Source organism: Arcobacter suis CECT 7833 (assembly GCF_003544815.1).
GTDB lineage: Bacteria > Campylobacterota > Campylobacteria > Campylobacterales > Arcobacteraceae > Aliarcobacter > Aliarcobacter suis.
The window spans coordinates 2245979-2476664 of sequence record NZ_CP032100.1; the positions used below are offsets into that span (position 1 = coordinate 2245979).

Genomic DNA, 230686 nt, shown 5'->3' on the forward strand with positions numbered 1-230686 from the left:
GAAATTATCCAAAATCTAACAATTATTTTATTTTCTTTCCAGCCCTTTTGTTCAAAGTGATGATGAATTGGTGCCATTAAAAAAACTCTTTTCTGTCTTAATTTATAAGAACCAACTTGTAAAATCACAGATACTGTTTCTAAAACAAAAATAAATCCTATTGCTAACAATAATAATTCAGATTTAGCAACTATTGCCATATATCCCATAAATGCTCCCAAAGGAAGAGAACCTGAATCTCCCATAAATATTTCAGCAGGATGAGAATTAAACCATAAAAATGCAATTAAAGCTCCACAAATTGCACTTCCCATAACTGCTAATTCTCCTACTATTTGAATATTAGGTAATAATAAATATGAAGAAAAAATTGCATGCCCAGTAATATATACTAAAACTGAAAGACTAACAAAAGCCATTATAGAAGGAACTGTAGCTAAGCCATCTAATCCATCTGTTAAATTAACAGCATTAGATGAAGCAACCATAACTAACATCCATAAAGCAATAGAAAATATTCCCATATCAAATAAAGGAAGTTTGTAAAAAGGTGTATATAATTCTGTTGTATGTGCAAAATGATATAAAATAAAACCAATTATAAAAGCTGAAATAAATTGTAATAATAGTTTTGCTCTTGCACTTAATCCTGCTGAATTTTTCTCTTTTGAAATTTTTGAATAATCATCTTGCATCCCAATAAAAGAAAAAAGTGCTAAAGTAAGTAATCCTCCAACAACATAAAAATTACTTAATTTTGCAGTTAATAGCGTTGCTAGAATAGTAGAAAAAATAAAAACTACTCCACCCATTGTTGGAGTTCCTACTTTTGCCTGATGTGCTTGAGGTGCATGTTCATAAATTGGCTGAGAAGCTTTTTTAGATTTTGCCCATTTTATAAATTTTGGCATTAAATACATTGTTAAAACAAAAGCAATAAAAAAACTAATTCCCGCACGAACAGAAATATATTGAAAGATATTAATCTCTAGATGTCTATATAACCAATAAAACAAACTTAAACCTTGATTTTGATATAATTGCGCGATTATAATATATTATACTTTTTAAAAGGTTTAAACCATGACAAATAAAACGCTACTTATAATAACTGACGGGATAGGACATAATACTTCAAATAACTTTAATGCTTTTTTTACAGCGAATACTCCAACTTATGATTATTTATTTAAAAATATTCCTTATTCTTTAATTCATACTTATGGAAAATTTGTTGGACTTCCTGATGGGCAAATGGGAAATAGTGAAGTGGGACACATGACAATTGGAAGTGGAAGAATTTTATATCAAGATTTAGTAAAAGTAAATATTACTATTGAAAATGATACATTAAAAGATAATGTTGTTTTAAAAAATGTTTTAGCTAACTCTAATAATATTCATTTAATTGGTCTTTTAAGTGATGGTGGAGTTCATTCACATATTGAACATATAATTGCTATGGCAAAAATTGCAAAAAAATCTAATAAAAAAGTTTTTATTCACATAATCACTGATGGAAGAGATGTTGCTCCTGATTGTGCAAAAACTTATATTGAACAAACTCTTGCGATTTGTGATGAAGATATAAAAATTGCAACTATTGCTGGAAGATATTACACAATGGATAGAGACAATAGATGGGATAGAGTTAAAAAAGGCTATGACGCAATTGCATTTGCTCAACCATCTACAACAGAAGATATTTTAACTTATGTTAATAATTCATATAAAGATGCAATATTTGATGAGTTTATTATTCCAACTGCTTTTAATGGATATGAGGGATTAAAACAAAATGACGGAGTTATATTTTGTAACTTTAGAAGTGATAGAATGAGAGAAATTTCATCTGTTTTTGCAAATAAGAATTTTAGTGAATTTGATACTTTTAAAGATTCTTTAAATCTTGCTACTATGACTCAATATGATAAAAACACTCCTATTGCTGTTTTATTTCCAAAAGAAAATCCAACAAACACTTTGGCTGAAGTTATTTCAAATGCTGGATTATCTCAACTGCATACTGCTGAAACTGAAAAATACGCCCATGTTACATTTTTCTTTAATGGCGGAGTTGAAGAGCCATTATTAAATGAAACAAGGGTTTTAATTCCTTCTCCAAGCGTAGCAACTTATGATTTGCAACCTGAAATGTCAGCTCCTGCTGTTGGAAATGCTGTACGAACTGCAATGAGTGAACAAAAAGATTTTATAGTTGTAAATTTTGCAAATGGTGATATGGTTGGACATACAGGAATTTTTAATGCAGCTGTTAAAGCTGTTGAAGCTGTAGATTATGAGCTTGGACTTATTTTAGAAAAAGCAAAAGAGTTTAACTATAATGTAATTTTAACTTCAGACCATGGAAACTGTGAAATGATGAAAGATGAAGTTGGGAATACTTTGACAAATCATACGGTTGGAGATGTTTATTGTTTTATAATCGCAGAAGATGTAAAAGTTGTTAAAACAGGTAGTTTAAATAATATTGCTCCAACTGTTTTGAAACTAATGAATTTGAATATTCCAACAGAAATGGATGAACCTTTAATATAAAGGTGACTTATGTTAAATATTAATATAAAAAAATTAGAAATTAAAAGCCATGATAAAAAGCTAGTTGATATATCTTTTGAAATAAAAGATTCAACGGCTTTAATTGGAGAAAGTGGAAGTGGAAAATCATTAACTCTAAAAGCATTATTAAATCTTCTTCCATCTTCTTTAGAAGTAAAAAAAGATATTGATTCTAATTTTGAATTAAATTATAATTCAATTGGATTTATTCCACAAAATCCATTTACTTCTTTATCAACAATGACAAAAATTACAAATCAATTCTTTTGTGATGAAAAAAGAAAAGAAGAAGTATTAGAGTTAGTTAGTTTAGAAAAAGATGTGTTAAATAAATTCCCTTCACAATTAAGTGGCGGACAAATTCAAAGAGTTGTAATAGCCATTGCTCTAAGTCGGGATATAAAACTACTTTTACTTGATGAACCAACAACAGCTTTAGATGATGAGAATAAAAACAATATTATTGATTTGATAAGTGAGATAAAAGAACGTTTAAAAATATTAATTCTTTTTGTAACCCATGATATAAATTCAATTAAAAATATATGTAAAAATATAATAATCTTAAAAAATGGAGAAATTATTGAAATGGGATTAACAAATGAAATTTTATCAGCACCAAAAGAAAATTACACAAAGAGATTAATTAACTCAACATTTAAAAATAAAATTTTTAGGACATAATTATGATGAAATATATTTTTGGTATTTTTATAATTTTAGGATTACTTATCTTTGGTTGGTTATACAATTTATATGATGAGATTAAACATGATATTGATATAGTTGTAAATTATACACCTAAACAAAGTACTCAATTTTTTGATAAAGATGGAAAACTTATTGCAAATACTTTTAAAGAAGAAAATAGAGAATATGTAAAATATGATGATATTCCAGCAAGAATTATTGAAGGACTTGTCGCAATTGAAGATACTCAATTTTTTGAGCACCATGGAATTAATCCTGATGCTATAAGTAGAGCAATTATAAAAGATATTCAAGCTGGTGGATTTGTAGAGGGAGCTAGTACCTTAACTCAGCAATTAATTAAAATGTTGATTTTAACTAGAGAAAAAAAATTAATAAGAAAAGTAAAAGAAGCTTTATTAGCTATTAGACTTGAAAGTGTTTTAACAAAAGAAGAAATATTAGAAAGATATTTAAATCATGTTTATTTTGGACATGGTTATTATGGAATTAAGACTGCTGCAAAAGGATATTTTAATAAAGACTTATATGAATTATCATTAAAAGAAATGGCTATTTTAGTAGGACTTCCTAGAGCTCCTAGTTTTTATGACCCAACAAAAAATCTTAAAATTTCACTAGCACGTGCAAATCAAGTTATTACAAGACTTAACACTTTAGGCTGGATTAATAATGAACAATTTGAAAGTTCAATGAAAGAAACTCCTGTAATATATAATCAAACTCTAACAAAAAACAAAGCTCCATTTGCGGTTGATTATGCAATTAGTTTATTAATAAATGATATTCCAGATATTTTATCAGGTGGTTATAAAGTTTATTTAACAATTGATTTAGATGCTCAAGAAATAGCTCAAGATGCACTAAAAGTATCTTATGATGAAGCACTTAAAAGGGATTTAGATTTAAGAAAAGGTGAAAAAAAATCTGATGATTCGTATGTAAAAGAGTTAAATGGGGCTTTAATTTCAATGGAAAGTAGTACTGGAAAAATCCTTGCACTTTCAGGAGGAATAGACTACAACCAATCTATGTTTAATAGAGCTTTTCAATCAAAAAGACAAGCAGGAAGTGCTATAAAACCATTCTTATATCAAGCAGCTTTAAATAATGGATACAATCCAGCTTCTCAATTAATTGATATTTCAAGAACTTATAATTATACAGTTGGTGGTGAACAAAAAAAATGGCAACCAAAAAATTATGGTGGAAATTTTGAAGGAATTGTAAGTCTTAGGGATTCATTAACACAATCAAGAAATTTATCTACACTAAATTTGGTAACAGATGTTGGAATTAGTACAGTTACAAAAGAATTAAAAAATTATGGCTTTAAAGATGTTCAAGATAATCTTTCTATAACTCTAGGTTCAATGAGTGTTTCATTAGTTGAATTTAGTGAAGCTTATAGTATATTTTCAAATAATGGGACACAAGTAAAACCTTATATTATTGAACAAATTGTAAATCAAAGTGGAGAATCATTAACTTTTGAACCACAAACTAAACAGTTGATTAAACCTGAACAAACTTATTTAATAACTTCTATTCTAAATGATGTAGTAACAAAAGGTACAGGAAAATCAGCACAAGTTCCAGGTATTGAACTTGCAGGAAAAACAGGTACAACAAATGATAATATTGATGCATGGTTTTGTGGATATTCACCATCTATTCAAACTATTATTTGGTTTGGGAAAGATAATAATACTCCAATGAGAAAAAGTGAAACTGGTGGGAAAATTGCAGCACCTGTATTTTCATATTTTTTCAAAAAATATTTAGAAATTCATCCTGAAATTACAAGAAATTTTACTATGCCTGAAAATGTTTATACTGCAAATATAAATGGAAGAAATGAGTTTTATACAGATATGTCTCCTTTACCTGAAGTTGAATTTCAAGCTCAACCACAAAATCCGGGAGAAGAAGTTTTAGAATTTTAATACTTTTAGTTTTTCTAATTATTAAATTTTAAGATATAAAAAAAGGGTAAGTTTAAAACTTACCCTTTTTTATTTTAATAAAATCAATATTAGCAAGAATATGTTGATTTGAATTCAAATGGAGTAGGTCTTGCTTCGTAAGGCCAAACTTGAGTTTCAAATTTATAATGTTGGTAAGTATCAATCATATCTTTTGAGAATACAGGTTGTAAGAAATCATTATCTCTAACTAATGCTTCTAATGCTCCTCTTAAAGTATGAGGCATTTGAGGAATTCCTCTTTCTCTAATTTCATCTAATGGTAATTCAAATAAGTCATCATCCATTGGTCCAATTGGTTCAAATTTATTTTTAATTCCATCTAAACCAGCTAATAACATAGATGCAAATGCTAAATATGGGCATGAAGTTGAATCTGGGAATCTCATTTCAATTCTAGTTGCTTTTTCACCTGCTCCATAAGGAATTCTACAAGATGCAGATCTATTTTGAGATGAATAAGTTAAAATTGAAGGTGCTTCAAATCCAGGAATTAATCTTTTGTAAGAGTTAGTTGATGGATTAGTAAATGCAGCAATTGCTCTTGCATGTTTGAAAATTCCACCAATATAATGTCTTGCAGTTTCACTAATATTTCCATATTCACCTTGTTTGTAGAATAAGTTTTTACCATCTTTCCAGATAGATTGGTGTACGTGCATTCCATTTCCATTGTCACCATAAAGTGGTTTTGGCATAAATGTAGCAGATTTACCATTTAAGTGAGCTACCATTTTAATAACATATTTTAATTTTTGAACATTATCAGCAGCTTCAATTAAGTCTCCAAAAACGATACCTAATTCATGTTGACCTTGTGCAACTTCGTGGTGCCCTAAAACAACTTCTAAACCAACTTGTTCTAATACTTGCATCATTTCAGCTCTTAAATCTACACCATTGTCAATAGGAGCAACAGGGAAATAACCACCTTTTACTCTTGGTCTATGACCCATGTTTCCACCTTCGTAGTCTCTAGCATCATTCCATTCACCATCTTCTGAATCAACTTTATAATATGATTCATTTCCTTTATCAATGATTTTTACATCATCAAAAATAAAGAATTCATTTTCTGGACCAAAATATGCAACATCTCCTAATCCTGATTCAGCTAAATGAACTAATGCTTTTTTAGCAATTGATCTTGGACATTTTTCATACATTTGACCTTTGTAAATATCATAAACATCACAAAATACAATGATTGTAGAATCAGCTGTAAATGGATCTAAAAATGCTGTAGCAACATCTGGTTTTAAAAGCATATCTGATCTATGAATTGGTTGCCATGCATCAATTGATGAACCATCAAAAGGCATTCCATTATCTAATGTAGATGCACTTACCGCACTCATCATATAAGTAACATGGTGCCATGTTCCTTTCATATCAGTAAATCTAAAATCAACAAATTTTACTTCGTTTTCTTTACAATAAACAAAAAACTCTTCAGTATTATTAACAAACTTTCCCATAGGTTTAACTCCTTCAAAATTATTTAGAACATTTTACCAAAAATACTATAAAATAAAATAAAACACCTGTATATTTTATATACAAGATAGTTAAAAATAATATATATAATATATTTTTACAATGTTATCACTTTTTTATCTCTATTCTCAAAACTTATACATTTTTTATACCCTACTTCTGTTGCTAAAAGTAAAGCTTTATCGTACATAAATCCTACTTGATCTGTACTATGTGCATCTGAACCAAAAGTAATATCAATTTGCATTTCAAAAGCTAATTCTAATAACTGTTTAGAGGGATAAGTTTCATTTATTGGTTTTCTCAAACCTGCAGGGTTAATTTCTAAAACCATATTTGATTTTTTAATTTCCAATAAAGCATCTTTTGCAATTAATCTAATATCTTTTTTAGGCAAAAATTTAAACACTTTGATTAAATCAAAATGTCCAACAATATCAAATAAACCTGTTTTTGCCATTGATTTTATTGCATCAAAATATTCAATCCAAATACTATCAATATCTTTTGATTTGTACACACCAATAAATTCAGGATTATCAAAACCCCACATATCACTTTTATTTCTTAAAAAATGTACAGAACCTATTAAATAATCTACTTTTGATTTTATAATTTCATCCAAAATATAACCATCTAAATAATCAACTTCATAACCTAACAAAATTTTTATTTTATCTTTATACTTTTCTTTTGCATCTAATACCCATTTTTCATATTGTTGTTTTTGAGAAATATCCATTCTATATTTTGGATCATAATTCATTGGAGCATGATCTGCAAAACCATATTCATCAATTCCTAATTCAATTGCTCTTTGAACATATTCATCAACACTATTTGTTGCATGGTTACATAATATTGTGTGATTATGTAAATCTATTCTCATTAATTATCCTATTTAAATTTTAAGATAAAATTCCAGCGCCACTTATTGCTGTACTTCTATCTTTTGCGTAAACTCTTTGATTGTTTATAATATCATATTTCCAAATTGGAGCTTGTGCTTTGAAATCTTCAACAAATTCGTCAATTAACTCTAAAGCAACTCTTCTTTTTGGACTACAAACAGCTGCTATATATGAACTTTCATGGTTAAAAACATCACCACGACTGTGTGCCATCAAAACTATTGCATCTTTTTCTTTTGCTTTTTTTTGCCAAGAATCAAACCATGAATTTAGAATCGGTTCATAAATATCGAAAGATAATCCTTCAATTTTATTTTCATCCCTTACAATACCAACAAATGTGATAATTGCTCCAAAATTAGAATTCTTATATTTGTTATACCAAGAATTTGTAATTTGCTCAACAGGCAAATTTCCATCAAATAGTTGCAAAAATTCTTTTCTATTTTCCATTATCTCAACCACCACAAACAGGAGGAAGAAGTGAAACTTTATCTCCATCATTTAAAGTAATATCTTTTGAAGAAATCAATGTATCATTAACTGCAACTGCACAAGTTTCTAGCCAAGAAGAGACTTTTTCATCATCTTTTAAAATTTCACTTAATTGAGTTAAATTTTTTATCTCTAAATTCATATTTTCTTTATTAATTGGCCCTAGAAATTCTATTGTTACCATTTTAACCCCTTCTTATAATATTTGTATTATCATGTCAAAAAAATTTTACCATAATAAGGACAAATATTTTATGATATTTGCAAAAATTGATTTTATAAATTTATTACCCTTTCATATTTTTATAAAAAAAAATATTAATTCATTTCAACAAAAAGCCAGCATTGAATACAAAAAGTCTTATCCTTCTGTTATAACTGAAAAATTTAAAAAACGAAAAGTTGATAGTGCTTTTATCTCTTCAATTGCTTCAAGAGATGAAAAATTCTTAGATTTTGGCATTGTAGCTCACGATGATGTTTTATCAGTATTATTAATTCCAGGAATTGAACAAAGTGATTATCAGTCAAAAACTTCAAATGCTTTAGCAAAAGTTTTAGATTTAAAAGGAAAAGTAATAATTGGTGATAAAGCTTTAAATTTTTACCACCAAAATAAAGAAATAGAAAAAATTGATTTAGCAAAACAGTGGAAAAATAAATATAATCTACCTTTTGTTTTTGCAGTTTTATGTTTTAATAAAAATGAAAAATCATTAAATAAATTAACTAAAAATTTCAATAAAAAGCAAATAAAAATTCCTCAATATATCTTAGAACAATATTCAAATAGGAGTGGTGTTTCAAAAAAACATATTCTAGAATACTTAAAAAAAATCGATTATAACTTAGGAATAAAAGAAAAAAGAGCCTTAAAACTCTTTTTAAAATTAACAAAAGAAAAAGGATTAAGATGACAGTTTTAGATTCCATAATATTAGGAATTGTAGAAGGATTTACAGAGTTTTTACCAATATCTTCAACAGGGCATTTAATTGCAGTAAGTGAATTTCTAGGAATAGAACAAACTAATATAAATAAAGCGTTTGAAGTTATTATTCAATTTGCAGCCATATTAGCTGTGATTTTGACATATCCATCAAAATTTACATTTAAACATATTGATTTATGGACAAAAATTCTTATTGCATTTTTACCAATAGCCACTCTTGGTTTTATATTTTCTAAACAAGTTAAGGCAATGTTTAGTATTGAAATTGTCGCTTGGATGTTTATTATTGGTGGTATTGTTTTTTTAATTGTTGAAAGATTTTACAAAGAAGAAGAAACACATACTTTAGATGTTGAAGATGTTACATATAAACAAGCAGCATGGATTGGATTAGCTCAAATTTTTGCATTAATTCCTGGAACTTCACGAGCAGGAGCTAGTGTAATTGGAGCAATGTTAGTTGGACTTAATAGAAAAACAAGTGCTGAATTTTCATTTTTATTAGCATTTCCTGTTATGTGTGCTACAACTGCTTATGATTTATTAAAACATCATGAAGAACTTTTAGTTGGTGCAAATTTATTGAATTTAGCTGTTGGGTTTGTGGTTTCATTTACTGTTGGATTTTTAACAATAAAAATATTCTTAAAATTCCTAGAAAGATTTACTTTCGTAGCTTTTGGAATTTATAGAATAATTTTTGGTATTTTACTTCTTATTATTTTGTAAAATTATATTTATAATTAAAGATATAGCATTTGGATTGATTGAACTTATTAATTCAATGCTAATTTTATGAATATCTGAATTTATAATCTCAAAAAATTCATCTACATTTAACTCATCTTCTCTTTTTAAAAAACACAAATCTTTATCAAATAAAGCTTTTGCATTATAGTATTGATGATCACCAGCTGCATGTTTATAAGGAATGAAAAAAGTTGGTAGAGAATTAGCACATAATTCCCATAAAGTAGAAGCACCTGCCCTGCTTACTGCAAAATCTGCACTTGACATTTTATTAGGAATATCTTTTGAGAAATCAAAAATATCAGCTTTTATATTTAATTTTTCATATTCTTCTTTTACTCTTAGAAAATCATTTTTCCCTGTTTGATGAATAATTTTTATTCCCATTTCATTTAATCGTGGAGCTAATTTTAAAGCAAAATCATTTATACAAATTGCTCCTTGAGAACCACCAAAAAAAGCAATAGTTTTTATTTTATCTCTTACCCGTGCAGTATTAAAAAATTCTTTTGCAACTGGATAATCTTTTACTAAAGAATTTTCATCAAATGAAGAAAAAACTTCTGTTGCAAATTTTGATGTAATTTCGTTTAATTTACCCATTTTTGAGTTTTGTTCATGTATATATAATTTACATCCAAATTTCAATATTGAAGCAAAAGTAGCTGCTGCTGCTGAAAATCCACCTACGGAAATAACCATTTTAATATTATATTTAGAATATAAATTTAGACAATATAAAGTTTTTGAAAAGATATTTAATAAAGATTTAACTTTACCAAAAGAGTTTTTATTAACAACTCCTCTTGTATCTAAAAAAAATGCTTTTTTTAATCTTCTATCATGTTCAAACCAAGCTTTATCTTGACCATTTGACGAACCTATAAAAATTACATTAATTCCACGATTGTGAAACTCTTCAATAAAAGCATCAGCAACTTTCAAATGCCCACCTGTTCCACCACCTGTAACTACAACCGTTTCACTCATTTACTATTGACCTTTTTATTAACATAATCTCTTTCATTTGAAACTTTACTAATGGATAAAACTAAACCTATAGAAATTGCCATTGAAAGCATAGAAGAACCTCCATAAGATAATAAAGGAACTGCAATACCTTTAATAGGAATCATCCCAGATATACCGTAAGAATTTATTAAAAATGCAATTATTATCATCAATGCAATTCCTAATGTAAATAGGTGATAAATAGGATTATCCACTCTTCTACTAATTTTAAATATTCTCCAAATTATTAAAAATATTATAGTTGAGAATAACATTAACCCAACTAATCCTATCTCTTCTGTAATTCCTGCAAGTACAAAGTCGGTATGAACTTCAGATAAAAATCCAACTTTAATATCACCCAGTCCAACACCTTGACCAAAAAAACCGCCATTATGAATTGCATTTAAAGAGTGAGAAACTTGATATGGTTCAGGTAATTCATCAATTCTCAAATATGGCTCAGCCCAAGAAGGTAAAACAGATAAAATCCCATCTTGAACCATTGCCCACCAAGAATGTATTCTTTTAATCCTATGAGGCGCAGCAATAATTAATCCAATAACTCCCACAACAGCAATAGTTCCCAAAGCTAAAAATATTTTAAATGATCTATTAGCAAAAATCAATAAAATAACCAGAATAATTGCTAGTAATACTACTTGACCTAAATCTTTTTGCAAAAAAGCAATAATAAATACAACAACAAAAAAAGTTAAAAAATATGGAGATAAAAGTAAAACTTCTTCAATCAATCCAATTTTTTTTGGTTTATGAATAACTTTTCTATGAAATGACCAAGATAAAAAATATATAAATCCAATTTTGAAAAACTCAACAGGAGATAAAGAAAATCCAGGAAGCCTAATCCATCTATTTGCCCCTCCTGATTCTGTTACTAATGAGGCTGGTAAAAAAGGCATTAATATCATTAAAACAAAAAATACCACAAACAGTGACATTCCAACTTTTTTTACTAGCTTATCAGGATCTAACATTGAAAAATACCACATTATAAAGATGGCAACAATACCAACTAAAGCCTGTCTTATGAAAAAATGAAATTGATCATATCCAAAAAATTCCACTGTATATATGGTCAAGGAATATGAAAAAATTATACTTGAAATAATTAATAGTGACACCAATATAAACAAAGGGTAGTCAGCTTCATTATTATTTAAATTATTGTTATTTGATTTAATATTAGTTTTGTTAAAATACATTTCTCATTATATAATAATATGGATAAATATGCCTTCAAAAAAAATCGAAAAAGTTGATAAAACAAAAAAAATAGTGATTCTATTTTCATTTATTTTTTTATGTTTAAGTATTTTATTTTTTTCAGTATTTAGAACAATTACTGAAAAACGACATATGCCTTCGTTAAAAGGTGAAAAATCAGAATTATCAGTAAGAGGTGATATTATAAGTTCTGATAATTTTAAAATTGCTTCTTCAAAAAAAGTCTATAAAGCAATGATTGATACAAGATATTTAGATCCAGCAAAAGAAGAACTTTTTTTAAATTTATTTTCAATCTATAGTAACATCGATTATAAAACATTAAAAGAAAAATTAAATGAAGGAAGAAAAGAACCAGGAAGCTTAGTTCTTTCATATAGTATTGATTCAAGATCAGCTAAAAATCTAAAAGAATTAGCCTTTAAATTAATCCAATTGAATGTATTTGAAAGTAAATTAATTAATGGAGCAAAAATATTAAGAGGTTTAACAATTAGCGAAAGTGGAGAAAAAAGAACATTTTCATATAATGATACCTTAACTCCTGTTGTTGGATATATTTCAAAATTTGAATCAGAATCTGGAAAAACAAAAGTAAATGGAATTAAAGGTTTAGAAAAGAATTATAATAAAGTATTAAATCAATCAAAAGATGGAATTTTGCAAGGAGATAGGGATGTACTATCATACATATCTTTTGATAAAAATTCAATAATTAGAAAAAGAATAGATGGTGCTACTTTAAATCTTAATATTCCTCTAAAATTACAAAAAAATAATGAAACTACATTGGATATGCATAAAAAGAAATTAAGTGCAGATGAGATTATTGTTTCAATTATGGAAAACAAAACTGGTAAAATCTTAACAATGGCATCTTCAAATAGATTTAACCCTGAAAAAATCACTAAAGAAGATATTCCTTCATTAAATGTTAATGCAATTGAATATCAGTTTGAACCAGGTTCAATTATAAAACCTATTTCTATTTCACTTGCTATGGATAAAAATTTAGTTAAAAAAAATGAAAGTTTTTATGCCTATAATGAAGGAGTAAAAACAGCAAAAGGCTTTCCAAGAGGTGGATATAAAATAGGAAGATTTACTATTAAAGATGACCACCAATTTGGAAAACATAATTTATCTTTGGATGATATTGTAATGTATTCATCAAATATTGGTACTTTACAAATTGCTCAAAGATTAACTGGACCAGAATTTTATGAAGGTATGAAAAGATTTGGTTTTACAAGAAAAACAGGAATAGATTTACCTTATGAAAAAAAAGGTCTTATGCCAAAAGTTTGGCAATTTTCTGCTGGAGATAAAGATAAAAGAGATAATGTTTTTAAAGCAACTGTATCTTTTGGACAAGGGATGACTTCAACTTTTATACAAGTTATAAAAGCTTATTCAACATTTAATAATGATGGATATATGATTACACCAAGAATTGTTTCTCACTTAACATATGATAATAATAAATACAAACCTTACGATGATAAACTTGAAAAAGTAATTTCAAAAGAGACTGCAGACGAAATGAAAAAGATGCTGATTAAAACAGTAACTGATGGAACGGGAAAAGCTGCAAGAATTGATGGTTTAGAAATTGGTGGGAAAACTGGAACAGCTCAAATTGCAAGAGGAGGAAAATATTTAAAAGAATATATTTCATCTTTTTTTGGTTTTGTAAATGATGAACATAATAACTCATACACAATCGGAGTAACAGTAATTAATCCCATATCCACTGGACCCAATTGGTATTATTATTATGCTTCGTCATCTGCTGTTCCCGTTTTTAGAGAAATTGTTCAAAATTTAGTAAAATTAAATTATTTAGTTCCTAAAGAGAATATTGATTTTGACAAAAAAGTAAAAGAAGATATAATTCCAGATTAAAAAATAAAGGATTAAAATGTTCGGATTTAAAAAAGAATTAAAAAAATATGACTTACCTCAAGAAGAATTATCAAAATTCAACTATGCAAAAATTATTACAGATAAAGGCGTAATTTGGATTAAATTATTCAATAAAGAAACTCCAACTGCTGTATCAAATTTCTCAACTTTAGCAAATGATGGATTTTATAATGGATTAAATTTTCACAGAGTAATTCCAGGATTCATGGCACAAGGTGGTTGTCCAGAAGGTTCTGGTGCAGGAGGTCCTGGATGGTCAATTGAATGTGAAACAAAAGCTGAAAAACAAGTTCACAACAAAGGAAGCTTATCAATGGCTCACGCTGGTAAAAATACAGGAGGAAGCCAATTCTTTATCTGTTTTGTACCTTGTCCTCACTTAGATGGTGGTCATACTGTATTTGGTGGAATTGAAGAAAATGATGCTGACAGTTTTTCAGTTCTTGATTCAATTAAACAAAAAGATAAAATCGAATCAATTGAAATTTTAGAAAAAAGAGATTAATTCTCTTTTTCTAGTCTTTACAAAATTTTCCTCTTTTTTGGTAGTTTAGTTTCTCTTCTTTTTTAATATTATGCTTTATTTCTTTTATAAATTGAATTATAAAGTTCACTTCTTTTATACTTATATAAAGTATAAATTTTTTTTGCTTTTTTAAATGCTCTTTTATAATTTGATGAAGTTTAAAACTATTTTCTTTTTTATCCAACCAGCCATTTTTCTCAAGTTTTATTAGTTTATTTTTTATATTATCATCACCAAAACATTTTTCAAATACAGTAATATCAATCTCAAGTGATGGAAAAAGTGAAAGTATTAATAATAACTCTTTTAAATCCTCTTTTTTCAAACTCTCATATTGTCTATTAAAATTATCTTCTAAATGCTCTTGAAATGTTTTTTCATCATCAATATCAATATTTTTCAATTCTCTTTTATTTAAGACTTCAATAGTAATAAATCCATTATTAAGAGAACTTGCAGTTAATTTTATAAACAAAGGATGATTTCCTAAATACTTTTTTACAATACTTCCTACATCTTCATTTGTTTCATAATTAGATTTGAACAATTCAACAGCATCACCAGCATCAATATCATTTAATACCTCAAGATTTATCTGATTTTTTTCATCAATATTTTTAAGTCTAGTTGTTATTAATAAATCAAAATTGTGATTTAAAAGTTTTAGTTTCTCGAAATCCTCTTTTGATTCTAAATTATCAAGTATAAAAAGATTTTTACCACGTATAACTGTATCAAAATTACTATCTTTATCCAATTCAAGTTTTTCTTTAAAAGAAGTAATCATCAAACTTTCAAATGTAGTCTTTTCAGAAATCTCTAAAAATATAATATTATTTTATCTTATCTGCAATCTCTAAATAATTTATTTCATCTTCTCTAAAAAGAAGAAGAGAATCAATAATATTTTTTTTATTACTATCAATGATTACACTAGATAAATCAATTAATAAAGTTTTCCTAAAAGGAGTTTCATCCTTTCTTTTTAATTTTACTGATTGCGAAATACCAGCACCAATAAAAGGAATAACTTTACCATTTTCTATATCATTTTTTAAACTATTTATATTTACATTATTCAAACTATCACTCAAAAAAAGACCTTAATATAATTTAATGACAGTATAGTGAAAAGTTATTAAAGAAAGTTAAGATGAAAGCAAGCTAAAAACAAGCCCCAGAAAAAAGCGGAGCTAAAAAAAAAGCTTCTTCCTAAAAGAACTTGGAAAGTTCAGATAGGAAAAAGCTTAGTGTGTAAAAACTCAAGAGCTGGCAGCGGCCTACGTTTCCACCAGGGGACCCGGCAGTATTATCGGCGATGAAGTGCTTGACTTCCAGGTTCGGAATGGGACTGGGTATTTCCACTTCTCTATAGCCACCAGCAAAGTTGAGTGTAAAAAGTAAGAATAGGTACTCTTTACACTCAACTCAAACTAGAGTTAAGAAAAAATAATGTTAAAGTCTTTTGTTCTTTCTAAAAAAAAACACAATGTGTCTTAAAAATATATATAGTATATATTTAATAAGATAGTAAACCAAAGAATTGTTTTAAATAAGCCAAACGTTCTATTAGTACTGGTCAGCTAAACGACTTACATCGCTTACACATCCAGCCTATCAACCAGCTAGTCTTGCTGGGAACTTCAGGGAAAGTTAATCTTAGAGTTGGCTTCGAGCTTAGATGCTTTCAGCTCTTATCACATCCGTACGTAGCTACCCAACGATGCTCTTGGCAGAACAATTGGTACACCAGTGGTACGTTCATCCCGGTCCTCTCGTACTAGGGACAAATCTCTTCAACTTTCCTACGCCCACGGAAGATAGGGACCGAACTGTCTCACGACGTTCTGAACCCAGCTCGCGTACCGCTTTAAATGGCGAACAGCCATACCCTTGGGACCTACTTCAGCCCCAGGATGCGATGAGCCGACATCGAGGTGCCAAACCTCCCCGTCGATGTGAGCTCTTGGGGGAGATCAGCCTGTTATCCCCGGCGTACCTTTTATCCTTTGAGCGATGGCCCTTCCACACAGAACCACCGGATCACTATGACCGACTTTCGTCTCTGTTCGACTTGTATGTCTCACAGTCAAGCTAGTTTATGCCATTATACTCAACTGGCGATTTCCATCCGCCATGAACTAACCTTTGTAAGCCTCCGTTACTTTTTAGGAGGCGACCGCCCCAGTCAAACTACCCACCAGACATTGTCCTGATACAAGATAATTGTACGCAGTTAGTAACTCAAATATTCAAGGGTGGTATCTCAAGGATGGCTCCGACTCTACTTGCGTCTAGTCATCATAGCCTCCCACCTATCCTGCACATGAATATCCAAGCTACAGTGTCAAGCTGTAGTAAAGGTGCACGGGGTCTTTCCGTCTTTCCGCGGGTAGGAGGAATTTTCACCTCCACTACAATTTCACTGGATCCCTGGTTGAGACAGCTCCCATCTCGTTACGCCATTCATGCAGGTCGGTATTTAACCGACAAGGAATTTCGCTACCTTAGGACCGTTATAGTTACGGCCGCCGTTTACTCGGGCTTCAATCAAATGCTTCGCTTGCGCTGACATCATCAGTTAACCTTCGAGCACCGGGCAGGCGTCACACCTTATACATCCACTTACGTGTTAGCAAAGTGCTGTGTTTTTGGTAAACAGTCGGGAGGGACTCTTTGTTGCAACCTCTCTAGCTTTTTGGAGCAAGTCCATATACCAAAGTAGGCACACCTTATACCGAAGATACGGTGCTAGTTTGCAGAGTTCCTTAACCAGGGTTCTTCCACGCGCCTTAGAATACTCATCCCACCCACCTGTGTCGGTTTACGGTACGGGCAACATACAATATACTTAGTGGCTTTTCTTGGCACGACAGTATCATCGATTCTCCATCTCCTCCGAAGAGTGTCAAGAGCCTGTAAGATCTCGGTCTTATGATACCCGGATTTGCCTAAGTATCAACCTACGTCCTTCGACCCACTATTCCATCAGTGAGCTCGATTAACTCTATGCGTCCCCACATCGCGCTTGTATGTTGGTATTGAAATATTAATCAATTTGCCATCGTCTACCCCTTTCGGACTCGACTTAGGACCCGACTAACCCTACGATGACGAGCATCGCGTAGGAAACCTTGGGTTTTCGGCGTTGAGGATTCTCACCTCAATTATCGCTACTCATGCCTGCATGCTCACTTCTATCCGCTCCAACGCTCCTTGCCGGTACATCTTCAACGCTGAATAGAACGCTCTCCTACCACTCGAATAAATTCGAATCTAAAGCTTCGGTGCACATCTTAGCCCCGTTATATTTTCCGCGCAGAATCACTAGACCAGTGAGCTGTTACGCTTTCTTTAAAGGATGGCTGCTTCTAAGCCAACCTCCTGGTTGTCACAGTAACTCCACATCGTTTTCCACTTAGATGTGACTTAGGGACCTTAGCTGTTAGTCTGGGTTGTTCCCCTCTCGACGGTGGATTTTATCACCCATCGCCTGACTCCTGTGATTCCACATATAGTATTCATAGTTTGATAGGGTTTGGTACCGCGGTAAGCAGCCCTAGCCCATTCAGTGCTCTACCCCTATATGCTACAACACAAGGCTATACCTAAATATATTTCGGAGAGAACCAGCTATCACGAAGTTTGATTGGCCTTTCACCCCTATCCACAAGTCATCCGGAGACTTTTCAACGCCTATCGGTTCGGTCCTCCACTGGCTCTTACACCAGCTTCAACCTGCTCATGGATAGATCACTTCGTTTCGGGTCTGCAGCATCTGACTAATTCGCCCTATTAAGACTCGCTTTCGCTACGGCTTCGTACTTGACTTAACCTTGCCAGACACCACAACTCGCAGGCTCATTATGCAAAAGGCAGTCCATCACCCTGATAAATCATAGGGCTCTGAATGATTGTAAGCTAATGGTTTCAGGTTCTATTTCACTCTCCTCGCTGGAGTACTTTTCACCTTTCCCTCACGGTACTTGTTCACTATCGATCTGTAAGTAGTATTTAGGATTGGAGGGTGGTCCCCCCAGTTTCAGTCAAAATATCACGTGTTCCGACCTACTCAGGATACCATTAGAGCTATTGAAAATTTAAATTACAGGAGTTTCACCTTCTATGCTACACTTTTCCAAGTATTTCATCTATCTTCTTTAGTCTCACGTTATGGTCCTACAACCCCCAATGCAAGCATTGGGTTTGTCCTAATCCGCTTTCGCTCGCCGCTACTGACGGAATCTCGTTTGATTTCTCTTCCTCTGGCTACTGAGATGTTTCACTTCACCAGGTTAGCTCCCCGTAGGGTAATATAGCTCTCACTATACTGGGTTGCCCCATTCAGAAATCCCCGGATCAAAGCTCTTTGGCAGCTCCCCGAGGCTTATCGCAGCCTAATACGTCTTTCATCGCCTCTTACAGTCTAGGCATCCACCATTAGCCCTTAATAGCTTATTAATAAACAGAATTAAATTCTGTCGCATTTTTGATAATATTCTTTGGCTACTATCTTATTAAACATATTATTTAAAATATATCAATAAAATAAGTTGTGTTCTATCTATTTCTAGATAATTAAAATTTTTGTTTTTAATTATTAGTTCTACTTTGAATAAATTCTCATAGTTCTTTTAATTAAACGAAAAAATTAAAGACTTTAACATTATATTTTTAAATATCATTTTGATTCGAAAATCAAATATAAATTCAAACTCTATTTGAACTTATATTTAACTTTTTTTCAAGTTTCTTAATTTTAATTATAAACTTCTAAACTATTTAAAGGTGGTGGAGAATAGCGGGATCGAACCGCTGACCTCCTGCGTGCAAAGCAGGCGCTCTCCCAGCTGAGCTAATTCCCCACACTGATTAATCTTTAAGATTATTTAATGGTGGGCCTATCAGGACTTGAACCTGAGACCTCACGATTATCAGTCGAGCGCTCTAGCCAGCTGAGCTATAGGCCCTTAAACCTATTTTAAATAATCTTTATAAACCGAATATAAAATCTCATATATTTTTTAGTTTTAAGTTAAGAAACAAATCTTAACTTAATTCTCTGAAAGGAGGTGATCCAACCGCAGGTTCTCCTACGGTTACCTTGTTACGACTTCACCCCAGTCGCTGAATCCACTGTGGAAGGTAGCTATTTTAGCATCCCCGCTTCGAATGAGTTCAACTCCCATGGTGTGACGGGCGGTGAGTACAAGACCCGGGAACGTATTCACCGTAGCATAGCTGATCTACGATTACTAGCGATTCCAACTTCATGTAGTCGAGTTGCAGACTACAATCCGAACTGGGAGATATTTTTGAGATTTGCTCCACATCACTGTATTGCGGCTCTTTGTATACCCCATTGTAGCACGTGTGTAGCCCTGGACGTAAGGGCCATGATGACTTGACGTCGTCCTCACCTTCCTCCTACTTGCGTAGGCAGTCTCATTAGAGTTCTCAGCCGAACTGTTAGCAACTAATGACGAGGGTTGCGCTCGTTGCGGGACTTAACCCAACATCTCACGACACGAGCTGACGACAGCCGTGCAGCACCTGTATATAAGTTTCTGCAAGCAGACACCAATCTATCTCTAGAAAGTTCTTACTATGTCAAGTCCAGGTAAGGTTCTTCGTGTATCGTCGAATTAAACCACATGCTCCACCGCTTGTGCGGGTCCCCGTCTATTCCTTTGAGTTTTAATCTTGCGACCGTACTCCCCAGGCGGCACACTTAATGTGTTAACTGCATTACTGCAAGGTCTAGCCTCACAACAACTAGTGTGCATCGTTTAGGGCGTGGACTACCAGGGTATCTAATCCTGTTTGCTCCCCACGCTTTCGCGTCTCAGCGTCAATAATGTTCCAGTAGATCGCCTTCGCAATCGGTATTCCTTCTGATCTCTACGGATTTTACCCCTACACCAGAAATTCCATCTACCTCTCCCACATTCTAGATATACAGTTTCAAAAGCAGTTCAATAGTTAAGCTATTGGATTTCACTTCTGACTTATATATCCGCCTACACGCTCTTTACGCCCAGTGATTCCGAGTAACGCTTGCACCCTCCGTATTACCGCGGCTGCTGGCACGGAGTTAGCCGGTGCTTATTCATATGGTACCGTCATTATCTTCCCATATAAAAGGAGTTTACGCACCGAAATGTGTCATCCTCCACGCGGCGTTGCTGCATCAGACTTTCGTCCATTGTGCAATATTCCCCACTGCTGCCTCCCGTAGGAGTCTGGACCGTGTCTCAGTTCCAGTGTGACTGATCATCCTCTCAAACCAGTTAGGCGTCATAGCCTTGGTGAGCCATTACCTCACCAACAAGCTGATACCATACAGACCCATCCTCAAGCACTAAAGCGTTTCCCTTGCATACTTATGTATTAAAGGCATATAGGGCATTAGCAGTCGTTTCCAACTGTTATTCCTTTCTTGAGGGCAGGTTATCTATATATTACTCACCCGTGCGCCACTTAGCTGACAATTATAGCAAGCTATAATCCGTTCTCGTTCGACTTGCATGTGTTAAGCACGCCGCCAGCGTTCACTCTGAGCCAGGATCAAACTCTCCATAAATTGAAGTTTTTGAACTTGACTTTTTCTGTATTATTTTACTAACACAAAATTATCACTCATTGTTATAGACAAGATTTCTATGTTTTACCATTTCTCTCTTGTTATATGTATATATTTTATATTAACATTTATTCTTATTTTACATCTGTAATAAACAACAGATTATATTACAAGAATTCTATATTCGGTTTATAAAGATTACTTCACAAACGTTTATAATTATTTTTAAAGATCATCCTAGCTTCGATTACAACGTCTCTCATCATTCTCTCGTTTGATGCGTTCCAGTCAAATTGGACGGGAATTATAATAGATTCTTTTGGCTTTGTCAATACCTTGCAGCTTAAATTTGGCTTAAATTTTTGGATTTGTTCGTTTTTTACTTCTTTCCCTCTATTTAACTATGTTTTATTTGGGTTTTGATTAATACTGATTAATTTTTGAATATCCTGTTTTAGGAAAAAGAACTATTTCTTTACTATTTCCATCTTTTGAAACAAATTTTATATTGCAGGGTACTGTAATTTCATATTCATTTGATTCATTTTCATTCACACTTAATTTAGAATAGATTTTCCCATCGCTTCCAAAAGATAATTGTCCTAAAGAAGTGGTTGAGTTACAAGACATTTGAACATCTGTTATTTCAAAATTTTTTGTTAATAATACATATTTACTATTTGAATTATTTTCTGCACATTGATTTGAAGAATAAATATTTTTTCCACTTAGTGGATCTTTTAGACTATCTTCTGCACTTGGATGACCAGATTTATTATTATCACTATATATTGAGTAATAAATACCACCACCTTCACTCTCTCTACATCTAAAAAATTTCATAGTCCATCTTTTTCTATGCCATAAAGAATCTTCTAAATCATATTTCTCATCAATTAATGCTTTTTGTCTTGTGTATGAGAGATATAATTCGATTCTATTTGTTAATTCATCTAAATAATTAATTTTATTTTTGGGTAAAAAAATCGTATATAAAAATGCTATTAATGAAATAACAACTATTAATTCTAATATTGAAAATGATTTTTTCATTTTAGTTTTATTAGATAAGCAACAAAAACTTCCTTACCATAATATTTAATACTTATTCGTTCACTTGGATAATCATAATTTTTTAGTGTTAAAAAATAATCATCACCTTTTTCTATATGATAAAATCTTAATCTTAAAGATAACTCTTCATCATCAGTTGTAACTGAATTTATACCTCTTGCAGAAAGTTCTTCAACTAATTCTTTTATAAAATGATATTGATATACGAAATGTTTATTTGCATTTGGAAGAATCAAATATAAAGGTTTATTTACAAAAGTTAGAATTACATTTATTGATAACATTAACACCACTAAAAATGCCAAAATATTATAGTTTGTTCTGAACTCTTTTAATCTAATTCTATATGCATGAAAAAATGTTTTTAGCATATAAGGTAGAGATATTACTACGTAAGGTGCAAAATCTTCGATATAAATTCTTTGTCTAAAAGAAAATATTAAAGATAAAAGTAAAGCAGTTATTGAAATGTACCATATTAATGTTCTTTCATCTTTTATCCAACTTCTATACATAGTATATAAAAAATATAAAAAAAGAAATGGTGAAAATACAGTTGCATAAATAGCAAAAGTATCAACTAAAAATCCTCTTGGTTTGCCTCCTGTAGAAAATCCGTATATATACATTGAAAGACTAAATAATATTAAAGAAATATATATAAGTTTTGTATCTTTATTTTTCAAAGAATAAAAAAATAAAGCTAAATATAAAACAGCAAAAGAGTTATCAATAAATAAAAATAGTAAAAGTAATAAATATGAGTGTTTATTGTATTTATGATAATAATATAAATATAATAAAGTAAAAAAGATAATAACAATAGCACTATTTACAAGTAAAGAAGCACTTAAAACTCCTGGAAGAACCATAAATACAATAATTGAAATATATCTATCTTTCTCATATTTAAAATAATTTTCTGTTATTTTATACATAATAATTATACTAAAGGCATAAAATAATATAAAAGGTAATCGTAAAGCTAAATCATTTTGTCCTAAAATGTAAATAGATGTATTTGTAATTAAAGATAAAACAGAATTATTTACAAATACATTTAAGGCCTCTTTATATGAAATACTAAGAGAATAAATTGCTTTAAATAACAATATAAATGTTAAAAATAGTAGTGATGAATAAAAATAGTATTTATATTTGTTGTTTGTAGTCATTTTATTTATAATTTTAAGAAATTATTTATAATCTTATATCCATGTTCACTCATAATTGATTCAGGATGAAACTGTACACCATAGATTTGTTTATCTTTTATCTCTAATGACATAATTTCTCCATCATCCAAACTATAAGATGTAACAATAATATCATCTGGAAGATTTTCTTTTTCTACAATTAATGAATGATATCTTGTTTGGGTAAACTCTTTTGGTAATCCATCAAAAATTTTTGTGTCTTTTACAACTTTTATTAAAGAAGTTTTCCCATGCATCATATTTTTTGCTCGAACAACATTTGCTCCGAATACTTGTCCAATTGCTTGATGTCCTAAACAGATTCCAAATATTGGTTTTTTTCCTGCAAAATATTTTATAACATCTAAACAAACTCCCGCATCATTAGGTGTTGCTGGTCCTGGAGATATGATAATTTTTTCAGGATTCAAATTCTCAATTTCTTTTAATGTTAATTCATCATTTCTTATAATTTTTAAATCAGCTCCTAATTCTAAACAATATTGAACTATATTATAAGTAAAAGAGTCGTAGTTATCAATCATCAAAATCATATATCTTATTTCCTTTTTTTTTAATTTCAAATTATAACACTAATAAAATTTGTTTATCTTAAAGAACTCTTTATTTTATTTGATAATCATTCTTAGTATTAAGACTACTTAAAGAATAAAAATATTACTATTCACCATATTAAATTTTGAAAAAAATTAAAAAAGGATTTTAAATGATAAAGAAGTTAACCTTAGGTGCAATAGTTCTAGCCTCATCTTTATTTGCATCAGGAGAAGTAAATGTTTACTCTCAAAGACATTATGATTCAGATAAAATATTACTTAAACAATTTGAAGATAAAACTGGAATAAAAGTAAATGTTGTGACAGCAAAAGCCGAAGAGCTTGTTGCAAAATTAACAATTGAAGGTGCAAATACTCCTGCTGATGTATTAATAACAGCAGATATTGGAAATCTTTATCAAGCAAAAGAAAGAAAATTATTACAACCTATTGAATCTAAAATATTAAATGAAAATATACCTACTCATTTAAAAGATACTGATAATCAGTGGTTTGCATTAACAAAAAGAGCAAGAGTTTTTGTTTATAATCCACAAAAAGTTAATCCTGCAGATTTAAGTGATTATTTTAGTGTAACTGATCCTAAATTCAAAGGTAGAGTAATAACAAGATCATCAACAGCTGCTTATAACAAATCGTTATTAGCATCAATTATTGCAAATCATGGAGAAGAAAAAGCTTTAGAGTTTTCAAAAGGTCTTGTAAATAATTTTCCATATAATCCAAAAGGTGCAGATAGAGATCAAATTAGAGCAGTTGCTGCTGGTGATGCTGATATTGCTATTGTAAACACTTATTATTTGGGTGTAATGTTAAATGGAGAAGATAAAAAAGATGTTGAAATAGCAAAAAGTTTAAAAATATTTTTCCCTGCTCAACAAACAACTGGAACACATATGAACATTTCAGGAGCTGGTGTTACATATTATTCTAAAAATAAAGAAAATGCTATTAAACTTATTGAATTCTTAAGTTCAATAGAAGCACAAGAAGTTTTTGCAGAAGCAAATCAAGAATTTCCAGCAAACCCAAAAGCAAAATCATCTGCAATCGTAACTTCATGGGGAAAATTTAAAGAAGATAATATCCAATTAAATGAAGTTGGAAAATATAATAAAGAGGCTGTAGAAATAGCTACAAAAGCAAATTGGAAATAAATAAACTAAAATATAGCATAGCCCCAATTATTGGGCTATGTATAGCATTACCAATATTATCATTATTACTATATTTTGTACTAAATGGAGATTTTAATTTTGAGTTCTTATTTAGTGATATAGTAAAAGGATATATAAGTAATACTACAATTTTAGTTTTAGGTACTTTTGCTTTTGTTGTTATTTTAGGAACTATTAGTTCATATTTAAGTGCTAGATTTGAATATTTTGGTGATAAAATATTTGCTGTATTATTCGTACTTCCCCTAGCCTATCCAGCTTATATTCTTGGATACACATATGTTGGTTTTTTTGAATATAGAGGAATTTTATCAGATATAATTGGTGATATAAATACGAGATATGACATTTTAAATATGTCAGGAGCAATTTTTATTTTTGGAATTGCCATGTTTCCTTATGTTTATATCTTAGCAAGAGTATCATTTGGCTCTATTTCATCAACAGTTAGTGAACTGGTATCTTTACATAAAATAAATCCAATAAAAGCCTTTTTTAAAGTCTATCTACCTTTAGCATATCCAGCTATATTTGCAGGAAGTATTTTAGCAATTATGGAAACTCTTAGTGATTATGGCACGGTTTTGTACTTTGGTATTGAAACTTTTAGTGTAGGAATATTTAAAAGTTGGTTTGGATATGGAGATTTAATACAATCAATATATGTAGCTATTGCTTTACTTATATTTGTATTTGCTATTTTATGGACAGAGAGTTTAATTAGGAAAAAATATAGATTTGTTAGTTCAACTTTCAGTGGGAAAAAAGCTCCTAAAATAAAATTAGAAGGTAAATATAATTTTATTGCATTTTTAATTTCATTTTTAATAGCTACTATTACTCTTTTTATTCCAACAATGGTATTAATTTACTGGTTCATTTTAGATATTCATACTCTTGATTTTACAACATTCGATTATCTTTATAATACTTTGAGTCTAAATATCTTTTCTTCTGTTGTAATAATCTCTTTATCTTTTATTGTTGTTTATATGCTAAGATTTTATCCTTCGAAGATTGGAGCAATTACACATAAATTATCTATTTTAGGATATTCAATTCCCGGTGCTGTTGTTGGAGTTGGTTTATTAATAATAAGTAGTTTTGTTGATACTTCATTAGGACATGTTCTTTTTGGTGGAACATTCTTTATTTTGATTTTTGCTTATACAACAAGATATTTTGCTTCAAGTATTGGTTCTATTGAAAATGGCTTTAGTAAAATTGATGCAAGTATTGATGATGCTACAAAAATATTTGGGAAAAGCGAATCAAATAATATTTTTAAAGTATATTTACCTTTAATGAAACCATATATTTTAAGTGGTTTTTTAATTCTTTATATAGATATTGCAAAAGAATTACCAGCAACTTTAATATTACGACCATTTAATTATGATACTTTAGCTATTAGAATTTATGAACTTGCAAGTAATGAAATTCTTTATAAAGTTGGTTTCCCTGGTCTTGTTCTTGTTGGAACAACGGCAATTGCCGTTATATTACTTAACTCAAAATTTGTAAGAAGAAAAATATGAAAAAAATTGTAGATATAAAAAATTTAAGAAAAGTTTTTTGCAAAGGTAATATTTGTGTTGCAAATAGTATAGATTTATTTATTAATGAGGGTGAAATTTTTACAATACTTGGTAAAAGTGGAAGTGGGAAAACAACATTTTTACGAATGATTGCAGGTCTTGAAACACCTGATAATGGTGAAATTATTGTTGATGAAAAAGTTGTTTTTTCAAAAAATACAAATCTTCAACCAAAAGATAGAGAAGTTGCTGTTGTTTTTCAAAACTATGCCCTACTTCCTCACTTAAGTATTGCTTCAAATATTACTTTTGGAAGTAATGCTTCAAAGGCTGATTTAGAAGAAGTTTTAGAAAAAACGAAATTAAAAGGTCAAGAAAATAAATTTCCTCACGAATTAAGTGGTGGACAACAGCAAAGAGTTGCCCTTGCTCGTGCAATTATTACAAAACCAAAAATTTTACTTTTAGATGAACCTTTAAGTAATATTGATACTGAATTAAGAGCTCATTTAAGAGTTGAATTAAAAGAAATGATAAAATTATTTGGAATAACTGCTTTATTTATTACTCATGATAAAGAAGATGCTTTTTATTTATCAGACAGAATTGCTATTATGCATGGTGGAGATATTTTACAAGTAGGAACTGCAAAAGATATTTATCATCATCCAGCTAATTTATATTGTGCAAATTTTTTAGGAAAAATGACTAAGATTTCACAAAATTCATATATAAGACCTGAACATATACACATAAGCCCAAATGGAAAATATGATGCGATTATAAAAAATATTGTTTTTTATGGTAGTTTTTATGAAATAATTATTGAAGCAAATAATGAAGAATTATTAGTTCATAGTTTTGATGATCATCTTGAAGTTAATCAAAATATCAAATATGATTTTGATGGAGAAATTTTAAACTTTTAGAATTACTAATTTTCAATATTATTTTTATAATTAATATAGTAGAATGTTATTATGTTGATAAAAAAAATAACCCTTCTTTTTCTACTATTTGTTATAAGCGTAAAAGCCCAACAAAACGATAAAGTGACTCTTTATTTAGATTGGTTACATCAATTCCAATTTGCTGGATATTATGTTGCTAAAGAAAAAGGTTATTATAATAATTTTGGGTTAGATGTTAATATTAAAGAATTTAGCTCTAATTCAAATATAGTAAAAGATATTATGACCCAAGAGGCTTCTTATGGTGTCGGAAAATCTTCTTTAATAATTGATAAATTTAATGGTAATGATTTAGTTTTATTATCGAGCATTTATCAAGCTTCACCATTAGTTCTTATTAGTTTAAAAGATTCAAACATAAAAAATCCTAGAGATTTAAAAAATAAAAGAATCATGATAACAGATGACGCGATAACTTCTGCATCAATTAACTCAATGATCATTTCTCAAGGAATTAATTTAGATGAAATTATCGTACAAAAACATTCATTTAATATTAATGATTTAAAAAATAAAAAAACTGATGCAATGGCTTGTTTTTTATCAAATGAACCATTTCTTCTTGAAAAACAAAATATTCAATACAATATATTAAATCCAAATGATTATAGTTTTGATTTTTATGAAGGAATACTTTATACTTCTCAAAAAGAGTTATTAAATAATCCTTCTCGTGTTCAAAACTTTAATAAAGCCTCTTTAAAAGGTTGGGAATATGCTTTTAATAATATTGAAGAGACTGCAAAACTAATATATGAAAAATATAATACTCAAAATAAAAGTTTAGATTCTTTGATATATGAGGGGAATATATTAAAAAAATTATCAAAAATTGAAAAAGGTATATTAGGAGAAATTGATTCTAAAACAATAGATGAAATAAAAAGATTTTATAGTTTTTTAGGATTAAATAAACAAAATACTGTTTTTGATACAAATTCTATTATATTAAATAAAATGAATATTTTATTAAATGATAATGAAATCAAATACTTAGAAAACAATCATTTTACACTTTTAATAGAAAGTAATAATATCCCTTTTGCTTTCAAATTAACAAATAAATTAACCGGACTAGAAATAGATTTTTGGAATTTAATTTCACAAAAGTTATCAAAACCTCTTAACATAGAAGAAACTATAAATGATAAAATGTTTAATATTTTTTCAAATTCAATCAAAACACAATTTGTGTATGGTTTTGAAAAGAAAAGTAAACCTGATTATTTATTAAGTGAGCCTATCGCTCAAATTCCTATTGCTCTTGCAACAAAAAATGATAAAAATTTTATTACAGATTTATCTACACTAAAAAATATAAAAATTGGAGTAGTAAAAAACTTAGAAATAATTCCTACTTTACAAAAAGAGTATCCTAATATAGATTTTGTTGAAATGGAAACTATCAATGAAGCTATTTTAAAATTACAACAAAATAAGTTATTTGCATTGATTGATAATATGTATACAATCTCTCATAAAATCAATAAGGACAACCTAAATAGCATAAAAATAAACACTTTATTAAATCATCAATTAAATATTTATTTACAAGTTGAAGAAAAAAATAAACTTTTTATACCTATTTTAAATAGTGCAATAAATAGATTTTCAAAAGAAGATAAAAATACTATTTTGAACAATTATCAATTTATTTTTTATCCCAAAAATATTGATTTTTTATTTATTGCTAAAATTATTATTCCTTTTATTTTATTATTAGCAATTTTTATATATTTCAATTTTAAATTAAAAAAAGAGATTAAAAAAAGAAAAGAGATAGAACAACAATTATCAGAATTGGCAAATAAGGATAGTTTAACTAACATCTTTAATAGAAGAAAAATCGAAGAAATATGTGAACTAGAGTTACTAAGAAATAAGAGATACAAAAGTGATTTATCAATTATCTTTTTTGACATTAATAATTTTAAAGTCATAAATGATAGTTTGGGTCATCATTTAGGAGATGAAGTTTTAGTAAAAATTTCAAATATTATAGGAAAAAGTATTAGAAATACTGATTCAATTGGAAGATGGGGTGGAGATGAATTTTTGATTATTTTACCACAAACAAATATATCTCAATGTAAAAATATTGTTTTGCATCTAGAAAAACAATTATCTTTAATTGAATTTAGTGAATCAATAAAAGTAACTTGTAGTTTTGGAATTGCTCCACATGAAGAGAGTGATACATTAGATTCTCTGCTAAAAAAAGCAGATGAATCAATGTATAAAGAAAAAACTAATCATAAAACAATCTAAAATTAGTCGTTATCTTCAACTACTCCTGATGGCTGTAAAACAGCTAAATAATCTTTAAATCTTTTTTGACCTAAGTTATCTGCTTTATAATCATTAATTAATTGCTCAACATAAGATACAAGCCCAGTTGCTGAAACTTTAACACCTATTTTTCTTGCAATTCTACTTTTTGTTGTTCCTTCAAGATTTCCACCTAATAAAACTTCATAACCTTCAACTCTTTCACCTTCATGTCTAATCATTGCACCAACAAATCCAATATCAGAAATTTGTGGATGAGAACAAGCATTTCCACATCCAGAGATTGCCATTGTTACATCTTCTTTAAAATCAGGAAATTTATTTTCTAATTCAACTAAAAATTTCTTAGCAAACTCTTTAGTTTCTGTAATACCAAATTTACAAAACTCTTTTCCTGTACAAGATTGTAATCTTGCTCTAAATGGAGTTGGTTTGTATGGATATCCTAAATCAGCAAATTCATCTGCTAAATTTTGAGCTACCTCATCTTTTACTCCATAAACTATGAAGTTTTGTGTTGCAGTGATTGTAATTCCACCTGCATTATATTTTTTACAAATATCATACATTGCTTGAAAATCTTCCCCAGCAACTCTTCCTGAATTTGTTGCAAATCCAACATAAGACTCACCAGTTTGTTTTGCTTTATTGATTCCAAAATGATTTCTATTTTCAGAAGATGTAATTTTTGGTTCAACTAAACCTTCTTGTAAAGAATATCCAATTACTTTTTCAATTTCTGCTACGAATTTTTCAATTCCCCAATCATTTAAAAGATGTCTTACTCTTGCTTTATTTCTATTATCTCTATTTCCATTATCTCTGAAAATCTCTGCACAAGCAACAGCAACATCTTGAACTTGTTCAGGTTTTACATATCTAGAAGCTCTTGTAGCTATTTGTTTTGATTTTGATAAACCTCCACCAATAGTTAAATCAAATAAAACTTCTCCAGACTCTGTTTTAAATGCAGTAAAAGCAACATCTTGGATTTCATGTGAAGCACAATGACATGCACATCCACTAATACCTATTTTATATTTTCTAGGAAAATTACAAAATCTATTATCATTTTTATTAAAATATGCGTCTACACTTTTTACAAGTTCCCTTGCATCAAAAATTTCATTTTTATCAATTCCACCAACTGGACATGTCATGATTGGTCTTGGTCCATCACCTGATGCCATTCTTGAAGTTAATCCAACTGAATCTAATAATTTAAAAATCTCTGGCATATCTTTTATTTGAATATAATGAAATTGTACATTTTGTCTATTTGTAAAATCAACTAAACCTTGAGCATAATCTTGACCTATTTTTGCCATAACTCCTAATTGCTCTAAATTCATACTTGTATCAATTAGTTTTATTCTTTTCATAAAATATTTTTTATCTTCAGTGCCATCTGTATTTACATGTGGGTACATTCCATACCATTTTAATAAACCAATATATTCAGAACTTAAAGGAATCCCATCACATGCTTCTTTATATATATCGTCAATAACTCTTAATGGATTTCTTGAAGCTTTTAATTGTTCTAGTGCTGATAACTCTTTTGCCATCTTTTTTCTCCTATTATTTAAAGATATTGATATTATCTTTAAATCTCTTTATTTTCAAAATTATATCCTATTTTTATAAAAGATAAATAAAATTAATCCTGATTAAAATACTATGGTTTAAAATTGTTTTTTTTATTTGATTTCCTTTATCATTATATATAATAAAAAATCTTAATAAAATTTATTTATCCTCTATAAATCCCATAAATAGCCACTTAGTAGAAGTAAAATTATTTTTAAGATTTCTTTCAGGATATTTCTTTTTTTTATGGTTTATAATTGCAACATAGAATAAGAATTAAAGCATAAGTATTTAATTTGACTTCCTAGAGTCTTATTCTATCTAAAATTTTCGGGAGAATAAATTGGGTGATTCATCTTCAAGTGAACCAATTATAAACTTTGTACATTTTCTAGACCTTTTAAAACAATTGATAAGAGTTCCATCAGTAACTGGTGCTGAACACTCTTTTTTATTATATTTAAAAAGAGAATTAGAAGAAATTGGTATAAAAACACAATATTACGATGGACTATTAGTTGCACAAGGTAAAAATCCTACAAAAGGTATGCTTAGTGCACATATTGATAGACATGGCGTTATTTGTACAGGTCCAAATGAATTCCAATTTGCTGCCTTTCTTGCAAAAAATCGTTCTGATTTAAGAGGAAATTCTTTATCTGAACAAACTTATCAACTAATTGCCAAAAGATATATAAATCAACAAGTTCAAGCTTATGAACCTTGGAGTGGAAGTTATTTAGGAATTGGTCAAATTTCTGATGTTTTTATGAGTGAAGAGGTTAATAACCTTGTTTTTAAAATTGATGGTTTATCTCATTTACAACCAGGAACACCAATTGCATTTAGTGATAAACTTAAACGTGAAGATGATTTAATTTCTGCTCAACTTGATAATGTTATTAGTGCAGCCATGATTATCTATTTATATCAAAATGGATTTCAAGGAACTGCATTTTTTACAGCACAAGAAGAAGCTGGAAAATCATGGAGATATGTTTATGAATGGTTTAGAAAGAATAAAGTAACAACAAATGAATTGTTAGTTTTGGATACAAGTCCTTATGATAGTAGAGTTGAAGCAGATGTTCAACAAGTAGTTTTAAGAAATAGAGATGCAAATGCTAGATTTAAATCTCCTGTTTTAAAACAATTAAAAAACTTTTGTCATAAAAATGAAATTGATTTTTCATGTAAAGATACTTTTATTCAAGAAAAAAACAAAGTAAGAAAAGAAAAAAATTTACCTTTACTTACTCTTGGAAGTACAGAACTTGGAAGAATTGTAATGGAATCAAAAGGTTCTATTCAAGGTGCAACTTTACAAATACCAACAACGGGTTATCATACAGTAGAAGAAACAGCTTCAATTAAGTCTGTTAAAGCAATTTTATATATATTAAGCAGTTTATATATTGATAAAAAGCCTAATATAAAAGCAATTTAAAACCAAAATATATTAATTAGAGGAATTAAAAGTTATGGATTTAGCTATTATTTATGAATTAAGAGCAAATAATATTAGTGAAGAGCATATAGAATTAATTATGGATAGAGTAAAAAATAGATTGACGGAAGAGAATATTGATAAAGAACTTCAAAAACTAGGTTATTCAAAAATATTTACAGTAGATTATGATGAATATGATAACTACGATTTTAACGATGACTACGGTTCAAACCACAAGGGAAATCATGAAGAAATTGACTAATAAAGAGTTAGTAAAATTATATTATACAGAGTTATGGAACAAGCAAAACAAAGACTATATTGACATCTTATTTGATGATAATATAACTTTTCATGGTTCTTTAGATATATCAGTTGTAGGAAAAGAAAAATTCAAAGAGTATATGGATACTCTTTTAACAGGTATTCCTAATCTTTTCCATAGTATTTTAACTATGGTTTGTGAGGATGATACTATTGCTGTAAGAGCTTTATACAATGGTAGACATACAGGAAAATTATTTGATTATGAAGCAAGTAACAATAAAATTGTTTATAGTGGAGCATCTTTTTTTAAATTTAAAGATGGCAAAATTATAGATATTTGGGTGCTTGGTGATTTAACAAATCTTACTAAGCAACTTTCATAAACATTTTGTTTATGAAAGGCAACAAATGACACAAATTAGCAATAATATTTATTGTTCAGATTTTTTACTTGATTTGGATATAAAAACAAAGTTATTACCAAATCCCTATTATGACTATCCTTTTTTAATTATAAACAACTTTTTAGATAAAAATGAGTGTGATGAAATTAATAAAGAGATAAAAAAAGATGAAGATGTACAAAAAGCTCAACTAAGAGCAAATAGCGCCCAGATTAAAGCAACTACAAATGAAGAGATTAGAAAAACTAACATCTACGCTTTAAATAAAACTCATGCAGAACTTTATACAAATAGATTTTTACAACATCAAGCGTTAATAGAAGATTATTTCAAATTAGCACTTACAACTTCTACGGATGTTCAAGTTTTAGAGTATCTAAAAGGCTCTTTTTATGCCATGCATAGTGATGATTCAAGTATGATGTATAAAAACGGTGAGTTAGTAGGTTTTACTCCTGTTACAAATCAAAGAAAAATCACAACTGTTTTATTTACAACTTCTTATGATGAAATTACAAGTGACAATACTTTTACAGGTGGGGAACTTTTGTTTAATTTTCTTTATGACGAAAATGGAAATGAAGTAAAAATAAAACCAAAAGCTGGGGATATGGTTGTATTTTTAAGTAATCCATATTTCACCCATGAAGTTTTAAAAGTAATTGATGGAAGAAGAATAACTCTAGTTCAATGGCATAACGCAATCATCAATTAAAAAAAAGCTTATTTAACTATAATTGCATCAAATTATAAAAATTAAGAGATGCCATGAAATTAGATGAAAATCAACTAAGAGAGTTCCATGAAAATGGTTTTTTAGTTCTTAAAAACTTTGCAGATTCGCAAACTTGTGATGAGATTCTACAAAAAGCAAAAATCCACCTAGAAAACAAAATAGCTCCCATTGAAACGGAACAAGAGTACATGAAAAATGATGAAAATGAAATCACAGTGCGAAGACTAAGACAAGTTTACGATAGAGAAGAAGTTTTCCAAAGATGGATGACAAATGAGAAAATCAGACCTATTTTAAAACAAATTTTAAATGATACTCCTGTTTTAACTTTAGCTCATCATAACTCAATTATGACAAAATTACCATTTGAAAGTACAAGAACTTTTTGGCATCAAGATAGAAGATATTGGAATTTTAAAAATAATGATTTAGTTTCTGTTTGGTTGAGTCTTGGGGATGAATATTTAGAAAATGGTCTTTTAGAGTTTATTCCAAAATCTCACAAAATCACTTTTGAAAAAGAGCAGTTTGATGAAGTTGATAATTTTTTAGATTCTCATCCAAAAAACATTGAACTAATAAAAACAAAAGTTCATACAAATCTGCAAAAAGGTGATGTTGTTTTATTTCATTGTAAAACTCTGCATCATGCAAACAAAAATAGTTCAGATAAGCCAAAAATCTCTTTTGTTTATACTGTACGTGCATCTTCAAATAAACCAATCACAAATACAAGAAGTGATTTCAAAGAGGTAATTCTTGACTAATAATCTAATAAATCTACTAGAAGAAAAAACATCATTTTCTAAAGGTATAATTCAAAATATATTAAAACTTCTTGATGATGGTTGTACTATTCCATTTATTGCAAGATATAGAAAAGATTTAACTTCAAATGCCACAGATGAACAACTGCGTGATTTTGAAGATATTTATAACTACTCTTTAAAACTTTTAAATAGAAAAGAAGAGATTATAAATATCCTAAAAGAGCGTAACTTTTTGGATGAAAAACTTTTAGGTCATATAAATAGTGCTACAACTTTACAAATTTTAGAAGATATTTATGCCCCATTTAAAGATAAAAAATCTTCAAGAACTTTAAGTGCTATTGAAAATGGACTTGAACCACTCAGCAATATTATTCAATCAATGAAATATTCACTTGATGAAATAAATCAAAAAGCAAAACAGTTTATAAATAAAGAAGTTACAACAATAGAAGATGCAATCTCAGGAGCTAGTGATATTATCGCCCAAAGATATGCAGATGATTTTAGAACAAAAGAAGTTATTAGAAATATCGTTTTAAACTATGGAATACTAGAAACAAAAAAAACAAAAACATTTAATGAATCAGGTGTTTATGTAAGTGTTGCAAATGTGAGTGAAAAAATAAAATACATAAAATCACATAGATTTTTAGCAATCAATCGGGCAGTAAATGAAAAAGAACTAACTATGAAAATCGAAGTTGATGAAAACTATATTTTAGAAAATATAAAAAAATATAAAATTCCATCAAGTGCATCTAGCTCAAAAGAGATAGTATTTGAAGCCTACAAAGACGGACTAAAAAGACTTTTACTTCCAAGTCTAAAAAGAGAAGCACTAACTTTACTAAAAGAGAAATCATCAAGTGAAGCAATCACACTTTTTGGGAAAAATCTAAAAGAGTTACTTTTAACTCCACCACTAGTTAATCAAGTGATTTTAGGAATGGATCCGGGTTATGTGAGTGGTTGCAAACTTGCAGTCATTGATGAAAATGGAAACTATCTAGCTTCAAATGTGATATATCCAACCAAACCAAAAGAGGATTTTGTAAACTCTTCTAAAATAGTTTTAGAGTTAATCAAAAAATATAAAATCAACTCAATAGCAATAGGAAATGGAACGGCTTCGCAAGAGACAGCAGCATTTATTTCAAAACTAATAAATGAAAACAGTTTAGATGTAAAATACGCAGTTGTTAGTGAAATAGGAGCAAGTGTTTATTCAGCTTCAAAAATAGCAATGATGGAGTATCCAAATCTTGATGTAACAATAAGGGGTGCAATTTCAATAGCTCAAAGACTTCGTGACCCGATGGCAGCTTTAGTAAAAATTGACCCAAAATCACTAGGAATTGGACAATATCAACACGATGTAAATCAAAAAGAGTTAGAACAAAAACTTGAAAATGTAACTGTGGATTTAGTAAATAAAGTAGGAGTTGATATAAACTCAGCTTCATACAAACTGCTTTCATTTATCTCAGGAATCTCTGAAAAACTTGCCCTTAATATAATAGAGCATAAAGAAAAAATCAAAAATTTCAAAACAAAATCAGAACTTCTAAAAGTAAAAGGAATCGGTGCAAAAGCCTATGAACAATCAGTTGGATTTTTACGAATCAAAGATGGAAAAAGTATCCTAGATAATACAGCGATTCATCCAGAAAATTACGATGTGGTTGAAAAATTACAGAAAAAATATAAAATAGAAGAGATAAAAGATAGTGAAATAGAAACTATCTCAAAAGAGCTAAACTGCCCTATTTTACTTCTAAAAGATATAATTGCAGAACTTTTAAAACCAGGCTACGATGTAAGAAGCGAATTTAATGAAGTGGAATTTTCAAAAGATATAAAATCAATAGAAGATTTAAAAGAAGGCTTCATCGTAAGTGGAGTTGTGCGAAATATCACAGATTTTGGAGCTTTTGTGGATATTGGTCTAAAAAATGACGGATTAATCCACATCTCACAAATCAGCGAAAAAAGGATTTCCCATCCAATGGATGTTTTAAGTATAAATCAACAGTTGAAAAATATCAAAGTTATTAGTATTGATTTGGAAAAACAGAGAGTTGGGTTGAGTTTGAAATAAAGGTAAACTATGTGGAAATTAGATATAAATACAATTAATAATGTTTCTGAATATTTAGATGTAATTAGAAAAAGAGGTTTTTTATGTTGTTATAGAGGTCAAACACAAGATTGGCCGTTAGTTCCATCTTTAGGAAGATTAAAAGATAGAAATTTTTTAGATGGCTTACTTGAAATAGAAGAAGAAATTGTTGAAAAATTCACTCAGTATTCTTATCCTTATTTGGAAAATAAATCAATGTCATATTTTGAATACTTAATTCAAGCTCAACATCATGGTCTTCCAACAAGACTTTTAGATTTTACATCAAATCCATTAATTGCATTATATTTTGCTATTGAAGAAAATATTTCAAATACAGATGGAGTTGTTTGGGGTATTGATGAATTTGAACAAAATAAAACTCCTTCAATTAATGAAAATAAAATAGTATTTTATGCACCTAGACATACTAATAATAGAATAATAAACCAAAATAGTATTTTTGCTGTGTTCCCAATAAAAAGAAATACAGAAGAAATTACACCTTTAGAAACTTATAATTTAAGAATTTTTCAGAAAATAATTATTCCTTCCAATATAAAAGAATCCATAAAAAATGAATTAAATTTTTTAGGTATCAACAAAATGTCTATATATCCAGGAATAGAAGGAATAGTTGAAAAAATCAAGGAAGAACTTATATTAAAATAGTTTTAAAAGAATGTGAGCATTTTCAAAATAGCGAAAAGAAAGATTTATATAAATTCGTAAAGAAATATGTATAAAAAAAACAAATTGATTCCTATCAAGGTATTTCCTTAACATATTGATTATAATTCTCAATAAATCAAAAGGATAATTCATTATGGAATATACATTAGTTCAAATCATTCATTTATTGTGTGCAATAATTTTTATAGGTTTTATATTTGCGGATATATTCATATTTCCTGCAGTTAAAAATAAATTTGGTGTTGAAACATATACCAATATGATGAGTGCTATTATCAGTCGAGGAATAAAAATATATCCTTTGATAGTTTTAATACTTATTTCTAGTGGTGGATATATGTTTACTAAGTATATAAATAGTGAAGCAGGAGTGATTAATACACCTCTTCAATTATTACTTTTGATTAAAGTGTTTTTTGTTATTTTGATTGTATTGGGAGTTATATATACAATGTTTTACAAACTTACAAAAAAAGAACCCCACAAATTTATGAAATATTTTCATACTTATGCTTTGATACTTTCAATAGGAATTGTAATCCTTGCAAAATTTATGTTTGTTGTTTAAAAAGAAAAGAGCTTTAATCTAATTGATTAAATGCTCTGGTTCATGAAATAAATATCCTTGAGAATAATCTATTCCTAAAGATTCTACAACATTTTGTACTTCTTGACAATGCACAAATTCCGCAACAGTTTCAATACCAAGCACTTTTGCAAAATTTACAATAGTTAAAACTGTCAATCTTATATTTTCATTTACATGAATATTTTTAATCAAAGAACCATCGATTTTTAGAAAATCCACATTTAACTTTATAATATATTCAAAGTTTGAATATCCCGTACCAAAATCATCAATAGCAACTTTACAACCAAGTGATTTTGCTTTTTTTATAAAATCTCCAACTTCCTCAAATTTTTCAATTCCTTCTGATTCTACTATTTCTAAAACAACTCTATTTGCGACATTTGTTTCTATTAATTTTGTAAATAAAAAGTTGATTGTTTTTTCATTTTTAATATCTTCAATCATTAGATTTATAGAAAAAACCGTATCTTTGTCTTTGAAATAATCGCAAGATTTTTCAATCATTTTTTTTGTCATCATAGGATAAAGTCTTGCTTTTTTTGCATGCTCTAAAAATACAAACGGAGATAATATTTTACCATCAGGAAGTTTCATTCTCATTAATGTTTCATATTTTATTTGTTTTGTTTTATTATTAATGATTTTTTGACCATATATCAAAATATTATCATCTTTTAAAGCTTGTTTTATATCTTTTGTTAGTTCAATATTTCTTTTTAAATCTTTATAAATTGGCATTTCTTCATCAAAAATTCCAATATCAATATTTATTTTTTTTGCCCAATATAATGCAATTTCAGCATGTGTCAATAGTTTTTCATTATAATCTGCTATTCCAATTGTAAAAGAAATATCAAAACTATCTTCATCTATTATAAAACTTTCTTTATCACATAAAGTATTAAGATTTTTACATGTTTTGTGTAATTCATTTATTTTAAAATTTCCAAATGCCATAAAAGCAAATATATCACCTGAAATTCTATAAATATTAAGATTTGTACTTTTAAATATCAATAGTCTTTTTGCAAAACTTTTTAATATCTTATCTCCGATTTCTATACCATAAGAGTTATTTATATCTTTAAATCTATCCAAATTTATAAGTGCAAGTTTTGGGGAAATACAGTTTTTTAAATCATTTAAAAGTTTTTGTCTATTAGGTAAAGAAGTTAATTCATCAGTAAATTGTTCATAAATTAATTTATCTTTTTCAAATAATGGACTTAAATCATTTCTAATTGCAATATATTCTACAATATCATTATTTTTATCTAATATTGGAATAATAGTTGAATCAACATAATAAGATTGCCCATTCTTTTTTCTATTTTTTATTATTCCTTTGAATACTTTTTTTTGACTTATTGTATTCCACAGTTGTATAAAAAAATCTCTTTTTGTTTCAGGATGTCTTATAATGTTGTGATTTCTACCAATTAATTCTTCTTTTGTATATCCTGAAACTTGACAAAACTTATCATTTACATAAGTTATAATCCCGTTTAAATCAGCTTTTGAAACAATTGAACTTTCATCTAAAGCTTTTTTATATTCTTCTAGTAATAATAAAGAATCATATAAATCTTTGTTTCCATCACTCGTTGATAATATGGTTTGATTTATCTCATTAATAAAATTATCTTTATGTTCAAGCTGCTCTTTTTGTTTTAATAATTCATTTTTAAGAAGCCTAATTGGTTCAATATCTTTAAGAATAGATTGAATAATTTCTTTGTTATTTATATATATTTTCTTTAAATTTACTTCGACTAAAAATGTTTTATCATCAAAAGTTTTTGACAACCATTCAAAATTATTTTCTCCATCTTTATAACATTTTTCAATGTGATTATTTGATTTAATACTAGAAAGTTCACCATCAGGTTGATATTTTGGAGATAATTGAGCTGGATGTAATAAAATAAGTTCATCAACAGAACTCATATTAAAAAGTTTTAAAGCCGAATAATTTGCATCAATAAAATATGAACCTTCCATCAAAAGAACTGGTTCTGAAATATTATTAAATATTTCTCTATAATAATCGACACTTTTATTCATATATATCCTATATTCTCAAATCTTTGGGGTATTGTACTATATTATTTTATTATTTATATGAATATTAGTGAAAACTAGAGAAAAACTCTAGTTTTTAAATGCTATTGTATCTACTTCAACCAAAACATTTTTTGGTAAAGTTTTAACAGCAACTGTACTTCTAGCAGGTGCAGTTTCACCTTTGAAATATTGTCCATAGATTTCATTAAAAGCTACAAAATTATCCATATCTGATAAATAACAAGTAGTTTTTAAAACATTTTCAAAAGAACTTCCAGCTTCTTCTAAAACTGCTTTTAGGTTTTCCATAACTTGTTTTGTTTGCTCTTGAACTCCACCAGTAACTATTTCCATAGTTGTTGGCTCTAGTGCGATTTGCCCAGAAGTGAATATTAATTTATCAAAAGCTGTTGCTTGATTATATGGTCCAATTGCTGATGGAGCTTTTGGTGTAGATATTATAGTTTTCATTTAGTTCCTTTATTTTTAAAAAATGTATTATACAAACTTCTAACTTTCTATTGGGAAAAATAGTTCGAAATCTTTTTTGATATGACAAAGTGTCTCTTGATTTGCTCTTCTAAATCCCTTTGATTTAATCGCTGACATAACTATTGCTTTTGAATAATCTAAAACTTCTTCATCATTTAAATATTCATTTACATCTACCCATTTTGCATCAATTACTTCATGGCAATCTTGTATATTTATTTCTGAACTTTTTGGAATTGCTGTACATAAAATATATAGATTTGATTTATGAAATTGGTGGGGATAAAAATGCCCTAAAGAGATGATTGATTCAAACTCCACAATAATCCCTGTTTCTTCAAGAACTTCTCGCTCAAGAGCTGTTGTAATCATCTCAGCATCATCAATATGACCACCTGGAATTTTATATCCAATACTTGAAACTCTCTCTTTTATAACTAGCAGTTCATTTTTATCATTTATTACAATTGCCCCAACACCTAAAGTGTGATTTGAAGCTGTTGGAATTACAGAGTTTTCTTTTAATCTTTTTACAACTAAAATATATTCTTCATCACAAGAGTGAAAAATAAATCCTTTTTTTATAGCTACTGGAATAAAATCAGATTTTTTTATATCTATATAAATCCAAATTAAAAATCTTCTATTTTTTACATTTTCTATCAAAAGATTAAGATTAGTTTCAAACTCTTCTTCGTTTAAAGGTAAATCTTTTGATTCAATAGTTATTCCATTATACGGGTCAAGGATTGTGTTAAAACACCCTATTTTTTCTAAACTTGTATTACTCATTTTTCTCCTTACACATATCTAATTGGAACATAATAATCCAACATAAACTCTTCATCCAAACTCAAAAAGTGGTTTTTATGATAAATCGTATAAGATGGACTTGTTGTTGTTTCATAACCACTATCAATTAACCAATAGTGATAAACCCACTGAATTAGTTTTATTACATCTCCATATTTTCCACTTAATGAAAATTTGGCATAAATTCCCTTTGGAATAATTAAACTTGGAAGTGTAACATCTTTTAATTCATCATTTTCTAAAGATACAATAGCAATATATTGACACTCTTCAAGTGGTGTGATAATTGGATTATCATGATGTAAAGCCATTTGTTTATACTCTTTTATATCATTTGTATAAATCCAAGTTTGAAGTTTCTGCCATGTTTTTTTAATACTTCTATCATAACCTTGATGTCTGATGTAATAACCTTTTATTTCAGGCATTTTTACAATAGTTGGAGTTATATCAAACCCTGAGTAATTTTCATTCTGATTAGTGATTTTTTCAACTATTTTATTTGAATACTCTTTATATCCACCATTTTTCCACTCTTTTGGAGTCATATTAAATCTTTGTTTAAATGCCCTTAAAAATGAAGTTTGAGAACTATAACCAGTCATTTTAGATATATCTGTAATTGTTGAATATTTATTTGTTATCAAAAGATTTGATGCTTTTTGAAGTCTGATTGATTTTATACTTTCATAAATATTTTTCCCAAACTCATCCTTGAAAATTCTATGTAGATGAAATTTACTTACATTTAATTCTAAACACAATTCATCAATATTGATATTTGTATCAATATATTTATAAACATAATTCATCACATCATTTGCAATTTTGGCTCTTTTTTCATAGGTGCTTTTTTTCATATGCAATTATAGCATTTTTAGTAAATAAAATTAGCAAAAATAGATAGTTTTAAAAGCATTTTTAGTAAAGTATAAAAATCAATTTTGCTGTATTCTTTCAAAAATTAAATAAAGGCAAAATTATGAAACGGTCATTTATTCGAGAGATTCTTGAATCAATAGATGAAAATACAATCTCATTTGCAGGTGGACTTCCAAGTGAAAAATTATTCCCAAGAGATGACTTAAAAACAGCAACAATGAAAATATTTGATAATCCAAAAGTATTTCAATATGGAATTAGTAATGGAATACCTGAATTAAGAGAAAAAATTGCTTCAAGATATACAAAAGAGGGGTTCCCAACCAAAAAAGAGAATATTTTAATTACAACAGGAAGCCAACAGGGAATGTATATTCTTGCAAAGTTTTATGAATCAAAAGATATTACAATAGAAGAACCATCTTATTTGGGAGCTATGAATATTTTTAGATTAAATCATCTTACAATGAAAGGAGTAGAACTACAAAAAGATGGAATAAATATTGAAAAATTCAAAGAGGGTTTTAAACAAACAAAATTATCATATTTAATTCCAGATTTTCAAAATCCAAGTGCTACAACTTATAGCGATGAAAAAAGAGAAGAAATAGCAAAAATAGTAAAAGAAGAAAATGGAATTTTAATAGAAGATTCTCCATATAGTGAACTATTTTTTGATAAAAAAAACATAAGTATTAGTTCAAAAATTCCTAGAAACTCATTTCATTTAGGGTCTTTTTCTAAAACATTAGTTCCAAGTTTAAGAATTGGTTGGATTAGAGCGGATGAAGATTTAATAAAATCTTTGATGATTATAAAAGAAAGTATTGATTTACACTCATGTGGAATTTCACAATATATTTTAAATGAGTATTTAGAAGATGAAGAAAAATACGAAAAACATCTTCAAGAAATTAGAGATGATTATAAACAAAAAGCAGACTTCTTTTGTGAACAATTGGACAAATATTTAGCAGAATTTAAATATGAAAAACCAAAAGGTGGAATGTTTTTATACGGTAGTTTTGAAGGAATTGACTCTTTTGCATTAGTTCAAAAATGTATAGAACAAAAAGTTGTTTATGTTCCAGGAAATCAGTTTTATATAGATAAAGTTCCAAATGGAGAGATTAGATTTAACTACACTCACTCAAGTTTTGAGCAGATAGAAAAAGGGATTAAACTAATCAAAAATTGTTTAGATAATTAAAATTTATATTTTTGTTTTAAAAATTTATAAATAGCAATTATTTTTGATTTCAAACCAGTTCTTGTTGAAAAAATCTTCTCTTTGAGAGACTTTTTCAACGTATATGTTTTCTCTTTTATCATAATATAAATTGAAGAATTTTTGACTTTAGAAATCACCAAAATAATATAGTTATAAATAAAATCAAACCATTTAAATTCCAATAATTTAGATTTTGCAATATTAAAAAACCAAAATATAAAAGCAGCAACTGGTATTTTAAGTACATAAATAAATACTGCACTAAATATATGCCCAGAAATAAATAAAATTCCAGCATAAATACCTATTAGTTCCACTATCACAAAAATAGAAACAAAAAATATTAAAATAAAATAAGAATTTAAAGCTAGAATTTTTGGAACAAGTTTCTGAAATAGTTGTAAACTTGATATTAAAGTAATTATTGGTTTAGCAAATTTTTCCCATATTAACTCTTCAAATATAATATAAATAAATACTAAAACAATTAAAAATATATTTAGTATTCTTTTATACATATTATTTTACGAAACTTTTGTTTTTTGTAGTTTTTTGTAGTACCAAAAAGCTAAAAAAGCAAGAGCTATTAAAATAGCAACTATGATATATCGTAAATATTCTTTTATCAATCCCTCATTATCACCTAAATAATAACCCAAAATAGCAAGAATTGCCACCCAAATTCCAGCACCTAAACTTGTATATAAACTAAATACAAATAGATTCATTTTTGCAAGTCCTGCTGGTAATGAAATATATTGTCTCACAACAGGAATTAATCTTCCTGAAAAAGTAGAAATATGTCCATGATTTTTGAAAAAAACTTCCATTCTAACAATAGTTTCTTCTGTTATAAAAAAATATTTTCCATATTTAATTAAAAATTTTCTTCCAAACTTAATAGCTAAATAGTAGTTAAATAATGAACCAGCTAATGAACCTAATATTCCAAAAAGAATTACTAAATACATATTCATTTCACCTTTATAGGCTAAATATCCAGCTGGAATCATTACTACTTCAGAAGGAAATGGGAAAAATGAACTTTCCAAAAACATCATTATAAAAATACCGGTATAACCTAAACTTCCAACAGTTTCTACAATAAAATTAATTATACTTGTAAGCAAGTTTTTCCTTTATATTAATTTTTTCCATTTAGAAATTGAGTTATTAATTAGTTCAAAGATTTTTTCATTTGTTGGTTCAACCTCATCAAAATAATCAGAAACAATTTTTAATACATAAAAATCTTTTATATTTTCTTTGCATATTTGAGAAAAAAATCGTGCTTGTTTATCTACAAGTAAAGTTTCTAAATTTTCGTCAGTTTCAAGGGGTTGTTCAATAGTAGTAATATTAGCAAAATTTAATCCGCCAATAAATCTATTAGTACAAAAAAGTGTTCCTAAAGCAATGCTTCCATCACTACATGATGCAATACTTAAATCAAATGCTTTGGAAATTGAATAGTTTTTAAAAATATAATCCAACGACTTAACTATTAAATCTTTACTTACTCCAGAAATAATAAGTAAGATGTCATCGTTAGAATATATCTTGTTTTCGATAGAGTTTTCTAATTCTTTCAAATTAAAAAAATCAATAATCGGATTTGCTTCGATTATTGAGGTTGTGTGAATTAAGATTTTAGACATAAAATCAAACAAAAAGGCTTAAGCCTTATTGTTTACTATCTTTTTAATTCTTTAATTCTTGCAGCTTTACCTTTTAATCCTCTTAAGAAGTGAAGTTTAGCACGTCTAACTCTTCCTCTTCTTAATACATCAATTGATTTTAATGAATCAGAATATAATGGGAAAATTCTTTCAACACCAATTGAGTTTGCACCAATTTTTCTAACTGTAAAAGTTGAATCTACACCGTTACCACTTCTAGCAATAACAATTCCTTCAAAAAGCTGAATTCTAACTTTTTCACCCTCTTTAATTTCAACACCAAGTTTTACAGTATCTCCTGCTCTGAATTGAGGGATAACTTTTGACGCAATTTGAGCTGCTTCAAAACTAGCAATATATCTATTTTTCATCGTTTTTCCTTATTAGGTCTATAATATTTTGTCTTACATTTGGACATCTGGATTTTTAAGTCGGAAATTTTACTATGGTTTCCCTTTAAGAATTCTTTAACAACACTTAAATTTTGGAAAATTTCAGGTTTTGTGAAAGATGGTGCTTCTAAAAGGTTGTTTTCATAACTCTCAACATCCAAAGAATCAGCATTTCCAAGTACATTTTCAACATTTCTTGAAATTGCATCAGCCATTACAAGAGATGGTAATTCTCCACCTGTTAATACAAATTCTCCTATAGAAAATACTTCATTTGCATATTTTTCTATAACTCTTTCATCAATTCCCTCATATCTACCACTTACAAATACTATATTTTTTTTCTTTGCTAGTCGCTTTGCATCATTTTGTCTAAATGGTTTTGCAGAAGCTAATGGAAAAATAATATAGGCTTCTTCATTTTTACTTTTTATTTCATTTAAGCAATCAAATAATGGCTGACAAGTTAAAAGCATTCCTGCTCCACCACCAACCATTTGGTCATCAACCTTTTTATGTTTATTAGTTGTAAAATCTCTTGGATTATAAAACTCATAAGATATAAAGTTCGACTCAATTGCTCTTTTTAAAATAGAATCATGAAAATATGGTTCAATTAAATTCGGGAAAAGTGTTACAAATGTAAATTTCAAAATAAAATCTACCCTTTTTTTGTTGGAATCATACCATATTTAATTTTATTTGTAATTAAGCATTTATTATTTACACTTCGAACCTATTTATAATAAAGGTTTTAGTTGAAATTACTTAATGGTTTTGGAAAAAAATATTTTACACTTTGTTCAATCCAAGCGTATGCTGTTGCTCCAAAATTACATAGTGTAATTACATCTTATAAAAGTCACTTAAGTACAAAATTATCATTATCTTGCGAAAATGATGAAGAGGAAGAATCCCCTCCACTACTTCAAGAGAGTTTATTATCTTGTTTTATACAAAACAAAAAACCTTGCCATTGCGACTGTGTTTTTAAAAGAAGAACTGCCTTAGCTGTTGCTCTTTTTAAATTTATTCCTAGATGTCCTTATTATGACACATTCTTCGCATTTAGAAGAACTGGCGTTCATCCACCTATTTTCTAATTAATCACTTATAACAAAAAATCAAAAACAAAAATATATCAATAGGATTAATTATGCAAAAAAATTACGTAATAGGATTTCCCCGAATTGGAGAAAAAAGAGAACTTAAAAAAGTTTTAGAAAAATACTGGGCAAAACAGAGTGATTTTGGTGATGTTGAATATGTGGCAAGTCAGCTAAAAAAAAGACATTGGAACTATCAAAAAGAAGCAAAGATAGAATTTATCTCTTCTAATGATTTTTCATATTATGACAATATGTTAGATACTTCTATTTTATTAGGTGCAATTCCAAAAAGATTTGAAAATCTAAAAGATGAAGAGTTATATTTTGCAATGGCTAGAGGAAATGAAAATAGTGTTGCTATGGAGATGACAAAATGGTTTAATACGAACTACCATTATATTGTTCCTGAAATTTCAAAAGAGACTACTTTTAAACTAAATAGTAAAAAAGTAATTGAAGAATATAAAGAAGCTTTAGAATTAGGAATCAAAACAAAAATCAATCTAATTGGAGCAATTACATATTTAGGTTTATCAAAAAGTGTTGATAACAATGATGTTTTTTTACATATAAACAAAGTAGTTGAAGTTTATAAAGAGTTATTATTGGAAATTTCAAAATTAGACGAGGAAGTTGTAGTTCAATTTGATGAACCATTATTTGTAAAAGATTTAGATTCAAAAGTTTTATCTTTAATCAAACCTGTTTATGATGCACTTGCAAGTGTTTCAACAAATATAAAAGTAGTTGTAACAACATATTTTGAACACTCAAATGATGCTACAAAAATATTGGTTAATACTCCTATTTGGGCTTTAGGATTAGATTTTATACATGGAGTTAAAAACTTTGAAGCTTTAGAGCTTATCAAAAACTCAAATAAAATTTTAATTGCTGGAGTTATTGATGGAAGAAATATTTGGAAAAGTAATTTTCAAGATAAAATTCAACTTTTAAATAAAATATCAAAAGTTGTAGATAAAGAAAATGTTATTGTTGGTACTTCTTGCTCACTTTTACATGTTCCTTTTACTTTAAGTTATGAAGAGAAGTTAGACAAAGAGATAAAATCATGGTTAGCATTTGCAAATGAAAAATTAAAAGAGTTATCACTTGTATCTAAACAATTTTTTGATTTTAAACTAAATTTAGATGAAGTTTCAAGCATTAGAAAAAATGCTGAAGAAAATAGCCAAAGAAAAATATCTTCTAAAATCCACAATATTAAAATTCAAGAAGAGATAAAAAGTTTAAAACTATTTGAAAGAGTTGATAAATTTCAAGATAGAATCAAAGTTCAAAGGGAATTTTTTAAATATGATTTTTTGACAACTACAACTATTGGTTCATTTCCTCAAACACCCCAAATTAGAGAAAATAGAAAAAACTTTAAAGCAAATCTTATTTCAGAAGAAGTTTATGAAAGTGAAATCAAAAAATATATTGATGATTGTGTAGCTTTTCAAGAAGAGATTGGACTTGATGTTTTAGTGCATGGAGAACCTGAAAGAAATGATATGGTTGAATATTTTGGTGAAATGTTAGATGGATTTGCCTTTACACAAAATGCTTGGGTTCAATCGTATGGAAGCAGATGCGTAAAACCACCATTGATTTATGGAGATGTAAACAGAGCTAATCCAATGACTGTCGAGTGGATAAAATATGCTCAAAGTAAAACTTCAAAAGTTATGAAAGGAATGTTAACTGGACCTGTAACTATTCTTAATTGGTCATTTGTAAGAGATGATTTACCAAGAAGTGCAGTGACACGTCAAATTGCTTATGCTATTTGTAAAGAAGTAGATGATTTACAGAATGCTGGAATTAAAATGATTCAAGTGGATGAAGCAGCCTTTAAAGAAGGTTATCCTTTAAGAGTTGAAAATATAAAAGAGTATGAAAATTGGGCTGTTGACAATTTCAAATTAAGTGTTAGCAGTGCAAAAGTTGATACACAAATTCATACTCACATGTGTTATAGTGAGTTTAATGACATTATAAAAACAATTGAAGCAATGGATGCAGATGTTATTTCAATAGAAACAGCACGAAGTGGAAATAGACTTCTTAGAATTTTTAAAGAAGTAGCTTATAAACAAGAAATTGGTCCTGGAATTTATGATATTCACAGTCCAAGAGTTCCAAGTGTTGAAGAAATGGTTGAACAAATAAAATCACTACTTGAAGTTTTACCAAAAGAGCAATTATGGATAAATCCAGATTGTGGATTAAAAACAAGAAAATGGCCAGAAGTAAAACAAAGTTTAGAAAATATGGTAAAAGCTGTAAATATCATAAAAAAAGGAGAAATTAAATAGAGCTTTTGCTCTATTTAAAAAAAGTTTTAATAAGCCTAAAACTTTTTTTAGATAACATCACAAAAAAAATGAGAAAAGAAATCATGATAACACTTAACAATATTAAAGAAGCAAGAAAAAATCTTGAAAATATAGCGGTAAATACTCCACTAGCAAAAGCACCAATTTTAAGCAAAGAGTTAAACGCTGAAATTTTCTTAAAAAAAGAGAATTTACAATTAACAGGAAGTTTTAAATTAAGAGGCGCTTTTAATAAAGTTGCAACATTATCAAAAAAACAAAAAGATAATGGTGTAGTAGCAGCAAGTGCAGGAAACCATGCTCAAGGTTTAGCCTTTGCAGCGCAATATTTTAATTGTGAAGCAACAATTTTTATGCCAGAAGCAACTCCTCTTACAAAAGTATCAGGTGTTAGATCTTATGGAGCAGAAGTTGTTTTAATTGGTGAAAATTTTGATGAAGCTTATGAGGCTGCTACAAAATTTGCGTTAGAAAACAATAAAGAGTTTATTCACCCTTTTGCTGATGATGAAGTAATTGCAGGGCAAGGAACTATTACTTTAGAAATTTTAGAAGAGATAAAAGATTTAGACAGAATCATTGTTCCAATTGGTGGAGGTGGATTAATCTCTGGAATTGCAATTGCTGCAAAAGCTATAAATCCTAATATTAAAATCACTGGTGTAGTTGCAAGTGGAGCAAAAGGAATGAAAGATTCTTTTGAATCAAGAATGCCAATTGATTCTGTAACAGTTAGAACAATAGCAGATGGAATTGCCGTTCGTGATGTAACTCCAAAACTTCTTGATATTATTTTAGAATATGTGGATGAAATAGTTGAAGTAACAGATAATGAAACTGCAAATGCAATTTTATTTTTATTAGAAAAACATAAACTTATGGTTGAGGGAGCTGGAGCTGTTGCAACTGCTGCACTTATGCATGGAAAAGTTGATATAGAAAATTCTAAAGTTTGTGCAATTGTAAGTGGTGGAAATATTGATGTTACTATGTTATCTTTGATTATAGAAAAAGGTTTAGTAAAATCAAATAGAAAAATGAATCTAATCGTAACACTTATGGATAAACCAGGAGCATTAATGCTTTTAACAGAGGTTTTCACAAAAAGCAGCGCAAATATTGTTCAAATAGATTATGATAGAAAGTCTGTAAAACTGGAGTTTGGTGAAGCTCATGTTACAATAGCCCTTGAAACAAAAGGTGAAGAACACCAAAAATTAATAAGGGAAAATTTGAAACAAAGTGGATTTAGATTTAAGCAAATTTAACTTAATTTATTATCTTTAGAAAGATTTTAGAAAATAAATATTATAATGTTTGCATAATTTAGTATGTAGAACAAAAAAAAGGAAGAACATGGAAGGAAGACTGTTTACATTCTTGGGTGCTATTGGTGGGCACGGGCAAGAGTGGATAATCTTATCGCACTATATTTTAGTGCTTGGTATTATTTTTTTAATTGCAAGAGCTGCAACTAAAAAATTACAATTAGTTCCAACTGGTGCTCAAAACGTTATGGAAACATTCGTTGGTGGTATCATCAAAATGGGAACAGATACAATGGGTGAGCAAAATGCAAGAACTTATATGCCATTAATTGCATCTTTAGCTATTGTTATTTTTGTTAGTAATATGATGGGAGTAATTCCTGGATTTGAAGCTCCAACAAGTAACATCAACTTTACTTTATCTTTAGCTTTAATAGTTTTTGTTTATTATAACTATGTAGGTATTAAGAAAAATGGTTTTATAACTTATTTTAAACACTTTATGGGACCAATGCCTATATTAGCTCCATTAATGTTCCCTATTGAAATTATTTCTCATATTTCAAGAATTATTTCATTATCATTCAGACTTTTTGGATCTATCAGAGGGGATGATATGTTCCTAATGGTACTTTTAATGTTAGTACCTTGGTTATTACCATTACCAGGATTTTTCCTATTAACTGCGTTTGGTTTCTTACAAGCGTTTATTTTCAGTATATTAACTTATGTTTATATTGCTGGTTCTGTTATGATGGAACATGACGAACACTAATAATTAGTGCTTCAGAATTAAAAGGGAGAAAGTTTTTACTTTCTCCCTTTTTTTATATAAGGATTTTAAGATGATTAAATATTTAATAACTGATCCAAAATATTATACAAATGATGAAAAAAAATTTGAAGAAATTTTAATAAATATTTTAGATAAACGACAAATTGATATTGCTTGTTTTAGAGATAAAGAATCAGGAAATTTTGAAGAAATAGCCAAAATATTTATTAAGATTTGCAAAGAAAAGAATATAAAAAAGATTTTATTAAATGGTGATTATATAAAAGCAAAAAAATTAAATGCAAGTGGTGTTCATCTAACCTCAACTCAATTTGATGAAATCAACAAAGCAAAAGAGTTAGGTTTATATGTAATTATCTCTTGTCATACTTTTGAAGATATACAAAAAGCAATAAATAATCAAGCCGATGCAATTACATATTCTCCTATTTTTGAAACACCAAATAAAGGTACTCTAAAGGGAATAGAAGCTTTAGAAGAAGTTATAAATAAATATCCTAACATAAACATTATTGCTCTTGGTGGAATTATAAATGAAATACAAATAGAACAAATATCTAAAACAAAAGCTTATGGAATTGCTTCTATTAGATATTTTGTTTAAACTTCACTAATAAAAACTTCACTTGGATGTAAATAAATCAAATAAGAAAAAACATTTTGTGTTTTAAAAATATCTTTTATCGCTTTTTTATAATGGGCAACTTGAACTATATGTTCGGCTGATTTCTCTTTTGTAGTTTTATAATCGATTATGTAATAGTTGTTTTCTTTAAAAAGTAATAAATCTATAATTTTTATTTCCTCTTTATAAACCAAAGATTGTTCTGTTATAAACTCTGAGTTTTTTAGCAATGAAGCAAATTTTTCATTATTTACTAATAATAAAATTCTATTTTTTATATCAACAAAATCTTCTTCACCTAAAAAATTTGAATATCTTGTTTTTGCTAAATTCAAAGAATAATTTAAATTATCAACAGTGAAATCATTCATCATTTCCAAACAATAGTGTGTTGCAATTCCAAAATATTTTGCTTTTAAATAATCTTCTTCAAACTCTTTTTCTTTTGAAATCTGTTTTTCTTGAGTTCCTAAATTCATAGGAGTATAAAGAACTTTTTCTATTTTTTCATAGTTTTTAGAAATATTTTGACTCTCTATGATAGTTCCAATTTGTGTTGCTTTCATATTCAAAATATCAAAAACAGAAGATTTAGTTTTTTTGAAAATAATCATATTATTTTTAGCTCGTGTTACTGCCACATATAAAATATTTATTTCATCTTCCAAACTCAAAGCTTTTTCTTTCGCTATTGCTTTTTCATAATCTTTGTTGTAGTTTTCATAACCTTTTATTTTATAAAAGATATTTTTTAACTCTACACTTTCATACTCAAACAGAAGTGAAGATTTATCCACATTCTTTCTTTTTATTCTATCAAGTAAAATTACAGTATTAAACTCTAAACCTTTTGATTTAAAGATTGTCAAAATCTGCAATCCAACTGATTCAGAATTTTCCATATTTGAATCTAATTTATCAATTTCATATACAAAATCAACAATATTTGAAAAAACTGAACTCACTTCTATAAGTTTAATTATATTTTCATCTATGATTTTTAATCTACTTGCTAACTCTTTTATAATTTCTTGAATTGATTTTTCTTTTAACTCTATATTTAAATCCAACTCATTTAAAATGGCATTTCCTATTAGTGCATTTAGATTTTCTTTATAAATCTCTTCTTTAAAATATATATATTTTATAGCATTTATAACAGCTTTTACATTTTGTTGATTTATAAGTTTTGATGTCATTTCCGTTGAAATTTTCATAGTTGGAAACTTTTGTTTTAAATAATAATAAAGATTTAAAACATCCGCATTTGTGTAAGTCAAAATTGCAATATCATTTGAATTTACACCATCTTTTAATAGTTGTTCTATTTTTGAAGCAATATTTTCAAACTTATCTTCTTCATCAAGTTGAGTGTCTTCAACAACCTCAATATATCCACCTTTTGAAACAGACTCTTGTTCAAAATATTCATAATTTGGGATATTCAAGAAAAGTGAATTTACATAAGAGATTACATTTTCGCAAGAACGATAATTTGTATTTAAAACTTCAACTTCAAGAAGTTTGTTTGTATTTGCCACATAATCAAAAAGTTCTCTTTTCCCACCACGAAATCTATAAATCGATTGTTTAGTATCTCCAACATAGAAAAATGTTTTAAATTTTGTTTGATCGCCTGAAAGTATCTCTTTTATTAATGGCTCTAAAATTTTATATTGTAACAATGATGTATCTTGAAACTCATCCATCAAAATATGTGAAAAAGAAGAATCTAATCTAAAATATAAAAAATCTTTATCAATTTTTGTAGATAATAGTTCATAAACTAAATTTGAAATATCATTAAATTCCAAATAATTTTTATTTTTGTTAAAAGTAAATTTAAACTCTTTAAACATCAAATAAAGTTCAAAAAGTTTACTCAAACTATATCCAGCTCTTAATTTATAATAAATAGCTATTTGTTCTTTCAGATTAAAAAAGTGATTTTCTAAAATATCATTTGCACACTTTTTAAAATATGAATAATCAGCTAAGGTTTCTTTTTCAAGCCAAGTTCTTCCAAATAATTCATCAAAAGTTTCAAAATCAACAGCTTTAATTGCACTAGCACTTGCTCCATTACAATTTGAAATTTGCTCTTTTATTTTAAAAGCAAACTCTAAAACATTACTTTTTTGTAAATCAATAAGCTTTGCATCAATATTTACAATATCAACTGTTTCATTTTTTTCAAGTAGGTTTTTGAATAATTCAAAAATTGAGTTAAATTTCTTTTTTTCATAGTGAGAAAAATCAATCAGAGTTTCAAATTGAGTTGCATTTAATGATTGTAAAAACTTCATACTTAAAGCTTCAATATCATCTTCTTTTATCTCAAAATCATCCGATATTCCAATATATCCACAAAATTCTCTAAGAATTTTATTTACAAACTTATCAATAGTAAAAATAGATAAAGTAGCACTTGAAAACGATTTAACTAAAAAACTTTTTTTACCAAGAATATCTTGTTTTGATAAACCAGATTGTTTTTCAATTGCACTTAAATATGCTTCATCATCACCTAAAGTCAAAAGAGTTTTATAGATTCTTTCACTCATTTCATTTGCAGCTTTATTTGTAAATGTAAGAGTCAAAATTTCACTGGGTTTTGCACCAAGTAACAAAAGTGTGATATATCGAACAGTAAGTGCAAAAGTTTTTCCGCTTCCAGCACTGGCTTTTAGGGCTAAGTATTTTTTCATGGTCTAATGATACTAAATTTTTTATTAATAAGATTCTTTTAGATATAATCAGCACTCAAAAATCACTTAGGATTATAAATATGCAAAATAAACATCAAAAAGTACAAACTCTACTTGATGCAATTCCATATATTAAAAAATTTTTCGGAAAAGTTATTGTTATTAAATACGGGGGTTCTGCTCAAACTAGCCCTGATTTAAAAGAAAAATTTGCTCAAGATATAGTTTTTCTTTCACTTTTAGGAATTAAACCTGTTATTGTTCACGGTGGAGGAGCAAGAATTACTGAATTATTAACTAAATTAGAAATTCCTTCACATTTCGTTGATGGTCACAGAGTTACTTGTAAAGAGAGTATGAGAGTTGTTGAGATGGTTTTAAGTGGTGAAATTAATAAAAATATTACATCTTTACTTACACACCATGGAGCAAAAGCTATCGGAATTTCAGGAAAAGATTCAGCAATGATAAATGCTGTTCCAAAAGATGGTGGGAAATTTGGCTTTACTGGTGATATCACAAAAGTAAATGGCGAGATGATAAATAATTTAATTAAAGAAGGATTTATTCCAGTTATTGCTCCTATTGGAGATAGTGCAGAACCAAATCATCCAGGATTTAATATAAATGCAGATGTTGCAGCTTGTGAAATTGCGGCTGCAATTGGTGCACAAAAAGTTTTATTTTTAACTGACACTATTGGAGTTTTGGACAAAAAAGGAAATTTAATTCAAACTTTAGATAAAGAGAGTGTTGAAAACTATAAAAAAGATGGAACAATCGCTGGTGGAATGATACCAAAAGTTGATTCTTGCATAGATGCAATACATAATGGTGTAAACAAAGCACATATAATTGATGGAAGAGTTGAACACTCTATTTTACTTGAATTATTTACAAGTGATGGTATTGGAACTCAATTTATAAGAAAAGACAACCCTAATAATGGGATAGATATAGAAAAATTATTAAACGACTAAAAAGGGATATTATGAATTTTATAGAAACAAGAGGAAATGATGGTATTAAACCAATTGAAGTGCCATTTAGTGAAGCTATTTTAAATCCTAGCACTTCATTTGGAGGACTTTATGTTCCAAAATATTTACCAAAATTAGAAAAAAACTTTATTTTAAATCATATTAACTCTTCATATAAAGAATTAGCTTTTGACATTTTAAAAGCATTTGAAATTGATATTGAAGAATCTGAAATAAATAAAGCCTTATCTTTATATGATAAATTTGATGATGCTTCAAATCCTTGTCCAGTTGTAAAGGTAAAAGATGACTTATTCGTACATGAACAATATCATGGACCAACAAGGGCTTTTAAAGATATGGCATTACAACCTTTTGGTTCAATCCTTTCTTCAATTGCAAAAAAAAGAGATGAAAAATATCTAATTCTTGCTGCAACTTCTGGGGATACAGGGCCAGCTGCACTTAATACTTTTAGAAATAAAGAAAATATTCAAGTGGTTTGTTTATATCCAGATGGAGGAACTAGTGATGTTCAAAGACTTCAAATGGTTTGTGAAGATGGAAAAAATCTAAAAGTTTTAGGAATAAAAGGAAATTTTGATGATGCACAAAATGCTCTAAAAAAACTTTTAGCTTCAAAAACTTTTAAAGAAGAATTAGAAAAAGATAATATTAAACTAAGTGCTGCAAATTCAGTAAACTTTGGAAGAATTATTTTCCAAATAATTTATCATTTTTGGTCATACATTCAACTTTTAAAACAAAAAGAGATTACAAATGGTGAGAAAATATATCTAGTTGTCCCATCTGGAAATTTTGGAAATGTATTGGGTGGATTTTATGCACTTCAAATGGGAATTCCAATTGAAAAATTATTGGTTGCTTCAAATGAAAATAATATTTTAACTCAATGGATTAATACAGGAGTTTACGATATTAGAGGAAAAGAGTTAAAACTTACACTTTCTCCTGCAATGGATATTTTAAAATCATCTAACATCGAAAGAGTTATCTTTTCTTTATTTGGTGCAGATAGAACAAAAGAGTTAATGGAAGATTTAAATAACAATAATATTTTCAAAATGAGTGAAAATGAAACAAAAGAACTACAAAAATATTTTTCGGCAATCTACTCAGATGATACTTTTGGGACATCTACAATCAAAGAATTTTTAGATAATGGTTACTTAATGGACCCACATACGGCAACTTGTATTAAAGCATATAAAGAATTAAAAGATAAACAACTAAAAACTGTTATTTATTCAACTGCTGAATGGACAAAATTCTCTCCAACTGTTCTAAATGCATTAAAAGAAAACAACACTAAATACTCAGATAAAGAAGCTTTAGAAGAGATTTCTTCAAAATATAATGCAAGTTTAGTGAATAGTATTAAAGAGTTATTTTCTGCAAAAATAAATCACTCTTTGGTTATTGAAAAAGAAAATATCGAACAAGAAATTGTTAAATTTATTAGAGAATCATAAGATTCTCTAATAATTATCCACTAAAATTATAAAAACTATATAAAAAATATACACTGTGTAAGAACTTCACAGAAACTCCCTAAATACAATCAAAATGTGACTTAAGTCAATTCATTTTAAGTAATTTCGTAATATAATCATGGAATTCTAAATTAAAAAAAAGGAAGCCAAATATGTCTAAAGAAATAAATAGACGAGATTTTATTGGTTATTCATTTGCTGCAGTTGCTGCTGTAGGTGGTGCTGCCTCGCTTGTTGGTATGAAACAAGCTTGGGATCCACTTCCGAGTGTACTTGCTGGTGGATTTACTGAAATTGACTTGTCTGCTGTAAAAGCTGGTGAACCAGAAACTTTTACGTGGAGAGGAAAACCAATATTTATCTTAAAGAAAACTGCAGAAATGGAAAGTAGTACTAGAGATTTAGTAATAGGAGCAGATAGATTTACTGTTGCTATTGGACTTTGTACTCACTTAGGTTGTATTCCAGCATGGAAAAAAGATAAATGGAAATGTGCATGTCATGGTGGGGAATTTAATCCTAGTGCTAAACAAGTTTTTGGACCACCTCCAAGACCACTTGATTTACCACCATTTAGTGTAAAAGGAACTTCAATCACATTGGGTGAAGAAGGTCCGGAATACAAAGCTATCGCTGATGCGATGAAAGCGTAAGGAGTTAATTAATGGCAAAATTTGAAAAAGCTAACTCTGTTGGTGAATGGTTAGACCAAAGATTAAATCTAACTACTTTCAACAAGGTAATGATGACTGAATATTGGATTCCAAAAGATATTAACTTCTTATGGGCAATGGGTGTTTTATTAGCTACTACTTTCGGTATTTTAATTATTTCTGGAATATTCTTAATGATGTACTACAAACCAGATGTTAATTTAGCATTTGATTCTGTTAACTATACAATTATGCAAGAAGTTGCATTTGGTTGGTTATTTAGACATATTCATGGTGTTGCTGCTTCTGTAGTTTTCTTAATCATTTATATTCATATGTTTACAGGTATCTATTATGGTTCTTATAAACAAGGTAGAGAGATGATTTGGATTTCTGGTATGTTATTATTTATGACATTCTCTGCTGCTGGATTCTCTGGATATATGTTACCATGGGGACAAATGTCTTACTGGGCTGCGATGGTTATTACTAACTTATTTGGTGGAGTTCCAGTTATTGGTCCTGAATTAGTTGTTTGGATTAGAGGAGACTTTAACGTTGCTGATGCTACATTAACAAGATTCTTTATGTTACACGTATTCTTATTACCTATTACAATTATGGGAATTATTGGTTTACACTTCTATACATTAAGAATTCCTCACGTTAATAACCAAAATTCTGATGAATTTGACTTTGATGTTGAAGCTGAAAAATATTTAGCTGGAAATAAAAAAGAGTCAAAAGTTATTCCTTTTTGGCCTGTATTTATTTCTAAAGATTTAGCGGTATTAGGTGTTTTCTTAATATTCTATTTCTATTTAGTATTTTTCCATTATAACTTTGCAATGGATCCAGTTAACTTTGACCCTGCAAATAATATGGTTACACCTCCACACATTTATCCTGAGTGGTATTTCTTATGGTCATATGAAGTATTAAGAGGATTTTTCTTTGATATTGCTGGATTTAAAGCATTTGATATTGGATTAATCGCGTTTGCATTCGCAAATGTTATTTTCTTAGTATTACCTTGGTTAGATAGAGATCCAAAAATTTTACCAGCTCATAAAAGACCTGTATTCTTTGTATGGTTCTGGATTTTAATGATTGACTTAATTGTATTAACTGTTTATGGTAAATTACCTCCAACAGGTACAAATGCATGGGTTGGATTCTTTGCAGCTGTAGCATTTATATTATTATTTATTATACTTCCAATCGTTACTAAAATTGATGCTAAGAAAAGGGGATCACTATGAGAGAATTAAAAATATTAGCAGTAGTAGTTGCTTTAACACTAATTACTTACTGGGGAGTTGAGCCATTTGCTCACTCTCAAATGCACCCTCATGTAGCCCCTGCTGATTTTACATTTGCTGATGTTCAAGAAGATGTAAAAGAAATTAAAGCATTACAAGGTGACGTTGCGAATGGTGAAACATTAGTTACATCAAACTGTACAGCTTGTCACTCAATTGAAGCAAAAGGTTTCCCACAAATTATGGATAATGCAAGTTCTGCAGCAGCTTATGGGGTAACACCTCCTGATTTAAGTGCAGCTGGAAAACTTTATAATGCAGATTATTTAGCAGCATTTATTAAAGATCCTGCAAAAACTTCAAAAGTATCTCACAAGTTTGTAGATGGTAGAGTTCATCCAATGCCTGCTTATGACTGGATGCAACCACAAGAAGTAGCTGATATGGTTGCTTTCTTAAAATCTATAGCACCAAAAGAGATGACAAATAAAGAAGTTTTCAATGATGCTTGCCAAAGATGTCACTCAATTAAATATGCTGATATGAAAGGTGGTTCAATGGCTGCATTTACACCAAATGCTGACATAAAACACTATATGGGTAAATTACCACCTGACTTATCTCAATTTATTAGATCAAGAGGTCATGAATATTTAGAAACATTTGTTAATGATCCACAAAAACATCTTGAAGGTACTGCAATGCCAAGAGTGGGATTAAGTGAAGAATCTCAAGCTCAAGTTATTTCATACCTAGAAGAAGTTGGTGATTCTAAAAAAGCTCAAAGAGAAGAATTAGGACCTAAATTCTTAATTTACCTTGTGATTTTTGCAATTTTTGGTTTCTTATGGAAAGCAAGTAAATGGAGAGATGTTCACTAGAACATCTTTTCTATAATAGGAGAAAAATAAATGAAACTAGTAAAATTATTAATAGCAACAACATTATTTATTGCATCTGCGAATGCAAATGATGTTATGCAAAAATCTATGTCGATTATGGAAAAAGGTATGACTCAAATTCAACAAGGTTTTTTAAATAATAATCTTGAATTAATTAAAGAGGGTACTAAACTTGTAAAAGAAGGAAATACACTTTTTTCTGATAAAAAAGTTATATCTCAATATTTACCAGACAATAAAAAACATATGGCAAATGTTGCTGAAAACGCTTCAAAAAGAATTGCTTTAGATATCAATGTATTAGAATTGAATTTAGATGACAAAGCTTATGTAAACGCTGCAAATGCATACTCAGATATGTTAAATGCATGTTCAAGCTGTCACTCAATAGTAAGAAGTTGGTAATAAAAAAAGATAAACTTTTAAGTTTATCTTTTTTATAAAAGTATTTTTGCTCCAGCTGATATTATTGCTGTTTCCGAACGAAGTATTAAATTAGAATTAAATCCTACAACAAAATCCTCATTAAATTTTTCCCTTTCTTTTTGTGAGAAACCACCTTCACAACCAATAACTAAAGTTTTAATTTCATTTTTTTTGTCATCAATACAAATTGTTGAAAAATCTAAAAAATAAACATTTTCATTCTCTTTTATAAATTGTTCTAAGTTTTTACAAACTTCAAGTTTTATAATATTTGAACGTCCACATTGACTTGAAGAGTTAATTAGAATTTTCTGTAATTTTTCAATGTTTATTTTGAAATTCTTTTGGGAATAATCAGTATAAATAAATGTAATTTTTTCAACACCCATTTCATTTAAAGAAGCTATATGTTTTTCTACTGTTTTGGGATCAACAACACACCAACCAAGATGTAATTTTTTTTCATTTAGCAAAATCTTTTCTTCTGCTAATATTAAATTTAAAACTGCTTTCTTTTTATCAATTAAATTAATTTTATAAAGATAGATATTCTTATCTTTTAAATTTCTAAAATATATTTCATCATCAATTTTATGTCGTCTTGCTTTTATTAGATAATTATAAACTTCATCTTTTATCTCTAAAATATTACTTCCACAAAATTCATCATAAGTAAATTGCATTAAAATACCTTACTAATAATATAAACAGCAATAATTACCGAAATTTCAATTATATAAATCTTTTTTGCATAAATATAAAATTCATTTTGTAACTCAAGTTGGTCATGTTTTATAACTCTCATTTTTTTGTATCTTTTTATTTCTATAACCAATAGAAAAATTGAAGCTGGAATCATTAAAGCAATTGTAAAACTAAAAGTTTGCGCATAAAAAGCTACTATTGTTCCTGTATAAATAACTATTGCATTTGTTAAATGATATAAAGGTGTTATAAATTTTAATCGTTTTGCTAAAACAATAAACTCTTTTTCTTTAGATACAGAATATAGATTAAATAACATTATTGCTAGAAAAAAATATATTGTATAAACGTGCGTCTGAACCGCACTTTGCATTAATTCCATTCTTGTTTATCTCACTTTTAAAAAATTTTGGTATTATATCTAACTTGTCATAAGTTTTTATTTTAACTACAAAAAGGAATAATATGGCTATAAATGTACAAACTGCTATAGAAATTATTTCAAATTTAACACTTGATTTGAATTTTGAAATTGTCCCAATAGAAAATGCAACTAGCAGAATATGTGCCGAAGAAATTTTTGCCACAAGTTTTTTACCAAAATTTAATAATTCAGCAATGGATGGTTATGCAATAATTTATGAAGATATGAATAATGAATTAAAAATAATTGATACTATTTTTGCAGGTGATAATAATGATAAATTATTAGAAAAAGATTCTTGTATAAAAATCATGACTGGTGCAAAAATTCCAGAAAATTCAACAGCTATAATTCCAAAAGAAGATGTAGAAGAACTTAATGATAATAAAATTAAAATTTTAAAAAATGTTAAAGAATGCCAACATATAAGATATATTGGGGAAGATATAAAACAAAATGAACTTTTAATAAATATTGGTGATGAAATAAATTTTTCAAAAATCACTCTGCTTGCAAGTCAAGGAATTTCATATATAAAAGTGTATAAAAAACCTAAAATTGTAGTATTTGCAAGTGGTGAAGAGTTAAAACTTCATTATGAAAAAGTTGAATCTTTTCAAATTTACAATTCGAATACACCAACTTTTATAGCTCGAACAAAAGAGTTAGGTTGTGAAGTTACATTTATTGGTCAAGCAAAAGATTCAATTGAAGCAATAAAAGAGTTAATTAATAACTCACTTGATGCAAATTTAATAATTACTTCAGGTGGCGTTTCAGTTGGTGATGCTGATTTTACCAAAGAAGCTTTTAATGCTCTTGATTTTGAAACTTTATTTGATGGAATAGATGTAAAACCTGGGAAACCAACTGTTTTTGGGAAAATTAAAAATACATATATTTTAAATCTTCCAGGAAATCCCCTTGCATCTGCATTAATATTTGAAATGTTTGGAAAAATTCTAATTCAAAAACTTCTTGGAGAAAAAAATATTTATCCAAACTATATTTTAGGGAAATTAAAAGAGTCTTTTTTTACAAAAAAAGGTAAAACTACTATAATTCCTGGTTTTTTTGATGGTGAATATTTTGAAGTTTCACAAAAAAAATCACCAGGAATGGTTTCAGTTTTAAACTCTTGTAATTCAATGATTTGTATAGATAATGAAGTTGAAAAATTAGAAAAAGATAGTTTAATAAAAATATTACCAATAAATTGGAAATTCTTTAGCGATATAAAAAAGGACTTTTTAACACATGAGTAAGATCTCAACAAAAAAAGCAATATGTATTTTAAGTGGTGGAATGGATTCTACTTTAGCTTCGTACATTGCAAAAAATGAAGGATATGAAATAATTGCTGTTCATTTTAATTATGGACAAAGAACACAAGATAGAGAACTTAAAGCATTTAGAGATATTTGTGATGATTTAAAGATTTTAGAAAAATATGAAATTGATATTCCATTTTTCACACAAATTGGAGCAAGTGCATTAACAGATAAAACAATAGATGTTCCAACAGGTGGAATTGAAGCTGGAGTTCCTATAACTTATGTTCCATTTAGAAATGGAATTTTTTTATCAATCACAGCTGCAATTGCTGAAAAAGAAGAAGCAACTGCTATGTATATTGGAGTTGTTCAAGAAGATAGTTCAGGTTATCCAGATTGTACAGACTCATTTATATTTGATATGAAAAAAGCAATAAATGAAGGAACTAAAAAAGATACTCATATTGATATAAAAACCCCTTTAGTTCATCTTTCAAAAGCACAAATTGTACAAGAAGCTATAAAACTAAATGTTCCATTAGAACACACTTGGTCTTGTTATAAAGAAGAAAAAGAAGCTTGTGGAGTTTGTGATTCATGCAGATTAAGACTTAATGGATTTAGAATTGCTGGTGTAAAAGACCCTATTCCTTATAAGGCTTCATAATGCATTGGAAAATATCAAAAGAATTTGAATTTTGTTATGGACATAGAGTTTGGTCACAAACTTTAGATACTGAATTTTCATTAGATGGATGTTTAAAATGCAGACATTTACATGGACATCAAGGAAAAATTTTAGTTTATTTAGAAGCGAATGAATTAAAAGATGGAATGGTTACAGATTTTAAACATCTAAATTGGTTTAAACAATTTATTGATGATGTACTTGACCATAAATTTATTTTAGATATAAATGACCCATTATTTTCAACATTACTTCCAAATGTTAATAAAGATGAATTAATTAAATTTGATGAAAATTATCATTTAGTAGATTTAACAAAATTCAAAGATGATGAAGTTCATATAAAAGAACTTTATGAAGGTTATGTTTTAGTAGATTTTGTTCCAACAAGTGAAAATTTATCAGCTTGGTTTTTAAAAATTGTTCAAAAAAAGATGGATAAAATAAATATCAAAGTTTCTCATGTGGAATTTTTAGAGACACCAAAAAGTAAAAGCACGTTTTATGCTTGAAATAAATGAGATTTTTGGTCCAACAATTCAAGGTGAAGGAAAACTTGTAGGAACTCCTTCTATTTTTATAAGATTTGGCAAATGTAATTTCAAGTGTGAAGGATTCCAAGTAGAATATGAAACTCCAAGTGGAGTTAAAAAATGTGCCTGTGATTCATATTATGCCGTTGATACAGAATTTAAAGATACATGGACAAAATATAAATCTTATGATGAAATTGTAAATGAAGTTGACATTTTACTTTCAAAATATCCAAATAATTACAAAATTGATATTGTAATTACTGGTGGTGAACCTTTACTTTATTGGAATAAAGAAGAGTTTCAAAAACTTTTAAAACATTACATTGAAAATGGACATAAAGTTACAATTGAAACAAATGCTTCGTTAAATCTGAATTTCGAATTTGATTATCAAAAAAAGATTTTATTCTCAATGAGTGTAAAACTTAGTAATTCACTCGAACCTTTGAAAAAAAGAATAAACAAAGAAACATTAACCAAAATTTTAACAAATACAAAAGAGTCTTATTTAAAATTTGTAATTGGAAAAGATTTTTTAAATGATGCAAAAACAGAGATAAATTCGATTTTAGAAGATATTCCAAAATGTGAAGTTTATCTTATGCCACTTGGCGATACAGCAGATGAAATAAATAAAAATTGTGAAGAAGTAATCAATATGGCAATAGAAAATGGTTTTAAATATTGTGATAGATTACATATTAGAGTTTGGAATAATAAAAGAGGCGTTTAATTTTCAAATGATTTTATTATAAAAGTGTTGATATAATAAACAACTAATGTAAAAATTTAAAAAGGATAAGAATGAAATTTACAGGTTCTAATGTATTAATTACAGGTGCAAGTAAAGGAATCGGAGCTCAAATTGCAAAAACTTTAGCTAGTTTTGGATTAAAAGTTTGGATTAATTATAGAAGTGGCGCAGAAGCGGCAGAAGCTATAAAAGAAGAGATTGAAAAAGCTGGTGGGAAAGCTGCAATTATTAAAGCAGATGTTACAAATGAAGAAGAGTTCACGCAAGCTATAAAAACTATTATTGACGCTGATGGTGAATTAGCTTATTTAGTAAATAATGCTGGTATTACTAAAGATAAATTAGCTTTAAGAATGAGTGTTGCTGATTTTAACGATGTAATAAATGCAAACTTAACATCTTCATTTATTGGATGTAGAGAAGCTTTAAAAGTTATGAGTAAAAAAAGATTTGGTTCAGTTGTAAATATCTCTTCAATTGTTGGAGAGATGGGAAATGCTGGTCAAACTAATTATTCAGCTTCAAAAGGCGGATTAAATGCAATGACAAAATCATTTGCAAAAGAAGCAGCTTCAAGAGGAATTAGATATAACGCAGTAACTCCTGGATTCATTCAAACAGATATGACTCATGAATTAAAAGCTGAAGTAAAAGCTGAATATGAAAAAAATATTCCCCTTTCAAGATTTGGAAATCCAAGTGAAATAGCTGATGCAGTGGCATTTTTATTAAGTGACCATGCTTCATACATTACAGGTGAAATATTAAAAGTTAATGGTGGTTTATACGTTTAATATTTTATTAAATGGTTAAAATATTCAATTTAAAAGAGTTTTAAAAACTCTTTTGTTATAATACAAAGATAATTTTATAAAAGGAAATAAATATGGCATTATTAGATGACGTAAAAGAAGTTGTTATTGAGCAATTAGATTGCGATCCAGCAGAAGTTAAAGAAGACTCAAGATTTATTGAAGATTTAGGTGCTGACTCTTTAGATGTAGTTGAATTAGTTATGGCTTTAGAGGAAAAATTTGACATTGAAATCCCTGATGAAGATGCAGAGAAAATCTTAACAGTTGCAGATGCTATAAAATACATTGAGAATATCGCGTAATTTATACATTAAATTAAATAGAAGATACTAATCTTCTATTTATATTTTAACTATTGAGTTTTTTTATAAAAAAATTGAATAATTCAAATAATAAAAACATGGAGCATATTTAAATGAGAAGAGTTGTTGTAACAGGTTTAGGTACTATTAATTCTACAGGACATAATGTAAAAGATTCTTTCCAAGCAGTTGTAGATGGTGTTTGTGGTATTGACACTATTACACTATTTGATGCAAGTGATTTTTCAGTAAAAATAGCTGGTGAAGTAAAAGATTTCGATCCTACAACTGTAATGGATAAAAAAGAAGTTAAAAAAGCTGATAGATTTATCCAATTAGGAATAAAAGCTGGTCTTGAAGCTATGATTGATGCAGGATATGTAACACAAGAAAATAAAAAAGTAGATGCCTCTATTGCTGATAGATTTGGAATGATTTCAGGTTCTGGAATTGGTGGTTTATCTACAATTGAAAAAAATTCTGTTGTGTGTGAAACAAAAGGTTCAAGAAAAGTTTCACCATTTTTTATTCCATCATCATTAGCTAATATGTTAAGTGGATTTATTTCTATTGAACATAATTTAAGAGGTCCTTCACTAGCTCATGTAACTGCTTGTGCCGCTTCAACACATGCCTTAAATGATGCTGTAAAAACTATTATAATAGGTGGAGCAGATAGAGTTTTAGTTGTAGGTGCAGAAAGTGCTATTTGTGGTGCTGGTGTTGCTGGATTTGCAGCAATGAAAGCATTATCTACAAGAAATGATGATCCAAAAAAATCATCAAGACCATTTGATACTGATAGAGATGGATTTGTTATGGGAGAGGGAGCTGGTGCTTTAGTTGTTGAAGATTTAGAAATTGCTCTTGCAAGAAATGCAAAAATTTACTGTGAAATTATTGGATTTGGAGAATCAGGTGATGCAAATCACATTACATCACCTGTAATGGATGGTCCTTTAAGAGCTATGCAAGCAGCTTTTGAAATGGCAAAAAATATCACTGGAGAATATCCAAAAATTGATTATATCAACGCACATGGTACTTCAACTCCAGTTGGAGACAAAAATGAAACAGCAGCGATTAAAGCTCTATTTGATGGAAAAGATATTCCATTAGTTTCTTCAACTAAAGGTCAAATTGGACATTGTTTAGGTGCTGCTGGTGCAATTGAAGCAATATTTACTATTAAAGCTTTAGAAGAAGGAATTATTCCTCCAACAATTAATATAGAGAATCAAGACCCTGAATGTGACTTAGATTATGTTGCAAATGTTGCAAGAAAAGCTAATCTTACTACAGTTATGAGTAATAACTTTGGTTTTGGTGGAACTAACGGTTCTGTTATATTTAGAAAATACGTAAAATAAATTTAAAGAAAACCTAAATGTAAAGGAGATAATTTTTTATTATCTCCTTTTTTTTTCAAAGGGAAAAAATTGGCAACTTATTTAGAATTTGAAGATAAAATCAAAAAAATTGAAGATGAAATAATTACAGCTAAAACAAAATCAGATGAACATGCTGTTGAAATTTTAGAAAAAAAATTAGAAAAAGAAGTTGAAAAAACTTTTAAAAATTTAAGTGATTATCAGAAACTTCAACTCGCACGTCATCCTGATAGACCTTATTCATTAGATTATATAAATGGTTTATTAACAAATGCTTATGAAATTCATGGAGATAGACATTATGTTGATGACCATGCAATAGTATGTTATTTAGGATTTATAGGAACTCAAAAAGTACTAGTTATTGGTGAGCAAAAAGGTAGAGGAACAAAAGATAAACTTTACAGAAATTTTGGAATGCCAAGTCCAGAAGGATATAGAAAAGCCCTAAGAGCTGCAAAAATGGCTGATAAATTCCAAATTCCAATTCTTATGTTAGTTGACACTCCAGGTGCATATCCTGGAATTGGAGCAGAAGAAAGAAATCAATCAGAAGCAATTGCGAGAAATTTATATGAATTTGCAGATTTAACAACACCAACTGTTTCTGTTGTTATTGGAGAGGGTGGTTCAGGTGGAGCACTAGCAATTTCAGTTGCTGATAAACTTGCGATGATGAGATATTCTGTTTATGCTGTTATTTCACCTGAGGGTTGTAGTGCGATTTTATGGAATGACCCAACAAAAGTTGAAACTGCTGCAAATGCATTAAAAATCACAGCTGAAAATTTAAAAGAATTAAATCTAATTGATGATGTAATAAATGAGCCATTAATTGGAGCTCATAGACAAAAAGAGTTAGCAATTTTAGCTTTAAAAGAATATTTTTTAACATCTTTAGAAGAATTAATGAAATTAAGCCCTGAAAAAAGACTAGAAAAAAAATATCAAAAAATTATGAATTTAGGTTCTTTTTTAGAAAAATAAATTCATAAAAAACAAGAAGTTAAACTTCTTGTTTTCTAACTAATCTACCAACAGGTTCTCCACCAATTAAATGAAAATGTAAATGATGTACCTCTTGACCACCATGATCACCAACATTTGTAATCAATCTATAACCACTTTGTTTTACACCTAAAACATCAGAAACTTTTTGAATAAATTCAGTCATTTCTAACATAACTTTTGGAGGTGTAACATCAAAAGAAGCATAATGTTCTTTTGGAATAATTAATACATGAATTTTTCTAGTTGGATTAATATCATTAAATGCTAAAAAGTTTTCATCCTCTAAAATAGTTTGATTTGGTATCTCACCTTTTACAATCTTACAGAATATACACATTATTTTTCCTTGAAATTAAATAGTAAAATATTATAACCAAACTCTAATAAATCTTTAAGTATAATCCGAAAAATACAGATACGAATAATTTAAATCAAAGATAATTATTTATAAATTTAGGGAGAAAAAAGTGACACTGTGGATTGAAAAAATAACCAATGCAACATCACTTGAAGAGTTAGAAAATCTTAGAATTGATACTTTAGGTAAAAAAGGTATTTTAACTTTAGAATTTGCTAAAATGAAAAGTGTTCCAAATGAAGAAAAAAAAGCTTTTGCAGAAAATTTAAACAAAAATAAAACTTTAATAACTGATGCTTTAGAAGCTAAAAAAGTTATTTTAGAGAAAGTTGCATTAAATCAAAAATTAGAAAATGAAAAAATTGATGTAACAAGATTCAACAATGAATTATCATGTGGAGCAACGCATCCTGTTGTTGAAACAATGGATAGAATTATTACATATTTTCAAAATCTTAACTTTGCTGTTGAAGAAGGACCGCTTGTTGAAGATGATTTCCATAACTTCGAAGCATTAAATCTTCCTAAATATCATCCAGCACGTGATATGCAAGATACTTTTTACAATAAAGATTATACATTACTAAGAACTCATACTTCTCCTGTTCAAATAAGAACGATGTTAAGTCAAAAAACTCCTATTAGAATGATAGCTCCAGGAACTGTTTTTAGAAGGGATTTCGATATTACACACACTCCAATGTTTCATCAAATTGAAGCATTAGTTGTTGATGAAGCAGACAAAGTTTCATTTGCAAATTTAAAACATGTTTTAGTTGAATTTTTACAACATATGTTTGGTGATGTTGAAGTAAGATTTAGACCTTCTTTTTTCCCATTCACTGAACCATCTGCTGAAGTTGATATTTCATGTGTATTTTGTAAAGGTGACGGTTGTAGGGTTTGTTCACAAACAGGATGGCTTGAAGTTTTAGGTTGTGGTGTTGTGGATGAAAATGTATTCAAAGCAGTTGGATATGAAAATAAATCTGGTTACGCTTTTGGATTAGGAATTGAAAGATTTGCAATGCTAATTCACAATATTGGAGATTTAAGATCACTATTTGAAAGTGATACAAGACTACTAGGACAATTCAAATGATTATTACAAGAAGTTGGTTAGAAGAATTTATTGATATTTCAAAAATTTCTACGGATGAAATTTGTAAAACTTTAAACTCTATTGGTTTTGAAGTTGATAGTTTAGAAAAAATCACTATTGCTCCTAAAGTTGTTGTTGGAAAAGTTTTAGAAAAAGAAAAACATCCAGATGCTGATAAACTTAATATTTGCCAAGTTGATTTAGGAACTCATCAAGTTCAAATTGTTTGTGGTGCTAAAAATGTTGAAGCTGGACAATTTGTACCAGTTGCAACTGTAGGTTGTGATTTAGGAAATGATTTTATAATTAAAGAAGCAAAATTAAGAGGTGTTGAATCAAATGGAATGATTTGTTCAGCGACTGAACTTGGACTTCCAAAATTAAATGATGGAATATTAGAACTTGATACTTCAATTGGTGAATTAATTTTAGGAAAAGAGTTAAAAGAATACTCAAAATTAAGTGATGACATAATTGAAATTGGATTAACAGCAAATAGAGGCGATTGTTTAAGTATAAATGGAATTGTAAGAGAATTAAGTGCATTTTATGCCATTGCATTAATCGAATGTGATAAAAAAATAAATTACAACAAATTAGGTATTGGTCAGCTTTTAGAAATAGAGTGTGATAGTCATATTGACTCTTCTCTTTCTTTTAAAGTTATTGATTTCTCAAATTTTAAATTAAATGTTTTATATAAACTAAGAACTGCAATAATTGGTAAATATCAAGATAATAATGATGTAAAAAATATTTTAACTTATGTTACTCATACAACAGGTGTAATTTTAAATGCTTATCCAAAAGAGAAAACTATAAAAGGTGATAATCTTAATATCATGTATGTTAAAAAAGATGAATTAGGATTTGATAATACTTATGGAGTTGAACAATTAAGTAAAATTTGTGTTGAACACAATGATATAAAAACAAATGATACAAATTTTATTATTGAAGCTTCATATATTAATCCTGAATTAATATCTAAAAAAGTTTTTGATGCAAAAATGAAAACAGGAGAAGTTTATTATAGAGCTTCAAGAGGAAGTGAACCAAATATTGATTATGGAATAGATTATCTTTCAAACTTAGTTTCAAAATTTGGAGCTTCGGTTTATGGTGGAACAGAAACTTTTATTGAAGACAAAGAGAAACTAACTTTAGATGTTAGTGTAAATAAAATAAATTCTATCATTGGTCAAGAAATACCTAAAATTGAAATTGAAAAAATTCTTATTTCATTAGGTTTTGAAGTTAAAGATATAGGTAGTATATTAGTTATAAAAATACCGTATTATAGACATGATATTAAAAATATTGCAGATGTTACAGAAGAAATTGTAAGAATTATTGGAATAGATAATATTATTGCAAAACCACTACAAATTGATGAAGTAAATAGAGTAAATAAAACTTCAAATGACTTAATCAAAAAAAATAGATTGAGACATAAAGCAATAGAAAATGGTTTTTATGAAACATTAACTTATGTTTTCTGTTCAAAAGAAAATCTTGAAAAATATAGTTTTAAAACTGTTAAAGAAGAATTAGAATTAATCAATCCAATCGTAAAAGAGTTAAATACTTATAGAACTACAATTTTATTAAATTTAGTAGAAGCTTGTGCTAATAACTTTAAAGTTGGTTCTCGTTCAACTGCTTTTTTCGAAATTGGAACAATTTTTGATGAAAATAGAGCTGAGAGTAAAAAAATCTCATTTATTCAAACTGGTTCTTGTGAACTTGAAGATTTTTCAAATGCTGGAAAACTAAAAAATATTGATTTCTTCTCTTTTTCTAAAAAAATATTAAACACTATTGGAAAATTTGATTTAGAACCAATGACAGAAATTTCAAACTCATTTGTTCATCCTTTCCAAAATGCAAATGTATTAATAGATGGAAAAGTTGTTGGATTTATTTGTAAATTACATCCAAGTGTTTGTGCTGATTTTGATTTAAATGATACATTTATTGCAGAAATTGATTTTGAAGCAATACAAAATGATATTGTAAAAACAACTTCATATTCAAAATTCCAATCGTCAAAAAAAGATTTAACTATTATTACTCCAAAAACTTTAGAGTATAAAGAGATTAAAAAGGTAATTAACTCTTTAAATGATACAAATATCAAACAATTTAATTTAATTGATATTTATAATGATGAAAAATTGGGTGAAAATGAAAGTTTAACCATCAGATTTGTTTTACAAAATGATGAAAAAACAATGGAAGAAGAAGATATTACAACAACTATGAACTCAATTTTAGATGCTCTAAATAAAGAGTTATCAATTGGTTTAAGACAATAATCAAAAGGGAAAAAGTGGAAAAGTTTACTATAAAAAAATTAACTAAAGCATTTGATATAGAAATAGATTCAATTGCAAGTGATAAATCAATATCTCACAGATGTGCTATGTTTTCACTTTTTTCAAACCAAACTTCGTATATAAAAAATTATCTAACAGCGGAAGATACTTTAAATACTCTAAGTATTGTTGAACAACTTGGTGCAATTATCAAAAGAGATGGTTCAAGTGTAGAAATTACTCCAACACAAGTTTTAACTGAACCATCAGATGTTCTTGATTGTGGAAACTCTGGAACTGCAATGAGACTGTTTTGTGGTTTATTAGCTAGCGTTGATGGAGCATTTACTTTAACTGGTGATAAATACTTAAGAAATAGACCAATGAAAAGAGTTGCAGATCCACTAAGAAGTATTGGCGCTTTAATTGACGGAAGAGAAAATGGAAATAAAGCTCCATTGTTTATAAGAGGTGTAAAAGAACTTCAACCATTTACTTATCATTCACCAGTTGATTCAGCACAAGTTAAATCAGCAATGATTTTAGCAGCTCTTAGAGCAAATGGTGTGTCTAAATATAAAGAAAATGAACTTACGCGAGATCATACGGAGCGAATGTTAAAAGGTATGGGAGCAACTTTAGAAAATGATAGTGAGGGTTTCATAAATATTCATCCTTTAACTGGACATTTAAAACCTTTAAATATTACAGTTCCAACTGATCCTTCTTCAGCATTTTTCTTTGCACTTGCAGCTGCGATTACTCCAAATGCAAGAGTTTTAATAAAAAATGTAACTTTAAATCCTACAAGAATTGAAGCTTATGTGGTTTTAAAAAGAATGGGTACAATTGTAAACTTTATTGAAAAAGAGAATGTTTATGAACCAATTGGTGATATTGAAGTTATTAACAATGAACTAAATGGTGTAGAAGTTAGTGAAAATATCTCTTGGCTTATAGATGAGCTTCCTGCTTTATCAATCGCGATGAGTTTAGCAAATGGAAAATCAAAAGTTTCAAATGCAAAAGAGTTAAGAGTAAAAGAGAGTGATAGAATCTCAAGTGTAGTAAATAATTTAAAACTTTGTGGTGTAGAATATACAGAATTTGAAGATGGTTATGAAATCACTGGCGGAACAATAAATAAAGCCACTATAAATTCACATGGAGATCATCGAATTGCCATGAGTTTTGCAATAGCTGGATTAAATTGTGATATGGATATAGAAGATACACAATGTATAGAGACTTCTTTTCCAAATTTTAAAGAGATATTAGATTCTTTATATAAATAAGGTAAGTTATGAAAGTAAAATTAGCATCAAACTATGGATTTTGTTTTGGTGTAAAAAGAGCAATTAAAATAGCAGAAGATTATGAAAATTCTGCAACAATGGGTCCATTGATTCATAATCAAGATGAAATCAATAGACTAAAAAATGATTTCAATGTAGGTTTATATAACAACTTAAGTGATGTAAAAGACCATGATACAGTTATTATTAGAACCCATGGTATTCCAAAAAATGATTTAAAACATCTAAGAACATTAAATGCAAAAATCATAAATGCAACTTGTCCTTTTGTTACAACTCCTCAACAAATTGTAAAAAAAATGTCTAGTGAAGGATATTCAATATTGATTTTTGGTGATTCTGATCATCCTGAAGTTAAAGGTGTTCAATCTTATGCAGAAAATCAAGATGATGTTCATATTGTTTTAGAACCCACAGATTTAGAAAATATTATTTTTAAAAATAATAAAATAGCTACAGTTGCACAAACAACAAAGAAAAAAGAAAAATATCTAGAAATTGTTAATTATTTAATTCTAAAAAACAAAGAAGTTAGAGTTTTTAATACCATTTGTGATGCAACTTTTGAGAATCAAGATGCTGCACGCGAGCTTTCAAAAGAGGTTGATATTATGATTGTAATTGGTGGGAAAAATTCTTCAAATACAAAACAATTACACTCTATTTGTTTAGAAAATTGTTCAAATTCTTATCTAATTGAAAATGAAACAGAACTAGAAAACTCTTGGTTTTTAAATAAAAAATTATGTGGAGTAACAGCAGGTGCTAGTACACCCGACTGGATAATACAGCAAGTTGTTGACAAAATAGAATCATTTAGCTAAGAGTTTTTAAGCCAATTTTTTGTATAATCGTCCCATTTAATAAAACTGGTAAATATGAAGGAATAAAATGGGTATCGAAGATATTGATTTAGGTGAAGACTTTGATTTTGAGCAAATGCTTAATGAGTCTTTTGAGAATGCAGAAAACAATTCTGTAGTTGATGGTGTAATTGTAGAAATCTCTAGTGAAAGAGTTTTAGTTGATGTTGGTCAAAAAATCGAAGGTCAATTAAATATTTCAGAAATTACAATTGGTGGTGAAGTTAAATACAAAGTTGGTGACACAATTCCTGTTATGTTAATGGGAAGCAGAGGTGAAAGACCAAGTATTTCACATAAAAAAGTATTACAAAAAGAAAAATTTGATACTTTTGTAAAAACTCATGGTGAAGACATCGAAGATGTAACTATTGAGGGTAAAATCGTTTCTGTTAAACAAAGAGGTGGTTTTATAATCGAAGATGCTGATGGTTGTGAATATTTCATGCCTATGGCTCAATCTTACCTAAAAGCTATTGGAGCAGTTGGAAAAACTGTTAAAGCAAAAGTTATAAAAGTAAATAAAGCACAAAATTCAATTATTGTTTCAAGAAAAAAATTAATTGAAGAATCAAAAGCAGTTAAAGACAATAAAGTAACTGAAATTTTAGACAATAAAGAGCCAGTTATTGGAACTATCAAAAAAATTACTTCTTATGGAATGTTTGTTGATTTAGGTGGAATTGATGGTTTAGTAAACTACAATGAAATCTCATACAAAGGTCCTGTAAATCCTGCAAATTATTACAACGAAGGTGATGAAGTTTCTGTTGTAGTTTTATCTTATGACAAAACAAAACAACACTTATCATTATCTATCAAAGCTGCACTTTCTAATCCTTGGGAAGAAATTAAAGATGAATTAGAAGTTGGAGATACAATTACTGTTACAGTTTCAAATTTTGAATCTTATGGTGCATTTGTTGATTTAGGAAATGACATTGAAGGTTTATTACATATTTCAGAAATTTCTTGGAATAAAAATCTTAAAAATCCAAAAGAACTTTTAACAATCGGTGAAGAAATCAACGTTGAAGTTATTGAATTAAACATTGAACAAAAAAGATTAAGAGTATCTTTAAAAAATCTTCAAGAAAAACCTTTTGCTAAATTTACTAACGAACATAAAGTTGGGGATGTAATTAAAGGTAAAATTGCTACATTAACTGATTTTGGTGCTTTTGTAAGCATCGGTGATGTTGATGGTTTATTACACAATGAAGAAGCTTCATGGGAACCAAATGCTAAGTGTAAAACACTTTACAAAAAAGGTGACGAAGTAGAAGTTAGAATTATTAAAATAGATAAAGATAAAGAAAATATTTCATTATCAATTAAAGAAATAGCTGATTCTCCTGCAAAAAAATTCCAAGATGCTTATAAAATTGGTGATATTGTAAAAGGTACAGTTAAAGATGCTAAAGATTTCGGAATTTTTATCAAACTTGAAAACAATCTTGATGGTTTAATCAGAAATGAAGATTTTGGTCCATTAAAAGCTGATGAAGTAAAAAATGGTGATGAAATTGAAGCTGTTGTTGTAAATATTGACACTAAAAAAAATAGAGTAAGATTATCTGTTAGAAGATTAGAGCAACAACAAGAAAGAGAAGTTTTAAAATCTGTAAATGATGATTCATCTATGACTTTAGGTGACATTATAAAAGATCAAATGAAATAATAGGATTTATTTAAATGAGTAAACATACAATTGTAGTTTGTGACCATATACATGAAGCTGGTTTACAAATTCTTCAAAATACTGAAGATGTAAATTATGTATATGCAGCAGATGTAAATAAAACAGAACTATTAAATATTATCAAAGATGCACACGTTGCAATTACAAGATCATCAACTGATGTTGATGAGAAGTTTTTAAATGCAGCTACTAATTTAAAAGCAATTATTAGAGCTGGTGTTGGTTATGATAATGTTGATATTGATGGTTGTAGTAAAAGAGGAATAATCGCAATGAATGTTCCAACTGCAAACACAATAGCAGCAGTTGAATTAACAATGACTCACATGTTATCTTGTATGAGAAAATTTCCTTATGCCCATAATCAATTAAAAATTGATAGGGTTTGGAAAAGAGAAGATTGGTATGGAAATGAACTTTATGGTAAAAAACTAGGAGTTATTGGTTTTGGAAATATTGGTCATAGAGTTGCACTTAGATCTAAATCATTTGAAATGGACGTAATTGCTTACGATCCTTATATTCCTTCAACTAAAGCAACTGATTTAGGTATTAAGTACACAACTAATTTTGACGATATTTTATCTTGTGATATTATTACAATTCATACACCAAAAAATAAAGAAACTATCAATATGATAGGTTTTGAAGAAATTGCAAAAATGAAAGATGGTGTAGTTTTAATTAACTGCGCAAGAGGTGGATTATATAACGAAGATGCATTATATGAAAACCTAAAATCTGGGAAAATTGCAATGGCTGGTATTGATGTATTTATCAAAGAACCTGCAACTAGTCATCCTTTATTAGATTTACCAAATGTAACTGTAACTGCTCACTTAGGAGCAAATACAAAAGAATCTCAAAGAGAAATTTCTGTTCAAGCTGCGAATAATGCTATTGAATCTGCACGTGGAATTGCATATCCAAATGCATTAAATTTACCAATTGATGAAAGCAAAATTCCTTCATTTGTAAAACCATATATTGAACTTACTCAAAAAATGGCATTTTTAATTGCTCAGCTAAGTAAAAGCGAAATTAGATCAATTAATATTTCAGCTGAAGGTGAAGTTGCAGAATATTTAGATTCTTTACAAACTTTTGCTACAGTTGGAGTTTTATCTGTATCTTCTGGTGATGAAGTAAATTATGTAAATGCAAACTTCATAGCTAAAGAAAAAGGTATTGAATTAACAACTTCAAGTTTATCTAGTCACAGTGGTTATCAAAATAAAGTTTCAATTAAAATCACAACACCAACAGGTGTTAAAACTATTTCTGGAACTGTATTTAATGATGATGTTCAAAGAATTGTTGAAATTAATGGTTTTTTATTGGATATTGAACCAAAAGGTAAAATGATTGTAATGAGAAACAATGACGTACCAGGCGTAATTGGTGAAGTTGGAAAAATTTTAGGCAACAACAATATTAATATTGCTGACTTTAGACTTTCAAGAGGGAAAGATGGTGCTTTAGCTGTTATTCTTATTGATGAAAAAGTTAGCTCAGATATTTTAAAAAAACTTGATAATTTAGAAGCAGCAATTGCTGTTGCTTACGCAGAAATATAAGGAGAAACTATGGCAATTGGTATGAGTGAATTAAAAAAGGGATTAAAAATTGAAGTAGATGGTGTTCCTTATAAAATTACAGAATATCAACATGTAAAACCTGGTAAAGGGGCAGCATTTGTTAGATGTAAAATAAAATCATTTTTAAATGGAAAAGTAATTGAAAAAACTTTCCACGCTGGTGATAAATGTGAAGTTCCAAACTTACAACAAAAACAAATGCAATTTTTATATGATGATGGTGAATTATTACAATTTATGGATAATGCAACTTATGAGCAAGAAGGTTTAACTTACGATCAAGTGGGTGAAGCATTTGACTGGATTATTGATGGTATGAGTTGTGATATGATGTATTACAATGGAAAAGCTATCACTGTTGAGCCTCCAATGGTTGTAGAACTTAAAATTGTAGAAACTCCACCTAACTTCAAAGGTGATTCTCAAGGTGGTAGAAAACCTGCTACTTTAGAATCAGGTGCAGTTGTACAAATTCCTTTCCATATTCTTGAAGGTGACATTATTAAATGTGACACAAGAACTGGTGAATATTTAGAAAAAGTAAAATAGTAGCAAAAGCTACTATTTTACTTTCTTCTTAAAAAAACTATTTTATCTTCACCAATATAATTCTCATGTACAACTTCAAAATCTATATCAATTTCATTTAAAGCATTAATTCCATTTCTAATTTTTGGACTTACAATAAGTATAATATAATCAATTTTTTCTTTTAGTATATTCATTAAATTATAAACACCTTCAACCATAACAAACTTATAATCGAGTAGTTTAAATAAATCATCACTAATAAATACTTCTCTATTTGGTACTTTAAATAATGGGATACTATTATCGAAAATCTTATTTTTACTGTATATCATTATATTTGGTGCTCGTCCTAAAATATATCTTGCATCAAGAGTTGGTTTATCAATTCGTACAGTATTTCCACCAATTAACATTAAATCTACTTTATCTCTTAAGGTATGAACATATAATTGACTCATTTTTGAGGATACTGCTCCATCAATACAACCATTTAAAGTTTGTGCCATTTTATAAAATATAAAAGTACCGCTACTCCACTTTATAAATGGATATAAAAGGTTATAAGCTTCTTTTTTCATACATACTAAACTCATATCTATGTTTACACTTTTTAGTGTTTCTATACCACCTGAGGCAACTTTATTTATATCTTCGTGGGCGATAATTACTCGTTTAGGTTTTAACTCTTTTAATAAGTTTGCACATGATGGAGTTTTACCTATATGATTACAAGGTTCAAGTGTTACATAAATTTCACAATCATTAAAATACCCATTATGATTTTCTAAAAGAAAATTATGAATTTCATGAGAACTATTTTTTGTTTTTAATACTGAATTTGGATTATCAACTAAGTATGCGGCTTTAAGTGCATTAACTTCTGCATGGGGCATTCCAGCCTCTTTATGAGCCTCTATTGACAATAACTTACCATCTTTTACAATTACACAACCAACAGCAGGATTTGGATATGTTAAAAGTTGATATTTCCATGCTTCATCAATAGCTAATCTCATATAAAAATTATCATCTATTTTCATTATAATGTTCGCTTTTTTGTATAATTTTTTTGGGGTAGTATATATTAAGTAGTTTTAATCGGTGTTAAAAAACAATAGAAAATTCTATTGTTTTATTTTACCATTCGAAGTATGTAGCTGCCGCTAAAATATTATCATATTTGATTTCATCGTCACCAAATTCAGTTTTAACAACTATTTTTTCATTATCAGCAAAAATTAATTCACCTTTAAATACTTCTGTTGCAAAATTCTTAATTTTTACTTTTTCTCCAATAGATGCAAGGAAATGCTCTTTTTTTCTAAGTTTTCGTTCAATTCCTGGAGAACTTACTTCAAGAATATATTCTCCACCCATTGGTTCATCAACATCTAATATAGGGGAAATCATTCTTGAAATCTCAGCACATTTATCCAAACTAATACCATTTGAAGTAGTAACTAAAACTCTAAAAATATTTCTATCATGTTCTTTTGCACTAACAATATCATAAAGATTTGCACCTAAACTTTCTACTGCTAATTTTATTGATTCTTCTAAACTCATTCTTCTTCACTTTTTGTTTTTCTAATTTGAGCAAATAATGCTTCAATATTTTTTGATTTTTCTAAAGATGTGTCATTTAAAAAAGTAAAGTTTGGACATTTATACCAACCAGTACTTGCTAAAATATGAGTCTTTAATCTTCCATTTGCCTTATTTAATGAGGCAATAATCTCTTTGATTTCAGTTTTATCATAATCAGAACCATCAAAATATACAATCGCATCATATTTACCATTTTTGCAATTAACAGCAGTTATTGGTAAAGAATTAATTCTTGTATCAACTAAATTTGATAATGCTTCAGGAATTAATTCCATCAATAAAGATTCAGTTCTTTGTAAATTGATACTTTTCATTATTTTCTATCTACTGATACTTTCTCTTCAATTTGAATAAATGTTTCAATGAAGTCACCTGGTTTAATATCATTGAACTTGTCAAACATAATACCACACTCATAACCATTTGCAACTTCTTTTGCATCATCTTTAAATCTTTTTAATGATGAAATTTTACCAGTATATGTTACAACACCATCTCTAATAATTCTTGCATGTCCACCTCTAATAACTTTACCATCAGTTACTAAACATCCAGCTACAGTTCCCACTTTTGGAACAACGAATGTATCTCTAACTTCAGCTTGACCAGTGTTTTCTTCTCTAATTACTGCACTCATCATTCCTGATAATGTATCTTTAACATCATCAATCAAATCATAAATAATAGAATATGTATTAATAGTTACACCATCTGCTTTTGCTTTAGCTTTAACTGAACCTGTAGGTCTTACATTAAATCCTAAAATTATACAACCCTCAGACGCACCAGCTAGAACTAAATCCGATTCAGTAATTCCACCAACTGCTGCATGAATAACTTTTACTTTTACTTCTTCATTTGCAATTTTTTCTAATGAACCTTTGATAGCTTCAAGAGAACCACCAACATCTGTTTTGATAATAACTGGAAGTGCTTTGATTTTACCCTCAGCAATTAATCCACTCATCTCTTCTAAAGATACTTTAGTTGATTTTGATAACTCTTTAGCTCGTGCATGTTCAGCTCTTGTAGTTGCAATATCTCTTGCTTCTTTATCAGTATCTTGAACAACCATTACAGAACCAGTTGTTGGAACATCATTTAATCCTAAAACAGTACCTGTTTCAGATAATCCTAACTCTTTAACTGGATTTCCATTATCATCAGTAATTGCTTTTACTCTACCAAAAGTAGTATCACAAACAATATTATCACCGATTCTTAATGTACCATTTTGAACAATAATAGTAGCAACTGGTCCTCTTCCTTTTTCAAGTGAAGATTCAACAACTGCTGCTTTTGCTTTTGCAGTAGGATCGGCTTTAAGCTCTAAAAGTTCTGCTTGAATTAAAATATTTTCTAATAATTCTTCAATACCCTCACCTGTTAAAGCAGAAACACCTATGAATTCTGTATTTCCACCCCAATCAATAGGAGTTAAATCTCTTTCAGCCATTTGAGCTTTTACCATATCTGGATTTGCTGTTTCTTTATCCATTTTATTAATTGCAACAATTATTGGACAACCACTTGCTTTTGCATGTGAAATAACTTCTTCAGTTTGAGGTTTTACACCATCATCAGCTGCAACAACAATAATAACAATATCAGTAATAGCTGAACCTCTAGCTCTCATAGCAGAGAAAGCAGCATGTCCTGGAGTATCTACAAATGTTATTTTTTGCCCATTTTTTTCAACTGTATAAGATGAAATATGTTGAGTAATCCCACCTGCTTCACCTTTTGCTACTTTAGAAGATCTAATTTTATCTAATAATGAAGTTTTACCATGGTCAACATGTCCCATAATAGTTACAACTGGAGGTCTTGTTACAAATGTACTTTCATCAATATCTTCATCATGATAATCACTAACATAATTCACATCTTCTAGTGCATCACTAACTGTTACTTCTATTCCAAATTCTTCACCAAGAATTTCTAACTCATCTTGTTTTAAGAAGTCATTTTTAGTAACCATCATTCCTAAAGAAAATAATACTGTAATTACTTCAGCAGGTGATTTACCACAAGCTTCTGCAAATTCATAAACTCTAATATCCTCTGGAATTGTAACTTCAGTAATTTCAATTTCTTCTTGAGTTCTAACTATTCTTTTCTTTCTTTTTCCTCTTTTTAAACCTTGAGGTGCATTTCCAAAAGCAGCTGGTCTTGAACTTCTAGATTGTTTAGCAGGATTTTGAGGTTTTGGTTCATCAAAAATTTTAAATCCATCCCCTAAATCCATATCAAGTAAAACTACTTCTTCTCCAAGTAAAGAATCATCAGAACTTACAAAATCGTCAGTATAAGCTCTATCAACTTCTAATTTTTTACCATGATCTTGTGCTTTAACTACACTCTTCTTTTTTTCTTTTTTTATTCTATTTTTTCTTTGTTCTTCACTTAAATTGTAATTATCACTATTTGATTTGTCATCTTCTTCATTTGCGCCTAAAATCTCACTTAATGATTTCATTTGTTTTCTAGGTTGAGCATCAGAATCATATGATTTTACAACTTCTTCTTCATCTTTAGGTTTATTCTTTTTAACAATTACCAAACCTCTTCTTTTAGGCACTATCTTACTAGCATTATCAGGATTAACTTCAGGTTTATCAAATTCTTCTTGAGCAGGTTTTAAAGCAGGTTTTGAAATAGGTTTTGAAATTATAACTTTTTTTAACTCTGGTTTTTTTGTAACCTCAGGCTCTTTTTTCTCTATAACTTCAACTTTTTCTAATTCAATTTTAGTCTCTTGTACTTCTTCTTCAGCAATTTCTTCTGTTATCTTTTCAACAATTTTTTTTGCTTTAGATACTGGCTTACTTGGTAATCTTGAACTATTTCCAGTCATGATATATTTTGTAATTTCTTCAGCATCTTCATATGATACTGCGCTTTGGGGTGATTTAAGTTCAATATTTAAATCTTTAGCCTTTGCAATTACGTCTGCGCTACTAGCTCCCGCTTCTTCTGCAATCTCATAAACTCTTACTTTATCTGACATCTGTTAGCATCTCCTTAAGTTGTGTGACATACTTATCTTTATTTTTACACTCTTTACAAAGTGATTTTTCGATTTTTTTATAATCTTTTCCATTTATATCCGTTTGTAATAGTTTTTCACACTCACTACAGATATAAAAACTTCTACCAAAATTATTGTAAAACAATAATTTTTTTTCTTCACATTTTAGTCTTAATAACTCTTTTTGTTCAAATTTGCCTCGGCAAACGACGCAAGTTCTTAAGGTTTTTTTTAAACTAGGCAAATATTATACCTAAAATATACTTAATATCAAAGATTTTCAAATTTCTATTCTCACGCCAGTATTATCAAAATCAGCTACAAATACTTTAAAATGAGGGAATTTAACCTTTAACATTTTCTCAAGATTTTTACTATCATCAGCATAAGACATAGAAAATAAAGTTGATCCAGAACCAGATAAAGTACTCATTAAAGCACCTTCTTTAAGAGCTGTTTTTTGAACATCAAAAAGCTCTGGCATCTGTTTCATTCTATATTTTTGATGAATTTGGTCATGGGAAGCATGTTTTAGCATTTCCCAATCTTCAGCCATAAATGCTGCTGTTAATAATGAAGAGTGTGAGATATTAAAAACGGCATCTTCTTTCGAATATTTAAAAGGAAGAGTTTTTCTTGAAAGTTGAGTTGAAATTGCTCTATTTGGTACAACTACAACTGCTTTTAAAGTTTTTGGTATTTCTTTATGAATATATCTTACTTCATTTTCTTGAACACAAGCTACATTAAATCCACCCATAACAGCAGGTGTAATATTATCAGGATGATTTTCATAAGCTAAAGCTAAATTTAGTAATTTATCTTTTTCAAGTTTGATTCCCTCAATCGCATATGCACTTGCAATTGCAGAAACTATTACAGCAGATGAACTTCCTAAACCTCTTGATAAGGGAATTTCATTTTGAAATTCAAATCTAAAATGTCTTTTTTTATATGATAAATTGTGATAAAAATCATTAAAAATTGAGATAAACATATTGTTATCTTTTAAAGCAGGATTATTTGCACCCTCACCTTTTAAAGATACGCTATGAAATTTTGATGGTCTTATGATTACTTGGTTTTTCATTGAGATTGCTAGACCTAAGCAGTCAAAACCTGGGCCTAAATTTGCACTAGTAGCTGGAACGCTTACTTTCATCCATTTCCTTCTTAAACTTAAACAGCTGGTAAATTGTATATTGGCAGTGTTTCTTCGTTAAAATTATATTTTTCTATACACATAGGTAAGTTAAAGTCGTGGATTATACAATCTTTTTCTAAAAAATCCACTTTAATTTTATTTTCATCTTTTATAAAGTATTTTTTTCCAAGGGCTTTTATTGGAGAATTTTGATTAAATTCAAATCCATCAATTGCAGAAAATTCAATAGCTTTTGTTATACAAATTGTTTTTAAAAATATATAAGCCACTTTTATTGCCATAAATGAACCAGGAGAATTAACATATGTAATTCTTTTTATATCATATTTTTTTAAAAGTTTTTCAAATAAACTTGGTAGCAAATCTGATGTTTTACCATCAAGTTTATACTCTTTTACTAATTTTTTATTTTCATAAATTCCGATTAATAAAGGATTTGAAATAGTAATTACTAAAATTTCAATCAATTTTTACCTTAATTATCAGCATTTGCATAAGCCATTTCAAATACAACAGCTTCACTACTTGCTTCTTCTAAGTCAATAATCTCATAGTTTTCAGCACTCTCAAAAAGTTTTTTTGTAAGTAAATGATTTAAGTGGTGACTTCCAGCAATTGCATCATATTCACCAACCATTGTATATTCTAAAAGTGCCATATCACCAATCGCATCAAGGATTTTATGTCTAACAAACTCGTCATCAAATCTTAAACCTTCAGGATTTAAAACTTTTGTTTGATCAAGGACAATAGCATTTTCCATACTTCCACCTTGAGCTAATCCTATACTTCTTAAATATTGAACTTCATGTAAAAATCCAAATGTTCTAGCTCGACTAATATTTTCTTTATATTCTGCAATTGAATAATCAAAATGAAATTTTTGTTTTCCAATAGCTGGATGTTCAAAATCAATTTCAAAATCATAAACTATTCGATTTGATGGTTTTAAACAAACTCTTTTCCCATCAGGTGTAGTAACTTCAACCATTTTTTTGATTTTTATTGCTTTTTTTGATTTATCTAGTTCTTTAATTCCAGCTTCTTCAATCAACATACAATATCCAGATGAACTTCCATCAAGAACGGGAACCTCATCATTATCTATTATAATTCTTAAATTATCAATTCCATAAGCATATACAGCAGATAAAAGATGTTCAATTGTTGAAATAACCACTCCATCTTTTCCAATTACTGTTGCCATTTTTGTGTCAACAACAAATTCTTTTTTAAGTGGAATTGTAACTCCTGCATCAACTCTGTAAAAAATAATCCCCATGTCACTTTCAAGTGGTTCAAGTCTCATTTTTACAGGAACACCTTTATGAAGTCCAATTCCAACTATTTCTGTACTTTTTGCTATTGTTCTTTGTTTCATTTAGTGCTTCCATTTATAATTTTTACAGCATCTTCAATTGTTTTTGTAACATTAGTTTTCATCCAAGTAAAATCAAGCCACTCATTAGGATTTACTTCTATTCCTTGAACTAACATACCAAAATGTAGATGATCTCCAAATACAGCTCCAGTTGCTCCTGTATTTCCTATTTGTTGACCAGCTTTTACTTCATCATTTAATTCAACATTTATAGTACTTGTATGAGCATAAAGAGAAGCTAATCCTAAACCATGATCTAAAATAATTGTATCCCCATAAATTCCTAAATAATCTTTATAAATTACTTTTCCATCATTAAATGTTTTAATTGGAGCTCTTTTTGTACTTGCCCAATCCATTCCTAAATGCCAAGCTTCATCTATTTTTTGATCATTATAAAAATAACTTCTTCTTTCACCAAAACCAGCTACAGTTGCTGAATTTTCTAATCTTAAAAAAGGTTTTATATCATATGAAGTTACTAAAGTATTAGAGAAATTTTTCCTTACTACTTCTCTTATAGTTTTAACATTTTTTTCTCTAAGTTCTTTATTTGCTTTTATGAAAATATCAACTGTTTCAGTAGGAATATTCATTTCACTATTTTCTAAAACTTGTTTACTAACACCATTAATAAAATCGTCTGATACTTTTATATCATCAGCTTTTTCAGCAAAAGTTTTTATATAAAAAGGAACTTTAGCAACAGTTTTATTACCAGCCATATCAACTGCAATTAAATTTACTTTTTTAAACTCTTTTATTTGAACAGGCCAAGTAATAATTGATATATAAAAATTCTTTTTATAAAAAGGGAAAAGTTCAAACACTTCTTCATCATTAAAAGAAATGTAATAATCTTTTATATTTTCATCAGTAATCTCAACAATAATAATTCCACTTCCACCTTGTCTTAATAAATAAGAATTCCCAATTACATTCGCAACTGGACTTTTTTTATCAATTATTAACTTTGAATTTACAATTGTTTGATTCCCTCTAAAAAAATTCCATTTACTTGTATCGTAAACATCGATTTTAATATTTCCCTCTTTAGGTTTATAAGTTTCATCAAATGAAGGAGGTAATATTTCTAATTCCATTAAACCTTTTTCATCTTTAACAACTTTTGTATCTAAAGCTATTTGTTTTTGCCCATCATTAAAACTAACAACATATGACTTAATATTGTTATTATCTGAAATATCAACTTTTATTGGTTTTTGCAAATTCCAATAAATTTCTTTTGCAATAGATACTTTTGGAGCAACCCTTTCAAATGTAGGTGACAAAAATAAAAAGGCAACTATTGCCATAACCAATACTAAAAGGATTATAAAAATCCAAAATACTTTTCCGTTTTTACTTGTAAATTTCAAAAATTTCCTTTAATACTATTTCTTTTGCTTTTTCAACATCTAATGTTTCTATTGTACAACCAGAAGCATTAAAATGACCTCCGCCACCAAATTCTCCTGCTATTTTAGAAACATCTATTTGACCCTTTGATCGTAAAGAGACTCTTGATACTCCATTTACTACTCTTACGAAAACAGCAATTCTTACAATTGCTATACTCATAATCATATCAAGGGCATCTTCACAATCTCTATTGTGAGCACCTGTTTGTTTAAACCACTCTTCATAAGCAACTATTGAAGCTACTTCACCCTCTTTGAATAATTCTAAACTATCAAGAACTTTTGGAATAATTCTGTATTTTGCCAAAGAATCTCTTCGTAAAAGTTTATTCGCTATTTCAGAAGGACTAGCTCCGCATTCAACTAAAAAATTTATTTTTTCAAATGTTTTTTCATCACATCTTCCTAAAGAAAATGCTAAAGTATCATCATAAATACCAACATAAAGTGCAGTTGCTGAATCTTTTGTAATATACAATCCATTATGTTTAAAAAATTCAAAAACTAACTCTGCAGTTGAACTTTTCTGAGAATCAACGATATTTACTACGCCAAAACTATTATTTGATTTGTGATGATCAAAATTTATTAAAGGAATATTTGAATCAAGTTCAAAACCCAACCTTTTATAAGTTCCACAATCAACACTTATAGCTAAATCAAAAAATGCAGGTAACTGATCTGTGATTTTATCAAATCTTGGTATAAAATCAAGATTTTGAGGTAAATCCGAACTAATATTAAAAACTTTATGTTTTATCTTATTTTCATGAAATAGATTTGATAAAGCTAATGCTGAACCAATAGAATCAGGATCAGGATTTACATGTGTAATTATTAAAATATATCTACTTTTTTCAATAAGCTGTAAAGCTTTTGTATATTCAGACATATCAACTTTATTACTTAATATAAAATCTTTTTTCAAATCAAATCCTAATCAAACTTCATGGAAAAATCAAGCCAAGTTGCTTGATGAATAATACTTCCACTACTAATTGCATCAACACCTGTTAAAGCATAACTTTTAATAGTTTCAAGATTTATATTTCCACTAGCTTCTAATAAAATATGGGGATATTCTTTATTTCTAAAAGCCACTACTTCTTCTATTTGTTTAATATTCATATTATCACACATAATAATATCTCCACCTGCATGCATAGCTTCTTTTACTTGGTCAAAAGTTTCACACTCAATTTCTATTTTTGTAACCCATGAAATTCTTTTTCTAGCTTTTTTTACAAACTCTTCAAGATTATCTATAGTTCTTAAGTGAGTATCTTTTAGCATCAAACAATCATCAAGTCCAAGTCTATGATTTATTGCTCCTCCAACTCTTGAAGCATATTTTTCAAAATCTCTTAATTGTGGTCTTGTTTTTCTAGTATCTAATAAAACAACTCCTGTTCCTTCTATAAGTTTTGCATATTTATTTGCCATAGTAGCAATTCCACTTGCATGTTGTAGCATATTTAAGAAAGTTCGCTCTGATGAAAGTAATATTGAAGCTTTCCCTTCAAGTTCAGCAATAACATCGCCTTTTTTTAATTCATCACCATCATTTTTCAAAAACTTACAATCAAATTTTTCAGTTCTTGCTAATACTTTTGCATATTGAACACCTGCTAGAATTCCATCTGATTTACAAATAGCTCGTGCAGTAAATCTACCTTTTGGAGCAACATCGAAGAATAAATCTCCTCTTCCATTATCTTCAATAATGGCATTTTTTACAAATTTTTTAATATTAATCATACTTCAAACATCCTTTTCAGTGCTACTTTAGCCCATTTAGCCGTATCTTCTGATACAAAAATTTCATTTTCTTTTGATATATTATTGTCTTTTATAGACTTTAAAGTATTATAAACATCTTGCAAAGTAGTTTCATTCATAGTTGGACATTCAGGTTTTGTTGAACTTAAAATATAAGTATTTTTTGTTCTTAATCTATTTACCATATTAAACTCTGTTCCAACCGCAATTTTTTGATCTTCTGGTAATGCTTTTATATAAGTGATTAACTGAGAAGTTGAACCAACAAAATCAGCAGCATCACAAACACTAGGATCACATTCAGGATGAACAGCTATTAAAATATCTGGGTATTTATTTCTGTAAAATTCAATATCTTCAACGCAAAATTGCTGATGAACTGAGCAAAATCCATTATAGCATATAATATCAGCCTCTTTTAAATCACTTCCATCTCCAACAATTGCAGATTTTAGATTTAAAGATTTTGCAAAATTTTGCCCTAAACATCTATCAGGTACAAAGAATATCTTTTTACCAGATTGCAAACCTTTTTCTATGATTTTGTAAGCATTCGAAGAAGTACAAACCATTCCACCCATTTGTCCAACTTTTGCTTTAACAGCAGCACTTGAATTTATGTATGTAATTGGTAAAATATTTTCATTAGGAATTCCAGCTTGATTTATTTTTTTTAAATTTTGTTCAAAATATCCTTCATCAATCATCCTTGCCATTGCACAACAGGCAATTTTTGGCATAAGTACTGTTTTTTCAGGACTCATAACTTTTACACTTTCACCCATAAACCCCACACCACAAAATACAACATATTTAGAATCAGTAAGCATTACTTTTTTGGCAAGTTCCAATGAATCACCTGTTATATCAGCTAATTCAAATACTTCGTCTCTTTGATAAAAATGTGCAACAAGGGTTACATCTAACTCTTTTTTTAATTTTAATATTTCTTCTTTTAAATTCAAAATAAACCTTCAAATTTTTATTAAATGTGAATATAACAAAATATTGGTTATAATCTCATTTAATCACACACTTAAAACAAGGGTAATATATGGATTTTTTCACAAATACAAATATTTTATTTTTTTTAGCTGCCTACTTAGTGGGCTCTATTCCTTTTGGTTCAATCTTAGCAAAAACGTTTGCAGGAGTTGATATAACAACAGCAGGAAGTAAATCAATTGGAGCAACAAATGTTCTAAGAGTCGTAAAAGAGACTAATCCAAAATTAGCAAAAAAACTAGGAATTGCAACAGTTTTACTTGATGCTTTCAAAGGTATACTTGTATTATTGGTAGCTTTATATTATGGAGTAAGTGATTCTACACTTTGGGCAATTGCAATTTTAGCTGTTTTAGGACATTGTTATTCTATATATTTAGGATTAGAAGGTGGGAAAGGAGTAGCAACTGGACTTGGTGTTTATTTAGTTCTTATTCCAATACCAACACTTATTGGTGCAGTTGTTTGGATAGTTTGTGCAAAAGTTCTTAAAATTTCATCTTTATCATCACTTTTAGGACTAGTGGGAGTAATAGTTAGTGCAACATTTTTAAATGATGGATTAAATGTAGGTTCAAATGTTCCTATGTATATAATTGCTTTTATAATCATCTATAAACATATCCCAAATATAATAAGAATTATCAAGGGTGAAGAGAAAAAAGTTATATGAAAATAGAAATCTCTGATTTATCCTTTAAATGTATAATTGGTATCTTAGAAATTGAGCGAATAAAAAAACAAAAAGTCATAATAAATATATCTTTTGAATACGATTTTTCAAAAGATTTGTTTATTGACTACTCAGAAATATCTAATCTTCTAAAATCAACTATGAAAAAACAAAAATTTCTACTTCTTGAAGATGCTATTTTATATTTTGAATCATTATTACAAAATAGTTACAAAATAACTAACCTTAAAATCAAAATATCAAAACCTAATATATTAAAAAATTGTATTGTTAGTTTAAGTAACTAGTGTTAAATAGGACATAAAAAGTCCGAAAATAGCATTAACACAGCATTAACTAAAGGTTAATTGAAAATTGACTTAAATTAACAGTTAATTAACACTAAAAACAACATTTTAAGAAAACTTTAAAATTTAGTAATGTAGAATGGTCGCAACGGTATGTCGGAAAAGGTTTAAGACTATAGTTTTAGATGAGTTCGCGCGCTCCGGTAGACTGAAAAAAGATTTCGAAATTTTAGGAGAACAAATGAAAAAAATCGCAAAATTAAGTTTAGTAGCTGCAGTTGCAGTTGCAGGATTAACAACTGCTAATGCTCAACCATTAGAAGAAGCAATCAAAAATGTAGAAGTATCAGGTTCTGTAGTTTATAGATATAATGACTATAAAAATAATGAAAATGGTGCAGATACATCATCAGATACAACAGATAACAACTATAAAGTAGCTTTAAACTTAGCTTCTAAAGTGAATGAAGATGTAAAATTTAATTCAAGATTTATTGTTGGTGGAGCTAATTCAGGTTATGCGACTTTAGATACTACTGCAGCTGATGATGCAAATGTTACAACAACATTATCTAATGCATATTTTGGATATACAGGTATTGCTAATACTACTGTTAATGTTGGTAAACAAGGTTTAACAACTCCTTGGACTGTAGCTATTGATTCTGATAACAATGAGCAAACTGGTACTGGTATCTTAGCTCTTTCTACTGTAGGACCTGTTACTTTGGCTGGTGCGTATTTCAATCAAACAAACTTAGATAAATCTTCTGATGCAAAAATAAGTGCAGCGGGTACGGATATTAAACTAACTGACATAGATGCAGTTGCTGCTGGTAGTCAACCTGCGGTTGATGGTGCATTAGACATTGCAACTGTTGGTGCAATTTTAGCTGCTGGACCTGTAACAGTTGATGCTTGGTTCCTAGATACAAAAGATTTATTTGACACTTATACAGTTGGTGCAAAATCATCTTTTGATTTATCTGGTGTTAAATTAGGTGTTGACGCAAGATGGGCTGCATTAACTTTTGATGACGCAACTGCAGATGCTTTAGACTTAGAAACTGATAACTCAATTGCAAAAATCGCTTTAACTGCAAAAGCAGGAATTGTTGATGCAAAAGTTATTTATGCAGCTACTGATAAAGATGGTGGTTTAACTGCATTAGATAACGATGCTGTTACAACTGTTAATGGATGGAATACAACTGTTAATGGTAAAGCAGATGCTGATTATTGGCAAACAACTTTAGGTGTAGATATCTTATCTAACTTAAACTTATCAGCTAACTACAATAACTTACAATATGTAAATGATTCTGACGATATGGAAGAAGAAGAGTTATATGCTCAATTATTATATAAAATGAGCAAAAACTTTAATACTTATGTAAGATATGGTACGTATACAAAAGAAAATACTACAGCTAATGATGATATCAATGATGATGTAAGAGGAAGATTACAAGTTGAATATACATTCTAATATTTTTAGAGTATAAAAACTTTTTTCTTAAAGGCTAGAGATTCTTCTCTAGCCTTTTTTTATTTCAAATTGTTACTTTTCCCTTACTTATTCTAAATATTTAATCTTATTATGATAAAATCTACAAAATTAAAAAAAGGATTTTATCTTGAAAAAAGCGATTCTTTCAACTATACTACTATTAGGTTCAACTTCACTTCTTGCGGATACAACTATGTGTTTCAAAGAAAATCATCAATCAATGAGTACTATTGAAAATACACCATTAAATGGTGGAGCATGTTTAGGAAAATATACAGTAAATGATATGAAAACAAAAGGTTGGAGTGTAGATGATATTAAAATCTCACAAACAGCAAGTGGAATGAGTTTTATCTATGTTTTAAAAACGGCAACAATTGTAAATACTTCTTCATCAAACTTTACAGGTAATCAAGCTCAAATGGAAGCAAATATAATAGCAAAACTTGAAAAGAAAAAAGAAGAAGAAATTAAAGCAAAAGAAATTCAAGAAATTCAAGAAGCAGCAATTGATGGTGAAAAGACTTATGTAAACAAATGTCAAAATTGCCATGGAATAAATGGACAAAAAAGTGCATATAATAGTTCAAGACCTTTAAAAGATTTATCAGTAGAAGATATGAATGAATCAATAAAAGATTATAAATTAGGGAAAATTGACTCACAAAATGCCTCTATAATGACTCCTTATGCAAACTATCTTGATACGAAAACAATAAAAGGTATTCACGGTTATTTAAATAAAATAAATACTAAATAAATCTACTTTTAAAATTCAATCACTAAAATTGCTAAGTGATTGGATTTTATCCTCTAATCACTCTTTATACAAACTTTAAGTATAATTGCTTTTTTTAAAGGATTACACTAAATGGATGCATACGAATATTCAGAACTACTTAAACTTCTAAACACAAAACTTAATAACATAAAAGGTATTTTAAAACCTGATGATTTAAATAAAAGATTAGATGAAATCACGCAAGAAGAATCAGCACAAGATTTCTGGAATAATGTAGAAAATGCTACAAAAATCGGTATTGAAAAAAATAGAATCTTAGGTAAACTAAATAAATTTAATAAAGCAAATGATTCATTAAAAGGAACAAATGAACTTTATGAAATGGCAAATGAAGAAAAAGATGAAGAGACTTTAGAAATGCTTTATGATGAAGCACCTGAACTTGAAAAACTAATCAAATCAACTGAAATTTCTGTAATGCTTTCAAATCCTGATGATGCTTCAAATGCAATAGTTTCTATCCACCCAGGAGCTGGCGGAACTGAATCACAAGATTGGGCATCGATTTTATATAGAATGTATTTAAGATGGGCTGAAAGAAATGATTTTAAAATAGAACTACTTGATTATCAAAATGGTGATGAAGCAGGAATAAAAGATGTTTCATTTATCATAAAAGGTGAAAATGCTTATGGATATATGAAAGCTGAAAATGGAATTCATAGACTTGTAAGAATCTCTCCATTTGACTCAAATGCAAAAAGACATACTTCATTTTCATCTGTTATGGTATCACCTGAGGTTGATGATAATATTGATATTGTAATTGAAGACAAAGATATTAGGATTGATACATATAGAGCAAGTGGAGCTGGTGGACAACATGTTAATAAAACTGAATCAGCAATTAGAATCACACATATTGCAACTAATATTGTAGTTCAATGTCAAAATGATAGATCTCAACACAAAAATAAAGCAAGTGCTATGAAGATGCTAAAATCAAGACTTTATGAACTAGAACTTGAAAAACAACAAGCAACAAAAGATGGTGTTGAAAAAAGTGATAATGGTTGGGGACATCAAATTCGTTCGTATGTTTTACAACCATATCAACAAGTAAAAGATTCAAGAAGTAATATTGGTTATTCAAATGTTGATGCTATTTTAGATGGTGATATTACAAAAATTATTGAAGATGTTTTAATAGCTACTGCTAAATAAAACTTTTTTCTTATTCCCTATCACAGATAATCGAATATGTACAATAATTACAATTTGATTTATCTTCACATTTTGAAAAAGAGATTTCAGAGTTTGAAATCTCTTTTAATTCTTTGAATTTTTCACATAATAACTCAATTTTTTTATCAAGTGCCGTTTCACTCAAAAGTGCTATATTGTTCAAATCATAATAATAAGCTTCAATTTTATCAGTTTTATAAAGTTCATTCATAGCTAAATAATAAAATTCCAATTGAAAATCATTTGTTTTTTCATAGTTTTTTAAAGTATCTACACTTAAAGTTGAAGAGGTTTTATAATCAATTACTTCATAAATATCTTCATATTTGTCAATTCTATCAATAACACCTCTTATTTTTATTCCCTCAAATTCACATTCAAAGTTTTTTTCTAAGGCAATTATTTTTCTATTTTTTAATCTCTCTTTATCATACAAATAAAAATCATAAAGTTTCTTTTTCCAAATCTCTAAATCTAAAATCAAAAATGGATTTGAACTTTTGTATTTATTAAATAACTCTTCAATTTTTGAAAAGTCATCTTTAGTAAAATCTTTGTAATAATTTTCCAAAATAGAGTGAATTATGTCTCCTAATTCATAGGCTTTTGGTTTTAGTGAAATCGTATGTTCTTTTATTTTTAAAATATTTTGTAAATAAAACTTTCTTTTACATTGTAAATAGGTTTTAAATGAAGTGGCAGACCATCTAATAGCCATTAAATCTATTTTTACAATGATTTCCTCATCAAAATGATTTATCTTGTGATTATCGTAAAGTATGTGTTTATAAGAATTATCATTTGTATCTGTTTTTATATGTGTGTTAAACAATTCATTTGCAAATCTTGAGATTTGATTTGTATCTGAATTAACATAAGATATAAATACATTTTTTGATGAGCCAATCAATCTTTTGTAATAATACTTTTGTAAAGATTCTCTGTCAAATTGTGTTGGAAGATTAGAAAGCTGTTTTAGTTTTGTTGATAAAAATTTATCTTTTAGAGAAATCTTTGGAATAAAAGATTCATTAAAATCACAAATAATCACCGTTTCAAAATTCACAGCTCTTGTTTCAAGTAGTCCTAAAACTGTAACTTTTCCTGAATTAACATCATCTAAAGTTATTGAAACTAATCTTTGTAAAAAAATTTTATATACATCTTTTAGTAAAATAAAATGATTTGATGAAAATAGAATTATATTTATTTTGTAAAGCAACTCTTCATATTTTTCAAGTAGTTCACTGTTCTTTTCAAAGGATTTTATAAAATCTGTGATGATTAAAAAACTCTCTTTTATAGCTTTTTTATTCCATAAATTTTTTATATTTTTATCTATAAATAATTTATCAATTTTAAAAAAGTTTAAAAACTCTAAATGTTTTATTTCATCTTCATTCAAATATGAATATATTGAATATGCAACTTGATATAAATTTGTATTTTTTATACTTTTTCCCATTGCATAGTTGAAATATTTTTCATCATCAAAAAGTTGTAAACTAACAGCAAAACTTTCATCTGGTAAAACTAAAGCAATAGTTGAAGGATTTACACCATTTTGTACGGATTTAGTAATTACACTTTTTATATATGCAATTTGATTAAGTCTTGAAGAAAAACCTTTTAACTCTACAAAGGCTAAATTATTTGATATTTTTTCTTCTTCTACGATGATTTTATTTGATAAATCGATTTTATATTTATGATTTAATTTTATTTCTAAATTTAGATTTCTAAAAACTTCTAATGATTTTTGATTATAAACATTTGAATAAAAAACAATATTTAGATTTAATACTTTTGATATTTTTTCTACCATATCAAATTCAACTTTTGTAAAATAACCTTCAAAATGTAATTCTATATTTTCAAATTTTTTTAAAAAGATTTCATTTATTTTGTAATGTTTATTTAGATTAATTCTATCTACATAAGAGTTTTTTTCTAGTATTTCAATATAGTTTTTTTGAATTGTTTGTAAGATTTGTAAATGCTCAAAATAAAAATCATAGGTATCAATATTTTGAATATCTGATATTTCTATTTTTTCACTTGATAGTTCTAAAAAAAATCTATAAATATAATCACTTTGTTTTAAAAACTTTGTAAAATTATCTGAAATTCCAAGTTTAGAAATATTTACTTCTTTTATAGCTTCATTTAAAAAAAGAACTCTTTGTTCCTCTTCACAATATTTCATATTATCAAAAAATATAGATTTTTTAAAAAATTCATCAATAGTAAAAATAAAAGGCAAAAGGGAATTTTCACCCTTTTGAGAAGTTATAAAATCTCTAATTGCCCTTGAAGTTGGAAAAACTAGAAGTTTTTTTTTAAATAGCATTTGTTTTAATATAGATATAACCTATAATTCCATCAACCGTGAAACTACCTGTTATAATCCAATTATTTGCTTCTTTTAATTCAAATTCTGTTATATAAGTTTTCTCAGCATTTTGAAAATTTTCATTTATTAATGCCATATCAGCATCAGCAGTAATTGTTTTTGATACAACTAATTGAATATTTGCATCTTTTTTTTCATTGGTAATTTTATCAGTTACAATAACTTTTAAAATATTTTTACCAACTTTTAAAACATTTTTATGCTCTGAATATTTTTCAACAACTCTTTGAGAATATTTAATATCAGCAGTTGTTAAATCAAATTTGTTATTATTAACATCTAATTCAAAATTATATTTAGATAAAAATACATTATTTGAAGTCATCATATTATTATAATTTTCATCAACATCTTGATATTTTTTCATAAAACTATGATCCTCAATAACAGGTAAACCAACAGCACTTTTTACTGTCCATACAATCATTGAGAATACGAAACCAAAAATTCCAATAAAAAATAAAGGCCAATAATTTCTTTTCATAATTCTACTTTCTTTTTTTCAATATGGCATAAGTATAAGCTAATAATCCTAAAATTACCAAGGTATACATTACAACACGCCAAATAGTACTTGATACTTTTCCAGCATTTCCAATACTACTTTCTAATTTAATCTTCTTTGATTCTGCTATTGTATCTGCAATTGCAGCATAACCATTTAAAGTTGCGGCACTAACTTTTGCAAAAAGTGTATTTTTGTCTTTTGAAGCTAATAAAGGTACAACATAACCATTTAGAATATCATTTTTATCTATTACCTCTTTTAACTCATCACTAAACAATAAATTTACATGAGTTTCTTCAACAGATAAACTAAGAAGAACATAAGGTTTTTCAAGTGATGATATAATCTGGCTTTCGTGATTCTTTATAAAATCAATTTTATCTTTTGTTTTTATATTTTCCTCTAATCCTAAAGTAGATTTTGCATAAATATATATGTTAACACCTAATTTAGATTTAGTTTCAGCACCGATTTGATTTATTTTTTCTTTTGCTCGATCATCTATTAATTTATCATCATTTAATATAAAATTTTGAGCATTTAAGCTTTGGCAGAAAAAAAATAGAAGTGAAAAAATCACTCCTATTTTCATAAAATTTATTTTCTTCATTTATCCAACAAACACTCTTGCAGAATCGAAGAAACCATAATAAGCTGTCATAACAGCAGATACAATAAGTAAAATACCAATAATTTTTTCCATATCTTACCCCTTATTTACCAGTACCAACAAGTTGATACTGTTTATAATTATCTGAGCTATTCATTTTTAATCCATTTAAATCTTGATTAATTTTATAAAAATTACTAGCTTCATTTTGTTGAACTTTCAAACCATTAAAAGTTAAAATACCTAATATTGATAATAGTAATACAACTGCTACTAACATACCTGTAATACCATTTAATTTAAAGATTCCTCTTTCATTTTCGTTCATTTGTGTATTTCCAGCCATGTTACTCTCCTAAACTTCTTAAGTATGTTGCTAATGCTTTTTCTTGAGTTTCATTAAGTCTTCCATTGAAGCTAGGCATTGCTCCAATAGCACCTTTTTTACCATCTTTTAAAACAGCCATTACTAAAGCATCATCATAAGCTCTGATATTTGGAGCAACTGCTTCCATACCTTTTCCATCTTCACCATGACAAGAAGAACAAGTAGCAAATGATGCAGGTTGTTCACCTTTGAATCCACCAGCAACATATTCAGCAACTGCATTAATATCTGCATCTTCTGTTAACATCATTGGAGGCATTCCAGCTGGATATGTAGAAGTTAAGTTATTTGCACCATTTTTAATAACATAAACAACTTGCTCTTTAGAAACTCTTTTTGTTAAGTTTTGAGCTTTCCCATCTATTCCTTCAGCATCTACACCATGACAAGGTGCACATTGTACTAAGAAAGTAGATTGTCCCATAGCTTTTAAAGTTTCATCTGATGGATTTTCCCATTTTTTCTCAAATTTCGCATTATATTCTAATGTCTCTTCATTCCATTGACCAATTTGTGAAAATCCATTAATTGGGTAACCAACTGTAAAATACCAAAACATCCAAATAATAGCACCTGTAAATGCTAAAGCCCAACCAGTTGGAACATGATTTTTATATTCACCAATTCCATCCCATTTTTCTTCAGCTAAATCACCGCTTGCTGTATCATTTTTCATTTGATTAACATATTTCAATGCAACGAATACAGTAATTGTAATAATAGCTACTGCACCTAACATTGTTAAGCTGTTAATATAATCATCACCATTAAAAGCATCACCTGCTGCAAAGTAAGTTCCTGCTAATAAAGCGATGATAAGAATTATTCCACCTATAACCATAGACTTCATCTTATTTCTCCTTATTATCTATATCTTTATCATTTTTTCTTTCTTCAAGAGGAGCTGAAACACTTGAATCATCATGTACAAGTTTTGAATATTTTTCAAAATCTCTCTCCCCTGATTTATCCCTTTTATAAATAGAATAAGCATAAGAGTAAAATATGATAAACACTGCTAAAACCAAAAAGAATTTAGCATATCCTTGCACTGTTAAAAGTGTTTCATAATCCATAACAACCTCTATTTTAAAGAATTTAAATATGCAATTAATGCAACTATTTCAGGAATTTGACCTTTTTCAACATCAGCTTTAATAGCTTCATTTTTCATTCCAGCAGCAATTGCTTTTGCATCTTCTTTTGCTTTTGCAATTGCAGTTTCATAATCACCAAGTTCTACATCAATTTTTCCATCACCATCTAAATCTTGATCATATGGTGTAGCAAATACTGTTTTAACTGTATAAGCTTCTGCATATGCTGTATCTAAATCAGCTTTGTTAGTAAATTGGTGTTTATATGCTGGCATAATACTTCCAGGAACAACCGCTGAAGGTTCATACATATGGTTTTCATGCCAATCTGTAGTTCTATAATTTCCAACTCTCATTAAGTCTGGTCCAGTTCTTTTTGATCCCCATAAGAATGGTCTATCATAAGCAAATTCTCCAGATAATGAATACATACCATATCTATCAGTTTCAGCTTTAAACGGTCTAATTAATTGAGAGTGACAAGCATTACAAGAATCTTTTATATAAACTTGTCTTCCTGCTAATTCTAAAACACTATATGGTTTTGTACCAACGCTTGGTCTACTTTGTTTTGCAAAATCTGGAATAACTTCAACGATACCTGCAAATGCAATAAATATAAATACTAGTACCGCAAAGAAAAACGGTCTTTGTTCAAACCAATGAAACATAATTTCTCCTTTTCTTACGCAGCTACTGGTGTAGCATTTACTGGTTCTTTATCAAGTACTCTTCCACATCTAATAGTTTTATAAATATTATATGCGAACATAAAGAATCCAATTAGGTATAATAACCCACCAACTGCTCTAATTGTATAGTATGGATGTAATACAGTTACTGTATCAATAAATGAATATACTAAAGAACCATATTCATCATATGCTCTCCACATCATACCTTGTGTAATACCTGCAATCCACATAGAAGTAAAGTATAAAACGATACCTGTAGTTTGTAACCAGAATTGTGTATCCATTAATGATTTAGAGTAAATTTCTCTTTTATACATTCTTGGAACCATATGGAACAATGCAGCCATAATCATAAATACAACCCATCCTAAAACACCATCATGTACGTGTCCTGGAATCCAGTCAGTAAAGTGTGCGATAGCATTTACAGATTTAATAGCTTGAATTGGTCCTTCAATTGTTGATAACATATAGAAAGTTGAAGCTAATACCATAAATTTGATTAGTGTATTTGTTTGTAATTGTTGCCACTCACCCTTCATTGTTAAAAGCATATTAATAGCTGATCCCCATGATGGTAAAATTAAAACAACTGACATTACAGAACCCATAGTTTGCATCCAGTCTGGAACAGTTGAATAAATAAGATGGTGTCCACCAGCCCATAAATAAACAAACAATAATCCCCAGAATGCTAAAATAGAAAGTTTATAAGAATAAACATTCTGTCCAGATTCTTTTGGTAAGAAATAATAAATCATAGCAATAATTGGAGTTGTGAAAACGAATGCAACAGCATTGTGTCCATACCACCATTGAACTAGTGCATCATTTGTACCTGAATACATAGAAACAGAGTGAATCCATGAACCATAACCAGATACTAAAGCTGTTGGAACTTCCATATTATTGAATAAATATAACATTGCAACTGCGATAAATGTAGCAATAAAATACCATAATGAAATATAAAGAGTTCTTTCTCTTCTAATTCCAATTAATCCAAAAATTGAAATACCCCATAAAACCCACCATACAACAACTAAAATGTCTAATGGCCACTCTAACTCAGCATACTCTTTAGAAGTTGTAATACCCATGAAAAGTGTAACAACAGCTAAAAGAATTGTAATAAAATATAAAACAAAATGTATCTTAGCAATTGCCATTAAAAAAGGTGACTCTTTTAATGAAACTTTTAATACTCTTTGCGAAATATAATACCACGCTGCAAAAATACCACTTAGAGCAAAACCAAAAGCAACACCGTTAGTGTGTAAAGGTCTTAATCTACTAAATGTACCATATTCTCCAGCTAAATGATTTAACTGTGGAAACGCCAATTGAAACGCAAGTACAACACCGATAGTCATACCTATGATACCAAACAAAATTGTTGCAAATGTAAAGGCTTTTGCAACTGAGTAATCGTACTCAATTTGTGCACCGTTTTGCATCAATCTCCTCCTACTAATTTTATATACAAGTCACAAAAATGTCACTCATTGCAATAATCATAGCTAACAAAAACTTAAAGTCAACAAAAAAATTAACGAATAATTAACAAATAAAACATTATTTTTATTATAATTTTAACTTATAAAATAAGATAGAAAATATCTTATTTTATGCCTTTTAGTATTTGTTGAGTTTCTCTTTGCATTGTTTTTGCTTTTAAATCTTCTCGTTTGTCATGGAGTTTTTTACCCTGAGCAGTTGCGACTTCAACCTTTATCATGTTTTTATCATTAAAATATAATTTTGTAGCTATTAATGTTATTCCATCTTTTGTAACTTTTGAATATAACTTTGCAATTTGTTTTGAATGTAAAAGAAGTTTTCTATCTTTTTTTTCATCTGGTCTGTAAGTTGTATGTGTTGTACTTAAATGAGAAATATGCATATTTAAAATAAAAACTTCTCCTTTTATTATTCTTACAAACGAGTCTTTTAGATTTATTCTTCCATCTCTAATTGCTTTTACTTCACTACCTTCAAGCATAATTCCTGCTTCTAAAGTTTCTAAAATTGTAAAATCATGGAATGCTTTTCTATTTTTAAAAACTAAATTCTTTTTTGTATCTTTTTTATTTGACATTGTTTACCTTAAAAAATGAACTTCCACTTCCACTAAAATACCAACCTATTTGCCCATATTCTTCTAATTTAGGATAAACACTAGTTGCTGGTTCATATAAATCATTTGCTTCTTTTATATTTAAACTATCTAAAATTTCTATTGATTTCATTTTCAATAATTTATCTGCTTCTTTTTTTGAGATTTGTTTATAAAAATTTTCTCTAAAAACTTTAAAGATTTCACCTGTGTTACACTTTATATTAGGAGTTATTGTATCTATATTTAGTATCTCTTCATCAAATTTTTCAACAATTTCTCCAATACCTGTAACATTTGCACTATCATATTCATAAACAAAAAAAGGCACATCAGCGCCTATTTTAACTGCAATATTACATAATTGATCTTTTGATAGATTTAATTTACAAATTTTATTTGTCATTATCAAAAATGTTGCAGCATTTGAACTTCCACCACCAAGTCCTGCAAACTCTGGAATATTTTTTTCTATTTTTACACTATGATTTTTAAAGAATTCGTCAACACCATCATATTTTTCTAATAATTTGTATGCTTTATATACAGTGTTTGTTTCCATTTTGCAAGAAAAATTTCCTATAATACTAAATGCTTTCCTGCTAGATTTAACAAAAGAGATGGTATCAAACAAACTATGTACACGAACAAATCTTGATACAAGTTCATGATACTCTTCTCTTTTATTTGAAATCTTTAAAAAAATATTTACTTTGGCATAAGATTTTTCACTTATTTCATTCATACTTTAAGAACCTTATTCAGTAAGTATTTGACATCACCCTCTTCTATTTCAATAATACTAAAAAATTTATCAGTAATAATTAAATATTTTCCATTTTTTTTATTTTCTAAATAATCTATTGAAATTTTTTTACCAGTATTTAGCCATTCTATTGTTCCAAAATAGTTATTTATTGGTAAATCTATATAATCTAATGGATCCAAATCTTTTTCATTTTCATAAAAAAATGCTCCTTCATTAATTCTTTCTAAATAAGACAATGTTCCTATTGTTCCTAATTTTTCTAATAATATTTGCGCAAAAGAACGAATATAAGAACCTTCACTAACTGTTGTTTCGATTGTAATAAAAGGATGTCTATATGATATAATCTTTGTATCATATATATTCATTTTACATTTATCTAGTTCAACATCATGCCCTTGTCTTGCTAATTCATAAGCTCGAACTCCATCTATTTTTTTTGCTGAAAATTTTGGAGGAACATATTCTAATTCACCAACTAACGCATTTAATTGGAATTTTATATCTTCAATATTAATTTTATCAACTAAATTTACACTTATTACTTTTTCAATATCAAAAGATTCTGATATCGCACCTAACCAAACAACTGCTTTATATGTTTTTGGAGTTTTTTTCAAATATTTAAACAATCTTGAATATTGACCAAAAGCAACAATTAAACATCCTTTCGCGAAAGGATCAAGCGTTCCACTGAAACCGGCTTTTTTATTTTTGTATTTCTTTTTTATTTTTGTTAAATAAAAATTTGAACTAATAAACAAAGGTTTATTTACAACTATCAATTTATTAATCGATTCTTTATCATAAAATCTTTTTTGCAAGTTAATATTCCAATTATGCTTTTTGAACAAATGAAGATAATATATCTCTATGTGTTCCGCCAAAATTTATTGTTAATTTATAATCTTTTCCGGCATTTGTAGATTTCACTACTCTTCCCATTCCAAAGATTTTATGCTCAACTAAATCACCTTTTTTAAAGCCTGATTGTTTTTCAATAGTTAAACTTCCTTTTATCAAACCACATTCACTTAAAAACCTACTTTTAATAAGAGTTGCTCTTTTTCCCTTATAAAATCGAGAATGAACAAAAGATAAAGTTAAATTATCCATAGCTCTTGTAATTGCTACATAACCCAATCTTCTTTCCTCTTCTAAATCACTTCCATCACCAATAATTGGGAAAAAACCTTCTTCAAGACCTATAATAAAAAGTTTTTTAAATTCTAAACCTTTTGAAGCATGAATACTCATCATAGAAACAGCTTCTCCATGATAATCATCATTTTCACTTTCAAGTGCAATCTCATTTAAAAAATCTTTTAAATCTAAGTGAGGATTTTGAATAAAATAATCTCTAATATATCCATAAAATTCGTCAATATTTGCTTGTCGCTCATATCCATCAGGAAGATTGTCATATGAAGCTCTATAATCAAAAGTCTCTTCAAAACTATCAAAAAATTTCATTTTTGATTCATTTAATAACTCTTTTAAATCTAAAATTGAAGCTTCAAAAACTTTTAGTGTTCTTGCATTTTTTTTACCTACAATTGAACTTATTTCATCAGACTCTAATTGTTGAATCAAATCAAAAATTGATCTTCCACTTTCAATAGATTTAGCTTCTAATTTATCGATTGTTGTTTTACCAATTCCACGCTTTGGTTTATTAATAATTCTTTTAATAGAAAAGTTATCATTTGAGTTTGTCAAAATTCTAAAATACGCAATTAAATCTTTTATTTCACTTCTTTCGTAGAATTTCATTCCACCAACTAATTTATAATTTAGTCCAGCTTTATTAAATCCCTCTTCAAGTGATCTTGATAAGGCATTTACTCTAAATAATATTGCTATATTTTTTGCATTTGTTCCACTATCAATTAATTGTTTTATATCTTCAATTATTTTTCTTGTTTCTTCATTTTCATCTTGAGATTCATAAATTCTTATTGAATCGCCCTTTTGTCTAGTTCCTATTAATTTCTTACCAAGTCTATCTCGGTTATGTTCTATTAATTGATTTGCATGATTTAAAATGGTATCTGTAGATCTATAATTTTCTTCAAGTTTAACAACCAAAGTATTTTCAAAATGTTCAGAAAAATTCAAAATATTTTTAATTGTTGCACCACGCCATCCATAAATAGATTGGTCATCATCACCAACAACACAAATATTATTATGGCTTGAACATAATAATCTTAAAAGTCTATATTGAAGTTCATTTGTATCTTGGTACTCATCAACCATTATATATTGATATTTTTGACTAATTTCATCTGCTAGTTTTTGATTGTTTTTTAATATTTTATAAGGAAGCAATAATAAATCATCAAAATCTACAAGATTATTTTTTTCTAAATAAGCTTCATATTTCTCATATATTTCTGCAATTTGTTGATAAAGTTTTAATTGAGCTGCACTTTTCGCTTCACTTGGAGTTAATAATGAATTTTTATATCTTGAAATCTCTGAAACCAATAAAGATGTAGTAATCTCTTTATCAATTGATTTTATAATTCTTTTTTTATCATCAGTATCTATTATTATAAAATTGTTTTTTCTATTTAGTTCACTCATATGGAATTTTAGAAATAAAAGTCCAAATTTATGAAAAGTACACAATAGTGGTGGAGTGTTTATCATCGAAGAATCAAGCATATTGAAAGCTCTTTCTCTCATTTCACTAGCTGCTTTATTTGTGAAAGTAAGTGTTAATATTGATCTTGGATCAATACCTATTGATATTAAATATGCGAGCCTAGTAGTTATAGTTTTTGTTTTACCAGAGCCTGCACCAGCAAGTATAAGCATGGGGCCATCTATGTGTTGTGCAGCAATTTTCTGCGATTCATTTAGTGATGATAATAAATTTTCAGACATTTTTTCTCCAATAATATATCATTATATCATATATTATATAAATTCATTATTGCTCTTAATTATTTTATATATAAATAAATGTTATTATAATTATAATTTATTTTATGGAGGTTATGATGCTTACTGATTTTGCAAAATTAGAAACTTTTCTTACAGTTGTTAGAGAAAAGTCTTTTTCAAAAGCTTCAGCAAAACTTGGTATTTCGCAGCCTGCTGTTACACAACAAATGAAATTTATTGAAGATTATTTAGATGTTCAAGTAGTTGACCGGAAAAAAAATGGTATTAGACTTACCAAAGAAGGTCAAATGCTTCATGCAATAGCTTTAAAAATTGAAAAATGTGTTGCAAATGCTGAAAAAGAGTTATTAAAAATTATGAACAAAAATGTTACATTTGTTTTTGGAGCATCATTTATAATTGGAAATTATATATTACCAAGATTTTTAAACAATTTAAAAGAGAATATTCACAATGATGTTTCAATTAATGTATCAGTTTCTCATGAGGCTATTGAAGATTTATTAGATAAAAAAATTGATATTGCATTAGTTGAAAACTATGTTCCAAATGATGATATAGTTTATAGGGAATGGATGGAAGATGAAATAGTAATTTTTTCTAATCAGAAACTTCCAACAAAAGCGAAAGCTGAGGATTTATTATCGTATAAATGGGTATGTAGAAATCCTGAATCAAATACAAGATTACTTTTTAAAGAGTGTTTAGAAAAAGCAAACTACCCTGATTGTGATACATTTAATGTTACAAGTGAAGTTACAAGCGCGACTACAATTGTTCAAACTGTTTTACATTCTGATAAAAATACAATGCCAACTGTTTCGATTGTTTCAAGAAATGCAATTGAGTCATTATTAAAAGCGGGTGCATTATATGAATCAAAAATTGGTAATCAAAAAATGATAAGAAAACTATATATTGCATATAGAAAAGATAGAAAACATGATGCATTCATAGAAAATGTAGTTGATTATCTTTTAAAAATCAAATAATACTAGGAAAATCCTAGTATTATTTTAGTAATTAAATCCCTCTTTTTCCAAAGCCAATCTAATATTTTTCATTTGAGTATGTTTATCTTTACACCATAAAGGCGATAATAACGTGCTATCATCAATTCCTGCAGTTATTCTTTGAACTGAAATATTTGAAGGTAAATTTATAATAGATTTAACAACAGTGTCAATATAAAGTTCTTCACTTATAGGAGTAAATTTACCTTTTTTATACTCATTAGTTAAAAGTGTATTTTTAACCACATATAATGGATGAAATTTTATTGAATCAACTTTTAATGCAATAGTTTGTTTAAATGTTTCCAACATCATTTCTTGATTTTCGCCAGGAAGTCCATAAATTAAATGTCCACAAACATTTAATCCTTTTTCTTTAGTTCTTTTTATCCAATGTTTCATATTCGAAACACTATCTCCACGATTTACCCTAATTAAAGTTTCATCATAAAAAGATTGAATTCCATACTCAACCCAAATCTCTTTTGTTTTTGATAAATCAACTAAATAATCTAAAATCTCATCAGTAACACAATCTGTTCTAGTTCCAATACTAAGCCCAATTACATTATCAAAACTCAATGCTTTTTCATATAAAGCTTTCAAAGTTGAAATTGGAGCATAAGTATTTGTAAATGATTGAAAATAAACTATAAATTTTTTAGTACCAAATTTATTCTCAAGTCTTTTTTTTGTAGCTAAAAATTGCATCTCTAATTGTTTTAATTGATTATCTAAATAAGGATTTTCATTGATTTTAGGATTTAACTTAAACTTAGTTTTTTTCTCTTGCAGATTTGGAGAAAAGGAGTCATTTTCACAAAATGAACACCCTCCTTTTGCTACAGTTCCATCAATATTTGGACATGTAAATCCAGATATAGAAATTGGAACTTTATAAACTTTTTCGCCAAATTTTTCTTTTAAATATCTTCCGATAGTTAATACATTTTTTAATTCACTCATTCTACTCTTTTACGAAATAATCCCCATTAAAACTCTCTAGGGCATAATTTCTATCATTTCCAATAGCATCAACTAAATCTTCAACAGATAAATATTCTAAACTATCAGCTTCTATATATTTACAAACTTCTTCTTTATTCATATTATTTGAAATTAACTCTTCTTTATGAGGAGTGTCAATACCATAATAACAAGGATATTTAATTTCAGGACTTGCAACTCTAAAGTGAACTTCTCTAGCACCAGCTTCTTTTAAAATTTTAACAATTCTTTTTGAAGTAGTTCCTCTAACGATTGAATCATCAATTACTAATAATGATTTTCCTTCTATTAAAGATCTCATGGGACTTAACTTCATTTTTACTTTTAAATCTCTCATCTCTTGAGTAGGTTCTATAAATGTTCTTCCAATATAGTGATTTCTAATTATTCCATACTCAAAAGGTATTCCACTTTCTGCTGCATAACCAAGTGCTGCTGGAACTCCTGAATCGGGAACAGGAATAACCATATCAACTTTAATATTTTTATTTTTATCATTTAGAGCTAATGCTTTACCCATATTTTCTCTAGTTCTATAAACATTTTTTCCATCGATAACTGAATCAGGTCTTGCAAAATAAACATATTCAAATGCACATGGTCTATATTCTGGTTCAAATAATTGAATTGACTCTGGTTCTTGATTTTCACTAAAAATCAACATTTCACCAGGTCTTACATCTCGTATAAATTCAGCATCAACTAAATCAAATGCACAAGTTTCACTTGCAACTATATATCCACCACTTTTTAATTTACCTAAAGATAATGGTCTAATTCCATATCTATCTCTAATAACAAACTGTTTTGATCTTGATTGTACAATAAAACAATATGCACCAATAGTTCTTGTTAATGCTTCTTTAATTCTATCTCTTAATCTATCTTTTGTATTTTTTGCAATTAGATGAATTAAATTTTCAGTATCCATTCCTGTTTGGAAAATCGCACCTCTATCAATTAAATCTTGTCTAACTTCATCTTTATTAATTAAATTTCCATTGTGAACAATTGAAATTTCTCCAAGTTTATATTTAGCATAAACAGGTTGAGCATCTAAAATAGAATCTCCACCAGCTGTTGAATATCTATTATGACCTATTGCCATATTTCCTTTTAAATACTTCAATGCTTCATCTGTAAATACCTCTGAAACTAAACCTCTATCTTTTTTTGTATAGATTTTTCCATCACAAGATGATGATATACCTGTAGCTTCTTGACCTCTGTGTTGCATTGCAAACAAAGCAACTGAGGCTAATCTTGCAGCATTATCATTACCATAAATTCCAACTATTGCGCACATATTTAATTTTCCTTATAGACCTAAAGCGTCATTGATTGAGTATAGTTTTGCTTCTTTTCCAATTATCCATTTTGCAACTTTAATTGCACCCTTTGAAAAAGTATTTCTAGCAGTTGCCGTGTGATTTAATTCTAAAAATTCACCATCGTTATATAAACCAACAGTGTGTCTTCCCACAATATCACCACCTCTTAAAGCCATTACTGCAATCTCATCTTTAGTTCTTGCACCAATTTGACCATCTCGTCCTGAAATTCTTACATCATCTAAATCTAAATCTCTTGCACTTGCTGCATGTTCTGCTAAAGTTAATGCCGTTCCTGATGGAGAATCAACTTTATGCCTATGATGTTGCTCAACAATTTCAATATCAAAATCTCTTAAAGTTTTAGATGCAAGTGCTACAAGTTTATTTAAAACGGCAACTCCTAAACTCATATTAGTTGCATATAAAATAGGTACAATTTTACTAGCTTCTAGCAATAAATTTTGCTGATGCTTATTAAATCCAGTAGTTGCAATAATAAGAGGTTTTCTTCCCCCATTTTCAACAACTTCTGTTAAAAGTAATTCTGTTGCAGCAGGTGCACTAAAATCAATAATTACATCTGAAGAATCAAATAATACTTTCATATCATTTGTCACAATTGTATCAGCAGCTAAATTTTTTACTAATTTACCATTTACATGTACTACTGATGCTCTTGCTTCACTATCATTTGCTAAATCATCAATTAATAATGACCCAACTCTTCCTGTACTACCTAAAATACCTATTTTAATCATTTTAAAAAATTTCCCCTTATCCTAAATATTCAATGATATTAACAGCTGCTGTTGCACCATCACCAGCAGCACAAACTACTTGTTTTGGAGCATCAATTCTAATATCACCAGCTGCATAAAGACCTTTTACAGACGTTCTCATTCTTAAATCAACTATAACTTCACCGGCTTCATTTAAATCACATAAAAAACTTCCATCTTCTTGTTTTAAAGGAGCATTTAAAACATCTCGTCCAACAAAAACAAAAACACCAGGAGTTGGTAAATCTCTTATTTCACCAGTTTCTCTATGTTTAACTTTAATTCCTTGAACTCCACTCATATCACCATAAACTTCTTCAACCATTACATTTGTAACTTCTTCAATGTTTGCTGCATGTTTCATATGTTCAATTGTACTTGGAGCTGCTCTGTATGTATCTCGTCTATGAACTAAATAAACTTTTGAACACATTTTTGATAAATATACAGCTTCTTCGATAGCAGAATCTCCACCACCAATTACCGTAACTTCTTTACCTCTGTAAAAAAATCCATCACAAGTAGCACAAGTAGAAACACCTTTTCCAAAAAATTCATTTTCACCTTTAAATCCAGCACGTTTAGGAACAGATCCCGTTGCAATTAAAACTGTTTTTGCTTGAAATTCTTTTTTATCATTTGTTGTTAGTGTAAAAATATCACCAGATTTTGTAACTCTATCAATTTGAGCCATTTCATGTTTTAATCCAAATCTTTGACATTGTTCTGGCCAATTTGCCATCAAATCCATACCTGAAACAACTTCTACTTGACCTGGATAATTTTCGATTTCTGATGAACTTGTAATTTGTCCTCCTGGCATTCCCATTTCAAACATAATTACATTTTTTAATCCACCTCTTGTTGCGTATAAACCAGCTGTTAACCCTGCAGGTCCTCCACCAATAATCGCTAAATCTAACATATTAATTCCTTATTTTAAATTAAATATTCTATAGTATTTTTTAAAGCCTTAATAATACAAAAATATTTGTAAGTTATAGGTTAAACACAATACAATAATAAGGATAAATTTTATCCATTAATAATTTATATCTATCTTAAATTTTTATGAAATTTTATAAATAAAAAAAGGGAGAAGTTTTCACTTCTCCCTTTTTTAAAATATTTATAGTATGTATTATAATAATGAATTGATTTTATCAGTAAATGCTTGTTTAGAAGAAGCACCTACCATAGTATCAACAACTTCACCATTTTTCATGAATAAAATTGTTGGAATTGATCTAATTCCATATTTTACTGCTAAATCTTGTTCTTCATCTGTATTTACTTTACAAATGTTTGCTTTACCTTCAAAATCACTTGCTAATTCTTCAATAACTGGAGCAATCATTCTACAAGGTCCACACCAAGGAGCCCAAAAGTCTACCATTGACACACCATCTTTTGTAACTTCTTCAAAATTTGCAGGAGTTAATTCAATATATTTTCCCATTTCGTTTCCTTCTTATTAAATTTTAATTTCATTTTTAGCTAATTATTTTTTTATTATAAACTAAACTTAATCATTATAACTTGTGAAAACTTAAATTTAGTTTTACATTATTTAGGTTTTCACTAATCAAGGCTAAATAATTTTTTAGTTAAAATAAGATAATTTAATTTAAAATGGATAATTTTATGGATATCAGAAAAGAATATTTAGAGTTTTTTAAAAGTAAAGGTCATGATGTAATATCATCTATGCCACTAGTTCCAGATGATCCTACATTAATGTTTACAAATGCTGGAATGGTTCAATTTAAAGATATTTTTACAGGTGCTGTTCCAAGACCTGAAAACCCTCGTGCAACTTCTTGCCAATTATGTGTAAGAGCTGGGGGAAAACACAATGACTTAGAAAATGTTGGTTATACAGCACGTCACCATACTCTTTTTGAAATGTTAGGTAATTTCTCTTTTGGAGATTATTTCAAAGAGGATGCTATTGCTCATGCTTGGGAATTTATTACAGTTAATTTAGCACTTCCTATTGAAAAATTATGGGTAACTGTTCATGAAAATGATGATGAAGCATTTAATATTTGGACAAAATATATAGATTCAACAAGAATTGTAAGATTTGGAGATAAAGATAATTTCTGGGCTATGGGAGACACAGGTGCTTGTGGTCCGTGTAGTGAGATTTTTTATGATCAAGGGCAAGAACACTTCAATACTCCTGAAGACAAAATGGGTGGAGATGGAGATAGATTCTTAGAAATTTGGAACTTAGTATTTATGCAATATGAAAGAACAGCTGATGGAAAACTAAATCCACTTCCAAAACCATCTATAGATACAGGAATGGGACTTGAAAGAGTTATTGCTATAAAAGAAGGTGTTTTAAATAATTTTGATTCTTCAAACTTTAAACCAATTATTGAAAAAATTGAAGAGTTAGCAGGTAAAAAATCAACATCTGAAAATATTGGTTCATATAGAGTTATTGCTGATCATTTAAGAGCTACTGCATTTATGTTATCTCAAGGTATTTTATTTGGGAATGAAGGTCGTCCTTATGTTTTAAGAAGAATTTTAAGACGAGCGGTAAGACATGGTTATTTAATTGGATTTAGAAAACCATTTATGGCACAACTTCTTGATACACTTATTAATATTATGGGTGGACACTACACAGAACTTGTTGAAAATAAAAACTTTGTAAAAGAACAATTGACACTTGAAGAAGATAGATTCTTTAAAACTATTGATTTAGGGATGTCTTTATTTAATGAAGAGTTAGCAAATACAAAAGATATTTTCTCTGGTGAAATTGCATTTAAACTATATGATACTTATGGTTTCCCTTTAGATTTAACAGAAGATATGTTAAGAGATGGAAATTTAAAAGTTGATTTAGCCAAATTTGATGAATTAATGAATGCACAAAAAGCTATGGCAAAAGCTGCATGGAAAGGAAGTGGTGACGCTTCAAATGATGGTGATTTTAAACAATTAATTGAAAAATATGGAATAAATAAATTTGTTGGATATGATAATGTAAGTTACAAATCAAAAATTCTCGCTCTTTTAGATGAAAACTTCAAAGAAGTTTCAACATTAGAAAAAAATTCTATTGGTTGGGTTATGCTAGATTTCACTCCATTTTATGCAACTAGCGGTGGACAAAGTGGAGATATTGGAGCATTAGAAGATAATAAACATATTGCAATTATTGAAGATACTCAAAAATTCCATGGATTAAATCTTTCAAAAGTTAAAGTTGCAAATTCAAGTTTAAATCAAAATGAAACTGTTGATGCAGTTGTAGTAAATAGATATGAAATAGCCAAACATCATAGTGCAACTCACCTTTTACAAAGTGCATTAAAAATGGTTTTAGGAGATAGTGTTTCTCAGGCTGGTTCTTTAAATGATAGTTCAAGATTGAGATTTGACTTTACTTATCCAAAAGCTATGACTACTGCTCAAATTGATGAAGTTGAAGATTTAGTAAATACAATGATTTCAAGAGGAATCGCTGGAAATGTGGAAGAATTACCAATTGACCAAGCTAAAAACAAAGGTGCTATTGCTATGTTTGGTGAAAAATATGGTGATATGGTAAGAGTTGTAAGCTTTAGTGATGTTTCAGTAGAATTTTGTGGTGGAACTCATGTAAAAAATACAGCAGATATCGGAAGTTTTTATATAGTTAAAGAATCTGGAGTAAGTGCAGGAGTACGAAGAATAGAAGCAGTTTGTGGAACTGCTGCAATTGCATATACAAAAGAAATTATTAACTCTATAAATGAAATCAAAGCTGAAATCAAAAACAATGATGTAATTGCTGGAATTAAAAAATTAAAAGAACAAATTAAAGATTTAAAAAGAGAAGTGGAAACTGCTCAAAATCAAACATCAGCTCCAATTAGTGAAGAAGTTATTGGTAATACAAAAGTTGTAGTTGCTGTTGTTGAAAATGGGGATTTGAAAAAAATTGTTGATGATATGAAAAATGCAAATGAAAAACTTGCAATTTTACTTTTACAAGCAAAAGATGACAAAGTTTTAATTGTTGCAGGAAGTAAAAATACAAATATCAAAGCTGGTGAATGGATTAAAAATATTGCTCCAATCGTTGGTGGAGGTGGAGGGGGAAGACCTGACTTCGCACAAGCTGGTGGAAAAGATATAACAAAAGTTGAAGATGCAAAAATTGCAGCTTTGACTTATGCAAAAGAAAACTTATAGGAAATAATATTGATTGATTTTTTTAAAAATTATTCTTCAATAATAGTTTTCTTACATGTAATTTCTGCTGTAATTTGGGTAGGAGGAATGATTGCAATTAGATTTGCGGTTCATTACTCTATACAAAATATAGAAGAACCTAAAATAAAATTAGCAAGAACCCTAGAATTATTAAAAAGATTTTTTTCTATGGTAATTCCTGCTATTTTAACACTTCTAATCACTGCTATTATCATGATAATAGCTTTAGGATTTAAAGGAACAGAACTTTATAGTGTTGTTATTGTAAAAGAGGTTATATGGACTCTTATGACTCTAATTTTTATAACAATATATATAAAAAGAAATAAAGCACAAAAAGCTTTTGATAGTGGAGATTTTGCAAGTGCAAAAAATAACTTACTTCCAATTGCAACTTATTTTATACCTATAAATATAATTTTAGGATTAATTGCAATATTTCTAGGAATTACTCTTAGAGGACTTTAATCCTCTTGAGTTTTTAAACAAACAATCTCCTATTTTTAAATGTAAGTATTACAACCACGCATAAAATAAAAACTAAACAATAAAGCATAATATCCCAACCAAAATGTTCATAAATAACTGAAGGAACAAAAGAACCTGTTGCTCCACCTAAATAATAAAAAGTTAAATACATTCCTGAAGTTAATGATTTTTGAGAACCTTTCATAGAATTAGCAAGTCCTGTACTTACTGTATGAACAGTAAACATACCAATACAAAATAAAAACAGTAGTACAAATAGATAAATTATATTTTGATTTCCTAAAAAAATAGTAATAAAAAGGAAAAAACAAATTGCAACAAGAATTGTATTTATCTCATTTCTAAAAAAAGTTATAATTTTTTTTGAACCTAAAGAGACTATTATTCCCATACCATAACCTAAATATAAAAGTGAAATTTGAAACTCTGAAAAAGAATTTGAAATCTCTTTTACTCTAAAAGGTAAGACATTTAAAACTCCTGAAAAAACAAAAAACATACAAAACATAATAAAATAAACCAATAAAAATCTTTTATCTTTTAATATATATAAAACATCTTTTAATTTCGGTTTTACAACTTGAGTATCACCCTCATAATCTAACTTTTGTATTAATAAAATAGAAACAAATAAAGCAGCAGAAAGTGAATAAAAAACTAATTGATATGAAAAATTAGTAGCAATAAAACCTGAAAAAATTCGTCCTACAAGTCCACCAAAAACAGTAGATGCCACATAAATTGACATATTAAACTTTACATTTTCTTTATCGATATTTGCTAATATACTCATTAAAGCTGTTAAAATTGCAGGAATAACCAAAGCTTCACAAACTCTAAAAAACATAAACATCTCATAAGAAGTTGATAATCCTAAAAAAATATTTGTTATTAATAAAATAAAAGAAGCAACTGAAAGCATTTTTTTTGCACATACTTTTTCTAAAAAGAATCCATAGAAAATTGGAGATATTGCTAAAAAAAGCATAATTACTGCTGTAAATTGTGATGCTTTAATAATAGATACATTAAACTCTTTTGCTAATAAAGGTTGTAAAGGTTGTGTTGCATACATTACTGATAAAATTATAATTATACAATATATAACAATGGCTAAATTAATTCGCAAAATCTGACTCACTTCTTTTTGAAAAATACCCATTTAAAATATTCATTCTTACTAAACTATTCGAATAATTTGAATTAAATCTAGGTTCTTTTAAAAATTTATTTATATAATTTTTATCATACTTTCTAATCATTTCATCAAAAAGTTTTCCTTCATAATCAATGATAAAAAAATCTTCAGTTACAGTGTAATTATAGATTAAATTCATATAATATTTATCATCTATTATATATGTACTAAATTCATAATTTCCATAATCAATTCTTTCTAAAGCTTTCATATTTTTAAGTTTTAAAGTTGACTTGAATAAATCATCAAAAAATCCCCTTGACATTCCATTCCAAGAACAATTTGAGTCTAAATTTATATACTCATAAAATAACTTTCCATATTTTTCTTCATCATTTTGCGAGATATAAGAGAAATTTGTACAAGAATCATAGGTAAAATTCTTTTTATTATTTTTTAAAATTTGTATTTCATCTACAGAATTATTTTTTGATGAAGAACAACCTACTAACAGTAAAAGTAAAGATAAATATATAATATTTTTCAATTTAAAAGCCTTTGTTTTTATAGTTATATTATACTAAAGAGAGGTTAAAACTTGACATATTTCTTATTTTTTAATACTATAAAACTCGAAAACCTATAATTTAAAAGGTATTTAATTTGATTATGTATATTAAAAACTTTTTACTATTTCTTATTTTAACGCTTATTATGACTGGTTGTTCATTTAAATATAGTGATGATAGTAGTTTATCTGCATCACAAAATGGTGAATACATCTTTCAAAGCGCATCTTTGCAAAATACAATAATGCAAAGAGATTTAAAATTTAAAAAGTATAGAGAGATTACAAAATCAAATAAAAGCCTAGACTCCTTAAGTTATCAAAATGAAAGAATAGATCTAAACTTAGACCTATTTGATTTTTATAGTGAATGGGAAGGAGTTGGATATAAATTAGGTGGTGATTCGAAAAGTGGAATTGATTGTTCAGGTTTTATTCAAAAAGCCTTTAAAGAAAAGTTTGATTTATCTATGCCAAGAACAACTGTTATGCAATCGCAGGTTGGAAAAGAGATAGATAAAAGTCAATTACTAAGTGGAGATTTAGTATTCTTCAAAACAGGTGATGATATAAACCATGTTGGCATATATCTTGAAGATGGATTATTTGTACATGCTTCTACAAAAAGCGGTGTAACAATTTCCGAATTAAGTAATTCTTATTTTAGCAAAAGCTATTGGAAGGCACAAAGAATTATAGATTGAATTTAATTATAAAAGGAGAATTAGTGATAAAGAAGACTTTTATACTTCTACCAACTATATTATTACTTACAGCTTGTAGTAGTAACAAAAATATTCAAATAGAAGAAAACAATAAAATAAATAACAGTAATTTGAACGCTTCAAATATTTCTTATAATGACTACAAATCGTCGTATGAGTCAGAAGGAAATGATAAACTTAAAAATAGACCTCATTTAAAATATGAAGCTACAATAAGTAAAAAAGATTATGAAAAATTAGTTTTAGATAATACTGAAAATGTTGAATCTTTAAACTCAAAAGTTTTAACAAAAAAACAAGCATTCGTTGATTTCTATAACGATTGGAAAAATGTAAAATATAAAATGGGTGGAAGCTCAAGAACTGGAATAGATTGTTCTGCTTTTACGCAAAAAGCTTTTAAAGAGAAATTTGGTATTGAATTACCAAGAACTACTTTAACACAAGTAAATGTAGGAACAGAAGTTAAAAAAGCTGACCTTAAAATGGGTGACTTAGTTTTCTTCAAAACAAGTAAAAGAGATAAACATGTAGGAATTTACATGGGAAATGGTGACTTCTTACACTCATCAATAAATGGTATCCAATTTACAAAATTAGATAAACCTTTTTATAAAGATGCTTACTGGACTGCTAGAAGAATTATGAATTAATTCTTCTAAAAACCACTATAAATAATCAAACATATTGGTATGTAAATAACTGAAATTAGCGTACTTAAAAGAACAGTAAAAGAAGCTTTTTCAGGTCTTGCATTTAATAAAACTGCAAGTGTAACAGTATTCCCTGCAAGTGGTACAAGAGAAAATAAAAATAAAACTTTATAAATCTCTTCATTTAAAAAACCTATAAAATTTTTATCTAGAAAAATAATACATATCATAGAAACTGGCCAAAAAATGAATTTATAGAAATATGCAATTCTTAAATATTTTATATCTACATCAGCTTTTAAATTAAAATTTTTCATTCCCATACCAAGCATCATCATTCCTAAAATCCCATAAGCCCATTTAAATCCTTCAAAATATGGAACTACAAATTCAGGTGTTTTAAAACCTAAAATATTTAAACAAAGACCTAAAATAAACGCATATAAAAGTGGAAGTTTGATTACTTTGATAATAGATTGTCTTGCAGTAAAACTTCCCTTTGCAGTTACATAAAAACCTGTTGTATTTTCATATAATAATGAACCAAGTGTTGCGAAAATAAATAGATTTGCTGATTCTGGAGTTAATAAAATCATAGATAAAGGAATACCAAAATATCCAGTATTTCCAGTTCCACAAGTAAATGATAAAGTATTTATACTTGCATCATTCCAATCATTTTTATATCTTTTTAATATATAAAAAGCAATTGTTGTTCCAAGAAAAAAAACAAATAAAGGTAAAAAAAGTAGTTGTAAATTTATTTTTATAGATAAAGTTGCAAAAAGAATTACAATTGGTCCTAAAATATATATAAGCAGTGTAGCTATAAAATTTCGTTTAATCCTAAAATATCTTGTTAGAACATATCCAATTACGATATTTAGATATAAAGGAGAAATTTTTCCTAATAAAATAAAAAATAGATTCATATAAATCACTTAAAATAATTTAGGATAATTGTAACTAATAATCATAAAAATAAAGTAAATACACAATTCTTAAATCTAGGAAGCAGAAAGAGTACGAAGCTTGTGCATCTACTAATATTTCAAAGAATTTTATAAAAACAAAATGATATATATATGATTTTTTTTATAAACCTAAATAGTTTGATAAAATAAATAGACAAAAAACACAAATCAAATACATTTTAAAAGCATAAAAAATATTTAATCTAAATATCTCTTTTGCAGCAAAATCATATCTTGCAACAACAGTTAGATTTAATCCTGAAAATGGTGAAGTTGAAACAGTTGTTGACCAAGCCATCAAAAAAGTAAGTGCTAAAAGAGTATGATTTACTCCACTTAAAAAATCTCCTATTATTGCAATAGTTATGATTGGATGGATTCCAACAAAAGCTAAAATAATAAATATCAAAAGTAATATAGAAGCTATTTGCCAATCAAAGATTTCAAAGGGTAACTCTAAATTCATGCCAATTAATATAGAACTAATAAAAATACCAAACATTCCTGCAACCAAAAAAAGTGCCATTTCTGTTTTCATTTTTGGTAGTTCATCACTTATATAAAAAGCAAATTTAAAATAAGATTGGATTAAACCTTTTTTTACTGGTAATATTAATAAAGACATCAATAAAGAATAAGTAGAAATCAAAACAATCACTTTGATATTTGGGAAAAAATAGTTAGTAATTAAAACTAATAAAGCCAACACAAATGGTAAATATAAACTTTCAAAAGATAAAGGATAACCTCTAAATTCGTTAATATTAAACTCCTTATTATTAAGCACTTCGTAATATGTAATTAAAAAAGCCAATATTGACAAAACTATTCCATTTAATAAAATAATTGAAGTATCCAATTTAGGAGCATATGTAATAGCAGCTGCAAATGCTACAAAAAATGGTGACCAATACGCATCACTTGCAAATGCTCTTGTTAATAAAACAACTTGAGCATTACTTAAAGGTGCTTTTTTGTACATCTTATCAGCTACTAAAATAAGAGAAGATATATTTATTACTGAACCAAAAAGATGAACACTTAAATATGTTTTTATAAAAGATTTTTTGCCCTTTGGAAGTTGAGAAGTTTTTTCTTTTTTTGGGTTTGCAATAAGTCTTAAAAAACCGACTGCAATTAACAGAGTTAATAAATATTGATTTACTGTAAATACTTTTGTTAAATCTATTTTAAAGTCATTTAGATAAGAAATAAAAAAAGCTAAAAAACTTAATATCAATAAAACAATAATGATTTTCTTATTTTTTATTGAAGGAAAAAGTATTAAAAATGAAATCCAAGCAAAAACTCCCGCAATAATCAATAACTTTTCATTAAAAAAATAAGCATATAAGGTAGTTAAAAAAGAAAAAAAGATTAATAATCCTGATATGTTAAATAAAAATTGCATTTAGTTTTATCTCTTTATTTTATATTATAAATTTCAAATGAATTATATTCAAATTGAGTATAATCCAAATAAAAAAGGCTTAATTTGATTAGACTTGGTTCAAATTCATCAACACGTGCATTGATTTTAAAAAATTTTGGTATAGATTTTATTCAAAATGGTGGAGATTTTGATGAAGATTCTATAACTACAACAAATCCTAAATCATTTTGTTATGAAGCAACAAAAGGAAAGTTTAATGAACTTTATAAAAAATATGGAATAAAAGATATACCTTTGTTGGTTGCTGATTCTGTTGTAACTTGTGAGGGAAAACTTTTACGAAAAGCAAAAGATTTAGCCGATGCAAAAGCTATGCTTGAACTTCAAAGTGGAAATAAAACTTCTGTAATTACTTGTATGATTTACAAATCAAAAGAAAAAGAACTAATCGATATATCTATTACAACTTATGAATTTGAATCTTTTGATAAAAAACATATGCAAGAATATTTAGATTCAGGTGAGTGTTTTGGAAAAGCAGGAGCTATAAAGATACCCTTAAGTCTTTAACTTATGGACATTCTTTAAAGCCTATCTTTTCTATATTATTTAATTTCTAGTATGTCCATAGAATTTAAATAGATATGGACACTTTTTATTTTATATATGTCCATATTATATACTTTTTTTATTTACTCTTTATAAAACTTCGAGCATATTCATATAAGAATTGTGCACTCGTATATGCGGCATAATTTTGAAAACCATCATTTTTTTCTCTATCAGCATAGTCACACACAGACTTTATTATAAGAGGGTAAGGTCTTTCATGAGTAGCATGATTTGCAGCATAAACTAGTCCATATGCTTCCATTTCTATACCTACCATTTTCCGTGATTGCTTTTGTATTTCACTTGTGATATCTTCGTCTGCTATTACTGCTGCACCCGAAGCGATAGGACCTACATGTACATTTAAAACAGTTGAAATTGTTTGGTGTGTCCAAGATTCACGAATTTTATTAAGTAACCTAGAATCTTTTGCCATTTGAGCTATTTCATGACTAATATCGTCATCTAGTGGTTCTTGCTTAGGATCAATTTCAAAAACTTTTCCATCATCTGTCTCTTTAAATTTCCCTGAACCTGAATCCCATGAAGGACTTGCAACTAGGATATCTCCAAGATTTATATTTTCTCCTTTAATAGCAGCGGCAATACCAGTCATAGCCAAATACCTAGGTCTAAAATATTCAATCATTTGTGTAGATAGTACAGCAGTTGGTACCATTCCCATTTTATTAATAGAGATAGCAACCACTTTTAATTGCTTATCACCAAAATCAAAAACTGTTTCAATAAATGGTAATTTAGAGTTTGGCATCTCAACTTTACGCCATTTACTAGATAAAAGTTCAATTTGTCTAAATTCTGGATCATTTAGTGCACATATAATCCCTAAATCATATTTGTAATCTGTTGAATTATGCGTTGATTGTAAGTTATTATTGATTAAAGCTAAATTTTTAATTAATATTTTTTTCCACTCATCACCTGTTTCATCATAAAAAATCATATTAAACATATCACTGTTTAGCTGTTCTCTATACTCATCATATAATTCTTTGTATTCTGTAATAGAGATAATATGTGTAGGTATATTATAAATTTGAGGTCTTTGTGTTAACTGATATATAAAATCAAAACCAGCACTTTTAACTGCTTTTTCTCCACCTCTTTTAGGTACTTGTATATCTGCTATAAATAAGTCATACTTATGCTTCTTTAATTCATCTTTTGCATATTTTAAATCACTTACGACATCAATATCATCTTTTATTAAAAATTCTACTGCATCTAAAGTTTCCATGATAGAGCAAGCTTTATCATTATTATCCTCAAGTAGAAGTATTCTCATTGTTCTTCCTTATATATTCATTTAATCTATTTTCTAATTTTTCTTGCCAACCAATTAATCCATTGTGATAGTAAATAATTTCTTCAAATATCTCTCCATATGAAATTTTTAATTCTTTTTCAAGTTCAGAAAAAGTTACTTCATCTTCTCCAAAAGTTTCAAATTGAGTCATAACAACTACAGGCATTATCAAATCTCTTCTAATCATTTTACTCATGATTTCTTTTCCTGCAAAGACTTTTATTCTACCACCATTCTCTTCAATAGAGATATCATAAGTTGGCATTGTCATATCAAGAATAACTAAATCAAATAACTCATGTTGAATACATTTTAAAGAGCTTTGATAAGAGTGTCGTTCTGATATTTCAAATTTATCATTAAATTTTGTAATAATAAATGATTTGATTCGTTCACGTTTATTAATATCATCATCAGCAATCAATATTTTCATAATAAAGTCCTTCCCTTTCTAAAATTATCTCTGAGTAAAAGTATTTTTTATCAAGATACTTTAATTTTATGCTTGTTTTACAAAATAAATCTGTATTTAAAATTTTAATAATTTTATAAAACCCACTTCCTCCTTCTTTTCGTACCTTTTCCATTCCTTGACGTATATTTAAATCGTTTTCTAACTGATTAACATAAGTAATTCTCTCCTCTGTACATGTTTTTTCATCTATATCATTAATACATATAAATTTACATTGATTACTTTCAAAATTAATAGTTATTTTAATAGAGTTTTCTTCAAGTCCAGACCTTTGAATACAGTTATCAAAGATTGTATAAAAAATTGTAACAAAATTGTTCAAAGTAATGCCCTTAAACATATAATCTAAAGAACTAATTTTAGTCTCCATATTTTTATGTGGATAAATATTCTCAATCATATTTCTTGCAATATCAATAGCAAGGTCTAAAGTATAGTCTTGGGTATTAAATGTTTTTGAACGTTTAAACCAATTTGATACTGTAACTAATGAATTTAAAAGCTCTGTTCTAGATTTGGTAATTGACTGATCTAATTCTTTATATTTACCATCACTATTCATATTTGCAATCCTTTTTTGCAAGACGTCAAAAATTCGATTATATTTAGGCATTAGTACATTATTTATATTTGTTCTAATAACCTCTAAATTCTCCTCTGTTACTTCCCAAAGCTTTGAGAAAATTAATTCAGTAAACTCTTCATAAGTAGTTTTAGGATGTATATGAGATTCTAAATCCTCTAGTTCATGTGTTCCAAATATATAGGCAAACATTCCGTTATCAAACATTTTTGACTCTGTAAGAATTTGAATCCAGTTATTTTTAAGTATGTTAATCAATCTATCAGTACGTTTAGAAAAGTCATTAAGATATTTTAAAACATTTTCGAGATTTTCTTCATCATAATAATATTTATCTATCCAATATTCATTGTCTTTATACACATTTGTTTTTTCATTTCTAAGTGTTATAAGGTGTTCCGCCTCTAAAGGTTTACGTAATAATCCTGATAAAGTACCATGTCGTATATTTACACTTAAATAAGTATCTAATCCATAATCACTATTAGTTGTAAACAAATCCCGTATATGGTAAAAAATTTTCCAGAATACCATCTGCCTATCATTTGTAGTAATTTGAATCATTACCCCATCATCACCCTCAATCTCGATGTAATCGTTTTTTTTATCTTGCTTATCAGTTGTTAAAAGCTTCATATATCGAGTGTAAGACTCTTTAAGTTTCAACTCTGAAATCTTCTTTATACCTTCAATATCAACATAAATTTTACTTTGTTCTATTTCAGACATCTTCTTATTAATAAAAAGCTTTGCAGTATATTCTTTAATCTGATTTGAATATATATCATGGTTTCTAGAATCTAATTCAATAAGAATTTGACATATTTTAATACGTTCCTCATATAACTCATTAGAGGAATAAAACTCAGAACTTGTGTCCATAACATTAGGAATACATATATAACGTAAAAAGTAAATAGATTTTTTCCGATTATGTACATCAATTTTTGATAAAAGCCCTTTAGGCTTTTCTAAATTGTATGTATATAATACGTCTTCATAAGTATTTTGAAGGTCTAGAAATATAAAACTATTTACTTTTAAATGTTTAATACAAATATCATATAAAATTGACAATGATAAAAAATCCTTAACTTTTATTCTTTCAAGTTTCATTTTCTGTATAATTTCACTAATTGGGAAAATTTTATAAAGATTATTATTTTCTATGTATTGTGAACTTATTAAACTAATACATTCATCTATTCTATTAAGTTCTATTAAACATCGTATTTTACCCTTTAAGGAGTTTTGTATGTCAATATAATCAGTATCATCTGTCTCAAAAATCTCGTCATAAAGAGCTAATGCACTTTCAAATTGATTATTATTCTTTAAATATTTAGCAATATAATATTTTTCCCTTATTGTAGGTAGTTTAATATTTTTTATATCCTGGATCGTCAAATTATTATGTAATGCTTTAAATAACTGAGTAGTTTTTAAACTTCCATGCATATTTTCTATTTGATTTAAATATTTACTACCTTGATTATGAGTTAAAAAAACCTCGACTTTTTTAGGAGTATTAATAATAGAATTAAGTTTTGCAATGATAATATCTTTATGTATCGTATCACTATTATCATCATTATATGCATTATGCAAGAAATCATAAAGTGTTGCACTCCAATGATGTGTAGAAAAACTATAAATTAACTTGCTTAAACTTAAATATGACTCATAAGATTTATCATTCTTCAATAAAATATTATACATATTTTTAAGTATGTCATTTAAGAAAGTATTATCAACATTAGGGTATAAACTGCTATTTCTAATTAAACTCTTAATATATATTTCACAAACCTCAATAATATATGGGTATCTATCTAATATTTTTTTAGAAAGTTTACTAGAAGTTAAATAATCAGCATTCGTATAATGTTCAAGTAGTATATTAACATCTTTATCAAGATCACTATTTATTATATTGTTTTGATTATTATAGAAAAAGTGTAAATTATTTAAAAATACTTCATCAACATATTTATTTAAAATATCAATTGATTCTGAAAATATATCTTGATATTGTTCTTGATCTATTTGTTGAGCAACTTGTTTAAAAGAGATATATCTATCAAGAATAGAAGAGTCACTTTCAAAAGAAATTACATCAAAATAGCTTGAAATGGGTTCTATAGAACTACAGTTTAATCTGAAACTAACATAATTCATCAATTGAGGATTAAGTTTATAATTACGTAAATCTTTGAACTTATCTTTAATATACTCTTCATATTGTTTTGAGTTCATATTTGAATCAATTTTATTGCTTGTAAAATCTACAAGAAGTTTCACTACACCATTTATGTTATCATTGTCTAAAATTGCGTTAACAAATTTCCTAAGCTCTGAAAAACCTTCAGCATAATTAATAAGAAGCATTTTATTTTCAATAAGCCACATTGAATAACCAAATTTAGACTCAATATCTTCTAAAATGCTATGTGCCGTTTCAAATTCGCCTTTTACAAAATTTATCTCAAACATGTGTCTCAAAGACTCAAATTCTTTAAGTTCTCTTTTAAATATCTTTAAAACATTAGCTTCCCAATATACTGCATTATTAAGATTTGTAGCTGCAGAAAATGGAACATTTTGGTGTTTTAAATCAATAATTGTTTTTGGGAAAGGTTCATATACAATATACTTTTTAAATAATCTGATTTTATATAATCTTTCAATATTAGCTCTTATAAGATGTTTACCCTTATTATCTGTATTATTAATAAAATTAAAAAAATTCAATTCTATTCTATACTTATCAAGTAAATCAATTTTTAATCTTTTAAATTCTGTCAATTCTCTTTTTTTCTTCATATTTCCTCTAATAATATATAATCAATAGTATAGCAAACTATATATTATTTATAGTTATTATTAAATAATTTATTAACTCTATTTAATAAGGAAAAACTTTTTTATTGACATCTTTAAGCTAAATTTTTATAAATGCGGTAATAGTTTTTCAATAGTTAGTCCCATTGCACAAGACTCATATCCAATATATTCTTTTATATAAGGCTTACAAAACCCTTCTACCATGATAGCTCCAGCCTTACCAAAGCATTCACCTGATTTTATATAGTCTTTAACATCCTGTTCATCAAATTTTTCAAATTGATATGTTGTAATAGAAATATCAACAAGCTCTTTTGTTTTACTTTTATAAATCATACAAGTAATCACTGAAATTTCATTACCACTTTGAAGTCCAAGCATTCGTCTTGCATCATCTTCATCTTTTGCTTTTCTAAGTAATTCACCATTTGTTGTAACTACACTATCTGCAACAAGTAAAGGCATATCTTCAATTCCATATTTTTCATACAATTCTTTAAATTTACCTTTTGTTGCTTCATAACAAAAAGATTTAGGATTAGTTGTTGTAATTGAATCTTCATCAAACTCCCCACCATTTTGAATAAAATTTATTCCAAAGTTTTTAAGAATCAATGCCCTTGTAGGTGATTTTGAACCTAATCTAATCATCTATAATTCCTATTAATGCTATTTTCTGGATGTTTATATTTTTCTATTTCTTTTTCTAATTCATTAATTGTTTCTAAATACATTAGCTCTCTATTTAAACTTTCATTATATAAAATCTCAACATTAATTTTATCTTGCTTTGTTTTTTCAAGTTTACCTTGTAGCTTTCGTACTCCTTGTGTACGTTTTGCTTCTGCCTCTAAAATATCAGTAATCAATTGCTCAAAGCCTTCTCGACTTCTTTTAATACTACCCCGCTTTCTACAGGCTTCAAGTGCAACAGTATCATTATTTATTTTTGAATCTTTTGGAATATTTAATGGTTTATTATTTATAAGACGTTGTAATGCATCATAATAATAATCAATTGCTTTTCGTGCCATATTATCTCCTCTATTTATTAATCAATTTTTTTCTATATTTTTTCAATTCTTCAAGATCGGCTATTTCAGTTCTGTACTCAACAGTATCACCATAATTATTCTTATATAAATATTCAATACTCTTTTTTTGTTGAATAATCATATTATCTATTTTTTCTTTTTTAATTATTGCCCCTGTACAACTAGCACATGCGTAAATACTATGTACTAATCTATAGTCACATGGTTCAGATGATACACAAGCTCCTAATGCAGTTTCTTTATATATCATCTCACCACTCTTAAATCGTTTCATTAGATTCTTACGATTTTCTTTAAAAAAAGGTAGAAACTCTTCTTGATTATTATGCTTATTATGTTTTTCTATATAACTACCGTGTACACCAAATAATTCTTCATCAGAAAAAAGTACATCTCTAACATAATACAAAGTCTGTAACTCAGTTTTAGTTTCTTGATATTCTCTACTTAAAACTTTTTCTGGTTTAAAAAGATTTTCTGCGTTATGAGAATTATTTCCATAATACATTGTCATATCTATAAATAAATGTTTCATTTGTTGTTGTAGTCCACCAATAGAAACCATGCCACTTTGTAATGCATAAACAACTAAACTCCTACGATATTGATGATAAGAGAAATTCCACACATTTCCAATCTCAATAGATTCATCTGTTTTCAGTGGATTTAATTTTTCCAATTCTTTCTTATCATCTTCCGTAATTGTTATCTGCAATATATCCAATGGCAATTCATCTTTTACTTGTGCATCTCTCATCCATAAAGATGATTTTAGAATAATATTATTCTCATCCTTTGGTTTTAAAAATCCAGTCTTTGGAAAAAGAGGGAAAGATTCAAAATCTATTTCATATATTTTTGTTATCACATGATTTAATTTATTTAATATATTAATAAGACTCTCTACTCGTGAAGATGTTATCCATGCAGTTTCTTCAAAAGAAGGTGTCAATTTAGTTGTCTTTCCTAATAGTTTTAAAACAGTTCCACTTTCTGTTAGCGTTGTTATCAAGCAATTATTATTTAATGATAAAGCTTCATTTCTTCTCATCCCACTATATGTTAATAGTTGATGAAAACATGTAGAATAAATTAAATTTAAAAATTTAGCAAAACTTCTACGATTTTTAACTTCATATATACTAAATAATTTACTTAATTGAAATTGACTTACTGCATCAGTCCATTTTACATACTGACTAGGGATAAGATTATATTTAGTAATCATAGCCATTGTTGAACCGAAGCCACGGTTTGATAAAAATTGTTCAAAAAAATCACTTAGTGAATTAATATATTGATTAATATTATCTATATGTTCCCATCGTTTTTTGATGCCATAAAGGTAAATTCTTGATGGTATCAATAAAGTTTGCTCACTATTTTCTTCATTTTTTTTTCTTGAATATTCCACAAACTGTTTAATCTCATTCGTGAAAACACTCTGAATATTATGAATAATATTATAACTTTCACATAAATATTTAAGTAACCTTGCAAGAAATCTTAATTTTGTAGTGTCTTTTCTGTTAACATATAAATATTTTAAAATAAACTTTTCTGAAAATAAACTTTTCATTAGGCTAATATTATTTTGTTCAGAGAATTGACTCAAAGGTCTTATTGCTGAATAGAAATAGTTATACAAAGTCAAAACAGACAATTGACTACTCTTATTACCTCTACCCATAATCAACAATATAAGCATAATTTTTTTAGCTATTTTAGAATCATCTAATCTTAATGTTCCAAAGTTTATTTTATCTTGATAAGTAGAAATAACAGAATAAGCACTAAAATCCCATATGTCATCTTGGAATCTAGATAAAGTATTTCCCCTATTGTCTCGTGATATAACAAAAGTATTTTGAATTTCTTCTATTTTAAAATTTTCATCAATGTATAGTACATCAGATTTAGCTTTTTCATTAGGAGCTAATTCATCAAATATATAATAAGTTTGTGCTGTCACTTGAGAACTCCCATATCTAATAATTTTTTGAATTTGTGTTCCCAATATGGATGTAGTTTTTCATAATGAAATACTTCATTCTTAATACTCTCCATATCCTGAATTGATATTCTTTTAGTTTTTAGTGCTAATTCTTTTAGCTCATCAATTCTTTCTAAAAGTCCTTCATACACTGAGAGGAATTGTTTTTCATCAAATGCAACAGCTCTTGTCTCAAGTAAAATAAACTGTAAACTAAAAATTTTTAGTAGGTCTTGTTTATCAAGATGGCAACGGTAATGAGGACAGAATAAACATGTTTGCTTATTATTACAATCAACTGGAAATTCATTATTTATAACAATTTCTTCTGTTTTACTACATTGACCTATAATAGTTTCAACTTGTACATTATTATTTTCAAATACTCTCTCATTCAATGTACTAAAAAAATCTGTTATTTGTTTGTTTGATACTTCTTCACGTTGTGCAGTATAATGTTTTAATATAGTTGAGACTTTGTTTTGCATCATATTTGAAGCTTGAATTAGCCCATGTTTTCTAACAACATAATCTGTTTTATTTATACGAAGAATCTTAGAATTTAATGCAGGAAGTCTTGGATCTAATGTTTTTTTAAAATATTTATTAATAAATCCACTCCATGAACCATCCAATTGTGTTTTAGTCAATTTTGCATTTACTCCATATGATTGAAAGAACAAATACTTATAAGTTCGGTTTTGCAACATATATTTTCTTAATACAATATATTTTTTAAACATAGAATGAAATTTCTTTTCTATTTCAAATTCAACTAATTTATTTGCTCTATTCTTAAAAACAATAAACTTTTGTCTTTCCGTACTTTGCTCATAATCATCATGCCATCTAAGTTTTATTGCACTACTACCATTCATACCAGTATTTGTTAAAAAAAGCATGTAAAATGCACGAATTGCAAATTGACCTAATTTATATCTGAATTTATGGTTTGGATTTGAAGATTCTTCTAATAAACTGGTAATATATTTAATATGAGTATTGATTATTCCTTTGGATTTTTGAGGAAATAATTTCCTTAGTTCGTCATAAGTATATACTCTACCTTCTAGTTGGTTGAAACCTATAGGAGAAGAAGATTTTGTATCTATAGAATAAAATATATTTTGAGTAGGTAAAATATTATATATTTTATTTGTTAACTCTAGTTGAAAAGGATACGTTTTTTTTTCAATCAAGAAGTCACTAATCTGATTAAATATAGATTTGTAAAATTCTAAATGGTAAGCATTTGATTCCAAAGAAGATGGTTTTGTTCTTCTTTGAGGTATACCTTCACCATGAAGAGAAATAAGGGAAGCACTATTTGCAATAATCATATGTTTATCATCATGTATTATTGTAAGTAGTTGTCGTACACATTTTTGTAAATCCATACAATGTCTTAAACTTTTACCTTGTCTTAGCGATCCTTTTAGATAAATACTATAAGCCATGTATGTCTCAGAAGCTTCTTTTATTGTTTTTATTTCAAAACTATTATCAAAACACCAAGTACAAAATTGTTTTAATCTTTTATCAAAAGATAGAAAAGTATTTATTGATTTTCCAATTTGAATATATTGAATTAAAAGTTCAAAAACACATTTCACTACAATCTCAAAAGTTTTCATGTATGTTTTTTCTTCAATAAAAAATGACTTCCCAGTTGATTTATATTTTCCATAACAAAATTTAAAAAGAGGTATATTATAATTTTTATATTCTACTACCAACTTTTTATAATCTAATATACTTGTTGGATATTCTATTTTTAAATATTCTTCTAGATTTATAAAACTGGGATTAAATTTTACCATCATAATATCAAACTTTCTAAATATTCTTCAAATTCATTTTGAATAAATTGTTTTTGATTTTGTTTATTTCTGAAATTTAAATATCTTTCTGTTGTTAGTAAACTTTTATGAGGCATTCTTTCTTTTATTATGGATAATAATTCATATAGTGTCATTTCACCTTTTTCTACCATATATATTTTCGAATCTAATAAATTCATTGCAAATGTAGCTCGTAAATCATGAAATCTGAATTTTAATTTTCCCTCTAACTCTCGATAAAGAGTTACACTAAGAAACTGTCTTATGGTATTTCCATTAGGAATTGTTTTTGTATATATTCCAATATATTCATCATATTTAGATACATAATAGGGTGTACCTCGATTAGTTAAAAAAATATATTGGGATGTTTCATCTTTAAAGATGTGTTTTTGATTTTGAAAGCGTTTTTTATATCGTTCTGATTTTATATAAATTTGAATTTTTTGATATACCCAATTTGGCATTCGTAAAAAATATACAGTATCATTTTTAGTATCTACATCCGTTCCTAATCCAACTTTAATTGATAGATATTTCTCTTTTTCTGGATGTTGTCTCTCAAAATGCTTTAAACGTAATGTACATACAGTTTGTATTCTTGCACCAGTTGTTAAAGCGATTAAGCAAGCTAATGTCATTTCTATATTTCCTAATCTGTTCAATGTTCTGAATAATAAACTTTGTTCTTCTTGAGTAAGAGGTTTTAATTTCCCTTCATCTTGAATGTATTCATCACTATCAATCCCATAAAAAGAAGAGATTTTTAATAAATCTTTTGTTTCTACTTTCTTACTTTGTTTAAACCCATATTGATCTTTATAAGATATATAAGCATCTTCTTTTTCCCATAATGGGAATTTAAATTTTAATTTTAGAATATTTTGTAAATATTCATAAAAATTAATTACTACAGACATTTTCTTTTTTACCGTTTTATCTGTGTTTATACCATTTTCTAATTTCTTTTGAAGAAAAAATCTATACATATAAGTTGGTCTTCTTACTCTTCTTTTCTCATTTAAATAATCAACATTATTTTCCAAACTCCATTCAAAAAATGCTTTTAATTCTTTCGCAACACTATAAAGAGTTGAGTAATGAGGTGGATTTGGAGATTTAATTTTATATAACACATATAAATTTGCATATTTCCATAAAGTACCATCCTCATTAATTAATATAGGGAAATGGTTATAATAGCTTATATAAAAATCATCATTATATACCTTTGTTTTATCTGGTAGTAATTTATAAATTTCTAGATGAGGAATTACATTTATTGTCATAATTAATCTTTTTATTTTAACTTTATCCTAATCATATTATAATGTCCATAAAATTAAAATATATGAGTAATACTTATATACATAAACTAAAGGGTAATAATGGTTGAAGGATTTTGTAAACCATATATAAAAAATGTAATTGGATATGAAAGCACTGCAATGGGATTATGTGTAGAAAAATTAAAATATTATCTTTAGAGGAAAACCTCTAAAGATTTTTAGTTAAACTCTGGCTTTGCAGTATCTATTGAAGATTCTGGAAGTTGAGGATAAGAAATAGCTGGTTTTGCACCTTTTAATGTTTTTAAGAAAGTTACAATTTGAGCTGCATCTGCATCAGAAATTTCAATTCCTAATTGAACAGAACCCATCTCTTTTACTGCTTCATTTAATGACCAAATTTGTCCATTATGGAAATATGGTGCAGTTTCTGTAATATTTCTTAGAGTTGGCGTTTTAACCATTCCTTTTGCATCACCTTTGAAATCACCTACATTTGTAAATTTATATTTAGAAGCTACTTCAAATGCTTGCATTGTTCCACCTAATGCAATTCCAGTATGACAAGAAGTACAACCTTTATCTATAAATAAAGTTAAACCTTTTTTCTCTTCAGCAGTTAATGCTTTCTCTTTACCATTTAAGAAATCATCAAATTTTGAAGGAGTAACTAATGTTTTCTCAAAAGTTGCAATAGTTGCTGTTATTGTTGCAAAATCAACTTTTACATCTTTTCCGTATGCAACTTTAAATTCACTTACATATTCTGGAATTGAATTTATTCTTTGCTCCACTAATGATGCAGGTGCTGCCATTTCTGGACCTGCTTGAACTGGACCTTGAGCTTGATCAGCTAAATGAGGACTTCTTCCATCCCAAAATTGTGCTTTAAAAAATACTGAGTTATAAACTGTTGGAGAGTTTAAGTGATGAGGATTTGCCGTCCATCCATGACCAATAGCAGCAGGAATTCCATCTGCTCCACCTAAACCTAAGTTATGACATGTATTACAAGAAATCAGTCCACTTTTTGAAAGTCTTGGATCAAAATATAATTTCTTACCTAATTCAACTTTTTCTTTCGTGATTGGATCTTTTTTGTCATCAATTAATTTCATTAATTCAACTTTAGAAGCAGGAATTGCCTCAAGACCACTTTGTTTCGCTTTTGTCAATAGTGAACTACTTGCAAATAATGTACTTGCACCTAATATACATACAGCTAATGTTATTTTTTTCATAACTTCTCCTTTAAATATAATATTAATTATAGGAGAATAATTATTAATTGAAAATTAATTTTATATATATTTTAGATAATTAACATAAGTTTTTATAATAATATAAGATAAAAAATATCCTATTTTACGAGTTATTTTGATTATTATGTAATATTAAACAAGATATTTTTTGTCTCATTTAATATAATTATATTTGATGATTTTTATAATATAAATCTAAATTTTTATTTAATAGATTTATATTTTATATTAGTAAATTTGATTATTTAATTTTTAGTATTAGTTGATGTGGTAAAAGCCCAAGGCTTTCTTCTACTTGTTTTGTATCACCATGTTGAATAAAACTATCTTCATATTCAAAAGATATCACTTCTATATTATGTATCTTATTTTCATTTAAAACTTCCAAGATTGTACTTGCAACTCCAGCTTGTTTTTGAGAATCACTAAAAATATACCATTGAGTATATCTTTTTGATAATTCAATTAAACAATCTTCATCAATTGGTTTTACAAATCTTAAATCTAAAATAGAAATATCTTCTTGATGTAAAAGTTCTGTTTCAATTGCACGACTTACTCCTGCACCATAACCAATAAACAATTTATTAGAACTTCCCTCTTTTAGTAACTCTGCTTTTCCTAATTGGAATTGTGTAGATTCAAATGATAATTCTTTGAAAAAACCTCTTGGATATCTAATGGCACAAGGACTTGTTAAAGTATATGCAAACTCTAAACCTAACTCCAGTGTTTTATTATCCCTTGGAGCAAATAAAATCATATTTGGTATGAATCTTAAATATGAAATATCAAAAGCCCCTTGATGTGTTTCTCCATCATTTCCTACAGTTCCAGCTCTATCCATTGCAAAAATAACTGGTAAATTCATCAAACATACATCATGAATTATTTGGTCAAATCCTCTTTGTAAAAAAGTTGAATAAATAGTTATATATGGTTTAAATCCTTCTTTTGCCATTGCTGCCATTGAAGTAATTGCGTGTTGTTCTGCTATTGCCACATCCCAAAATCTATCGGGAAATCTTTCAATAAGTTTATTTATACCTGTTCCACTAGGCATTGCAGCTGTAACTCCTACAATATTTTCGTATTTACAGGCTAAATCTAATAATGCATCTGAAAATACAGCTGTTGCTGATTTTGGTACAATTTTCTTTTCAAATATCCCATCTTCAATATTAAAAGGACCAACCCCATGCCAATGTTCATGTTGACCTTCAGCTATTTTATAACCTTTACCTTTTACTGTTCTTGCATGAACAATAACTGGTTTTCCCATAGCTTTTGCAATTTGTAAGGTATCAATAATTTCTGCAATATCATGTCCATCAATAGGACCAATATAATCTATTCCCATCTCTTCAAACAAAATTCCTGGCGTTATAAGTTTTAAGGCTTCTTCCATTCTTTTTGCTATATATGTAGTTCCTTCTGGCATATTCTTTTTAATAAACTTATCAACTTTTGTTTTAAAACCTTGATAATATTTTCCAGCTAATAGTTTTGAAAGATATTTAGAAATTGCCCCAATAGGTTTTGCAATCGACATTTCATTATCATTTAAAATAATTACAACAGGAAGTTTAATATCACCTAATTCATTTAATGCTTCATAAACCATCCCAGCAGTCATTGAACCATCTCCAATCATTACAACTGGTACTCTATCTTCTTTTTTTAACGCAATTGCTTTTGCTGCGCCTACAGCTAATGAAATAGAAGTTGAACTATGACCTGCTACAAAATAATCAGCAGGACTCTCTTTTGGTTTTGTAAAACCACTAAGTCCTCCAAATTGCCTTATTGTTTCAAACTCTTCCCAACGTCCTGTTAAAAGTTTGTGGGGATAACATTGGTGTGATACATCAAAAATAAAAGGATCACTATAAGCATTAAATACATAATGCATTCCAAGAGTTAACTCAACAGCGCCAAGTGTAGATGAAAAATGTCCACCCTTCCTTGATACCACATCAATAATTCTATCTCTTATCTCTTGTGATAATGTTTCTAACTCTTTAAATGATTTATCTTTTATTTCCATTTGTTTTTGATACTTTATTTTAATTTTTCTAATACTTCGTCTAACTGTTCAAATACTTTTGTATTTTGCTCATTTCTTCCTATTGTAATTCTTATTGCATTTTGTCCATATCCAGTTAAATCTCTCACAATCACTCCTCTTTCAAGAAGTTTTTGTGCAACTGTTTTTGATACAAATTTATCACCAAATTTAATTGTTATAAAATTTGTATACGAAGGTATATATTCAAATCCTCTTGAAGTTACATAATCTTCATATCTTGTCATCTCTTCAAAGTTTTTTGCAATACAAGCATTAACAAACTCTTCATCTTTTAGTGCTTCAATTGCAGCTGCTAGTGTTAAAGTTGTAATATTAAAAGGAGCTCTTAATTTATAAAAGGCATTTATAATTTCAGGTTGAGCAATACCATATCCAACTCTCATTCCACCAAGGGCATAAGCTTTTGAAAAAGTTCCTAAATAAATAGCATTTGGGAAATTTGCAATTAAATCTTTTGGAACTATTCTTTTTTTCTCATCTTTAAATGCTGCATATTCTTGATAAGCTCCATCAACTACAACCAAAGTTTCTTTATCAATAGTTTCTAAAAATGCATAAACATCATCTTTATCTAAACATTCACCTAATGGATTATTTGGTAAACACAAAAATATTACATCAGCACCATGTTCTTTATATAATTTTGAAAATTGTTCAAGATTATGTTGATCATCTTGAGTTTTAATAATTGTTGCACCAGTTTGTTTTCCATAAATTTCATACATAGCAAATGTTGTTTTTGCCATTAGGATTTTTGAACCTTTTTCACATTTTGCATGAACACAATATTCTAAAATTTGATCACTTCCCGAACCAATAATTACATGTTTACTTGTTAAATCAAATTTATTTGCAAGAGCTTCTTTTAATTCAAACATTGAATCATCAGGATAAATGAACATATTTTGAACTAAACCTTTGATTTTTTCAACAACTTTTGGGCTAGTTCCATAAGGATTTTCATTTGAAGCTAATTTTATAACATCTTTTGGATTTACTCCAAATTCTCTAACAACTAACTCTATTGGTTTTCCAGCTTCATAAGTTGTAACATTCTCTAATACTTGATTAAATTGCATTTACTTTTCCTATTTTTATATTAAATATCGTTTATTTCTTTTACATAAGAACCTAAAACTTTTACACTACTTTCATGTTTTTTTAGAACTTTTTTTACATTTTCATCATCTTTATGACCATCAAAATCTATAAAGAAAATTGAATTTCCCTCTACAATATGAGATTTTATTTTTGTTAGATTTATCTTTGCATCATTAAAATCATTTAAAAATTTCACCAGTGCACCTTGTTCATTTGGAAATTTTACCAAAATTGATGTTTTGTCATTTCCACTTTGAGCATTTTCAAAATCACTAATTATAAAAAATCTTGTTTTATTGTTATCTTTGTCTTCAATGTTTTCAAATAATATTGGAAGATTATGAAGTTTTGCTCCAACATGTGGACAAATTGCTGCACTTCCCTCTTCTTTTGCTGCAATCTTTGCAGCTTTTGTAGTTGATTCAATTGGAATTTGCTCAACTTCATCTAAACCAAAATTTGCTAAAAATTTTCTACATTGATCAAAAGCTATATCTTTTGAATAGATTCTTTTTATATCACTTACTTTATCACATTTTGTTGCAAGAGTATGATGAATATCTAAAACAACTTCAGCAATAATTCTTAAATTATAGTTACTTAAACAATTTATTGTATCAGTTACTATTCCATTTGATGAATTTTCAATTGGAACAACACCAAATTTTACTTTTTTTGTATCAACTTCTCTAAAAATTCCTTTTATAGAACTAATAGGGATATACGAACTCATTGCACCAAATCGCCCTTCAGCAGCTTGATGTGTAAAACTTCCCTCAGGTCCAAGATATGCTATATTTTCAGGTAATTCAATATTTCTTGAAATTGCAAAAATCTCTAAAAATAGAGCTTCAATTGCACTTCTATTTAAAAGTCCTTTGTTTTCATTATTGATTTTTTCAAGTCTATCAATAATTGATTTTTCCCTTTCAGGTCTATAAATTGCTCCACCACTTTTTGCCTTTAAAGCTCCAACTTCGTGAACAATTTTCATTCTTTGATTTATTAATTCAAGTAGTGTATTATCAATATTATCAAGTTTGTTTCTAAGTTCTAATAATCCATCTTCGTTAGTCATAGATGCCCTTCTATTTTATAAACTCTTCTTCTAAAGCAATTATATCTTCAAAAGTTTCTCTTTTTCTTATAAGTCTATCATTACCATTCTCATATGCTATTTCCGCAACTTTTCCTCTTGTATTATAGTTACTAGCCATTGTAAATCCATAAGCTCCAGCCGAATAAATTGCAACTAAATCATTATGTTGAGTTTTTGGTAATTGTACATTTTTAGCAAAAAAGTCTCCACTTTCACATACTGGCCCTACTAAATTACAATCAGAAAACTCTTGATTGTCATTTAATACTTCTATTTTATGGTAAGCATTGTATAAAGATGGTCTAATTAAATCATTCATCGCTCCATCAACAATAACAAATCTTTTATTCCCATTTACTTTTTCATATAAAACTTTAGTTACAAAAGTTCCAGCATTTCCAACCATGAATCTACCTGGTTCACAAATAACAGTAATATCTAAACCAAACATATTTTCTAAAATAGATTGAGCATATTCAGTTGTATCAATTAAAGTTTCATCTTTGTAAACAATACCTAATCCACCACCAACATCAACAAATGATAATTCAATTTTTATAGCTTTTAAATTTCTTACTAAATCAGTAATGATTTTAATAGACTCTTTAATTGGTTGAAGTTGAGTAAGTTGAGAACCGATATGACAATGCATTCCAACAGGATCTAAATTCTCAGAATTTTTACATTGGATATACATTCTTTTAGCCGTATCAATATCAACACCAAATTTATTTTCATGTAAACCAGTTGAAATATATGGATGTGTTTGTGGGTCAATATTCGGATTTACTCTTATTGAAATTCTTGCTGTTTTTCCAAGTTCTTTGGCAATTAGTTCAACCCTATTTAACTCTGCATCACTCTCAACATTTATCATTAAAATATCAAGTTCAAGTGCTTGTTTTATCTCTTCATCAATTTTTCCAACACCTGAAAAAATGATTTTATAAGGAGGAATTCCAACTTTTAAAGCACGTTTTACTTCACCAATACTAACACAATCAGCACCAGCTCCAAGGTTTGCTAAGTGTTTAATCACAGACAGATTTGAATTTGCTTTTACAGCATATGCAATAAGTGATTTTCTAGCTCTAAATGCACCTTTTAACTCTTCATATTGTTTTGTAATATGGTCAAAATCGTACACATAATAAGGTGTTTGATATTTATTTGCTAACTCTTTAAAATTTATACTCATTATTATAATTATCCTATATTTAAAATCTTAATTTAAAATTTCATTAAATTTAAAAATAAAACTTTATTAAATTTTTTTATATTAAAAACAGTCAAAAAGTGTGAGATTTTGAGTGAAGTTCAAGGCGGAGTGTGAATTTTAAATAGGAGCTTACATAAAGTAAGTGAGTATTTAAAATTTACTCTCCAACGCAAGAATCAGCCAAAAGCTTACGCTTATTGGCTATTTTTCTCCGTTCCAAGCTATTGTTGGATGCCCCTCTTCGTCAAATTTCACAGCTGGCATACCCATAATATTATATCCACAATCAACATAATGAATTTCACCTGTTACAGCACTAGATAAATCTGAAAGTAAATACATACCAGAATTCCCAACTTCATCGATTGTTACATTTTTCTTTAATGGAGAGTGGGCTTCATTCCATTTTAGCATAAATCTAAAATCACTAATTCCTGCTGCTGCCAAAGTTTTAATTGGACCTGCACTAATAGCATTTACTCTAATCCCATCTCTTCCTAAATCTTCAGCTAAATATTTAGTTGTCATTTCTAAAGCTGCTTTTGCAACACCCATTAAATTATAATTTGGAATATATTTTACTCCACCATAATAAGTTAATGTTAAAATTGAAGAATTATCAGATAATAAAGGTTTTAACTCTCTTACAACTTCAATTAATGAATAAACAGAAACATCCATAGCAATATCAAAAGCTGATTTAGAAATATCATAAAATCTTCCAGATAATCCTTCTTTAGGAGCAAATGCAATTGAATGAACAATAAAATCAATTTGTCCTAAATCTTTTTCTAATGATATTTTTAAAGCTTTGATTTCTTCTGGATTTGACACATCACAAGGATACACTAAAGCCTCACTTCCAAACTCAGCAGCGATTGGTTCAACTCTTTTTTTCAAGCTATCATTTAAATAAGTAAATGCAATTTGCGCCCCTTGATCTGCACATGCTTTTGCAATTCCATAAGCTATTGACTTATTATTTGCAACTCCTAAAATTACACCTTTTTTACCTTTCATAAACATCTTATAAATCCTTTGTATTTTCTAATATTTGTATAAAATCTTCTTTTTTCCAAGAAGCAGTCCCAATTAAAGCACCATCAACATTTGGTATTTGGCAAAGTTCTCTAACATTTTCTACTTTTACGCTTCCACCATATAAAAGTGGTTTTGAAATTTTTTCTTTTATTGCGTTATGAATATTTTTTATATCTTCATTTGTTGCAGTTACACCTGTGCCTATTGCCCAAACAGGTTCATAAGCCAAAATCAGATTTTTATAATTTGTATCAATTCCATCAAACTGCTGATAAATATACTCTAAAGTTTTAGGTAAACCTTGATTTTTCACTTCTAATGGTTCACCTATACAATAGATTATTTTATAACCTAACTCTTTGTAGAACTCATATTTTTTAGCAATCATATTTTGAGTTTCACCTAAAATATGTCTTCTTTCACTATGACCTATTAAAATTGTATTAATTTCAAATTCATCAAGTTGAACTGTTCCAATTTCTCCTGTAAATGAGCCACTAGTTGCTGCATAAGCATTTTGAGCTCCAATTGAAAAAGTTGAAACCGTATCAAATAAATCCAATGAAGTTGCTGTTGGGAAAACGTAAACTTCATTTTTAATTTCATTTGATTTTAGATAATCATTCACCTCATTTATAAATAGTGCAGTTGATTTTCTAGTGTGATTTGTTTTGAAATTACTTGCAATTATTGCCATTAATTATCTTCCTCAAGTACTAAAGCTTTAACACCTGGCAGAATTTTTCCTTCAATTAATTCAAGTGATGCGCCACCACCTGTACTAATAAATGTCATTTCATCTTCATCACCTGTAACTCTTACAAGGTCAGCAGTATCTCCACCACCAACTACTGTTGTAGCAAATGAAGATGCAACTGCATGTGAAATTTTTGTACTTCCTTTTGCAAATTTATCCATTTCATAAACACCCATTGGTCCATTCCATAAAATAGTATTTGCATCTTCTAAAGCTTCAGAAAATAATAAAGCAGATGCCGGTCCAATATCAAGCCCCATCCAATCTTTTGGGATTTCTTGAATTGTTACGATTTTTGCAATTGCTTCTGCACTAAATGTTTCAGCTGCAACAACATCAACAGGTAAATAAAGTTTTACCCCTAAAGTTTTTGCTTGTTCCATAATTTTTAGAGCTTCTGGAATTAAATCCTCTTCAACTAAAGATTTACCAATTTCATGTCCTAAAGCTTTTAGGAATGTAAAGGCCATTCCTCCACCAATAATAATTTTATCAACTTTTGGAACTAAATTATGTAAAGCCTCAAGTTTACCAGAAACCTTTGAACCTCCAACAATTGATATAAATGGTCTTTTTGGATTATGAACTATATGATGAAAAAATTTAATCTCTTTTGCCATTAAAAAACCAGCTGCTTTATGCTCCATATCAAAATATTTTGCAATTCCTTCAACAGATGAGTGAGCTCTATGAGAAACACCAAAGGCATCATTAATATATACTTCTGCCATTGAAGCTAGTTTTGCACTTAATGCTTCATCATTTTTTGTTTCACCTGTTTCAAATCTCATATTCTCTAATAATAAGATTTCCCCAGCTTTAAGCTCTTTTGCCATTTTCATAGTTTCATCACAAATAATACTTGGAGCCATTTTTATCTCTTGTTTTAAAAGAGTATGTAATCTTTTTGCAATTGGAGCTAGTGAAAACTCTTCTTCAAATCCACCTTTTGGTCTTCCAAAATGTGAAGCTAAAATAACAGAACAATCATTATCAATACAATATCTAATAGTACTTAATGCACTTCTTATTCTTCTATCATCTGTAATATTGTTATATTCATCCATTGGAACATTAAAATCGCATCTAATAAAAACTCTTTTACCAGCTATATCAATATTTTTAATCTCTTGTAATTTCATTTTTAACCCTATTTATTTGCTACAAAAACAGCCATATCAATCAATCTTGATGAATAACCCCACTCATTGTCATACCAACTCATAACTTTTATCATATTTCCACCAATTACTTGTGTTAAATCTGACGCAACTATTGTTGAATTAGTATTTCCTACTAAATCACTCGAAACCATCATATCGTTATCAACTGCAACAATTCCAGATAATTCTTTTGATTTTGCCTCAAATAAAGCATTTATTTCTTCTTTTGTTGTATCTTTTTTAATTATAAAATTAACATCAACCATAGAAACATTTGGAGTTGGAACTCTAACACTTTGTCCATGTAATTTACCATCAAGTTGAGGCATAATTAATTTCATAGCCTTTGCAGCTCCTGTTGATGTAGGAATCATATTAGCAGCACCTGCTCTTGCTCTTCTTTTATCTGCTTTATGTTTTACATCTAAAATATTTTGATCATTTGTATAAGAGTGAATTGTTGTCATTAAACCTTTTTCAATTCCAAATGCATCATCAATAATTTTTGCTATTGGTCCTAAACAATTTGTTGTACAAGAAGCATTTGAAATAATTGTTTGTCCTGTATAAGTTGATTCATTAACTCCAAGTACAAAAGTTGGTGTATTATCTTTTGCAGGCGCAGACATTACAACTTTTTTTGCTCCATTATCAATATGAATTTGACATTTTTCTTGAGTTAGATAAGCACCCGTACACTCTAAAATAATTTCAGCACCACAATCTTTTGAAAAAGTTAATTCAGAAGCATCTCTTGTAGAATAAAGTTTTGCATTAATTTTTCCCATTTTTAAATAACCATTTTCAACTTTTACATCACCATTAAAAGTCCCATGAACAGTATCATATTTTGTAATATATTCTAACATATCTGGTGCTGCTGTATCATTTATTGCAACTAATTCTACATCATCTCTTGTTGCGATGATTCTTGCAACACATCTACCAATTCTTCCAAAACCATTTATTGCAACTTTAATAGCCATTTCTTCCCTTTAAATAAATCTAATTGTAGATATTTTATCGAAAAATTGCTATAATAATATTTAAGTATATTACAAAGGTTTTAAATAGGTGCGAATTGCAATATTTGGTGGAAGTTTTGACCCTATACATGTAGCTCATGTTACAGTTGTAAAGGAAGCGTTAAAAAAACTAGACATTGATGTAGTTATTGTTGTTCCAACATATCTGAATCCTTTCAAGAGTAGCTTTTACTTAAATCCAGAAACAAGATTCAAATTACTTAAAAAAGTTTTTAATGAGTTTGAAAAAGTTAAAATTTGTGATTACGAAATAAATCAACAGAAAACTAGCTATTCAATTGACACAGTAAATTATCTAATAAACTTATATAATCCATCGAAAATCTATCTAATAATTGGAGAGGATAATTTAAAAAATTTAGATAAATGGCATGAAATTGATAAACTAAAAGAGCTTGTTGAATTTGTAATTGCTTCAAGAAAAGGTTTTGAAAGTAAAAAAGCAAAAGAGTTTAAAAATTTGGATGTAAATATCGATATTAGTTCTAGCTTGCTAAGAGATAAAATTGATTTAGATTATATTCCAAAAGAAATTAAAGATGATATATTAAATCTTCAAGAAAAAGGTAAAAGTTTTTGAATACTAGATTAGAAAACATAAAAAAAATATTAGATGACAAAAAAGCGGAAAATATAGAAATTATTGATTTAACATCAAAAGACTATATAGTTGATTATGTTGTAATTGCTACAACATTAAATCCTAAACATGGATTTGCATTATTAAACTACTTAAGAACTGATTTAAAACCAACTGGTGAAGAATTTTTAAGAGTGGATGAAGATGATGAATGGACAATTATTGATTTAGGTGATGTATTTATTCACTTAATGAGTGAGAAATATAGAGTTAAATACTCTTTAGAAGAATTTTTATCTGAGTTAAAAACAACTGAAAACTAAAAAAAGAGAGAAATATTTCTCTCTTTTTTTATGACTTTTACATTTGTTCCTTGGCTTTGATTCCAAGAATTCCAAGCCCAACATTAATACTTAATGCAGCCATTACCAAAACTTTTAAATACATATTTTGTTCACTACTTCCTATTACTTTATGTTCATTATAAAATTTATGAACACTTGAAGCCAATGAATATAAATATTCTGTAATTTTTTGCATATCTCTTTTTGTAAACGCTTCTACTAAAATAGATTCCAATAAAAGTGATTCATAAACTAAGTTTAATCCATCTTGATTTAAATTTGAGAAATCTACATTTTTTATATCATCAAAACTAATTCCAGCTTTAACAAAAACTTGATTAATTCTAGCATGCGCATAATTTATATAAAAAATTGGATTTGAAGAATCTTGATTTTTTAACATATCTATGTCAAATTCTAAATGCGTATCGCTTTTTCTTGTTAAGAAAATAAATCTTAATGCATCAGCGCCTATTTCCTCAGTTATATCAGACATCAGAATAACATTTCCTGCTCTTTTTGACATTTTATAAGGTTCTCCACCTTTTAATAACTGAACCATTTGAGATAAAATAACTTCAAGTTTTGAAGAATCATTTCCTAAAAATTCAATAGCAGCTTTCACCCTTGGAATGTAACCATGATGATCAGCACCCCAAATATTTATGTATCTATCAAAACTTCTATCATATTTATTTTTATGATAAATAATATCACCGGCTAAATAAGTAGGAATCCCATTATCTCTTACAACTACTCTATCTGAATCATCTCCATATTGAGTAGATTTAAGATAAATTTTTTCATCTTTTTCATAAAGAGAACCATTTTTTTCTAATACTTCTTTTGTATTTTCCCAAGATGAATACAATGATTTTTCAGATACAAAATTATCAAATGTTATACCTAAATCTTTTAAATCTTTAATTATTATTTCCATAACTAAATCTTTTGAAAAAAAGGCTATTTCTTTAAATCTTGACTCATCATAAATTATCTCTTTTCCAAATTTCTCAATTACTATATTTGCAATATCAATTAAATATTCACCTCTATAATAAGTTTCTGGATAAGTTACTTCTTCTTTAAAAATAAAATCTCTAGCAGCAAGTGAAACTGATAAACCTAATAAATCCATCTGAGCACCAGCATCATTTATATAATATTCAGTTGTAATGTCATAACCTAAATATTTTCCAACACGAGCAAGTGAGTCTCCTGCAATTGCACCTCTTGCATGACCAATATGTAAAGGTCCAGTTGGATTTGCAGAAACAAATTCTAATAAGATTTTTTCATCTTTTTTTGATTGCTTTGCAAAAGATTCTTTGTCATTTAATGCATTATTTACTAATGATTCTAAAAAAGATGATGATAATTTAAAATTAATAAAACCTTTTACAGCTTCAACTTTTTCAAACATATCAGAATCACTTAAATTAGAAACTAATTCATCAGCTATTGCCATTGGAGATTTTTTCAGTTCTTTTGCTAGTGAAAATGCAACAGGAGTCGCATAGTGTCCAAAAGACAAATCTTTTGGTTTTTCTAACACTATACTTGTATTTAATTTTTTTTCAATAAATTCTTTTACTAAATTTTGCAATACTTTCTCTTATACTTGTTTTGTTTCGTTTTTTTCAGCTGTAGTTGTTTCAGATTTTTTTTCAATTTCGTCTGACTTGTTTTGTACTACTTCATCTTCATCATCTTTTATAGCTTTTTTAAAGTTTTTAATACCTGAACCTAAACCTTTTGCTAATTCTGGTATTTTTTTACCTCCGAACAATAATAATATTACTAATACTATTAATACTAACTCCATACCACTTGGCATACTCATGATATATCCTTATATTGATTTGCTGTCATTATAACTACATAATGCTTAAAAAAATTTTGTGATTTTTACTTTAAAAAGAAATGCATAAGTTTGAATCCACTACCTGCTGCTAAGATTGTTCCCACTAAATTCAGGGTAATATTTGCAATAGCTATATAAATTGATGTTCCTAATAATAAATAAGATTCAATAGCAAAAGTTGAATAAGTAGTTAATGCTCCTAGAAATCCTGTTGTTAAAAATGCTTTAAGATTCACAGAAAGAGGATAATTTGAGAAATATGCAAATAATACACCAGCTAAAAATGAACCTACTAAATTTACGAATAATATTCCTAGTGGAAATTCTATTGGAAAATATTTATTTGTAAAATGTACAGCATATGCCCTTGCAATTGAACCTATAAATCCTCCCACTCCAATAGCAAGAATCATTGACCAATTAAGAGACATAGTTTGTACATTCTTTATTGAATACTTCATTCATTTTTTCTTCTGTTTTTTCAAACCAATCCGTATTTTTATCTGCTTGAATTGGTTCTAAATAAACAACTTTTACAATACCTGGTGTTGCTAATACTTTTTTAGAATCAACTATATTTCTTGTATTAAATAAAACTATAGGTTGCACCCTTAGATTATATCTATTTGCTAATATTTTAGCACCCGGTCTAAAACCTAGCATTGATTTACCATCACTTCTTGTACCTTCAGGAAACATTGCAATTGGTCGACCTTTATCTAGTCTATCTTTTGCTTCTTTTAAAAGGTTTATAATTCCTGCTTTATTTTCTCTATCAATGCTAATCATTCTCGGAGCTTTTATTATATGTCCAAAAAAGAATAAATCAGTTATCTCTTTTTTAGCAACCCAAGCTAAATCTCTTGAATGAATATATTCCATTACAATTATGTCAAGTAAAGATTGATGATTCATTAAAATCATGTCACATGATTCATCTAATTTTCCTTGAGTTTGTAATTTTATTCCTAAAACAAACATTTGGAAATTCATCCATACTTTAATTACTTTGTGTGTGTGGTTTTTAAATATATACATTAAAACTACAGTTATTGCAACTGTAATTGAAAATTGAATAAATAGTATAATTCCTCTAATTCGTGCCAAAACTTTCTTCCTTTATCCAACCTATAAAATCACTTTCTTTTCCTAAAATTTTGATAAAGCCATTTTTTTTCTCTAATATTTCAACTTGCTGATCATTTTCTAATTTAAAAAATATTGTTGAATTTTTTGTTGGCAAAATATAAACAAAAGAATCTTTTTTTACTATTCCTGTACTATTTGGTAATAAATAAATAATTGATATTACAAAAAGTACTAACGATATATATAAAAAGAATCTTTTTCTTTTCCAAATAAACAATGCTAGGAAGAAGATAAAAAAAGTAATTGAACCTATTTTTTTGTATTTTTCAAAACTTGAATCATTCGGATTTAAATCTGTTTGCGTACTTACTAATTCATTTTGCAAAATTAAAGGAATAGTTAAATCTTTTAAACTTTTTGTTTTGGTATTATAGTAAGTAATAACCATTTTCTTTTTGTATATTGGAGTAACAAAATAGTAAACTAAATTTTGTTTCTCATTATTTTCTTTTATATTAGAAATTCCCTGTTCTTCAACATCTTTTAATTTAAAATCTTCAAGATTTGAATTAATAGCATCTACATCTATTATAGTTAAAGCTTCTTTATTATTATATTGTTTTGTTTTATATGCTTTTAAAATTATATCATCAGCAATTACACCTGAATATCTTTCATCGCCTTTTCCTATATCAGAAAATCTAATTACTGGTGGACTTAATTCACTCGAATCAATCATTGCACTATCATTTTTTAAAACAATACTCAAATCAGGGAATTTAAAATTTCCTTGTTTAACTTTGAAATAATAGCTATTTTCATAAGTATCATTTGTAACTTTTCTCCAAGGATTTTTTGGATTTAGAATTGTAATATTTGAAGAGTTTAAAAAAGTTGTTTCTAATTGAGTAAAATCAGCTGTAGTAATTAATGCTCTAACTACAACTTCAAATTTTTGATTTTTATAAATATTTGTTGGTATTTTATTGTACGAAAGATATAAATTTTTTGATGCGAAAAGATTTACGCACAAAAAAACATTAAGAAGAATAAATAGTTTTAATATTTTTCTCATTTTACTTTTTACAATAGGAGATTAACTCCTTATTGTAAAAAACCCTTTAGCATATTAACACCATCAATAGAACCTAAAAGTTCTTCAATAGCTCGTTCTGGATGTGGCATTAAACCAAAAACATTTTTTTCTTTGTTACAAATACCAGCTATATTTGAAACTGAACCATTCATGTTTACTAAATTCCCATCTTTATCGCAATATTTTAAAAGTATTTGATTATTGTCTTCTAGCTCTTTTAATCCAAGAGCATCAATATAATAGTTTCCATCATGGTGTGCTACTGGAATATTAACAACTTGATCTTTTTTCATCAACGATAAAAATCTATTATCTGTATTGATTATTTTTAAAGTATGATATTTTGAAATAAAATGTAAAGAATCATTTCTTTTCATAGCACCAGGTAATAATCCAGCTTCTAATAAAATTTGAAATCCATTACAAATTCCTAAAACTTTTCCACCCTTTGCAGCATACTCTTGAACTGATTCCATAATATTTGCAAATCTAGCAATTGCTCCACTTCTTAAATAATCTCCATAAGAAAATCCACCAGGAATTACTAATAAATCAGTATTCGCAGGAATTTGTTTTTCTTTATGCCAAATGATTTCTACATCACAACCTAATTGTTCAAATGCATATTTTGTATCATATTCACAGTTTGTTCCAGGAAATTGTAATACTGAAATTTTCATATTAACCTACTATTTCTATATCATAATCTTCAATAACTGTATTAGCTAAAAGTTTTTGACACATTTTTGTAACTTCTTCTTTAGCAGATACTGCATCAGTTGAGTTTAATTCAATAATAATTTGTTTACCAATTCTTACATTTTTAACTAATTCTTTAAATCCTAATGTGTCTAATGCATGATGAGTTGCTTTACCTTGATCATCAAGTACACCTTGTTTTAATGCTACATTTACAATTGCTTTCATTTATTACCTTCAATTTATATTTTTGCGATTATATCTAAAAATGCCTTACAGCTATTTAGGCAAGAAGAGTCTTAAAACTCTTCATTAAAACTATTTACTTAATCTATTAAGAATAGTTGTATATCCATCTAAAATTTTATCTTTGATAGTTTGAGGAACATTTACCTCTAACTTTTCACCAGATTTAAGAGCTTTTGCTTTCTCTTTCCAGTTATCTGCTTTTCCAAAATCTCTAAGAATTTGTTTATCCATTGAGATATAATTTTGCGCATCAAAATCTTCTTTTGAAATAAATCTTGAACTCTCAGGTGTTAAAACTTCATCACCTAAAACCCATTCACCTTTAGAATTAACAAAAATTTCAAATTTTGTATCAACTACAATAATACCTCTCTCTTGTGCAAATTTAGTAAAATCTTTAAACAATTTTTCTAAGTTTGTTACAATTTCAGGAAAAGTTTCTCTAACTTTTGCAGAATTTAAAGGTTCATCTTTAATTCCTTTTGTTGTTGGAGTAAAAATTGGTGTTTCAAATTTAAACCATTGAGGTAAATCAGAAGCTAAATCTAAACCATAAGGATCTTTTCCATTTTGACAAGCATCAAATAAAGAACCTGTTAAATAATTTCTAAATATTAATTCAAATTGAACTATTTCACCATCAAATTCAGCTTCTAATGGTTTACATAATTCCATAAGTTGACATCTTGGTGCAATAGCTAAAGATTGGTCAACCATTTCTGATAAAATTGCTGTTCTAATTCCAGCTTCTTTTGCAAACATTGCTCCATTATTAGAAATAGCTGTTTGAGAAACCCCTTTTCCTTCTATTAAAAGATTTAATGGAATATCAAATACCGAACATCTGTCACTTCTTACAAGTAACACTTTTGGCTCAACTCCAGGACAAGTATAAAGATCTGCATTTTTACCAATATAAAAAAGATTATAACCTAACTCTTCTAACTCAGAAATACCTTTTTGAGTTGTAGTTTTCTTTGAATCAGGCCAAAGATTAAGTGCTACGATATCACTTATTTTCATTTAGTCTCCTATTATTTATTCATTATTATTAAACTTTTTAAAATTGCAATAGAAGTATTTAATTGATTATCTCCTAGTACATCTTCACCTGTAATTACTTTTTTATTTTCATCAGCTATTACTTTTTCTTCTTTTTTTGTATTACCTACTTTTTCAAGTTCTCCTTCAAGATGTTTTTTTAAATCAGATTCTTTTATTTTAAACTTATCTTCTTCATCTTGTGTAACTTTTCCAGCATTAACAATTACATCAGGAGTAACTCCTGTTGCTTGAATTGTTCTTCCACTTGGTAAATAATATTTTGCAATAGTTAATTTTATATTTTCACTTCTATCATTTTCAATAGGAAGAACTGCTTGAACAGAACCCTTACCAAAAGTTTTTTCTCCAATAATAACTGCTCTTTTATGGTCTTGTAACGAACCACTTACAATTTCAGATGCTGATGCTGAACCTTCATTTACAAGAACAACTAAAGGTAATTTAGTTTTAGTTTTTAATGCACTTGCTTCAAATTTTTCTTCATCTTCAGGATTTCTTCCTTTTTGAGAAACAATTACTCCACTATCAACAAATAAATCAACTACACCTATTGCTTGTGAAAGTAATCCTCCAGGATTATTTCTTAAATCCAAAATAAGACCTTTTACATTTTTATTTGCAGTTATGATTTTTTCTAAATCTTCAGTAACTTTTGTATCAAAACTTGAAATTCTCAAATATAACAAATTTTCATTTTCAATTGTTTTAGAGAATACAGATTGTATTTTGATAATATCTCTTTTCATTTTTATTTCTAAAGGTTTTAGTTCACCTTTTCTTACAAGAGTTAATGTAATATCAGTTTGAGGATTTCCTCTCATTAAGGTAACAGCTTCATCTAAGGTCATATTTATTGTTGAAGTATTATTGATTTTTAAAATAATATCTAGAGCTTTTACTCCAGCTTTAAATGCTGGTGTATCATCAATAGGTGAGATTACAGTTAAAGCTCCATCTCTCATTCCTACAGTAATTCCTAAACCACCAAATTCACCTTGAGTTTGAATAGCCATCTCTTTTGATGCTTTCTTATCTAAATATGATGAATGAGCATCTAACTCTTGCATTAAACCTTTTAATGCTTTGTCAACTATTTCTTGTAATTTTATGTCATCAACATAATATTTTTCAACAGTACCAATTACTTTTGTTAGTTTTGATAAAGACTCAAATCTTGATTGTTCAGGAACAACTTCCTCGTTTGCAAAAATATTTTGCGATATAACCAATGTAAGTGTAGAAGCTAATAATAATCTCTTCATATTTTTTATAACCTTATAAATTTATAGAGAATTATTATACAAAAAGTAAGATAAAAGTAAGATTTTATTAAAAATTTTGTACCATATCAACTACTTTTCAAAAAGGTTATTAAAATGAGTATAAAAGAAAATGTTGATTATGTTAAAACAGAGCTAAGTAGCGAAGAGAAATTTTTAGAAAATTTCGTAAAAGGTGAAAGGTTTTTTAAAAAATATAAAACATTAATCTTTGCATTTGTGGCAGTTATTATAGTAGGAATTATCAGTTTTTTTATAAAAGATAACATAGCACAATCAAATAAATTTGAAGCAAATATTGCTTTCAATAAAGTTTTAGAAAATAGTGATGATGCTCAAGCACTAGCTATTTTAAAAGATAAAAATCCTCAACTTTACGATATTGCTATTTTTTTACAAGCAAAAAAAGAAGCTAAAGCAACACAAATAAGTGTTCCTTTATTAAAAGAGTTATCAAAATATCAAACCGCGTTAGCAGATAAAAATATTGCTGAATTAGATAATTTATCTATGCAAAATGATTTTTTATTAAAAGAATTTGCTATTTTCAATAAAGCACTTCTTTTAACAAATGAAGGAAAATTTAATGAAGCAAAAACAACACTAGCATTGATTCCAGAAACTTCAAAAGCTTTTGAATTGGCTAAATTACTAAACCACTATCTACTTACAAAATAAGGAAAAACATGAGATATTTTTTAATTTCATTATCAGCAATATTTTTATTTACAGCTTGTTCAGGGAAAAAGTATTTCGAACCTGAAGATGTAAGCAGTAATATAGAATTAAATAAAGAATCTATGTCTTCATCAATTACATCGATGAATAAAATTGGTGCAACACTAGAAGATAAAAAAGTTATCACAGTAGATGGAATTTCATCTTTTGAATTACCAGAAAATTTTGACTTTTTAAATGTAAGTGCTGATGGAAAAATTATCGCTACAAACTATATTAATAAAATATTAATTGGTAGTGAAGAAAGAGTTGTAAAAGATGTTGTAGTTGCCGCATCTTTAAAAGATAATAAATTAGCTTTGGTTTACTCAAGTAATACAATTGAGTTAATTGATATTAAAACAAATAAAACTTTATTTAAAGAGTATTTACCAGCATCTTTAGCAAATGATACAAGAATTACAAATCCTCATTTTATGGGAAATTTAATACTTTTCCCTACATTAAATGGAAAAGTTATTATTGTTTCAGCATTAACAAATGAATCAATTAGAAATATTTCAGTTGATCCAGATAGTGAATTTAATAATATAATTTCATTAAATGTAATTGAAAGTTCTCAAACATTAATAGTTGCTAGTCCAAATAAAGTTGTATCAATTTCTCCAAAAGAAATTATTGCAAAAGAGTATGATCTAAGAGATATTATTGTAAATAAAGAAGATGTTTATATTGCAACTATCGATGGTCAAATCATAAAATTAACTCCAAGCTTAGCTGAAGTTGCAAAGAAAAAATATAAATATGCAAAAGTTCATGCTTTAGGATTTTCTGATTCATTATATGCGGTTGAATCACAAGGTTACTTAATAAACTTAAATCAAGACTTTACTGATGATAGAATTTATAAATTCAGCTTTGATAATGAAGAAAGAATGATAGCAATTGGAAATAAAATATATTTTGATTCAAAATATATAACTCTTCCATAACTAAAAATTCTAGAATAAAAAAGGGATATTTGGAAAAACCAAATATCCCTTTTTTTATTCCTAAAATATAATTTTAAGAGAAATTCTTATTAGCTAAATATTCAACTAAAACTGTTGCATAAGAGCCTTTAGGAAGAATGAAATCTAAACTACACACCTTTTTAGTTGCATCATATTTACAGCTTATATCTCTTGGGAAAACCATAGCTTCTCTTCTATAACCTTTTTCTTGAATATATAAATCATCATATTTTTGCTCAATTAAAGCAGCTTCACCCATTGCTTTGAAAACCTTTCTTCCTGGAAGTAATCCAGTTGGAGTTATTTTAAAATTATGAAAATCATTTAATATATTTGCAGTTATAGCCTTTGGAGTAAATAATTTATTATTTTGCAAATCAAAAAAGATATCTCCATTTAAAAGTTTAAACTCATCATTTGATAAGCTTAATCGCTCAACTAACCAAGCATTAAAAAAACTACTTTGATAAGCAGCAATAAGCATTTTTGATAACTTTTTATCTTTTACTATCTCTTCACCATAAACTACATCTTTTGCTTTTGCAAGATTATCAACTACTTCTTTTCCAAATCTTTGATAACCAAAATAGTTTGGCATTCCTTCTTTGACTATAAGTTTTATGATTTTTTGAATATGATTTATATCCGTTACTTCAACATTATGAAGGTTGATTTTAAATCTATTTCCTTCTAAATCACCAATATTTAGTTTTTCATTATGTAAAAAAGTATCTATAATTTCAATCTTTTTATTTTTAAAAAGTTTTATTTCTTTAGAATATTTTTTAGGGATAGTAATGTATTGAGTTGTTGTGGCTCGTTTATCTTTAAGACCAGCATAACCAATCTCATTGGAAAAAACATTTAGGAATTTTGCTAATCTATCGATTAATTCCCAGGTATCGCAGTTATTTTTTTCAATTTTTAAAACTAAAAAACTACCTGCACCAGAAAATTTTATAGGTTGTTCTTCAACTATAAAATCCTCTTCATTTTGAACAAATTTGAAATTTAAAGTTTTATCATTCTTAGGATAAACTCTTTTTATCAATTCTTAGCTCTTTTTATAAATTCATTTTCATAAACAGTTCTACACTCTGTACAAAACTTAGCAAATGGTTTAGCTTTTAATCTTCCTAATGGAATAACAACTCCACACATATCACAAATCCCATAAGTTCCAGCATCTATTTTTTTAAGAGATTCTTCTATTTGTCTTAACTCATCAAGTTGATGATTTGCTATCATTCCTTCTGTAAAAGAATCACTTACTAACTCAGCATAATCTAATTCATCATTAATTTCTTGTTCTTTTAATTGATCAATATTTGCTCTACTGTTATTAATATTTGATAAAATATTTTCTTTTCTTTCAAGTAAAATTACTTTTAACTCATCAATTTGCTGTTTGTTTGGCATAGTTTCTCCTTAAATATTCGCGCAATTATATACTTTTTTACATATATTATTACTTAGATAACACTTAAATGCCTATTTTAAGGACTTTTAATCATTAATAATAATCATTAATAATATAATTAAATTACTTTTTAAGATTATTTGTTTAACTGAAAATTAACTAAAAGAAGATAGAATACACAAGTTCTAAGAGGAGTTTACTATTACAATTTTAACAAAAAAATTCATTTTTTTTATAACTTTTTTTATTTTAACTTTTGTTTTTTTTGTTTTTTTTCACTCAAAATTAAACAATAAAATTGATTATTCAACAAAAGTTAGTACTATTTCTAAACTTTCTAATTTAAGTTTTTCAAATAATATATATGATTCAAAAATAAAAGAACAAAACGATTTCTCAAATAAAAACTTTTTTATCAATTTACAAATAAACTATTTGGATTTTGTTTATGAAAAATAGTGTGTTTTTTAATTTCTTATTTCTTTTACTAATCAAACATAAATCAAAACATATTGCAATTTTTATTATTTCTATTTTAATCGTATTTATGGTTTCTTCAGTACTTTTTATCTCAAACAGTTTAAAAAAAGAGATTTTTTCTACTTTAAATAATCAAAGTGATTTTATAATCCAGAAAACAAATAATGGGAAAATTTTTGATGCTCCAATATCATGGATTGATGATTTCTCTTCAATAAATGGTGTAAAAAATGTTCAACAAAGGGTTTATGGCTTATATTATTTTATGCCTGAAAATGTTTATTTCACAATTGTTGGTGTTGATTTATTTGAAGAAAATACAAACAAAAATATAAAAGAGCTTTTAAGTGTTCTAAATATCTCAAACTTTTTAGAAAATGATTCTATGATTATTGGAAATGGAATTAAAAAAATATTTGATAAATATCACTATTTTGATTCTTATGATTTTAAACTTTTAGATAAACAATCTTTAAATGTAAAAATATTCAAAGATTTACCCAAAGAAGCAAATTTAGTTGCAAATGATTTGATAATCATGGATATAAATCTTGCAAAAAAGATTTTAAATATAGATGAGGAATATTCAACTGATATAGTTTTAAATGTTCCAAATGATTTGGAAAAACAAAACATAAAAGAACAACTGATTTTAAAACACTCAAATATTAGAATTTTACAAAAAGAGAGTCTAAAAAAAGAGTATGAAAATATGTTCAACTACAAAGGTGGAATTTTTTTAGTTTTATTTATCGTAGTAATTTTTACATTTGTTTTGATTTTATACCAAAGATATTCCATGATTAGTTCAAGTGATAAAAAAGAGATTGGTATTTTAAAAGCTGTTGGTTGGAGTATAAAAGATATTATCAAACTAAAAATTATTGAAAATTTTATTGTGGGATTCATGGCTTTTATTATTGGAGTTATTATTGCTTATATTTTTGTGTTTATTTTAAATGCACCTATTTTAAAAAATATTTTTATTGGTTTTTCAAATGTTCAAAATGATTTTATTTTAAGTGCTAACATTGAATTTACAACAATAGTTACCCTATTTTTATTTTTTATAATTCCTTTTTTAAGTGCAGTTTTAATTCCCGTTTGGAAAATTGCAGTAATTGATGCAAATGAGAGTATGAAATGATAAAAATAGAAAACTTAAATAAAATCTTTAATGAAAATACAAAAAGAGAGTTTCACGCTTTAAAAAATATCAATTTGGAAATCAAAAACTCTTCATGTATTATTTTAAAAGGAATAAGTGGAAGTGGAAAATCTACGCTTTTATCTATTATTGGAACTTTATTAAAACCAACAAGTGGAAGTATAGTTGTTGAAAATGAAAATATTGCGAAACTTCCTGATTTACACGCCTCAAATTTTAGAGCAAAAAAACTTGGTTTTATTTTTCAATCATATAATTTATTCGATACTTTAAGTGTAAAAGATAATGTTTCAATTGCCTTAATTCCTCTTGGATTTAATCAAAAACAAATAGATGAAATGGTTTTAAAAGCTTTGGAATTAGCAAATATTCAACATAAAAAAGATGAGTTAGTTTATAATCTTTCAGGTGGGGAAAAACAAAGATGTGCAATTGCAAGGGCAATTGTAAACAATCCTGAAATTATTCTTTGTGATGAGCCAACTGCAAATTTGGATTATGATAATTCTCTTATTTTTATTGAGAGTTTAAAATTACTAAAAAGTCTAAATAAAACAATAATTGTTGCAACCCACGACCCAATATTCGATAATCTTGATTTTGTAGATAAAATAATAAATATAAAAAATGGAACAATTTGTGAGTGAAATACTTCTATCAAATGAAATAATTATCTATTTATTTACTCAGATTATTCTATTTATTTTACTTTTTATAGCTTTTTATTTTTCTATTTTTATAATAAAAAATTGGAATTATGAAAAAACTACATCAGCTCAATATAAACTTGAGAAAACTTCATATTTAGTAATACTTATAATCTTTTTTGCACTTATTGTAAAAATATTTTTAATGCCCTACTTCACATACAGCATTGATAATTTGTCACATATAATTCCAGGAGCGATGTGTGCAGCTGGAGTTATCAAAGCAAATAGTTATGGTGAAATTTTACTCAGCTTAAAACTTATAATTGTTTTTTGTATTGGTATTTGGTTGATTATTAATAGTTTAGATTTAAAAGAAAAAACATATCCATATACAAAAAAGAAATTTGTTTTTTATATTTTTATTTTTGCTCTTATTTTAATTGAAACAACTCTTGATATTTTATATTTATCAAATATTTCAACAAAAGAACCTGTAATGTGTTGTTCAGTCATTTTTGGAGTTAATTCAACTGGAAGTAAAATACCTTTTGATTTATCAGTTCCAATGCTTGTTGGTCTGTTTTATTTGATTTATATATTAAGCATTTTTACAAATATTCAAAAACAAAAATTTACAAATTTTGTAGTTAATTTATTCTTTTTATACATCGCTTATTATGCTGTTACTTATTTCTTTTCAACTTATGTTTATGAATTACCAACACACCAATGTCCATTTTGTATGCTTCAAAAAGAATATAACTTTGTAGGATATTTTATTTGGACAACTCTATTTTTAGGAACTTTTTTTGCAATCGCTAGTTTCATTGTGCCAAAATTCACAAATAAAAATTTAGATAATATTTTTAAATATTCTATTTTATTTAATTCAATCTTTGTATTTTTATGTTCTTTTTATTTGATTAGATATTATTTTGTAAATGGAGTTTTTTTATAAAAGTTCCGTGCTAATTAAATTAACACGGAATAGTAGAATTATTTAGTTTCTTCTTTTTTCTCTTCAGTTTGAACTGGAGCAGTTTCATCTTTTTTTACTTCTTCTGTAGCAGTAACAGGAGTTGTTTCATCTTTTTTTACTTCTTGAGTTGCTGGAGTTGTTGGTGCAACTTCATCTTTTTTTACTTCTTGAGCTACAGGAGTTTCAGTAGCTGGTTTTTTCTCTTCTGTACAACCTGTTAATAAAGCTAATGCTACAGCTGTTCCTAATAAAATTTTTTTCATGGATTGCGTCCTTTTTTTAATAAATAATTTTTATTTTGTTTTATAAAAAACAATGTTGGAATAATACCAAAATAATTGTATATAAATTGTGTTGAAATCATAAATTTAGTTTATTGCTGATAAGATTCCAACTTATTTAACAAATCAGGATAAATTCATGGTCGAACAAATCAAACAAAAATCAACATTAAGTTACTTTAATACTTTCTTCTTATTTTTTGGTGTATCAGTAATTATTGAACTATTTTATATGGGAATATTAGGTGTTGTTCAAGGAACAACTCTTACAATTTTAGAATTAAGTTTATCTTTTGATAATGCAGTTATTAATGCATTAATTTTAGCAAATATGCCTCCTATTTGGAGGAGAAGATTCCTTACTTGGGGTATGTTAATTGCCGTATTTGGAGTAAGATTAGTTTTCCCAATTTTAATAGTTTTCGCAACAACTGATTTAAGTTTTGTAGAATCATTTAGTCTTGCTGTAAACAATCCTGCTGAATATGAAAAAGTAATCCTTGCTTCACATCATATAGTTATGGCATTTGGTGGAATATTTTTATTAATGATATTTTTATCATTTTTATTTAACGAAAATAAAGATGTGCACTGGATTGCAGTAATTGAAAAATATGCTTCTAGATGGTCAAGTATTGGTAATTTAAAAATATTAATTGCAATATTAACTGTAGCAGTAATTGGATTTTATGCTCCTTCTCATATATTAATAGATGATGTTGTGAAAAATATTGATAAAGGAGAAATTATTTTACCTATGATTTATGGTATTTTATTATATCTTTGTATTGAATTTCTAAGAGGCATTTTAGAAGATGATGGAACAAAACATGATTCAACTAGTATGGAAAGTGAAAGAGAAAAAATAGAACATGTTGTTAATTCTAAGCTTGCAAAAGGTGGATTCGCATCATTTATTTATTTAGAGCTTATTGATATGTCTTTCTCTTTTGATGGTGTTTTAGGAGCTTTTGCAGTTAGTCAAAATATCGTTATTATTATGCTAGGTCTAGGTGCTGGTGCATTTGCTGTTAGGAATCTTACAATCTTAATGGTTGATAGAGGAACTGTTGCTGAATACAAATATTTAGAACATGGAGCAATGTGGTCTGTAGGACTTTTAGCTATAAGTATGATTGTTCAAATATTCATGCATTTACCTCATGGCTTAATAATTGCTTTTGCAATTATTCCAATTGCTATTGCATTTATTCACTCTGTTAGAGAAAATAAACAAGATAAAAATAAAATATAACTACAACTTAAAGAATAAGGATTTCATCCTTATTCTCTTACATATTCAAAACTTTATATCTTTTTACAGCAATATTTAAATTATATTTGTGATATTAAAGATTTAGTAATTAACTCTGGAGATGATTGATTTGGATTAAATTGTATGATATTAAAAAGTGGAGGAGGTAGTCGGACTCGAACCAACGCATGTCGGATTTGCAATCCGAGGCATTACCAGCTTTGCTATACCTCCAACAAAAATGTATAGTCTTTAGATAAATCATTTAAAACTGAAAAAGATTAGATGATTATTTTTAGTTATAGTGGCAGAGAGCAAGGGATTCGAACCCTCGGAGGCTTTCACCTCGCCGGTTTTCAAAACCGGTACAATCGACCAACTCTGTCAACTCTCTACACATATATTATGGTGCGAATGGTGAGAATCGAACTCACACTCCGAAACCGGAACGGGATTTTAAGTCCCGCGCGTCTACCTATTCCGCCACACTCGCACATTTGGTAAGTCAATTTCAAGTATCTTATACTCAAATTGGACTGGAATTATAATAGGTTTTTTTTTATTTGTCAAGATATTTTCTAAAGAATTCTAAAATTTTAAAATAATCTTCTATTTTAATTAAAATTGAACAGCAATAAATGTATAATCTAGACATATAATTTATGCATATTTAAAGGATTAAAATTGAGAAGTGATGAAGTAAAAAAAGGATTTGATAGAACTCCACACAGGTCATTATTAAGAGCAACAGGACTTAAAGATGAAGATTTTGATAAACCATTTATTGGTGTTGCAAACTCTTTTATTGAGTTAATTCCTGGACACTTTTTTTTAGATAAAGTATCAGCAATCATAAAAGAAGAAATTAGAGCAAATGGTTGTGTTCCATTTGAATTTAATACTATTGGTGTTGATGATGGAATTGCGATGGGACATGATGGGATGTTATTTTCACTTCCATCAAGAGAATTAATTGCAAATTCTATTGAAACAGTAATGAATGCACATAAACTAGATGCAATGATTGCTATTCCAAACTGTGATAAAATTGTTCCAGGTATGATTATGGGAGCTTTAAGGGTTAATGTTCCAACTATTTTTGTAAGTGGTGGACCAATGGAAAAAGGTTACACAAAAGATGGAACTCCAATTGACTTAGCAACTGCATTTGAAGCTGTTGGAAAACATGAAGCTGGACAAATGAGTGATGAAGAGTTAAAAGATATTGAATGTAATGCATGTCCAAGTGGTGGTTCATGTTCTGGAATGTTTACTGCAAACTCTATGAATACACTTATGGAAGCTATGGGAATTGCACTTCCTGGAAATGGAACTATTTTAGCACTAACGCCTGAAAGAGAAGTTTTATATAGACAAGCAGCTAGAAGAATTTGTGAAATTGCACTTGATGCGCAAGCAAGAGAAAAATATAAATTAACAAATATTTTAAATGAAAATGCTGTTAGAAATGCTTTTGCTGTTGATATGGCAATGGGTGGAAGTTCAAATACTGTTTTACATATGTTAGCAATTGCAAAAGAAGCGCATGTTAATTTTAATCTTGAAGATATTAATAAAATTTCTAAAAGAGTTTCGCATATTGCAAAAATTTCTCCATCTTTATCAACTGTTCACATGGAAGATATTAATAAAGCGGGTGGTGTAAATGCAGTTATGAAAGAGATGACAAAAAGAGGTGATGATATTTTAGCTGATAACCTTACAATCTCTGGGGAAAGTGTATTAGAAAAAATCAAAGATTCTTACATCAAAGATACAAATATTATTCACACTATTGATAATCCATATTCACAAGTTGGTGGATTAGCGATTCTTTATGGAAATTTAGCAGAGCAAGGTGCTGTTATTAAAACTGCTGGAATTACAGGTTCAAGAGTATTTACAGGAACTGCTGTTTGTTTTGATGGACAACCTGAAGCTGTTAAAGGAATCATTAGTGGAAAAGTAAAAGCTGGTGATGTTGTAGTAATCAGATACGAAGGTCCAAAAGGTGGTCCTGGTATGCAAGAGATGTTAGCACCAACTTCATTAATCATGGGAATGGGACTTGGAGATAAAGTTGCACTTATTACTGATGGAAGATTCTCAGGAGCTACAAGAGGAGCATCTATTGGTCACGTAAGTCCTGAAGCTGCTGAGGGTGGAATGATTGGATTATTAAGAGATGGTGATGAAATTCATATTGATGTTGACCAATATATTTTATCTGTAAATCTTACATTTGAAGAGATTGCACAAAGAAGAGACGAATTTGTTCCTCTAAAAAAACCTCTTAACTCTTCTTGGTTAGGACAATATAGAGCTTTAGTTACAAACGCAAGTAGCGGCGCTGTTTTAAAAACTGATTTATAATAACTCTAACTAAGGTTTTAAACCTTAGTTAGTATTAACCAAACATTAACTTTTGATTGGAAAATAGTTTACGCTTATACTTTACAATGTCATATATAAAATTAAAAAAAGAGGATATACAAAGTGAAGAAAAAACTTCTACTTATTTCTACATTAATTGCTACTCAATTGTTTTCAAAAACAATTGATTTTGAAGTAGTGGATTCAAATCCTACTAGAGTTTCTCCTAATTCAACTAACGAAATTTTATCTTTTAATAGTAGTATCAAAGATTCTGTTCATTCTATTGTAAATATTTCTGCTAAAAGACATGTAAATGAAGGAATTGAAAATCTTCCTTTACAAATGTTTAATGATCCTTTCTTCAAAAGATTTTTTGGAGATCAATTTGGAAATCAATTTAAACAAAATAGAATTCAAAGATCACTTGGTTCTGGTGTTATTATTTCAAAAGATGGATATATTGTTACAAATAATCATGTTATTGAAAATGCCGAAGAAATAACAGTAACAATAGGTGATGAAACAACAGAATACAATGCGAAACTTGTTGGGAAAGATGCTGATAGTGATATCGCTGTTATTAAAATTGAAGCTAATATTGCTTTAAAACCTATAAAACTAGCTGATTCTAACTCATTATTGGTTGGAGATGTTATATTTGCTATTGGAAATCCTTTTGGTATTGGAAGTACAGTAACTCAAGGAATTATCTCAGCACTTAATAAAAACAAAGTTGGAATTAATAGATACGAAAACTATATTCAAACTGATGCTTCTATAAACCCTGGAAATTCAGGTGGTGCGTTAGTTGATTCAAGAGGTGCGTTAATTGGTATAAATACTGCAATTATTTCAAAGGGTGGTGGAAATAATGGTATTGGATTTGCAATTCCAGTTGCAATGGTAAAAGATGTTGTTGAAAAATTAGTTGCTGATGGAAAAGTAACAAGAGGTTATTTAGGTGTAGCAATTGCCGATTTAGATAATGAATCTTCAAAAGTTTATAAAAGAAAAGAAGGTACTTTAGTTTTAGATATTTCAGCTGACACACCAGCAGCAAAAGGTGGTCTAAAAAGAGGTGACTTAATTTATGCAATAAATGGTAAAGTTTTAAAAGATAAAGCTTCTTTACAAAACACTATTGCAGCATTTAAACCTGATGAAAAAATAAAGATTCAAGTTGAAAGAGATGGAAAAGATATTGAATTAAATATTGTTTTAGGAGATAGAACTACTTTATTAGATACTACACCTACTCAAGTAAATAACACTATTTTTCTTGGTGGATTAAAATTAAGTGTAATTGATAGTGAAACACAAAAGCAATTTAGATTATCTTCAGATGTTACAGGAATATTAATTTCAGATGTTGAACTAAAATCAAAGGCTGAAAAAGCTGGTTTCCAAGCTGGAGATATTATAGTTCAAATAGAAGATACAGAAATAAAGAACTTTGCAAATGTTGAAGCTGTATTAAAAAAATATGCAAATAAATATAAAAGAGTGTATGTAAATAGATATGGTCAAACTATTTTATTTATCATTCAATAAAGGATAACCCATTATTAAAGTACTTATGATAGAAGATGATTTAGAATTAGCTCAAATCATCACAGATTATTTAAAATCATTTGACATTGAAGTAGTAAATACTGATAGCCCATATAATGGGTTATCAATGCTTGATGTTCATAAAGATTATAAACTTATTATTTTGGATTTAACACTTCCTGAAATAGATGGTTTAGAATTAATTCCGAAAATTAGAGAAAAATCTAATATTCCTATTATTATTAGTTCTGCACGTGATGATATTTTGGACAAAGTTATGGGGCTAGAACGAGGTGCAGATGATTATCTTCCAAAACCTTATAATCCAAGGGAACTTCAAGCTAGAATCAAAACTATTTTAAAAAGAGTTGATTCAAACAATGAACCCAAAAAACCTGAACAAAATTCACTTTTTGAAGTAAGGGATGATGATATGCAAATCTTATTTCAAGGGATTGCATTAACTCTGACACTTGCTGAATATGATATTTTAAAACTTTTGATTCAAAGAAATCATGGAGTTGTTGCTAGAGAAGATTTTATTTATGCAAGTGATAATATTGAAGATGATTCATCTTTAAAAAATATTGATGTTATTATTTCAAGAATTAGAACAAAACTAGCAAAAATAGATGAAAACAACACTCACATAAAATCAGTAAGAGGTATTGGATATCAGTTAATATGATAAAAAATATCTCTATTTCTACTTTTGTAAATATAATATTTTCATTAGCTTTTATCTCGATTTTTATAACATTTGCAATGTTTATAAACTACGACCAACAAAAACATGAAATATCTTTACAAAATAGATATGAGTTAATTGCAGAAAATTTTTTAAGTTCATTTCAAAATCAACCAACAACAGATTCATTAATAGCTCTTTTTAGAAAATTCAAAGTAAAACCTATTGAAGAAAGAGAAAAAAAACTAGAAATTATAAAAAATGCCCAAGAATTAACAATAACTCAAAATTTTTTAGGAACTTACAGAGTTTATAAATATGATGATAACTATTATATCTATGTTCAACAATATGGATATAACTTGATGTTAAAAGATTCTGATGGACATAATTATAGTATTGCATTTATAATTGCTGGATTTATGGTTTCAATTTTAACTTTCCTTATTTTGTATGAAATTTTAAAAAGAAAATTAAAACCTCTTAAAATTTTAAATAAACAACTAATTGAATTTTCAAATGGAAACAAAGATATAAAACTAAACTATACAAGTACCGATGAAGTTGGAACAATAGCAAAAAGTTTTAATGAAGCTATAAATATCATAAATAATCAATCAAAATCAAAAGATTTATTTATGAGAAATATGATGCATGAACTTAAAACTCCAATTACAAAAGCAATGTTTATTGCTGAAACTTTAGAAGATGAAAAGACCAGATTAAATCTTCAAAGAGCTTTTAAAAGAATGGATGATATTATAAAAGAGTTAGCAACTGTTGAAAAACTAACCTCTAAAAATAGTATGATTTATAAAGAAGAAAACAGTTTTTTAAATATTTATACTAGAACTTTAGAAATTATGATGATAAATCCAAATAATATCACAGCTAATATAGAAGATTTTGATTTCAAAGTTGATAACTCAATGATGCCTATTGCTTTAAAAAATTTAATAGATAATGCAATTAAATTTTCACCAAATAAAAAAGCAATAATTGATGCGAACAAAGAAAAAATAGAAATTATCTCTTTAGGTGAACAACTAAATCACGAACTTTCATATTATACAGAAGCTTTTTCTCAAGAAGAAAAAAGAAGTGATGGTTTTGGATTGGGACTTTATATAGTTAAAACTATTGTAAATTTACATGGATATAAACTAGAATATAAATATGAAGGTGGAAGAAACTACTTCATCATAAATATGATGAAATAGTTTTTACCTATCGAACATTTTTCATTACTTCAAACCAATTTGTATTGAAATGTTTTTTGATATATCTCTCTTTGTGAGGCACTATACAGCCTGAACAATTTTGATGAATATAATCCTCACCAATATATTGACTTCCATCTTTAGACTTGATATTACAAACTGAAAATAGAGTTTTTCCATCAGATGTTTTTTCAAATCCTTCATCTTTAAATCTAAAATTTGGACAGGCGCAAAAATAGCAGTTTAAATCTTCCATATTATGGCATTTTTTATTATCTTTATAAAGTGGACAAAAATCTGGTTCGTTTTTTACCATATTTTCAAATCTAAAATACTCTATTACTTCATCAATTGATTTATCTGTTAATTTTTTCATTACATTGGCATGAAGATTACCTTGCTTAATAAACCACTCTTCATAAGTCATACTAAAACTCCTAAAATTAATACAATTATTATAAATATATCAAGTCTTGTTTTAAATTCTAAAGCCTTTAAAACATCACTATTTTCAATATTTTCTTTTCCATCTCCAAAAAAAGGTTTATTTTTTATTTTTCCAAAATATGAAGTAGGACCGCCAAGTTTAACATTTAAAGCCAATGCAAAAGCTGATATGGGAAGTCCTGCATTAAAACTTTCGTGTTTTTTTCCATGTTTGTAAAACTCTAAAAAAACCTTTTTAGAAAAAAATAAAAAAGCTATTATCAAAGCAGTTATTCGAGCTGGTATATAGTTTGCCACATCATCAAGTCTAGCACTAAACTTCCCAAACTTTTCGTATTTAGCATTTCTATATCCAACCATAGAATCAAGGGTATTTATGGCTTTATAAACAAAAGCTCCAACAAGTCCAAAACATAAAAGATAAAAAAGTGGTGCAATAACTCCATCACTTAAATTTTCAGCGTAAGTTTCAATGGCTGCTTTATTTACATCGCTATTAGTAAGAGTTGAAGTATCACGACTAACTAGCATAGAAATTTTATATCTTTTAGTCTCTATTTCATCACTTGAAACCACATCTTTTACAGTATCAAAAAGCATTTTTGATGAAAGTGTAAAAGAGGCTATTAAGCCTTGAATAAAAATATTATTTATAAAAGAGATTAAATATACAATACAAAAAACTATAAAAACCAAAGAAAGAGTTAAAAGGAATCCTCTAAATATAGAATCCTTATAAAACTTTCTTTCAAACCAAGAGATATAATCTCCCATAAAAATTATTGGATGTTTCAAAAACTTCAATTTTTGAAATTCTGAAAAAACCATATCTATAATATATGCTATCAAAGCTACTTCATAAAACATCGAATGAACAATTTCCCTATTTTTAAATTTTTTTTTAGTGATATAATGAACTTATCGAAATAGTATCATTACTTTATTAAAAGGAGTCAAAAATGAAAGTACTACTAACAGGCTCAACTGGATATATTGGAAGAAGATTAAAACAGGAACTATTAAATGATGAAAATATAGAGTTAAAACTTTTAGTTAGAAATAAAAAAAGTATTTCATCTTTGAATGAAAATGCTCAAGTTATAGAAGGAGATACTTTTAATAAAGAATCTTTAAAAGAAGCTCTAAAAGATGTGGAAGTTGCTTATTATTTGATTCACTCTTTAAGTAATGAAAATTACAAAGACCTAGACAAAATCTCAGCTCAAAATTTTGTGGATATAGCAAATGAGTGTGGAGTTAAAAGAATCATTTATCTTGGTGGTTTGGGAGTTAAAAATGAAAATACAAGTGAACATTTACTTAGTCGAATAGAAACGGGAGAAATTTTAAGCTCAAATAAAAATGTTCAAACTATTTGGCTTCGAGCTGGTGTAATCATAGGTTCAGGAAGTACAAGTTTTGAGATTATTAGAAATCTAACAGAAAAACTTCCTATTATGACTACTCCAAAATGGGTAAATACAAAAGCCCAACCAATAGCTGTAAGTGATGTTTTATCATATTTATACATCTCTTTGTATTTGGATGTAAAAGAAAACTTGATTGTTGATATTGGAAGTGAACAATTAAGTTATAAAAATATGATGTTAAAAACTGCAAAAGTTTTAGGACTTAAAAGAATTTTAATTACTTTGCCTTTTATGAGTATAAATCTCTCTTCTTATTGGCTAAATCTTTTTACACCCGTTCCTTATGCCGTTGCAAAAGCTTTGGTTGAGGGAGTTAAATCAGAAGTAATAATTCAAAATGACCACGCAAAAAAATATTTCCCAAATATTATTCCTATCTCTTATGAAGAGGCTGTTTCAAACGCCATAAAAGAGATAGAAGCAAATCAAGTTATCAGCAGATGGAATGACAAAGGTGATGGAGTTTGGGAGAAAAACGCTCAAAATGAAATCTCAAAAGCAGTTTTTATAGATAGAAAAGAACTTGATATTTCAAATATAGAAGCTTCAAAAGTTTATCAATCATTTATAGGAATTGGCGGAGAAAATGGCTGGTTTGACTTTGATTTTTTATGGGAATTAAGAGGAATTATTGATAAATTAATTGGTGGAGTTGGACTCAAAAGAGGAAGAAGAAGCCAATGTGATTTAAGAATTAGCGATTGTTTGGATTTTTGGAAAGTTGTGGATTTACAAAAAGATGAAAGATTATTACTTTATGCCCAAATGAAACTTCCTGGAGTTGCTTGGCTTGAGTTCAAAATCAAAGATAACAAACTAATCCAATCAGCCTACTTTTATCCAAAAGGAGTTTTGGGAAGATTGTATTGGTATGCGTTGATTCCTTTACACTATTTTGTGTTTAATAATATGATAAAAAGTATAATCAAAAAGGCTAAAAACCTTTAGTTTATACTTTTTATTAGATATTCTATATCTAGTTTTGATTTTAAAGTAGAGATAAAATTATCCACTGTTTTTTTCTTATACTCTTGAAAATCAAAACCAATATAATCACTTTTTATTGATTTAAAATATTTTGTTCTAAATTCATTGTTATCAAAAATTTGATGTACAAAAGTACCTTTGAAATTTTGTTTTTCAAAAGATAGAGGATAATTTTTACACATACCATGATGTATTTCAAAACCATCAATTTTTTCACCAAATAAGTCATAAGATTTTTTCTCTAGGATTTTTTCTTTTTCAAAAGTGATAATATCAGGAATAAAAGCAAAACCCTCTTCTTTTGAAACTTCTTCATTTTCTAAAGCATAAATATCTTCAAGATTTTCAAACATCATTTCGTAACCACCACAAATGGCACAAATATCTTTTTTGTAGTTTTTAATTTGCTCAAAAAGTCCAGTCTCTTTTAACCACTTTAAATCTTTGATTACAAGTTTACTTCCTGGCAAAATCACTAAATCAAACTTTTCAAGTGAAATATTTGAACTCACAAACTCCACAAAAACCTCATCATCGGCAATCAAAGGCTCAAAATCGTTGTAATTACTCATATATGGATATGCAATAACTGCAATATCTAGTTTTTTATTTCGTGGTTGTTGAACAAAGTTTTTCAAACTTGCACTATCTTCAAATCCAAGATTAAAAGGTAAATATGGTAAAACTCCCAAAACTGGAATTTTAAAATCCTCTTCTATGATTCTAATTCCCTCATCAAAAAGAGTTAAATCACCTCTAAATTTATTTACTATTACACCTATTACATTTTTTCGTAAATGCTCTGGCAAGAGATTGTAAACTCCCCAAATAGAAGCAAAAACTCCACCTTTTTCTATGTCTGCTACTAAAATGATTTTTGTGTTGTATTGGGTAGCTATAAAAATATTTGATAAATCTTTATCCATAAGATTTAACTCTACGGGACTTCCTGCACCCTCGCAAACTACACAATCATACTTTGCATCCAAATAATCAAAACATCGCTTTACAGCTGGTTTAAGTAGGTCTAAATCCCTATAATATTCCCTAACATCTTTGTTAGTTACAACTTTCCCCTCAACTATAAGTGAAGCTGAACTTCCACGACCAGATTTTAATAAAACTGGATTTAGATGATAAGAAGTTTCCACACCCAACACCTCAGCTTGAAAATACTGAGCAATAGCAATCTCACTTCCATCATCACAAACATGAGAATTATTTGATACATTTTGAGCTTTAAAAGGAGCAACAGAAATACCCAAGTCTTGAAGTATTTTTGCTATTACAAAAGTTATGGTTGATTTTCCAGCGTCACTTGAAGTTCCGAAGATTGAGATGTTATTCATTTATTAGGATTCCTGATTCTATGAAGTTGTTGATTTTATTTATAACTTTTATATCCATTGATTCAAAATAACAGCAGTGTAATTTAATAGAAAAATATATACTTTTAATTTCTTCTTCTGATAAAACTTTACTGTCTATTCCAAGTTTCTTAATATTAAAATCTTTTTGATAGGAAGATTCTCTTTTAACTGATTCAATTACCATTGAAATTTCTTGATTCTTAAATGAATTAGAAGAACTAGTAAACTTATCTTTAAATTCAAGTTTAATCACTTTATGGTTTATAATGAAATTTATATTTAATTTAATTAAATAACGAATATACATATCAATCTTAGATTCTTTTGTTTCACTAATAATCCATTCAACTAAATTATCCAAAACTTGAATATAAATTCTCGCATTTAACTCTTGTGTTTCTTCGATAGTTTTTAAAATGATTTTTAAATATTTTTTTAATTTTGAATATTTAAAGTTATTACTATTATCTTTTTCAAAAATTATTGATTTAAATAAGTCTCTGATACTTGGCTCATATTTTAAAAACTTAGATACAGATTTCTCTTTTACATTTGAAAATATCTTTTTTTCTTCGCCTTCAAACACATCATCATTTAAAATAATTACAACTTTACAATTAAAATTTTGAGTTAATTGAGTAATAAATCCGAATAAGTCATTTAAATCTATGTTCTTTGATTTTCTTTCAAAGTCATCAAAACAGATAACTCCTCCATCACTTAAATAAGATTCTGCTTTTTTAAATTCAAATTTATTTTTTAAATCTGTTATTCCTTTTATGATACCTGATGATATTTTTTCTGGAGAATATTGAGAATAATAAGTAAATACTGAAAAGAATTTTGAAACTTTTTCATTTGGATTTGCAATAAATTCATAAGAATTATAAAGCAAATCATTTTGTATTGATTCAATAGTATTTTTCCCATATAAACTAATATAAGCATAAGACTTTCTTTTTTCTTTTAATTCTTTCTCAAAAATTTCAGTTGCAATAATATTCTTCCAAAAGTGAGTTTTACCACTTCCCCATTTTCCAGAAAGCATAATAACTTTACCATTTGAAATATCACTTTTTAAATAACCATTAGTTCCAACTAAATAATTTTCCAATTTTTGTTGATTCGACATTTTATTTCCAATAATTTTTATGTAGTTTATTATATTCATTGTCCATATAATTTAATATTAAAATTACTCTTTGCTTGTCTTGATGAGCTTTTAGATAAGTAATTTTTAAATCTTATTTTGATAACTTCTATCAAAATTAAGAAAAAGAAAAAGATGTTAGTTTACTACAAAGATATATTCAATTTTGTTACAAAACTTGTGGGAGATAAAGAAGCTGCAAAAGATATAACCCAAGAAGCTTATGCCAAATGCATAGAACTAGATTCAAACAAAGAAATTAATCGTTCATTTTTATATAAAGTTGCAAAAAATATTGTAATTGATGAATCAAGAAAAAACAAAAAAATATCTCAAATAGAGTTTCAAGAAGAGATATATTCTATCCCAAAAGATGAACAACCCGATGAAATTGTTCTTGAAACAAATCAATATGAAAACCTAATGAAAATAGTTGAAACTTTACCAAATAGAAGTAAAGAAGCTTTTTTATTACATACAATAGATGGTTATAGTAGAAAAGAGATTGCTTTTATGATGGGAATAAGTCCAAATGCAGTTGAAAAACATATAATAAGAGCTACAAAAAATCTGCAAGAAAAATTAACTAAATAATAGGAATAAAGTTGAAAGATAATATCAAAGACAAAGCTATATATTGGGTAACCTGTCAAAAAGAGGGATTAACCTTGCAAGAAAAAGAAGAATTAAATTTATGGTTAGAATCAAATATTGAACATCAAAAAGCTTTTGATGAAGTAAAAAATATCCATAATATATTTCAAAATATTCCAAAAGATTATTCACAAACTCTTAGCAATAAAGCTCACTATGGAGCAAAAAAAATCAAATTTGTAGAAAAAACTCTTAAACCTATTATTGCTTGTGCTGCTGTTATATTTGCTTTATTTATTGGTTATGATAATTTTATTCCAAACTATGAAAAAAATTATCAAACTCAATACACAAATCTAAAAAAAGAGCTTCTTCCTGATGGTTCTATTATTTCAATAGACACAAAATCAAATATTGGAATAACTTATTTTAAAAATAAAAGAGAAGTTTTATTACAAAATGGTCAAGCATTATTTGATGTTGCAAAAGATAAAAATAGACCTTTTATTATAACTTCTGGAAAAACATCTATTGAAGTTGTTGGTACAAAATTTGAAGTTATAAATTTAGACAATACTACAACAGTAAGCGTTTTAGAAGGTATTGTAAAAATTGGTCATATTCAAAATCAATTTTTTGAACCTCAAAATATAACTCATCTTAAAAAAGGAGAAAAGATTATCCTTGATAATACGGGGAAAATTCATTATCTTGGAGAAACTGAAATCCAAGAGATTGCTCCTTGGCAAAATAATGAATTGATTTTTCGTAAAATCACACTAAAAAATGCTTTTAAAGATTTTTCAAGATACCAAAATATTGAAGTTGAATTTAAAACAAAAGATATTGAAGATAGGCTTTTTAGTGGGAAATTTAATACTAAAGAAATAGATAAGTTTTTATTTGCTATTCAAAAAATATATCCTATTAAAATAAAAAAAGAACAAAATAAAATTTACATTAGTAAAATATAAAATTTCTAAATTTCTAAAAAATAGTGTCCGATTTTTTAATCCTATTTCGTTTTATAATTACGAGAACGATTCTCATAATTATTTATGAACATAACAAGGAAAAGAAATGACGAAATTACAATCTAAGATTATAACTTCTTCTATTGCAATATTACTTTGTAGTAATTTATTTGCACAAGAAACTTATACAATAAAAGATATGTCTTTAAAACAAGCACTAGAAAAAATTTCAAAAGAATCAAAACTTTCATATATTGTAGATGAAAATTTAATTGAAGGTAAAAATGCTGCAAATATAAATAATATAGAAGGCGTAAAAAATGCCCTTGATAAAGTTTTAGCTGGAAGTGGACTAGAAGCTACTATTGAAAATGGAACAATCATTATAAAAAAGAAAATAATAGTTGGAAGTGGAACAATTCTTGATGATATTTCTGTAACAGATAGTTATAGAACGGGAAGTGCTGAAGATGGATATGTTGTAAATGAAGTAAAACAAATTGGATTTTGGGGAGCAAAATCACTTCAAGATACTCCTTATTCTATGACAGTAATGCCCCAAGAATTAATTGAAAATTCTATTGCAGGGGATATGGATCAAGTTTATAAAATGAATCCTATTACTCAAACTGGTCCTACAACTTCTGTATATGGAACACCATATGCGACAATTAGAGGTTTTGGTACACAAACTGGAATTATGGATGGAGTAAGACTTTCTTCAACTTCATCTGGTATTAGTATGGAGGAATTAGAAAGTGTTGAAATATTAAATGGTCTTTCTGGATTTATGTATGGAGTAGGAAATGTTGGAGGAACAACAAATTATGTACTTAAAAGACCAACTTATAAACCTCTTACAAATTTAACTATTGGAAATTATGGGGCTGAACAATACTTTACACATCTTGATTTAGGAAATAAAATAGATGAAAAAGGCAAATTTGCTTATAGATTAAATACTTCATATCAAGATGGCGAGACATCAAAAGATGACCAAAATATTGAAAGAAAACTAATAAGTGGAGCTATAGATTGGAATGTTTCTGATGATTTATTATTACAATTAGAAGCTGCACATCAATATTACAAAGCAGAAGGAAGAGAACAAGCTTTTTATTCAGATATACCTAATGTTTTGCCTAGTGCAGATTCACTAGATATGAATAAAACATATGTTCCTAATAATTGGTTATATAATGAAACTGAAACAAATAGAGTTGGGTTAAATGCAAATTGGAGTATAAATGATATTTTTACACTTAGAAGTGCTTATTTATATAAAAAAGATACACGAGAACATACTCAAGCTTTTCCAACATTTACAACAACAGGTTGGAAATTACAATGGATGAGTAAAGTAAATCCAGTTGATTATATAGCACAAGGTACATATACTTATTTAGACAGTGAATTTAATACTTTAAATATTAAACATAAATTAACAATGGGAATTTCAGGTGATATTTTAGAACAAAGACAATATGAAAAAAATTCTATTTGGGCATCTACAACACCTTCTGATTTAACTCTTGATGATTTATTAAATTATCCTATACCTTCTGAATTTAATACAAGTGATTATGGAAAAAAATACAAAGCAAATAAATCAGAAAATACAAATATTGTAATTGGAGATGATATAGCTTTTAATGAGCAATGGGGTGCATTGATAGGAGCTAACTATACAACTATTGGAACGAAAGTTTTTAATGCTTCAGGAAAAGAAACATCTAAATATAATAAATCTGAATTAACTCCAACTCTATCTTTAATATATAAACCTTTTGAAGATTTAACAACTTATGTAACTTATATGGAAGCTTTAGAAAAAGGAACAATAGTTGGAAGCACTTATAAAAATGCAGGTGAAATATTAGAACCATTAAAAAGTGAGCAATATGAAGTTGGAGCAAAATATTCTGTTTCAGAAAATTTACTTTTAAGTTCATCATTATTTAGAATAGAAAAACCTTATGAATATTCAGATAAAGCTTTACCTATACCAACTTATGTACAAGATGGTAAAAGAATACATGAAGGAGTAGAATTAACTGTTACGGGAAAAGTAACTGACAATTTCACTGTAATTACTGGTGGAACAATATTAGATCCTAAAATTGACAAAAGTAATGACCCTAAACTAGAAGGGAAAAAACCAACTGGGACAGCATCAAAAATGGCAAAACTTTATGCTGAATATGATGTAGTTCAAATAAAAGGAATAACTTTAACTGGCGGAGCATATTATACGGGAAGTAGATTTGCAGACAATACAAATCTTCAAGAAATAGATGCTTATACTATTTATGATGCAGGACTTAGATATAAAACAAAATTAGATAAATATCCTACAACTTTTAATCTAAATATAGCAAATTTAACTAATGAAAGTTATTGGGCTTCAAGTGATACTTTAGGTATCCCAAGAAATATTGCTTATTCAATGAAAGTAGAATTTTAATAATAAAGAGACTTTATAAGTCTCTTTATTAAAATATTAGCTCATGGGTTCTAATAATTACCTTCTTTCCTTAGGTATAATGATTAGTCTCATTTAGAACCTATGACCTAGTTTTTAAAAACTTATTTATATTCCAAACTATTGATTAGCAACTTCTTATTTACAAAAGGATCAATAATTGCGTCTATTTCTTCAAAACTATATTTTAAAGGAAAAGCTATTTTAGAATTTTCAGCTGTGCTTTCTAAGATATAAAAGCTTTTATCATTTACATATAAAGCTTTTTTATTTCCCAATTTTTCTTCCATATTTACTATCACAAAAATATGTTTTGGCACTAAAACAAAATAGGCTTCATAACCTTTAACTTTTAGCATTGAAATCAAAAGGTTTGATTTATCATCACAATCTCCAAAGTTTTGATCAACTACTTGTTTTGCACTTCTTGCAATACTTTCATTTATTTTATATGGAATTGCTGTTACAAAATCAAGCATAGCTTGAACTTCACAAACTTTATTTGAAGCACAATCTTTTGTTAAATGATTTGCTAATTTTATGGTGTAATCATCTGTTCTTACTTGATTTACATAAGTTGCATCACCAATATCTATAAACTGGTTTTTAACTATAAAAAAAGAAGAAATTATCAAATAAATCACATAAACAATAAATATAGTTGACAATAAAAAAGAGAAATATTTTAGATATCTATTTTCTACTAACATATCTCTTTTAAAGCCTTTTGTAAAATCTCATTCGCACTTGAACTTTTCACTGCAATTCTTACAAATCTTTCGTTTAGATAATCAAAATTTGAGCAATCTCTAACCATTATTTTATATGCTTTTAGTTTTTCTTGAAACTCTTTTGCACTTAGATTTTTTAGTTTTATAAGCAGATAATTTGCGCTACTTTCAAAAATTTCTTCCACTAAAGCTGAGCTTTTTAAGATATTTTCTAACTCAATTTTATTTTTTATATTTATAGCTTTTGAAATATTTTTAAAAAGCTTATCATCTAATGCTGCTTGTAAATAGTTTGAATCAAACTGTGAGAGTTTCCACATTGGTTCAAATCTTTTTAGTTTTTGTATATTTTCTTTTGTTGAAACTATTGTTCCAACTCTTATTCCTGCACTTGAATAAAACTTTGTCATTGATTTTAGAATATACAATTTATCGTAAGTTTCTAGATATTTTATAGCGCTTGGTTTATCACAAAAATCCAAAAAGCTCTCATCTATTAAAATAGTACAAGATTTTTCTATCCAAGTTGTCATCAGCTCTTCTAAATCATAGTATTTTCCATCGGGAGTTGAAGGATTTACAAAAATCACCAAAGAATTTTCTTTTACATTTTCATTGATATTTTCAAATCTGTTTATTGTATTTAGTTCATATCCAAAATTTAAAGAGGCTTTTTTATACTCTAAATATGCAGGTGAATAAATAGTGCAAGTTTGTAAAGACAAATGTTTAAATAAAGTAAAAATCGCACTACTTCCACCGTTAAAAAGCTCAATTTGAGAAGTCTCAACCCCATAATTTAAAGCTATTTTTTCATACAACTTATCATAAGTTGGATACGATGAAATATCTAAAGTGTTAAAATCAATATTTATTTGAGGTTTTACAAAATTTATATTTGAAGATAAATCTATTATTTCACTTACATTACAACCCAAATCAAAGGCAAATTTTTCTATTTGTCCACCATGTTCAAATGTTTTCATAATATTATTGCCAGTCCTATATTTAAAAGTATTAATTCTGTGTGTTCAAGGGTGAATCCTAAACAATCACCATTTACAAAACCAAATTTTTTGTTTAAGATTTTTAAAATCATGTAGAAACTTGCCAAACTTAAAACAAATAAAACTAAAACATTTGAGCCAATTACAAATGCAACTATCACATAAAGTAAAGCAAAGATTTTTAGTTGAAAAATCCCAGAGTTTGCAAAAGCCAAAGATAAAAAACTATCTTTACTAAATTTAAAATATCCAAGTAAATAAATCAAATTTAATCTTGAAAACACACAAACAATCAAAAATAAAATATATTGTTTTTCATATAAAACATAAGTGATAATTCCAACTTTTAATAAAACAAAAGCAACCCCATACAAAGCGCCAATTGCTCCAATAGTTGATTCTTTCATGATTTTATAGGCATCTTTTCCACTATATGAAGCAAACCAAGCATCAACCACATCGATTATTGCTTCTGTGTGAATAAATCCATAAAGTGCTAGATATACAACTGCGCAAACAAAGGCAGAATATAAAGGATTAAAAAACTCATTTAAACAAAAATTTAATCCAATCACAAGTGAGGCTAAAATAGTGCCAACAAGTGGAAGTAAAACCAAAGTATATTTATAAGTTTCGTTGTTTATTTCCATATTTTTTACAAATACAGGAATTATAGAAAAGTATGAAAGTGCAAAGAAAAAAGCGTTTAATATTTGTTTCATTTTAATCTTCTTTCAAGTCCATATTTCACCTCATAAACCTCATCACAAAGTTTTGCTAATTCTTGTCCAATAAGCCCTGAAAAATCCACAAATCTTCGTGATTCTTTATCAAAAGGAATAATTCCACACGAAACATCATTTAAAATAAAAATGATATTTGCATCGATTTTGCAAATCTTTTGAAGTTGTATTTTTAGAGTTTCTTCTTTATTTTCAAGATTGTTAAAAAGCCACATAGAGACACAATCTATCAAATATGTTTTATTAACTTCAACTATTTTTGTCAAATCTTTTGGTTCTTCAATAGTGATAAAATCTTCTTTTCTCTCAATGATGTGTTTATCTATTCTATTTTGCATAGAATCATCACCAAAAGAGTTATCGTAAGTTGCCACATAATATGGCTTTTCATTTGTTGATAGTTCTAAAGCCTTTTTGATTCCCGCTTTTGTTTTACCAGATTTTTGTCCACCAAAATAAAATATTTTCATCATAATCCTAAAAAGTTTTTAATACCAGTAAATACGATTTGAGCAGAAAGTGCAGCTAAAAAAAGTCCTGTGATTTTTGAAATTACCAAAAGCCCTTGTTTTCCTATAATTCGTTCTATTAAACTTGAACTATATAACATAATTCCAATTACTAAAACAGCCCAAACAAGCGCTAAACTTCCCATAAGCATAGAAGAAGTATCTTCAAAACTTGCACCCATTACAAGTAAAATACCAATAGTTCCAGGTCCAATAGTAACAGGAATTGCCAAAGGAACTACGGCTAATTGAGAAATATCTTTGTTTCCAACTTTTCCACCATCTTTAGTTCCTTTTACCAAATCAACTGCTGCTAAAAATAGTAACGCCCCAGCTCCAATTCTAAAAGCATCAAGGGTAATCCCAAAAACTGAAAATATATGTTTTCCGAAAAAAAGTAATATCAAACTAATAACAACCACAGAAATAGTAACTTTTATAGCTAAAGCTTTTTTCTCTTTTGAAGTTGAATATTGTGTCATAGTCAAAAAAACAGACAACACAAAAAAAGGTGTCATAATAAAAAACATTTTTAAAAATGTTGAAATAAAAATATCCATTGTTATCCTAAATTAAAAATATTTCTTAATCTCTTGCGCCCAAAGTTTATAAGCATTTCCATTTAAATGTAAATCATCGGCTGTAAACTCTTTTTTTAACACTTTTTGTGGTGCAAAAATAGGATTTAGATTTATGAAAGTGATTTTATTTTCATTTGCATATTGTTCTAATCTTTTGTTTAACTCTTCAACTTTTGGATTAAAATCTGCTTTTCTAGTTTCCCCAATATAAAGTGTTGATTGAATATGTACTTTTATATTTTTATCTTTGAAAGTTTTGATTATCTTCAAATAATTTGCATAAATCTCATCAACTTCTTTTCCTCTCATAATATCATTAATACCAATCATTATGAAAACTTGTTGAATATTTAAAGAAATTGAGTTAAGTCTATCTAAAACTCCATTTGTTGTATCACCACTTATTCCTCTGTTTTGAACTTTATCATTATTTAAAAGCTCATCCCATAAACCTTCATCAGTTATAGAATCACCTAACATCATAGTCGTGTATTTTTCATTCATAGTTAAACCCTCAAATTGACTTTTTCTATTTTTATAATATGGATCATTTTGAATTTTCCACTCTTGAACTTTTGGTTCTTCTTTTTTTATATCAGTTGCCTCAAGACAAATGATTCCCGTTAAAAGTAACATTAATAATTTTAATCTCATTTTATGCTCCTAAAAAACTCTCAATTTTTTTTGTAATATCAATTTTTGATAAACTATTAATTGTTGCATAACACAATGCTCCACCACAACCTACACCCTCTTTTGCTTCACCTTCATCATAAAGTTTTAAAGCTGGATGCGAAGATTCACTAAAATCAAAATCACTTGCGTAAGCATTTATAGGAAAATCCAATTGTTCTAAAAGTGCTTTAATATCCGAATTTGTATCTTGTGCTATCCATTTTGTAGTACCTAAAGCAAGATTTGAAGAATCAATTTGTCCATCCATACTTCTTAAAATAGAATTTACAACCAATAAAACAGCAGCCATTTGAGTTCCACCTGCAAGAAGAATTTTAAGATTATTTGCCCTACTTCCAAGTATAAATCCAGCATTAAAAATAATCATATTATCACTAATGTCCGACAACTTTTCAAATAAATCAGCTTTTGAATCTAAGTTTTGTAAAGCTTTTTGGATTGTTTCATTTTTTATATTGCTTGGATTGTTTTTATATGAACTTGAAAAATATCCTTCACATTCATATCCCAAAGCTAAAGCTGTTGCATTAGCAGTTGTAGTTCCAGCAGGAATTGTTTCGGCTAAAATCACATAATCATCACTTGTTTGAAAATTTTGACCAAACTCCAAAGCTTTTTGAAAAATCTCCATCGCAGGGATTTTCGCACCTTCATCAATTCTATTACTTGATTTTATATCAAAATTGTGAACTTTGAAATAATCAATTTGAGGTAAAACATCCATTCCTAAATTTAATATTTCAATATTTGAAAAAGCTTTTAATTCATGTATTGCTCTTGTAATCAAAGCTGGTGTTGGAACACCTTTTGGAGTTTGTGCAATATTTTCCAAAGAACGAACTTCTTTTACACATAAAAATTCCGCATCTAAAGTTGGAGTTAAATATAACTTTCCAGGAATTCCAGCTTGAGAAATTTGTGGAATTTCGCAAGTTTTTGTAACACTTGCACTTAATAAAAATGTAGCTTTTTTACCTCTTAAGAATTCTAAAAAATCAACACTTCCTAAAATTGTTTCAAAGTTCATTTGAACCCTTTTTTATAATTTTTAGGAAGTATATCAAATGTTAGATAAATGCCAATTTTACATTAAATAATAAAAGTTAAATAACACAAATTAAAAAATTAATGAATATTTGTTCATTTTATGCGTAATTCAATCACTTTAGAAAATTTTCTAACCTTATTGTAACTTAAAAATAATATAATATATAAAATTTATTAGGAGGATTTTATGTCAAAACAAGCAATAAAAATGATTATTCCAATTGCGGTTTTAATCATTCTTTGGTTTATTCCTGCACCAACTGGATTAACTGAAAACGGTTGGCATTTTTTAGCAATATTTTTTGCTGTTGTTATCGGTCTTATTCTTGAGCCAGTTCCAGCGGCACTTGTTGGATTTACAGGTATTTCACTTGTTGCTCTTTTAGGATTAATGGGTAGTCCAAAAGATGGTATCTCGTGGGCATTATCTGGATTTTCGAATAGTGTTATTTGGTTAATTTTTGCAGCATTTATGTTTGCACTTGGTTACAGAAAAACAGGTTTAGGAAAAAGAGTATCTTTAATTATGATTAAATATATGGGAAAAAGCTCACTTGGTCTTGGTTATGCAGTTGCATTTTCAGATTTAGTATTGGCTCCATTTATGCCATCTAATACAGCAAGAAGTGGTGGTTCTGTTTTCCCCGTTGCTATTAATATTCCACATATTTTCGATTCATGGCCAGATAAAGATCCAAGAAAATTAGGTGCTTATATTACTTGGGTTGCAATTGCAACTACTTGTATTACAAGCTCTATGTTTTTAACAGCACTTGCTCCAAATCTTTTAGCAGTTGATTTAATTACAAAAAGTACAGGACATGCAATTAGCTGGGTAGAATGGTCATCGGTTATGTTACCACTTATGATTCCACTTTTTTTACTTACTCCTTGGCTTACTTATGTTGTTTATCCACCAACTCAAAAAAAATCTCCTGAAGCTCCAGCTTGGGCAACAGAAGAATTAAAAACATTAGGTGCAATTACTTTTAAAGAATATTTAATGGCAGGACTTGCAACTGTTGCACTTGTTCTTTGGATTTTTGGAACAGAGTTAGGTGTAGATTCAACAACAGTAGCTATTTCAATTGTTGCAGTTATGGTTTTAACAAATGTTATTACTTGGGATGATTTAATTTCAAATAAAGCGGCATTTGACGTATTAATTTGGTTCTCATCTTTAGTTGCTATGGCATCTGGACTTCAAAAAGTTGGTGTTTTAGCGTGGATTGGAACAAATACACAAGCAATGTTATCAGGTATGAGCCCAACTGCTCTTATAATTTCGTTACTTGTTTTATTTTTCTTATTACACTACTTTTTTGCAAGTGTTACTGCACATGTTACTGCATTAATTCCAATCTTTATGGCAATTGCAGTTAATTTATTAACTCCTGAACAAATTGTTCCATTTACAATTATTCTTGCAGGAAGCCTTGGTGTTATGGGAATTATAACTCCTTATGGAACTGGACCTTCTCCTATTTGGTATGGAGCTGGATATATTTCACAAGCTAGATGGTGGGCTTTAGGCGCAATGTTCGGAGCTTTATATCTTGGTGTTATGATTTTAGGTGCATTTATATTTATTTAGAAATTTAAAAGAGAGTTTTCTCTCTTTTAAATAACCGTTTGATAAATCAAAGCAATAGCCATTAAAAATAAAAAAACTTTTATCACTTTATTATAATTATTTTGAGGAATTTTATTTTTAATTTTTAATCCAATAACCACTGCAATAAGCACAATAAATAAACTACTAAAAGAAATTGTTAATAACTCTTGCGTAAAAGAACCATGTATAGCAAAAATAATTATCTGAACTATCTTTCCAAACAAAAAACATAAATTTGATGATTGAATTACTTCTTTTCTTGAATGTTTTGACTCTAAAGAATAAATTATTAAAACCAATGCCATTACGTTTGTCAATCCACCAATTATTCCAGCAGTAAAGCCAAATATAACTATTGCTAATTTTGGTTTTTTATTTACCCAAGCCATTTCAAATTTGAATTTTTGAATAAATAGATAAAAAAGAATACAGATAGCCAATAATAATTTAAAAATTTCAGAACTACTATAAATAAGTATTTGTGTACCAATAGCACTTCCAATCATTCCCATAATTGCCAAAGGATAAAACCTTTTTAAAGCTTGTAAAAAATTGCCTTCGCTAAAAATTGAAATTATATTTATCAAAAGAGTAGGAATTGCCACATATAAAACAGCTGTTTTCATATCTGTAATCATTGCTAAAAGAGGAGTAGAAATTAATGGAAAACCAAATCCAATACTTCCTTGAATTAATGCAGAGAAAAAAAGAATAAAAGCAAAAATAATGAGAAATTCAACACTTAATTCCATAATAAATCCTTAAAAAAATTTATTATAGGTAAATTTTAGTTAAAAGAGGAAAATTCCTCTTTTAAAAGTTTTTATTTATGATTTCTAAAAAATCTTTTGGATTCTTATATCCAACTATTTTAGAAGAATTTACTTCTTTTTTATCTTTATCCCAAAAAATTAAAGCAGGAGGACCAACAACTCCAAACATTTTTTGTAAAGCCTTATCCTCATCACTGTTTTGTGTAACATCAGCTTTTAGAAGTGTAAATCCTTGAAGTTTTTGGATTACCTCTTTATCTTTAAAAGTTATCTCTTCTAATTCTTTACAAGCAACACACCATGAAGCCCAAAAATCCAACATTATAGGTTTAGGTGAATTTTTTATTGCAAGTTCAAGTTCTGCTATATTTTTTACTTTTTGAAAAACTAACTCATTTGTATTTACGACATTTGTAGAACCAATTAATTTTTCAAGTGGTTTTAGTGGATTTGTTGCACCACTTATAAGTCCCACCAATAAAACTACTCCTAAAATAAATAAAACTGAACTAATCAATTCAGTAATCATATTTGTAAGTGTTTTTAAATAAATAGCTGTTCCAAGCAATAATAATGCCCATAAAGACATAATTACAGATGCACTTAAAACTCTTTCAAGTAACCAAATAGCAACACCTAGCATTACTATTCCAAAGATTTTTGTTACACCTTCCATCCAACCACCAGGTTTTGGCATAAATCTTCCAGCACCTAAACCAATAAGTAATAATGGAACTCCCATTCCTAAACTCATTACAAATAAAGCCATTCCTCCAAGAATTGCATCACCTGTTTGTCCAATATAAACTAAAGCTCCTGCAAGTGGAGGAGCAACACAAGGACCAACTATTAAAGCTGATAAAAAACCCATTATTGCAATACCAATAATGCCTTGTTTTTCTTTTCCATCAGTTGTTTTATTTACTTTTGATTGAATACTTTGAGGAAGTTTTATTTCAAAATAACCAAACATAGAAAAAGCAAGTGCCACAAAAATTAAAGCAAAAACCACTAAAACATAAGAATTTTGTAAAGCAGCTTGTAAATTAGCTCCAAAAACTCCTGCAATAACTCCTGCAATCGTATAAGCAATACTCATAGAAAGTACATAAACTAAAGATAATAAAAATCCTTTACGAGCTGTCATATCTTCATTTTTTGAAGCTCCAACAATTATTGAAGATAAAATTGGAATCATTGGAAAAACACAAGGTGTCAAAGAAAGCAATAATCCAAAACCAAAAAATGTTACAAGAACTAAAAATAAATTTCCATCTTTTAAGCTAGAAGCAATTGAATCTGTTTCATTTAAATCGGTTGTAGTTTCAACTTTTTGTTCTTCATTTTTAATCTCTTGCTTCGAAGTTTTTATATCATTTGTAACTAGATATTTTTCACTCATTGGAGCATAACAAAGTCCAGCTTTTGAGCATCCTTGAAATTTAATTTCAATTTCATATTCACTTGATTCAACTTTTGATTTTAATAAACTAAAAGGAATAGTCAAATCAAGGTTATTAAATTGAACTATAAACTCTTGATAAGCAACTGGTTTTGGAATATTTATATCTTTTGTAATCTCTATTTTTTCTGGTTTTGTGATAAAAACTTTTAGTTTGTCATCATACAAATAAATATCATGACCTAAATCTAATTTAAAATTTAGACTATCCTCATTTTTTGTAAATGTTGGTTTAAAAGCTTCATTTGGTTCTAAAAAATCTTGGTTTAAACCAGCTGAAAATGAATATATAAATATACTTATTAATAATAAAATCTTTTTCATTTAAAGTTTTCTTTTGATGCTTGTAATAACTCTTCTGAGTTTAAAACACCCACATAATCTTTTATAGGTTTTCCATTTTTAAAATAAATCAAAGTTGGAAGTTTAGTAACTCCATATTTTTTAGCAAGTGTTAGTTCATCATCAATATTTACTTTATAAATATGAACATTTTCAGGTTTTGAAATATCAAAATCTTCTAAATTATTTGCCACTATTTTACAAGGTGGACACCATGGAGCATAAAAATCAACAATTACATTTTTGTCTTTTATTTTTTCTTCAAAATTATTTATATTTAATTCTTCATAAGCATAAAGACTTATCACACTAATTAAAAACATTAAAAATACTTTTTTCATTATCTACCTTTTAATTTTTTTTATTATATTTAATAATTGTAAAGAGTTTGTTTACATCACGTATTTATAATCTTAAATGTATTTAATCATATAAGATTTTATTATATATTTTATGTTAAGATTAAATCTATTAAAAGGATTTTAATGAATAAATTAGTTGATTTGCAACCAAAAATTGTAGAAAAAATGATTGATGATAATATTGTAATGATTGATGTTAGAAGAAAAGATGAATTTAAAAGAACGGGTATTATAAAAAATGTTCACTTATTAACTTTTTTTGATGAATTTGGTGATTATGATATTGAAAAGTGGATGAAAGAGTTTGAAAAATTAGTTACTTCAAAAGATCAAACTTTTATTTTGATTTGCGCCCATGCAAATAGAACAAGATATATTGGAAATTTTCTCCTTGCGCAAGGATACAAAAACACAGCACATTTATTTGGTGGAATGGCTTTATGGGCTCAGGAATTAAGAGAAACCATTCCTTATGAATAAATCTTTGATAGAAGCGTAATTACGCTCCTATATTATCTTTTTTTATTTTTCTTTTTTGTGGATTAATAGGACAACTAGGTTTTACACTTTTTTCTATAAAATCCATAATCTTTTGGGCAATATTTATATTAGTAGATTTTTCAATTCCCTCTAATCCTGGGCTTGAATTTACTTCCATTACAAGTGGTCCTCTATGAGAGGGAATCATATCAACTCCACAAACTCCAAGTCCCATTGCCTTTGCTGCTGCAATTGCTGTTGCTTTTTCTTTTCTATTAAGTTTGTAAGCAACTGCGCTTCCACCTTGATGTAAGTTTGATCTAAAATCTCCCTCAGCCCCTTGTCTTTTCATAGCACCTACAACTTCATTATTAACTACAAAAGCTCTAATATCAGCACCACCTGCTTCTTCAATATACTCTTGAACAAGCAAATTTACATCCATTCCATAAAAAGCATCAAGTACAGATTTAGCAGCTTTTTCACTATCAACTAAAACAACTCCAACACCTTGTGTTCCTTCTAAAATCTTTAGAACCAACGGAGCGCCACCACTTAAAGCAATTACATCTTTTGCATTTGATTTATTTGAAGCAAAAACTGTTCTTGGCATATCAACACCATTTTTAGATAAAACTTGTAAACTTCTCAGTTTATCTCTACTTCTTGTAAGTGCTAAATTTCCTGTTGTACTAAATACATCTATCATTTCAAAGTGTCGCACCATTGCAGCACCATAAAAAGTCCTACTTGCTCCAATTCGGGGAATTATCGCATCAGGTGTAGGTAATACTTTTCCTTCATAATTTACAACTAATTCATTTTTCATAATTTCAATTGTACATTTTAAATAATCTATTACTGTTACTTCCCAACCTTTTGCTCTTGCTTCTTCAACTAATCTTTTTGTTGAATATAAATCTTCATTTCTTGATAATATATAAATTCTCATATTAATCTCTTTTAATTTGCTTTTGTAAGATATTCTTTTGAAACATCAACTAAAAAACGCTCAGTTAAAAATTTTCTTCCAATTAGCATTGGATACTTCATATCAGAACGATCTGTTAAAGAAATAACTGTTTTGTATTTTTTACCAAAAAACAAAATATCTACTTTTATAGATGCTCTTAATTGTACAGTTCCATTTGAACTCTTAACTCTTTTAAATTTATAAAGTGGCATTTTCATTTTTTTACCATGATAAGCAGAATGAATTTCATCTAACAATGTAAAATGTACAAATTTTTCATCATCGACAAAAATATCATCGCAATGCAGTGAATTAGAATCAGCTCCTGTGTCAATTTTTACATCTAAATCGAACAGTTCTAAATCTAAAATAGATATTATTTCTCTTCTTCCTATAATCTTTTTTTGTGACATAATAAACCTCTTTAAAAAAGGTATTATATCACAAAATTATTTCATAAAATTATGAAATTTATTTTTTAATATCTAATGCTTTTTGTAATATTGCAATCACATCTTCTAAATTCTCATAAGGAATATGAGACTTCCATTGAATATCTTGACCATTTAAAGAAATACCAATACTAACTATATCTTCTGTATCTTTTCCATAAGGTTCAGTTACATTTGAAATAGAAATTCTTCCTTTTTTAGTACCAGATAAAGCTAACGTTCCTAATTCTGTAATAGTTGACATATTTAATCCTTTTTCTCTTATTTTACTTTAATTTTACAACAATAAACTTGCGTTTAATTAAAACTATAAAAAATTAGGTGCTGGTTCTGCTAAATAGAAACCTTGGAATTCATCAACACCCAAAGAAACAAGAGAATCAAATACTTCTTGAGAATGAACAAATTCAGCAATTACTCTTATATTTAAAGCTTTACTAAAATCAATAATTGATTTAACCATTTCATATGAGTTTTTATCTGAATAAATATTTTTAATTAATGAACCATCTATTTTTATATAATTTGGTCTAATTTTTAGAATATGTGCAAAATTTGAATATCCTGTTCCAAAATCATCAATTGCTATTTTTATACCTTGTTCTCTATATTTAGCAATAAAGTCTTCAAGTAAAGTATAATCAGAAATATAATCACTCTCTAAAATTTCAAAAACCACTCTTTTTTTATCTTCATTAGCAATTTGATTCAAACTTTTATCTAAAAAATTTATAAATTCAGTATCAAGAATATCTTTAAAACTTAAATTTATAGATATTTGTTTATCAGTTTTTGTTAAATCATTTAAAGCTTTAAATATAATTTGATTAGATAACTGAAGATATTGTTTTGTTTTAACAGAAATATCAAGAAAAAAATAAGGACTTAAATAAATAGTTTCATCTTTTTCATTAATATCTTCTATTCTCATTAAAGTTTCATATTTCACTATATTTTTATTTCTATCAAAAATTGCTTGATAAAATGGTATAACTTTATCATTTTCAATTGCTTTTTTTATTTTCTCTCGCCAATACATAGATTTTTCAATAATTTCTTTTGTATCAATTTCATTATTATAAACAAAATATGGCAGATTATTTTTTTTAGCTTTTTTAAGTGCAATTCCTGCTGTTTTAATAGATTCTTCTTGTGCCATTGAAATACCTAAAGTGATATTTATAAAAATATCAATATCAAGTTGTTCAATGTAAATTGGCATGTTTTTAAATAGTATTCTTAACTCTTCAATAAGCTCATAAAATTTATAAAAACTCATCATATTTTTATCAGCTAAACAAAATACATTTCCATATATTCTATAGGCTAAAACATCATATTTTAATGAAAATTCATTTAAAATCTTTCCAACTTCTATCAAAACTAAATTTCCAGTTGAAAATCCATAAAGTTCATTTATATCATCAAAAGAATCAATATCAAGTAAGGCTATAGATACAAAATCAATATCTTTTATATCATCCTCTAAAGCATGTCTATTTTTCAAGTTTGTCAAATCGTCATAATATAATTTATTTTGAATCTCTTTTGTTTTTGCAAGAACTTGTTCTTCAAAAGTTTTTCTATTTGTTTCAACTTGATCAAGTAAAGTATTAAATTGTGTTGCCAAAAAACCTATTTCATCTTTAGCTTTAATTCCATTTTTAAAACCATCAATATTAATATTAGCTTTTTGAACTTCTTTAACCATTTTATTAATTGGAGCAATGATTTTTATAATAATAAATAGTGCAATTACAGCCAATACAACAAATATTAGTATCAGAATATTTAATATCAAAGAACTTATTCTTTCAACAAATGAAGAAAAATCATCTTCATAAACAGAAGAAATTATATACCAATCTAAATTTTTATTATATTCAATCCAAGATATTTTTTTATAATTAAAATTATTTGGATCATAAATTCTATTCCAATTATATTCCAAGGTCTCTTTTTTAACATAACTACTTTTTATTTCATCAATTAACTTTTTACCATTTTGAGGTAAAACAACTTTTAGTTCTTCCAGATTTTTAAACTCACCACTTGGATCAAAAATGACTTTTCCCAAACCATCAACAATATAAACATAACCTGATTTTCCCAAAGCAAAACTTGAAAGTAATAATTCAACTTCTTTATTTAAAGCTTCTTTATTTGTAATATTTTTTGCTTTATTATTTATAAGTGAAACTACTTTGTTAAATTGAATTTTTGAGTTTTGTATTTCTGTTTGAATTAAATAATTATTTATTTTAGGAGATAAAAAGAATACCACACAAAATAAATATATTAAAAAAGTTACAATAAACAACCAACCTATTTTAAAAAATATCTTATTATTCAAACACTCTCTCTTTTTATTTTTATTCTATAAATAATTTGCTATTTTTTGACCAAATTTCACATTTTGATTTAACAAATTATCAAGTTCAATCATCTCATTTTCCCATAACATTACAACTGTTGAACCCATTTTGAAATATCCTAAACATTCACCTTTTGATATTTCGATGTTTTCGTAAGTATAAACTTTCATCTCTTTTGCATTTGTATTTGTTTCAACTCTATTTTCAAATTCAAATACCATTTGACCTACATTTAAAGCACCAACGAAAACCATATAAAAGATTTTTCCATTTGTTTCACACTCTAAAATTACTCTTTCATTTTGAACAAAAAGTTCAAACTCTTTGTTTAAATATTTTAAATTAACTGGATAAAGTTTCCCTGGAACATGGATTAATTTTAGAAGTTTAAAATCACAAGGAGCATGGTATCTGTGGTAATCTTTTGGTGATAAATAAAAGTTCATAAAAGAACCATCTTTTATTTTTTCAAAATTTGATGAACAATAATAAGTTAATAACTCTTCAACACTATATTCCATACCTTTTATTTGTAAAGCAATATCATTTTGAATTTGTCCACATTGTGTGATTAAACTATCAGTTGGAGAAATAATTACATTTTGATTTTCGTTTATCTCTCTTTTTATGATTAATTCCCTTGTAAATAAATCATTTAAAGATTTGTAATATCTCGCATTTTTAAATTCACTCATATTTAACCCCATCAATTTAACATAACTAGAATTTATTAGTTTTTGAAGAGGTGAAGGAAACTCTTTTTTAGCGAACTTTCCAAAATATGAAGAGATAAGATTTGTAATATGCATTATTTTCCTTTGTTAGAATCAATTAGTATTATATTCTATCTATTTTTTCTTCTTAAATTGCTTTAATAAATATTTAGCTAATCTTGCACCTTTAATTTATCAAATTTTTAAGGATTTTGTATGTACAAAATAGTTGTAGCAAATCAATGTGGATGTTTTAAAAATAGCAATTTAGAAAATAATTTAACTTTTGAGTCAAAAGATGAAGCTTTAAGTAAAGCAATAGAGATGAAAAATATTATGAATAATGAATTTTGTAAAAAACATAAATTTGAACTTCAAGAGATGTTTAATAATTTTGTGATTTCATTTTATAGAGAAGATATTAAACCTGATTGCTGTGGAAATGGTTGTTGCATGTAAGCAACGACTATTTTTTTGGCATTAAAACGTACATTTTCCCTTTTTCTTTCATTCTTCCAGCATAAGCAAAAGCATCTTCTCCATATCCCCAAAAGAAATCAGCTCGAATATCACCTTTTATAGCTCCACCAACATCAGCAGCAACCATTAATTGATTTATAGGTTTTTTATCAATGGGATTTTTAGTACTAAGAAAAACTGGCATTCCAAGAGGAATAACACTTCTATCAACTGCTAAATTTCTTTTTGCTGTAAGTTGAGTTCCTAAACTTCCCGTTGCTCCTTGCTCTGATTTGTGAAAGAATACATAACTTTCATTTTGATTTAGTACCTCATCTGCTTTTGCAGGGTTTTTATCTAGATATTTTTTCATACCCTGAGCTGATAATTCATCCTTGCTTATATAACCCTTATTAAGCATATAAGTTCCAATTCCTTTGAATTTTCTTCCATTTTGCTCAGCATAACCGACATTAATTAATTCACCGTTATCTAATAATATTTTCCCTGAACCTTGAACATGAAGTAAAAATAAATCTACTTTATTATCAACATAAGCTATAACTTCAAGATTTTTACTTGGATTACTCTCTATTTGAGCCCTTGAATCATAAGGAACAACTTTGTTTCCAACTAATTTTCCTCTTAATTTATATGTTTTAAGTTCAGGATAAGCCGATACAAAATCAACAATCATCATATCTTTTGGAGTTTTATATACAGGATATTTATATCTTTTATTTTTTTGTAAACTTCCATAAAGAAGAGGTTCATAATAACCTGTAATTGTTCCTTCATCTGAAGAATTATTATCCAAAAGTTTATATGGTTGGAAATTTATTGTAAAAAATTTTCTTCCATCTGTTTCATATTCAGCCTTCTGACAAACTTCTTTAAACAACTCATTTCTTTTAGATTTTTTACAATCTTTTTTAAAAACATCAAGAGCATGGGTTAAATCATCACTATAAAAACCTTCAATTTCATGAAAACCTACTGCTTGCATATTTTTTGCATTATCTTTTATAATATTATTTTCTATTTCACTCTTTTGTTCTTGAGGTATTGTCTCTTTTTTTGTTGCACAACCTGAAAAAAGTACTATTGTTGTTAGGGATATAAATATTAAAGATTTCATAAATCACAACTTGATGGCAATAAATTTGTAGAATGGACTTCTTTTAATCCACATGATTCGCAAGAAAACTCAACATCTTTTACACCTGAACATCCATGACTTTGAAGCACTCTTGATTTTATAATTTCAGATTTAAATGTTGTTTTTGTTTTTTCATCAAAAAAAACTTTCGCTTTTTGTCCACAAGATGGACACTCACCACTAAGTAATTTTTCTACCCTCGAAGTTTTACTTTTTAAGTATAAAAGGACAGAAAAAATAGTTATTAAAAATAATATTAGTAAAAAAAACAAATTTTGCATGAAGCAGAGATTTACTCTACTTCAGCATCGATAACATCATCGTCATCTTTTTTTGCTTTTTGGTTTGGTTGAGCACCTGCTTCACCACCCTCTTTTTTGTACATTGCTTCTGCTAATTTGTGAGATTTTTCAGTTAAAGTTTTTAATTTAGCTTCAATATCTTCTTTTGTAGCATTATCATCTTTTAATGTTTCTTCTAAGTCAGCAGCTGCATCAATAATAGCTTTTTTCTCTTCTTCGCTAACTGCACTTTCATTTTCTTCTAAAGTCTTTTTAGTTGAATGTAATAAAGCATCAGCTTGATTTCTAACTTCAATTACAGCTTTTTTCTTAGCATCAGCTTCTTTGTTTGCTTCTGCTTCTTGAACCATTTTTTCGATTTCTGCATCACTTAATCCAGATGAACCAGAAATTGTAATTTTATTCTCTTTTCCAGTACCTTTATCTTTAGCACTTACATTTAAAACACCATTTGCATCAATATCAAATGTTACTTCAATTTGAGGAACACCTCTTGGAGCTGCTGGAATATCTGAAAGTTCAAACATACCTAAAGATTTGTTATCTCTTGCAAACTCTCTTTCACCTTGAGAAACGTGAATAGAAACAGCTGGTTGATTATCATCAGCAGTTGAGAATACTTGAGATTTTTTAACTGGAATTGTTGTTCCTTTGTCAATTAATTTAGTCATAACTCCACCTAAAGTTTCAATTCCTAAAGATAAAGGAGTAACGTCTAGTAATAATACATCTTTAACATCACCTTTTAAAACTCCAGCTTGAACAGCAGCCCCAGCAGCTACAACTTCGTCAGGATTTACACCTTTATTTAAATCTTTTCCAAAGAAATCTCTAACAACTTTATTTGCTTTTGGTAATCTTGTAGATCCACCAACCATAATAATTTCTTGAATTTCTTCTTTTTTCAATCCAGCATCTTTAAGTGCAGTTTTGATGTGCTCTAAAGTTTCATTAATTAAATGTTCAGTCATAGACTCAAATTTTGCTCTTGTTAATGATTTAACTAAGTGAACAGGACCTGCGCTTCCCATTGAAATAAATGGTAAGTTAATCTCTGTTGATTCAGCTGATGATAACTCTTTTTTAGCATTTTCAGCAGCATCTTTTAATCTTTGTAATGCCATTTTGTCGTTTTTAACGTCAAAACCATTTTCATCTTTGAACTCTTTTGCTAGCCAATCAATAATTGCATTATCAAAGTCATCTCCACCTAAGAAAGCATTTCCATCAGTTGAAAGTACTTCAAAAGTTCCATCACCAATTTCTAAAACTGTAACGTCAAAAGTTCCTCCACCTAAATCGTAAACAAGAACTTTTTCTTCACCTTTTTTATCTAAACCATAAGCTAATGAAGCAGCTGTTGGCTCATTGATAATTCTAAGTACATTTAAACCTGCAATTGTTCCAGCTTCTTGAGTTGCTTTTCTTTGTGCATCATTGAAGTATGCAGGAACTGTAATAACAGCATCAGTTACTGCTTGACCTAAATACTCTTCTGCGTCTGCTTTTAATTTTGATAAAATTTTTGCAGAAATTTCTTGAGGTGTATAAACTTTCCCACCAATTTCAACAGCTGCTGCTCCGCTTCTATCAACGATTTTATATCCAACTTTTGATTGAGCTGCTTTTGCATTTGGCTCATCCATCATTAGACCCATAATTCTTTTGATTGAATAAATAGTTTTTTCTGGATTTGTAATCGCTTGTCTTTTTGCAGGATCTCCTACTAAAACTTCACCTTTATCTGTAAATGCAACAATTGAAGGAGTTGTATTTTTCCCTTCTTTATTAGGGATGATTTTCGCTTCACCATTTTCATAAACTGCCACACAAGAGTTTGTTGTTCCTAAATCTATTCCAATTACTTTACTCATTTTATATCCTTATTAAGTTTTGTTTTTTATTTTAATTTATATCTTTTCAAATCTATCTAGTTTTATGACATTACGGTCAAAATATTAGTTTGCTATACTAACCATTGCAGGTCTTAAAAGTCTATCTTTTAACATATAACCTTTTTGTAATTCATTTACAATTTGCCCAGACTCATGGTCTGCACTATCAACTTGCATAACTGCATTGTGAACATTTGGGTCAAACTCACCATCAGTTTCAATTTTTGAAATATTATGTTTTTCAAAAGTAGTATTGAAGTTTTTAATTGTAAGTTCAATTCCTTCTTTTAATTTTCCTAATAATTCAGCAGCAGCTAAATCAACATTAGCTGATTGTAATGCCATTTCAAGGCTATCAATTGGAGCTAATAAATCTTTTGCAAACTTCTCACTTGCATAATCAATAGCTTGATATTTTTCCCTTTCAAGTCTTTTTTTGATATTTTCAAAATCAGCATGAACTCTTAAATATTTATCTTCACTATCTTTTAATTGTTGCTCTAAAGAAGCAATTTTATCTTCTAAAGTCTCTTCTTTAGGTGTTTCTTCAACTACTACTTCAGCTTGAACTTCTTGTTCAGTTATCTCTTCTTGTATTAATTCTTCTTTTTTTTCTTCACTCACATTTATCTCCTAAAAAGTTGTAATTTTTTCATAAAAATATTCATAATCTTTTGGTAACTCACCAATAACCAACATCTTTACATCTTCATTATTGATTTTACAGTAATTACAAATTCCAATATAATTTGCAGGTAATAATTTATCAAAATATAACCCTTCTTTTAATTCATCTAAAATCTGACCTTTTAGAAAACTATTTATTGTGTATTCATCAAAGTCATAATTTAAGGCTAAATTCAAAAACTCTTTATAATTAAAAATCTGAAAATCTGAATTTTGCAAAGTTTGATTTATAGATTCATAAACCTCATAAGCACCAACATCTTTTGAAACTTTTGTAATATCTTTTAAATCTAAACCTATCATATCATTCAAAAATCTATAAAGTGCATCTGAATACTTTACGCTAATAGCAAATGAAGAAAATTCTAATATCATATATCTATTTTCTACATTTAAAATATCTTTTAATATATCAGATTTCTCTTTTTTTATAAAAACAGACAGCCCTATATTTGAAGCAAAATATTCTAAAGCTCGTAAATTTACACCTTTTAGTTTAAAATTAAGTTTTGATTGCCAATACTGTTTTAAAGCTTCAGTTGTTGGAGTTCTTCCACTACTGATATGCTCTTGTGCAAGATAACCTTCTTCACCTAACTTTTTAAAGTAACCCCTAATAGTCGCGGGTGAATAAGTAATATCATACATAGATTTTAATTGAGTTGAACCAATTGGTTCAAGATGCTCAATATAAGCTCTAATAATAGATTGTAATAAAAACTCTTTTTTATCTAACATATTTACGACCAATTTGAAATTTTAGCACTCACTATCATAAACTGCTAAAGAATTATAACCTATTGAGTCTTTATTTGTCAAGTATTTTATTTCGATTTTTTAAAATTTAAGTCAGTCTCAAATGATTATATGTTAAATTATTACTAATTTATAGTTTTACGGAAGAAAAATGAAAAATATTTATAAACTCACTTTACTTGGAATATTGTCAACACCTGTTTTTTCATCTCAATTTATAACTATTGGAACTGGTGGAGTAACAGGAACTTATTATCCTACTGGTGGTGCGATTTGTAGATTTGTAAACCAATATAAAAAAGAATCAAAAATAAGATGTTCAGTTGAATCAACAGATGGTTCTTTATATAATTTAAATACTTTAAAAAATGGAGAACTTGATTTTGGAATTGTTCAATCGGATATTGTTTATCAAGCTTCAAAAGGCGAAGGTGCATTTAAAGATGTAAAATTTCCTAAATTAAGATCTGTTATAGCGATATATCCTGAATTATTAACTTTAGTTACAAAAAAAGATTCAAATATAAATAAACTTTTGGATATTAAAGGAAAAAGAATTAACTTAGGAAATAGTGGAAGTGGAAATGAAACAACTGCTTTAGCTTTATTTGAAGAAAGTGGAATTAATAAAAATGATTTAAAACAGGTTGGTACATTTAGTGCTTCTGAAATGCCTGACGCTTTAAAAAACAATATAATTGATGGTTATTTTTATATGGTTGGGCATCCGACTGCAAATATAAAAGATGCAGCAAATTCTACTGATATAAAAATAATTCCTATTGATAATAATATTTTAGACTCTTTAATTGAAAAATATCCATATTTTACAAAAGGTTATATTCAAGCAGGAACTTATAGAGGCCAAGAAAATGATATTCCTACATTTGGGGTAAAAGCTGTACTTGTAACAAATGAAAATGTTAATGAACATACAGTTTATCTTTTAGTTAAAGCTATTTTAGAAAATTTTGATGAATTCAAAAAATTACATCCAGCTTATGAAAACTTAACAAAAGAGTCTTTATTAAATGGTTTATCCGCACCATTACATGAAGGAGCTAAAAAATATTTTGAAGAAGCTGGATTAATAAAATAATTAATATTTTATTTTTGCTAGATAAAGCCCATTTGCAATTGCAGGCGTTTTAAAAATATGTTTTTTTAGATTTAACTGTTCTTTTAGATTCTCAATACTTTGTTTATTATCATTAATTGCAAGTAAAAATCCAACCATAAGTCTAATTTGAGATCTTAAATATGAATTTGCAGTAAATTGAAAAACATAAATATCTTTATATTTATAAAACTTTGCATCAAAAATTTCTCTTTTTGTTAACTCTTTATCACTTCCAGTTTTATGAAAATATTTAAAATCATAAATACCAATAAACTCTTTTATAGCTTTTTTTAAAAGTTCTTCATTTACATTTTTAACATAAGTAATAAATTTATCATTAAAAGGGGTTGTGGGTTTAGTAGTAATTAAATATCTATAAACTCTCTTTTTTGCATGAAATCTTGAGTGAAAATCATCTTTTACTTTTGATATTTTTGATATTTTAATTGAAGTTGGAAGATTTTTATTTAAAACCTCTTTTAGTTTAAGAAAATCACTCCAAAAATCAGGTACAAAACAGTTAAAAACTTGTCCTGTTGCATGAACTTCTTTGTCTGTTCTTCCACTTAAAACAATATTTGTTTCAATATTTATTTTTTTAAATGCTTTAAGAAGTTTATCTTCAACGGTCATTCCATTTGGTTGTTTTTGACTTCCTTGAAATAAACTTCCATCATAAGCAAGAGTAAATTTTAGATTCATAAACTAAATCAATACTCTTTTTTAATTGTTTTAGAATACAAAATATATGTTCCACTAAGCCATAAAATAGGAATAGTATATAAAGCATGTAATAAAATTCTATCTCCAATTGATTTTATTAAAACATAATATAAAACAATTGAAATCAAAGAGTAAAAAACTGCTCTGTTTTTTTCATATCTTGGATTAAAATATCCAAAAGTAATTACTAAGAAAAGTGATACAAATGGAAATAACGAAGTTAAAATATAAAAAGTTAAATCATCAATATCAATTTTCTTTTCAATATTTTCTTTCCAATATTCATAAGAATCTGTAAAAATACCTATTTTACTATCTGAAATAGAATCATTTATATACATTGATTTAAAATCTATTTGATTAAACTCTTTTTCATCAATAATAAAAGCTTTCCCATCATTTAATTTAAAACTCAAAGCACCTTTATCATTATCTAAAACTGCTGTCTCACTAACAATAAATTGGTCTTTTCCCTTTTCTGTTTTGAAAAGTTTTACTTCATCATAAACTCTATCATCTTTTCCATTTATGTAAATTAACCAATCTCCAAACTTTTGTCCAAATTCACTGGGTTTTATATTAAAATTCGCTTCTTTTTTCTTTTTATCCAAAAATTGTTTTGTTAAAAATTTTGTTTTAGGAATTAAACCTACTGAAACAACCAATAACATAACTGATAAAAGAAGAGTAATTGGTGCAAATATTTTCAAAATATTTACAGGATTTAATCCAAAAGATGTAATTACCGTAAGTTCATATTCACTTGCTAATTTTGCCAATGTTATAACTAAAGATAAAAAAAATGAAATTGGCATAGTATAAAATAAAATTTGTGGTATTACATAAGAAAATAAAGTAAATAATTCAAAAAAATCAAGAGTTATTATTGAAGTTAAAGATGCTATTTTCACTAAAAATACAACTGAAGTTATAAAAAATAATCCTAAAAATATTGGGAAAAATGTAATCGCTAATTGAGAGTGTAAATACTGTTTTAATTTCAAAAAAAGACCTTTATAATTGTTTCTAAATCAAAAAAATATTCAGTAAAAAATCCTAAAACTAAATAGGGAATAAATGGAGTTTGAATATCTTTATTCATAAAATTTGAATAGATTGCAGGAATTATAGCAAAAATTGCAGCTAAAAATACAGCAAACATTCCACCACTTAGCCCAAGTATAATTCCTAACATTGCAATTATTGGAATATCGCCTTCTCCTAAAGCCTCTTGGGTTTTCAAAGTTTTATCTTTTAAAATTCTTGATTTTATATTTTGGATATAAAAAGTAATTACAAAATTTAGTAAAACAAAAGCCCCAGCAAATAAAAAAGCATTTTTAAAAGTTTCTATTATTGAAAAATTTGAAGCAAAAAAAGAGAGAACTAAAGCAATTAAAAGTAAATAATCTGGAACTGCTTTATATTTTAAATCAATAAATGATAGAGTTATTAAAACATATGATAATAAACACATAAATACAAATTCTGAAGTTAATCCCAATTTTAAAAACAAAACTAAAGTTATAATTCCACTAAGAAATTCAACTAAAAAATATAAAAAAGAGATTTTAACTCCACAATAAGAACATTTTGTTTTTAAAAAGATATAAGAAAGAAGTGGAATATTATGGTACCAATAAATTAAATGATTACATTTAGGACAAGTGCTTCTTGTTAAAATTGATTGATTTAATGGAAGTCGCAAAATCAATACATTTAAAAATGAACCAATACAAATACCAAAAATGAAACTAAATACCTCCAAATCTTCTCTCTCTTTTACTAAATTCACTTAAAATTTCATTTAGTTCAGTTTCACTGAAATCTGGCCAATAAGTTTTTGTAAAAAACATCTCTGCATAAGCATTTTGCCATAATAAATAATTTGAAAGTCTAACTTCTCCACTAGTTCGAATTAATACATCAACATCATTCATTCCTGCTGTATCAAGACAAGATTCAAGATTTTCTTCTGTAACTTCAAGATTTAATTCATTTAATTTTTTTATTGCTCTAATTATTTCATTTTTTGAACCATAATTCAAAGCTAAAACTTGTGTTAATCCTGTACAAACTGAAGTTTTCTTTTCTGTATCAGATATAGTTTTTTGCAAACTCTTAGAAAATCTACTTAAATCTCCTATTGCTTTAAATTTTATATTATTTTTTATATAAACTTCTAACTCTTTTTTTAGATATTTTTCTAATAATTTCATCAAAAATTCAACTTCAAGTTTTGGTCTTTCCCAATTTTCAGTAGAAAAAGCATATAAAGTTAAATATTTAACTCCAATATTTGCACAATAAGTAGTAATTTTTCTAACAGTACTTGCACCTTCTTCATGACCAGCTGTTCTATTTAGACCTCTTTCTTTTGCCCATCGACCATTTCCATCCATAATTATTGCAATATGAGAAGGTATTTTAATTTCATTCATATAAACTGAACTCATTTTGTAATTTTTCTAAAATTTCTAAAGATATATCTAGTTTTGCACCTTTAAATTCATACGAATTATTTTTTAAAATCAATTCTATATTATTATTAACACTTCCAAAACTATTTTCTTCATTTAAAATATTTAAACAAACTCCATCAAGATTTTTGTTTTCTAACATTCTTGTAGCACTATTTAGAGCTGTTGTTTCATCCATTTCAGCTTTAAAACCAATGGTTACAATTCCATCTTTTTCTAAAGATTTTAAAATATCCATATTTTGTTTTAACTCTAAAGTCCAAAAAGTTCCAATTAGCTCTTTTTTTAATTTTCCATCTTGGGGAAAGGCTGGAACATAATCACTAACGGCAGCCACCATAAATAAAAATGGTTTTTTCATAATCAATGTGGGAGTTGAGTTATTCATTAAAGTAGGTTTTGTAAGAATTCCTTTTTTAGCAACTCTAATTGAATCAACTAAATATTCATACATTTCATCTGAACTTTCTACTTTTATAATATGAATATCTTTTGGTAAGTTTTCATAACCTCTTGTACTTACTAAACAAACATCAGCACCTTTATAATATAAAGCCTTTGCTAAACTTGAAGCCATTTTTCCAGAAGAAAAGTTTGAAAGATACCTAACCTCATCAATTTTTTCTATTGTTCCACCACCGCTTAAAACTACTTTTCTATTTATCCAATAATTATCTTTTAATAACTCTTTACAAGTTGCATCAAAAATATCTATTGGTTCTGCCATTGCTCCATCACCAACATCTTTACAAACTAACTCTTTTGTTTGTGAAGAGATAAGCTCATAATTACAAAGTTTTAGCATTTTAAGACTTGCTTGTGTTATAGGATTTTTTAGCATATTTGTATTTGCAGCAGGGGCTATTAATTTCATCCGTGGATATGCAAGTGCTGTTTGTAAAAGCAAATTATTTCCTAAACCATTTGCAAGAGCATTTATAGTATTTGCACTTGCTGGCGCAATTACAAAAATATCTGACCATTTTCCAATATCTATATGATTATAATCTTGACTTTTATCCCAATTTTCACTTGATTCATCTAAAACTTTGTTTTGAGAAATTGCTTCAAAAGTAATTGGATTTATAAACTTTTTTGCACTATCGGTCATAATAACTCGAACTTGTGCACCTGCTTTTATATAAAGTCTAATTAGATCTAGAGCCTTGTAAATAGCAATTGAACCAGTAACACCAACTAATATCTTTTTATTTTTTAATAACATAAAGTTCTACTTTTTTTTACTTGAAAAGTGTTTGTAAAAGTAACCATCAATAGTTTTTGATTTTGCACGAGTAAGATACAATTCACCTTTTTTTACATCACCAGTTACAGTTGAACCAGCTCCAATTAAAACATCATCTTCAATATTTACAGGGGCAACAAACTGTGTGTCACTTCCAACAAAAACATTTTTTCCAATTATTGTTTGATGTTTATTTACACCATCGTAATTACAAGTAATTGTTCCACAACCGATATTTGTTCCTTCATCTATAGAACAATCACCAAGATATGATAAATGACCAGCTTTTACGCCATTTAAAATAGCTTTTTTCGTTTCTACAAAGTTTCCAATATGAGTTTTATTTAATTCACTAAGCGGTCGAATTCTTGCCATTGGTCCAACATCACTATCTCTTACAATTGAGTCTTCAACAACAGAATTTGTCTTAATATGAGAATTTATAATTTTTGAATTTCCAAGAAGTGAAACACCATTTTCAATGATACTTTCACCCTCGATTTGCACACCCTCTTCTATATAAATAGTATCAGGCAGTCTCATAATAACACCCTCTTTTAAAAACTCTTTTTTAATTCTATTTTGATGAATTACCTCAGCATCTGCTAGTTCAACTTTTGAGTTTACACCTTTGAAATTTTCTTCATTTACAACTAATGGTTTTAAAACTTTTCCTTGAGAGATTGCCATTTCCACTAAATCAGTTATGTAATACTCTTTTTGAGCATTGTTGTTATTTAGTTTTGGCAAATTTTCAAGTAAAAATTTTGTTTCAAATTGATAAATTCCTGCATTTGCAGTTGTAATTTTTAGTTCTTGCTCATTTGCATCTTTTTGTTCAACTATTTTTTTAACATTTCCATTTTCAATAATAACTCTTCCATATCCATCAGCGCTGTTTAGTTCCAAAACAGACATTACAATAGTTGCAGATATTTCAAACTTTTCTAACTCATTTGATTGAATTAAAGGCATGTCTCCATTTAAAACTAAAACTTTTTCATATTTTGGAATGATTCCCATTACTGCACCACCAGTTCCTGGAAAATTAATATGGTCTTGAATTACAAAATTGATATTTGAAAAATATTTTTCCATTTCAGCTTGAACTCTTTGCGCTTGGTGGAATAAAACAACTGTTATATCATCGCTTAATTTTGAAGCCTCTTTTATTGAATAATATAACATTGGTTTTCCAGAAATCTTATGTAATACCTTTGGAGTATCTGATTTCATTCGTGTTCCTGCACCTGCTGCTAAAACTATAATTGATTTATTAAACATCTTTTCCCTTCATTTATTGTAAAACCTCATTTATCTCTTTTTTAAGGTTCAATACAACCTCTTCGACTGTAAGTCGCATTTTATCATCACTAATATTACTTGAAAGTAATTTCTCTAATTTTTTTTCTCTATCTTTAAAAAATTGTGCGACTTTTCTATTTTTTGGGTTTCGATTATACATTAAAACTCCAGATGCTATAAGAGCAATTACAAGTCTTGTATGTCCGAAAATAGTAGCATAATTTAGTAAGGTAAAACCAGAATTATCAGGTAAATTCATATCTGCACCAGCTGCTATTAGCCATCTTGCAATTTTATAGTTTCCATGCCATTGAGTATGATGAAGGGCAGTTCTTCCATGAATATCTTTTATACTTAAATCTGCTTTTTTTGTTAAAAGTTTTTCTACAACCACCAAATCATTTGCAATTACGGCTTTATGCATTACAGTTCTGCCATCATTATCTTGAGCATCAATATTTACTCTGTATTTTAAAAAGTAGACTAATCTTTCAATAAAAATTTCTTTCTCTTTTTTATCTTTTATCTTTAAGCCTTCTTCCACCATATGCATTAGTGGGGTATAACCTCTTTTATCTTTAATATTTAAATTTATTCCATAATTTATAATGGTTTTTAAAGTTTCAAAATCATTATATAAAACCATATCAAACAAAATATTTGTTCCATCTAATCTTTGAATTTCAATATTTGGTCTATAAGTCAGAACTTTTTTTAATAAAACATCGTATTTTTCATCATATTTTATTTCATTTGACAAAAAAGTATTTGGTTTTTTAAACCCTTTTATAATAGCTATTATTTCAATAATATCATCAACTACACTTTTTTCATCAAAGTCTCTAGCATCTATATTTGCCCCATGTGACACTAAAAAATCTATCATTTTATAATTTGAATAACCTTTTAATATCTCTTTATGAAGTATGTTTTTTTCAAATTCATCACAAATATTTACATCTGCTCCACAATTTAATAAAAATTCTACATTTGTAAAATTTTTATTTTCAATTTCTCTTTGTAGAATTGTTTTACCATTTTCATCTATTTTATCAATTTCAAGACCATGTTCTAAAAACAGAAAAGCTAAAGGCATATACTCTTTTTCTTCTGTTACAATTTTGTATTTCCCTTCAAGTTCTTTTGGTGGATTTTTTTGTAAATCAAAAACATATAAAATTTCATCAATTAGGTTTTTATGATAATTATCAATTATATTTAGGTTTATGCCTTTTTTAATTAAAAGCTCAATCAAAGGCAGATTTTTTGCTCCTTGCAAAATTGCATTAAAAAGTACATTTTGTCCATCTTTATCTAAAAAGTTTACATTTATTCCATGTAAAATCAATTCATTTGCAAGGGAAATATCATCTTTTAAAACTGCACTAAAAAGAGCATTTTGATGGTTTTCATCTAAAATATTTAAGTTATTTGTATTATTTATAACATCCTTTAGAATATTAAGATTTCCACCTTCAACAGCATCAAATAAAACTGTTCTTCCAGTGCTATCTTTTAAATTAAAATCTGCATTATAATTCATTAAAATTTGAAAAATTTTATTATTTCCACTAAGTGCAACATCCTGAAAAATTGTTCTTCCTGAATTATTTTTATGATTTATATGAAATCCATTATCAAGTAAAAAACGAACCATCATTCCATCACCTCTATCAACAGCTTCATTTAAAACTGTTTTTCGGTGATGATCTTCTAATGTTAAATTAGCGCCATTTCTTATCAATATTTTTAAAGCTTCTAGTTTTCTTGTTGCAGCAAGAGAAAAAAGAATTGTTTGTTCTTTTTCATCTCTTTTATTTATATTTACACCCTTATTTATATATCTTTGAACTTTATTTATATCTATGTCATCTGATAGTAATTCTTCAAAAAATAAATCTTCATTGATTTTAAAAAATCCAAACACGATAATAAATCCTTGTACATTTTAGAGCTTTAGTTAAGTATATAATTTTAGCCAATTTTTTATTAAATTGTTTTTCGTCTTCTTGGCTTATAATTTTTTTTGTGATCAGTTGATTCTTTAGAATCATTTTCACGTCTTGGAAATGGTTTTGTAAATGGCTTTTTAGAACTATCTTCTTCTATTAAATTTCCTTTTAAAGATTTTTCAATAAACGAATTAAAAGAGTTTCTTAAAATATACGCCTTATCATGGTCAGGAAAAAGATCAGGAAGTTTATATGAAAGCCATAAATATAAAGATATTTTTTTAACTTCATCTTCTACCAACAATAAATCTCTTTGAGTTATTGCTTTTTTAGGCAAAGTAATAGATGGTTTATAATGACAAACTTTTTTCTTAATAACACTTGCAATATAAGCTTCATAGGCTTGTAAAATAATATTTGATTTAGTGGTAATTGGAGCTTGTGCTAAAAGATATTTATCTTCAAGTTTTAAATTAAATCTAGTATCAACAATTTTTGCAGCTTCAAGCATAGATGAAATATTTGCAGCTATAAATGGTCCTGAAAAATACATATTATCAGCAAAAAACTTTAATACTTTTGTTAAAGAATTTGTTTTTATATGAGCTGCTAGGGCTTCAAGTTGATTATTATTTATTTTTACTTTAAACGGTGGTTTTATTGTTTTTATTGGACTTTCAAATTCAAGTCTTACATGGTCTAAAACATCTCTTCTAGTTGCACCCAAATATCCAGCTTCAAAATGTCCATATCGACCAGCACGACCAGCTATTTGAACTATTTCATTAACTGTTATTTTTCTTTTGCTAACACCATCAAATTTTGTATCAGTTGTAAATAAAATTGTTTTAATAGGAAGATTTAATCCCATAGCAATGGCATCGGTTGCAATTAAAATCTGACTTTTTTTCTCTCTAAATCTTTGGGCTTCATCACGCCTAACCTCTGGTGAGAGGTTTCCATAAATCACTGAAACAGTATATTTTTTTTGAAGTTTTTGTTTTAGTTGTAAAACATCTCTTCTTGAAAATGCGATTAAAGCTGTTCCATCTTCAAGTTTTTCTAAAGGTGTCCATTTTGGTAAAACTTTTAACTCATTTTTTCTTTGATGTTTTACTATTTCTAAATCTTCATCAAGATAAGTTGCAATTCTTTTAACAGCATCAAGAGCATTTACGCTTCCTGTCATAATGATTTTTTTAGCAGGACATCCAATAATTGCATTTACCCAAGCCCAACCTCGATCACTATCATCAAGCATTTGAACTTCATCAATAACAGCCACATCAACATCTAAATCAAAATCTATCATTTCAATAGTTGAGCAAACATGTGCTGCATCTTCATTTAACATCTGTTCTTCACCAGTTATTAGTGAAGCTTGAATATTTGAAGCTTTTAAATCTTCATAACCTTCAAGTGCCAAAAGCCGTAAAGGTGCTAAATAAAGTCCAGAATTCGCCTCTTTTAGTTTTTGCATAGCATTGTATGTTTTACCTGAATTTGTAGGTCCTACATAAAATTCTAATTTTCTGTTTAGACTTCTTGCCAATGGATATAAGGTTTTTAAATCACAATTTAATAGTGATTGTAGTTGTTGTTGCCAATTTTCTTTCATGGGGGTATTATAATCAATTCAATATAATTCCAGATTAAACAAAAAAAGGGTGGGAAACTAAATAATGAATTGCGAATATTTTGGTAAATGTGGCTCTTGTGTTTTATATGATAAATCTTATGAAGAACAATTAAATTTCAAATTACAAAGAGAAAAAAATAGATTCTCAGACTTTACAACTATGGATTTTGACATTATAAAAAGTGAAAAAGAAGCTTTTAGAAATAGAGCTGAATTTAGAATTTGGTGGGAAAAAGATGAAAATGGAAATGAGATTTTATCTTATGCTATGAATGATTTTGAGAAAAATATTTTAAAAATAGATTCATGCCAAATAGTAAGTTCTCAGATACAAGAAATCATGCCAAAACTTTTAAATCTACTTATGGAAGATTTAATTCTTTCTTATAAACTATTTGCCGTTGAATTTTTAGGAAGCACAATAAATGATATGCTTGTAACTTTGATTTATCACAAAAAGTTAGATGAAGAGTGGAATGAATTAGCAAAACAGATTGAAAAAAAGCTAAATATCAAAGTTATGGGAAGAAGTAGAAAACAAAAAATCGCTCTTAGTTCCGATTCTATAAATGAAACCCTAAGTATAAATAACCAAAATTTCAAATTTGCCTACCAAGAAGGTGGATTTACACAACCAAATACAAATGTAAATATCCAAATGATTGAATGGGTTTTAAATAATATAAAGAATTCAACTGCCGATTTATGTGAGCTTTATTGTGGTGGTGGAAATTTTACAATTCCACTATCTACGAAATTTAATAAAGTTTTAGCAACAGAAATTTCAAAAACCTCTATAAAATCAGCTTTAAAAAACTGTGAATTAAACAATGTAAATAAAATTCAGTTTATTAGAATGAGTGCTGAAGAGTTTGTACAAGGACTTCAAGAAGTACGAGAATTCAATAGACTAAAAGATGTAAATCTAAAAAATTATACCTTTGATACTATTTTTATGGATCCTCCAAGATCAGGTCTTGATGATACAACAAGGGCACTAGCCAAAGATTTTGAACAAATTATATATATTTCATGTAATCCTGAGACTTTACACAGAGATTTAAAAGAGCTTACAAGCACCCATGAAATCGTAAGATTTGCTTTGTTTGATCAATTCGCATATACGAATCATATTGAAAGTGGTGTAATTTTAAAAAAGATTATATAATTTAATCTAACTTTAAGAAATGGTATGCAATAATTTCAATATAAAGATTAGGGGTCGATGGATTCCGAAGAGATGAAAGAAGTTTCCTCTCTATGCTTGGGACTTTAAAAAGAAACAAGAAGGTCAGAGGCAGTGAGTCAAATCACAATGTGTCATAATTAAAAGGATTTATTATGAGAATCAATACAAACGTTTCATCTTTAACAGCTCAAGAAGCTGCACAAAATACTTCTAAAACAATAACTGCTTCGTTAGAAAAGCTTTCTACTGGTTTTAGAATAAATAAAGCTTCTGATGATGCTTCTGGTCTTGCAATTGCTGATAAATTAAGAACTCAAGCAACATCTATTAGTCAAGGTATATCAAATGGTAACTCAGCAGTTTCTTTACTACAAATTGCGGATAAATCTATGGGTGAACAATCAAATATTCTTGATACAGTTAAAGCTAAACTAATTCAAGCTAATACTGCAACTACATCAGCAGATGGTAGAGAGTCTATTAGAAAAGACATTGATAAACTTTTAACGCAGTTAGATAATATTGCTGGGCAAACTAACTATAATGGAACTTATCTTTTACAATCTGCTGCTGGAAGTGCAGGAAATGCTGCATCTACAGCTTTGGTATTTCAAGTAGGAGAAAAATCTGCTGATACTATAACAAATGAAGCTGTTCGATCAAATACAACAGGTTTAGGTCTAACTACTTTAAGTGGTTTAGCTGCAAGTGGATTGACTGCATCAGTAGCTGGAACTCAACAAACAACGGTTGATGCTGCAATTACAACGCTAAATGGTTATAGAGGAAATATAGGTTCTACTCAAAACCAAGTTGAATCAGCTGTTAGAAACTTAATGACGCAAGCAACAAATGTTAAAGCTGCTGAATCAATTATTAGAGATGTTGATTATGCACAAGAATCTGCAAATTTCAATAAACAAAATATCATTTCTCAAGCTGGTTCTTATGCTATCAGCCAAGCAAATGCTGTTCAACAAAATGTATTAAGACTTCTTCAATAGCCTTAATTATTAACTTGAATTCTATTTTAAGAAAAGGAAGATTGAAAACAATCTTCCTTTCTTATTTAATAAGTCTCTCTAAAAAAAACATATAATCATTTACTAAATTTGTTATTTGTTCTGTAAAAACTTTTTGTATCATTTTTATTTTTTTAGTTTCTTGTTTTATTTTTTCATCATTGAAATAATAATTTAAATATGGAAAAATCATCTTATAATAACTTGCTATGATATCAAAAAGTACATAATCTTCATGTTTATAAATAATATTCATAAAATCTATTGCTAAAATTAAAAAATCTTCAAATGATTTAATTTCATCATTTTCAAATTTTAAAATATGTTGTAGAATTTTATTATTTAAGAATTCCAAATCTAATTTAAAAATGTCTTTATTTTTATCGCTCAAATTTGTTATTGAATATTTATTTAAAGAATTAAGTAAATTATCTTCATTTAAAATAAGTTCTTTTAATCTTAAATCTGTAACTTTTAATGGAATTGTTGAAACAAAATAAGCTCCATGGTTTGAAAGATTATATATATTTGTATCTAAATTTTTTGTAGATAAAATATATTTTTCCAAAAAATTTATACTAGTATTAAAAAGTGCTGTTGTAAAAACTTCATCTAAAAAATTCCCTTTTACTTTTAGGATATTTTTTCTTAATCCAAAAGTTTCCCTATCTTCATTTGAATGCAAATTAAAACTTTCAATTCCAGAATTACTATTATGTGAATGAGTTGATCCTGTATTTTGATTTAGTGCCATATCTAAACCTATTAAATAAATATCTTTAGCATTCATTTTTATTAATATATCTAAAGTAATTTCTCCCACACTCGGTCCATTAAAAGCTATATTATCTTGAATTAATGGATAAAAAACTTCATATAGAAAAAGATTCTTTTGATTAAATTTTTTTAATATTTTTTCATGTGTCATTGTTGAAGCTAATATAATTGTATCTGTAGAAATTTTATTTACACTTTTATCATCAAATTGAGAATCATTTAAAATAGTTAATTGTTCATCTAAACTTATTATCATATTAATAGAAATATGATTTTCTATTAATTTTTTATAAATTGCCCCAATTGTTACAATAAAAAATTTATTCTGATTTCTTTTAATCCATTCTAAATTATCATCTAGAGATGGTCCTGCCGCTAAATATAAAATCGGTTTATTTTGAAAGAAATCTAAATTATTATTTATTTTATTAAAATCCAATATTTTATAATTATCACTAATATATTTTGTTGTTCTATTAAGATATACATATAGTTTTCTATTATAATCATAAACAGAGGATTTTGTTGATGATAACTCAAGTAAAATTTGATCTATAAATTGTCCTATATTTATATTTGTTGTCGATACTTTTATCATGTAATTATCTTGCTCATAAATACTACAAAAAAGTTCTATCTTTTTCTTTTCATTTTTTTGTTCATCCATAATAGAAAAGATTACTCCACTTTTAGCTAAAATAGCATAATCAACACAAAATAAAGAAAGCCTAAATATTTCTAAATTTCTTTCAAAAACTAAATATAATTTAGCATTTAATTTTGCTACAATTTTAGGTATATGTCTTCCTAATAAAGTTCCTGCAAAAACAAGTTTGTCAATTCTTTTTAATCTTTTTTTATTACTATTTAGAAAATCTTTTGTAATTCTTTGATAAGCCTTCATTTGAGTATTTGTTAAATTTAAAGATTGTTCAAGATACTCTATATTAAATTTATTTTCTAAAGATATATTATTTTCTTCTTTTATAATAAAAAGTTCTTCTATATTAAAAATCGAATTTTTATTATCTTTTTCCATTTTTCTAACTAGTTCATCATTTATTTTTTTAGGATTTCTATTATATAGGTATTTATTATTTTGTATATCAAATATATCAAAATCTCCATTCTCCATTATAAATTCTAATTCATATTTTTCTATATAAGTTCCATTTTCTATCATACGAGACAACTCATCAATTCTATGATAAAGTTCATTATCATATTCACTTAAAAAAGCTAAATTAGCTAAAAAAGTTGTAGTAAGTGCATTTTGTAATTCCAATTGAGTTTGAGTCATAATTCACCTTTATTTGTAATTTAATTTTGGATTGTTTAAATCAATAATGTTTATTATAGTATAATCTTATTATGATAATAGTACATGCAAAAGGTAACAGCCAATTAGGAATAGGAAATCTTTCAAGGTCATATGAATTAATAAAATATTTATCTATTACAAAAGATGTTATTGGTATTTTCGAATGTGATGAAAATATTTTCAAAAGGTATAATGTAAATAATATCTACCGAGTAGACAATTTAAATCAATCATTAGAGTTAATTACTAAATATAAATCTTTTATTTATATTAGTGATTTAGTATCTCCACAAAAAGAATTAAGTTCTATTATAAGAGAAAATGGAGCTAAACAGATTTTACATTTTAATGAAATAAATTCTGGGTTTGAACCTGATATTCTATTTGTGACTGATGGCTTTGACTATGAATTCTTTGATAATAGATTTAAAATTTATCGAGGATTTGAATACTATATTGTTGGAAATGAAGTAATAAAAAATAGAAAAAAAAGCCTAGAGTCTATTAAATCTATGAAAAATATCCTAATTTGTTTTGGTGGAGCAGATCCTGCATTTTTTACCGAATACTTCGCTAAAAAAATAAATGATTCTAAATATAATTATAAGATTGTATTAGGTCCAGCGATGCCTAAAAATAGGAAAGAAAATATTTTAACTATAAAAAAAGAAAATATAGAGTATGTAGATAGCCCAGAAAATATGATTAAATTACTATTAAATAGTGATTTATTAATAACTCTTGGAGGGATGACTACCTATGAAGCAATGTGCTTAGGAGTTCCAGCAAGTGCTGTAAGATGGAATTATTTAGAATATATTGTAAAAGGCTTTGGAGAGAAAAATATGATTACAGATTTAGGAAATATCGATGAAGCTTATCAAAACTTATTAAATTTAAAATTAGATAAGGTAAATGAGGTTTGTAAAAATGCTTATGATATAATCGATGGAAGCGCTTTAGAAAATATTAAAAAAATAATTGATTCAATCGAGGATAAACTATGATAAAAATTGAAGATAGGCTAATATCAAATGATAGCCCAACTTTTATAGTTGCAGAAGTTGGAGCAAATCATAATGGAGATTTAGAACTTGCGAAAAAAAGTATAGATGCAGCGGCTTTATGTGGAGTTGATGCTGTAAAATTCCAAACTTATACTACAGAAGAACTTTTATCCAATAAAAATGGTATTGTTATATATGGTAAAAAAGGTAAAGAAGTATCTGAAACGGTAGAAGAAATGTTTGATAGAGTTACATTAAAACGGGAATTTCACAAAGAGATATATGATTATGCGAAATCAAAAGGGCTTATCTGTTTTTCTACTCCATTTAGTGTAAAGGGAGTCTCTTTTTTAGAGGAACTTGATAATCCTATATACAAGATTGCTTCATCAGATATAAACTATGTTGATATGCTAGAAGTTATTGGAGCTACAAAAAAACCAGTATTTTTATCTACAGGGAAATGTACACTTTCAGATATGGACATGGCCATTGAACTATTACAAAAAAGCGGAACCACTGATTTATGCCTATTGCACTGTGTTGCAAACTATCCATCTAAGATGGAAAACATGAATTTAAATGTGATAAAAACTTTAAAACAGATGTACCCAGAGTGTATAATTGGCTTTTCAGATCACTCTTTGGGGATTACCGCTTCTTTGGGAGCTATATGTTTTGGAGCAAAAATAATAGAAAAGCATTTTACTATAGATAAAAATCTTGAAGGACCTGATCATTGGTTTAGTATGGATCCTGTTGATATGAAAAATCTTGTTATAGGAATTAGAAATTTAGAACTTGCATTTGGAACACAAAGAAAGTTTTTATCTCAAAATGAAGTACCAGAAAAACATTGGGCTACAAGATCTTTGCATATAAACAAAGATTTAAAAGTAGGCGATATTATAAAAAAAGAAGATTTAGATATGTTAAGACCTGGATATGGGATTTCTACTTTTGATAAAGATAAAGTTATTGGTATGAGACTAGAAAAAGATATAAAAAAAGGTACTGTTCTAGAATGGAATTACTTTAAATAAAGGGTTATATTGAAGCTTATAGTTTGTAATAAAAATGAAATAGGAATAAATAGTTATGTCCTTAAAGTTAATAATAAAGCAGTAGTTATTGATCCTAATGATTATGAAGAGATAGTTACTGCTATTGGTGAATGTAATTTGGATTATATATTTCTAACTCATGAACATTTTGACCATATAATGGCAGTTGATAGATTAAGAGATAGATATAAAGCAAAAGTAATTGCACAAAAATTTGCAAGTGAACATATACAGTTTTCATCAAAAAATTTATCAAAATTTTCAAATATTATATTAGATTTTATGAATAAAACTATTAGTTCTCCTATTAAGGAATTTATAGTTAGGGCTGCAGATATTACATATTTAGACAGATATAACTTAATTTGGGAAGGGTACAATTTTTTATTTACTCATACTCCAGGGCATACAAAAGGGAGTTCTTGTATATTAGTAGATGATTATTTATTCAGTGGAGATTCTTTATTTGAATGTTGTGATACAGATACAAAAGGAGTTGGAACAAGCAGAAAAGAGTATGATGGAATAACTATTCCTTTTTTTGAATCGATTAAAAGTGATATGAATATATATGCTGGTCACTATCCTAGCTTTATTTTGGAAGACAAATTAAAAGCAAGACAGAAAGCTATTCAGATTTTTATACGTAGACCAAAATACACAAATTTATTTGTAAACTATGATGATTTTAATACTATTTTAGATAATTGTAATTTTTTTGTAAGGAATAACAATATTTTTATAATAAAAAAATACACTAATTTTTATAAATTCTATTACTTGATAAATAATTATAAAAATTTGAATAATTTAAATGATTTCTTTGGTTTATATAAAAAACCTATTGTTCTTGAAATTATTTCAAATAGCAAAATAAATGAGAATCTTTATACACAAATTGGATTTAAACACTATAAAGTATATTCAAGATATAGAACAGATAAAAAAAACAAGAATTTTGATATGGTAAAAATAGCAAAACTAGAAGATATTGAAGAGATTTTAAAGCTAATTAATGAAACTTTTGACCCACTAAGTGACTATATACCAAATAATGATGAACTTAAAGAGTTAATTTTGAAAGAAGAAGTTTTTATTGTAACGGTTGATTATAAATTGGCAGGAGTATCAATATATGAGAAAAAAAATAAAAACTATTACTTTAGATTATCTTGCGTTCATCCAAATCATAGACCAGGATTAATAGGGTATATGTTAGCTTCTACTACTCCACAAAATGGAGAAAATTATTCAACTTGGATAGATGATAATAATCTTGAAGCTATAAAGTTAAATACATTTTTAGGGTATAAAGAGGACGGAACAAAAAACTATATTTTTGTTAAAAATGAGGAGATAAGATGAGTTTAGAAAGAATTGAAAATATAATAATAGAGTCTTTAAAAGAGTACAATCAAGAGAAAGAAAGTACAAAGTTGCATAATCCTACAAGTAAAACTAGACTTTATGGAGAAAAAAGTATTTTTGATAGTATGGGATTAGTCTATTTAATAACAGATATTGAAGAAAAAATTTCAGATGAGTTTTCAAAAAATATAGTCTTAGCAGATGAGAAAGCTATGAGTCAAAAAACTTCTCCATTTAAAGATGTAGAGACTTTGGCAAAATATATTCAAAATCTTTTAGAAGAGTGAAATGAGTAGAGTTATAATTATAACAGGTACCAGAAAAGGTATAGGAAAAAAACTAAGTGAATATTATTTAAATAATAATGATATTGTAATTGGTTGTAGTAGGGGAGAATCTTCTATAAATCATAAAAATTATAGACATTTTAAACTTGATATTTGTGATGAAAAAATTGTTGTTGATATGATTAGAAGTATAAAAAAAGAGTTTTATAAAATTGATATTTTATTAAATAATGCTGGAATTGCTTCTATGAATCACTCTATAACAACATCATTTCAAAGTGTTAAAAATATTTTTGCTACAAATTTTTTTGGTACATTTCTTTTTACCAGAGAAGTTTCAAAAGTAATGATAAAACAAAAAGCAGGGAGAGTAGTAAACTATACAACTGTTGCAAAACCTTTAAGACTCGAGGGAGAAGCAATTTATGCTGCAAGTAAAGCTGCTATTGAAAATTTTACGCAAACTGTTTCTAAAGAATTAGCACCTTACAAAATTACAGTAAATGCAATAGGTCCAAATCCTATACAAACTGATTTAATAAAAGCTATACCAAAAAAAAAGATAGATGAGCTTATAAACAAACAAGCAATTAAAAGACTTGGAACAATTGAAGATATAATAAATGTTATTGATTTCTTTTGCGATGAAAAAAGTGATTTTATAACTGGGCAAATAATATATTTGGGTGGAGTTCATAACTCATGAATTGGTTTATAGAAAACTTCAAAGAATTTGATAGAAAGATAGCAATAATATTTAAAAATCAAACTTATTTATATATTGATTTATACAATAAAATAAAAGAGATTGAAAACAATTTATTACCAAAAATAAAAAAGGGAGAAGTAGTTTCAATACTATCTGATTATAGCTTTGAAAGTATTTCATTAATTATTTCTTTATACAAAAATAAAAATATTATTGTGCCTATTACAACTACACTAAATAGGGAAATCAAAGAGAAAATAGAAGAGTCATATACAAATAAAATTATTAAAATATTTGATAAAGAGTATTTGATTGAAGAAAATAGTTCAAATGAAAAACATCAAATGATACAAGATCTTCAAGAAAAAAATAATTCAGGGCTTATTTTATTTTCAAGTGGAAGTACGGCTAAGCCAAAAGCTATGATACATAATTTTGATAATCTTGTAGAGCATTACAAAGATAAAAAAGAAAAATCACTTAATATGATTTTATTTTTGATGTTTGACCATATTGGTGGATTAAATACATTGTTGAATATTTTATCTATGGGGGCAACGGCAATTATTCCAGAAAATAGAAATTCTGATGATATTTGTAAACTAATTCAAGATTATGAAATTAGAGTTTTACCATCTAGCCCTACTTTTTTAAATCTTATTTTAATGAGTAAATCAAATGAAAGATATGACTTAAATTCTCTAAAAATGATTACTTATGGAACAGAAACTATGCCTGAAAGCTTACTAATTAAATTAAAAACTGCTTTTCCAAAAGTAAAATTCCTACAAACATTTGGAACAAGTGAAACAGGAATAGCAAATACATCTTCAAAATCTTCGAACTCAACATTTATGAAAATAGATGACCCTGAACTTGAGCATAAAATAGTTGATAATGAGTTATGGATAAGAAGTAAAACTCAAATTTTAGGATACTTAAATTCATCAATGGATAGTTTTACAAGTGATGGTTGGTTTAAAACAGGTGATTTAGTAGAAGTTTCAGAAGATGGTTATATAAAAATTATTGGTAGAAATACAGAAATTATAAATGTAGGTGGACAAAAAGTTTTACCAAGCGAAATTGAATCAGTTATCTTATCCATGGAGGAAATAGAAGATTGTTTGGCTTATGGAGAGAAAAACTTAATTACAGGTCAAAATGTTGTTTGTGATGTAGTTTTAAAGAATGATATATCAAATATTAAACTCTTAATTAGAAAATTTTGTAAAGATAAATTAGATAATTATAAAATACCTACAAAAATTAATATTATAGATAAAATAAATTTTGGAGATAGATTTAAGAAAATAAGAAGAAAATAATCTTCTTATTTTGGAAGAACATAGATGATAGTCTCTTCTTGAGTACACTAATAATGCCTCATTATTAATTTATGTTCAGGAATCCACTGTTTTAATAAAAGAGAAATATTCCATAAATCATCAAATTTGTGATAAACAAAAATAGCTAATTTAGGCTTATATTTTTTATTCCACCTAATAATGCTTGTATTTCAAAAGTTTGAATATCCATTTTAATATGTTTCATCTATTGAAACGACTTCTATTTTTCTGTTTGTAACTTCATTTGTACAAGATACACCTACTCCTTCTCAATGAAGATAAAAAGTTTTATTTTTATAAAACGCACCAGCATTAAGTATTGAAATTTTATTTTTATGTTATTAAATGTAAGACATGCATAAGAATCTATATTGATAAAAATGACAATATCTTCAGGGTTTCTATAAAATTCTTCTTTAGTTATTAACTTAGCTTTATCTTTGTATTTTGAATATTTTTCTAAACTTAATCTTTATAATCAAAACTATTTGCGAAATTACCACTATTAGTTTTTACCTCCTCTTCTACACAATCATAATTACTGTAAACATCAACATAAAATATTTAGCTATTGATTTTAAATAGTATCTTGTTAAAAAAAACTTTTTTGTTTTACACAAATCTTTTAATACTCCTTAATCTAAACCTATTTTCATCAATTTAAATTAATAACTATAATATTATATTTTATAAATAATCTAAAATATTTTTCTGGAACATACCATATTTAAAATAATAGAACCCATGTATCAAGAATTAATAAAAATGCTTATAAATTTAAGTTAATTTCCTATACAATGATTAAAGAATAAAGTAATAAGGGGATTTAAAATGGAATTAGATAAAAAAATGGAACTTTTAGCAGAATTATTTGAATTAGAAATTGATGAATTTGGTCCAGAAACAGTATTAGAAGATTTAGAAGAATGGGATTCATTGGCAGCTATTTCTTATGTTGTAATGATGGATGAAGAATTTAATAAAGTTGCTAACCCTGCAGATATACAAGGGTTTAAAACGGTTAATGATATTTTAAACTCAATGAAATAATATGGCTATTGATCATGTAAAAAATGTAAAAATATCAGCTGTTGCTTGTGCTGTACCTAATGATAAGCTAACTGCTGAGGATTTTTATCAATATCTAGAAAAAGATGTTGTGGATAGATTTGTTAAAGATGTTGGCGTATCACAAAAATTTTATAGTAAGGATAGAAGGACTATCACTTCTGATTTATGTTATGAAGCTGCGGAAGAAATTTTTAGAAAAAAAGGTATTGATAAAAAAAGTATAGATGGTTTAATTTTTATATCACAAACACCAGATTATCCAGCACCAGCAACAGCTTGTTTACTACAATATAGGCTTGGACTATCCGAAAATTGTATGGCTTATGATGTTAGTCTTGGTTGCTCAGGATATGTTTATGGACTACACATGGCAGCAACTAGTCTTCAATCCGGATATATGAAGAAAATATTATTACTTGTTGGTGATACTTCAGATGGAATTAGTCCTACAGTATCGTTAAATGATTTACTTTTTGGTGATTGTGGTAGCGCTACAATAGTTGAGTATGATGAAATGTCAGATGGTTTTAAGTTTGATTTAAGAACAATAGGAAATGGATTTAAAGCATTAGGTGCAACTACTGGACTGAGATATGCTCATATTGGAAATCCTTCTTTTGATCCCTCTATACATATGGATGGGCTTTCTATCTTTACTTTTAGTATATCTCAAGTACCAAAGTTATTTAAATCATTTTTCCAATCTTTTAATAAAACAATTGAAGATTATGATACTGTTTTATTGCATCAAGCTAATAAATCTATGCTAGAGGTGATTATAAAAAAAATAAAAGCAGATATAAGTAAAGTACCATTTTCATTAAATGAATATGCAAATACTTCTTCCGCAACAATACCAAATCTTATTTGTCACTATTACGGGGAAAGTAATATAGATAAAGATATACCTGTAATAATGGCAGGTTTTGGAATAGGCTTATCTTTAGGTATTGCTGATGCAAAAATAAATCCGATAAATATATTACCTATAATATCGACAGATACAACATGGGATGAAGGAAGGCAAAAGGTACTAGAAGCGAATGATAAACTTAAAAAATAAAAAGATCTTAGTTCTTGGTGCAACAGGTTCTATAGGAAAAAGTACTGCTATAAAACTTAGTCAACTTGGAGCAAAAGTTGTTATTCAAGGAAGAAATAAAACAAAGCTTGAACAAATTTATTCTCAACTTTCAGGAGAAGGTCATTATTCTATAGAATTTGATATTTCCAATTTAGATAAACTTGATGAATTAATAAATTTATCTGTAAATTTTGACAATGAAAAACTAACAGGATTAGTATATTGTATAGGTATTATGCCAATTAGACCAATGAAAAGTACAAAAAGTGATTTTCTTCATGAAACTATGGTTATAAATTATTATGCATTTGTAGAGATGGTTAGACTTTATTCTGATAAAAGAGTATCAGATGGAGGAAGTATTGTAGCCATATCTTCATACTCTTCTATAAATGGAGATAAAGGTCAACTTGCTTATGCAGCAAGTAAAAGTGCAATTGATAGTAGCGTAATTGTTATGAGCAAAGAATTATACTCAAAAAATATTAGAGTTAATGCAATTCGTCCTGCCATTGTTAGAGGAGAAGAAACAAATATAGATTTACTTCCTACTTCAATTAAAGTTACTGTAGATAGAATGAAAATAGGATTAATTGATCCCAATATCCTTGCCGAACAAATAGCTTTTTTAATTAGTGATTATTCAAGTGGTGTTTATGGTAGATGTTTTGACGTAAAAGGATATTTGTCATGATCACTTTTGAAGGTAAAAAGATACTAGTTACTGGAGCTAGTTCAGGAATTGGAAGAGAAATATCAATCCAGTTAGCAAAGCTTGGTGCAAAAGTTGTTTTGTTGGGAAGAAATGAAGAAAAACTAGAAAAATCATTGTCTATGTTAAAAGGTATTGGTCATAAATATTTTGTTTATGATCTTAAACAAATTGAAGGAATAAAAGATCTTGTTGAGTCTTTTATTGAATACGATGAAATTAAACTTGATGGATTTATACATTCTGCAGGAATACCATCTGTATATCCACTTAAAATTATAACTCACGAAAAGTTTAATGAATCGATGGATATAAATACTTATTCTTATTTAGAAATTATAAAACATTTTTCAAAAAAAAATATTTCTAATGATTATTCTTCTATAGTTTTTATATCTTCTATACTAACAAAAATACCTAAAAAAGCTCAAACTCTCTATGTAGCTAGTAAAGCTGCTTCTGATTCAATGTCAAAGGTTTTATCACAAGAATTATTTAAAAGAAGAATCAGAATAAATAGCGTTTTAGTTGGAGGTGTTTTAACTGAAATGGTAGAAAACACAGAAATATTTAGAATGTTGGGCAATGAAAGTGTAGCTGAAGATTATAATACAATTTATAAAACACTAAGTACGCAAGAGGTTTCAAATATGGTTTTATTTCTTATGAGTGAAAGTGCAAAATATATTATTGGTGAAAGTTATCATATCGATGGAGGTTATTTTTAATGAAAACTCAATTATTTCAAGATGCAAAAGGTAAGATTTATACACTAGAAGATGTTATATTATCTTTAAAAAAATTAGAAGCACATAATGCAAATATTCTTTATATACATACAGATATAGGTTTTGGAAAACCTCTTCTTAAAAGAAAAGATTTTGTTGCTAAACTATATGAAGCGATAATTTCATTGGGTGTAAAAACACTTATTTTTCCAACATATACATTCAGTTTTTGTAATAAAGAAGATTTTGATATAAAAGAATCAAAAAGTAGCATGGGCATGCTCAACGAATATGCAAGAACAAGAGAAAATAGTTATAGAACAGAAGATCCTCTATTATCTGTATGTGTAATAGGTGAGATACCACAAGATTTTATTTCCTTATCTAAAAATTCTTGCGGAAAAGGAAGTTCATTTGAAATTATGTCTAAAAGTGACAATAATAAGTTTCTTTTTTTTGGAGCAAAGCCTACAGAATGTTTTACTTTTATGCATTATGTAGAAGATATTTATAAGGTACCATACAGATATAATAAAGAATTTACAGGAAATGTAATCAAAAATGGTGTAGCCAAAAAAGAAACATATATATTGTGTACTTTATATGATACTGTTATTCCTAGCGTTGATATTAGTTTTCAAGATAATTTAGAGAACAAAAAGATTCTTAAAAGATTGCCTTTAGGAGAAAAAGAGTTAATGATTATCAATGGAAAGAGTGCTTTTGAAGAAATCAAAAAATGCTTTGATAAAGATATAAATATATTACTTGCGAGACCATATGACAAATATAATTTAGGTAAAAGCTATGATTATAATAATGTTAATAGCGTAAAATAGGGTACTATATGGAAAATTTAGTTTTAAAATATTTGGAATCTAGCGCTATTAAATATAAAGATAAAATCGCCTTTATAAGTGGTGACCATACAATTACGTTCTCTATGACAAGGAACAAATCATTATCAGTATCTAATGAAATTATAAATAAAATTGGTTTTACTAAAAATAAACCAATTTTAATTTATTTACCAAAAAGTATTGAAGCGATTGTTTCTATGCTAGGAGCAGTGTATAGTGGGAATTTCTATACACCAACTAGCACAAATTTTCCTTCTAAGAAAATAGAAAGTTTAGTAACTAATTTAAATCCAAGCCTCATTATTACAAATAGTTCATATCAAGATAATCTTATTAATATAGGAATTAGTAAAGATAAAATAATCTGTTATGATTTAATAAATTTTGATCAAGATACAACATTATTAAAAAATAATATGAAACAATTAATTGATACAGATTTAATATATACTTATTTTACCTCAGGATCTACAGGAATCCCTAAGGGAGTAACAATTTCACATAAAAATGTAGTAAATTTTATTGAAGCTGCTTGTCGAATAATGCCTATTGATCAAAATACAATCTTTGGTAATCAATCTGCATTACATTTTGATATCACAACTCAAGATTTATATACAACATTGAAGCAAGGTTCTACAATGGTAATTATTCCAGAACAATTATTTGCTTTTCCTAAAAAACTTATTGAATACATTGATAATCAAAAGATTAATTTCATATTTTGGGTTCCTTCTGCTTATATAAATGTTTGTTTATTTAAAGCTTTAGATGGAATAGAGCTTAAAGAATTAAAATCTATTATGTTTGCAGGAGAGGTTATGCCTGTAAAATATTATAATCAATGGAAAAAACATCTTCCAAACTTATCTTTCGTGGCGAATGCATATGGACCAACAGAGACTACAGTAGATTGTACATATTATATAGTTGATAGAGAATTTGATGATAATGAAGAGTTTCCATTAGGATATCCTATAGAAAATACAGGGATTTTACTATTTGATAAAGATAATAAGTTGGTAACAAAACCAAATATTCAAGGTGAATTATGTGTATTAGGAACAAGTTTATCTCCTGGTTACTGGAATAATAGAGTGAAAACAGATGAAGTTTTCGTTCAAAACCCTTTACATAATAATTATGATGAAAAAATGTATAGAACTGGAGATTTAGCAATATATAATAATGAAGGATTATTATTATTTTGCGGTAGAAAAGACGATCAAATAAAACACCTAGGATATAGAATTGAACTAGGAGAAATTGAGAATGCAGCTTTATCTTTAGAATATATTAATAATTGTGTTTCTTTTTATAATGATAAAAAAAGAAAAATCACATTAATTTATACATCTAATGCTGATGAGATAGAAAATAAAACCATAAAGTTAGATTTAACAAATATATTGCCAAAATATATGGTACCTACTGAATATTATAGACAAGATTCTTTGCCAATAAATGTTAATGGTAAAATTGATAGAGTATTGTTAAAATTACAATTTATATAAAAGGAAAAAAAATGGAAAGAATAAGAGAGATTTTGGTTGATATAAGACCCGAGTATGATTTTTTTGAAGATGTTAATTTTATTGAAGCTGGAATGCTTGATAGTTTTGATGTAATAAACTTAGTTACTGATATTGAAGAAAAGTTTGGAATTCAAATAGATGGAAGTGATATATTACCTGAAAACTTTTGTAGTATTGATTCTATTAAGAATTTAATAATTTTAAGTGGTGGAAAAATATAAGATTATTTTAAAGGAAAAATCAATGATGAAAACTAATGAAAATTTTGAAGAAATGATTAATACTTTGTTTCTAATACAAAATAAAATTTATGATAACAAATATACGGAAGAGACTATAAAAAGATTTAAAGATTTATGCTCAAAAAAGAAGTTATATTTTTTCGGGGTTGGTTATTATGCAAAAGCATTACCTAAATATTTAAATAAAAAATACGATGTAAAAGTAGATGGGCAATATGATTGGTTTGAAAAAGAAGATGATGAAGTAAATCAAAGAGCTTTTAAATTAGCAAATATGTATTACAGAATTGATGAAAAAAAAAGAAATAAAATAAATGATAAGATACCTTTACTGACAAAAGAAGAATTTTATAAAGATCCTGAAAATACAGTAATATTTTTAAATTATGATAACCCAATTGTAGAACCTTATATACTTTTTTCTTTAGGATTCAGAAATTTATATTACTTACAAACTTTAGCGGGTGAAATTATGCAAAATATAATGCCTCCTAAAAAGTTTGATATTTATGATCGACTTGATACTATGAGAACAGATTTCTGTTTTTCAGATATGGATATAGCAAAAATCAGTACGGTTTATTATTCATTGAGTGATGAAAAATCTAAAAAAGTATTTTTTAATTTGTTAAAAGTAAAAATAACTTCAGATGTAACATATTCTCAAGAAGTATTAGATGCAAGTACAGTACATTATTTTGATAAAGAAGTAATGCCTTTAGGAGATGAAGAAGTTTTAATTGATTGTGGTGCAAATATTGGAGATACTGTTGAATCTTTTTATAAATGTACAAATGGAAAATTTAAATATATTTATGCATTTGAACCAGATGAAACTAATTTTAATAGAATGATAAATTATATAAATACATTGGATTGTAAAGATAAGATTACTCCTATTAAGTGTGGAGTTGGATATAAAGATGAAACTGTTTATATAATAAATCCAGGTTCTACAACTACAGCAATTACAACAACTCCAACAGAGTTTAAAATAGAAGTAAAAACAATTCCTTCAACTATTAAGCATATTCCAACTTTAATAAAAATGGACATTGAAGGTTATGAAATATGTGCCTTGTTAGGGGCTATGGATTTGATAAAAACTCATAAACCGAAATTAGCAATATCAATCTATCATAAATTTGATGATCTTTGGAATATTCCTGCACTAATAAAAATGTGGGTACCAGAGTATAAAATATCTATAAGACAATATGCATTTGATAGAACAGAAACTGTATTATATGCTACTATAAACTAAAGAGGTTATATGGATGAGATAAAATCTATTCTTTCAAATAGAAAAAATTTAACAAATAGTTTTAATTATTATAATGAAATAATAAATTGGATTGAGAGTAATCAAGTATATTTTCAAATAATTAATAATTGTCTATTTTTACTTTTGAAAAAAGATAAATTTTGTAAATTTTATTATTTTATAGAAAAATATTCTGATGTGATACTAGCAAATGATTTTTTATTAACACATTCAAAAAAGCATAAAATATCAATGGAGATTACAACAAAAGAGCCTAAATCTTTAGAAATAATTAGCTCTTTTGCTAAAGAACTAAATTTTTCTTATTATAGTGAATTTGCAAGATTAATATCTGGTGAAAATAATTTGAAGAAAGACAAAATAAAAAATGACTTCTTACTAGCAAAAGAAGAAGATATTAATATTTTACTTGAAACAATGTATCAGGAATTTGATCCTATTATAGATGATATTCCTTCTGAAAAAGAGCTTATGACACTAATAAAGAATAAAAGTATTATTATAAAATATGAGCAAAATAAACTTATTTTTATACAAATATTTGAATATAAATTTAGTTCTTTATATTCTCGTATGACTTGGATTTCAAAAAAATTTAGAAAACCTAAATATACAATAGATATTTATAGTGAAATTGACTCATATTTAGAAAGCTTAAATATTGGAAATAAAGGTATTCGTGCATATTATTGGGTTGATATAACAAATAGAAATTTTTTAATTGGTCAAAAGTTAGGTTCAAAACCTGATGGATTAAGATGTATAACATTCTTATATAACAAAATAGGAGAATAAATGAAAACTATATTTTATGGAAAAAAAATATCAGGGATAGTTACTTTATTACCTGAAACAGAATATACATTTGAAGATGATATGAAATACAACAATTTATCAGAAAAACAAAATAGAAAACTTCAAAAAACTATGGGCTATGATAGGCATAGATTTTTTAAAAATGAAACTTATGTATCTAAAGTTGCCGTATTTGGATTAAAAAATATGTTTGAAAAAAAGATATTAGATAAAAATGACATTTCTGCAATAGTTGTTTCTACAACAACTCCTGATTTTTTAATACCAGCAACTTCAAATTTAATAATGAGTGAGTTAGATTTGGATAATAGTATTTTCTGTATGGATACAAACCAACAATGTGCAGGTTTTACAAATGGTTTACTGCAAGCATTTATGCTTTTAAATAATGATAATATGAAAAAAGTAGTTTTAATAACCGGTGATGTTTTAGCAAAAAATCCTGATAGAAGTAATACTAGCTCTTATCCACTTGCGGGAGATGCTATTTGTATTACGATAATAGAAAATTGTAATAAAAATCTTCCTATATATTTTCACGCTATTGTAGATGCAAATTTATACGATGCATTGGTTCTTCCTGGTATGGGATTTAGAGTAGTATCCGAAGAAGAAAGGCAAAAATTTGCAAGTGCTAAATATGGTGGATATGATTATTTACCTTGTGTTCATATGGATGGACAAGCTGTCTTTCAATATGTAATGCAAGCTGTTCCAAAATATATAAATGAGACATTAGAATTCGCAAAAGTTAACAAAGATGATTTAGATTACTATTTTTTTCATCAGCCAAACAAATTTATGGTAGATAAATTAGCACAAAAGATCAATGTACCCTCTGAAAAAATTCCAAGTAATGTAGTGACTTTTTATGGTAATTCAAATAGCTCAACTATTCCAGTTGCAATTTGTCATAATACAAAAAATGAAATGATTTCTACTAGATATAACTGTATGTTAGCTGGATTTGGAGCGGGGTTATCTTATTCTGGAATAGTTATGGATTTAGGTGAGTTTGATTTTTGTGAGATGATTGTAACAACTTTCTAAACTCTTTATATTTGGCACTCTTTAATTTCATAAAGCTTGTCAAATAACTTTCTTGGTTTTGAATTTAATATATCTTTATCAAAAAAATTTAAAACTTCTGAAGTTTCAGAAAAAAAACCATCTTTCTCCTCATAATAGTTTATTTTTGCAATGGTACCTGTCCTAAGACCTCTTTTATTTGAATATTTCATATCATAAGATAAATATTTTATATTTAATTTATTACAAATATATAATATACAAAATTTATTAACAACGCCTCCACCTTCAAATTTATAATCATCTTTTACAAGATAATCTCCAATATTATAGGTGTCTTCACTAAGCTTTTTTAAACTAATTACTCCATAATCTTTATTGTCATTTTTAATTATAAAAGCAAAATATTCATCTTCTTTTTTTAATAGTTCTAAGTAGTTTTTATGATCATATTGACTTATAATATTGGGATTTATAGATACTTTTCTAATATATTCTTGATTCCTATATTCTAAGATTTTTCCATATTCTTCTTCACTTAAGTGTAAAAAATTAATTATTTTGATTTCTCTTTTTTTCATAAATTTTGACCTATGATTTTTTAGTTCTTAAAATAGCTTCATACATATATTCAGCCCGGTTCCAATCTTCAAGTGTATCAATATCTTGAACAAGAAATCTAGGAAGAATAATTGGAATGGAGTCTCTGCCAAAAATAATCTCATCTGATTTTATATTAAAATTTATCCAATAAAACTGTCCTGCATCTTGATAAGCCTCTTCTAAATCTTGACTTCTTTTAGAAAAATTCTCAGGCCAAAACATTTCACATTTTTCATCTTTTGTTATTTTAAATGTTCGTTGAATTGGAAATGGCATTGATGTACAAGAAAAAGCATTTTTTGCACTTGAGTTTTTTAATTTTTCAAGCCCTTCAATCAAATACTTTTCATCTAAAAAAGGAGCCGTTGCATAAATAGTACAAACAAAATCATAAGTTTCACCAACACTTTTTAAATACCCTAAAGCATGATTTACAACCGCTCCCGTTCCCGTAAAATCATCACTTAACTCTTTTGGACGCATAAATGGAACAATAGCTCCATATTCTTTAGCAATTTTTGCTATCTCTTCATCATCAGTTGAAACAATAACTTTATCAAAAAGCTTAGATTTTAATGCAACTTCTATACTGTAAGCTATTAAAGGTTTTCCATGAAATAGTTTTATATTTTTTCTAGGAATTCTTTTACTTCCACCACGAGCTGGAATAATTGCTACTGTTTTGTTCATTTTAAAATTTCCAATATCTTTTCACAAACATAATTTTGTTCTTCGTGGGTTAAATTTGGATAAATAGGTAAACTTATAGCTTTTTTATAATATTCATCCATCACTGGTGTAATTTCATCTCCAAAGCCTAAATTTTTATAATATGGTTGTTTGTTTATAGGAATATAATGAAGCTGTAAACCGATATTATTTTCTCTCATTTTTAAAACAAACTCTTTTTTATCAATATTGAGTTTTTCAAAATCTATTTTGATTACATACAAATGATAAGCACTATTATTTGTAAAAGTATATAAAGGTTTTATAAAATCTATTTTAGAAAAAAAGTCATCATATCTTTTAGCAATTGCACGTCTTAAATATAAAAAACTATCAAGTTTTTTTATTTGAGATAAACCCAAAGCACATGAAATATCAGTTAATCTATAATTAAATCCAAGTTCAATCATATCATAGTGCCAAGGAGCGATATCAGCTCTTGGACTCATTCCATGACCTCTTAAAAGTAAAAGTTTTTCATATAACTCTTTAGAGTTTGTTGTAATTGCTCCACCCTCACCAGTAGTTATTTGTTTTACTGGATGAAAAGAGAAAATTGAACAATCACTATTTATACAACTTCCAGCTTTTATTCCCTCAAATACTGCACCAATTGAGTGAGCGCAATCTTCTAAAACTTTTATATTATAAGTTTCTTTTAAATATTTTAATTTTCTTTGATTTACTGGATTTCCTGAAAAATGAACCACATAAATAGCTTTTATTGAAGAATCTTTTTTTAGCTCCTCTTCACATAAATTTAAATCTATATTTCCATCTTCTTTGATGTCCACAAAAATAGGTTTGGCATTAACATATAAAATAGAGTTTGAAGTTGCTAAAAAAGAGTTTGGAGTTGTTAGAACTTTATCATTTTCATTTAATAAAACAAGAGAGGCTAAATGAAGCGCTGCTGTTCCATTTGATACAGCAACACAATATTTTGAACCACAATAAGAAGCAATTTTTTCTTCAAATTCTTTTACTTTTGGACCAGTTGTCAAAAAATCTGATTTTAAAATCTCAATTACACTATTTATATCGTCTTCGCTAATAGTTTGTTTTCCATAAGGTATGAAATTCATTTATATCTCTTTTATTAACTTTAATAACTCATCTTTTTCTAACCACTCTTTGTTATTTCCTGAGTTATATTCAAAACCTTGAACTACTTTTTGTCCTTGTTCTCCAAGAATATTGTGGTCGTAATCTCTTCTTTTTGTAAAAGTAATAGTTGGAGCAATTACAAAATGATCATCAAATTCAAAAGTCAAATGACTATCATCAGCAGGACACATAATTTCATGAAGTTTTTCTCCAGGTCTTATTCCAATAATTCTTCTTTCTAAAGTTGGAGCCATTGCATCAGCTAAATCAACTATTTTCATAGATGGAATTTTTGGAACAAATATTTCTCCACCTTGCATTCTCTCAAAGTTTTTAAGTACACAATTAACACCATCTTCAAGTGTAATCATAAATCTAGTCATTTTTTCATCAGTAATTGGTAAAAAAGTTGTTCCATTTCGTAATAGCTTTTGAAAATATGGAACAACAGACCCCCTACTTCCTATAACATTCCCATATCGTACAACTGAAAACTGAGTATCTTGAGTTCCTACAAGATTATTTGCAGCAACAAAAAGTTTATCAGAAGCTAATTTTGTAGCTCCATAAAGATTAACAGGATTTGCAGCTTTATCAGTTGAAAGTGCAATAATTTTTGAAACTCCATTATCAAGGGCAGCATCAATTACATTTTGTGCACCATAAATATTTGTTTTAATACACTCCATTGGATTGTATTCTGCAATTGGTACATGTTTTAAAGCAGCTGTATGAATTACAAAATCTACATCTTTCATAGCTTTTTTTAATCTTTCACCATCTCTTACATCACCAATAAAATAACGCATGCATTTATCGTTATATTCTTGTGACATTTCATATTGTTTAAGTTCATCCCGTGAATAAATGATAATTTTATTAGGTCTATACTTTTCAAGTAAAATCTTCGTATATTTTTTACCAAAACTACCCGTACCACCAGTTATTAAAATATTCTTATCATTAAACATCTGAAATGCCTTTATTTTTATTTTATTGTTTATATAATAGCAAAGATTACATTTAATTTATATTTTAATCTTCTATATGTAATAATCTACAAAAACATTTTAAAAGGCTTTTCAAATATGCAAAATAGTTCTATTCCAGAAGATATTATAAAAATACAAAAAAAATTGACAACACTTGAAAAAGATTCAAGAAATTACAAAAAATATACAAAAATTCTTGCAAAACATATCAAATCTCATACAATGAAAAAAAGAGTAAATTCTCATATTAAAACTATAGAAAATATTGAAAAGATTGAACAAAAAGAAAAAGAAGAGAGTTAATACAAAAAAATATTGCAAATTGTAATAAAAATCCTTAGCTTGTAAAAAATCTGCTAAAATCCCAACATAAAATTAAGAATAAACTAATACAGGAATTAACATGGATGACAATCAAAGAAAATCATTAGACTTGGCAATTAAACAAATAGACAAAACATTTGGAAAAGGAACTCTTATCAGACTTGGTGACAAAGTTGTAGTTCCAACTGAAACTATTAGTACAGGTTCATTAGGACTAGATTTAGCACTTGGTGTTGGTGGTCTTCCAAAAGGAAGAGTTATTGAAGTTTATGGACCTGAATCTTCTGGTAAAACAACACTTACTCTTCATGCGATTGCTGAAGCTCAAAAAGCTGGTGGAGTTTGTGCCTTTATTGATGCGGAGCATGCTTTAGATGTTGGTTATGCAAAAAACTTAGGTGTTGATACAGATAACTTACTTGTTTCTCAACCAGATTTTGGTGAGCAAGCTTTAGAAATTCTAGAAACAGTAATTAGAAGTGGTGCTGTTGATTTAGTTGTAATTGACTCGGTTGCTGCCTTAACTCCAAAAGTTGAAATTGATGGTGATATGGATGACCAACAAGTTGGTGTTCAAGCAAGACTTATGTCTAAAGCTTTAAGAAAAATCACTGGTTTATTAAATAAAATGAATTGTACAGTTATATTCATTAACCAAATAAGAATGAAAATTGGAATGACAGGTTATGGAAGTCCAGAAACAACAACTGGTGGAAATGCTCTTAAATTTTACTCATCAGTTAGACTTGATATTAGAAGAATTGCAACACTTAAACAAGGTGAAAATTCAATTGGAAATAGAGTAAAAGTAAAAGTAGTAAAAAATAAAGTTGCAGCTCCGTTTAAATTAGCAGAATTTGATATTATGTTTGGTGAGGGTATTTCAAAAACTGGAGAATTAGTTGATTATGGTGTTAAACTTGACATTGTTGATAAAGCTGGTGCTTGGTTCTCTTATGGAGATTCAAAAATTGGGCAAGGAAGAGAAAATTCAAAAGTATTTTTAAGAGACAATCCTGAAATAGCGAAAGAAATTGAGAAAAAGATTCTTGAATCTATGGGAATTAATGATGCATTAATAAGTAGTAGTTCAGATGAACTTGAAGATGCAGCTGACTTAGATGAATAAATAAATCAAAGAAGATTTTCTTCTTTGATTAAAAAAACCTACAAAATTATCTCATTCAAAAAACTACAAAAGCAAACAACAAATTTATTTTAGCTATAATCTATACAAATTATGAATATAGGAGACCTACGTGGTATTTATCGATAATGTGTACGCTGATGAAGTATTAGATTCAAGAGGAAATCCAACTGTAAGAGCAACAGTAATATTAAGTGATGGTACAAAAGGTAGCGCAATAGTACCAAGTGGTGCTAGTACAGGGAAAAGAGAAGCTTTAGAATTAAGAGACGGTGATAATAGATTCTTAGGAAAAGGTGTTTTAAAAGCTGTTGAAAATGTGAATACTACAATTGCAAATGAATTAATTGGATTAAGTCCATTTAATCAAGCAGAAATTGATGCAACAATGAAAGATATTGATGGAACTCATAACTATTCAAATCTTGGTGCAAATGCCGTTTTAGGTGTTTCAATGGCTACAGCTCGTGCTGCTGCAAACTCATTACAAATTCCATTATATAGATATTTAGGTGGGGCAAATGCGATGACTATGCCTGTTCCTATGTTTAATATCATAAATGGTGGAGAACATGCAAATAACTCTGTTGATTTCCAAGAATATATGATTATGCCTGTTGGTTTTGAAAACTTTAATGATGGATTAAGAGCAACTGCTGAAATTTATCAACACTTAAAAAAAGTTATTGATTCTATGGGTGAAAGTACAGCTGTTGGTGATGAGGGTGGATTTGCTCCAAACTTAAAATCAAACGAAGAACCAATTACAGTTATTATGACAGCTATTGAAAAAGCTGGATATAAAGCTGGTGAACAAGTTGCTATTGCTCTTGATGTTGCTGCTTCTGAATTAATTAATGATGCAGGACTTTATGTATTAAAATCGGAAAACAGAGAATTAACATCTGCTGAATTAGTAGCTTATTATGCTGATTTATGTTCAAAATATCCAATCGTTTCAATTGAAGATGGTTTAAGTGAAGATGACTGGGATGGATGGAAAATATTAACTGAAACTTTAGGACATAAAGTTCAATTAGTTGGAGATGATTTATTTGTAACTAATGCTTCAATTTTAGCAGAAGGTATTAAAAAAGGAATTGCAAACTCTATTTTAATTAAACCAAATCAAATTGGATCAGTTAGTGAAACTATGCAAACTATAAGACTTGCTCAAAGAAATAACTATAATTGTGTAATGTCACATAGAAGTGGTGAGAGTGAAGATGCATTTATTGCTGATTTTGCTGTTGCATTAAATTGTGGACAAATAAAAACGGGAAGTACTGCAAGAAGTGATAGAATTGCAAAATATAACAGACTTCTTGAAATTGGTTCAGAAATCGGTTATAGTGAGTACTTAGGGAAA

Annotated in this window: 223 protein-coding genes, 5 tRNA genes, 3 rRNA genes and 1 pseudogene (2 of these 232 cut by a window edge); 99 read left to right on the top strand and 133 right to left on the bottom strand. The window is 27.6% G+C overall.

Annotation, left to right across the window (positions count from 1 at the left end; all coding sequences use genetic code 11):
• On the bottom strand, window positions 1–1016 hold the 5' portion of the coding sequence (gene mraY, locus ASUIS_RS11560; RefSeq protein ID WP_118887242.1) for a phospho-N-acetylmuramoyl-pentapeptide-transferase. Its footprint begins 46 nt before the window's first position; the window shows 1016 of its 1062 coding nt (coding positions 1–1016); the start codon lies at window positions 1014–1016; its stop codon lies beyond the left edge, outside the window.
• Between the two features lie 67 nt (window positions 1017–1083).
• Here mraY and gpmI point away from each other — a divergent pair, with 67 nt between their 5' ends.
• From gpmI to ASUIS_RS11575, 3 genes are read left to right on the top strand one after another with little or no spacing between them, the layout of a single operon-like run.
• Window positions 1084–2559, top strand: a complete 1476-nt coding sequence (gene gpmI, locus ASUIS_RS11565) for a 2,3-bisphosphoglycerate-independent phosphoglycerate mutase (RefSeq protein ID WP_118887243.1) — start codon at window positions 1084–1086, stop codon at window positions 2557–2559.
• A gap of 9 nt (window positions 2560–2568) precedes the next feature.
• The gene (locus tag ASUIS_RS11570; protein ID WP_118887244.1) at window positions 2569–3264 is read left to right on the top strand and encodes an ATP-binding cassette domain-containing protein; all 696 of its coding nucleotides are present in this window, start codon (window positions 2569–2571) and stop codon (window positions 3262–3264) included.
• A gap of 2 nt (window positions 3265–3266) precedes the next feature.
• Window positions 3267–5237 carry a penicillin-binding protein 1A gene (locus tag ASUIS_RS11575; protein WP_118887245.1) on the top strand — a complete coding sequence of 657 codons (1971 nt, stop codon included), beginning with the start codon at window positions 3267–3269 and terminating at the stop codon, window positions 5235–5237.
• 89 nt (window positions 5238–5326) lie between these two features.
• Here the strand turns inward: ASUIS_RS11575 and glnA are convergent, their stop codons facing one another.
• From glnA to ASUIS_RS11595, 4 genes are all read right to left on the bottom strand, one after another.
• Window positions 5327–6754, bottom strand: a complete 1428-nt coding sequence (glnA, locus tag ASUIS_RS11580; RefSeq protein WP_118887246.1) for a type I glutamate--ammonia ligase — start codon at window positions 6752–6754, stop codon at window positions 5327–5329.
• Window positions 6755–6870: 116 nt separating this feature from the next.
• The gene (gene hisJ, locus ASUIS_RS11585; protein WP_118887247.1) at window positions 6871–7662 is read right to left on the bottom strand and encodes a histidinol-phosphatase HisJ; all 792 of its coding nucleotides are present in this window, start codon (window positions 7660–7662) and stop codon (window positions 6871–6873) included.
• A gap of 19 nt (window positions 7663–7681) precedes the next feature.
• The gene (locus ASUIS_RS11590) at window positions 7682–8137 is read right to left on the bottom strand and encodes a molybdopterin synthase catalytic subunit (protein WP_118887248.1); all 456 of its coding nucleotides are present in this window, start codon (window positions 8135–8137) and stop codon (window positions 7682–7684) included.
• 4 nt (window positions 8138–8141) lie between these two features.
• Window positions 8142–8363: a MoaD/ThiS family protein gene (locus tag ASUIS_RS11595; protein WP_118887249.1), complete on the bottom strand. Its 222-nt coding sequence runs from the start codon at window positions 8361–8363 to the stop codon at window positions 8142–8144.
• A 70-nt stretch (window positions 8364–8433) separates the two neighbouring features.
• On the opposite strand from ASUIS_RS11595, the gene ASUIS_RS11600 reads away from it, so the two are divergent.
• On the top strand, window positions 8434–9096 hold the full coding sequence (locus ASUIS_RS11600; protein WP_118887250.1) for an MqnA/MqnD/SBP family protein: 663 nt from the start codon (window positions 8434–8436) through the stop codon (window positions 9094–9096).
• Window positions 9093–9860, top strand: a complete 768-nt coding sequence (locus ASUIS_RS11605) for an undecaprenyl-diphosphate phosphatase (RefSeq protein WP_118887251.1) — start codon at window positions 9093–9095, stop codon at window positions 9858–9860. Before ASUIS_RS11600 ends, ASUIS_RS11605 begins: the two co-directional genes overlap by 4 nt.
• Here ASUIS_RS11605 and ASUIS_RS11610 read toward each other — a convergent pair.
• Together ASUIS_RS11610 and ASUIS_RS11615 are read right to left on the bottom strand one after the other, a co-directional pair.
• Complete coding sequence (locus ASUIS_RS11610) at window positions 9840–10871, bottom strand: UDP-N-acetylglucosamine--N-acetylmuramyl-(pentapeptide) pyrophosphoryl-undecaprenol N-acetylglucosamine transferase (protein ID WP_118887252.1); 1032 nt, start codon at window positions 10869–10871, stop codon at window positions 9840–9842. The genes ASUIS_RS11605 and ASUIS_RS11610 overlap by 21 nt on opposite strands.
• Window positions 10868–12118 (bottom strand): FtsW/RodA/SpoVE family cell cycle protein, encoded by a 1251-nt coding sequence (locus ASUIS_RS11615; protein WP_118887253.1) that lies wholly within the window; start codon window positions 12116–12118, stop codon window positions 10868–10870. Before ASUIS_RS11615 ends, ASUIS_RS11610 begins: the two co-directional genes overlap by 4 nt.
• A 28-nt stretch (window positions 12119–12146) precedes the next feature.
• On the opposite strand from ASUIS_RS11615, the gene ASUIS_RS11620 reads away from it, so the two are divergent.
• Window positions 12147–14045, top strand: coding sequence for a peptidoglycan D,D-transpeptidase FtsI family protein (locus ASUIS_RS11620; RefSeq protein ID WP_118887696.1), 1899 nt, complete (start codon window positions 12147–12149; stop codon window positions 14043–14045).
• Window positions 14046–14061: 16 nt separating this feature from the next.
• Window positions 14062–14571 (top strand): peptidylprolyl isomerase, encoded by a 510-nt coding sequence (locus ASUIS_RS11625; protein WP_118887254.1) that lies wholly within the window; start codon window positions 14062–14064, stop codon window positions 14569–14571.
• A 10-nt stretch (window positions 14572–14581) separates the two neighbouring features.
• Here ASUIS_RS11625 and ASUIS_RS11630 read toward each other — a convergent pair whose 3' ends face one another.
• The 10 genes from ASUIS_RS11630 to ASUIS_RS11675 all read right to left on the bottom strand — a co-directional run bounded on the left by ASUIS_RS11630 (window position 14582) and on the right by ASUIS_RS11675 (window position 23999).
• Window positions 14582–15379, bottom strand: coding sequence for a hypothetical protein (locus ASUIS_RS11630; RefSeq protein WP_118887255.1), 798 nt, complete (start codon window positions 15377–15379; stop codon window positions 14582–14584).
• Window positions 15380–15425: 46 nt separating this feature from the next.
• Complete coding sequence (locus tag ASUIS_RS11635; protein ID WP_118887256.1) at window positions 15426–15686, bottom strand: hypothetical protein; 261 nt, start codon at window positions 15684–15686, stop codon at window positions 15426–15428.
• A gap of 173 nt (window positions 15687–15859) precedes the next feature.
• A 5S ribosomal RNA gene (rrf, locus tag ASUIS_RS11640) occupies window positions 15860–15975 on the bottom strand.
• Window positions 15976–16140: 165 nt separating this feature from the next.
• Window positions 16141–19053: ribosomal RNA gene (locus ASUIS_RS11645) — 23S ribosomal RNA — on the bottom strand.
• Window positions 19054–19381: 328 nt separating this feature from the next.
• Window positions 19382–19457: transfer RNA gene (locus ASUIS_RS11650), tRNA-Ala, on the bottom strand.
• Window positions 19458–19485: 28 nt separating this feature from the next.
• Window positions 19486–19562, bottom strand: a tRNA-Ile gene (locus tag ASUIS_RS11655).
• A gap of 95 nt (window positions 19563–19657) precedes the next feature.
• Window positions 19658–21175: ribosomal RNA gene (locus ASUIS_RS11660) — 16S ribosomal RNA — on the bottom strand.
• Together the 16S, 23S and 5S rRNA genes with 2 tRNA genes alongside form the textbook arrangement of a ribosomal RNA operon.
• A gap of 423 nt (window positions 21176–21598) precedes the next feature.
• Complete coding sequence (locus ASUIS_RS11665) at window positions 21599–22228, bottom strand: type II secretion system protein (RefSeq protein WP_118887257.1); 630 nt, start codon at window positions 22226–22228, stop codon at window positions 21599–21601.
• On the bottom strand, window positions 22225–23424 hold the full coding sequence (locus ASUIS_RS11670; RefSeq protein ID WP_118887258.1) for a glycosyltransferase family 39 protein: 1200 nt from the start codon (window positions 23422–23424) through the stop codon (window positions 22225–22227). Before ASUIS_RS11670 ends, ASUIS_RS11665 begins: the two co-directional genes overlap by 4 nt.
• 5 nt (window positions 23425–23429) lie before the next feature.
• A complete protein-coding gene (locus ASUIS_RS11675; protein ID WP_118887259.1) occupies window positions 23430–23999 on the bottom strand; it encodes an anthranilate synthase component II in 570 nt (189 codons plus the stop codon).
• Window positions 24000–24172: 173 nt separating this feature from the next.
• On the opposite strand from ASUIS_RS11675, the gene ASUIS_RS11680 reads away from it, so the two are divergent.
• Genes ASUIS_RS11680 through ASUIS_RS11695 form a run of 4 tightly spaced genes read left to right on the top strand, consistent with a single transcriptional unit; the run spans window position 24173 to window position 29978 of the window.
• Entirely contained in the window at window positions 24173–25180 is a 1008-nt protein-coding gene (locus ASUIS_RS11680) for a Fe(3+) ABC transporter substrate-binding protein (RefSeq protein WP_118887260.1), read from the top strand.
• Window positions 25171–26739: an ABC transporter permease gene (locus tag ASUIS_RS11685; RefSeq protein ID WP_118887261.1), complete on the top strand. Its 1569-nt coding sequence runs from the start codon at window positions 25171–25173 to the stop codon at window positions 26737–26739. The genes ASUIS_RS11680 and ASUIS_RS11685 overlap by 10 nt, the downstream gene beginning before the upstream one ends.
• Window positions 26736–27668 (top strand): ABC transporter ATP-binding protein, encoded by a 933-nt coding sequence (locus ASUIS_RS11690; protein WP_118887262.1) that lies wholly within the window; start codon window positions 26736–26738, stop codon window positions 27666–27668. Before ASUIS_RS11685 ends, ASUIS_RS11690 begins: the two co-directional genes overlap by 4 nt.
• A 51-nt stretch (window positions 27669–27719) precedes the next feature.
• The gene (locus tag ASUIS_RS11695; RefSeq protein ID WP_118887263.1) at window positions 27720–29978 is read left to right on the top strand and encodes an ABC transporter substrate-binding protein; all 2259 of its coding nucleotides are present in this window, start codon (window positions 27720–27722) and stop codon (window positions 29976–29978) included.
• A gap of 2 nt (window positions 29979–29980) precedes the next feature.
• Here the strand turns inward: ASUIS_RS11695 and ASUIS_RS11700 are convergent, their stop codons facing one another.
• Window positions 29981–31567, bottom strand: coding sequence for a nitrite/sulfite reductase (locus tag ASUIS_RS11700; RefSeq protein ID WP_118887264.1), 1587 nt, complete (start codon window positions 31565–31567; stop codon window positions 29981–29983).
• Window positions 31568–31932: 365 nt separating this feature from the next.
• Between ASUIS_RS11700 and ASUIS_RS11705 the strand changes: the two genes are divergently transcribed.
• The 8 genes from ASUIS_RS11705 to ASUIS_RS11740 all read left to right on the top strand — a co-directional run bounded on the left by ASUIS_RS11705 (window position 31933) and on the right by ASUIS_RS11740 (window position 38599).
• The gene (locus tag ASUIS_RS11705; RefSeq protein WP_118887265.1) at window positions 31933–33036 is read left to right on the top strand and encodes a peptidase M42; all 1104 of its coding nucleotides are present in this window, start codon (window positions 31933–31935) and stop codon (window positions 33034–33036) included.
• Between the two features lie 34 nt (window positions 33037–33070).
• On the top strand, window positions 33071–33301 hold the full coding sequence (locus ASUIS_RS11710) for a hypothetical protein (protein ID WP_118887266.1): 231 nt from the start codon (window positions 33071–33073) through the stop codon (window positions 33299–33301).
• Window positions 33285–33689: an ester cyclase gene (locus ASUIS_RS11715; protein ID WP_118887267.1), complete on the top strand. Its 405-nt coding sequence runs from the start codon at window positions 33285–33287 to the stop codon at window positions 33687–33689. Before ASUIS_RS11710 ends, ASUIS_RS11715 begins: the two co-directional genes overlap by 17 nt.
• Window positions 33690–33714: 25 nt before the next feature.
• Entirely contained in the window at window positions 33715–34425 is a 711-nt protein-coding gene (locus tag ASUIS_RS11720) for a 2OG-Fe(II) oxygenase (RefSeq protein ID WP_118887268.1), read from the top strand.
• 53 nt (window positions 34426–34478) lie between these two features.
• Window positions 34479–35213, top strand: a complete 735-nt coding sequence (locus tag ASUIS_RS11725) for a phytanoyl-CoA dioxygenase family protein (protein WP_118887269.1) — start codon at window positions 34479–34481, stop codon at window positions 35211–35213.
• A complete protein-coding gene (locus ASUIS_RS11730) occupies window positions 35206–37317 on the top strand; it encodes a helix-hairpin-helix domain-containing protein (protein ID WP_118887270.1) in 2112 nt (703 codons plus the stop codon). The genes ASUIS_RS11725 and ASUIS_RS11730 overlap by 8 nt, the downstream gene beginning before the upstream one ends.
• Before the next feature lie 9 nt (window positions 37318–37326).
• Window positions 37327–38010: an FRG domain-containing protein gene (locus ASUIS_RS11735; RefSeq protein WP_118887271.1), complete on the top strand. Its 684-nt coding sequence runs from the start codon at window positions 37327–37329 to the stop codon at window positions 38008–38010.
• A 154-nt stretch (window positions 38011–38164) separates the two neighbouring features.
• Window positions 38165–38599, top strand: coding sequence for a hypothetical protein (locus tag ASUIS_RS11740; protein WP_118887272.1), 435 nt, complete (start codon window positions 38165–38167; stop codon window positions 38597–38599).
• An 18-nt stretch (window positions 38600–38617) separates the two neighbouring features.
• On the opposite strand, the gene ASUIS_RS11745 is transcribed toward ASUIS_RS11740, so the two are convergent.
• From ASUIS_RS11745 to ASUIS_RS11760, 4 genes are all read right to left on the bottom strand, one after another.
• A complete protein-coding gene (locus ASUIS_RS11745) occupies window positions 38618–40687 on the bottom strand; it encodes a bifunctional diguanylate cyclase/phosphodiesterase (RefSeq protein ID WP_118887273.1) in 2070 nt (689 codons plus the stop codon).
• 87 nt (window positions 40688–40774) lie between these two features.
• Window positions 40775–41158, bottom strand: coding sequence for a RidA family protein (locus ASUIS_RS11750; protein WP_118887274.1), 384 nt, complete (start codon window positions 41156–41158; stop codon window positions 40775–40777).
• Window positions 41159–41197: 39 nt separating this feature from the next.
• On the bottom strand, window positions 41198–41971 hold the full coding sequence (locus tag ASUIS_RS11755) for an NUDIX hydrolase (protein ID WP_118887275.1): 774 nt from the start codon (window positions 41969–41971) through the stop codon (window positions 41198–41200).
• A gap of 8 nt (window positions 41972–41979) precedes the next feature.
• Entirely contained in the window at window positions 41980–42852 is an 873-nt protein-coding gene (locus ASUIS_RS11760; protein WP_118887276.1) for an AraC family transcriptional regulator, read from the bottom strand.
• A 122-nt stretch (window positions 42853–42974) separates the two neighbouring features.
• Here ASUIS_RS11760 and ASUIS_RS11765 point away from each other — a divergent pair, with 122 nt between their 5' ends.
• Window positions 42975–44084 (top strand): aminotransferase-like domain-containing protein, encoded by a 1110-nt coding sequence (locus ASUIS_RS11765; RefSeq protein ID WP_118887277.1) that lies wholly within the window; start codon window positions 42975–42977, stop codon window positions 44082–44084.
• On the opposite strand, the gene ASUIS_RS11770 is transcribed toward ASUIS_RS11765, so the two are convergent.
• From ASUIS_RS11770 to trmD, 5 genes are read right to left on the bottom strand one after another with little or no spacing between them, the layout of a single operon-like run.
• Window positions 44081–44623: a hypothetical protein gene (locus ASUIS_RS11770; RefSeq protein WP_118887278.1), complete on the bottom strand. Its 543-nt coding sequence runs from the start codon at window positions 44621–44623 to the stop codon at window positions 44081–44083. The genes ASUIS_RS11765 and ASUIS_RS11770 overlap by 4 nt on opposite strands.
• Window positions 44624–44629: 6 nt before the next feature.
• Entirely contained in the window at window positions 44630–45235 is a 606-nt protein-coding gene (locus tag ASUIS_RS11775; protein ID WP_118887279.1) for a DedA family protein, read from the bottom strand.
• A 9-nt stretch (window positions 45236–45244) separates the two neighbouring features.
• Window positions 45245–45775, bottom strand: a complete 531-nt coding sequence (locus ASUIS_RS11780) for a hypothetical protein (RefSeq protein WP_118887280.1) — start codon at window positions 45773–45775, stop codon at window positions 45245–45247.
• A gap of 23 nt (window positions 45776–45798) precedes the next feature.
• Window positions 45799–46155, bottom strand: a complete 357-nt coding sequence (gene rplS / locus ASUIS_RS11785) for a 50S ribosomal protein L19 (RefSeq protein ID WP_118887281.1) — start codon at window positions 46153–46155, stop codon at window positions 45799–45801.
• Window positions 46152–46829 (bottom strand): tRNA (guanosine(37)-N1)-methyltransferase TrmD, encoded by a 678-nt coding sequence (gene trmD / locus ASUIS_RS11790; RefSeq protein ID WP_118887282.1) that lies wholly within the window; start codon window positions 46827–46829, stop codon window positions 46152–46154. The genes rplS and trmD overlap by 4 nt, the downstream gene beginning before the upstream one ends.
• Window positions 46830–46934: 105 nt before the next feature.
• Here trmD and ASUIS_RS11795 point away from each other — a divergent pair, with 105 nt between their 5' ends.
• The 5 genes from ASUIS_RS11795 to ASUIS_RS11815 all read left to right on the top strand — a co-directional run bounded on the left by ASUIS_RS11795 (window position 46935) and on the right by ASUIS_RS11815 (window position 52295).
• Window positions 46935–47279, top strand: coding sequence for a hypothetical protein (locus ASUIS_RS11795; protein WP_118887283.1), 345 nt, complete (start codon window positions 46935–46937; stop codon window positions 47277–47279).
• A gap of 53 nt (window positions 47280–47332) precedes the next feature.
• Entirely contained in the window at window positions 47333–49606 is a 2274-nt protein-coding gene (metE, locus tag ASUIS_RS11800) for a 5-methyltetrahydropteroyltriglutamate--homocysteine S-methyltransferase (protein WP_118887284.1), read from the top strand.
• Between the two features lie 83 nt (window positions 49607–49689).
• Window positions 49690–50895, top strand: coding sequence for a threonine ammonia-lyase (gene ilvA / locus ASUIS_RS11805; protein ID WP_118887697.1), 1206 nt, complete (start codon window positions 49690–49692; stop codon window positions 50893–50895).
• Between the two features lie 88 nt (window positions 50896–50983).
• Entirely contained in the window at window positions 50984–51670 is a 687-nt protein-coding gene (locus ASUIS_RS11810) for a F0F1 ATP synthase subunit A (RefSeq protein WP_118887285.1), read from the top strand.
• A gap of 70 nt (window positions 51671–51740) precedes the next feature.
• Complete coding sequence (locus tag ASUIS_RS11815) at window positions 51741–52295, top strand: thiamine phosphate synthase (RefSeq protein ID WP_118887286.1); 555 nt, start codon at window positions 51741–51743, stop codon at window positions 52293–52295.
• Here the strand turns inward: ASUIS_RS11815 and ASUIS_RS11820 are convergent.
• Entirely contained in the window at window positions 52292–55024 is a 2733-nt protein-coding gene (locus ASUIS_RS11820; RefSeq protein WP_118887287.1) for a RecB-like helicase, read from the bottom strand. The two genes, ASUIS_RS11815 and ASUIS_RS11820, sit on opposite strands and share 4 nt — an antisense overlap.
• A gap of 80 nt (window positions 55025–55104) precedes the next feature.
• On the opposite strand from ASUIS_RS11820, the gene argB reads away from it, so the two are divergent.
• The 6 genes from argB to ASUIS_RS11850 all read left to right on the top strand — a co-directional run bounded on the left by argB (window position 55105) and on the right by ASUIS_RS11850 (window position 60740).
• Entirely contained in the window at window positions 55105–56004 is a 900-nt protein-coding gene (gene argB, locus ASUIS_RS11825; protein WP_118887288.1) for an acetylglutamate kinase, read from the top strand.
• Between the two features lie 11 nt (window positions 56005–56015).
• The gene (thrC, locus tag ASUIS_RS11830; RefSeq protein ID WP_118887289.1) at window positions 56016–57497 is read left to right on the top strand and encodes a threonine synthase; all 1482 of its coding nucleotides are present in this window, start codon (window positions 56016–56018) and stop codon (window positions 57495–57497) included.
• A 173-nt stretch (window positions 57498–57670) separates the two neighbouring features.
• Window positions 57671–58171, top strand: a complete 501-nt coding sequence (gene petA / locus ASUIS_RS11835) for a ubiquinol-cytochrome c reductase iron-sulfur subunit (protein WP_118887290.1) — start codon at window positions 57671–57673, stop codon at window positions 58169–58171.
• An 11-nt stretch (window positions 58172–58182) separates the two neighbouring features.
• On the top strand, window positions 58183–59433 hold the full coding sequence (locus ASUIS_RS11840; protein ID WP_118887291.1) for a cytochrome b: 1251 nt from the start codon (window positions 58183–58185) through the stop codon (window positions 59431–59433).
• Window positions 59430–60314, top strand: a complete 885-nt coding sequence (locus tag ASUIS_RS11845; RefSeq protein WP_118887292.1) for a c-type cytochrome — start codon at window positions 59430–59432, stop codon at window positions 60312–60314. Before ASUIS_RS11840 ends, ASUIS_RS11845 begins: the two co-directional genes overlap by 4 nt.
• A gap of 30 nt (window positions 60315–60344) precedes the next feature.
• Entirely contained in the window at window positions 60345–60740 is a 396-nt protein-coding gene (locus ASUIS_RS11850; RefSeq protein ID WP_118887293.1) for a hypothetical protein, read from the top strand.
• A gap of 32 nt (window positions 60741–60772) precedes the next feature.
• Here the strand turns inward: ASUIS_RS11850 and ASUIS_RS11855 are convergent, their stop codons facing one another.
• Together ASUIS_RS11855 and ASUIS_RS11860 are read right to left on the bottom strand one after the other, a co-directional pair.
• Window positions 60773–61444, bottom strand: a complete 672-nt coding sequence (locus ASUIS_RS11855; protein WP_118887294.1) for a 16S rRNA (uracil(1498)-N(3))-methyltransferase — start codon at window positions 61442–61444, stop codon at window positions 60773–60775.
• Window positions 61444–61785 carry a hypothetical protein gene (locus ASUIS_RS11860; protein ID WP_226799915.1) on the bottom strand — a complete coding sequence of 114 codons (342 nt, stop codon included), beginning with the start codon at window positions 61783–61785 and terminating at the stop codon, window positions 61444–61446. The genes ASUIS_RS11855 and ASUIS_RS11860 overlap by 1 nt, the downstream gene beginning before the upstream one ends.
• 146 nt (window positions 61786–61931) lie before the next feature.
• On the opposite strand from ASUIS_RS11860, the gene ASUIS_RS11865 reads away from it, so the two are divergent.
• The 8 genes from ASUIS_RS11865 to accA all read left to right on the top strand — a co-directional run bounded on the left by ASUIS_RS11865 (window position 61932) and on the right by accA (window position 68637).
• The gene (locus tag ASUIS_RS11865) at window positions 61932–63155 is read left to right on the top strand and encodes a molybdopterin molybdotransferase MoeA (protein WP_118887296.1); all 1224 of its coding nucleotides are present in this window, start codon (window positions 61932–61934) and stop codon (window positions 63153–63155) included.
• A complete protein-coding gene (queC, locus tag ASUIS_RS11870) occupies window positions 63148–63831 on the top strand; it encodes a 7-cyano-7-deazaguanine synthase QueC (RefSeq protein ID WP_118887297.1) in 684 nt (227 codons plus the stop codon). The genes ASUIS_RS11865 and queC overlap by 8 nt, the downstream gene beginning before the upstream one ends.
• Window positions 63831–64364, top strand: coding sequence for a 6-carboxytetrahydropterin synthase (locus ASUIS_RS11875; RefSeq protein ID WP_118887298.1), 534 nt, complete (start codon window positions 63831–63833; stop codon window positions 64362–64364). The genes queC and ASUIS_RS11875 overlap by 1 nt, the downstream gene beginning before the upstream one ends.
• Complete coding sequence (locus ASUIS_RS11880) at window positions 64357–65121, top strand: 7-carboxy-7-deazaguanine synthase QueE (protein ID WP_118887299.1); 765 nt, start codon at window positions 64357–64359, stop codon at window positions 65119–65121. Before ASUIS_RS11875 ends, ASUIS_RS11880 begins: the two co-directional genes overlap by 8 nt.
• Window positions 65122–65192: 71 nt before the next feature.
• The gene (gene fabG, locus ASUIS_RS11885; protein ID WP_118887300.1) at window positions 65193–65936 is read left to right on the top strand and encodes a 3-oxoacyl-ACP reductase FabG; all 744 of its coding nucleotides are present in this window, start codon (window positions 65193–65195) and stop codon (window positions 65934–65936) included.
• A 92-nt stretch (window positions 65937–66028) separates the two neighbouring features.
• The gene (gene acpP, locus ASUIS_RS11890) at window positions 66029–66259 is read left to right on the top strand and encodes an acyl carrier protein (protein ID WP_118887301.1); all 231 of its coding nucleotides are present in this window, start codon (window positions 66029–66031) and stop codon (window positions 66257–66259) included.
• Between the two features lie 113 nt (window positions 66260–66372).
• Complete coding sequence (locus ASUIS_RS11895) at window positions 66373–67629, top strand: beta-ketoacyl-ACP synthase II (RefSeq protein ID WP_118887302.1); 1257 nt, start codon at window positions 66373–66375, stop codon at window positions 67627–67629.
• 69 nt (window positions 67630–67698) lie between these two features.
• Complete coding sequence (gene accA / locus ASUIS_RS11900; RefSeq protein ID WP_118887303.1) at window positions 67699–68637, top strand: acetyl-CoA carboxylase carboxyl transferase subunit alpha; 939 nt, start codon at window positions 67699–67701, stop codon at window positions 68635–68637.
• A 19-nt stretch (window positions 68638–68656) separates the two neighbouring features.
• Here accA and ASUIS_RS11905 read toward each other — a convergent pair whose 3' ends face one another.
• Window positions 68657–68998 (bottom strand): histidine triad nucleotide-binding protein, encoded by a 342-nt coding sequence (locus ASUIS_RS11905; RefSeq protein ID WP_118887304.1) that lies wholly within the window; start codon window positions 68996–68998, stop codon window positions 68657–68659.
• Between the two features lie 130 nt (window positions 68999–69128).
• On the opposite strand from ASUIS_RS11905, the gene pheS reads away from it, so the two are divergent.
• From pheS to efp, 7 genes are all read left to right on the top strand, one after another.
• Window positions 69129–70121, top strand: a complete 993-nt coding sequence (gene pheS, locus ASUIS_RS11910) for a phenylalanine--tRNA ligase subunit alpha (RefSeq protein WP_118887305.1) — start codon at window positions 69129–69131, stop codon at window positions 70119–70121.
• Window positions 70118–72439 carry a phenylalanine--tRNA ligase subunit beta gene (pheT, locus tag ASUIS_RS11915; protein WP_118887306.1) on the top strand — a complete coding sequence of 774 codons (2322 nt, stop codon included), beginning with the start codon at window positions 70118–70120 and terminating at the stop codon, window positions 72437–72439. Before pheS ends, pheT begins: the two co-directional genes overlap by 4 nt.
• 14 nt (window positions 72440–72453) lie before the next feature.
• Complete coding sequence (gene aroA / locus ASUIS_RS11920; protein ID WP_118887307.1) at window positions 72454–73734, top strand: 3-phosphoshikimate 1-carboxyvinyltransferase; 1281 nt, start codon at window positions 72454–72456, stop codon at window positions 73732–73734.
• Window positions 73735–73742: 8 nt separating this feature from the next.
• A complete protein-coding gene (locus tag ASUIS_RS11925; RefSeq protein WP_118887308.1) occupies window positions 73743–74579 on the top strand; it encodes a 4-hydroxy-3-methylbut-2-enyl diphosphate reductase in 837 nt (278 codons plus the stop codon).
• 67 nt (window positions 74580–74646) lie between these two features.
• Window positions 74647–76299 carry a 30S ribosomal protein S1 gene (locus ASUIS_RS11930; protein WP_118887309.1) on the top strand — a complete coding sequence of 551 codons (1653 nt, stop codon included), beginning with the start codon at window positions 74647–74649 and terminating at the stop codon, window positions 76297–76299.
• Window positions 76300–76313: 14 nt separating this feature from the next.
• Window positions 76314–77897: a phosphoglycerate dehydrogenase gene (serA, locus tag ASUIS_RS11935; RefSeq protein WP_118887310.1), complete on the top strand. Its 1584-nt coding sequence runs from the start codon at window positions 76314–76316 to the stop codon at window positions 77895–77897.
• 9 nt (window positions 77898–77906) lie between these two features.
• Window positions 77907–78467 carry an elongation factor P gene (gene efp / locus ASUIS_RS11940; protein ID WP_118887311.1) on the top strand — a complete coding sequence of 187 codons (561 nt, stop codon included), beginning with the start codon at window positions 77907–77909 and terminating at the stop codon, window positions 78465–78467.
• A gap of 17 nt (window positions 78468–78484) precedes the next feature.
• Here the strand turns inward: efp and ribD are convergent, their stop codons facing one another.
• The 12 genes from ribD to nadA form a co-directional block, all read right to left on the bottom strand.
• Window positions 78485–79489 (bottom strand): bifunctional diaminohydroxyphosphoribosylaminopyrimidine deaminase/5-amino-6-(5-phosphoribosylamino)uracil reductase RibD, encoded by a 1005-nt coding sequence (ribD, locus tag ASUIS_RS11945; RefSeq protein ID WP_118887312.1) that lies wholly within the window; start codon window positions 79487–79489, stop codon window positions 78485–78487.
• A 97-nt stretch (window positions 79490–79586) separates the two neighbouring features.
• Window positions 79587–80015 (bottom strand): ribosome maturation factor RimP, encoded by a 429-nt coding sequence (rimP, locus tag ASUIS_RS11950; protein ID WP_118887313.1) that lies wholly within the window; start codon window positions 80013–80015, stop codon window positions 79587–79589.
• Window positions 80012–80371 (bottom strand): 30S ribosome-binding factor RbfA, encoded by a 360-nt coding sequence (gene rbfA / locus ASUIS_RS11955; RefSeq protein WP_118887314.1) that lies wholly within the window; start codon window positions 80369–80371, stop codon window positions 80012–80014. Before rbfA ends, rimP begins: the two co-directional genes overlap by 4 nt.
• Window positions 80371–83067 carry a translation initiation factor IF-2 gene (gene infB / locus ASUIS_RS11960; RefSeq protein ID WP_118887315.1) on the bottom strand — a complete coding sequence of 899 codons (2697 nt, stop codon included), beginning with the start codon at window positions 83065–83067 and terminating at the stop codon, window positions 80371–80373. Before infB ends, rbfA begins: the two co-directional genes overlap by 1 nt.
• Window positions 83057–83332, bottom strand: coding sequence for a YlxR family protein (locus ASUIS_RS11965; protein WP_118887316.1), 276 nt, complete (start codon window positions 83330–83332; stop codon window positions 83057–83059). Before ASUIS_RS11965 ends, infB begins: the two co-directional genes overlap by 11 nt.
• Before the next feature lie 36 nt (window positions 83333–83368).
• Window positions 83369–84250, bottom strand: a complete 882-nt coding sequence (gene thrB, locus ASUIS_RS11970) for a homoserine kinase (RefSeq protein ID WP_118887317.1) — start codon at window positions 84248–84250, stop codon at window positions 83369–83371.
• A gap of 17 nt (window positions 84251–84267) precedes the next feature.
• Complete coding sequence (locus tag ASUIS_RS11975; protein ID WP_118887318.1) at window positions 84268–84720, bottom strand: hypothetical protein; 453 nt, start codon at window positions 84718–84720, stop codon at window positions 84268–84270.
• A gap of 8 nt (window positions 84721–84728) precedes the next feature.
• Window positions 84729–85634, bottom strand: coding sequence for a UDP-3-O-acyl-N-acetylglucosamine deacetylase (gene lpxC, locus ASUIS_RS11980; protein ID WP_118887319.1), 906 nt, complete (start codon window positions 85632–85634; stop codon window positions 84729–84731).
• Entirely contained in the window at window positions 85631–87013 is a 1383-nt protein-coding gene (locus tag ASUIS_RS11985; RefSeq protein ID WP_226799917.1) for a M23 family metallopeptidase, read from the bottom strand. The genes lpxC and ASUIS_RS11985 overlap by 4 nt, the downstream gene beginning before the upstream one ends.
• Complete coding sequence (locus ASUIS_RS11990; RefSeq protein ID WP_118887320.1) at window positions 86997–87983, bottom strand: DHH family phosphoesterase; 987 nt, start codon at window positions 87981–87983, stop codon at window positions 86997–86999. Before ASUIS_RS11990 ends, ASUIS_RS11985 begins: the two co-directional genes overlap by 17 nt.
• A gap of 8 nt (window positions 87984–87991) precedes the next feature.
• Window positions 87992–88813 (bottom strand): carboxylating nicotinate-nucleotide diphosphorylase, encoded by an 822-nt coding sequence (gene nadC, locus ASUIS_RS11995; RefSeq protein ID WP_118887321.1) that lies wholly within the window; start codon window positions 88811–88813, stop codon window positions 87992–87994.
• The gene (gene nadA, locus ASUIS_RS12000) at window positions 88810–89799 is read right to left on the bottom strand and encodes a quinolinate synthase NadA (protein ID WP_118887322.1); all 990 of its coding nucleotides are present in this window, start codon (window positions 89797–89799) and stop codon (window positions 88810–88812) included. The genes nadC and nadA overlap by 4 nt, the downstream gene beginning before the upstream one ends.
• Before the next feature lie 89 nt (window positions 89800–89888).
• Here nadA and plsY point away from each other — a divergent pair, with 89 nt between their 5' ends.
• The 5 genes from plsY to prfB all read left to right on the top strand — a co-directional run bounded on the left by plsY (window position 89889) and on the right by prfB (window position 94296).
• Entirely contained in the window at window positions 89889–90512 is a 624-nt protein-coding gene (plsY, locus tag ASUIS_RS12005; RefSeq protein WP_118887323.1) for a glycerol-3-phosphate 1-O-acyltransferase PlsY, read from the top strand.
• Entirely contained in the window at window positions 90509–90820 is a 312-nt protein-coding gene (locus ASUIS_RS12010; protein WP_118887324.1) for a dihydroneopterin aldolase, read from the top strand. Before plsY ends, ASUIS_RS12010 begins: the two co-directional genes overlap by 4 nt.
• A 241-nt stretch (window positions 90821–91061) precedes the next feature.
• Window positions 91062–92309 (top strand): major outer membrane protein, encoded by a 1248-nt coding sequence (locus ASUIS_RS12015; protein WP_118887325.1) that lies wholly within the window; start codon window positions 91062–91064, stop codon window positions 92307–92309.
• 148 nt (window positions 92310–92457) lie between these two features.
• Complete coding sequence (locus ASUIS_RS12020) at window positions 92458–93090, top strand: c-type cytochrome (RefSeq protein WP_118887326.1); 633 nt, start codon at window positions 92458–92460, stop codon at window positions 93088–93090.
• A 111-nt stretch (window positions 93091–93201) separates the two neighbouring features.
• Complete coding sequence (prfB, locus tag ASUIS_RS12025) at window positions 93202–94296, top strand: peptide chain release factor 2 (RefSeq protein WP_118887327.1); 1095 nt, start codon at window positions 93202–93204, stop codon at window positions 94294–94296.
• Window positions 94297–94306: 10 nt separating this feature from the next.
• Here the strand turns inward: prfB and ASUIS_RS12030 are convergent, their stop codons facing one another.
• The 12 genes from ASUIS_RS12030 to ASUIS_RS12085 all read right to left on the bottom strand — a co-directional run bounded on the left by ASUIS_RS12030 (window position 94307) and on the right by ASUIS_RS12085 (window position 105805).
• Window positions 94307–96667: a PD-(D/E)XK nuclease family protein gene (locus tag ASUIS_RS12030; RefSeq protein ID WP_118887328.1), complete on the bottom strand. Its 2361-nt coding sequence runs from the start codon at window positions 96665–96667 to the stop codon at window positions 94307–94309.
• Window positions 96657–97214 carry a hypothetical protein gene (locus tag ASUIS_RS12035; RefSeq protein WP_118887329.1) on the bottom strand — a complete coding sequence of 186 codons (558 nt, stop codon included), beginning with the start codon at window positions 97212–97214 and terminating at the stop codon, window positions 96657–96659. Before ASUIS_RS12035 ends, ASUIS_RS12030 begins: the two co-directional genes overlap by 11 nt.
• A 4-nt stretch (window positions 97215–97218) precedes the next feature.
• A complete protein-coding gene (locus ASUIS_RS12040; RefSeq protein WP_118887330.1) occupies window positions 97219–97848 on the bottom strand; it encodes a hypothetical protein in 630 nt (209 codons plus the stop codon).
• Window positions 97849–97951: 103 nt separating this feature from the next.
• Complete coding sequence (locus tag ASUIS_RS12045; RefSeq protein WP_118886982.1) at window positions 97952–98194, bottom strand: DUF4006 family protein; 243 nt, start codon at window positions 98192–98194, stop codon at window positions 97952–97954.
• 1 nt (window position 98195) lies between these two features.
• A complete protein-coding gene (locus ASUIS_RS12050; protein WP_118886983.1) occupies window positions 98196–99086 on the bottom strand; it encodes a c-type cytochrome in 891 nt (296 codons plus the stop codon).
• Between the two features lies 1 nt (window position 99087).
• Complete coding sequence (locus tag ASUIS_RS12055; RefSeq protein WP_118886984.1) at window positions 99088–99312, bottom strand: cbb3-type cytochrome oxidase subunit 3; 225 nt, start codon at window positions 99310–99312, stop codon at window positions 99088–99090.
• Window positions 99313–99320: 8 nt separating this feature from the next.
• Window positions 99321–100004 carry a cytochrome-c oxidase, cbb3-type subunit II gene (gene ccoO / locus ASUIS_RS12060; protein WP_118886985.1) on the bottom strand — a complete coding sequence of 228 codons (684 nt, stop codon included), beginning with the start codon at window positions 100002–100004 and terminating at the stop codon, window positions 99321–99323.
• Between the two features lie 14 nt (window positions 100005–100018).
• Window positions 100019–101485: a cytochrome-c oxidase, cbb3-type subunit I gene (ccoN, locus tag ASUIS_RS12065; RefSeq protein ID WP_118887331.1), complete on the bottom strand. Its 1467-nt coding sequence runs from the start codon at window positions 101483–101485 to the stop codon at window positions 100019–100021.
• Window positions 101486–101649: 164 nt separating this feature from the next.
• Window positions 101650–102126 (bottom strand): SsrA-binding protein SmpB, encoded by a 477-nt coding sequence (gene smpB, locus ASUIS_RS12070; RefSeq protein ID WP_118887332.1) that lies wholly within the window; start codon window positions 102124–102126, stop codon window positions 101650–101652.
• Window positions 102116–102889, bottom strand: coding sequence for a 4-(cytidine 5'-diphospho)-2-C-methyl-D-erythritol kinase (locus ASUIS_RS12075; RefSeq protein WP_118887333.1), 774 nt, complete (start codon window positions 102887–102889; stop codon window positions 102116–102118). The genes smpB and ASUIS_RS12075 overlap by 11 nt, the downstream gene beginning before the upstream one ends.
• Entirely contained in the window at window positions 102886–103737 is an 852-nt protein-coding gene (truB, locus tag ASUIS_RS12080; RefSeq protein ID WP_118887334.1) for a tRNA pseudouridine(55) synthase TruB, read from the bottom strand. Before truB ends, ASUIS_RS12075 begins: the two co-directional genes overlap by 4 nt.
• Window positions 103738–103750: 13 nt before the next feature.
• Entirely contained in the window at window positions 103751–105805 is a 2055-nt protein-coding gene (locus tag ASUIS_RS12085; RefSeq protein ID WP_118887335.1) for an ATP-dependent helicase, read from the bottom strand.
• Between the two features lie 116 nt (window positions 105806–105921).
• Here ASUIS_RS12085 and ASUIS_RS12090 point away from each other — a divergent pair, with 116 nt between their 5' ends.
• A complete protein-coding gene (locus tag ASUIS_RS12090; RefSeq protein WP_118887336.1) occupies window positions 105922–106818 on the top strand; it encodes a LysR family transcriptional regulator in 897 nt (298 codons plus the stop codon).
• A gap of 24 nt (window positions 106819–106842) precedes the next feature.
• Here the strand turns inward: ASUIS_RS12090 and ASUIS_RS12095 are convergent, their stop codons facing one another.
• The 5 genes from ASUIS_RS12095 to trxA (ASUIS_RS12115) all read right to left on the bottom strand — a co-directional run bounded on the left by ASUIS_RS12095 (window position 106843) and on the right by trxA (ASUIS_RS12115) (window position 111419).
• On the bottom strand, window positions 106843–107805 hold the full coding sequence (locus tag ASUIS_RS12095) for a TIGR01212 family radical SAM protein (protein ID WP_118887337.1): 963 nt from the start codon (window positions 107803–107805) through the stop codon (window positions 106843–106845).
• A 1-nt stretch (window position 107806) separates the two neighbouring features.
• Entirely contained in the window at window positions 107807–109153 is a 1347-nt protein-coding gene (gene purF, locus ASUIS_RS12100; RefSeq protein WP_118887338.1) for an amidophosphoribosyltransferase, read from the bottom strand.
• Window positions 109154–109165: 12 nt separating this feature from the next.
• The gene (gene dapB / locus ASUIS_RS12105; protein WP_118887339.1) at window positions 109166–109939 is read right to left on the bottom strand and encodes a 4-hydroxy-tetrahydrodipicolinate reductase; all 774 of its coding nucleotides are present in this window, start codon (window positions 109937–109939) and stop codon (window positions 109166–109168) included.
• Between the two features lie 16 nt (window positions 109940–109955).
• Complete coding sequence (gene trxB / locus ASUIS_RS12110; RefSeq protein ID WP_118887340.1) at window positions 109956–110885, bottom strand: thioredoxin-disulfide reductase; 930 nt, start codon at window positions 110883–110885, stop codon at window positions 109956–109958.
• A gap of 216 nt (window positions 110886–111101) precedes the next feature.
• Entirely contained in the window at window positions 111102–111419 is a 318-nt protein-coding gene (gene trxA, locus ASUIS_RS12115; protein ID WP_118887341.1) for a thioredoxin, read from the bottom strand.
• A 185-nt stretch (window positions 111420–111604) separates the two neighbouring features.
• On the opposite strand from trxA (ASUIS_RS12115), the gene alaS reads away from it, so the two are divergent.
• Together alaS and ASUIS_RS12125 are read left to right on the top strand one after the other, a co-directional pair.
• Complete coding sequence (gene alaS / locus ASUIS_RS12120; RefSeq protein ID WP_118887342.1) at window positions 111605–114160, top strand: alanine--tRNA ligase; 2556 nt, start codon at window positions 111605–111607, stop codon at window positions 114158–114160.
• Window positions 114161–114169: 9 nt separating this feature from the next.
• Entirely contained in the window at window positions 114170–114649 is a 480-nt protein-coding gene (locus tag ASUIS_RS12125) for a hypothetical protein (protein ID WP_118887343.1), read from the top strand.
• Window positions 114650–114662: 13 nt separating this feature from the next.
• On the opposite strand, the gene ASUIS_RS12130 is transcribed toward ASUIS_RS12125, so the two are convergent.
• Complete coding sequence (locus ASUIS_RS12130) at window positions 114663–115832, bottom strand: MFS transporter (RefSeq protein ID WP_118887344.1); 1170 nt, start codon at window positions 115830–115832, stop codon at window positions 114663–114665.
• Window positions 115789–116355: a hypothetical protein gene (locus ASUIS_RS12135; RefSeq protein ID WP_118887345.1), complete on the bottom strand. Its 567-nt coding sequence runs from the start codon at window positions 116353–116355 to the stop codon at window positions 115789–115791. The genes ASUIS_RS12130 and ASUIS_RS12135 overlap by 44 nt, the downstream gene beginning before the upstream one ends.
• A gap of 122 nt (window positions 116356–116477) precedes the next feature.
• Here ASUIS_RS12135 and ASUIS_RS12140 point away from each other — a divergent pair, with 122 nt between their 5' ends.
• Both ASUIS_RS12140 and ASUIS_RS12145 read left to right on the top strand, forming a co-directional pair.
• A complete protein-coding gene (locus ASUIS_RS12140; RefSeq protein WP_118887699.1) occupies window positions 116478–117080 on the top strand; it encodes an NlpC/P60 family protein in 603 nt (200 codons plus the stop codon).
• Window positions 117081–117103: 23 nt separating this feature from the next.
• Window positions 117104–117754 carry an NlpC/P60 family protein gene (locus ASUIS_RS12145; RefSeq protein WP_128326727.1) on the top strand — a complete coding sequence of 217 codons (651 nt, stop codon included), beginning with the start codon at window positions 117104–117106 and terminating at the stop codon, window positions 117752–117754.
• A gap of 5 nt (window positions 117755–117759) precedes the next feature.
• Here ASUIS_RS12145 and ASUIS_RS12150 read toward each other — a convergent pair whose 3' ends face one another.
• On the bottom strand, window positions 117760–118686 hold the full coding sequence (locus ASUIS_RS12150; RefSeq protein ID WP_118887347.1) for an AEC family transporter: 927 nt from the start codon (window positions 118684–118686) through the stop codon (window positions 117760–117762).
• A 163-nt stretch (window positions 118687–118849) separates the two neighbouring features.
• Window positions 118850–120139 carry a tellurium resistance protein TerC gene (locus ASUIS_RS12155; protein WP_118887348.1) on the bottom strand — a complete coding sequence of 430 codons (1290 nt, stop codon included), beginning with the start codon at window positions 120137–120139 and terminating at the stop codon, window positions 118850–118852.
• 84 nt (window positions 120140–120223) lie between these two features.
• On the opposite strand from ASUIS_RS12155, the gene maf (ASUIS_RS12160) reads away from it, so the two are divergent.
• The gene (gene maf / locus ASUIS_RS12160) at window positions 120224–120691 is read left to right on the top strand and encodes a septum formation inhibitor Maf (protein ID WP_118887349.1); all 468 of its coding nucleotides are present in this window, start codon (window positions 120224–120226) and stop codon (window positions 120689–120691) included.
• Between the two features lie 118 nt (window positions 120692–120809).
• On the opposite strand, the gene ASUIS_RS12165 is transcribed toward maf (ASUIS_RS12160), so the two are convergent.
• From ASUIS_RS12165 to ASUIS_RS12200, 8 genes are all read right to left on the bottom strand, one after another.
• Window positions 120810–122039 (bottom strand): phosphorylase family protein, encoded by a 1230-nt coding sequence (locus tag ASUIS_RS12165; protein WP_118887350.1) that lies wholly within the window; start codon window positions 122037–122039, stop codon window positions 120810–120812.
• Window positions 122020–122493 carry a response regulator transcription factor gene (locus tag ASUIS_RS12170; protein ID WP_118887351.1) on the bottom strand — a complete coding sequence of 158 codons (474 nt, stop codon included), beginning with the start codon at window positions 122491–122493 and terminating at the stop codon, window positions 122020–122022. Before ASUIS_RS12170 ends, ASUIS_RS12165 begins: the two co-directional genes overlap by 20 nt.
• Complete coding sequence (locus ASUIS_RS12175; RefSeq protein WP_118887352.1) at window positions 122474–125941, bottom strand: hypothetical protein; 3468 nt, start codon at window positions 125939–125941, stop codon at window positions 122474–122476. Before ASUIS_RS12175 ends, ASUIS_RS12170 begins: the two co-directional genes overlap by 20 nt.
• Window positions 125942–126067: 126 nt before the next feature.
• Window positions 126068–126613, bottom strand: a complete 546-nt coding sequence (gene maf, locus ASUIS_RS12180) for a septum formation inhibitor Maf (RefSeq protein WP_118887353.1) — start codon at window positions 126611–126613, stop codon at window positions 126068–126070.
• Window positions 126610–126996 carry a hypothetical protein gene (locus ASUIS_RS12185; protein WP_118887354.1) on the bottom strand — a complete coding sequence of 129 codons (387 nt, stop codon included), beginning with the start codon at window positions 126994–126996 and terminating at the stop codon, window positions 126610–126612. Before ASUIS_RS12185 ends, maf (ASUIS_RS12180) begins: the two co-directional genes overlap by 4 nt.
• 10 nt (window positions 126997–127006) lie before the next feature.
• Window positions 127007–128989 carry a hypothetical protein gene (locus tag ASUIS_RS12190; protein WP_128326726.1) on the bottom strand — a complete coding sequence of 661 codons (1983 nt, stop codon included), beginning with the start codon at window positions 128987–128989 and terminating at the stop codon, window positions 127007–127009.
• Window positions 128986–130833 carry a hypothetical protein gene (locus ASUIS_RS12195; RefSeq protein WP_118887356.1) on the bottom strand — a complete coding sequence of 616 codons (1848 nt, stop codon included), beginning with the start codon at window positions 130831–130833 and terminating at the stop codon, window positions 128986–128988. Before ASUIS_RS12195 ends, ASUIS_RS12190 begins: the two co-directional genes overlap by 4 nt.
• On the bottom strand, window positions 130830–132140 hold the full coding sequence (locus ASUIS_RS12200; RefSeq protein ID WP_118887357.1) for a site-specific integrase: 1311 nt from the start codon (window positions 132138–132140) through the stop codon (window positions 130830–130832). Before ASUIS_RS12200 ends, ASUIS_RS12195 begins: the two co-directional genes overlap by 4 nt.
• A gap of 96 nt (window positions 132141–132236) precedes the next feature.
• Here ASUIS_RS12200 and ASUIS_RS12205 point away from each other — a divergent pair.
• Window positions 132237–132338 (top strand): annotated as a pseudogene (locus ASUIS_RS12205) (septum formation inhibitor Maf); the annotation flags it as partial.
• Between the two features lie 20 nt (window positions 132339–132358).
• Here the strand turns inward: ASUIS_RS12205 and ASUIS_RS12210 are convergent.
• The 9 genes from ASUIS_RS12210 to gap all read right to left on the bottom strand — a co-directional run bounded on the left by ASUIS_RS12210 (window position 132359) and on the right by gap (window position 142857).
• Window positions 132359–133381, bottom strand: a complete 1023-nt coding sequence (locus ASUIS_RS12210) for a cytochrome-c peroxidase (RefSeq protein WP_118887358.1) — start codon at window positions 133379–133381, stop codon at window positions 132359–132361.
• Window positions 133382–133643: 262 nt separating this feature from the next.
• The gene (gene dxs / locus ASUIS_RS12215) at window positions 133644–135449 is read right to left on the bottom strand and encodes a 1-deoxy-D-xylulose-5-phosphate synthase (RefSeq protein WP_118887359.1); all 1806 of its coding nucleotides are present in this window, start codon (window positions 135447–135449) and stop codon (window positions 133644–133646) included.
• Between the two features lie 14 nt (window positions 135450–135463).
• Window positions 135464–136570: a histidinol-phosphate transaminase gene (gene hisC / locus ASUIS_RS12220; protein WP_118886981.1), complete on the bottom strand. Its 1107-nt coding sequence runs from the start codon at window positions 136568–136570 to the stop codon at window positions 135464–135466.
• A gap of 20 nt (window positions 136571–136590) precedes the next feature.
• Window positions 136591–137670 carry a prephenate dehydratase gene (gene pheA / locus ASUIS_RS12225; RefSeq protein WP_118887360.1) on the bottom strand — a complete coding sequence of 360 codons (1080 nt, stop codon included), beginning with the start codon at window positions 137668–137670 and terminating at the stop codon, window positions 136591–136593.
• Between the two features lie 10 nt (window positions 137671–137680).
• A complete protein-coding gene (lysA, locus tag ASUIS_RS12230) occupies window positions 137681–138889 on the bottom strand; it encodes a diaminopimelate decarboxylase (RefSeq protein ID WP_118887361.1) in 1209 nt (402 codons plus the stop codon).
• Window positions 138890–139111: 222 nt separating this feature from the next.
• Window positions 139112–139936 (bottom strand): enoyl-ACP reductase FabI, encoded by an 825-nt coding sequence (gene fabI, locus ASUIS_RS12235; protein WP_118887362.1) that lies wholly within the window; start codon window positions 139934–139936, stop codon window positions 139112–139114.
• Window position 139937: 1 nt separating this feature from the next.
• Window positions 139938–140648, bottom strand: coding sequence for a triose-phosphate isomerase (locus tag ASUIS_RS12240; protein WP_118887363.1), 711 nt, complete (start codon window positions 140646–140648; stop codon window positions 139938–139940).
• On the bottom strand, window positions 140648–141850 hold the full coding sequence (locus ASUIS_RS12245) for a phosphoglycerate kinase (RefSeq protein ID WP_118887364.1): 1203 nt from the start codon (window positions 141848–141850) through the stop codon (window positions 140648–140650). Before ASUIS_RS12245 ends, ASUIS_RS12240 begins: the two co-directional genes overlap by 1 nt.
• 8 nt (window positions 141851–141858) lie before the next feature.
• Complete coding sequence (gene gap, locus ASUIS_RS12250; RefSeq protein ID WP_118887365.1) at window positions 141859–142857, bottom strand: type I glyceraldehyde-3-phosphate dehydrogenase; 999 nt, start codon at window positions 142855–142857, stop codon at window positions 141859–141861.
• An 88-nt stretch (window positions 142858–142945) separates the two neighbouring features.
• Here gap and nadD point away from each other — a divergent pair, with 88 nt between their 5' ends.
• Window positions 142946–143497, top strand: a complete 552-nt coding sequence (nadD, locus tag ASUIS_RS12255; protein ID WP_118887366.1) for a nicotinate (nicotinamide) nucleotide adenylyltransferase — start codon at window positions 142946–142948, stop codon at window positions 143495–143497.
• Complete coding sequence (gene rsfS, locus ASUIS_RS12260) at window positions 143494–143820, top strand: ribosome silencing factor (RefSeq protein WP_118887367.1); 327 nt, start codon at window positions 143494–143496, stop codon at window positions 143818–143820. The genes nadD and rsfS overlap by 4 nt, the downstream gene beginning before the upstream one ends.
• A gap of 37 nt (window positions 143821–143857) precedes the next feature.
• Here the strand turns inward: rsfS and argS are convergent, their stop codons facing one another.
• The 9 genes from argS to ASUIS_RS12305 all read right to left on the bottom strand — a co-directional run bounded on the left by argS (window position 143858) and on the right by ASUIS_RS12305 (window position 151165).
• A complete protein-coding gene (gene argS, locus ASUIS_RS12265) occupies window positions 143858–145447 on the bottom strand; it encodes an arginine--tRNA ligase (protein ID WP_118887368.1) in 1590 nt (529 codons plus the stop codon).
• A 9-nt stretch (window positions 145448–145456) separates the two neighbouring features.
• The gene (gene tatA / locus ASUIS_RS12270) at window positions 145457–145684 is read right to left on the bottom strand and encodes a twin-arginine translocase TatA/TatE family subunit (RefSeq protein ID WP_118887369.1); all 228 of its coding nucleotides are present in this window, start codon (window positions 145682–145684) and stop codon (window positions 145457–145459) included.
• Window positions 145685–145749: 65 nt separating this feature from the next.
• Window positions 145750–146136 carry a fluoride efflux transporter FluC gene (locus ASUIS_RS12275; RefSeq protein ID WP_118887370.1) on the bottom strand — a complete coding sequence of 129 codons (387 nt, stop codon included), beginning with the start codon at window positions 146134–146136 and terminating at the stop codon, window positions 145750–145752.
• A complete protein-coding gene (locus ASUIS_RS12280) occupies window positions 146126–146812 on the bottom strand; it encodes a lysophospholipid acyltransferase family protein (protein WP_118887371.1) in 687 nt (228 codons plus the stop codon). Before ASUIS_RS12280 ends, ASUIS_RS12275 begins: the two co-directional genes overlap by 11 nt.
• A complete protein-coding gene (locus tag ASUIS_RS12285; RefSeq protein WP_118887372.1) occupies window positions 146799–147869 on the bottom strand; it encodes a hypothetical protein in 1071 nt (356 codons plus the stop codon). Before ASUIS_RS12285 ends, ASUIS_RS12280 begins: the two co-directional genes overlap by 14 nt.
• A 29-nt stretch (window positions 147870–147898) precedes the next feature.
• Window positions 147899–148570, bottom strand: coding sequence for a phosphoribosylformylglycinamidine synthase I (gene purQ, locus ASUIS_RS12290; RefSeq protein ID WP_118887373.1), 672 nt, complete (start codon window positions 148568–148570; stop codon window positions 147899–147901).
• Between the two features lies 1 nt (window position 148571).
• On the bottom strand, window positions 148572–148817 hold the full coding sequence (gene purS / locus ASUIS_RS12295; RefSeq protein WP_118887374.1) for a phosphoribosylformylglycinamidine synthase subunit PurS: 246 nt from the start codon (window positions 148815–148817) through the stop codon (window positions 148572–148574).
• 90 nt (window positions 148818–148907) lie between these two features.
• Window positions 148908–149861 (bottom strand): phosphoribosylaminoimidazolesuccinocarboxamide synthase, encoded by a 954-nt coding sequence (locus tag ASUIS_RS12300; protein WP_118887375.1) that lies wholly within the window; start codon window positions 149859–149861, stop codon window positions 148908–148910.
• Window positions 149862–149872: 11 nt separating this feature from the next.
• Window positions 149873–151165: a S41 family peptidase gene (locus ASUIS_RS12305; protein ID WP_118887376.1), complete on the bottom strand. Its 1293-nt coding sequence runs from the start codon at window positions 151163–151165 to the stop codon at window positions 149873–149875.
• A 114-nt stretch (window positions 151166–151279) separates the two neighbouring features.
• Between ASUIS_RS12305 and ASUIS_RS12310 the strand changes: the two genes are divergently transcribed.
• Window positions 151280–151861 carry a hypothetical protein gene (locus tag ASUIS_RS12310; RefSeq protein ID WP_118887377.1) on the top strand — a complete coding sequence of 194 codons (582 nt, stop codon included), beginning with the start codon at window positions 151280–151282 and terminating at the stop codon, window positions 151859–151861.
• An 8-nt stretch (window positions 151862–151869) separates the two neighbouring features.
• Window positions 151870–152853: a hypothetical protein gene (locus tag ASUIS_RS12315; protein WP_118887378.1), complete on the top strand. Its 984-nt coding sequence runs from the start codon at window positions 151870–151872 to the stop codon at window positions 152851–152853.
• A gap of 73 nt (window positions 152854–152926) precedes the next feature.
• Here ASUIS_RS12315 and ASUIS_RS12320 read toward each other — a convergent pair whose 3' ends face one another.
• Window positions 152927–153925, bottom strand: coding sequence for a tRNA pseudouridine(13) synthase TruD (locus tag ASUIS_RS12320; protein WP_118887379.1), 999 nt, complete (start codon window positions 153923–153925; stop codon window positions 152927–152929).
• On the bottom strand, window positions 153922–154293 hold the full coding sequence (gene dksA, locus ASUIS_RS12325) for an RNA polymerase-binding protein DksA (protein WP_118887380.1): 372 nt from the start codon (window positions 154291–154293) through the stop codon (window positions 153922–153924). The genes ASUIS_RS12320 and dksA overlap by 4 nt, the downstream gene beginning before the upstream one ends.
• Window positions 154294–154742: 449 nt before the next feature.
• Here dksA and ASUIS_RS12330 point away from each other — a divergent pair, with 449 nt between their 5' ends.
• The 3 genes from ASUIS_RS12330 to ASUIS_RS12340 are packed head-to-tail and all read left to right on the top strand — an operon-like array spanning window position 154743 to window position 157550.
• Window positions 154743–155921, top strand: coding sequence for an ABC transporter permease (locus ASUIS_RS12330; protein WP_118887381.1), 1179 nt, complete (start codon window positions 154743–154745; stop codon window positions 155919–155921).
• Window positions 155918–156589, top strand: coding sequence for an ABC transporter ATP-binding protein (locus ASUIS_RS12335; RefSeq protein WP_118887382.1), 672 nt, complete (start codon window positions 155918–155920; stop codon window positions 156587–156589). The genes ASUIS_RS12330 and ASUIS_RS12335 overlap by 4 nt, the downstream gene beginning before the upstream one ends.
• Window positions 156582–157550, top strand: a complete 969-nt coding sequence (locus ASUIS_RS12340) for a hypothetical protein (RefSeq protein WP_226799919.1) — start codon at window positions 156582–156584, stop codon at window positions 157548–157550. Before ASUIS_RS12335 ends, ASUIS_RS12340 begins: the two co-directional genes overlap by 8 nt.
• A gap of 38 nt (window positions 157551–157588) precedes the next feature.
• On the opposite strand, the gene ASUIS_RS12345 is transcribed toward ASUIS_RS12340, so the two are convergent.
• Entirely contained in the window at window positions 157589–157834 is a 246-nt protein-coding gene (locus ASUIS_RS12345) for a membrane lipoprotein lipid attachment site-containing protein (RefSeq protein ID WP_118887384.1), read from the bottom strand.
• A 157-nt stretch (window positions 157835–157991) separates the two neighbouring features.
• Here ASUIS_RS12345 and ASUIS_RS12350 point away from each other — a divergent pair, with 157 nt between their 5' ends.
• Complete coding sequence (locus ASUIS_RS12350) at window positions 157992–159107, top strand: DUF475 domain-containing protein (RefSeq protein WP_192894431.1); 1116 nt, start codon at window positions 157992–157994, stop codon at window positions 159105–159107.
• Window positions 159108–159265: 158 nt separating this feature from the next.
• Here the strand turns inward: ASUIS_RS12350 and ASUIS_RS12355 are convergent.
• The 3 genes from ASUIS_RS12355 to ASUIS_RS12365 form a co-directional block, all read right to left on the bottom strand.
• A tRNA-Cys gene (locus ASUIS_RS12355) sits at window positions 159266–159341 on the bottom strand.
• A 71-nt stretch (window positions 159342–159412) separates the two neighbouring features.
• Window positions 159413–159501 (bottom strand) — tRNA-Ser (locus ASUIS_RS12360).
• A gap of 12 nt (window positions 159502–159513) precedes the next feature.
• A tRNA-Leu gene (locus ASUIS_RS12365) sits at window positions 159514–159600 on the bottom strand.
• Between the two features lie 191 nt (window positions 159601–159791).
• Between ASUIS_RS12365 and ilvD the strand changes: the two genes are divergently transcribed.
• The 4 genes from ilvD to ASUIS_RS12385 all read left to right on the top strand — a co-directional run bounded on the left by ilvD (window position 159792) and on the right by ASUIS_RS12385 (window position 164942).
• Window positions 159792–161480: a dihydroxy-acid dehydratase gene (gene ilvD / locus ASUIS_RS12370; protein ID WP_118887385.1), complete on the top strand. Its 1689-nt coding sequence runs from the start codon at window positions 159792–159794 to the stop codon at window positions 161478–161480.
• A 123-nt stretch (window positions 161481–161603) separates the two neighbouring features.
• Entirely contained in the window at window positions 161604–163034 is a 1431-nt protein-coding gene (locus ASUIS_RS12375; RefSeq protein ID WP_118887386.1) for a Do family serine endopeptidase, read from the top strand.
• A 10-nt stretch (window positions 163035–163044) separates the two neighbouring features.
• Window positions 163045–163722, top strand: coding sequence for a response regulator transcription factor (locus ASUIS_RS12380; protein WP_226800026.1), 678 nt, complete (start codon window positions 163045–163047; stop codon window positions 163720–163722).
• Window positions 163719–164942 (top strand): ArsS family sensor histidine kinase, encoded by a 1224-nt coding sequence (locus ASUIS_RS12385; protein WP_118887388.1) that lies wholly within the window; start codon window positions 163719–163721, stop codon window positions 164940–164942. The genes ASUIS_RS12380 and ASUIS_RS12385 overlap by 4 nt, the downstream gene beginning before the upstream one ends.
• Window positions 164943–164949: 7 nt before the next feature.
• Here ASUIS_RS12385 and ASUIS_RS12390 read toward each other — a convergent pair whose 3' ends face one another.
• On the bottom strand, window positions 164950–165369 hold the full coding sequence (locus ASUIS_RS12390; protein WP_118887389.1) for a hypothetical protein: 420 nt from the start codon (window positions 165367–165369) through the stop codon (window positions 164950–164952).
• On the bottom strand, window positions 165366–166256 hold the full coding sequence (cbiB, locus tag ASUIS_RS12395; protein WP_118887390.1) for an adenosylcobinamide-phosphate synthase CbiB: 891 nt from the start codon (window positions 166254–166256) through the stop codon (window positions 165366–165368). The genes ASUIS_RS12390 and cbiB overlap by 4 nt, the downstream gene beginning before the upstream one ends.
• 92 nt (window positions 166257–166348) lie before the next feature.
• On the opposite strand from cbiB, the gene ASUIS_RS12400 reads away from it, so the two are divergent.
• Window positions 166349–167767, top strand: coding sequence for an SDR family oxidoreductase (locus ASUIS_RS12400; protein WP_118887391.1), 1419 nt, complete (start codon window positions 166349–166351; stop codon window positions 167765–167767).
• Here ASUIS_RS12400 and ASUIS_RS12405 read toward each other — a convergent pair.
• Together ASUIS_RS12405 and ASUIS_RS12410 are read right to left on the bottom strand one after the other, a co-directional pair.
• Entirely contained in the window at window positions 167764–169155 is a 1392-nt protein-coding gene (locus ASUIS_RS12405) for a cobyric acid synthase (protein ID WP_118887392.1), read from the bottom strand. The genes ASUIS_RS12400 and ASUIS_RS12405 overlap by 4 nt on opposite strands.
• Window positions 169148–170308 (bottom strand): P-loop NTPase fold protein, encoded by a 1161-nt coding sequence (locus ASUIS_RS12410; protein WP_118887393.1) that lies wholly within the window; start codon window positions 170306–170308, stop codon window positions 169148–169150. Before ASUIS_RS12410 ends, ASUIS_RS12405 begins: the two co-directional genes overlap by 8 nt.
• A gap of 153 nt (window positions 170309–170461) precedes the next feature.
• Here ASUIS_RS12410 and ASUIS_RS12415 point away from each other — a divergent pair, with 153 nt between their 5' ends.
• The 3 genes from ASUIS_RS12415 (at window position 170462) to ASUIS_RS12425 (ending at window position 174358) form a co-directional block, all read left to right on the top strand.
• The gene (locus ASUIS_RS12415) at window positions 170462–170920 is read left to right on the top strand and encodes an RNA polymerase sigma factor (protein ID WP_118887394.1); all 459 of its coding nucleotides are present in this window, start codon (window positions 170462–170464) and stop codon (window positions 170918–170920) included.
• Window positions 170921–170931: 11 nt separating this feature from the next.
• The gene (locus tag ASUIS_RS12420; RefSeq protein ID WP_118887395.1) at window positions 170932–171894 is read left to right on the top strand and encodes a FecR family protein; all 963 of its coding nucleotides are present in this window, start codon (window positions 170932–170934) and stop codon (window positions 171892–171894) included.
• Window positions 171895–172000: 106 nt separating this feature from the next.
• Entirely contained in the window at window positions 172001–174358 is a 2358-nt protein-coding gene (locus tag ASUIS_RS12425; protein ID WP_118887396.1) for a TonB-dependent siderophore receptor, read from the top strand.
• A gap of 122 nt (window positions 174359–174480) precedes the next feature.
• Here ASUIS_RS12425 and ASUIS_RS12430 read toward each other — a convergent pair whose 3' ends face one another.
• From ASUIS_RS12430 to cobT, 7 genes are read right to left on the bottom strand one after another with little or no spacing between them, the layout of a single operon-like run.
• Entirely contained in the window at window positions 174481–175086 is a 606-nt protein-coding gene (locus tag ASUIS_RS12430; RefSeq protein ID WP_118887397.1) for a hypothetical protein, read from the bottom strand.
• On the bottom strand, window positions 175080–176093 hold the full coding sequence (locus tag ASUIS_RS12435) for an aminotransferase class I/II-fold pyridoxal phosphate-dependent enzyme (protein WP_118887398.1): 1014 nt from the start codon (window positions 176091–176093) through the stop codon (window positions 175080–175082). Before ASUIS_RS12435 ends, ASUIS_RS12430 begins: the two co-directional genes overlap by 7 nt.
• Window positions 176090–176836: an adenosylcobinamide-GDP ribazoletransferase gene (locus ASUIS_RS12440; protein ID WP_118887399.1), complete on the bottom strand. Its 747-nt coding sequence runs from the start codon at window positions 176834–176836 to the stop codon at window positions 176090–176092. The genes ASUIS_RS12435 and ASUIS_RS12440 overlap by 4 nt, the downstream gene beginning before the upstream one ends.
• A complete protein-coding gene (locus ASUIS_RS12445) occupies window positions 176833–177327 on the bottom strand; it encodes a bifunctional adenosylcobinamide kinase/adenosylcobinamide-phosphate guanylyltransferase (RefSeq protein WP_118887400.1) in 495 nt (164 codons plus the stop codon). Before ASUIS_RS12445 ends, ASUIS_RS12440 begins: the two co-directional genes overlap by 4 nt.
• Window positions 177327–177926: a MarC family protein gene (locus ASUIS_RS12450; protein ID WP_118887401.1), complete on the bottom strand. Its 600-nt coding sequence runs from the start codon at window positions 177924–177926 to the stop codon at window positions 177327–177329. Before ASUIS_RS12450 ends, ASUIS_RS12445 begins: the two co-directional genes overlap by 1 nt.
• Window positions 177927–177938: 12 nt before the next feature.
• Window positions 177939–178601, bottom strand: coding sequence for a GDSL-type esterase/lipase family protein (locus ASUIS_RS12455; protein ID WP_118887402.1), 663 nt, complete (start codon window positions 178599–178601; stop codon window positions 177939–177941).
• Between the two features lies 1 nt (window position 178602).
• Window positions 178603–179670 (bottom strand): nicotinate mononucleotide-dependent phosphoribosyltransferase CobT, encoded by a 1068-nt coding sequence (cobT, locus tag ASUIS_RS12460; protein ID WP_118887403.1) that lies wholly within the window; start codon window positions 179668–179670, stop codon window positions 178603–178605.
• A 207-nt stretch (window positions 179671–179877) separates the two neighbouring features.
• Here cobT and ASUIS_RS12465 point away from each other — a divergent pair, with 207 nt between their 5' ends.
• On the top strand, window positions 179878–181284 hold the full coding sequence (locus ASUIS_RS12465; RefSeq protein WP_118887404.1) for a DASS family sodium-coupled anion symporter: 1407 nt from the start codon (window positions 179878–179880) through the stop codon (window positions 181282–181284).
• Window positions 181285–181310: 26 nt separating this feature from the next.
• On the opposite strand, the gene ASUIS_RS12470 is transcribed toward ASUIS_RS12465, so the two are convergent.
• The 3 genes from ASUIS_RS12470 to trxA (ASUIS_RS12480) form a co-directional block, all read right to left on the bottom strand.
• Complete coding sequence (locus ASUIS_RS12470) at window positions 181311–182057, bottom strand: sulfite exporter TauE/SafE family protein (RefSeq protein ID WP_118887405.1); 747 nt, start codon at window positions 182055–182057, stop codon at window positions 181311–181313.
• Window positions 182058–182118: 61 nt separating this feature from the next.
• Window positions 182119–183864: a protein-disulfide reductase DsbD gene (dsbD, locus tag ASUIS_RS12475; protein ID WP_118887406.1), complete on the bottom strand. Its 1746-nt coding sequence runs from the start codon at window positions 183862–183864 to the stop codon at window positions 182119–182121.
• Window positions 183861–184223: a thioredoxin gene (gene trxA, locus ASUIS_RS12480; protein WP_118887407.1), complete on the bottom strand. Its 363-nt coding sequence runs from the start codon at window positions 184221–184223 to the stop codon at window positions 183861–183863. The genes dsbD and trxA (ASUIS_RS12480) overlap by 4 nt, the downstream gene beginning before the upstream one ends.
• Window positions 184224–184367: 144 nt before the next feature.
• On the opposite strand from trxA (ASUIS_RS12480), the gene ASUIS_RS12485 reads away from it, so the two are divergent.
• Window positions 184368–184724 (top strand): rhodanese-like domain-containing protein, encoded by a 357-nt coding sequence (locus ASUIS_RS12485; RefSeq protein ID WP_118887408.1) that lies wholly within the window; start codon window positions 184368–184370, stop codon window positions 184722–184724.
• Between the two features lie 19 nt (window positions 184725–184743).
• On the opposite strand, the gene rimK is transcribed toward ASUIS_RS12485, so the two are convergent.
• The 5 genes from rimK to ASUIS_RS12510 form a co-directional block, all read right to left on the bottom strand.
• On the bottom strand, window positions 184744–185676 hold the full coding sequence (rimK, locus tag ASUIS_RS12490) for a 30S ribosomal protein S6--L-glutamate ligase (protein ID WP_118887409.1): 933 nt from the start codon (window positions 185674–185676) through the stop codon (window positions 184744–184746).
• An 11-nt stretch (window positions 185677–185687) separates the two neighbouring features.
• Window positions 185688–186110 carry an ATP-dependent zinc protease family protein gene (locus ASUIS_RS12495; RefSeq protein ID WP_118887410.1) on the bottom strand — a complete coding sequence of 141 codons (423 nt, stop codon included), beginning with the start codon at window positions 186108–186110 and terminating at the stop codon, window positions 185688–185690.
• Between the two features lie 58 nt (window positions 186111–186168).
• Window positions 186169–186393, bottom strand: a complete 225-nt coding sequence (locus ASUIS_RS12500; RefSeq protein WP_118887411.1) for a hypothetical protein — start codon at window positions 186391–186393, stop codon at window positions 186169–186171.
• A 63-nt stretch (window positions 186394–186456) separates the two neighbouring features.
• The gene (locus ASUIS_RS12505; protein ID WP_118887412.1) at window positions 186457–188502 is read right to left on the bottom strand and encodes an EAL domain-containing protein; all 2046 of its coding nucleotides are present in this window, start codon (window positions 188500–188502) and stop codon (window positions 186457–186459) included.
• A gap of 24 nt (window positions 188503–188526) precedes the next feature.
• Window positions 188527–189333 (bottom strand): phosphatidylserine decarboxylase, encoded by an 807-nt coding sequence (locus ASUIS_RS12510; protein ID WP_118887413.1) that lies wholly within the window; start codon window positions 189331–189333, stop codon window positions 188527–188529.
• A gap of 120 nt (window positions 189334–189453) precedes the next feature.
• Between ASUIS_RS12510 and ASUIS_RS12515 the strand changes: the two genes are divergently transcribed.
• Window positions 189454–189696 (top strand): hypothetical protein, encoded by a 243-nt coding sequence (locus ASUIS_RS12515; RefSeq protein ID WP_118887414.1) that lies wholly within the window; start codon window positions 189454–189456, stop codon window positions 189694–189696.
• Between the two features lie 7 nt (window positions 189697–189703).
• On the opposite strand, the gene mltA is transcribed toward ASUIS_RS12515, so the two are convergent.
• The 5 genes from mltA to ASUIS_RS12540 all read right to left on the bottom strand — a co-directional run bounded on the left by mltA (window position 189704) and on the right by ASUIS_RS12540 (window position 194477).
• Complete coding sequence (mltA, locus tag ASUIS_RS12520) at window positions 189704–190834, bottom strand: murein transglycosylase A (protein WP_118887415.1); 1131 nt, start codon at window positions 190832–190834, stop codon at window positions 189704–189706.
• Entirely contained in the window at window positions 190831–191136 is a 306-nt protein-coding gene (locus ASUIS_RS12525) for a hypothetical protein (protein WP_118887416.1), read from the bottom strand. The genes mltA and ASUIS_RS12525 overlap by 4 nt, the downstream gene beginning before the upstream one ends.
• 11 nt (window positions 191137–191147) lie before the next feature.
• Window positions 191148–193031 carry a molecular chaperone DnaK gene (dnaK, locus tag ASUIS_RS12530; RefSeq protein ID WP_118887417.1) on the bottom strand — a complete coding sequence of 628 codons (1884 nt, stop codon included), beginning with the start codon at window positions 193029–193031 and terminating at the stop codon, window positions 191148–191150.
• A gap of 84 nt (window positions 193032–193115) precedes the next feature.
• Window positions 193116–193676 (bottom strand): nucleotide exchange factor GrpE, encoded by a 561-nt coding sequence (grpE, locus tag ASUIS_RS12535; protein WP_118887418.1) that lies wholly within the window; start codon window positions 193674–193676, stop codon window positions 193116–193118.
• 9 nt (window positions 193677–193685) lie between these two features.
• Window positions 193686–194477 (bottom strand): heat-shock protein, encoded by a 792-nt coding sequence (locus tag ASUIS_RS12540; protein WP_118887419.1) that lies wholly within the window; start codon window positions 194475–194477, stop codon window positions 193686–193688.
• Between the two features lie 169 nt (window positions 194478–194646).
• Between ASUIS_RS12540 and ASUIS_RS12545 the strand changes: the two genes are divergently transcribed.
• Complete coding sequence (locus ASUIS_RS12545) at window positions 194647–195594, top strand: TAXI family TRAP transporter solute-binding subunit (protein WP_118887420.1); 948 nt, start codon at window positions 194647–194649, stop codon at window positions 195592–195594.
• Here ASUIS_RS12545 and truA read toward each other — a convergent pair whose 3' ends face one another.
• From truA to ASUIS_RS12585, 8 genes are all read right to left on the bottom strand, one after another.
• Entirely contained in the window at window positions 195595–196317 is a 723-nt protein-coding gene (truA, locus tag ASUIS_RS12550) for a tRNA pseudouridine(38-40) synthase TruA (RefSeq protein ID WP_118887421.1), read from the bottom strand.
• An 8-nt stretch (window positions 196318–196325) separates the two neighbouring features.
• Entirely contained in the window at window positions 196326–197342 is a 1017-nt protein-coding gene (locus ASUIS_RS12555) for an LptF/LptG family permease (RefSeq protein ID WP_118887422.1), read from the bottom strand.
• Window positions 197339–198133, bottom strand: coding sequence for a prepilin peptidase (locus tag ASUIS_RS12560; protein ID WP_226799921.1), 795 nt, complete (start codon window positions 198131–198133; stop codon window positions 197339–197341). The genes ASUIS_RS12555 and ASUIS_RS12560 overlap by 4 nt, the downstream gene beginning before the upstream one ends.
• The gene (locus ASUIS_RS12565) at window positions 198093–198779 is read right to left on the bottom strand and encodes a di-trans,poly-cis-decaprenylcistransferase (RefSeq protein ID WP_192894430.1); all 687 of its coding nucleotides are present in this window, start codon (window positions 198777–198779) and stop codon (window positions 198093–198095) included. Before ASUIS_RS12565 ends, ASUIS_RS12560 begins: the two co-directional genes overlap by 41 nt.
• Window positions 198772–200043 carry a bifunctional phosphopantothenoylcysteine decarboxylase/phosphopantothenate--cysteine ligase CoaBC gene (gene coaBC, locus ASUIS_RS12570; protein WP_118887424.1) on the bottom strand — a complete coding sequence of 424 codons (1272 nt, stop codon included), beginning with the start codon at window positions 200041–200043 and terminating at the stop codon, window positions 198772–198774. Before coaBC ends, ASUIS_RS12565 begins: the two co-directional genes overlap by 8 nt.
• Before the next feature lie 6 nt (window positions 200044–200049).
• Window positions 200050–201348 (bottom strand): bifunctional UDP-N-acetylglucosamine diphosphorylase/glucosamine-1-phosphate N-acetyltransferase GlmU, encoded by a 1299-nt coding sequence (gene glmU / locus ASUIS_RS12575; protein WP_118887425.1) that lies wholly within the window; start codon window positions 201346–201348, stop codon window positions 200050–200052.
• A gap of 13 nt (window positions 201349–201361) precedes the next feature.
• Window positions 201362–203296, bottom strand: coding sequence for an ankyrin repeat domain-containing protein (locus tag ASUIS_RS12580; protein ID WP_118887426.1), 1935 nt, complete (start codon window positions 203294–203296; stop codon window positions 201362–201364).
• Between the two features lie 62 nt (window positions 203297–203358).
• Complete coding sequence (locus tag ASUIS_RS12585) at window positions 203359–204939, bottom strand: helicase-related protein (protein WP_118887427.1); 1581 nt, start codon at window positions 204937–204939, stop codon at window positions 203359–203361.
• Window positions 204940–205003: 64 nt separating this feature from the next.
• Between ASUIS_RS12585 and trmA the strand changes: the two genes are divergently transcribed.
• Together trmA and ASUIS_RS12595 are read left to right on the top strand one after the other, a co-directional pair.
• Entirely contained in the window at window positions 205004–206128 is a 1125-nt protein-coding gene (trmA, locus tag ASUIS_RS12590) for a tRNA (uridine(54)-C5)-methyltransferase TrmA (protein ID WP_118887428.1), read from the top strand.
• 173 nt (window positions 206129–206301) lie between these two features.
• Entirely contained in the window at window positions 206302–207153 is an 852-nt protein-coding gene (locus ASUIS_RS12595; RefSeq protein ID WP_118887429.1) for a flagellin, read from the top strand.
• A 61-nt stretch (window positions 207154–207214) separates the two neighbouring features.
• On the opposite strand, the gene ASUIS_RS12600 is transcribed toward ASUIS_RS12595, so the two are convergent.
• Entirely contained in the window at window positions 207215–209248 is a 2034-nt protein-coding gene (locus ASUIS_RS12600) for a 6-hydroxymethylpterin diphosphokinase MptE-like protein (protein ID WP_118887430.1), read from the bottom strand.
• Window positions 209249–209319: 71 nt separating this feature from the next.
• Between ASUIS_RS12600 and ASUIS_RS12605 the strand changes: the two genes are divergently transcribed.
• The 16 genes from ASUIS_RS12605 to ASUIS_RS12680 all read left to right on the top strand — a co-directional run bounded on the left by ASUIS_RS12605 (window position 209320) and on the right by ASUIS_RS12680 (window position 224436).
• Complete coding sequence (locus ASUIS_RS12605) at window positions 209320–210276, top strand: hypothetical protein (protein ID WP_118887431.1); 957 nt, start codon at window positions 209320–209322, stop codon at window positions 210274–210276.
• Window positions 210273–211319 (top strand): N-acetylneuraminate synthase family protein, encoded by a 1047-nt coding sequence (locus tag ASUIS_RS12610; protein ID WP_118887432.1) that lies wholly within the window; start codon window positions 210273–210275, stop codon window positions 211317–211319. Before ASUIS_RS12605 ends, ASUIS_RS12610 begins: the two co-directional genes overlap by 4 nt.
• Before the next feature lie 9 nt (window positions 211320–211328).
• On the top strand, window positions 211329–212705 hold the full coding sequence (locus ASUIS_RS12615; protein WP_192894429.1) for an MBL fold metallo-hydrolase: 1377 nt from the start codon (window positions 211329–211331) through the stop codon (window positions 212703–212705).
• Window positions 212702–212995, top strand: coding sequence for a hypothetical protein (locus tag ASUIS_RS12620; RefSeq protein WP_118887434.1), 294 nt, complete (start codon window positions 212702–212704; stop codon window positions 212993–212995). The genes ASUIS_RS12615 and ASUIS_RS12620 overlap by 4 nt, the downstream gene beginning before the upstream one ends.
• A gap of 1 nt (window position 212996) precedes the next feature.
• Window positions 212997–213701, top strand: coding sequence for an SDR family oxidoreductase (locus tag ASUIS_RS12625; protein ID WP_118887435.1), 705 nt, complete (start codon window positions 212997–212999; stop codon window positions 213699–213701).
• Window positions 213698–215032 (top strand): ANL family adenylate-forming protein, encoded by a 1335-nt coding sequence (locus ASUIS_RS12630; protein ID WP_118887436.1) that lies wholly within the window; start codon window positions 213698–213700, stop codon window positions 215030–215032. The genes ASUIS_RS12625 and ASUIS_RS12630 overlap by 4 nt, the downstream gene beginning before the upstream one ends.
• Before the next feature lie 852 nt (window positions 215033–215884).
• Complete coding sequence (locus ASUIS_RS12635) at window positions 215885–216103, top strand: phosphopantetheine-binding protein (protein WP_118887437.1); 219 nt, start codon at window positions 215885–215887, stop codon at window positions 216101–216103.
• 1 nt (window position 216104) lies between these two features.
• Window positions 216105–217187, top strand: coding sequence for a 3-oxoacyl-ACP synthase III family protein (locus ASUIS_RS12640; protein ID WP_118887438.1), 1083 nt, complete (start codon window positions 216105–216107; stop codon window positions 217185–217187).
• On the top strand, window positions 217168–217902 hold the full coding sequence (locus ASUIS_RS12645) for an SDR family NAD(P)-dependent oxidoreductase (RefSeq protein ID WP_118887439.1): 735 nt from the start codon (window positions 217168–217170) through the stop codon (window positions 217900–217902). Before ASUIS_RS12640 ends, ASUIS_RS12645 begins: the two co-directional genes overlap by 20 nt.
• Complete coding sequence (locus ASUIS_RS12650) at window positions 217899–218648, top strand: SDR family NAD(P)-dependent oxidoreductase (RefSeq protein WP_118887440.1); 750 nt, start codon at window positions 217899–217901, stop codon at window positions 218646–218648. Before ASUIS_RS12645 ends, ASUIS_RS12650 begins: the two co-directional genes overlap by 4 nt.
• Complete coding sequence (locus ASUIS_RS12655) at window positions 218648–219487, top strand: AAC(3) family N-acetyltransferase (RefSeq protein ID WP_118887441.1); 840 nt, start codon at window positions 218648–218650, stop codon at window positions 219485–219487. Before ASUIS_RS12650 ends, ASUIS_RS12655 begins: the two co-directional genes overlap by 1 nt.
• Before the next feature lie 8 nt (window positions 219488–219495).
• The gene (locus ASUIS_RS12660; RefSeq protein WP_118887442.1) at window positions 219496–221022 is read left to right on the top strand and encodes an AMP-binding protein; all 1527 of its coding nucleotides are present in this window, start codon (window positions 219496–219498) and stop codon (window positions 221020–221022) included.
• Between the two features lie 11 nt (window positions 221023–221033).
• On the top strand, window positions 221034–221264 hold the full coding sequence (locus tag ASUIS_RS12665; RefSeq protein ID WP_046998357.1) for an acyl carrier protein: 231 nt from the start codon (window positions 221034–221036) through the stop codon (window positions 221262–221264).
• Window positions 221265–221286: 22 nt separating this feature from the next.
• Window positions 221287–222549: an FkbM family methyltransferase gene (locus ASUIS_RS12670; RefSeq protein ID WP_118887443.1), complete on the top strand. Its 1263-nt coding sequence runs from the start codon at window positions 221287–221289 to the stop codon at window positions 222547–222549.
• A 9-nt stretch (window positions 222550–222558) separates the two neighbouring features.
• Window positions 222559–223365 (top strand): hypothetical protein, encoded by an 807-nt coding sequence (locus ASUIS_RS12675; protein WP_118887444.1) that lies wholly within the window; start codon window positions 222559–222561, stop codon window positions 223363–223365.
• A complete protein-coding gene (locus ASUIS_RS12680) occupies window positions 223366–224436 on the top strand; it encodes a 3-oxoacyl-[acyl-carrier-protein] synthase III C-terminal domain-containing protein (protein ID WP_118887445.1) in 1071 nt (356 codons plus the stop codon).
• A 5-nt stretch (window positions 224437–224441) separates the two neighbouring features.
• On the opposite strand, the gene ASUIS_RS12685 is transcribed toward ASUIS_RS12680, so the two are convergent.
• From ASUIS_RS12685 to pseB, 4 genes are read right to left on the bottom strand one after another with little or no spacing between them, the layout of a single operon-like run.
• Entirely contained in the window at window positions 224442–224996 is a 555-nt protein-coding gene (locus tag ASUIS_RS12685) for a hypothetical protein (RefSeq protein WP_118887446.1), read from the bottom strand.
• 10 nt (window positions 224997–225006) lie between these two features.
• On the bottom strand, window positions 225007–225708 hold the full coding sequence (gene pseF / locus ASUIS_RS12690; RefSeq protein ID WP_118887447.1) for a pseudaminic acid cytidylyltransferase: 702 nt from the start codon (window positions 225706–225708) through the stop codon (window positions 225007–225009).
• Window positions 225705–226832 carry a UDP-4-amino-4,6-dideoxy-N-acetyl-beta-L-altrosamine transaminase gene (gene pseC / locus ASUIS_RS12695; protein WP_118887448.1) on the bottom strand — a complete coding sequence of 376 codons (1128 nt, stop codon included), beginning with the start codon at window positions 226830–226832 and terminating at the stop codon, window positions 225705–225707. Before pseC ends, pseF begins: the two co-directional genes overlap by 4 nt.
• Entirely contained in the window at window positions 226833–227825 is a 993-nt protein-coding gene (gene pseB / locus ASUIS_RS12700) for a UDP-N-acetylglucosamine 4,6-dehydratase (inverting) (protein ID WP_118887449.1), read from the bottom strand.
• A 117-nt stretch (window positions 227826–227942) separates the two neighbouring features.
• Here pseB and ASUIS_RS12705 point away from each other — a divergent pair, with 117 nt between their 5' ends.
• The 3 genes from ASUIS_RS12705 to eno all read left to right on the top strand — a co-directional run.
• Window positions 227943–228149: a hypothetical protein gene (locus tag ASUIS_RS12705; protein ID WP_118887450.1), complete on the top strand. Its 207-nt coding sequence runs from the start codon at window positions 227943–227945 to the stop codon at window positions 228147–228149.
• Window positions 228150–228249: 100 nt separating this feature from the next.
• Window positions 228250–229299, top strand: a complete 1050-nt coding sequence (gene recA, locus ASUIS_RS12710; RefSeq protein ID WP_118887451.1) for a recombinase RecA — start codon at window positions 228250–228252, stop codon at window positions 229297–229299.
• A gap of 130 nt (window positions 229300–229429) precedes the next feature.
• Window positions 229430–230686: the 5' portion of a phosphopyruvate hydratase gene (eno, locus tag ASUIS_RS12715; protein WP_118887452.1), read on the top strand. Its footprint extends 18 nt past the window's final position; the window shows 1257 of its 1275 coding nt (coding positions 1–1257); its start codon is at window positions 229430–229432; the stop codon falls past the right edge of the window.

Bases quoted from the DNA above. Each gene is read 5' to 3' on its own strand.
- ASUIS_RS11755 (WP_118887275.1), bottom strand. From the start codon at position 41,971: ATGAGTAATACAAGTTTAGAAAAAATAGGGTGTTTTAACACAATCCTT.
- ASUIS_RS11845 (WP_118887292.1), top strand. From the start codon at position 59,430: ATGAGAGAATTAAAAATATTAGCAGTAGTAGTTGCTTTAACACTAATT.
- petA (WP_118887290.1), top strand. From the start codon at position 57,671: ATGTCTAAAGAAATAAATAGACGAGATTTTATTGGTTATTCATTTGCT.
- rbfA (WP_118887314.1), bottom strand. From the start codon at position 80,371: ATGAAAAGTATCAATTTACAAAGAACTGAATCTTTATTGATGGAATTA.
- ASUIS_RS12665 (WP_046998357.1), top strand. From the start codon at position 221,034: ATGGAAAGAATAAGAGAGATTTTGGTTGATATAAGACCCGAGTATGAT.
- ASUIS_RS12485 (WP_118887408.1), top strand. From the start codon at position 184,368: ATGAATAAATTAGTTGATTTGCAACCAAAAATTGTAGAAAAAATGATT.
- ASUIS_RS12130 (WP_118887344.1), bottom strand. From the start codon at position 115,832: ATGGGTATTTTTCAAAAAGAAGTGAGTCAGATTTTGCGAATTAATTTA.
- ASUIS_RS12685 (WP_118887446.1), bottom strand. From the start codon at position 224,996: ATGAAAAAAAGAGAAATCAAAATAATTAATTTTTTACACTTAAGTGAA.
- trmA (WP_118887428.1), top strand. From the start codon at position 205,004: ATGAATTGCGAATATTTTGGTAAATGTGGCTCTTGTGTTTTATATGAT.
- ASUIS_RS11700 (WP_118887264.1), bottom strand. From the start codon at position 31,567: ATGGCAAAAGAGTTATCAGCACTAGAACAATTAAAAGCTTCAAGAAAT.
- ASUIS_RS12170 (WP_118887351.1), bottom strand. From the start codon at position 122,493: ATGAAAATATTGATTGCTGATGATGATATTAATAAACGTGAACGAATC.
- ASUIS_RS11865 (WP_118887296.1), top strand. From the start codon at position 61,932: ATGGCTATAAATGTACAAACTGCTATAGAAATTATTTCAAATTTAACA.
- ribD (WP_118887312.1), bottom strand. From the start codon at position 79,489: ATGAAAATAGATGATAATTTTTATATGAGATTAGCTATTGATGAAGCA.
- ASUIS_RS12155 (WP_118887348.1), bottom strand. From the start codon at position 120,139: ATGCAATTTTTATTTAACATATCAGGATTATTAATCTTTTTTTCTTTT.
- ASUIS_RS11570 (WP_118887244.1), top strand. From the start codon at position 2,569: ATGTTAAATATTAATATAAAAAAATTAGAAATTAAAAGCCATGATAAA.
- ASUIS_RS12150 (WP_118887347.1), bottom strand. From the start codon at position 118,686: ATGAATCTATTTTTTATTTTATTAGGAAAAATTTCTCCTTTATATCTA.
- ASUIS_RS12500 (WP_118887411.1), bottom strand. From the start codon at position 186,393: ATGTCAACTATTACAGAATTAGGAACGTTAGCTTTATCTGGTACTAAA.
- ASUIS_RS11765 (WP_118887277.1), top strand. From the start codon at position 42,975: ATGAAACGGTCATTTATTCGAGAGATTCTTGAATCAATAGATGAAAAT.
- ASUIS_RS11610 (WP_118887252.1), bottom strand. From the start codon at position 10,871: ATGAGTGAAACGGTTGTAGTTACAGGTGGTGGAACAGGTGGGCATTTG.
- ASUIS_RS11810 (WP_118887285.1), top strand. From the start codon at position 50,984: ATGGAAGGAAGACTGTTTACATTCTTGGGTGCTATTGGTGGGCACGGG.
- ASUIS_RS12450 (WP_118887401.1), bottom strand. From the start codon at position 177,926: ATGGATATTTTTATTTCAACATTTTTAAAAATGTTTTTTATTATGACA.
- ASUIS_RS12040 (WP_118887330.1), bottom strand. From the start codon at position 97,848: ATGAAGAAAATAAATTTTATGAAAATAGGAGTGATTTTTTCACTTCTA.
- ASUIS_RS11630 (WP_118887255.1), bottom strand. From the start codon at position 15,379: ATGATTACTTCTTTTAAAGAAAAACTTGAATTGGATAAAGATAGTAAT.
- ASUIS_RS11680 (WP_118887260.1), top strand. From the start codon at position 24,173: ATGATAAAGAAGTTAACCTTAGGTGCAATAGTTCTAGCCTCATCTTTA.
- ASUIS_RS12595 (WP_118887429.1), top strand. From the start codon at position 206,302: ATGAGAATCAATACAAACGTTTCATCTTTAACAGCTCAAGAAGCTGCA.
- ASUIS_RS11670 (WP_118887258.1), bottom strand. From the start codon at position 23,424: ATGACTACAAACAACAAATATAAATACTATTTTTATTCATCACTACTA.
- hisC (WP_118886981.1), bottom strand. From the start codon at position 136,570: ATGCAATTTAATCAAGTATTAGAGAATGTTACAACTTATGAAGCTGGA.
- ASUIS_RS12185 (WP_118887354.1), bottom strand. From the start codon at position 126,996: ATGGCACGAAAAGCAATTGATTATTATTATGATGCATTACAACGTCTT.
- ASUIS_RS12440 (WP_118887399.1), bottom strand. From the start codon at position 176,836: ATGAAACAAATATTAAACGCTTTTTTCTTTGCACTTTCATACTTTTCT.
- ilvA (WP_118887697.1), top strand. From the start codon at position 49,690: ATGATAACACTTAACAATATTAAAGAAGCAAGAAAAAATCTTGAAAAT.
- ASUIS_RS12635 (WP_118887437.1), top strand. From the start codon at position 215,885: ATGGAATTAGATAAAAAAATGGAACTTTTAGCAGAATTATTTGAATTA.
- ASUIS_RS12335 (WP_118887382.1), top strand. From the start codon at position 155,918: ATGATAAAAATAGAAAACTTAAATAAAATCTTTAATGAAAATACAAAA.
- ASUIS_RS12625 (WP_118887435.1), top strand. From the start codon at position 212,997: ATGAGTAGAGTTATAATTATAACAGGTACCAGAAAAGGTATAGGAAAA.
- ASUIS_RS11740 (WP_118887272.1), top strand. From the start codon at position 38,165: ATGGAATATACATTAGTTCAAATCATTCATTTATTGTGTGCAATAATT.
- ASUIS_RS12655 (WP_118887441.1), top strand. From the start codon at position 218,648: ATGAAAACTCAATTATTTCAAGATGCAAAAGGTAAGATTTATACACTA.
- ASUIS_RS11855 (WP_118887294.1), bottom strand. From the start codon at position 61,444: ATGCAATTTACTTATGATGAATTTTGTGGAAGTAATATTTTAGAGATA.
- ASUIS_RS12305 (WP_118887376.1), bottom strand. From the start codon at position 151,165: ATGAAGAGATTATTATTAGCTTCTACACTTACATTGGTTATATCGCAA.
- ASUIS_RS12585 (WP_118887427.1), bottom strand. From the start codon at position 204,939: ATGAAAGAAAATTGGCAACAACAACTACAATCACTATTAAATTGTGAT.
- ASUIS_RS12345 (WP_118887384.1), bottom strand. From the start codon at position 157,834: ATGAAAAAAATTTTATTAGGAACAGCTGTAGCATTAGCTTTATTAACA.
- ASUIS_RS12385 (WP_118887388.1), top strand. From the start codon at position 163,719: ATGATAAAAAATATCTCTATTTCTACTTTTGTAAATATAATATTTTCA.
- ASUIS_RS11745 (WP_118887273.1), bottom strand. From the start codon at position 40,687: ATGAATAAAAGTGTCGATTATTATAGAGAAATATTTAATAATATTTCA.
- ASUIS_RS12245 (WP_118887364.1), bottom strand. From the start codon at position 141,850: ATGAAATTACAAGAGATTAAAAATATTGATATAGCTGGTAAAAGAGTT.
- ASUIS_RS11575 (WP_118887245.1), top strand. From the start codon at position 3,267: ATGATGAAATATATTTTTGGTATTTTTATAATTTTAGGATTACTTATC.
- ASUIS_RS12055 (WP_118886984.1), bottom strand. From the start codon at position 99,312: ATGGATTATGAAACACTTTTAACAGTGCAAGGATATGCTAAATTCTTT.
- ASUIS_RS12275 (WP_118887370.1), bottom strand. From the start codon at position 146,136: ATGTCTCTTAATTGGTCAATGATTCTTGCTATTGGAGTGGGAGGATTT.
- infB (WP_118887315.1), bottom strand. From the start codon at position 83,067: ATGTCAGATAAAGTAAGAGTTTATGAGATTGCAGAAGAAGCGGGAGCT.
- ASUIS_RS12410 (WP_118887393.1), bottom strand. From the start codon at position 170,308: ATGTCGAATCAACAAAAATTGGAAAATTATTTAGTTGGAACTAATGGT.
- lpxC (WP_118887319.1), bottom strand. From the start codon at position 85,634: ATGAAACAAAGAACAATAGCAAAAAGTACAGAAATAGTTGGAATTGGA.
- ASUIS_RS12415 (WP_118887394.1), top strand. From the start codon at position 170,462: ATGTTAGTTTACTACAAAGATATATTCAATTTTGTTACAAAACTTGTG.
- ASUIS_RS11715 (WP_118887267.1), top strand. From the start codon at position 33,285: ATGAAGAAATTGACTAATAAAGAGTTAGTAAAATTATATTATACAGAG.
- dnaK (WP_118887417.1), bottom strand. From the start codon at position 193,031: ATGAGTAAAGTAATTGGAATAGATTTAGGAACAACAAACTCTTGTGTG.
- ASUIS_RS11720 (WP_118887268.1), top strand. From the start codon at position 33,715: ATGACACAAATTAGCAATAATATTTATTGTTCAGATTTTTTACTTGAT.
- ASUIS_RS12050 (WP_118886983.1), bottom strand. From the start codon at position 99,086: ATGAAGTCTATGGTTATAGGTGGAATAATTCTTATCATCGCTTTATTA.
- ASUIS_RS11710 (WP_118887266.1), top strand. From the start codon at position 33,071: ATGGATTTAGCTATTATTTATGAATTAAGAGCAAATAATATTAGTGAA.
- ASUIS_RS11860 (WP_226799915.1), bottom strand. From the start codon at position 61,785: ATGTTATTTAATCTATATTCTGTATCTAAAGAAAAAGAGTTTATTGTT.
- efp (WP_118887311.1), top strand. From the start codon at position 77,907: ATGGCAATTGGTATGAGTGAATTAAAAAAGGGATTAAAAATTGAAGTA.
- pheT (WP_118887306.1), top strand. From the start codon at position 70,118: ATGATTATTACAAGAAGTTGGTTAGAAGAATTTATTGATATTTCAAAA.
- ASUIS_RS12010 (WP_118887324.1), top strand. From the start codon at position 90,509: ATGAAAATAGAAATCTCTGATTTATCCTTTAAATGTATAATTGGTATC.
- ASUIS_RS12445 (WP_118887400.1), bottom strand. From the start codon at position 177,327: ATGAAAATATTTTATTTTGGTGGACAAAAATCTGGTAAAACAAAAGCG.
- ASUIS_RS12605 (WP_118887431.1), top strand. From the start codon at position 209,320: ATGATAATAGTACATGCAAAAGGTAACAGCCAATTAGGAATAGGAAAT.
- pheA (WP_118887360.1), bottom strand. From the start codon at position 137,670: ATGACTAACGAAGATGGATTATTAGAACTTAGAAACAAACTTGATAAT.
- ASUIS_RS11875 (WP_118887298.1), top strand. From the start codon at position 63,831: ATGCATTGGAAAATATCAAAAGAATTTGAATTTTGTTATGGACATAGA.
- ASUIS_RS12430 (WP_118887397.1), bottom strand. From the start codon at position 175,086: ATGTTAGTAGAAAATAGATATCTAAAATATTTCTCTTTTTTATTGTCA.
- ASUIS_RS11880 (WP_118887299.1), top strand. From the start codon at position 64,357: ATGCTTGAAATAAATGAGATTTTTGGTCCAACAATTCAAGGTGAAGGA.
- ASUIS_RS11675 (WP_118887259.1), bottom strand. From the start codon at position 23,999: ATGATTTTGATGATTGATAACTACGACTCTTTTACTTATAATATAGTT.
- argB (WP_118887288.1), top strand. From the start codon at position 55,105: ATGCAAAATAAACATCAAAAAGTACAAACTCTACTTGATGCAATTCCA.
- ASUIS_RS12015 (WP_118887325.1), top strand. From the start codon at position 91,062: ATGAAAAAAATCGCAAAATTAAGTTTAGTAGCTGCAGTTGCAGTTGCA.
- lysA (WP_118887361.1), bottom strand. From the start codon at position 138,889: ATGAGTATAAATTTTAAAGAGTTAGCAAATAAATATCAAACACCTTAT.
- ASUIS_RS12330 (WP_118887381.1), top strand. From the start codon at position 154,743: ATGAAAAATAGTGTGTTTTTTAATTTCTTATTTCTTTTACTAATCAAA.
- thrC (WP_118887289.1), top strand. From the start codon at position 56,016: ATGAATTTTATAGAAACAAGAGGAAATGATGGTATTAAACCAATTGAA.
- ASUIS_RS11615 (WP_118887253.1), bottom strand. From the start codon at position 12,118: ATGTATTTTAACAAAACTAATATTAAATCAAATAACAATAATTTAAAT.
- ASUIS_RS12310 (WP_118887377.1), top strand. From the start codon at position 151,280: ATGAGTATAAAAGAAAATGTTGATTATGTTAAAACAGAGCTAAGTAGC.
- pseC (WP_118887448.1), bottom strand. From the start codon at position 226,832: ATGAATTTCATACCTTATGGAAAACAAACTATTAGCGAAGACGATATA.
- ASUIS_RS11925 (WP_118887308.1), top strand. From the start codon at position 73,743: ATGAAAGTAAAATTAGCATCAAACTATGGATTTTGTTTTGGTGTAAAA.
- gpmI (WP_118887243.1), top strand. From the start codon at position 1,084: ATGACAAATAAAACGCTACTTATAATAACTGACGGGATAGGACATAAT.
- purQ (WP_118887373.1), bottom strand. From the start codon at position 148,570: ATGAAAATTTCAGTATTACAATTTCCTGGAACAAACTGTGAATATGAT.
- coaBC (WP_118887424.1), bottom strand. From the start codon at position 200,043: ATGTTATTAAAAAATAAAAAGATATTAGTTGGTGTTACTGGTTCAATT.
- ASUIS_RS11840 (WP_118887291.1), top strand. From the start codon at position 58,183: ATGGCAAAATTTGAAAAAGCTAACTCTGTTGGTGAATGGTTAGACCAA.
- ASUIS_RS12165 (WP_118887350.1), bottom strand. From the start codon at position 122,039: ATGAGAATACTTCTACTTGAGGATAATAATGATAAAGCTTGCTCTATC.
- ASUIS_RS12435 (WP_118887398.1), bottom strand. From the start codon at position 176,093: ATGAAAACATTTGAACATGGTGGACAAATAGAAAAATTTGCCTTTGAT.
- dapB (WP_118887339.1), bottom strand. From the start codon at position 109,939: ATGATTAAAATAGGTATTTTAGGTAGTACAGGAAGAGTTGGGTCATTA.
- ASUIS_RS12035 (WP_118887329.1), bottom strand. From the start codon at position 97,214: ATGAAAAGAAATTATTGGCCTTTATTTTTTATTGGAATTTTTGGTTTC.
- truA (WP_118887421.1), bottom strand. From the start codon at position 196,317: ATGAATCTAAAATTTACTCTTGCTTATGATGGAAGTTTATTTCAAGGA.
- ASUIS_RS11905 (WP_118887304.1), bottom strand. From the start codon at position 68,998: ATGTGTATATTCTGTAAGATTGTAAAAGGTGAGATACCAAATCAAACT.
- ASUIS_RS12240 (WP_118887363.1), bottom strand. From the start codon at position 140,648: ATGGCAATAATTGCAAGTAATTTCAAAACAAATCACACTAGAAAATCA.
- trxB (WP_118887340.1), bottom strand. From the start codon at position 110,885: ATGTTAGATTTAGCGATTATTGGTGGAGGACCTGCAGGGTTAACAGCT.
- ASUIS_RS11930 (WP_118887309.1), top strand. From the start codon at position 74,647: ATGGGTATCGAAGATATTGATTTAGGTGAAGACTTTGATTTTGAGCAA.
- tatA (WP_118887369.1), bottom strand. From the start codon at position 145,684: ATGAGTATGCCAAGTGGTATGGAGTTAGTATTAATAGTATTAGTAATA.
- ASUIS_RS12640 (WP_118887438.1), top strand. From the start codon at position 216,105: ATGGCTATTGATCATGTAAAAAATGTAAAAATATCAGCTGTTGCTTGT.
- prfB (WP_118887327.1), top strand. From the start codon at position 93,202: ATGGATGCATACGAATATTCAGAACTACTTAAACTTCTAAACACAAAA.
- fabG (WP_118887300.1), top strand. From the start codon at position 65,193: ATGAAATTTACAGGTTCTAATGTATTAATTACAGGTGCAAGTAAAGGA.
- ASUIS_RS11750 (WP_118887274.1), bottom strand. From the start codon at position 41,158: ATGAAAACTATAATATCTACACCAAAAGCTCCATCAGCAATTGGACCA.
- ASUIS_RS12630 (WP_118887436.1), top strand. From the start codon at position 213,698: ATGAATTGGTTTATAGAAAACTTCAAAGAATTTGATAGAAAGATAGCA.
- dsbD (WP_118887406.1), bottom strand. From the start codon at position 183,864: ATGAAAAAGATTTTATTATTAATAAGTATATTTATATATTCATTTTCA.
- cbiB (WP_118887390.1), bottom strand. From the start codon at position 166,256: ATGTTTTATGAAGTAGCTTTGATAGCATATATTATAGATATGGTTTTT.
- ASUIS_RS11725 (WP_118887269.1), top strand. From the start codon at position 34,479: ATGAAATTAGATGAAAATCAACTAAGAGAGTTCCATGAAAATGGTTTT.
- ASUIS_RS12650 (WP_118887440.1), top strand. From the start codon at position 217,899: ATGATCACTTTTGAAGGTAAAAAGATACTAGTTACTGGAGCTAGTTCA.
- ASUIS_RS12660 (WP_118887442.1), top strand. From the start codon at position 219,496: ATGGAAAATTTAGTTTTAAAATATTTGGAATCTAGCGCTATTAAATAT.
- ASUIS_RS12030 (WP_118887328.1), bottom strand. From the start codon at position 96,667: ATGCTATTTAAAAAAAAACTTCTAGTTTTTCCAACTTCAAGGGCAATT.
- ASUIS_RS11665 (WP_118887257.1), bottom strand. From the start codon at position 22,228: ATGAAAAAATCATTTTCAATATTAGAATTAATAGTTGTTATTTCATTA.
- maf (WP_118887353.1), bottom strand. From the start codon at position 126,613: ATGATTAGATTAGGTTCAAAATCACCTACAAGGGCATTGATTCTTAAA.
- ASUIS_RS12680 (WP_118887445.1), top strand. From the start codon at position 223,366: ATGAAAACTATATTTTATGGAAAAAAAATATCAGGGATAGTTACTTTA.
- ASUIS_RS12315 (WP_118887378.1), top strand. From the start codon at position 151,870: ATGAGATATTTTTTAATTTCATTATCAGCAATATTTTTATTTACAGCT.
- ASUIS_RS11760 (WP_118887276.1), bottom strand. From the start codon at position 42,852: ATGAAAAAAAGCACCTATGAAAAAAGAGCCAAAATTGCAAATGATGTG.
- ASUIS_RS11605 (WP_118887251.1), top strand. From the start codon at position 9,093: ATGACAGTTTTAGATTCCATAATATTAGGAATTGTAGAAGGATTTACA.
- ASUIS_RS12600 (WP_118887430.1), bottom strand. From the start codon at position 209,248: ATGACTCAAACTCAATTGGAATTACAAAATGCACTTACTACAACTTTT.
- ASUIS_RS12645 (WP_118887439.1), top strand. From the start codon at position 217,168: ATGATAAACTTAAAAAATAAAAAGATCTTAGTTCTTGGTGCAACAGGT.
- ASUIS_RS12195 (WP_118887356.1), bottom strand. From the start codon at position 130,833: ATGATGGTAAAATTTAATCCCAGTTTTATAAATCTAGAAGAATATTTA.
- ASUIS_RS12495 (WP_118887410.1), bottom strand. From the start codon at position 186,110: ATGTCACAAAAAAAGATTATAGGAAGAAGAGAAATAATATCTATTTTA.
- trxA (WP_118887407.1), bottom strand. From the start codon at position 184,223: ATGAAAAAAGTATTTTTAATGTTTTTAATTAGTGTGATAAGTCTTTAT.
- ASUIS_RS12210 (WP_118887358.1), bottom strand. From the start codon at position 133,381: ATGAAAAAAATAACATTAGCTGTATGTATATTAGGTGCAAGTACATTA.
- ASUIS_RS12075 (WP_118887333.1), bottom strand. From the start codon at position 102,889: ATGAATGAAATAAGTGAAAAATCTTATGCCAAAGTAAATATTTTTTTA.
- alaS (WP_118887342.1), top strand. From the start codon at position 111,605: ATGGATATCAGAAAAGAATATTTAGAGTTTTTTAAAAGTAAAGGTCAT.
- ASUIS_RS12565 (WP_192894430.1), bottom strand. From the start codon at position 198,779: ATGAATGAAATTAAAATACCTTCTCATATTGCAATAATTATGGATGGA.
- ASUIS_RS12515 (WP_118887414.1), top strand. From the start codon at position 189,454: ATGTACAAAATAGTTGTAGCAAATCAATGTGGATGTTTTAAAAATAGC.
- ASUIS_RS12390 (WP_118887389.1), bottom strand. From the start codon at position 165,369: ATGACTTATGAAGAGTGGTTTATTAAGCAAGGTAATCTTCATGCCAAT.
- ASUIS_RS11695 (WP_118887263.1), top strand. From the start codon at position 27,720: ATGTTGATAAAAAAAATAACCCTTCTTTTTCTACTATTTGTTATAAGC.
- pseB (WP_118887449.1), bottom strand. From the start codon at position 227,825: ATGTTTAATGATAAGAATATTTTAATAACTGGTGGTACGGGTAGTTTT.
- ASUIS_RS12085 (WP_118887335.1), bottom strand. From the start codon at position 105,805: ATGTCTGAAAATTTATTATCATCACTAAATGAATCGCAGAAAATTGCT.
- ASUIS_RS11595 (WP_118887249.1), bottom strand. From the start codon at position 8,363: ATGGTAACAATAGAATTTCTAGGGCCAATTAATAAAGAAAATATGAAT.
- ASUIS_RS12670 (WP_118887443.1), top strand. From the start codon at position 221,287: ATGATGAAAACTAATGAAAATTTTGAAGAAATGATTAATACTTTGTTT.
- ASUIS_RS11815 (WP_118887286.1), top strand. From the start codon at position 51,741: ATGATTAAATATTTAATAACTGATCCAAAATATTATACAAATGATGAA.
- recA (WP_118887451.1), top strand. From the start codon at position 228,250: ATGGATGACAATCAAAGAAAATCATTAGACTTGGCAATTAAACAAATA.
- fabI (WP_118887362.1), bottom strand. From the start codon at position 139,936: ATGTTTATGAAAGGTAAAAAAGGTGTAATTTTAGGAGTTGCAAATAAT.
- ccoO (WP_118886985.1), bottom strand. From the start codon at position 100,004: ATGTTTCATTGGTTTGAACAAAGACCGTTTTTCTTTGCGGTACTAGTA.
- queC (WP_118887297.1), top strand. From the start codon at position 63,148: ATGAGTAAGATCTCAACAAAAAAAGCAATATGTATTTTAAGTGGTGGA.
- ASUIS_RS11735 (WP_118887271.1), top strand. From the start codon at position 37,327: ATGTGGAAATTAGATATAAATACAATTAATAATGTTTCTGAATATTTA.
- ASUIS_RS11625 (WP_118887254.1), top strand. From the start codon at position 14,062: ATGTTCGGATTTAAAAAAGAATTAAAAAAATATGACTTACCTCAAGAA.
- ASUIS_RS12405 (WP_118887392.1), bottom strand. From the start codon at position 169,155: ATGAATAACATCTCAATCTTCGGAACTTCAAGTGACGCTGGAAAATCA.
- purF (WP_118887338.1), bottom strand. From the start codon at position 109,153: ATGTGCGCAATAGTTGGAATTTATGGTAATGATAATGCTGCAAGATTA.
- ASUIS_RS12300 (WP_118887375.1), bottom strand. From the start codon at position 149,861: ATGAAAATAAGTGATATCGTAGCACTTAATCTTTGGCCTGATTCAAAG.
- ccoN (WP_118887331.1), bottom strand. From the start codon at position 101,485: ATGCAAAACGGTGCACAAATTGAGTACGATTACTCAGTTGCAAAAGCC.
- ASUIS_RS12350 (WP_192894431.1), top strand. From the start codon at position 157,992: ATGGTCGAACAAATCAAACAAAAATCAACATTAAGTTACTTTAATACT.
- ASUIS_RS12140 (WP_118887699.1), top strand. From the start codon at position 116,478: ATGTATATTAAAAACTTTTTACTATTTCTTATTTTAACGCTTATTATG.
- ASUIS_RS12540 (WP_118887419.1), bottom strand. From the start codon at position 194,477: ATGTTAGATAAAAAAGAGTTTTTATTACAATCTATTATTAGAGCTTAT.
- rimP (WP_118887313.1), bottom strand. From the start codon at position 80,015: ATGAGTTTAGAAGAATCAATAAAATTAGCAGTAGAAAGTTTAGGTGCA.
- ASUIS_RS12045 (WP_118886982.1), bottom strand. From the start codon at position 98,194: ATGGCTGGAAATACACAAATGAACGAAAATGAAAGAGGAATCTTTAAA.
- ASUIS_RS11620 (WP_118887696.1), top strand. From the start codon at position 12,147: ATGCCTTCAAAAAAAATCGAAAAAGTTGATAAAACAAAAAAAATAGTG.
- ASUIS_RS12465 (WP_118887404.1), top strand. From the start codon at position 179,878: ATGTCAAAACAAGCAATAAAAATGATTATTCCAATTGCGGTTTTAATC.
- ASUIS_RS11895 (WP_118887302.1), top strand. From the start codon at position 66,373: ATGAGAAGAGTTGTTGTAACAGGTTTAGGTACTATTAATTCTACAGGA.
- ASUIS_RS12510 (WP_118887413.1), bottom strand. From the start codon at position 189,333: ATGCATATTACAAATCTTATCTCTTCATATTTTGGAAAGTTCGCTAAA.
- ASUIS_RS11820 (WP_118887287.1), bottom strand. From the start codon at position 55,024: ATGAAAAAATACTTAGCCCTAAAAGCCAGTGCTGGAAGCGGAAAAACT.
- plsY (WP_118887323.1), top strand. From the start codon at position 89,889: ATGGATTTTTTCACAAATACAAATATTTTATTTTTTTTAGCTGCCTAC.
- ASUIS_RS12705 (WP_118887450.1), top strand. From the start codon at position 227,943: ATGCAAAATAGTTCTATTCCAGAAGATATTATAAAAATACAAAAAAAA.
- thrB (WP_118887317.1), bottom strand. From the start codon at position 84,250: ATGAAAGTAAGCGTTCCAGCTACTAGTGCAAATTTAGGCCCAGGTTTT.
- ASUIS_RS12175 (WP_118887352.1), bottom strand. From the start codon at position 125,941: ATGAAGAAAAAAAGAGAATTGACAGAATTTAAAAGATTAAAAATTGAT.
- rimK (WP_118887409.1), bottom strand. From the start codon at position 185,676: ATGAGAATTTATATATTATCAAGAAATGAAGATTTATATTCAACAAAA.
- cobT (WP_118887403.1), bottom strand. From the start codon at position 179,670: ATGAACTTTGAAACAATTTTAGGAAGTGTTGATTTTTTAGAATTCTTA.
- acpP (WP_118887301.1), top strand. From the start codon at position 66,029: ATGGCATTATTAGATGACGTAAAAGAAGTTGTTATTGAGCAATTAGAT.
- ASUIS_RS12525 (WP_118887416.1), bottom strand. From the start codon at position 191,136: ATGCAAAATTTGTTTTTTTTACTAATATTATTTTTAATAACTATTTTT.
- glmU (WP_118887425.1), bottom strand. From the start codon at position 201,348: ATGTTTAATAAATCAATTATAGTTTTAGCAGCAGGTGCAGGAACACGA.
- purS (WP_118887374.1), bottom strand. From the start codon at position 148,817: ATGAAAGCAATTGTAAATGTAGCATTAAAACAAGGTGTACTTGATGAT.
- smpB (WP_118887332.1), bottom strand. From the start codon at position 102,126: ATGTCAAATAAAAAAGATACAAAAAAGAATTTAGTTTTTAAAAATAGA.
- ASUIS_RS12620 (WP_118887434.1), top strand. From the start codon at position 212,702: ATGAGTTTAGAAAGAATTGAAAATATAATAATAGAGTCTTTAAAAGAG.
- ASUIS_RS11590 (WP_118887248.1), bottom strand. From the start codon at position 8,137: ATGGAAAATAGAAAAGAATTTTTGCAACTATTTGATGGAAATTTGCCT.
- serA (WP_118887310.1), top strand. From the start codon at position 76,314: ATGAGTAAACATACAATTGTAGTTTGTGACCATATACATGAAGCTGGT.
- ASUIS_RS12675 (WP_118887444.1), top strand. From the start codon at position 222,559: ATGGATGAGATAAAATCTATTCTTTCAAATAGAAAAAATTTAACAAAT.
- ASUIS_RS12470 (WP_118887405.1), bottom strand. From the start codon at position 182,057: ATGGAATTAAGTGTTGAATTTCTCATTATTTTTGCTTTTATTCTTTTT.
- ASUIS_RS12610 (WP_118887432.1), top strand. From the start codon at position 210,273: ATGATAAAAATTGAAGATAGGCTAATATCAAATGATAGCCCAACTTTT.
- ASUIS_RS12545 (WP_118887420.1), top strand. From the start codon at position 194,647: ATGAAAAATATTTATAAACTCACTTTACTTGGAATATTGTCAACACCT.
- gap (WP_118887365.1), bottom strand. From the start codon at position 142,857: ATGGCTATTAAAGTTGCAATAAATGGTTTTGGAAGAATTGGTAGATGT.
- dksA (WP_118887380.1), bottom strand. From the start codon at position 154,293: ATGCCAAACAAACAGCAAATTGATGAGTTAAAAGTAATTTTACTTGAA.
- metE (WP_118887284.1), top strand. From the start codon at position 47,333: ATGCAAAAAAATTACGTAATAGGATTTCCCCGAATTGGAGAAAAAAGA.
- mltA (WP_118887415.1), bottom strand. From the start codon at position 190,834: ATGAAATCTTTAATATTTATATCCCTAACAACAATAGTACTTTTTTCA.
- hisJ (WP_118887247.1), bottom strand. From the start codon at position 7,662: ATGAGAATAGATTTACATAATCACACAATATTATGTAACCATGCAACA.
- ASUIS_RS12200 (WP_118887357.1), bottom strand. From the start codon at position 132,140: ATGACAATAAATGTAATTCCTCATCTAGAAATTTATAAATTACTACCA.
- ASUIS_RS12400 (WP_118887391.1), top strand. From the start codon at position 166,349: ATGAAAGTACTACTAACAGGCTCAACTGGATATATTGGAAGAAGATTA.
- ASUIS_RS11770 (WP_118887278.1), bottom strand. From the start codon at position 44,623: ATGTATAAAAGAATACTAAATATATTTTTAATTGTTTTAGTATTTATT.
- ASUIS_RS11600 (WP_118887250.1), top strand. From the start codon at position 8,434: ATGATATTTGCAAAAATTGATTTTATAAATTTATTACCCTTTCATATT.
- trxA (WP_118887341.1), bottom strand. From the start codon at position 111,419: ATGGGAAAATATATTGAATTAACTCCTGCAAATTTTGAAGAAGTTACA.
- ASUIS_RS12455 (WP_118887402.1), bottom strand. From the start codon at position 178,601: ATGAGATTAAAATTATTAATGTTACTTTTAACGGGAATCATTTGTCTT.
- nadC (WP_118887321.1), bottom strand. From the start codon at position 88,813: ATGATTAATATTAAAAAATTTGTAAAAAATGCCATTATTGAAGATAAT.
- dxs (WP_118887359.1), bottom strand. From the start codon at position 135,449: ATGGAAATAAAAGATAAATCATTTAAAGAGTTAGAAACATTATCACAA.
- ASUIS_RS11850 (WP_118887293.1), top strand. From the start codon at position 60,345: ATGAAACTAGTAAAATTATTAATAGCAACAACATTATTTATTGCATCT.
- ASUIS_RS12095 (WP_118887337.1), bottom strand. From the start codon at position 107,805: ATGAGTGAATTAAAAAATGTATTAACTATCGGAAGATATTTAAAAGAA.
- ASUIS_RS12285 (WP_118887372.1), bottom strand. From the start codon at position 147,869: ATGAGAAAAATATTAAAACTATTTATTCTTCTTAATGTTTTTTTGTGC.
- glnA (WP_118887246.1), bottom strand. From the start codon at position 6,754: ATGGGAAAGTTTGTTAATAATACTGAAGAGTTTTTTGTTTATTGTAAA.
- ASUIS_RS12425 (WP_118887396.1), top strand. From the start codon at position 172,001: ATGACGAAATTACAATCTAAGATTATAACTTCTTCTATTGCAATATTA.
- pseF (WP_118887447.1), bottom strand. From the start codon at position 225,708: ATGAACAAAACAGTAGCAATTATTCCAGCTCGTGGTGGAAGTAAAAGA.
- ASUIS_RS12090 (WP_118887336.1), top strand. From the start codon at position 105,922: ATGCTTACTGATTTTGCAAAATTAGAAACTTTTCTTACAGTTGTTAGA.
- ASUIS_RS11690 (WP_118887262.1), top strand. From the start codon at position 26,736: ATGAAAAAAATTGTAGATATAAAAAATTTAAGAAAAGTTTTTTGCAAA.
- rplS (WP_118887281.1), bottom strand. From the start codon at position 46,155: ATGAAAAATAGATATATTGCTAGTTTTGAAGCAGCTCAAATTGCGTCA.